Genomic DNA, 216,257 nt, shown 5'->3' with positions numbered 1-216,257 from the left:
GATTTCGATGTTTGTCCACAACAGACTCAAGATCACGCGGTGGCCGCCCTGTTCCCGCCGGCCTCAGCCATGATCACGAACGGCGGCTGCCGTACTAGTGGCGGGCCTGATGTGGCACGTGATCAGGGTCACGGAACGGCGGCGATGACAGCCGATGACGGGCTGCGCCGGGGGGTGTCAGCGTCTCCAGATCACGCATGGATCACGCACTCGTCCACAAGGGACAGAAAAATGGCCCTGACCGAACGTAAAATGCCTGGTCAGGGCCATGATCACCTGTGCGCCGCGTAGGACTTGAACCTACAACCCGCGGATTAAGAGTCCGCTGCTATTCGTGTCGGCCAATGTTTGAATTGCTTACTGGTGTCGAGCTATGCCACCTCACCTGCGCGTACGTAATTTTCGAATGTCCGTTAATGCTGTCGAGTGACGCCCTGAGCCAGGGCTGTCGATCACGCATGGATCACGCATCGATCGCGCGATTGGTGGCATCGCGGCCGTAGACCCCACCCCCGGGACATGGGTTCCGGCAACACCATGGTGGGTGAACCACTGCCGAGATCGTCGCTGTGCCGGCCGGCGGCTCGGCGCCGTCGTACATGGCTGAGGTGCTGGGCGAGGCGGTTTGGATTGCAGAGCTACCGGTGGCCTTGGGTTGGCTGGCTGCTACCAGTAGTCGGCGCCGCATCGGGCGTCACTCGCCGAGGCCGAGACCGGCTCGCTGCCCTCCTCCCGGGCCTGCGGCAAGACCCCCGGATTGCCGCATGCATCGCGCGACCTTCGGCACGGCGGTCACTGTCAGTGCCCGCCGCGATGATGCTCGCGTGCACGGATTTGCTTGATGGGCGGATGCTCGGTCGAGGTCTCGAGTCGGTGTCGGCGTTCAAGGTGCGAGTTGCTGGAGCCAGTCGCGAAGCACGGCGGTTTCGGCTGGGCGTAGGGGGAATCGAATCCTCGGCATTGGTGAGGGGGCGTCGAGGGCGACTCCGATGTAGGGCTTACCTCTGCCGGGCAGTCCCGCTCCCTGCGTGCGAATCCGCCGAGTTCAGCCCACACGGCTCCGGTGCCCACAGTGTGCGACAGACGTCCCGTCTGTTGTACACGCGACGGACCGAGGCCCGTAGACACCCGAGTAACTCTGTGCACCATTGCCTTAAGATCGACTCGTCTCTAGATCGACACGCATCGACGGGGAAGTCACATGAAACGTAAGAACCTGCTCCGCGCCGCTGTTCCGGCGGCCGTCGCGCTGCTTGCCCCGGCTATTACCGCCGTTCCTGCGTTCGCGGCAGCGCCGGCCGCACCGACTGTCACCCAGATCAGCGGCTCGGCCACGGTCGGGCAGATGGTGACGTTCAAGTTTACCGAGCCCGACGGCAGCCAACCGGTCAGCTACAGCTGGGACATCGACGGCGACGAGCTGACCGGCACCGCCACCGCGTCACACGGGCAGGCCACCGTCAAGATCCCAGCGCTGCGATTCAGCAACACGCTCGAGGTCTATTCCGATGGCGCGGACGGCACCTTCAGCGACTCCGCCCACTTCAGCTTCTTCGCCGCCGGCGCCGCACCGTACGCGGACCAGGACCTCACCGGCGACGGCAAGCCCGACCTGGCCGTGGTCGTCGGCGACAAGCTGCTGGAGGCCGACGGCAAGGGAACGGCCGGCAAGGTGCGCGTACCGGCCACCACCCTCAGCTCCGACGGCAACGCCATCAGCGAGGATTTCACCGGATATCAGGTCATCACGGGCAAGTTCTCCGGCGGCTCCTTCGAGGACTACGTCGCCTACAATCCGTCCAACGGCGTTGCCATCGCCTACTCTGGGCTCGGCGCGCTGGACAAGACGCACCCGAGGCTGCTGCTGACCGCAGGAGTCTCGTTCGGCGACTTCCTCAGTGACATCGACGGCAACAACCCGATCCAGCTGGCCACCGCGTACGACAGCAGCGCGCAGGGCAACCCGATCGTCGACCTGGTCGGCATCGCCGGTAGCGCCACCGACGGGTACCACTTCGAGTACTACCCGGCCGGGTTCGTGACGGGCGCGTATCCCGGGCCGGTCGACACCGGTGTAGCCACCCCTGACGGCGGCCGCGACTGGCAGAACTGGCAGCTGTCGTCGAAGCTGCTGCCCAGCGGTACGGCGATCAGCTTGTGGAACCCGGCCACCGGAGCGCTCTACCTGTGGGAAGGCGTCAAGTTCGACGTCAACAGCGGGCAGCTGACCTACACACAATTCCGGGTTTCGGCGCACTTCCTCGCCGCCGCTACCGGCACCACGCTGCGCCTCACCGACTTCAACGCCGACGGTGTGCCGGACGTGTGGGCCGTGACCCGGGCCGGTGTGGTCACGGCCTACCAAATCAGCGGTCTATCCACCACCGGGACCGCCAAGATCAAGGCAAAGGGCTCGCCGATCAACCTGCAGTAATCGGCAAGGAGGGCGGCTCTGCCGCCCTCCTGTCGTAGGGCGTCCGGGCGCGGTGCGAGCCGTCACGGCTCCAGTGCGCGGTCAGCACGCAACGTGGCCCCAGATCGGCATGAGACGGCAGGATCAGGCCTGGTCGACACCCGGCGGGTCGACGGCTGGCATGGACAGGACCTCGGGCGACGCGGTCGGCGTCGGTTGCGGAAAATCGGCGGCAGCAAAAGGGTCCGTCAGCGACGGCGAAGTACAAGCCTGCTGCGGCGCGCCGGACGGCACCCCATCACGGGCGGCGTCCTGCTGCCCGCCCGGGACCGGCCCGGCGGCGTAAGCCGCGCGCTGGGCCGCGTAGTGCTGAGCAGCCGCCTGCTGGGCGGCCACAGCCTGCGCCACGAAGGCGTCGTGTGCTCGCCGGAACTCGACCGTCTGCCCGTCGTCGATCACTCGGCCGCCGGCGACGACCGACCAGCCCGACTGGGCCAGCATGATCGCGCCTGCGATGAGGATCAGGATTCCCCAGAGCAGGCCAGGGCTGATCGCCTCCTCCGAAATCGAGGCCGACACGACACCGAGGGCGCCCCCACCGACGATCAACCCGGCGCCGGAATACAGCATCGTCGCGTGCCGGCCCAGGCATCGTCGACAGAACGGCCAGGCCGTCGCCACGGCCCGTTTCCGATTTGCCCCGATGAGGACCGCCAAGATGACCAGCCCGACGACACCCAGCAGGACCAGCAAATAGCTCCATGGCGAAACGCCCGACCCGAACTTCACACGTTTGCGCGCCACGGCCGGCTCGCCGTGCCGGGCGCACACTGTGGGAGTGCCCCACCCCGACGATATAAAAGCAGCTGGAATCCGAACTCCGACCGCCACAGACCTTCCACCTTTCGACGAGACCGCCACATTCCTCATGGTGACTTTTACCGATCGCGTACGGGGGGCGCGAAGTGCTCGGAGAAGGGATGCAACCTCGAGCTCCCGTTATTTCACTTGCCGCGAGTTGCTCGCCACGGAGCGTGACGGTCGTTTGGCGGCACGGCTCGCGAAAACAGCCAATGACGGTGCGTCCTCGTCGCCCGTCGGGTAGTAAACGGGGGTTGATGTCGGCCGCCGCGGCGCGCGGTCATCTTGGCCGTCGGCGCTACGCGTGAACAGCCGAGCCAGATGGCCTTCCCTCGTTCTTTGGGTTGGTGGAGGCGGGCCGCGGGGGCGGCCCGCCTAGTCGGGGTTTGTGGTTATTTGTTGTTGGTGCCGCTGGCCCTGCGGGTGCCGACAATGTCATCCGTGCTGGTCAAGCAGCATTTTCATATTCATGGAGGACGCCGCCGAGTCGGTCGTGTCGGCGGATGCGTGGCTGTGCGAGGGCCGCGGGTTCGGTGATCGGGTCGGGCAGCGGCTGTCGCGGTCGGGCGTTGGCGATGCCCGGGTGGGGTCGATGATCGTTGTGGTGGTGTTCGTACTCGCGTAGGGCGTGCAGCAGGTGGGCCTGGTTGAAGATCAGGGTCCGGTCGAGCATCTCGTGGCGGCAGGCTTGGATCCAGCGTTCCATGATCGAGTTCATGCGGGGTACCCGGACGCCGCTGAGCACGGTCTCGATCCCGGCGTCGGCCAGGATCGTGTCGAACAGGGCCGGGTACTTGCCGTCGCGGTCGCGGATCAGGTATTTCACCTGACTGCTGGTGTCCTCGATGTCCATGACCAGGTTCCGGGCGGCTTGTGCCACCCAGCTGGCGGTCGGCTGCGCGGTGACACCGAGAACCCTGATCCGCCGGGAGGCGTGCTCGATCACCGCGAGGACGTACAGCCGGGCGCCGGTCAGCGTCACCGTCTCGAAGAAGTCCGCAGCGATCAGCGCCTGGGCCTGGGAACGCAGGAACGCCGACCAGGTGCTGCTGCCGCGTTCGGGCGCCGGATCGACGCCCGCGTCTTTCAGGATCTCCCAGACGGTCGAGGCGGCGACCTTCACACCCAGAACGAGCAGTTCACCATGGATACGGCGGTATCCCCAACTGCTGTTCTCTCGGGCCAGACGCAGGACCAGCCTGCGGATCGATCGGATCGTGGGTGGCCGCCCCGGCCGTCTGGGCCGGGAACGTCGGGCGTGCCGGCGGGCGATCAGGTCCCGGTGCCAGCGCAACACGGTCTCGGGGCGCACCGGTAACCGCAGGTGACGGAGCACGGGTCGCGGCAGGGAGTGCAGCAGGGCGGCAAGCCAGGCCCGGTCGGCTGGGGTGAACCGGATCCGGTCGCCGTGCAACTGCCGCTCGAGAACCATGATCTGATGCCGTAACGCGAGGATCTCGGCGTCCTTGTCGCGGTCGCTCATCGGCAACAGCCGTAGCAGAGCCAGCGCGTTGGTCACGCCGAGGTAGGCCAGTCGAAGCAGCACGACAGAACATCCTCGCGGAGTGCTCCGCAGAGAGCACCGTCGCGGGTCCGACCCCGGGCATCCACCGGGGCGCCTGACTGCACACGGCAGCGACCGAGAAAGCTGCTACCAGGGCGGATGAGGTTTTCGGCACCCGCACGGCTGATGCTGGCGGCATCAGAACCCGGCCGGGCGTGATCGCCGTCACTCACAGGTCTTGCTGGGGGTCGATTTCGGCTGGTGCCAGCCAGTGTCAGCGTCTCCAGATCACGCATGGATCACGCATTCGTCCACAAGGGACGAAAAAATGGCCCCGACCAGATGTAAAACACCTGGTCAGAGCCATGATCATCTGTGCGCCGCGTAGGACTTGAACCTACAACCCGCGGATTAAGAGTCTGCGATCTTGAATGTTGCGGGCTCTCGCGGCGTGCCGCCAGGTGTCAGTTTTGGCAGCTCAGGAGGCTGGTGGCATGCCGCGGCATGCCACCGGCTGACGCCCCGTTACGGGACTGGGTCGTCCCCCAAGGTTCCCCCAAGCCCTCCACTGTGGTCGGTCTGACCGCTGCGCGGTGAGGCGGTGTTGGCCGCGAGCGAGCTGGGGGAGCTTGGGGCGTTGCGTGCGCGGCGGGAGACCGGTTCGTCTGCCGACGATGGCTGGGTATTTGCAGCGGTTCGATGCTTGGTGAAGGCGGGTGCTCGTCACGGCTGATCGGTGAAGCCGTCGAGCGTGAACCACGATCGGGTGATCGTTGCTGGTGTGCGGAATCGCAGGTCGATGTCCCGCTGTTCCGGCTGTCGCGCAAGAAGCGCAGATAGGTATGGAACACCCGCCATGAACGATTACTCTCCCGTCTACCGTCGGTGCGGCTGCACCGACCCCACCACCGGCCGCCGCCGTTACGGCGACACCTGCCCGCGGCTGGCCGACGATCCCGATCACGGCTCCTGGTACTTCTCGATCCGCATCGGCGGTCAACGCGTGCGCCGCGGTGGATTCCGCACCGCACAGGCCACCGAGCAGGCCCGCCAAGAACTCGTCGGCCAAACGCCCGAACCCGCTCCCGATGCAGGGCTCACTGTCGGCGCCTGGCTCGACACCTGGGTCGCTTCGTTGCCCAAACGGGTTCGGCCCTCGACCGCCACCGCCTACACCGCGCACGTGGTCAACGTGCTGCGGCCCGCACTGGGCCATCACCGGCTCGGTGCGTTGATCCGGGCACACGTGCAGGCGGTGTTTGACGAGCTCGCCAGCCATAGGAACCGGTATCACGTGAAGATCACCGCGGCGACCGTGCAGCGGGTCCGGGCCACCCTGCGCCGGGCCCTGAACGCGGCAGCCGCCCACGGCTACCTGACCGATAATCCGGCCCGGATGCTCGAACTGCCCTCGCCGCGGCGGACCCGGCCGGTGACCTGGTCACAGCCGCGGGTCGCGGCCTGGCTACGTGACGGCACCCGGCCGAAGATCGCCGTCTGGACACCCCAACAACTGGCCGAGTTCCTGACCAAGGTCGCCGACGACCTGTACGCCCTGTGGTGGCTGGCCGGCCTACGCGGGCTACGCCGCGGCGAACTCGTCGGACTGCGCTGGATCGACGTCGACCTGGCCGACGCCACCCTCACGGTGACCCAGACCCTGGTCGAGTTGCCCGGCGTCGTCGCCGAGTCCGAACCCAAGACCGCCGCCGGCAACCGGACCATCACCCTCGACCCCGCCACCGTCGAGATCCTCGCCGATCACCGGCGGCGGCAACAGCGCGTGTACGACGAGCACGCAACGATCGCAGGAGAGGCCGGCTTCGTGTTCGCCTGGCCGAATGGGCGGCCGATCCGGCCCGGCTGGCTCACCCACCGGTTCACCTTCTTGGTGACCGACCACGGTTTGCCACCGGTCCGGCTGCACGATTTGCGGCATGGGACCGCGATGAACGCGCTGCACGGCTCGGCCAGCCTGCACACCGTGCAACATCTGCTCGGGCACTCCAGCCACGCCTTCACTGCCGACGTCTACGGCACCGTCCCGGACGCGCTGGCACGGGCTGAGGCGAGGAGTACTGCCGCGACCATCCTCGCGGCCATGCGACAGACCAGACCTGTGGACGTGCTGCAGCATCGGGCCGAGGTACGCCGAGCGCGGCTTCGTCAAGCCCCGCTCGCCGGCGTCACCGTGAAGCCCCGAGCTGAACTGCGGAAACGGTCGGCGTAACCGAGCCACGTCACCATCGCCGCCCATGACACCGGATCCGCTGCGCAGGGCCGTTTCACGAGGCAGAGACCGCCGATCCATGGATAAGCCGTCCTCTCCTGCCGCTGCGCGGGCGCCCCTATGGTCGAGGCTGCGGGCGCTCACCGGCCCGCCGTAACGAAGGAGCGAGACCCGCATGAAGATGACCGGCAACACGATCCTGATCACCGGCGGAACCTCGGGCATCGGCCTCGGTCTGGCCGTGCGTCTGCACGAGGCCGGCAACAAGGTGATCGTCGCCGGGCGGCGCAAGGAACTCCTCGACGAGATCACGGCCGAGCACCCGGGCATCGACGCGCTCGTCCTCGATGTGGCGGACGCCGACTCGATCGCCCAGGCCCAGGAGACCGTGGCGGCGAGCCACCCGGGGCTGAACGTGCTGGTCAACAACGCCGGCATCATGCTGCCGGAAAATCTTCTCGATCCGGCGGGGCTCCCGGTCGCCGAGGATCACGTCGCGACCAATCTGCTCGGCCCGATCCGGATGACGTACGCCTTCCTGCCGCTGCTGGTGGGCAAGGACGACGCGGTCGTCATGAATGTCACCTCCGCGCTGGCGTTCGTCCCGTACCCGAGTACCCCGACCTACAGCGCGACCAAGGCCGCGCTGCACTCCTTCTCCGAGAGCCTGCGCATCCAGCTCGCCGGTGCTGACACCGGCGTCCAGGTGATCGAGGTGGTCCCGTCGGGCGTGCGCACGACCCTGATGGGCCAGGAGAACAGCGAGCAGTCGATGCCGTTGGACGACTTCCTCACCGAGACCCTCGACCTGCTGCGCGAGAAGCCCGACGCGAAGGAACTGGTCGTCGAGCCCGCCCGGTTTATCCGCGACGCGTTGGCCAACGGCTCCTACGACAACGTCCTCGCCATGATCAGCGGCAGCTGACCGACCTGAAATGCAGGCAAGGCATTGGGCGGCATCGGCCCAGGACCATCGCCGCTGGCCGTCGGCCTGGAAGGCGGTCTGCGGCGCACCGCCGACAGCTGGCGATTTCCCAGCGAGTCATGCAGGACAGGTGACCATCGGGTCGTCTCGCTGCGAGCGCCCTTGGCGCCGGGCCGCGCGGGCGGCTTCGCCGGGGGTGGGGAGGAAGGCTCAGGCATGGATCGGCGGTCTCTGGATAGCCGGGCTCGGTGCGGCGAGGCTGGCGGCACGGTCAGCAAGGAACTGGTGGAATTCCTGCGGCACCGACATGTGATTCTGCGCCCCGCGACGTCGGGCTGGCCGAGGGGCCGCGCGCGTACGCAGGGACTGCGCCGCGAGGAGGTCGCGCAGCTCGCTGGCATGTCCACCGACTACTACGCCCGGCGGGAACCGCAGCGTGTTCACCAGCCCGCCGCAACGAAAGAGCCACCCGCTCACCTCGGTCGTCAAATCGACAGCCGCTGCTTAGAGAACTGCCACGAGCGTCGCTGGTAGTCGGCCGAGAAGGCGGTTGCCGGTCTCCGCTGCCCCCTCTTTTGTCGGGGCCCTGTCACCAAGGATTGGGAAGCCATGATGAAGACATCGCCGACCGCCGGACGGCCGGCTGGCCTTGTCGAGACGGCGTTCACCGTCAACGGCGAGCAGGTGCGCTTCGAGTTGGATCCTCGCGAGTCTCTGCTCGATGTGCTGCGCGAGCGTCTCGTGCTGACCGGAACCAAGAAGGGGTGCGATCAGGGGCACTGCGGCGCCTGCACGGTGCACATCGACGGCCGGCGTGTCGTGTCCTGTCTGACTCCGGCGGTCCAGGTCGCGGGACGGGACGTGACAACCATCGAAGGCGTCGCGGCGCCGGACGGCACGCTGCACCCGTTGCAGCAGGCGTTCGTCGACTGTGATGCCCTGCAGTGCGGCTACTGCACACCTGGGCAGGTGATGTCCGGCCTGGCCTGCCTGGCCGAGGGCCACACCGAGACGGACGGCGACATCCGTGAGTACATGAGCGGCAACCTGTGCCGATGCGGCGCGTATATCGGCATCACCGCGGCCATCCGCCGGGTGGCCGACCAGACCAAGCAGACCGAGGTGTAGACGGTGCGCTCATTCGCCTATGTCGTGCCCGACAGCGTTGCCGGGGCCGTCGATGCCCTGGCCGCCGCGGAGCCGGGGACCAAGATCCTGGCCGGTGGCACGACCCTGTACGACCTGATGAAGCTCGGCGTCGAGGCTCCGCCGGCCGTCATCGACATTCACCGTCTCGCTGAGCTGACCGAGATCAGCACGGGCGAGGGCGAACTGTCGTTCGGGGCGGGAGCGAAAATGGCCGAGGTCGCCGACCATCCGGTCGTACGCCGCGACTATCCGGCGCTGTCGGAATCCTTGTGGCGGGCGGCGTCCCAGCAACTGCGCAACATGGCGACGGTCGGCGGGAACCTGCTGCAACGCACGCGATGCGGCTACTTCCGCGGCGGAGCGGAATTCGGTTGCAACAAGAGGGATCCGGGCAGCGGCTGTGCGGCGCTCGAGGGACTGGACCGCACCCACGCGCTGCTGGGCGCCAGCGATGCCTGCATCGCCACCTACCCGGGCGACTGGGCCGTAGCCCTGATCGCGTTCGACGCCGAACTCGACGTGGTAGGCCCACGGGGCGAGCGGACGCTACCACTCGGCGACTTGCACGTCGAGCCGGGAGACAACCCCGTGCTCGAACACACCCTGGCTGCCGATGAGTTGATCCTGCGGATCCGCGTTCCCGCGACACCCGCCGGTCGCGGCTCCACCTACCACAAGATCCGTGACCGGGAGTCCTACGCCTTCGCCCTCACCTCGGCCGCCGCCGCCGTGACGCTGGACGCCCAGGGAACGGTCACGGACTGCCGGATCGGTTTGGGTGGGGTCGCCACGCGCCCCTGGCGGGCGACGGCAGCGGAACGCTCGCTGCTCGGCGAACAACTCACCATGGGGACCGCCCGTCACGCGGGGGAAGTCGCCTTCGCCGATGCCCGTCCTGTTCGCACCGGCGCGTTCCGCGTCGAACTGGGCATCCGCACCGTTACTGACGCACTGCTCACCGCGGGGAAGCAGGCCGCCCGATGAAGACCCCGGACCTGGGTCGCGTCGACGCCCACGAGAAGGTCACCGGCACCGCCAGCTACGGCGCCGACCGGGTCCCGGACGACCTGGCGTATGCCATGTTCGCCGTGGCCACGATCGGCAAGGGCCGCACGGTGTCCATCGACACCGCAGCGGCCGAGGCGGTACCCGGTGTCCGTCTGGTCCTGACCCGGTTCGACGAGGACGAACTGCGCGGCCCCGGGTTCCTGATGGGTGGAGGTTTCGCCTTTCAGAGCCTGCAGCCGCTGCTCAGCGATGTCGTCGCCTATCGAGGCCAGCCGATCGCGTTGATCGTCGCCGACACCCTGGTCGCCGCCACCGAGGCGGCGGACCTTGTCCGGGCCCGCTACGAGATCGAGCCGTTCGCCGTCGGAATCGACGACGAAGGCGCCACCTCCGTCCTGCAGGAAGAAGCCCTGCCCTGGTTTCCCGACGTCAAGGTGGGCGACGCCGAGACCGCGTACGCGGCGAGTCCGGTGCAGATCGACGAGACCTACCTGCACCCGGCCCAGCACCAGGTCCCGATGGAACTGATCAGTTCAGTCGTGCAATGGAAGGGCGACCGGCTCGTCGTGCACGAGAGCACCCAGAACGCCGGCGCGCTGCGGCACGGAGTCGCCGCGCAACTGAACCTGGATCCGGCCGACGTCGACGTGATCTCGCCGTACATCGGCGGCGGATTCGGATCCCGGAACGCGCTGCAGCCGCACATCGGGCCGCTGGCGCTCGCCGCACGCCGGCTGAGGCGTCCGGTCAAGCTGGTCATTCCGCGCCGGCAGACGTTCCACACCGGCAGCTTCCGGCCGGTCAGTCGGCATCGCATCCGGCTCGGCGCCGACCCATCGGGGCGGCTCCTGGCCGCCCTGCATGACGCGGATCACCAGACGTCGCGCCATGACCTGTACCCCGCCATGTACACGGAGATAACGTCGCGGCTGTACGCGGTACCCAACTTCGGGGGACGTCAGCGCCTGGTGCAGACCGACGTCCAGACGCCGGGATTCATGAGGGCCCCGAACGAGGGCCCGGCCAGCTTCGCGTTCGAGTCGGCCGTCGACGTACTGGCCTACGCGACCGGCCAGGACCCCGTCGAGCTGCGGTTGGCCAACGACACCGCCACGGACCCGGTCACCGGTCTGCCTTTCTCCTCCCGCCACCTGGCGCAGTGTCTGACGCGGGGTGCGGAGCGGTTCGGATGGCAGAAGCGGGATCCGCGGCCGGGGTCGATGCGTGCCGCTGACGGATCGTTGGTGGGCCTGGGCGTCGCTGTCGGCGCTCACCCGGTCCTGGTCGCTCCGGCCGTGGCCCGGATGTCCGCGGGAGCCGACGGCCGGGTGACCGTCGGCGTCGACGGCCACGAGATGGGGCAGGGCATCCGCTCTGCCATCGCTCTGCTGGTCGCGCAGGACCTCGGTGTTCCCGTCCAGGACGTCGTCGTCCGGGTCGGTGACACGCGCGTCGCGCCGCAGCATCTCACCGCCGGCGCGTGGGGCACCGCGACCGCGTTGCCCGCGGTGCACAAGGCACTGCGCGAGCTGCGCAAGCGGCTCGGCGCGGGTGACACCGGGACAGTGGAGGTGGCAGCCGCGGTTCGAGCCACCGGGCACGGGTCGCCGGAGGTGGAGGTGACCTCTGTGGGACCGGGCCAGCCCCCCGAAATGCTCGACCGTTCCCGGGCCGGCCTGTTCTCCGCTGCGGGTCCGGTCTTCCCGGACTTCACCGCCTTCAGCTGGGCCGCTCACTTCGTCGAGGTCCGCATCGAGGCCACGACACGACGCATCCGAGTGCCCAGGGCGCTCTGCGTGGCCGACTGCGGCCGGGTCGCCAGCCCGGTCACCGCGGCCAGTCAGGTCCGCGGTGGCGTGATCTGGGGCATCAGCGAGGCGCTGCGGGAGTCGAGCGAGGTCGACCCGCGCTTCGGCGGATTCCTCAACACCACGCTGGAGGAATACCCCGTCGCGGTCAACGCCGACATAGCGGAGATCGACTTCGACTTCATCGACGAGCCCGACCTGCTCCTGAGCGAGGTCGGGGTCAAGGGCCTCGGCGAGCTCACGATGATCGGCGTGGCAGCCGCTGTCGCCAACGCGGTCTTCCACGCCACCGGACAGCGACAGAACCGGCTGCCCATCCGGATCGAAGACGTGATGTAGGCCGTCAACTCGTCGGGACCATTCCGGGCAGGAACGCCCGCCCCACCCCTGCCCACGGCGATTCCGGAGGACGACCATGCTGAATATCGCGGACACACTGCACCGCTGGTGCCGCGAGAAACGCCCCTTCGCCCTGGCCACCGTCGTCAACGTCACCGGAAGCGCACCCCTGCCCGTCGGTACGTCGCTCGCCGTAGACGAGGACGGCAACGCCGTCGGCAGCATCTCCGGCGGCTGTGTCGAGGGCACGGTCTACGAACTGTGCCAAGAGGTGCTCCTCGACCAGAGTCCTCCCCGGCGCGCCTGGTTCGGCTACTCCGACGACGACGCCTTCGCCGTGGGCCTGACCTGCGGCGGCGAACTCGACGTCCTCGTCCAGCGCATCAACCCCGCGACCCGGCCGCATCTCGGCGCGGCCCTGGCCGAGATCGCCGGAGGCCGACCCGCCGCCGTGGCACAAGTCGTCGACGGGCCCGACCGACTGATCGGCGCCACCCTGAGCGTTCTCGGTGACAGCTGGATCGCCGACGCGACGATGGCCGCAGGGCCAACAGGCCAGGCGGTGGCGGACCGGGCCGCCGCCCAGCTGCGGGCGGGACGCACCGTGCTCGTCTCGCTCGGCGGGGACGCGGGCACCTGCCCCGATCGGCTGTCCGTCCTTGTCCACGTGGCCGCAACCCGCCCCTGCATGCTGATCTTCGGCGCGGTCGACTTCGCCGCCGCGCTCAGCCAGGCCGGCCGCTTCCTCGGCTATCGGGTCACCGTGTGCGACGCCCGCCCCGTCTTCGCCACCGCGGCCCGCTTCCCGCACGCGGACGAGGTCGTGGTCGACTGGCCGCACCGCTACCTGGAGCGCACCGAGGTGGACGGCCGTACCGCCGTCTGCGTCCTCACCCACGACTCCAAGTTCGACATTCCCCTGCTGCAGCTGGCACTCGATCTGCCCGTCGGTTACGTGGGCGCGATGGGATCCCGGCGGACGCACGATGAACGCCTACGTCTCCTGCGCGAGGCGGGCGTCGCGCCGGACCGATTGGCTCGGCTGCGCTCCCCGATCGGTCTCGACCTCGGTGCGCGCACGCCTGAGGAGACGGCGATCTCCATCACCGCGGAGATCATCGCCCACGCCAACCAGGGCACGGGCCGGTCCTTGACCCTGGGCACCGGCCCGATCCACCGGCTGGGTGACCAGGCAGTCGACGAGCGTCGTGCCCCGCAAGGCCCGCTACTGACGCCGTGACAGAGCACCCCCTTCCCGCACAAGGACTGATCATGACCACCTTCGCCCGCGCCCTCGCCGGCGCGTCTCCCGGGAGAGAGTCTTTCGTGAACGTCACGACCACGGCGAACGCGCCGCAGGACCGGCGGGCGGCCACGCTCGTCATGGCCTGCGTCGGCGTGTTCGTCGCCTATCTGCCGGTGACCGCCGTCTCGGCGAGCTTGCCCGCCATTCAGCGGGCGCTGGACACATCGACCTCGCAGTTGTCCTGGGTGAGCGTCGCGTTCGTGCTGCCCATGGCCGCGCTCATCCTCACCGCGGGCGTCTTCGGTGATGTGCACGGCCGTAAGAAGGTCTTCCAGGCAGGCCTGGCCTTCAGCGGTCTGGGTGCCCTGATCGCACTGTGCGCCCAGTCGATCGAGGTCGTCTGGGCCGGGCAGGCCCTCGCCGGCCTGGGCGCGGCCGCATTGCTGCCCACGACCCTGGCTCTGATCAGCCACGCAGTTCCCGACCCGCGCGAGCGCGGGAGGTTCATCGGCGTGTGGGCGACCTCCCTGATGGCCGCCCTCGCATTCGGCCCCGTCATCGCGGGCGTGATCCTCGAGCACTTCGCGTGGCGCTGGCTCTTCCTGCTGCCCATCCCCGTCTCATGGCTCGCGCTGGTCGTCTCGACGAAGCTGCTCACCGACTCCCGTGCCCCAGGCACGCGCCGACTGGACTGGCCCGGCCAGCTCACCGCCGCGCTGGCCATCACCGCTCTGGTCTACGGGATCATCGAGGCCGGCGCCGACTCCTTCACCGGTACGAAGGTGATGCTTGCCCTGTCCACCGCCGTTGTCGCATCGGTCGCTTTCGTCCTGGTGGAGCGGCGCAGCCCGAGCCCGATGCTGGACCTGACACTGTTCCGCAGCCCCTCCTTCACCGCCACCGCACTGATCGCCCTGATCAGTTTCCTCGGGCTCATCGGGTCTTTCTTCGCCCTCAGCCTCTACTTCGGCATGGTCCAGCACCTCAGAACCCTCGAATCGGGCTGGCGGCTGCTGGTGGCGTGCCTGGTGCCGCTGGTCCTCGGTGTCCCCATGGGGCGCCTGGTGCACCGGGTGTCTGCTCGGGTGCTGATTCCCGGCGGCCTGCTGGTCACGGCGGTCGGGATGCTATCGCTGACCACGATCGGAGCCGGCACCTCGTTCGGTTCACTAGCCTGGCGACTGGCCCTGCTCGGCCTGGGCGTGTCTTTCGTCATGACCCCGATGACCGCCACCGCCGTCAGTTCGGTGCCGTTCCACCAGGCCGGTATGGCCGCCGCCGCCAACAACGCCTTCCGTCAGCTCGGCGCCGCCCTCGGCCCGGCTGTCCTGGGCGCGCTGCTGTCCTCTCGGGCCGTGGACGCTCTGCCCGGACACCTCACCGACGCGGGGCTGGGCGGGGCGACGGTCCGGCGCGTCACCGAGGCCGCGGACTCCGGCGGACTGCGTGCGGTCGGCGGGCTTCGCCTGGGCGCGGACGCCCCGCGTGTCCTCGGCGCCCTGTCGCAGGCGTTCATCGACGGTCTTCACCTCTGTCTGGTCGTCGCGGCCGTCCTGACCCTGCTGGTCGCCGTAGTGGGATTCGTCCTGCTGCGCCGGCCCCAGCTGCCGGCCCCGCCGGCCGCAGGCCCGGCTTCCTCCGTCCAAGGCCAACGCAACCCCGACCTGCCCACCGCCGACACTCGGACGGTACCGCCCGCAGGCAGCCGCCCCTCCTGAGCGCCGGCCCCGCGCCGAGGCAACACCCGACGTACCGGCACGACTCAGCAGCCGGATAGCCAGCGCCGGCACACGCGCCGACCGTAGGGACGGGCACAGCGCCACGCAGCGGCCTGGACCGGACCCTTCCGGTCCCAGGACACCCAGCGCTGTCGTAGGACATGACGTGAACATCACCCGCTCGAAACGCGAGCCATCGATGCAGCCTTCTTCGACCGACGCGCTTGATCGAAGCTGCTGCACGCGCTCCAGGTGGACGGGCGGGCGCCGTTCAGCTGTATCGTCGAGATCCTCGAAGTGTCCGACCAGACCGTCGCCCGCAGCTTCGCAAACTGCGCACCACCGCCGGATTCAGGATCGTCGGCATGACCGACGAGAGGCTGCGGGGCCGCCAGAGCTGGATCGTCCGGCTGCGCTGCACTCCCGACGTGGCAGAACAACTCGCCACCACGCTGGCCCGACACCTCGCACGTCGACCTCATCTCCGCCGGCACCGACGTGCTGTGTGACTGTTGGGTCGCCTTCCAGGCGGCGACCTGGGCTCGGTTCGTCACGCCGAGCTTGGTCAGGATGTGCTCGACGTGGCTCTCGGCTGTGCGCTGGGAGATGACCAGTCTGGTGGCGATGTCCTTGTTGCTCAGTCCCTGGGCGATAAGGTCGGCGACCTCGCACTCCCGGCGGGTCAGCGGATTCGCAGCCTCCGACGGGGCGGTACCGGCGGCCCGCTCCGCTCGTTGAGGGCGTACGTGATGGCGTCGTGGTAAGACAGCGACCGGCCGCGAGCGACGACGTCAGCGAATGCCGCCTCCCCGAAGCCGGCGCGGGTCTGCCCCTCGCATGCCCGGTGGTGGCCAACCATGTCGGCGCGCACGGCGCGGGTGTGCCGATCTCCGTCCACAGGGCGTCGGCGGCGCCGAGCAAGGTGGCGGCTCGGTAATGGTGCTGCCCGCTGGCCGCGATCCAGGCCAGCGCCTCCAGGTTGACCGCGGCATGGGAGTACTTCGACCATCAGATGCGCCACCTGGCCGAGATGATCGGCGTCGGACTGACCCAACCCGACCTGACCGCATCGAAGCGCGACAGGCCGGGCCCGGGGGCGAGTCAGTTCTCGACCGGCTCCAGGAGGAAGACCGGAATCTCCCGCTCGGTCTTCTTCTGATGGTCCGCATAATCCGGGTACGCAGCCAAGCAACGCTGCCACCACAGGGCCTTCTCCTCGCCGTGGATCTCCCGAGCTTTCATGTCCCAGGTCTGCGTGGCGTCGCGGAGTTCGACCAGTGGGTTGGCGACCATGTTGAAATACCAGAGCGGGTGTTTCGGGGCGCCGGCGAGCGAGGCCACGGCGGCGTACGTGCCCTCGTGCTCGACCCGCATCACGGGAGTCTTGCGGAGCTTTCCGGTCTTTGCGCCGCGGGTGGTCAGCAGGATCGTCGGCCTGCCGCGAGGGTGGGTGCCTTCGGTGCCGCCGGAGCTCTCGTAGAGATCTACCTGGTCGCGTACCCACTGGCTGGGGCTGGGTTCATAGTCGCCTTCGAGTGGCATGGCCTCAGGTAATCACCGGATTCGCGCGGGTGGGAGAGGACCGCTGATCCATGGATCGGCGGTCTCTGGATAGCCGGGCGGGATGCGGCGAGGATGGCGGCATGGACAGCAAGGAACTGGCGGAATTCCTGCGGCATCGGCGTGAGATTCTGTGCCCCCGCGACGTCGGGCTGGTCGAGGGGCCGCGGCGGCGTACGCAGGGACTGCGCCGCGAGGAGGTCGCGCAGCTCGCCGGCATGTCCACCGACTACTACGCCCGGCTGGAACAGCAGCGCGCTCCGCAGCCCTCGGTCCAGATCACCACGGCTCTCGCCCGGGCGCTGCGGCTGACCCTGGACGAACGCGACCATCTGTTCGTCCTCGTCGGCCACAACGCCCCGGCCCGCTTTCAGCGCTGCGACCATGTCAGCCCGACGCTGCTGCGGGTCCTGGACCGCCTGAACGACACCCCGGCCCTGGTAACGACCGACCTGGTCGACACCCTCGCCATGAACCCCTTGGCCGTCGCGCTACTCGGCGACCAGACCCGCCACACCGGTCTGGCCCGCAGCGGCTACTACCGCTGGTTCATGGACCCCGCCGAACGCCTGGTGTATCCCGAGGACACCCACGAACAACACGGCCGCGCCCAGGCGGCACGCCTGCGGGCCGCGCTGACAGCCGGCAGCGACACCCCCCGAGCCGCCCGAATCCTCGCCGAACTCCAGGAACACAGCCCCGAGTTCGTCCGCATGTGGGAACTTCAGGAGGTCGCCCGCTACGGCGATTGCAAGACCATCCTCCATCCCCAACTCGGCCGCATCGACGTCGACGCCCAGCTGCTGTACACCGAGAACCGCGCCCAAACTCTGGTAGTGCTGACCACCCGCCCCGGCACAGACAGCCACAGCAAACTCGAACTGCTCTCCGTCATCGGGCACCAGCAGCTCACCCCCTGACGTCCCGGCAGGGCAGGGGGCCCGGTGCAGTGGCGCCCACACGCCGCCTCGATACGCCGATCCTGACCGGCTCCCTGGGACGGTGGACTCACCGGCTCGCAGTCAGGCGTCCCGCTCGGGTGGCGTAGCCCGAGGAGTTCGAGCGACCGCGGCGCTCATGTCGACTTTTGCGAACCTTGCCGTTGACGGTGATGGGGAACTCGTCAACGAGGCGGACGTACCGGGCGATCTGGCCGCGGCGGCGAGCGTCCGGTCGCCCAGCGGGGGCGTCCTGCCGCAACGCACCGTACACAACCGACCGGACGCCGGCACGGACACGACCGGCGTTGCTTCCACGGCTGACACCGCATCGGCGGGCGGTCACACCTACCATGCGGAACCGTGGGATAGCGCGCGACAGCCGCAGGCGGCAGAATTTCAGCTCAGCCGCCCGCGTGGTGCCATCCCTGAGTCGCATCGACAGCCGAACCGCCACACTCGGCCGTAACCGGCGGCAGGACCTCGTGGGGGTGCCGTCGTGGCGTCTGTCAGAAGGTCCGGTCGGCTACCGATACCCGCCGGGCTGCTTGCAGAGCCCGTCGCAGTTCCGCGGCGGGCACGAGCCGGCCGGGCGCCTGGAGCATCTCTTCAGCGGGCGTGGCCGGATCGGCGAGGTAGAGGCGTGTGTAGGCTGCGGCTTCCGGTTCGAAGCGCCAGCTCTGCGCCAGCGGGCCGGCGTCCACGGTGTCGAAGCCGAGCCGGTCGATCAGCGTCGCCGCGTCGGCGTTCGCTCCAGCATCGTCACCGGCGACCGGCAGTGCGGTGCGGTCGGCCGCGCCGGAGGGGCGGGCCAGCTGGGGGATGTGGTGGGCCAGGATGTTGTTGAACGCTTTGACCAGCCGCGCTGCGTCGAGGTGCCGGTGCACCAGCTCGCTGGTGGTGAGCTTGCCTTCGTCCAGCTCGGCGATCCGGCCGTCACGGAACGGGTAGTAGTTGCTGGTGTCCAGCACGATCTTGCCCGCCAGCGGTGCTGCCGGGACGGCGGTGTGCGCGGTGAGCGGTACCGACAGCACGACGAGGTCACCGGCCTGGGCCGCCTGCTCGACGGTGCCGGCCGAGGCCAGCGGGCCCAGCTCGGCGATGAGGCCGGCGAGGCTCTGCGGGCCGCGGGAGTTCGACACCACGACGGGAATACCGGCCGCTACCGCGAGACGCGCGACGGCTGCGCCGATGTTTCCGCTTCCGATGATCCCGAGGGTGGGCATGTCTGTTTCCTAACTCATGGATTGATGGAGCAGGACCGCGCCGAGGTGTACGGCGGGTACCGCCCCCCGATGGGTGGGCGCGTGATCGTGACCCGGCGGTCAGGAAGTGAGCTGCTCGTGCCCGATTACGGACAGTAGTTGGAGTTTGGTGTGGCTCTCCGTGCCAGGGCGTGCGGTCAGCACGATGAGAGTCTGAGCGCGGTTCTCGGCGTACAGGAACTCGCAGTCGAGGTCGATGCGGCCGAGTTCGGGATGCACGAAGCTCTTGTGGTCGTCGTAGCGCTGGGCGACCTCCTGCCGTTGCCAGAGGCTGACGAACTCGGGGCTGTGTTGCTGGAGTTCGGCGACGATCCGGGCGGCTCGGTGGGTGTCACTGCCGGTGGTCAGCGCCGCGCGCAGCAGGGCCACATGGGTGCGGCCGAGGTCCAGGTGGTCTTCTTCGGGATAGAACAGGCGTTCGGTCGGGTCGGTGAACCAGCGGTAGTAGGCGCTGCGGGCCAGGCCGGTATGGCGGGTCTGATCCCTGGTCAGGGCGACAGAGACCGGGTTCTGCGCCAGGACGTCGGCCAGGTCGGAGAGCACCAGGGCGGGGGTGTCGTCGAGCCGGTCGAGGACCCGCAGCAGGGTGGGGCTGACGTGCTCGCAATTGTGGAAACGGGCGGGGGCGTTGTGGCCGATGAGGCCGAAGAGGTGGTCGCGTTCGTCCAGGGTCAGGCGCAATGCGCGGGCGAGGGCGGTGGCGATCTGGACGGAGGGCTGCGGGCCGCGCTGCTGTTCGAGCCGGGCGTAGTAGTCGGTGGACATGCCGGCGAGCTGCGCGACCTCCTCGCGGCGTAGCCCTCCGGTACGCCGACGCGGGCCGGACAACAGGCCGACGTCGCCGGGTTGCAGCGTTTCGCGCCGCCGGCGCAGGAACTCCGCCAGCTCCTTCTTCTGCATGATCTCCATGGTGACCGCCGCTGGACGTTCCAGCCAGGGATCGGCAATCCCTGGCTGAGCCGTTCCGCTGATCAAACCGGGCGAGCCCCCGTGGGCTGATCAAACCAGGCGAGCCGTAGGGAGGATCGCCGGTCCATGGACAAGCCGTCCTCTCCCGCCCCGGCCGAGACGCCCGCATAGTCGGAGCTGCCGGGGCGCGCCTCGGTCCTTGCCGTAGCGAAGGAGAGCACACCTCATGAAGAGCAACGGAAACAACACGATCCTGATCACCGGCGGCACCTCGGGCATCGGGCTCGGACTGGCCCTGCGCCTGCACGAGGCCGGCAACACGGTGATCGTGGCCGGCCGGCGTAAGGACCTGCTCGACCAGATCGCCACCGAGCACCCCGGCATCGACACGCTCGTCCTGGATGTGGCGGACCCCGCGTCGATCACCCACGCCGCGGAAACCCTGACGGCGAGCCACCCGCACCTCAACGTGCTGATCAACAACGCCGGCATCCAGCGGCCCGAGAACCTGCTCGACCCGGCCGACCTGCCGACCGCCGAGGACCACATCACCACCAACCTGCTCGGCCCGATCCGGATGACGTATGCCTTCCTGCCGCACCTGGTGACCCAGGACGACGCCGCCGTCCTGAACGTCACCTCGGCACTGGCGTTCGTGCCGTTGCCGGTCACCCCGACCTACAACGCGACCAAGGCCGCCCTGCACTCGTTCACCGAGAGCCTGCGCGTGCAACTGGCCGACACCGGAGTCCAGGTGATCGAGGTAGCCCCGCCACCGGTCCGGACCGCCCTGATGGGCCAGCAGGACAACGAGCAGTCCATGCCGCTGGACGATTTCCTGACCGAGGCCCTGACCCTGCTGGACGCCCAACCCGACGCCAAGGAAATCGTCGTGGAAGGCGCCAAGTTCCTCCGCTACGCCGAGGCCAACGGCACCTACGACCAGGTCCTGACCATGCTCAGCAGCTTCAAAGCCTGACCCGGAACACACGAGGAACCGGTCGGCCGGACGCAAAGCAATCCGCCGCCGGTCGCACCTACGGCGGAGGCCGCGCCCGATCGGGTGAGCCACCCGTGCCGACTTCGCCGCCGCTGCCTCCGTCCTTACCAGCGACGGTCATGACGGCACGCGTACGAACTGGGCGGCACACCCTTCACCATGGCCGAATTCGCCGCCGAGGTCGCCGCCCAGAGCGGCAGGCCGGTGACCTGCCAGAGCCTGCCCGCCGACGCGTACACCCAGATGCTGCTCGACGCCGGACTGCCCGCGCCGTTTGCCGCCCTCCAGGTCGACTCCGACCTCGGCGTGAGCTGCGGCGACCTCTTCACCGCCAGCACCGACCTGCAACGACTCATCGGACGCCCGAATACGCCGCTCACCGACGTCGTCGCCGCCGCGGTCAAGGCAGCCTGAACCGGCCGCAGCACCAACCGGGCAACCGTCTCAAAGCGTCCCGGCCTTCTGTCCCACTCTCCTTAAGGAGCGCCCCCGTGACCCCTACCACGCGTGCTCGCAGCGCACTTGTCGCAGTCCTCGCCTCAACCGCCCTGCTGAGTGCCGCCGGCCTGCCCGCCGCCGCGGCACCGCCGACCGCCTCCGCCGACCACGCCGGTTACGACTCCTTCGCCCGCCTCGGCTACCAGAAGGCCGTCGCCGTCCGCGTCCTCAAGGGCGTGTTCGAGCAGGGCGACACCGGTGTCGTCGACCGTTACGTCCGCCGCGACTACATCCAGCACGACCCGTTCGCACCGGACGGCGCCGAGGCGCTGAAGAAGCTGGGCGTCGGCTTTCACCAGCAGTTCCCGCACGCCGAGTACGACGTCAAGCGGGTGATCGCCGAGGGCGACCTGGTGGTGGTCCACTCGAACGTGGTGACGACGCCGGGTACGCGGGGCGCGGCGGTGTTCGACATCTTCCGCTTCCAGGACGGGAAGATCGCCGAGCACTGGGACGTGAGCCAGAACGTGCCGGAGACCTCCGCGAACGGCAACGACATGTTCTCGACGGAGAGTTTGCCGCGCACGCAGCAGCCGGGGCCTGCGTGGCTCACGGCGTCCAGCAAGAAGGTGGTCACCGAGGCCTTCGACGAGATCGTCGTGCGGAAGAACCTGTCGGCGATCGACCGCTACTTCGGGCCCGAATACCACCAGCACAACCCGTTCGCCACCGACGGGCTGGAGGGCGCGAAGGCGGGCCTCGCTGCGTACCTCGCGGCGTTCCCGGAGGTGCAATTCTCCCGGAAGCGGGTGATCGCCGAGGGCGACCTCGTCGTGGTCCACAGCCACGCTGTGACCGCCCCCGGTGAGCCGGGCCAGGCGTTCATGGATCTCTTCCGGGTGCGCAACGGGAAGGTCGTGGAGCACTGGGATGTGATCCAGGCCGTGCCGGAGACCTCCGCGAACGACAACACCATGTTCTAGATTTTGGTTCAGGCCAAGGTTGTAGGGCGGCCGTCGCGTGATCGTCTGGGTGTTGTGGACAACACTCGAATCTCGCGGTGGCCGCTGGTGACCAGGCAGACGTCGCCGGAGGGGCGGCAGATCGGGGCCTCGCTGGCCGCGAAGGCGGCCGGGTGGTGAGACCGGTGAGGTCGCGTCTTTGTGCTGGCGGGCCCCGTCTACGGCCTCAAGCGCCTACGGGCCGGCACCGACGTGGGGGTGCTGCCGGCCGCCAACTGTGCCGCCTGCACAGGATCAGGCGGGTCGTCCGCCTTGGCCAACTCACCAACCATCCGGTGTTGTCCTTGTGGCGATGTGGATGTCGTGGCGGGTGGCGGGATGACCGTGCCGCAGGTTTCCCGATCGTGAGCATGCCACCCGCATGATGGCGGCGGCGCACGGCGTCTGCCCGTACTCGAACGCCAGTCGCGGCAACGTCGACGTCAAGATCACCTTCAACGGTCACGCCTTGGCTTGATCCCCAAGGCGTGACGGGATAAGTGATCCTCTCCCGCCCCGGCCGCTACACCTCCATAGTCGAGAGTGCCGGGCGTGCCCGGCCCCTGCGACGAAGGTGAGAATCGCCGAGGCCAACGGCGCCTACGACCAGGTGCTGGCCATGCTGAGCGGCGCCAAGGCCTGGTCCAGCAACACACAGAATGGAGACCCGAACGTGAAACCCACGAATGAAGACATCGTCGAAATCAGCAGGGCCCTGGCGCTGTGGGCGCACATCATGGACGACCAGGAACTGGACCGTCTCGGCGAATGCCTCACCGAAGACGCGATCTGGGACGGGAGCGTCTTCGGCTTCGACCCGGTCGTCGGGCTGGACGCGATCGCGACCGTCCTGAACGTCCCCGGACACGCGAAAGCCCACCACACGACGAACATCGTCGTGTCGGAAGGCCCGGGCGACGAGGTGCGGGCCCGATCCAAAGGTCTGAGCCTGCTGGAGGGCGGCGGTGTCGCCAGCGTCGTCTACACCGACGACCTGCGACGCACCGACGACGGCTGGCGCATTACCCGGCGGGTCATCCATCTCACGTGGCCACAACGCCCCTAGCGCCACCCGACTTTCGCCGGTCGCCGGGCGCGGATGATCGCGCCGTGCATGTTCTCGGCTTACCGTCGGCGCCGGTGAACTCGAGAGCTGGGCAAGTTGGATCTATTCCCGGCCTTGGCCGGGGTCTGATGCGCCAGCCCGCCACGCTGCTTACTCCAGACGATCGAGGGCATTCGCAACAAAGGGCGCGGTACAGGGCGCCTCTGTTAGCTACGGCGAACGGCGGCACCCAGGGCCGCGAAAGGATGGCGCATCGCCGATGTCGTCGCCCACATCGGCGCGACCGCCCGCAACATGTACACCCCCGGCGCGCTGCGCACCGCGCTCGCCCCGAGCCTCGAACGGGCCAACGACGACCCGGTCGGCCGCCGGCGCGACTGGAGCCGTGCCCGGGGCATGACCGATTACGAACGCGCCAGCAGCGAGCGACCACCCTGCTCGACGTCGTGCGACGCACGCTCGCCACCCGCTGCGGATACCACCGGCCGAAATCGGTCCCTACCCCCAGGGCCTTCAGCCCACGTCCTCGGGTGACTCATCGTGAGTGGTAGACCTGGGGCGTCGGCTGGCCGACTTCGGGCGTCCGGGAGCTTTCGCGTCCCACATGCCTTTGCGTATCTCCGCACTGGTCCGTTCGCCGATACCGCGTCACGCGAGGATCGCGGCGCCCAGCCTGCGTCGGCGGCGCGCCAGCTCGGCGGCAGCGTTGACCGCCGCGACCGCCGTCTCTCGGAACACCTGCCAATATGTGTCCGCCGTGGTCACCACGCTGGAATGGCCCAGCACCTTGCGGATCACCTGCAGATCCACTCCAGCGGCGCCCATCAGACTGGCCGCCTGATGCCGTAGATCGTGGAACCGGATCGGTGGCAGATCATGAAGTCCGACCAGCCGGACGAGTCGGCGGGTCAGATAGTCCGGGGTCACCGGACTGCCGTCCGGTTTGAGGAACATCGCCCCATCCGCGTTCGACGTCTCCCGCCGCGGATCGCCAGCCACCTCCAGCCAATACCGGCGGCACAACTCGTTGGTCACGTCATCCAGCGGCACGGCCCGCATCCCGGCAGCCGACTTGGGTGGTCCCAGCCACCGCCGTGACCCGTTGACGTGCAACTGCTTGGTGACCCGTACGTACCCGTTGTCGAAGTCGAAATCGTCGCCACGTAGGCCGGCGATCTCACCGCGCCGTAGCCCGCACAACGTCGCCAGCTGCCACAACGGCAGTAGCGGATCGTCCGCGACCGCAGCCAGGAACCTCGCCGCGCCGTCGGGATCCCACACCGCCACGGGTGGCCGTTGTCCGGTCTGACGCCACACCGCGATCCGCTCGGGCGTCCACACCACCCCGGTCACCCGCGTGCCGCGGGGCTTGAGCACACCAACCGCGGCATTGAACCGGACGTAGCCACGCGCGTGAGCCAAGCCCAACGCGCTGCGCAACACCGCTAGCACACCCGCGACCGTCGACGCGGCCAGGACGCCGCCGCGCTGGGCCGGCTTTCGGGCGATCGTGTCCATCGCCTGCTGCACCTGCGCGGTTTCCAGCTCGGACAACCGGCGGGACCCCAACGCCGGAATCAGATGGCAGTGGACGATCGTCGTGTAGCCGCGCAGCTCGACGGGCGCACCTGCACCTGGTCCAGCCAGTCGAGCAGCCACTTGCGCACCGTCCACACCTGTGCGAGTACCCGCGGGCTGGGCTCCGCGACCGCTTCGTCCCGTGCCGCTATCGCGGCCTGTTCGGACGCGAAGCTCCCGCGACAGACCCTTCTGCGAAGACCCGAGGCGTCAGTCACCTTGATCCAGTAGTACCAGCGGCCATGGGACGGATCTTCCAAGATGCGGCACCGCGCACCCCACTGCCGACCCGTCAAAGGGTCCCGGCAGCCACAACGTCGGTAAGGCATTCCCGCAATCGATGGCACTCCAGGATCCGGCCGCGGACCGCACACGTCAAGCCGAGGCCTGCGCCGCGCAGCACCGCGCCGTCTCCGGGCGGTGCGCACAGCGCCGCCCCGGCGAGGGATCTTCACCCGAGCCACTGCGGCAAGATAGACGCTCGTCGCACGGTGGTCAAACGAGGCCACAAGGAATTAATTGTGAGCCCGATACTGGACTCACAACTGACTCACGTCCCAGAGCAGCCGATCGACCGATCGACATACGCCCTGGCCGCGTGTGGTGCGCCGCGTAGGACTCGAACCTACAACCCGCGGATTAAGAGTCCGCTGCTCTGCCAGTTGAGCTAGCGGCGCTCGCTGGCAACGACGGAAACGTTAGCACGCACCACCGAGATCCTTGAAATCGGCCCGGCATCCCCGCCCGCATGGCTTGAATCAGCCTCAAGGATGACCCGGGCCCTTGCCTGCATGGGGCAGTATGTGCCCGCGGACTGCAAAATTTTGACCTACGGGGATGGTCGGCATGCGGCGCTCGCTGATGACGGTCGTGGTCGCCGCGGTGATCGCGCCGATGGCGCTGGCCGGCTGTGGTGACAAGCAGAAAGCGGCCGCCGCCGCGACGCCCGCGGCCAGTGCCGGCGCCAGTTCCGCGCCCAGCGCCGAGTCCGCGACTGTGCCGATCACGCTCTCGGTGACGCCGGCGAGTGGCAAGACCGACGTCCCGACCAGCGCCGAGGTCGGCTTCCAAGTCTCCGGCGCCAAGGTCACCTCGGTCACGCTGACCGACAGCAAGGGCAAGGCCGTCTCGGGCGCGCTGCGCGACGACGGTTCCAGTTGGGTGCCGGGCAAGACCCTCAAGACCAAGGAGACGTACGCGGCGAGCGTCGTCGCCACCTCGGACCGCGGCCTGACCAAGACCGTGCGTACCTCCTTCACCACGATGGGCGCGCCGGCCCACCGGACGGGCACCGGGCTCTACCTCTTCGACGACCACACGTACGGCGTCGCCATGCCGGTCGTGGCCGAGTTCAACCCGGGTATCAAGAAGGCCGACCGGGCCGCCGTGCAGAAGCGGATGTTCGTGCGGACCGACCCGCCTCAGCCGGGCGTCTGGTCCTGGACCTCCAGCGGCACCCAGGCGTACTACCGGGCGCCCGAGTACTGGCAGCCGGGAACCAGGCTGACCGTGCGGATCGCGGTGGGCGGCCTGGCCACGGGCGGCGGGCGCTACGGCGATCGGGACCGGTCGGCCGTTGCGAAGATCGGCCGCAAGCTCGAGATGAATGTCGACAATGCGACCAAGAAGATGACCGTCCTGCAGGACGGTCAGGTGGTCAAGACGATGCCGGTCAGCCTGGGCCGGCCGAGCAAGCCCTCGGTCAGCGGCACCATGGTGATCATGGACAAGCAGACCCAGACGGTCTTCGACACCACCGACACCGCGGGCTCGGCCGGCTACCGCGTCAACATCCAGTACGCGCAGCGCCTGACCTGGAGCGGCCAGTTCGTCCACTCGGCGCCCTGGTCGGTCGGCGCCCAGGGCCACCGGAACGTCTCGCACGGCTGCGTCAACGTCTCCCCGTCCAACGCGGTCTGGCTGTTCAACAGGTCGCTGATCGGCGACCCCGTGGTGGTCAAGGGCACCGGCACCAAGCTGGCGTACGGCGACGGCTGGACCCCGTGGAACGTGAGCTGGGACGAGTTCGTCAAGGGGAGCGCCCTACCGGTCCCCCACCTCGCTGAAGTGATAACTCCCTAAACAAGCGACTTGTCCCTATGACATAGGTGACTGTTGTACTCGCGGCACGATTCCGGGATGGGTGACCCGGCGCCGCGCGGGCAAAATGGGACCATGAAAATCAGTCGAGTTGGCCGGCCGTGGCGATCCGTCGGGGTCGCGGTGATCGCGGGCGCCGTCCTGCTCGGCTCGGGCTGCGGTCGCGGCGACAAGTCCCCCTCGTGGCAGGGCGGCGGCGACAAGCAGACAGCAGCCGCCGGTGGCAGCGCCGCGCCCTCGCCGTCGCCGACCCTCAGCACCGTCGCGGTCGTCTCGCCGGCCGCGAACGCGACGGACGTGGCCGCCGCCACCGAGGTGAAATTCACCAGCGACGACCCGGAGAACACCTCGGTCACGGTGACCGACGCCGGCGGCGCCGAGATCAAGGGCACGCTGGACAAGGACGAGAAGACCTGGCGCCCCGACAAGGCGCTCGCCTACGGCACCAAGTACACGGTGACCGTCAACGGCACCGCCGCCGCGGGCAAGGGCGGCACGACCAGCAGTACGTTCACCACGATGGCCAAGCCGTCGAAGATCGTGCGGGTGACCAGCTTCCTGGCCGACAACCAGACCGTGGGCGTGGGCATGCCGCTGATCGTCAAGTTCAGCCGCGCGATCCCGGCGAGCTACCGGGACGACGTCGAGCGCCGCATGACGGTCACCGCGACCCCGGCGCAGGAGGGCTCCTGGGGCTGGATCAGCCCGACCGAGGTGCACTTCCGGCCGAAACAGTTCTGGCAGGCCAACTCGAAGGTCTTCTACAAGGTGCAGTTGGGCGGGGTCCCGCTGGGCAACGGCTACTACGGCAAGAGCGACCTCACCGTCGACCTGAAGATCGGCCGGTCGTTCGTGATGACGGTCAACAACAAGAACAAGCAGATGATCGTCAAGCAGGACGGCAAGGTCATCAAGACCATCCCGGTGAGCCTGGGCAAGGCGAGCACCCCGTCGTCGAGCGGCACGATGATCGTGATGGAGAAGGCGAGACACACCGTCTTCGACACCACCGACACCGACCCGGTGAACGGCTACAAGACCCCGATCGACTTCGCCCAGCGGATCACCTGGAGCGGCCAGTTCATCCACGCCGCGCCCTGGTCCGAGGGCAAGCAGGGGCACATCAACGTGTCGCACGGCTGCGTCAATGTGTCGGAGAAGATGGGTGCGTGGCTGTTCGGCCGCACGATGATGGGTGACCCGATCACGGTCAGCGGCACCGAGCAGAAGCTGAAGCAGGGCAACGGCTGGACGGACTTCAACGTCAGCTATGCCGAGTGGAAGAAGCTCAGCTACCTCAAATAGGACCTAATCTGGGTAAGTGCGGCTTTTGATCGTGCTCGCCTGCCTCTTGCTCGCCGGCTGCGGCGGAGGCGGAGCCGACGGCGGGAGGGGCAACGACCGACCGGCCACATCGCCGAGCGACGCACTACCGAGCGTGATTGGCTCCGGCGCCGACGATCCGCCGGGATCGGTCGCCTGTGGCCGGCTCGCCGCGGCGGTCGCGGCCGGCTCGTTCATGAGCCCCGGAGTGGTTGACGGAATCGTCGCGGCGAGCGCGTCTGCCGACGCCCCGCTCGCCGACGCCGCGAGGCGGCTTGGCGACGCCTATCGGGCGGCGGTCGCTTCCAAGAACAAACCTGACGAACCAGACAGAATCGCGGCGGTTGGTACGGCTGCTTCCGATATGTCTGGAGTTTGCGTGGCGAGCGGTCTGCAAATTGTCGGATGATTTCAGCGATGCCGATCGATGCCGAGATGACCTGCGGGTACGTGAGCTTCGCGCCTTGTTTCAACATCTGTATCCGAAACGTGAAAGGACCTCGTCACACTCCTTCACAAGTTCGCGATCAAGCAGGCAATATGCAGCGCGGAGCCGGGGTGTGAGAGGGGAACCGCGATGGCGCAGATCCATCACTTCGATCATGGGTGGATCACGCCCACGATCAGTTACCTACTGTCCGTGTTGGGCTCACTGCTCGGCCTCACCCTCGCGGCGAGGTTCCGGTCGGCCCGCTCGAATGGTGAGCGCGTGTTGTGGACCATCCTCGCGTCGGTCGCCATCGGCGGCACGGCGATCTGGAGCATGCACTTCGTCGCGATGATGGGCTTCAGCGTCTCCGGCACGCCGATCCGGTACGACGTCGGCCTGACCGCGGCCAGCGCCGTCCTGGCCATCGTCGCCGTCGCCATCGGCCTGGTGATCGCGCTCTTCGGCACCAGGGGGCAGAACGTCCGGATCGTGGCCGGCGGCATCATCTCCGGCCTCGGCGTCGCCGCGATGCACTACACCGGCATGGCCGCGATGCACCTCAACGGCGAGGTCACCTACTCGGCGACCCTGGTCGGCATGTCGATCGGCATCGCCGTGGTGGCCGCCTCGGTCGCGCTCTGGCTGGCGGTCACGGTGCACAAGCCGCTCGCCATCTTCGTCTCGGCGCTGGTCATGGGCATCGCCGTCAACGCGATGCACTTCACCGGCATGTTCGCGATGTCGGTCACCACGCACGCGCCCGCCGACCTCAGCGGTGCCACCGCGACCGGCATGATCGTGCCGATCGGCGCCACCGTGATCTTCTGCATCCTCGGCCTCGCGTACGCCCTGATGGCCGCGCCCACCGAGGAGGACCGCGAGGCGGCCGCCTACTTGGCCGCCCGCCGCGAGGCGGCCGGCCGGATCGATCCCGGCTCCACCGCCGCCGGCACCCTCCCTCGGCCGGTCTCGGCCCCGGCCGCCCAGGGCGAACAGCCGAGGCGGGGTGCGTCCGCCCTCGGTGCGGGCAACTGGACGTACCGCGACCGATCCCGCTGACGAGCGGCGCCGCGTCAGTGCGGCTGGGTCAGCCAGTCCCATGCCTTCCGGAGGCCGGTCCGGAGCTCGTCGGCCTGCTGAGCCGCCGGGTCGGCGCTGGGCTCCGGTAGCTCCGCCGCCGGCGCGGCGACGATGACCCCGTGCTGGTACAGGCCGTCGACCAGGCTCGCCCGCGCGAAGCGGTGCCCGTCGGCGGTCTTGACCAGCAGCCCGTGGAAGACATCCGCGCCCTCGTCGGCGAGCACGTGCTCGACCGTGCCGACCCGGTCGCCGGACCGGTCGAACACCGGCGTGCCGTCCGCGAGCACGAGGTAGGACACCGGCGCGCCGAGGTCCTCGGGTGGTTCCTTCTCGGTCATGCCGAGGACGTACCCCGCGGCCGCCGCCGGTACACGGGACGTCAGTCGCCGGCGTCCGGCAGGCTCGCGACCTCGCGGTAGAACCGGTCGATCTGCCGTACCGTCGCCTCGAAGTCATCCAGGCCGAACGGCTTCGTCACGTACGCGTTGGCCCGCTGCTGGTAGCTCGCCGCGATGTCCGGCGCCGCGCCCGAGGTGGTCAGGATGACCACCGGGATCGCCTTGAGGTCCTCGTCCGTCTTGATGGCGGCGAGCGTCTCGCGCCCGTCCATCCGCGGCATGTTGAGGTCGAGCAGGATCAGGTCGGGGCGGCTCGCCTCGGCGAAGCGCCCCTCGCGCCGCAGATAGTCGAGCGCCTCCCGGCCGTCGGTGACCCGCTCGACCCGGGCGTGCGTCTCGGCGGCGGCCAGCGCCTCCTCGATCATGAGGGCGTCCGCGTCGTCGTCATCGACGACGAGGATCTGCAGGCTACGCACGAACGCCCCCTAGGTATTTGCGGTGCCGCAAGCATAGGGGCCCGGGTCGATCCCAACTACCGCCGGGCCGTATGAATCCGCGTGTCCTCGGCGACGTCCGATTCCAGCTCGGCGAACCAGCGCAGCACCTGCCCGGGCGTCAGGTCGTAGCCGGTCGCCCGGGCCCCCGCCCAGTTCACCCCCACCAGCAGGCTGTCGTGCTCGAGCCGGGTCATCCAGGTGGACAGCCACTCCTCGACCGGGATCGGCACGACCTCGAACCCGCCGTACGCGGTGACGTGTTTGACGATCAGCTGGGCGCGGGTCGGCTTGGACCAGAACGGCACCGCGCGCCGCCCGTCCTCGCCGGCCGGCGCGGGGAACCCCGCCGGGTCGCGGATCGCGAACACCTGGCCCTCCTGGGCCGCCTCCCGGCGGAACGCCGCCTTGTGAGCACCGCTGAGCGACATGCCGACTCCCTTCTGGCGTACGCCTTCATCGTGGCGCGGGATGTCTGCTGACATCGTCTTTTCGGCCGAACGCCATCTAACCACTTTGTACGGAAATGGTAAGGAAAGTCCGAAACGCGCGCCAAAAGCCGACCCGCGCGGCACATTGCCCATAGTGTCCGTTTTGCCCGGCGCGACATCCGCGTGGCAGGGCGTTCGACACTCACCGGAGGAATGGATGAACAACAGTCGGCGTATCGGCGCGATCATGGCCCTCGCCACCGCGACCGTCGGCCTGGCCACGGTGACCGCGACCGCTCCCGCGAGCGCGGCCGAGATCCGCGGGCCGCAGCCGGTCTCCACGTGGCTGCGCGCGGTGCGGGCGCACACCGACAACTGGGTCAACATCAGCTGGCGTACCGACCGGCGCGTCTGCGACGTCCAGGTCCGCGTCGCCGCCCGCAATGTCCAGGTCGACTACTCCGGCCGGGGTCGCTTCGCCACGTTCTCGAACGGCGACACGCTCCGCCCGGGCCGCACCGACATCACCCCGGTCGAGTTGACCGCGCACTACGACCAGGCCGGCGTCGCCCGCCTGCGCACGACGATCTCGTACAACGACTGCTCCAAGCGGGCCCGCATGGAGACTCGGCTCTTCACGCTGTCCCTCCCGGTCCTGCGCAACATGACCCCGCCGGGACACGGCATGCCGGGTCACCCGGGTCACCCGGGTCTGCCGGGCAACCCGGGCCACCCGGGCCTGCCGGGCCACCCTGGCCTGCCGGGCAACCCGGGCCACCCCGGTCAGCCGGGCCACCCCGGTCAGCCCGCCCACCCGGTGGGTCTGCCGGCCCACCCCGCTGTCGCGGTCGCCGCTCAGGGCGCGACCGGCGTGAAGAGCGTCGTGGCCGAGTCCTACAAGCCGGGCAAGCACAAGGGCCACAAGGCGCACAAGACCCACAAGGTCCACAAGACGCACAAGACCCACAAGACCCACAAGACCCACACGACCAACGTGCACAAGCCGGCCAAGCCCGCCAAGCCGGCCGGCCCCACCAAGCCGGCCGGCCCCGTCAAGCACTGAGATCCGATCCGGAAGGCCCCCGGCGAGGTCGCCCCAACTCCGCCCGAATTCGGCGGAAACGGCGCACCTCGCCGCCGGGGCTTCTAGTCTCTGAGAAGTTCCGCGCGCCTACCCGGCGATCCCGTCGCCGCACATATAAAAGGGATGCGCCCGGCCGGCTGGGGGGCAGTACCGGCCGGGCGCAGGTCCTCTTCCGCCGGCGACGCGCGGGCGCCGGCGGAGCCGAGATCCAAAGCTGGTAGGACGAGGTCCAAGCTAGTAACTCGTCGTCACGGCGTGCTACGGCGGACCGGTCGAGCCGGTGACCGCCGTCCGGAGGGGACGAACGATCGGCCGGTGCTTCACCCCGTACGATCGGATGATCTTTGTTGTTTGGGGTGAAGTTGATCGAAGCAGTCACAGCCAGCCCGAGCGCTTGAACCGCCAGTACAGGCCCGCGCAGAGCACGCCCATCAGCGCGACCGAGCCGTAGAAGCCGTACCGCCATTCCAGCTCGGGCATGTGGGTGAAGTTCATGCCGTAGATGCCGGCGATGACCGTGGGCACGGCCGCGATCGCCGCCCACGCCGCGATCATCCGCATGTCGTTGTTCTGGCTCATCGAGATCTGGGCGAGGCGCGCCTGCAGGATCGAGTTGAGCAGGTCGTCGAAGCCGGCCACCCGGTCGACCGCGCGGGCGAGACGTCCGCGTACGTCCGCGAAGTAGGGCAGCAGCCCGGCCGGCATGTCCGGATGGTCGATCAGCCGGCCCAGCGGCTCGGACAGCGGCAGCACCGCCCGCTTGAACTCCACCATCTCCCGTTTGAGCTGGTAGAAGTGGGCGATCTCGGCGGACGGGTGGGTGGCGAAGGTCTCCTCCTCGAGCCGCTCCAGGTCGCGCTCCACCGCGTCGGCGACGGCCAGGTACTCGTCGACCATCCGGTTGGCGATCGCGTACGCCACCGCCCACGGCCCCTCCCGCAGCACCGCCGGGCGTTTCTCCAGGTCCCGGCGCACCGGCCAGAGCGCGCCGGCCGCGCCGTGCCGCACGCTGATCACGAACCAGGGGCCGATCAGCACGGTCACGTCGCCGGTGTCGACCACCTCCGAGGTGGCGGTCAGCTCCTCGTGCTCGACGTAGCGGGCGGTGCGTACCACCAGCCGGGTCACCTCGCCGGTCGGGTCCAGCGCCGGCCGGTGCCCCGCCTCCACGGTCTGCTCGACGACGAGTTCGTGCAGGCCGAACGCCTGGGCGATGGAGCGCATCGTGGCCCGGTCCGGTTCGTGCAGACCCAGCCAGACGTACGTGCCCCGCCGCCGCCGAGCCGCGCGCGCCGCCTCCGCGTAGTGCACCGCGCCGGGCCGCCGGACGCCGGCCGCGTAGAGCGCGCAGTCGACCACGGCATCCGGGTTGTGCCGGCGCTGCTGCGGGGCGGCCCGCTCGGCGCGTGGGGCAATGCCCTCGATGAGCCGCCCGATCGCCCGCGGCAGACGCTCCGTGACCGGAACCGTCCCGCGCCTGCGCAACCCGAACATCCACGACCCCTGTCCCGCATCCGACCGCTGCCCGGACCGACCGTAGCGGTCAGGCGGAGCGTCGCATCGCACGCACGCCGATCAGCAGGCCCAGGGTTCCCACGATGACGGCGGCGAGCAAGCCCTTGATCGTGCTCGAGGCCCACACGTCGCCGGTGAACAGCGCGCGCTCGGCCGCCACCACGTACCGCAGCGGATTCCACGCGCTGAGCGCCCGCAGCCAGCCCGGGCCGCCGTCGAGCGGCAGCAGCACCCCGGCCAGCAGCAGGATCGGGAACAGCACGGTCTGCTGCACCGTCCAGAACAGCCACTCCTGGTGCTTGGAGGCGAGCGCGAGAGTGTACGAGAGCGCGCCGATCCCGACGCAGAACCCGGCCAGGACGACCAGCCCCAGCAGCGCGCCGCCGACGTCGAGCCGGTACCCGAACGGCAGACAGACGACCACGATCAGGGCGGCCTGCGCGACCATCGGCACGATCTCCTTGAGCGCCCGCCCGATCAGCAGCGCGGGCCGGCGCAGCGGGGTGACCAGCATCCGCTCATGGGAACCGGTCTGCATCTCGAACAGCAGGTTCGAGCCGGTCATCGAGGCCGCGAACAGGCAGGACATGACCACGATGCCGGGCACGAACCAGCGCAGCGAATCGGTGCCGGGCAGCAGCGGCGCGAACAGCGCCAGGAACACCAGCGGCTGCACCATCGAGATCACGATGGTGAACGGCTGGCGCAGGGTGGGCCGCAGCTCGCGGCTGAACACGGTAGCGGTGTCGGTGATCATCCCGGTCATCTCAGGCTCCAACTTCTCGCAGGCTTCGGCCGGTGAGCTGCAGAAACACGTCGTCGAGCGTCGGGCGGGTGACCTCGACCGATGCCGCCGGCACGCCGGCGGAGCGCAGATCTTCGAGCATCCCGGGCGCCTGCCGCGGCCCACCCTCCGTGCGGATCCTCAATTCCTTGCCGTACGCGACCCCGCGCCCCGAAAGCACGATGGCGGCCTTTTCGGCCTCGTCCTCGGTGTCGAAACCGAACCGGATCGTGTCCCCCACGTGCTCGGCCTTGAGCCGGGCCGGGGTGTCGTCCGCGATGATCCGCCCGTGATCCACCACGATCACCCGCTCGGCCATCGAGTCGGCCTCGTCCAGGTAGTGCGTGGTCAGCACGATGGTGGTGCCGTGCTCGGCCCGCAGCCGCAGGATGTGCTCCTGCAGGTTGGCCCGGTTCTGCGGATCGAGCCCGGTGGACGGCTCGTCCAGGAAGAGGAGCGCCGGCGAGTGGATCAGCCCCATCGCGATGTCCAGCCGCCGCCGCTGCCCGCCGGAGAGCGTCGCCACCGTCCGGTCGGCCACCTCGGCCAGGTCGAGCGAGTCGATCAGCTCCGCGGCCCGCCGCCGGGCGTCGCGCACGTTCATCCCGTACGCCCGGCCCTGGCTGATCAGTTCGTCGCGCCCGCGCTGGCTGTGCCCGGCGCCGTTGCCCTGCCCGATGTACCCGATCCGCAGCCGCACGTCCCGCTGCCTGCGGACCACGTCGAAGCCGGCCACGCTGGCGGTGCCGGCGGTGGGCGGGATCAGCGTGGTGAGCATCCGCAGCGTGGTCGACTTGCCCGCGCCGTTCGGCCCGAGCAGCGCCACGAGCTCGCCCCGCGCCACCGTGAGATCGATGCCGTCGACGGCCCGCACGTTCTTGAAGTGTTTGGTCAGTCCTCGCGTCTCGATCATCTCCATGCCTTCCACGCTAGAGTTCGTTGCGGACAGTTTCTGACCTCAATGCGGCGGAGTCTGAGTTTCATGGCGAACACAAGTGCCCGGATGCTGCGGCTGCTGTCCCTCCTGCAGACCCACCGCTACTGGCCCGGCGGCGAACTGGCGGACCGCCTGGAGGTCAGCCCCCGAACCCTCCGCCGCGACGTGGACCGCCTGCGCGACCTCGGCTACCCGGTCGACGCCACGCGCGGCGTGGCCGGCGGCTACCAGCTCCAGGCCGGCGCCGCGGTGCCCCCGCTCCTGCTCGACGACGACGAGGCGGTGGCGATCGCGGTGGGCCTGCGCACCGCCGCGGCCGGCGCGGTGGCCGGCTTCGAGGAGACGTCGGTACGCGCCCTCGCCAAGGTCATCCAGCTGCTCCCGCCCCGGCTCCGCAAGCGCATCGACGCCCTCCGAGCCGTGACCACGCCGGGCGTCTTCGGCGGCGGCCCCACCCTCGACGCCGGCGCCCTGACGACGCTTGCCCTGGCCACCCGGGGCGAGGAACGCCTCCGCTTCACCTACGCCCCGCGCGACGGCGACTCCTCGACCCGGCACGTCGAGCCGCATCGGCTCGTGCCGCTCGGCCGTCGCTGGTACCTCATCGCCTGGGACCTCGACCGAGGCGACTGGCGGAGCTTCCGGGTCGACCGCTTGGCCGACCCGGCCCCGACCGGCGCCCGCTTCCGCCCGCGCGACATCCCCGGCGGTGACCCGGTCGCCTGGCTGCGCTCCCGGATAGCCGCCATCCCCAACCGCCACGACGTCTCGGTCACGCTGCAGACCCCGCCGGCCCGGGTGCGGTCGGTGGTCGGCCACTGGGCCACGGTCGAGCCCCTGCCGGACGACCCGGCCGCCTGCCGCCTCCGCATGAGCGTCGACGACCTCACCTGGCCCGTCATGATCCTCGGCGTGATGGGCGTCCCCTTCACGATCGAGTCCCCACCCGAACTACGCGACCAGGCCCGAGCCGCCGCCGAGGCACTCCTGCGCGGCGCCGCCTGACCGCACCACCAAGGCAGCGTCGCGAAGGACCGCCCCACGGCCCTTTGGACGGGTCGGCGCCCCCGTGGCGCCGACCCGCACGAAGAAGCTATCGGTGGCCTACGACATTTTCGGCCGCTCTCTAAGCTGCTGCTTATATAAGAATCAGCGAATTTCTCCGGCCCCCGAAACCGAGCTGCGTACCCCGCGCCCCACCCGCAGAATGGACGCCGTGAACCCGCCCCCGAGCTCGACAAACGACCTCCTGGCCGCCCCCGGCCGCCACAAGTTCCTGCTGTTCTGGGGCCACCGGCCGCAGCGGGACGGCAGCATCGGCGCCGGCTGCCTCAGTCAGTGGTGGCCCGCCGAGTTCACCGTGGACGGTGTCCGGTTCCGCTCCGCCGAGCACTACATGATGTGGCGCAAGGCCGAGCTCTTCGGCGACCGGGCCTCCGCCGAGTGCATCGTCGCCGCCGGCCACCCGCGCGATGCCAAGATCCTGGGCCGCGGCGTGACGAACTTCGACGAGCAGGCCTGGGTGGACAACCGCTTCGAGATCGTCACCGACGCGAGCCGGCACAAGTTCGGGCAAAATCCCGCGCTCCGCGACTGGCTCGTCGGCACCGGCGACCGCGTGCTGGTCGAGGCGAGCCCGACCGACGGGGTCTGGGGCATCGGCCTGGCCGCCACCGACGAGCGCGCCACCGACCCGGCCCGATGGCGCGGCCTCAACCTGCTCGGCTTCGCCCTCATGCGCGCCCGCCACGAATGGCAGAGTGAGCTTCCATGACCACCATCGGCGCCATCTCGCTGCCCCAGAATCCGCCGGAGAGCCTGCGCACCATCGCCCGCGCCGCCGACCGGGCCGGCCTCGAGGAGCTCTGGCTCTGGGAGGACTGCTTCCTCGCCGGCGGCGTCTCGGCCGCCGCCGCGGCCCTGGCCTGGACCGACCGCCTGAAGGTCGGCATCGGCATCATGCCGGTCCCGTTCCGGAACGTCGCGCTCACCGCCATGGAAATCGCCACCCTGGCCCGCATCTCCGGGGGCCGCGCGCTGCCGGGCATCGGACACGGCGTACCGGAATGGATGGGTCAGGTCGGAAGTCGCGCGGCGTCGCCGCTCACGCTCCTCCGGGAGTACGCGACCGCCCTGCGTGCCCTGCTTCGCGGCGAGGAGGTCACCGCCAAGGGCCGCTACGTGAACCTCGACGCGGTCAAGCTGGACTGGCCGCCCGCCGAGGCCCCGCCCCTGTACGTCGGCTCGACCGGCCCGAAGACGCTGGCCCTGGGTGGCGAGGTCGGCGACGGCACGATCCTCACCGGCGGCACCTCGCCCGAAGGGGTCGCCGCGGCGAAGACCCACATCGCCGCCCAGGCCCCGCACGAACTGGTCGTCTTCGTCCCGGCCGCCTTCGGTCCGGGCGCCACCGAGCGGCTGAGAGAACAGCAGCAGCGGTACGGCATCGACGTGCCCGGCGTCTCCGGCACGCCCGCGGAGATGGCCGCCGGCCTGCGCGAGTTCGTCGAGGCCGGTGCGACCAAGCTGATTCTGCAGCCCACCCCCGACGATCCCGACCCGGCCGGGTTCGTCCGCCAGGTCGCCGAGGAGATCAGCCCATTGTTCGCCTGATCGCGCGGCCGGGCGATCTGAGTCACGACCATGCCTTCCCGAACGCAACCGTTCGGTAACCTCGCCCGGGAGCACCGGGTAGGAGGAACGAAGTGATGCGGTACGTGGCGATCGGGGACAGCTTCACCGAGGGCCTCGGCGACCCGATGCCGGACGGCACGCAGCGGGGCTGGGCCGATCTCGTCGCCGCCGGCTTGGCGTCGAGCGAGAAGCAGACCATCCAGTACGCCAATCTCGCCATCCGCGGCCGCCTGCTCGAGCCGATCGTCACCGAGCAGCTCGACGCGGCGCTCTCGCTCGACCCGAAGCCCACGCTGCTCTCCCTGAACGGCGGCGGCAACGACATGATGCGCCCGGGCAGCGACATGTCCCACCTGGTCACGCTCACCGAGCGGGCGCTGCGGCGGTGCGCCGACGCGGGCGTGCGGGTGCTGCTGCTCAGCGGCGCCGACCCGTCCGAGCGCCTGCCGTTCGGCAGCATGATGCGCCGCCGCGGCGAGATGCTCACCGAGGCGATCCGGCCGTTCGCCGACCGCTTCGACCTGACCTTCGTCGACGTCTTCCACGACCGGGAGATCCGCCGGGGCGCGTACTGGTCGCCGGACCGCCTGCACCTCAACGCGGCCGGCCACCGCCGGGTCGCCGGCCTGGTGCTGACCGCGCTCGGCCACCCGACCGAGGCGCACGTGATCGACCCGGGCCCGGAGGAGCCGCGCAAGGTGCTGGCCGAGGCCCGCTACTACCGCGAGCACGTCCTGCCCTGGGTCAACCGGCGCCTGCGCGGCAACTCGTCCGGCGACGCCCGCACCGGCAAGTACCTGGACTGGGTCTCGATCGAGGCGGCCTAGATCGTTTCCTGGTGGGCAGGCCGAGCCGAACGTACGACCCGCGAGGTCGTGATCTACATGGAAAGACAGTTTAGAGTTTCTCGCGTGCAGCCACTCACCAGGCAACTCGGCGATGTGATCCCCCTTCCGGTCTCGGTGCGGCCGGATCCCGCCGCGAATTTCCCCATCTCCACCCATCTGTCCGTGAGCGCTCCCACGGAGGCGGCGGACATCGCCGAGCAGCTGGCCGAGCTGCTGCGGCACGCCACCGGCCGCCCGGTCTCCCGAACGAGCGGCGAGGACGAGGAAGCGGCCTCGTTCCGGATCCTCCTCGACGGGTACGACAAAAACCCGGACGACCGGAACGGCACGGCCGCCGAGGCGTACGGGCTGGAAATCAACTCGGAGACCGTGACCCTGCGCGCCGGCAGCAACCAGGGTCTCTTCGCGGCGTTGCAAACGCTGCGGCAGCTCCTGCCGGAGGAGCCGGCGGACGAGATCGTCCTGCCCGGCGGCCGGATCGAGGACGAGCCCCGATTCGCCTACCGCGGCACGATGCTCGACCTGGCCCGGCACTACTTCGAGCCGGCCGACATCCGCTCGTTCATCGACGCGATCGCCCAGCTGAAGATCAACCACCTGCACCTGCACCTGACCGACGACCAGGGCTGGCGGCTGGAGATCCCCGGCTGGCCGCGGCTCACCGAGATCGGCGGCGGGCCGGGTACCGGTGTGGACGGCGCCGGGCCGGGCTTCCTGACCATTCCGGAGTACGCCGACCTGGTCGCCTACGCGGCCGCGCGCTACATCACGATCGTCCCCGAGATCGACCTGCCCGGCCACGTGAACGTCGTGCAGGTCGCCTACCCCGAGCTCACCGCCGACGGGCAGCCGGTGCCGCCGCGCACCGACGCCGAGGTCGGCTACAGCTCGCTGGTGGCCGGCAAGGAGGAGACGTACACGTTCGTCGAGGACGTCATCCGCGTGGTCAGCGACCTCACCCCCGGCCCCTACCTGCACATCGGCGGCGACGAGGCGTTCTCCACCCCGCCCGAGGACTACCGCACGTTCCTCAACCGGGTCCTCCCGCTGGCCGGCAAGTACGGCAAGCGGGCGATCGGCTGGCACGAGATCGCCGCGGTCGACCTGCCGCCGACCGCGATCCCGCAGTACTGGCGGATCGAGCCGGCCGACGGCGGCGTGGCCAAGGCGGCGGCGGCCGGCCACCAGGTGATCATGTCGCCGGCCGACCGCGCCTATCTGGACATGAAGTACGACCAGGACAGTCCGCTCGGCCTCGACTGGGCCGGCGTGGTCGGCGTCGAGCGCTCGTACGACTGGGATCCGGCCGACCGGCTGCCCGGCGTCGGCGAGGAGTCACTGCTCGGCGTCGAGGCCCCGCTCTGGTCGGAAACCCTGCGCTCGCTGGCCGACGTGCAGTTCATGGCCTTCCCCCGGCTGGCCGCGATCGCCGAGATCGGCTGGACCCCGCGCGCCGACCGCGAGTGGCGCTCGTTCCGGGCGCGGCTGGCCGCCTTCGGGCCGCGCTGGACCGCCCAGGGCATCAACTATTATCGATCACCGGAGATCGACTGGGCGTGACTCAGGGCACCACGATGCGCGGGCCACTGCCGACCCGGGCGGGGATTCGGGCGAGGTCGATCGTCAGGTCCTGCGGCGGCAGGTAGTACTCGAGCCGGGCCAGCCGCTGCGCCAGCGTGCCGAGCACCGCGACGGTGATCTGCTCGCCCGGGCAGCGGTGCCCGGTCCGCGGGTCGCCGCCGCCCTGCGGGATCAGCTCGTACTCGCCGATCGGCCGGCCCAGGAAGCGCTCCGGGCGGAACTCGTACGGCTCCGGCCAGACCCGCGGATCGTGGTGCTGGCCGTAGACGTCGAGCAGCACCGTCGTGCCCCGCGGGATGTCGGTGCGCTGGAAGAACAGGTCGCGCGCCGCGCGCCCGCCGAGGAACGGCGCGAACGGGTAGAACCGGCGCACCTCGTGCACGAACGCCGCGGTGTACTCGTCCGACTCGGCGATCTTGGCGCGCGTCTCCGGCCACCTCTCCATGGCGTGCGCCGCGAACGAGACCAGCCAGGTCACCGCGGTCGCCGGCCGGATGATGTTGATGAGCTCGACCGCCGCGGTGTGCGCGTCGAGCGGGTGACCGTCGGCCGTGTGGTGCGCGATCGCGGACAAGGCGCTCGGCGCCGGGTCCTCCCGGCGTACCTCCTCGATCAGCCGTGTCAGGCGACGCTCGCGCCGCCCGCGAGCCAGCCGCGCCCACACCTGCCGCGTGCCGAGCGCCCCGAACCCGTCGATCATGGCGAGGAGATCCATGGCCAGGGCGGTCCGGTCACTCTGCTCTTGCGGTACGCCGCACCACTCGGCCGCCGAATCCGCCAGGACCAAGGCCGTCTCGTCGAACAGCGAGATCTCGCCGGCGCCCCGCCAGCGGTCGGCCGCCTCGTCGAACGCCACCCCGGCCAGCTTGGCCAGGCCCTCCACGCCGTCACCCATCAGCAGTGCCACGAAGAGTGCCTTGCGCAGCTCGTGCGCCCGGCCGTCGAGGGTGTGCACCCCGCCCCGGCCGAACAGCGTGTCGAGCACCGGCCCGGGGATCGCGTCGTGCCGCTCGACGGTCCCGGCCTCGTAGAAGAAACGGGCCGCGGTCGGGCCGCCGATCGCTACCGCCGGCCGGCCCAGCAACCGCATCGGTACCGGCTGCCCATGACTGCGCCGGCGCAGATCCGGCAGCCAGGCGTACCCCTTGATCGCGAGGGCGAGGGATTGTTCGCGCCGAGTCATGGCCATCCGTATTCCCTCTCGTGACTGCGCGACACCGGCGCAACAAGACTTCCTTAATTCTTCCCGCCACCGGACTCGGCGTCTGGGTTTTCTGTCGGTGGCCCGCTCTACGCTTGCCCCCTGTCCTGTTCCCTTCGGGCCGGAGGTTTCCCGGTGCGCGACGGCAAGCGCGCGGCGTTCTCCGCCGCCACGTTCGCCGGCTTCCTGCTGGTCGCCTGGCTGCAGGTGGTCGTGGCGTTGCTGGTCGTGGCCGCGGTGCTGACCGCGCTGCCCGGCCCGGCGGCCATCCGGGTCGCGTTCCCGCTGGTGATCGCCACCGCGGGCCTGCTGTGGTGGGCCACCGTGCGAGCCCTGCGGCTGCGCCGCCCGGCCCCGGCCGGCGTGCCGGTGACCAGGGCGGATGCGTCGGCCCTCTGGCAGCTGGTCGATGCCGCCGCGGCGGCGGCCGGCGTGCGCCCGCCCGATGGGCTGACCGTGGTGGCCGGGGCGACCGTCGCGCTGACCGAGCGGGTCCGGCTGACCGGGCTGCTCGGCGGCCGTCGCGAGCTGTTCCTCGGCCTGCCGCTGCTGCTGGCGTGGGACGAGCCGCGGCTGCGGGCCGCGGTGGCGCACGAGTTGGCGCACGGCACGCCACGGCTGGGCCGGTTCGCCCCGATGGCGTACCGGGGGCGGGCCGCCCTGACCCGCATCGTGCCGCGCATCCCGCGGCGCAGCCCGGCCGGCCCGGTCCTCCGGGCGTATGCGGCCTGGTATCGCCGTCGCGATGCCCCCTTCGCCGCCGAGCAGGAGCGGGCCGCCGACCGCGTCGCCGCCGAGTTCGCCGGTGGCCGGGCCGCCGCCGAGGTGCTGCGCGACGCCCCCGCGCTCGACGGCATGCAGCAGCTGTTCCACGCCGAATACCTGAGCCCCGGCTGGCAGGCCGGCCACGTGCCGGATGACGTGTTCGGCGGCTTCCTGCGGGTGCTGGCCGCCCGGGCGGAGGAGATGGCGCTGCTGCGCGCCCGCGAGCCCGAGCCGCCGGGGGAGTGGGATCCGCATCCCCCGCTCGCCGAGCGGCTCGCCGCCCTGATCGCGGTGACCGACGAGGGGCCCGAGCCGGCCGAGCGGCCGTCCGCCGGCGACCTGGTGCCCGACCTGCCCGGCCTAGGGCGCGCGCTGCAGGCGGTCGCGTTCCCGCCGGCCGGGCGCACGGTGCTGTCCTGGGAACAGTTCTTCGACGCGGCCCGGCTGGCCGAAATGGAACGGGAGGCCGACGCCTCGTTGCGAGCGATCTCCCGGGTGGCCGGCGTCCCGGTAGCGGGTCCCGCCGAGGTGCTCGACCTGGCCGCCGACGGCCGGCTCCGCAAGATCGCCGAGACGGTCTTCGACGCCCGCCCGTCCCGGGAGACGCCGGCCGCGCCGACCCAGGCTGCGGCAGCGTCGGCCGGGGCGACGCAAGTTGCGGCGGTGGCGGCAGCGACGCATGCCGGGGCGACGCGGGCTGCTGCGACGCGGGCGGGAGCGACGCCGGCAGGGGCGGCGCCGGACGAGGTGGCGCTGGCTGTGGGGACGCCGGACGAGGAGACGACCGCCCGGATCGTCGACCTGATCGCCCTGCTGCTGGCGCTGGCCGCGCTGCACGGTGGGGTGGCCCGCTGGCGGCACAGCTGGACCGGCACGGCCGAGCTGGTCGCCATTGACGGCAGCCACCTCGACGTGGTCGGGCCGGCCGAGCTCGCCGCCGACCCGGCCACGGTCGGCGAGGCCCGCGAGCGGCTCGCGGCGCTCGGTATCGACCTGGCCGCCGCCGGCCCGTCCGCCGCCGCCCGGCCCGCGACCCGGGTGCCGGTGATCGGCGGGGTGGTCAACGTGCTGGTCGACGGCGTACGCACCGATCTGCTGGTGGTGGAGACCGGCCTGGTGCTGATGCCCGGGCTGCCCCGCTCCCGGGCCGGCGAGGCGAAACGCCGGCTGAACCGGCTGGCCACCGACGGCATCCTCGCCGACGGCCGGGCGGCTCGGCCGGAGTCCGATGGGGCGCCCACGGCAGCGGCCGGGCCGGGGGAGCGCCGGTTCGTTCCGTTCACCGACGTGGCCGGGGCCTCCGCGAGCCGCAACGGGCGCCGCTCCTGGGAGATGAACCTCCGCGACGGCGGCACGCTGAGCGTCCGCACCGCCCTCGACTCCGACGAGTTGCCCGGCGGCTGGACGGCGCTCGACGACGCCGTGTCCTTCCTCACCAGCACCCGCTGACGCAGCAGCACCCGCTGAGGCACCGGCACGCGTTGAGGCACCGGCACCCGCCTCACGAGCGCCCGGTGAAGCGGTGGAACGCGCCTCACGAGCGCCCGGTGAAGCGGTGGAACGCGCCTCATGAGCGCCCGCTGAAGCAGCGGAATGCGCCTCACGAGTGCGCGCTGAAGTAAGCGGCACGCGCCTGAACGAGCGCCCGCTGAAGCACCGGCACGCCCGGAACTGGGCCCTGGCTGAGTCGTTGCTGCGGATTCGGCCACGATTCGGGAACGAACGCATACTGCGCGTAAACCGGCATTCGTCGTAGTGAACCCTCTGACCTGCGGATCCGTCAGCAAGAGTAGGTGCGTCTCATCCGCGACGAATGAGCTACGGACTGATCACCTTGAGTCACAATAGCCTCAGTGGTTGTTCGCTTGCCGTTTCCGGAAATGGGTAGTAGACGCCGGGGGCGCAGCCGGATGATCAGGCTTGACACGGGGGAGGTCACCATGGATCGGGGACCCGCGGCGCTCTTCGGGGCGATCGTCGCGGTCGGACTGGGTCCGGCGATGTGGTTGGGGGTTCGCCTCGGCGCGGTCGACACCACGCCGGCGCGGCCGCCGGTCGTGGGCGAGCACACGGCCGGTCCGGAACAACTGGTCGGCGGCTCGGGCGCCGGCGACAGCCCGCTCGGCGGGGACCAGACCGTCAAGGCCACACCGCGCGCCACGGTGCTGCGGCTGACCGAGTCGCCGTCGCCGAGGGCACACACCAGGAAGGCGTCGCCGACGCCCACCCAGATCACGTCGACGCCGACGGTCTCGGCCTCGCCGTCCGGCACCGGCGGCCCGTCGACCCCGCCGACCGAGTCCACCGGCGGCCCGTCGACGCCGCCGACCGAATCAACCACCCAGCCGACCCCGCCACCACCCTCGCCGCCGACCACGACGGCCCCGGGCACCGGGTCGTCCACCGGCACGACCAGCGGCGACTCGGGCTACACCGGCGGCATCGCAGCAGGCGGCCCCGCCTAGCACCCGCAGCGACCCGACCCGACGTGTCAGGTGTGCGTCGGCGCAGCGCGCCCCGTCATCGAGGGCGGCCCGCACCGCCGACCACGCGCGTCGGGCCGGTCTCGAACGCGCGCCGGGACAAGTCTGCTCGCGGCCGCCGGTCTGGCGCGTGGCCGGGCGGTCTCGCGGGAGCGGCCCGGTGTGGCGTGCGGCGGGGCGGTCTCGCGGGCGCGGCCCGGTGTGGCGTGCGGCGGGGCGGTCTCGCGGGCGCGGGAATCACGGTGTCTCGGCGAGGGCGGACAGATATGTCGCGGCCAGCCCGCGGGCCGTGGCGGCGAAGCGATCGCGCAGCTCGGCCGGCGCCAGCACCTCGGCCTCGTCGCCGAGCTTGAGCAGTTCGATGTGTCCTTGTTTGATGGACTCGATGGGGACGGTGGTGATCAGCCAGCCGTCCTCATCGGGTCGTCCGGCCAGCTCGCGGGCGGTGCGGGACATCTCCGGCGGGAAGACGAACGCCATCATCCGCAGCGCCGACTCGGTCATCCGTACCGTCGCGGTCGAGGTGTAGACGCTGCGCTCGTACCGCTCGGCCCAGTCCTGCCAGAAGGCCGCCAGGTCGAAGCCGGCGGGTCGCTCGGCCGCCCCCGCCAGCACCTCGGCCTCGAGAATGTTCGACACCCGGTAGGCCGTGACCCGCTCCCGGGACGTGGCCACCAGATACCACCGGCCGGCCTTGAGCACCACGCCGAGCGGGTGCAGCGTGCGGGTGACCTCGCGCGGCGCCTTCCACCGCCGGTACCGGACCTCCAGCAGGCGGCCGCTCCACACCGCCTCGGCCACCGTGGACAGGTAGGGGGTCGGCTCGTCGCCGCGGAACCAGCCGGGAGCGTCGAGGTGGAACCTTTCCCGTACGCGATCGGCCCGGTCGGCCAGCTCGCCCGGCAGCGACGCGCGCAGCTTGAGCTCGGCGGCGGCCAGCACCGAGCCGAGGCCCAGCTCGGCGGCCGGCCCCGGCATGCCGGCCAGGAACAGCGTGCCCGCCTCGTCGCCGGTCATCCCGGTGAGCCGGGTGCGGTAGCCGTCGAGCAGCTGATAGCCGCCGGCCGGCCCGCGGTCGGCGTAGATCGGCACCCCTGCCGAGCCGAGCGACTCGACATCCCGATACACCGTACGGATCGAGACCTCGAGCTCGTCGGCCAGCTCGCGCGCGGTCATCCGCCCCCGGGTCTGCAGCAGCAGGAGGAGCGAGACGAGACGTCCGGCGCGCATGTCCGCACGGTAGCCGCCGGGTACGACGAAAGGGGAGCCGCCACGGCTCCCCTTTCGTGGTTCGTGCTGGTCAGAGCGCGGACAGGCGGTTGAGCAGATCGCGGTAGCTACGCAGCTGGACCCGGAGCTGCTCGGTGTCCTCCGAGTCGCCGCCGAGCGCGTCCTTCTGCGCCCGTAGCGCCTCGGTCACCTTGTCCACGGCCTCGCCGACCAGGGCGGCGGCGTCGGCGGTCGCCTCCTTGGGGCTGTCCACGAAGCGCAGCTGGATATCCCGGAACCGGTCGGCGAACGAGTCGCCGTCGGTGAAGAGCCGATCGAGCGGCGGCGCGTCCACACTCCCCGGCGCCGAGGGGGCGGCGGCCGCGACCGGCGCCTCGGCCACGCCCCGGCGCGCCGCCGGGTCCGACCCGTCGGACCCGTCGGACGTGCCGGAGTCGTCCGTCCCGGTGGCGAGGGGCTCGCCGGTGGCCGGCTCGACCGCCTGCGGGCTGTCGAAGGTGCCCTCGTCCTTGACCGCCTGCTCCTCGACCGGCTCGTCGGTCACGTCCCGCCGCGCCGCCGGTTCCGACTCATCGGATTTGTCGGATTCGTCAGAGTCGTCGGTTCCGGTGGCGAGGGGCTCGCCGGTGGCCGGCTCGACTGCCTGCGGGCTGTCGAAGGTGCCCTCGTCCCGAACCGGGCTGTCCGCCCGGTCCTCGGTCTCGACCGTTCCGTCCGGGTGGTACGTCGTGACGGTCGCCGGCTCGTCGGGCAAGTCGTGCTCGTCGCGCCGACTGGCCGGCTCCTCGTCCGTCCCGTCCCGGCGCGCCTCGTCGGCGAGTTGGTCATCCGGGCTGCCGGCCTCGGTGTCGGTGCCGGTGGACGCAGTGTCGGGGGCCGACGTGTCCGTGCCGGACGCCGGGTCGGCATGCCGCGGCCCGTCGGTCTCGGTGCTGGCCGGCTCGGTGGTAGTCGGCTCGGTGCTCCACGGCGAGCCGGCCCGCTGCTGCGGCACCGTCACCGGATCGGAGGTCACCACATCGCTGTGGTCCCGGCCGTACGGCTCGTCGGAGTTCTCTTTGGCGTCGTTGGAGAAGAACTTCATGGTCGATGACTCCCTCAGCGGCTGGTATCGGTGGCGGCGTCGGTGTCGGTCGCCCTACGGGGAGCGGGCGCCGGCTCATCGTCAGGCTCGGATGTAGTAGTACCAGGAGTCGTCGATACGGGGTCAGTCCCCAGCAGATCGGCGAACAGCGCCCGATAGTGCACGAGCGCCTGCCGCAGGTCCTCGGTGCTGGCCTGACCGGCCGCGTTGCGCTCGCTGATCGCGTGCGCCTCACGGTAGTGCTGCAGCGTGTTGGCGTGCTCGACGGAGAGGTCGGCGAGCCGCTCGTCGTACTCGGCGGTGGGGTAACCGCGCTCGGTGATCAGCCGGGTGACCAGCTCGTCGGCGGTGCCGACCGCCTCGGCCGGGGTGTCCACGAACTGGATCTGCACCTCCTCCCAGGCGGCGCGGTACCGCTGCTGGGACTCTGGGCTGAGCTCCTTCAGCTCCAGCTCGGCGTGCCTCTTCTCGCGCTCGCGCAGTTCCTTCTCGGCCTCGGTACGGTTGCCGGTGTCGGCCACCACGCGGTCGTACTCGGGCCCGAAGGTGCTCTGCAGCTTCTTACGGCGTCCGGCCTGCACGCCGTACACGATCGCGGCGATGATCACCAGGACGACGATGATCAGGACGATGGTGAGTGTGGGGGACATCGGTCTCCTCCTTCTTCATTCCCGGTATTCCCACGCACCGTGGTCCGTCAATCCCCTTTGGTATGACCCGTCGAAAATGGGGAGATCAACCGGGGCTGTCGCATGGCCGACTTCACGGGTTCCCTGGACAATTAGGGCAGACCGCCCATATATCGGCCGCTCGGGTGGTAGCTGCGGCTGAAGGTTTTACGTATTCTCCGGAAGGCGCACGCGGACGGTGACGGTTGGTACCCGGGCCGGTCATCGGGGGGCGGCGTGCCGCTGGACGCTGTCAACCCGGGCGGAGCCTGATGAGAACGCGGAACTGGTCGATCCGTTCGAAGATCATCACGATGATCACGGTGCCGCTGGCGGCGCTGCTCGCGGTGTGGCTGTTCGCGACCGCGCTGACCGCCGGCCCGGCGCTCACCCTGATGTCGGCGCGCACGCTCGGCGCCGACGTGGCCAACCCGTCCGAGGTCGTGATCACCGAGCTCCAGCGCGAGCGCCGCCTCTCGGTGCAGTTCCTGTCCGACCCCAGCGCCACGACCGCGATGATCTCCGCGCAGCGGGCCGCGACCGATCGTGCCATTCAGGACTTCCGCGCGGTCGCCCGCGGCGGCGACGCGTGGCGGTCGGCCGGCGCCACCCTGCGCGAGCGGATCAACCAGTTCTACACCGAGCTCGACGTGCTGCCGGGGCAGCGCGCGCACATCGACAACCGCCAGCTCGACCCGATCGGCGCGCAGAACATCTTCAACGGCATGGTGTCGGCCGCGTTCGACATGTTCACCGCCACCGCGATCTTCCCGGACGACGAGATCGACCGGCAGATCCGCGCGCTGGCCACCCTCAGCCGCGGCCAGGAATACCTGAGCCGGGTCGACTCGGTGCTGGCCGGCGCCACGGTCAGCGGCAAGTTCACCGACCCGATGCGTTCGGCGATGATGCAGGACATCGGCACCGCCCGGTTCCTGCTCGGCCAGGGCGTCAACGACCTGCCCGAGGCGAGCCGCGCCGACTACGAGAAGCTGTCGATCGGTCCGGCGTTCACGCAGCTCAACAACATGATGGACCGGCTGATCACGCAGAGCCGGACGGGTCAGCTCTCGCCGGTCGGCGCGGACAGCTGGCACGGGCCGTACGCACAGACCGTGGAGCAGCTGCGCGACTTCGAGGACCAGGCGATCAGCCAGTTGGCCGACCGTGGCTCCTCGCTGGCCGCCACGATCCTGCTCCGGCTCGCGCTGGCCGCGATCCTCGGCCTGTTCGCGTTCGCCGTCTCGGTCGCGATCTCGCTGCGGGTCGGCCGGTCGATGGTCGGCCGGCTGCGCCGCCTGCGCGGCGAGGCGCTCGAGATGGCCACCGAGCGGCTGCCCAACGTGGTCCGTCGCCTGCAACGCGGGGAGAACGTCGACGTCGAGGTCGAGACGCCGCCGCTGGAGTACGGCCGGGACGAGATCGGCCAGCTCGGCCACGCCTTCAACGACGTGCAGCGGACGGCCGTGCAGTCGGCGGTCGAGGAGGCCAACGTCCGGCGCGGCCTCAACGAGGTGTTCCTCAACATCGCCCGGCGCAGCCAGACGCTGCTGCACCGCCAGCTCGCCCTGCTCGACCGGATGGAGCGCCGGGAGACCGAGCCGCAGGAGCTGGAGGACCTCTACCGGGTCGACCACCTGGCCACCCGGATGCGGCGGCACGCCGAGGACCTGGTGATCCTGGCCGGTGCCGCGCCCGGCCGGGGCTGGCGCAACCCGGTGCCGATGATCGACGTGATTCGCGGCGCGATCAGCGAGGTCGAGGACTACAAGCGGATCGACATCCGCTCGATCGAGTCGTCGGCGATCCTGGGCCGCGCGGTCGGCGACATCATCCACCTGCTCGCCGAGCTGTTCGAGAACGCCACCTCGTTCTCCCCGCCGCAGACCCGGGTGCAGGTCTCCGGGCAGGTGCTGCCGAACGGGTACGCGATCGAGATCGAGGACCGCGGCCTCGGCATGACCCACGAGGCGATCGACGAGGCCAACCGCCGCCTGGTCGAGCCGCCCGAATTCGACCCGACCGACAGCGCCCGCCTCGGCCTGTTCGTGGTGGCCCAGCTGGCGAGCCGGCACGGCATCCGGGTGTCGCTGCGCCAGTCCGCGTACGCCGGCGTCGCCGCGGTCGTGCTGGTCCCCGGCGAGCTCGTGGTCGGCGCGCCCGAGCAGGCCGCGCTGCCCGGCGGCGGCACCCTGGACCGGCCGCTGGTCGGCTCCGGCACCGCCGACCGCAGCTCGCTGGCCGCGTTGCAGTGGCAGGGCGCCGAGAAGCTGGAAGAGATCTTGATCACCGGCCGCCGGGCGACTCTGGAGGCGCCGCCCACCCCGGCCGAGACGATGGGGGGCCCGGCGCCGTCCTCGGTGGCCGGCGGGCTCAACTCCGACGGTCTGGTGCAGCGGCGTCGCGTACGCAAGCAGGAAGTTGAAGTTGATCTTCCAAGAGAAAGCCAGGAGACCGAGGACGGTCTGCCGAAGCGGGTGCGGCAGGCCAGCCTCGCGCCGCAACTGCGCCGCCCGGCCGGAAACCTGCCGGACGAGCCGACCCTGCCGCTACGCTCCCCCGAGCAGATGCGCAGCATCATGAGCGCCCTGCAACAGGGCACCACCCGCGGGCGGATCGACGCGGCCCAGCTCGAGATCCCGAAACAGCGGATCTCGGAAGATCACCCGAAGCCGGCGGAAAACGGCAACGGGGCAGCACCCGGCGGCACGTCCTTCGCGGATGCGGCTACCGTCAGTTTCCCGGCGATCGTGAGTCTGGCGCTCGCCGAAAGCGCAACGGAGGAGGGGGCCGCCACCCCCGAACAGAACGATGTGACCAGGCCGGAAAAGGACACAGAGTGACCCAGACGACCAAGCAGGGCGCGAATCTCACCTGGCTGCTCGACGACCTTGTCGAACGGGTGCCAGCGGCGCAGCAGGCGGTGGTGCTGTCGGCCGACGGGCTGCTGATGGGCGCCTCGGCCGGGCTCAAGCGGGAGGACGCCGAGCATCTCTCGGCCATGGCGGCCGGATTCCAGAGCCTGGCCAAGGGGGCGAGCCGGCATTTCCGGGCCGGCCCGGTACGCCAGACGGTGGTCGAGATGGAGTCCGCCTTCCTCTTCGTGACCGCCGCCGGGCAGGGCGCGTGCCTGGCGGTGCTCGCCGCCAGCGACGCCGACCTCGGCCTGATCGCGTACGAGATGGCCATGCTCGTCACCCGCGTCGGCCAGACCATGAACGCACCGGAACGTGGCGCGGCGGCGCCCGATGCCGGCTGACTCCATGAGCAACAGCTGGCTCGATCGGGACGCCGGGCCGGTGGTCCGGCCCTATGCGGTGACCCAGGGCCGGGTCGCGCCCACCGGCGGTGAGATCGACATGATGGCGTTCGTCGTGGCGACCCCCGCCGAGACCGAGCCGGCCGGCCGCCTGCAGCCGGAACACCACGCGATCCTGGCCGCCGCGTGGGAGCCGATCCCCGTGGTCGAGCTGGCCTCCACCCTCGATCTGTCGGTCGGCGTCGTCCGGGTTTTGCTCGGTGATCTACGCTCGGCAGGGCTCATTTCGATGTACGAACCCCCGGCGGCATCACGGCCGCACGATGTCGACGTACTCAAGGCGGTTGTCAATGGACTCCGTGCGCTCTGACCGCAACGGCGCGTCGTCGCGCATTCCGGTAGCGCTCAAGATCTTGATCGCGGGCGGCTTCGGCGCCGGCAAGACCACCATGGTCGGGTCGGTGAGCGAGATCCGCCCGCTGCAGACCGAGGAGATCCTCACCGGGGTGGAGGGCGCCGACGACATCGGCGGCGTGGAGAGCAAGACCACCACGACCGTGACGATGGACTTCGGCCGGATCACCATCACCGAGGACCTGCAGCTCTACCTCTTCGGTACGCCGGGGCAGGACCGCTTCTGGTTCCTCTGGGACGAGCTCTCCCAGGGTGCGCTCGGCGCGGTGGTGCTCGCCGACACCCGCCGCCTGGCCGACTGCTTCCCCTCGATCGACTACTTCGAGCAGCGGGGCACGCCGTTCGTGGTCGCGGTCAACTGCTTCGAGGCCGAGCAGCGCTTCGCCGCCGACGCGGTGGGCCGGGCGCTCGACCTCGACCCGGGGGTCCCGGTCGTGCTCTTCGACGCCCGCGAGCCGCTCGGCGCCCGCAACGTCCTGATCGAACTGGTCGAGTACGTGGCCCGCCGTCAGTTGCTGTCGGCGGGCTCGCGCTGACCGGCCGGCCGCCGCCTCACCGCGGCGGCCAGGCCATCGGGTGCGGCCCGGGCGGGATGCAGACCAGCCGGGCCGCGAGCTTCTTGACCGTACGTTCGTCGGCGAGTCCCAGCGTCACCAGCTCTTCCGGCCGCGTGAACGGCCCGTTGGCGACCCGGTGGGCCGCGATCTCGAGGGCCTGGGCCGTCGGTAGCCCGGTGGCGTTGGCGAGGTCGTACCCGTCGACATGGTTGAGATCGACGAGTCCTCCGTCGTCGACCGCCCGCAGCGGCAGGTCGGGCCGCCCGATCCCCATCTCGCGGGCGCGGTCAGGCGCGAGCAGGACGAATTGCCGGGCTTGCTCGCGCATGGTCCTTTTGTGGTAGAAGTCGCCGGCGTACAGCGCCACTATCAAGCCGTGCGCGGCCGCGAAAAACGGCAGCAGGAAGAGGATCGTCATTCCCGTGTCCGAAACGGGGGAAGTATCGGCGTCCACCGGTCCTGAAAAGCCCAGAAAGAAGAGCAGCACGGCGACCAGCCAGACGACGATGTAGCCGGCGGTGATGAAGAAGTACCGCGCCTGGCGCCGGCGCGCGCCGGTGTAGGCGAAGTAGAACCAGCAGCCGACCAGGCACGTCGCGAACGGCGCCACCAGGGCGAAGATCACTTCGGTCGCGGAGACCCGCCGGCCGCGCCGGGGCGGCTGGAATATCGGTGCGGCCGGTAACGGAAAGGCTGACGGCGGCAGAGGCAGCGGCCGAGGCGGCGGCGACACCGGAACGGGGTTGGGTGCCGGCACCTGGTCAGTTCGCAGGATCCGGCGGTGCGCCTCCTGCATCCGCTCGCCCGGCTCGGCGCCGAACTCGTCCAGGAAGTACTCCCGCGCGTCCCGGAACACGGCCAGCGCCTCGGCCTGCCGGCCGGCCTGGTGCAGCGCCAGCATCAGCTGTGTGCGCAGCCCCTCGCGCAGCGGGAACTCCTCGGTCAGCCGGGTCAGCTCGGGGATGAGCGCGGTGGCCCGGCCCTGCTCCACCCCGATCTCGGCCCACGTCTCCCAGGCCGAGGCCCGGGCGTCGGCGAGCCGGGTGCGGGCCGCCTCGAAGACCGAGCCGGTCAGGCCGGACAGCGCTTCCGCGCGCCACAGCGCCAGCCCGGACCGCAGGGTGCCCGCCGCCTCCATCGGGCGGCCCGCCGCGCGCTCGGCCGCGGCCCGGTTGACCGCCGCCTGGAACTCGTCGGTGTCGAGGGTGGCCTCGGCGGTGCGCAACACGTACCCGCTGCCGGTGAGCGCGAGCAACTCGCCCGGCGTGCGCGGCGCCCGGTCGGGGTCGAGGGCCCGGCGCAGGCCGGCGACGTACTTCTGCACGACGTTCGCCCCGTTCTCCGGCGGCTCGTCGCCCCACACCGCGTCGACGATCTGGTGGGTCGGCACCGGCCGGCCCGCCTGGAGCAGCAGCACGGCGAGAACCGCCCGCTGCTTCGCCGGGCCGAGGTCGATCGGCGCGCCGGCGCGGATCGCCCGCACCTCACCGAGGATCTCGAACCGCAGCGGCTCGGTCGCCACCAGACACCCCCATGACCAGCACATTTCTTCGGCCGCAGCGAAACGGCAGCGGGCAGCAGCATAACCGCAGCGGTACGGCGGCGGTGTTGCGCAGTCTTCGATCCGTCGGTGGCCGCGAGCCACCCATCCACCCGGAGAAAGACGAAAGATCATGAGCGCACGTAAGGCGCAGCTTGCTGGACTCGCTGCCATCCTGGCCCTCACCACCGCCGGCTGCGGCCTGGCGTCGGACGTGAACGGTGACACCCCGGCCGCCGCGCCGACCCCGACCACGCCCCTCGACCCGAAGCTCAAGCTGATCGACGCGGTGCCCGACGAGCGGGACGCCGCCTACCGGTTCGACGTGGCCGGCGCCGAGACGCCGACGTCGGGCGTGCTGGACGCCCCGCACAAGGCGGCCCTGATCAAGATCGTGCAGCACGAGACCGGGGTCGGCTTCAGCCTGACCATGACCACGCTGATGGTCGACAAGCAGACCTGGCTGAAGATGGCGTTCACCCCGGCCGGCCTGCCCGGCCTGCCCAAGGTCCCGAAGAACTGGCAACTGCTCGACGCCGCGAAGGTCAAGGACAAGAGCATGATCGGGTACGACGGGTCCACCGACCCCGGCTACGCCCAGTTGCTCGTGCAGAAGGCGACCGGGGTCAAGGAGACCAGCCCCGGCCACTTCACCGGCACCACCGACCTCACCCAGGCGACCGAAGCCGAGATCGTCGACGCGCCGACCCTCGCGAAGCTGGGCGCCAAGGCCAAGGCCGTGCCGTTCACCGCGACGATCGACGCCAAGGGCAACCTGACCAGCCTGATCGCCAAGATCCCGGCGGCCGGCGGGGTCAAGGCCAAGACCTACTCCGTCGAGTACGACGGCTTCGGCACCACCGCGGCCCTGGCCGCGCCGGCCGCGGGCGAGCAGCAGAAGGCCACCAGCGTCGTCTACCAGTTGATGGCGGGCTGATCAGCCGGGCGGTCGCGCGGGTCTACGGGGGTCCGCGCGGCCGTCCACCGCACCGTCGGCACACCCGGAACGGACCCACGTTGAGCCACGACACGACGAGCCGGTGCACCCTCTGCGACCGGTTGGTGCTGGGCCTGGCCGGACACGACTGGACGGTGCTCCCCTGGATGGTGGCGCCGGCGACCGGGGTGCTCCCCGGCCCCTGCCACGTCCGCTGCCTCGACGACCTCGGCTGCGCGGCGAGCTGGGCGGCGGCCGTCGAGGCGTACCACTGCAAGCGCTGGCCCCTCTGGCTGGCCGGCGTCGACGCCGGTATCCGCTGGCGGCTGCACAGCAGCCGCTCCGCGCGTCGATTCCACCTGTGGCGCTCCGACGGGCGATTGAGTTCCTTCCCGTACGCAATCCTCACCGCGACGAACGCACTGCGGCTCGCCACCGACCTGGCCGAGATCGGCACCACCCACGCGGCGACGTTGCTCGCCGCGATGGGCACGGACGCGGAGGGCGTGGCCGTACCCCTCACCTCGGTCGTCACCGCCCTGGACCTGGCCGACCGCTACCCGCACCTGTCCGGCACGGTCACCCGCGGCCCGGCCGGCCTGGTGACGGCCCGGCACACGCTGCCGCTCCCGCCGTCCTGCCGCCGGGCCGCCCATCATCTGATGCGCACTCCCTGGTAGCCCTCGGATGTGGTGGGATCGGGGTATGGGTGCGAAAGCTGAATTCGTCTACGTCGGCGGCTACACGGGGGACAAGGGTGGTGCGGCCGAGGGCATCGCCCTGCTGCGCCGGGACCCCGCCTCCGGCGTCCTGTCCCGGCTGGGCGTGGCCGCTCGTACGCCCTCGCCGTCCTTCCTGGCCCAGCACCCCACCCTGCCGATCCTGTACGCGGTGAACGAGCTCGACGCCGACGGCACGATCAGCGCCTTCACCGTCGCCGCCGACGGTGAGCTGGCCCCGCTCTCGGTCCAGCCCACCGGCGGCTCCGACCCGGCGCACCTCTCGGTCACCCCGGACGGCCGGTTCCTGCTGGTCGCCAACTACTCCAGCGGCTCGGTGTCGGTGCACCCGCTCGACCCGGAGGGCGCGCCGGGGGAGCGGTCCGACCTGCTCGACCTGGCCGGCAGCGGGCCCGATGCGGAGCGTCAGGAGGGCCCGCACGCGCACATGGTGCTGCCCGACCGGGACTGCGTGCTGATCGCCGACCTGGGTGCCGACCGGGTGTGGCGGGCCCGGCTCGACCCGGTGAGCGGCCGGCTCACCATGCTGGCCCCGGCGGTCAGCGCCAAGCCCGGCACCGGCCCCCGGCACCTGCGGCTGGCCCCGCACGGCGCGATGCTGCTGGTCGGCGAGCTGGCCGGGAACCTCTCCTGGTACCGCCCGGCGGCCGACGGCTCGCTCGATCTGGCCGGCGAGATCGCGGCGAGCACCCAGGCGGGCCCGAATTATCCCGCCGAGCTCACGATGGGTCCGGACGGGCGATTCGTCTACGTGGCCAACCGCGGGCCGAACACCGTGTCCACCTTCGCCTGGGACGGTGAGCGAGCCACCCCGATCGCCGAGATTCCTACCGGCGGTGACTGGCCGCGCCACATGATCCTGCTGGGGGATCACCTCTACGTAGCCAATCAGTTGTCACACACAGTCACAACGTTCAGGATCGATGCCGACTCCGGCATCCCCGCGCCGCAGGGCGAGCCAACCGCCGAGGCCAGCCCCACATGCTTGCTGCGCTGGGCATCGATGGCGGTCAGGTAATCCGCGAGATAGGGCAAATCCGAATTGTCCGGAGAGTCGGTAAAGACGCCACCCGGCTGTGCACGATGCGGAAGGGCGTCAGTACAGTCCGTAGCAATGTCGGCCAGATGACCAGATCCGAGTAACTTTCCGCCGAACGTATATGGCATTCGGGTTCTGTGATGCGCACTATAGAGCGCGTGTCAGGCCGCCATCGTCGAAATTTCAACTTCCGAGGAGCGGGCGTCGTTGGGGCAGCGATGGCAGTCGTCGTTGTCCTTGCCGGTGCCTACCTGGGCTATCAGCAACTGTCCGACTCCGGATGCACCGGTTCGATCCGGCTGACCGTCGCCGCCGCGACGGAGATCGCCCCTGCCGTCGAACAGACGGCGCAGGGCTGGATCCAGCACGGAGCGAACGTCAACGGAACGTGTGTAGCGGTGACTGTCAACCCGGTGAGTTCGGCGACCATGGCCGCCGCGGTCGCCGGGGAGCACAAGGTCTTCCTGAACGGTCTCGGTACCGCGCCCGAGTCGGTGAAGGTCCCCGACGTGTGGATCCCCGATTCGTCCACCTGGCTGCTGCGGCTCAAGCAGGAGGCGCCCGGTTTCGTGCCGACCGACGGCAAGCCGGTCGCGCAGAGCCCGGTCGTGGTCGCCATGCCGCAGCCGGTCGCCGAGCAACTCGGCTGGCCGAACAAGAAGCTCAGCTGGAAGGACCTGCTCGGCCAGCTGACCACCAGCACGCAGCTGCGGCCCGGCGTCGCCGACCCGACCCGCGACGCCACCGGCCTGTCCGGCCTGCTCGCGCTCGGTCAGGCGGCCGGCACCGGCCCGCAGGCGCAGTCGGTCAAGGTCGGCGTGCTCAAGGCGCTCGCGCAGAGCTCGTCCGCGCTCCGCGACGACCTGCTGCAGAAGTTCCCGCACTCGGCCGACGCCAACGACATCGCGACCAGCCTGAGCGCGGCGCCGGTGTCCGAGGGCGACGTGATCAACTACAACGCGCAGAAGCCGCCGGTCCCGCTCGCGGCCCTCTACCTCGACCCGAGCCCGCTGCCGCTGGATTACCCGTACGCGATCCTGCCCGAGGTCGAACTGCAGAAGTCGGCTGCGGCGACCGCGCTGCACCAGCAGCTGAACTCGGCGACCTTCAAGAACGCGCTGGCCGCCGCCGGCCTCCGGGCGCCGGACGGTTCGGTCGGCTCCGGCTTCAGCCTGCCGACCAGCGCCCCCGAGGCGTCGCCGTCGATCAGTGCCGGTGCCGACGACAAGTCGGCCGGCGGCGCGGCCGCGTCCGGGCTGGACGCCAGCACGCTCAGCCAGGCGCTGGGCTCCTGGGCCGCGATCACGCTGCCCGGCCGGGCGCTGGCCGTCTTCGACGTCTCCGGCTCGATGCTGAAGCCGGTGCCGACCGCGGGCGGCGCTACCCGGGCCGCGGTGACCCAGGCGGCGGCGCGTGGCGGTCTGGACCTGTTCGACGACAGGTGGGCCGTCGGCGTGTGGCTGTTCTCCACCGACATGGACGGCAAGAAGCCGTACAAGCAGATAGCGCCGATCAGCCCGCTCTCCTCGGCTCGCTCGGCGCTGGAAGCCTCGATCGCCCAGATCGTCCCGAAGAAGAACGGCAACACCGGTCTCTACGACACCCTGCTCGCCGCGTACCAGACGGTGCAGAACTCCTGGGTGCCGGGCAAGGTCAACTCGGTCATCCTCTTCACCGACGGCGTGAACGAGAACGACGAAGGCATCTCCCAGGCCACCCTGGTCGCCAGGCTCAAGCAGCTCAACGACCCGAAGCGCCCGGTACGCGTGGTCATCATCGGTATCGGTCCCGAGGTCAACCAGAAGGAACTCGAGACCATCGTGAAGCCCACGGCGGCCGGCGGCGTGTTCATCGCGCCCGACCCGGCGAAGATCGGCGACATCTTCCTGGAAGCGATCGCCACCCGCACCGGCGCCAATTAATTCCCGATTGCGTACGGGCGGGGGCCGTCACCAACCGCGGTGACGGCCCCCGCCGTCTCTCCCGGGCCGGCCCTCCTGACGCCGGTCGAGGCGGCGCTGAGCCGCCCTCCGCGCCCCGGTCGAGGCGGCGCCGGGCTGGCCTCTGGGCGCCGGTCGAGGCGGCGCCGGCCCGGCTGGGACACCGGCGCGCCGGAACGTCACCCTGCCGGGTTCGCCGACCGGCCGCGCGCCGCAGGGTAGTCTCTGCTGCACCATGGCGCTTCTCGAAGGGGCCGACCCGATGCACGCCGCGGCGATCGACGACGCCGCGCAAGCCCTGCTGTTCGCCTGGGATCAGGCGCGCGAGCAGGTGACCCCGCGGCTGTCCTGGCCCCAGCTGAACGCTCTGCTCGCCGTCGAGCGGGCCGAGGGCATCAACCTGGGCGGCCTCGCCGCCGAGCTCGGCATGCTGCTCTCCTCGGCGAGCCGGCTCTGCGATCGCCTGGTCGCCAACGGCATGGTCGAGCGGGTCCCCGGCCGGGCCGACCGCCGCGAGATCGCGCTGTACCTGACCGCCTCGTCCCGCGCGCTGCTGGCCGAGCTCCGCCGGATCCGCCGGCTGGCCCTGTCGGAAACGCTGGAGCGCATGTCCCTGGCCGGCCGAGCGGCCCTGCTGCGAGGCCTGACGGAGTTCGCGGCGGCCGCCACCGACGAGACCACCGGCGCGGCGGCCCGCTCCGCCTGATCCGGGGCGGCAGTCATGTTGACTGCAATATGTACATGTTGACTGAATCAACATTGAATATTGACGCCATCAACATGCACGTCAACACGTCAACCCGTACAGATTGTCATCCAGCCGCCCGCGCCGTCCCGTCGGAGAGTGCCGCCCAAGCAGCACGATTCATAGCCGCCCAGCGCACGCCTCAGCGGCAGTGCCCAGCGCGCGGCTCAGCGGCAGTGCCCAGCGCGCGGCTCAGCGGCAGCCGCCCCAGAGCACGCCTCAGCCGGAGCGCCCAGCGTGCAGCTCAGGGGCAGCCGCCCAGCGCCCCGCGTCCAGCGTGCAGCTCAGGGGCAGCCGCCCTGCGCCCCGCGTCCAGTGTGCAGCTCAGCGGTAGCCGCCCCGCGTCCAGTGTGCAGCTCAGGGGCGGCCGTCCAGCGCCTGGCGTGCAGCTCAGGGGCGGCCGTCCAGCGCCTGGCGTGCAGCTCAGCCGCCGCCGCCCAGGGCACGCCTCAGCGGCAGCCGCCCAGCGCGCAGCTCAGCGGTAGCGCCCGGCGCACACCTCAGCGGCTCAGCCAGGCCGCCGGGTCATCGCGTACCGACTGGATGACGGCGTCGGCGGCGCCGCGCATTGCGGCGTCCGCGCCCAGCGCGGCGGCGCGCAGCTTGATCGGCGCCAGCCCCGAGGTCAGCACCCGGCGGCCGAGCTCGGCCTCGATCCCGCCGCGCAGCCGGGCGAACTGCGGCGCGTAGGCGCCACCCAGCACGATCACCCCGATGTCGAGCAGGTTGACCACCGCCGCCAGCGCTATCCCGAGCGCCGACGCGGCCAGCTCGGCGTCCGCCTCGACGTGCTCCTGGCCCGCGTACTGCTCCAGGCACCCGTTGGCGCCGCACCGGCAGGGCCGCCCGTCGGGGAAGACCGTGACGTGCCCGATCTCGCCGCTCCAACCCCGGACGCCGCGGTAGAGCTCGCCGTCGAGCACGATGCCGGCGCCGATGCCGATCTCGCCGGACACGTAGAGATAGGTGGGTTCCCCCTCGGACGAGGCGAGCGCGGCCAGGTTCGCCTCGTTGTCGACGATCAGCGGCAGGTCGGCCAGCCCGGGCAGCAGCGCCGGCACGGCCACGTCCTGCCAGCCGAGGTTGGGCGCGACCCGCACCAACCCGTCCGCCGCGACCAGACCCGGCACCGCGAGCGCCGCCCCGGCGAGAGTCAGCCCTTCGGCCGCCGCGGCTGCCCGGGCCCGCGCCGCAAGAGCGTCAAGGGCCCGCAGCGAGTCGGCCGCCGACCCCGGCCGCCCAGCTGCGGAGACCGGCTCGCCAGCACCGGCCACAGAGCCCGGCTCGCCAGCACCGGCCGCGGAGACCGGCTCGCCAGCACCGGCCGCGGAGACCGGCCCGTCAGCACCGGCCACAGAGCCCGGCTCGCCAGCACCGGCCGCGGAGACCGGCTCGCCAGCACCGGCCACAGAGCCCGGCCCGCCAGCCGCCGACAGCGGCCTCTGATCGCCGTGCGACACGATCCGGAAGCGCACCACCCCCGCGAGGTCGACCACGCACGCCGCCAGGTAATCGACGTTGATCTCCAGCCCCAACCCGGCCGGCCCGTTCGCGTTCAGCGCCAGCCCCGCCGCCGGCCGCCCCGCCCCCGTGCGCGGCGCCGGGTCGTGCTCGGTCAGCAGCCCACCCGCGATCAGATCGTCGACCAGCGCCGACACGGTCGCCCGGGTGAGCCCCGTCCCCGCCGCGATCGCCGCCCGGGATGGCCGATCTGCGCTGTTCGCCACGGTTTGCAGGACCAACGCGAGATTATGGGCCCGCACGCTCGATTGCCGCACGGGGGCGCGGGAGGCAGTCATGATCCGGGCCGTCACGCCCTTGACATTGCCATACCGGCTCCAAATAATTCAACCAATAAACAAATCCCAACTGTGACGCGGAGGTTACCGTGCCGGTCCAACCCACACGCGAAGACAAGTTCTCCTTCGGCCTCTGGACCGTCGGCTGGCAGGCCCGCGACCCGTTCGGCGACGCGACCCGCGCCCCGCTCGACCCGATCGAGGCCGTGCACAAGCTGGCCGAGGTCGGCGCCTACGGCCTCACGTTCCACGACGACGACCTGGTGCCCTTCGGCTCCGACGCGCACACCCGGGACGGCATCGTCGCCAACTTCAAGAAGGCGCTCGACGAGACCGGCCTGATCGTCCCGATGGTCACCACCAACCTGTTCACCCACCCGGTGTTCAAGGACGGCGGCTTCACCAGCAACGACCGCTCCGTCCGGCGCTACGCGCTGCGCAAGGTCATGCGCCAGATGGAGCTCGGCGCCGAACTGGGCGCGCAGACCCTGGTCCTCTGGGGCGGCCGCGAGGGCGCCGAGTACGACGTGGCCAAGGACATCCGCGCCGCCCTCGACCGCTACGCCGAGGCCCTCAACCTGCTCGCGCAGTACTCCGAGGACCGCGGCTACGGCCTCCGCTTCGCGATCGAGCCCAAGCCCAACGAGCCCCGCGGCGACATCCTGCTGCCAACCGCCGGCCACGCCATCGCGTTCGTGAACGACCTGGAGCGCCCCGAGCTGTTCGGCATCAACCCCGAGGTCGGCCACGAGCAGATGTCGAACCTCAACTTCGCCCAGGGCATCGCCCAGGCGCTCTGGCACAAGAAGCTGTTCCACATCGACCTGAACGGCCAGCACGGCCCGAAGTTCGACCAGGACCTGGTGTTCGGCCACGGCGACCTGCTCAACGCCTTCGCCCTGGTCGACCTGCTGGAGTTCGGCGGCCCGCAGGGCGCCCCGGCGTACGACGGCCCGCGCCACTTCGACTACAAACCGTCCCGCACCGAGGACTACGACGGCGTCTGGGAAAGTGCGCGCGCCAACATCCGGATGTACCTGCTGCTCAAGGAGCGCGCCGCGGCGTTCCGGGCCGACCCGGCCGTGCAGGAGGCCCTCGCGGCCAGCGGCGTCGCCGAGCTGAACACGCCGACGCTGAACGAGGGCGAGACCTACCAGGACCTCCTTGCCGACCGCAGCGCCTTCGAGGAGTTCAACCCGGAGGTGGCCGGCAACCGCGGCTACGGCTTCGTCAAGCTGCACCAGCTCGCGATCGATCACGTTCTTAAAGCCAACTGAGTTTGAAGGCCAACTGACATGACGCTTGTCGCCGGGATCGACAGCTCCACCCAGTCCTGCAAGGTGGTCATCCGCGACGCGGAGACCGGCAAGCTCGTACGGCAGGGCCGCGCCACTCATCCGGACGGCACCGAGGTGCACCCGGACGCCTGGTGGGCCGCGCTGCAAGCGGCGATCGCCGAGGCCGGCGGCCTGGACGACGTGGCCGCCGCCTCGGTCGCCGGCCAGCAGCACGGCATGGTGGTGCTGGACGAGAACGGCGAGGTGGTCCGCCCGGCGCTGCTGTGGAACGACACCCGCAGCGCCGGCGCGGCCGCCGACCTCATCGCCGAACTAGGCGGAGGGGACAAATGGGCCGACGCGGTCGGCATCGTCCCGGTGGCCAGCTTCACGCTGACCAAGCTGCGCTGGCTGGTCCGCAACGAGCCGGCCAACGCCGCCCGGGTGGCCGCCGTCTGCCTCCCGCACGACTGGCTGACCTGGAAGCTGTCGGGTTCGACCGACATCGCCACGATCAAGACCGACCGCAGCGACGCCAGCGGCACCCTGTACTGGTCGGCCAAGACCAACCAGTACCGCCCTGACCTGCTGGAGCTGGGTTTCGGGCGGGTCATCGGAACCCCGGAGGTGCTCGGTCCCACCGGCGTCGCCGGCCATCTGCCCAACGGCGCCCCGCTCGGCCCGGGCGCCGGCGACAACGCGGCGGCCGCCTTCGGTACCGGCGCCGGCCCCGGCGACGTGATCGTCTCGATCGGCACCTCGGGCACGGTCTTCGTCAGCTCGGACGTCTCGCCGGACGACCCGAGCGGCACCGTGGCGGCCTTCGCCGACGTCACCGGCCGGTTCCTGCCGATCGTGGTCACCCTCAACGCGGCCCGGGTGCTCGACGCCGCCGGCAAGCTGCTGAGCGTCGACCACGAGCAGCTGTCCCGGCTCGCCCTGCAGGCCCCGGCCGGCGCCGACGGCCTGGTCCTGGTGCCCTACCTAGAGGGGGAGCGCACCCCGAACCGGCCGGACGCCACCGGCGCCATCCACGGCCTCACGCTGAAGACCTCCGACCCGGCGCATCTGGCCCGGGCCGCGGTCGAGGGCATGCTGTGCGCCCTCGCCGACGGGCTCGACGCGCTCGTCCGGCAGGGCGCCACGGCCAACCGCATCGTGCTGGTCGGCGGCGGCGCCCGCAGCGAGGCGGTCCGCCGCATCGCCCCCGAGCTGTTCGGCCTGCCGGTGCTCGTCCCGCCGCCGGGGGAGTATGTCGCCGACGGCGCCGCACGGCAGGCCGCATGGATAGCGCGGGGTGAGAATGAGCCGCCGGTCTGGTCGGCGGAGACTCCCCAGACGTACGAGGCAAAGCCGGTTCCGCTGATTCGCGAGCAGTACCAGGCCGCTCAGGACGCCGTGATCGATCGGCCCCGTTAACCTTGCCGGGTGAGGAAGGGCGGCACCGCGCACCGCGTCTACAGCGTCGTGGTCTTCGTGATCCTGGCGTCGCTGGACAACGTCGCGATCGGCCTCGTGCCGCCCCTCTACGGCAGCATCGGCGACACCTTCGGGGTCGGCGAGGGCCACATCGCGCTGGCCACCACGATCATGTTCCTGATCAGCGCGGTGGCGGCGATCGGTTTCGCGTATGCCGGCGACCGCACCGACCGCAAGCCGGTGCTGATCCTCGGCACCGGGATCTGGGTCGCCGGCACCGCCTGGTCCGGCCTCTCCACCGGCTACGGCGAGTTCCTGCTCGCCCAGGTGCTCGCCGCGTTCGGCCTGGGCGCCGTCGCCTCGGTCAGCTTCGCCGTGGTCAGCGACCTGATCTCGCCCAAGCGCCGCGGCCTGGTGATGAGCTTCTGGGGCCTGTCCCAGGGCGTCGGCACGCTGGCCGGCACCCTGGTCGGCGGCCTGCTCGGGCACAACGACTGGCGTGAGCCGTTCCTGGTCGCCGCGGTGGCCGGCGTGATCGCCACGGTCGCGTACGTGTTCACCTACAACGTGCCGCGCGGCGAGAGCCAGCCCGAGCTGGCCGGCGTCGAGTACGACGAGCGGATCCACCCGGACGACCTGCCGGTGATCCTCGCCCGGCGCACCAACACCTGGCTGATCTTCCAGGGCTTCACCGCGCAGATCGCGCTCGGCTCGCTGGTCTGGCTGCCGATCCTGTTCCGGGCGCGGGCCGAGGCCCAGGGCTACACGGCCGGCACCGCGGTGCTGGTCGGCAGCGTCTTCGCGACGCTGTTCCAGATGGGCGGCGCGCTGAGCATCCTGGGCGGGCTCGCCGGGGACAGGCTGCAGCGGCGCACCCCGCGCGGGCGGGCCCTCGTCGCGTCTGTCGGCGTGCTGGCCGCCGTACCCTTCTATGTGGTTTTGTTCTTCGTGCCCATGACCATCGACGTGCCCGACGGCGCGAGCGCGGGCCGGGTCGTGCGGGCCGTGCTGACCGACGTCTTCACCCAGCCCACGGTCGGCTTCTGCCTGATCACCGCGGTCTTCGCGCTGATGCTGACCTCGGCCAACTCGCCGAACTGGTTCGCCCTGATCGCCGACGTGAACCCGCCCGAGCACCGCGGCACCGTCTACAGCATGGGCAACCTGGTGAACGGCTTCGGCCGGGCCGGCGGCAACGCGATGGTCGGCGTCGCCTTCGGCGGGCTGGCCGGGGCGTTCCCGCCGCCGCTCAACTACGCGGTCGGGCTGGCCGGCTTCCAGTTCTTCTGGATCCCGACCGGGGTGATGTTCTGGCTGGCCAGCAGGACGGTGGCGAAGGACATGGCCGACACGCACGCGAGCCTGCTGGCCGCCGCCTCCGACCTAGCCGAGAGCCCACACGGTGACGTCGGTGGGGACCCGCCCGTCGGCGTCGAGGGGCTCGCTCGCGAGTAGCACCGTCGCACCGGCCGGCAGGTCGACCGGCGCGGCGCCGAAGTTGGTCAGCACCAGCACGTCCCCGTTGCGGAAGGCCAGCGCGTGGTCCGGCGCCTGCTGCCAGGCGATCGTGCCGCTGCCCAGCCCGTGCGAGCGACGAGAGGCCAGCGCGGCCCGGTACAGCTCCCAGGTCGAGCCGGGCACGCCCTGCTGGCGGTCGAGCGCGTATTCCGCCCAGACCGCCGGCTGCGGTAGCCAACTGCGGTCCGACGGCCCGAAGCCGTACGACGGCGCGTCCGCCTCCCACGGGATCGGCACCCGGCACCCGTCCCGCCCCACCACGGTGTGCCCCGAGCGCGGCCGGGCCGGGTCCCGCCGGTACTCGTGCGGCATCGTGGTGTGCTCCGGCAGCCCCAGCTCCTCGCCCTGGTAGAGGTACGCCGAGCCGGGCAGTGCCAGCATCTGCAGGGTGGCCGCCCGGGCGCGGCGCAGGCCCAGCCCCACGTCCGGCTGCGGGTCGTCCGGCCCGATGCCGTGCAGCCGGGTCCGCTCGACCGGATAGCCCAGCCGGGTCGCGTGCCGGATCACGTCGTGGTTGGACAGCACCCAGGTGGTCGGCGCGCCCACCTCGTCGTTCGCCGCGAGCGACTCGTTGATCACCGCGCGCAGGTCGGCCGGCCGCCAGGGCGCGCTCAGGTACATGAAGTTGAACGCCTGGTGCATCTCGTCCGGCCGCACGTACCGGGCGAGCCGCTCGGCCGGCTGCACCCACGCCTCGGCCACCAGGATCCGCCCGCCCTCGTACTCGTCGAGGACCCGCCGCCACTCCCGGTAGATCTCGTGCACGCCCTCCTGGTCCCACATCGGCGGCGGCGGCCCGACCGGCGCCAGCCCGCCCAGACTGAGCCCGCCCAATATGGCCAACGGCACGTCCCACTCGGGCAGGTCCTCCTCCTTGACCAGCCCGTGCGCCACGTCCACCCGGAAGCCGTCCACGCCCCGGTCGAGCCAGAACCGCAGAATGTCGAGGAACTCGTCCCGCACCGAACGGTTGCCCCAGTCGAGGTCCGGCTGGCTGACGTCGAAGAGATGCAGATACCACTGCCCGTCCGGCACTCGCTGCCAGGCGCTCCCGCCGAACATGCTGGTCCACGAGTTCGGCGGCAACGCCCCGTCCGGCCCGCGCCCCTCCCGGAAGATGTACCGGTCCCGCTCCGGACTTCCCGGCCCGGCCGCCAGCGCTGCCCGGAACCACTCGTGCTCGCTGGAGGTGTGGTTCGGCACCAGGTCGACGATGACCTTCAGCCCGAGGTCGTGCGCCTCACCGATCAGCTTGTCGGCGTCCCCGAGATCCCCGAACCGCTCGTCCACCCCGCGATAGTCGGCGACGTCATACCCGCCGTCCTTCTGCGGCGACGGATAGAAGGGCGACAACCACACCGCGTCGACTCCGAGCTCCTTGAGCCGAGGCAACCGCCCGGTGATCCCCGGCAGATCACCCATCCCGTCCCCGTCACTGTCCGCGAACGACCGCGGATAGACCTGGTAAATAACGGCATCACGCCACCACCGCTCGACCATGCGCCCAAGATATCCGTCGCGCTTGCGGGCCCAAGACCTGAGAGATGCAGACCTAGGCCGTACGGGTAGGACAAGTCCCCGGTGCAGCGGGCAGCTGCCTGCAACACCGGCCCCGACCCCGGCCTGCCGGGTGGGCCCGGCCCAAGACCAGAAGAGCGCCGTCAGTCGTCGAGGATGGCGGCGAAGCGCTCCTCGGCCAGGTCGAGTTGGTCGAGGATGTGGTCCTTGGCCTCGACGGAGAGCGGGGTGTCGGGGCGGCCGACCAGTTCGCGCAGCTTGGGTACCAAGGGGCGGTACTTCGTGGCCGAGGAGATGGCCTTGTCGGCGGTTGTGTGGATCACGCCGACGCCGTTGTCGGTGAAGTCGGACACCTTGATCACTCGGGCCCACGGGTCGCGCTCGAGGTTGGCCGCCACGTGCTCGCGGTACTGCTCGTGCCGGTCGCGGTCCGGGTCGTACTCCGGGTTGGTGACCGACCGGACCAGCTCGGCGACCCGCGGGTTGAACCGCCGGGCCAGCTCGGCGATCGCCGCCTCGGTCAGCTCCGTGTGCGTGTGCCCGGCCGGGTCGAGCCCGCCCAGCTCGGCCGGGTGGTCCTCGACCGCGTCGTGCAGCAGGGCGGCGGTGAGCACGTCGACGTCGCGCACCCCGTAGTACTTGACGATCCGGATGGCCACCCGCAGCAGGTGGTTGAGGTACGGCTCGCGGCCCCGCCGGTCGCCGGCGTGCAGCGTGCCGGCCAGCTCGAGGGCCGCGCGCAGCCGCCCGGCCTCCTCCGGCGGGAAGCCCTCCACCTCGTACCGGAACCTCTCGCGCAGCCCCTGCTCGCCGTAGACCTCGGTGATCGCGTGCAGTGGCATGGACAGCAGCAGCCGGGTCGCCATGCCGACACCCTAACGGTCACGTGTTGCTGGTCGACCGCACCGGGACGGGACGGGGGGACGGCGACGGGCGGCGGGCGGACGCGGGCGCCAGATTCGCCTGCTTGAGCGACCACGGGCTGGCGGTGGGCTCGGCGTGCACGCCCCGCCTCGGGGTGGGCGCCCCGTCCGAGAACTCCTCCTCGGTCATCGCCTGCAGCGCGCTCAGCGCCACCCCGACGATCGTGGCGGCGGTGATGATCGTGATCGGCACGATCAGCGTCAGCGGCCGGATGCCGCGCACCTGGTCGACCCGGTCCATGTCGAGGTGCACCGACATGGCCGCCATGCCGGTGTAGTGCATACCGCAGACCGCCACCGCCATGATCGCCGCGGCGCCGCTGACCCTGGCCCAGCCGCGTACCGAGATCGCGAACCAGTGGGCGACCGTGGAGGCCACCACCGCGATGATCGCCGAGGCGACGACCAGCGACAGGTTGTAGTGCATGGTCCCGGCCACGTGCATGCCCTCCATGCCGGAGTAGTGCATGGCCAGCACCCCGCCGCCGGTCAGCGTGCCGGCCGCCAGCACCTTGGGGAAGCTGCGCCGGCCGTGCCCGACGATCAGCAGGCCGAGCCCGACGGCCGCCACCGCCGCGACCATGCTGAGCACGGTCATCAGGACGTCGTAGCGCACCGGGCTGGCCGGCACGTCGAAGCCGAGCATCGCGGCGAAGTGCATCAGCCAGATCGCGCCGCCGCCGATGGAGAACGCGGCGATGCCCAGCCAGCGGGTGCGCCGGCTGCGGGTGCGGGCGTCCCGGGCCCGGGCCGTGCAGAGCAGCCCGAAGAACGAGCCGAGGAACGCCAGCAGGTAGGCGGCGAGCGGGTTGAAGACCCCGTACGTGAAGTTGTGGACCTCGGTCACTTCGGAAACCTCGCGATAGATCGACGCATGTTCGCGAGGTATTTACGGCCGGATCTGGCCGCCCCCATCGCACTCTGTGTGCGGGGCCATCACAACGAGAGACCGGGGCCGCCGACGTGGCGGCCCCGGTCCTGGTCGTTCGACGGGGGGAGTGGGATCACGTGAAGATGCTGACACCACCGGGACCCACGAGAAGGCCCACGATGATCAGCACGATGCCCCAGAGGAGCTGCCGCCGGAACAGCGCGAGGATGCCGGCGACCACCAGGATGACTGCGAGGATCCAGAGGAGAAGACTCATGCAGTCCGGGTACCCGAACCCCCGGAAAGGGAAACCCGCCTATGTGGCGACCAATTCGAGGTCGGCTTCCTCGGAAAGCAGCTGGTAGACGTTGTACGCCTGCTTGATGACGGGATGCGCCACGTTGCGCACCGGCACCCCGCCCGGCGTCCGGCCGCGCTCCGAGCCGTGGTGCGCGTGCCCGTGCAGGGCCAGCGTGGTCGGCGCCGCGTCGATCGCCCGGCCGAGCTGGTAGCACCCCAGGAAGGCGTAGATCTCGAGCGGCTCGCCGAGCAGCGTGTCCGGCACCGGGGCGTAGTGGGTGAGCGCCACCAGCGCGTCCACCTGCACCGACAGCAGCGCGTCCTGCAGCCGCTCGGCGAGCACCTCGGTGGTGCTGACGAAGTCCTTCATCTCGCGCTCGCCGAAGTTGCTCGCGCAGGCGCCCGCGAAGCCGCCGCCGAAGCCCTTCACCCCGGCGATGCCGAGCCGGGTGCCATGCAGCTCGAGCACGGTCGCCTCGCCCTCGAGCACGGTGATGTCCGAGGCGGTGAGCACGTCGACGACGCGGGACTGCTGGTCGCTCTGGTGGTCGTGGTTGCCCAGCACCGTGACCACCGGCACGCCCAGCCCGCCGAACTCGGTGGCGAAGCAGCGCGCCTCCTCGACCGTGCCGTGCCGGGTCAGGTCGCCGGCCACCAGCAGCACGTCGGCCTGGTCGGGCAGTTCCTCGAGGGCCGGCCGGAACCGGCCCAGGACGTCGGAGTCCACGTGGACGTCGCCCACGGCGGCGATCCGGATCATGAAATTTCCTCCACCTCGGTGGGCGCCTGGGCCCGGATGATGCCGATGTCGCAGACGATCTCCACGTCCGGGAACCGGGACGAGATCTGCCGGCAGATCTCGTCCCGCCGGTTCTCGCACTCCACGTCGCCGCCCAGCACCAGCTGGTGCTCCCGGCGGTGCACGGTGATCCCGAGTTCGGCGACCCGGCCGTCGGTGAGCAGGCTCTGGATCTCGGCTTCCAGGTATTCGTCGATCTGGGTACTCATCTCGTCCCCCTACCTCAACGATTCGTCCCCGTCGAAGGAACGACGTCCAACCGGTCGAGCAGCATCAGGAACGCTTCCGCGTATGGCGAATGGGCGGTCTCCCGGCGTACGCGTGCCCAGTCGATCTGCTCGCGCAGCGAGCGCGCCACCGGGAAGCCGGTGGCGAAGTCGCAGTAGTGCTGGCTGTAACTGAGCAGCTTGTGGATCATCAGCTGGCTCGCCGAGATCACCGGCATGTTGATCGCCTCGACCGAGATCATCTCGGTGTCCCGGAGAGTCTCGTCGGTGACCGGCGTCTCGATCGGCCGGTAGATGAGGTCCACCATCCGGTCCTCGTCGTCGTAGACCTTGACCAGCCAGTCCTCGGGCGGCTGCTCGGTGCGGAAGCCGGCCTCGGCCAGCGCCTTGAGGGCCGCGTCCTTGTCCTGCTCGCGCAGCAGGAAGTCCACGTCGTGGTCGCTGGAGTGGCCGCCGTGCGCGTAGACCGCGAAGCTGCCGCCGAGCGCGAACGGGATGTCGGCCGCCTTCAGGGCGGCGGCCACCCGCTTGAGCGCGGTGGCCAGTCCGGCGTCCACGTGGTACGGCATGGGCTCCCCCTGTTCGGCTGTGGTGCGTGCCCTGAACCCGTACCCATTTTGGTACGGCTTGAGCCCCGTCGCTCCGAAACTCCCTGGGCGGCCCGGGTTACCGTTGGTGGGCATGGAGAACCCACCTCGCACCATCGCGCTGGTCGGCATCGATGGCAGCGGCAAGACGACGCAGGCCCACCGCCTGGCCGACGCCCTGGCCGCCGAGGGGTTGAGCGCCGCGTACCGGCGCAACGCCGGCGGCCGCCGCTGGTTCGGCCGGCTGTCCGCCCGGCTCGGCCGCGGCGACGACGCGGAGGACCTGCTCGGTCGCCGGGCGATGTTGTTCGTCGAGTCGCTGCTGCGCTGGCTGGCCATCCTGCGTACGCTGCTGCGCCGGGCCCTGACCGGCGAGATCACCGTGATGGACCGGCACGCCGTCTGCCAGTACGCGAGCCTGCGGGCCCGGGCCGCCCACCCGGCCGCCGAACGCCGCGCCCGCCGGGCCTACCGCCCGTTCCCGCGTCCCGACGTGACCTTCCTGCTGGCCGTCGACCCGGGGATCGCCCACGACCGCATCGAGGCCCGCGGCTACGACCACGAGACCGTCGACTACCTCTCCGCCGCGGCGGCCGCCTACCGCTCGCTCCCCGAGTACGGCGACTTCATCGTGATCGACGCGAACGCCGCCCCCGACCGGGTCGCCGCCGAGATCCGCGCCCGGCTGCCGATCCCCGCCCCGGTCACCCCGGCCCGCACCCGGGTGCGCACGCTGCTCCTGGCCGGCGGCCCGCTGCTGGCCGGCGCCACGGCCCTGGGCTACCAGCTGGCCGAGGCCCTGTGACCCGAGCCCTGGGTGGTGCGCAGAGCAGGGGTGGTGCGCAGAGCAGGGGTGGTGCGCAGAGCAGGGGTGGTGCGCAGAGCAAGGGTGGTGCACTCATTAGGGGAGCGGTCAGGCCTGGCCGTAGATCGGGATGGTCGCGCCGGTCGTCGGCGCCGACGCGTCCGAGGCCAGGAACAGGATGGTCGGCGCGATCTCGGCCGGCTTGACCCAGCGGGAGAAGTCGGCGTCCGGCATGTCCCGTCGGTTGGTGGGGGTGTCGATGACGCTCGGCACGATCGTGTTGCACCGCACGTTCTGCTTCCGGTACTCGACCGCCACCGCGCCGGCGAAGGCCAGCACCGCCGCCTTCGCCGTCAGGTAGCCGGCCGCGCCCGGGAACGGCGTCAGCGCCGCCCGGGACGAGACGCAGACGATGCCGCCGCCGCCCGCCGCGACCAGGTGCGGCAGCGCGGCCCGGGTCACCAGATAGGTCGGTCGCAGATTGCGGGCGAGCATCTGCTCGAAGTCGGCGACCGGCGTCTCGGCGATCAGCCGGCCGCCGGCGTACGCCCCGGCCAGGTTGATTACGGCGCGTAGCGGTGCCGTGGCGTCGCCGGCCGCCACGGACATCGCGGCAGTGACATCCGTCTCATCGGAGAGATCGGCTTCGACGCCCACCGTGCCCTCCGGGGCCGGCCGTCCGGGGCGTACCGGGGCCACCACCCGCCAGCCGTCGGCCACGAAGGCCGCCACCGTGGCGGCGCCGAGCCCGCCCGCGCCGCCCGTCACGAAGACCGTCCGCCCGCTGTCCATGGAGATCATGCTGCCCGCTCATCCGCCCGGGACGGTGTGCTTTTCGTCACGTCGGCCGGACGATGGCCGGGTGGTGGCGAATGGGTACCGACAGAGCGTCACCTGCCCGGGCGTCACCCGGGCGGGCGAGTGAACTACGGCGCTACGTGCCGCATTGTGGCAGGTGGTCCGGTTCGGGCCGGTGCCTCGGGAGCTTTTCGACGAGGCTTTTGTTTCAGACCGGTCGCGAAGCTGTCGATGCTGCACGTGAACCCGGGAAGCCGAACGGCCGTACTGGGTAGTGACGAGCATCCCAAGCTCAGTGGTGATGCCCGTCGCTGCGACGGATGAGGGGCCGATGGTGTCATGGAGACCAACGCGGGTATGCGGTCTGCTGCGCGACCGACGGCGGCTGCGGCGCGTGAATGCCGGCTCGGGGACGCTCCTCAGGAACATCGCATGCGGCTCTCAGCAATCACCCAGGCGTTCGTGACACTTTCGATCCACCAGCCGGAATCAAGACACACGGCCATTTGTTGTGTAGATGCCAGTTAACCGCAATGTGCGAACTGCGGACGTTACGGGAGGAACTGATGGACACAGGGTTTGCCCGTAGCGGGGTAAGTAGTGATGGCAATGAGGGGACTGTGGGCAACGTGGAGAAGAACACCGTGATGCGGACCGACCAGGTCGCCGAGGAGCGCGACCTCGTCGGCGTGTACCTGCACGAGATCTCCCGGACGCCACTGCTGGACGCAGCCCAGGAGGTCGAGCTCTCCAAGCAGATCGAGGCGGGCCTCTACGCGGAGTTCCTGCTCGACGAGGGCGAGGCACCGCGCGGTGTGAGCCGCGAGGAGCTCGAGCGGATCGTGCACGAGGGTCAGCGGGCGAAGGATCTGTTCATCCGGGCCAACCTGCGGCTGGTCGTGTCGATCGCCCGGCGCTACGTGCGCTCCGGCATGCCGATGCTCGACCTGATCCAGGAGGGCAACACCGGCCTGGTCCGCGCCGTGGAGAAGTTCGACTACGAGCGCGGCTACAAGTTCTCGACGTACGCGACGTGGTGGGTGCGGCAGGCGATCAGCCGGGCCATCGCCCAGCAGGAGCGGACCGTGCGCCTTCCGGTGCACCTGGTCGAGGACGTCAACCGGATGCGCAACGTCACCCGCCAGCTCGTCCGCGAGCTCGGTGCCGACCCCGAGCCCGAGCAGATCGCGAAGGCGCTCGGCGTGACCGTGGAGCGCGTCAACGAGCTGACCCGCTGGGCCCAGGACACGGTTTCTCTGGATACCCCGGTGGGCGACGACGGCGACACCAACCTCGGCGACCTGGTGGCCGACAGCGACGCCCCGTCGCCGGAGGAGATCGTGCTGACCGCGCTGGAGCGGCAGCGGATCGAGGGCCTGCTCAACCACCTGGACGACCGGTCGGCCGGCATCATGCGGGCGCGGTACGGCCTCGAGGACGGCCGGGAGCACTCGCTGACCGAGGTGGCCTCGCGCTTCTCGCTCAGCCGCGAGCGCATCCGCCAGCTCGAGATCCAGGCGCTCGGCCGGCTGCGTGAGCTGGCCCGGGCCGAGGGCCTCGCGGCCGCCTGACCCAGGAAGTTCTCCCCGGAACCCACAACGCGAAAGGCCGGTACCCGGTCGGGTACCGGCCTTCTTGGTGTCTCGCCGGGTTACTTCACGCGCCCGTAGCCGTACGGGGAGCTGTAGTCGATCGACCTCTTCGAGACCGGCTCGCCCGGTTGGGACGCGTCGATGATCTGGCCGCCGCCGACGTACAGGCCGACGTGGCCGAGGTTGTGGTAGAAAACCAGGTCGCCCGCCTCGAGTTCGGACCGGGTGACCCGGGCCGTGGCGCTGTACTGCGCGGCGGCGTTGTGCGGGAGCGACTTACCCGCCGCCGCCCAAGCGGCCATGGTCAGGCCCGAGCAGTCGTACGTTTTGGGCCCGGCGGTGGCGTAGACGTACATCGCCTTCCTCTTCGCCGCCGCGTACGCGTAGTCCACAGCGATGCCGGCCTTGCCGGCGATGGCCGGCGGGTCGCCGACGTCGGCCGTCGAACTGGTGTCGTTCGCGCTGCCGTACGCCTGCACGCGCATGGCCATCAGCTTCTTGAGGTTCGCCTCGATCGTCGCCTTGCGGGCGTTGAGCGCGCTGAGCTGCGCCGCCTGCTTGGCCTCCGCCGTCTTCAGCGCGGCCTGTCGGTCGGCGAAGGTCGCCGTGGTGGTGGTGTAGTCGTCGATGTCCCGCTGGTTCGCGCGGTTGATCGCGGCGAGGTAGCTCAGCCGCTCCACCAGGCCGCCGGGCTCGCTGCCGAGCATCGCGCTCATCGGCCCGATCCGGCCCTGCATGTAGGCCGTGCTGGCGATGGTGTTGACCTGCCGCTGGGCGACCAGCAGCTTCGCCCTGGCCGGGCCGATCGAGGCCTCGAGGGCCTTCTCGTCGGCGGTCGTCTTCTGCAGGTCGATGTTCAGCTTGTTGTACGACTCGGTGATGCCCTCGAGCTGGTTCGACGCGGCGTCGATCTGCTTCTTGAGGTCGCTCGTCGAGGGCGCCGCCTGTGCCGCGGTCGCCAAGGTGCCGGTGATCGCGACCGCCATCGCCGCGACCAGGAGCGCCCGAAGCCTCGTACGGGGGTGTGGCACCGGTGGCTGGCCCTTCTTCCGCTTCGGCCGCAAACCGGGAAGAAGGCCCTACCGCGATTCGGCGGCGTTGGCCGGCGCCACCGGAGGGTTGTGGCTGCGGACCGGACCAACCGCATTAACTTATCGGCGCGCCGAACAAAATCAAGTTCTCTTAACGGGAATTAAGAAAAGGCCAGATATGCGTCATTGATCCCGATAACGCATTGTCATTCGACGAAGACCGCGGGTTATTTCGACCCTTAAACGGGACTCTTCGCCAACTGGGCCGGGGCCCACACGTTGGTGACCTTACGCTCGGTCCAGAAGGAGAGGAAGGGGATGGTTCCGGCCGCCATGACCAGGATCATCCGGAGGAACGGCCAGTGCGCCCGACGGGCCAGGTCGAAGGTCAGCACCAGATAGATCATGAAGAGGAAGCCGTGGATCGGGCCGATGATCGCGACCACGGTGTCGTCGTGGCCGAGGTACTTCAGCGGCATGCCGACCAGCACCAGGGCGAGCAGGCCCACGCCGACGGTCCACGCCATGATCCGGTAACGGGTGAGTGCTCCCTGCACGATGCACGTCCTATTTCTGGTAGTCCGCGGATTTCTGGTAATCCGCCGGGCGGGCGCCGGGGTGGGCGGCCAGCCAGGCGAGGTAGTCGTTGTAGGCGGCCAGCTCGGGATCGTCCTCGGCGGCGGGCGCCTGGACGGCGACCCGGACCGGCCGGCCGACGGTAACAGGCGCGCCTGGGAGCCGTTCCGGCTCGTCGGCGGGCTCCTCGGCCGGGGGCCGCGGCGGGCGCCGGGCGAGCTGCACCTCGCGCCACCACAGGAAGGCGAAGAAGCCCGCGAAGACCGGCCACTCGAACGTGTAGCCCCAGCTCAGCGTGTTTCCCCCGCTGGCCCGGCTGAACTGCCACCAGCCCAGCGCGAGGCACCCCGCGACGGCGGCGAGCGCGAGGACGTGGCGGGCGATCCACGCCGGCGTCCACAGCCCCTTCATGCCTTCGAGAGTACCGGCGCAGGTTTGGTGGCCGGCGGTCCGGGCAAGCGGGTTCCACCAGGTGTTGACCGACGACGGAGGGGACCACGATGACCAACGCCGGCGCCGAACTCGGGGTGGATCCGGCCACCCTCGACGACGAGGACATCTTCCGCGAGCTGGCCAGCCTTTACCGCGCCCGCCTCGCCACCCTGCGGCACGGCCCGAACGCGGCCCTGGACAACCACTTCCGCCGCACGGCCGACCTGGAGACCGAGTACATGACCCGCTACCCGGGCCGCGAGGTCGACCCCAGCCGGCTCACCCAGGACTTCTGATGAGCGCACCGACCGCTCGGCTGGCCGAGCGGTACTCCCCGCACGAGCACCGCCCGCTGGACGGATACCTGGTGGCGATGGGCGCGTTCGGCGCGCTCGCGGCCGGCCTGGCCGCCGCCGCGAAGATCACCGGCCGGCGCCCGCCCGCCCGGCCGGCCGCGACCGACGTGCTGCTGATCTCGATCGCCACGCACAAGCTGAGCCGCCTGCTTGCCAAGGACGCGGTGGCCAGCCCGCTGCGCGCGCCGCTGGCCCGGTACGACGGGCCGGCCGGGGCCGCCGAGCTCAACGAGAACGTCCGCGACCAGGGCAGCTCGGTCCGGCACGGCCTCGGCGAGCTGATCACCTGCCCGTTCTGCCTGGCGGTGTGGGTGGCCACCGGGCTGACCGGGGGACTGGTGCTCGCGCCCCGGCTGACCCGGCTCGCGGCCACCGCGCTGACCGCCACGGCCGCCTCGGACTTCCTGCAACTCGCCTACGACCGGGCCAAGAAGGGCGCCGGCGACGCCGGATGATGTGGCGTGGGTCACAGTCACTAACGGAATCATGGCTGGGGACCGACGGTTGAGTACGGATGTCGGTGTGTCCAGTGTCCCCGGGCCTCACCACTAATGCCTTCACGGAATACCGTTCGGCTGGAGCCGTGTCGTGCCACTCGCCGAGAGGCGACATGCACACCGACATCTCGTACGGCGCCCCCGGGTCATCCCGGGGGCGCCGACGCGTTTGATCGCCCTTCCGGCCCGGGTATTCGATCTTCCGTGACCGATGATCGGGACGTTTCGTCCGCCGAAACCACGCGATAGGGCATCGATCTTCCGTGCCTGTCGACGGTCATGGCAGTATGCCCCGCGTGCCTGTCCCGAATCGCCGGGTTTCTCCCCCGCAGCGCGGGCCCGCTCGCCTGGTGAGCCGGTCGGTGTGGAACCGTGGCCCGCGCGCGACGGCCCCGAGCGGCCCGCACGCGGTCGAACTCGCCGGCCTGCTGCACGAGTTGTCGGTGCGGCTCCTCAACGCCGAGAGCTTCGCCTCGGCGCTCGAACGGCTGGCGGAGTTCCTCGCCGGCGCGGTGCCGGGCACGGTTCGCAGCTCGGTCGCGCTGATCGGCGAGGGCGGCCCGCTCACCTGCACCGCCGCCGGGCCGTCCGGGGAGGCCGTCGACGAGGCCCAGTACGCGTCGGGCGCCGGTCCCGGGCTCGACGCCGCGCGCACCCGCAGCGTGGTCACGGTGGCCGACCTGGCCGGCGACGAACGCTGGCCGCACCTGGCCGAGCCGGCCCGGGCGACCGGGGTGCGGTCGGTGGTGGCCGTGCCGCTGGACGTGCCGCGGGCCGAGGTGGGCGCGGTCAGCCTCTACCTGCCGGCGCCGGGCGGCCTCGGGCCGGATCCGTTGCTGACCGCGATGGCGCTGGTCAACCAGGCCGAGGTGCTGCTCGGTGAGCTGCGCCGGCGGGACGGGATGAGCACCGACGCGGCGACCGTGGACCGGGCGGTCGGCGTGATCATCGCGCAGCGCGGCTGTGGCGTCCGCGAGGCCTACGACGTGCTCGGCGAGACGGCCCAGCGGCTGGGCCTCGACCGGCGGGCGGTCGCCGACCGTCTGATCAAGGCGGCGGTCCGAAACGCCTGAACGAAACAAGAAGCCCGGGCCACTGGAACGGCCCGGGCTTCTTGGTGACGGTGCTCCCGGCGTACGGGAAACCGAATTTGATCTTTAGGGTTTGTCGTCCTTGCCGACCGCGACCGGCTTGTCGTCGGGGAGCTCGGCGAGCGGGCCCGCGCCGACCTCGCCCGGGACGCCGTCGCTGTTCTCCGCGGCCAGGATGTCGGCCTCGCGCTGGGCCTGGGCCGAGCGCTGGGCGAGCGGGATCTCCGGCAGGAAGAAGACGACGATCAGGCCGATCACCATCACCGCGAGCGCCAGCAGGAAGACCACCTGGGTGCCCTCCGAGAAGCCGACCTTGAACGGGTGGGCGAGCACATCGGTGAGCTTGTTGAGCCATGAGGTGTCGCTCAGGTCGCCGCCGCCACCGCTGGTCGCCTGCTTGAGGAGTTTGGCCTGGTCGGGGTGGCTCTGCAAGGCGGCCTGGAACTGCTGGGTCGAGGCGGCCGACGTGAACGCGGCCCTGATCTTGCCGGGGAGCACGTTGAACAGCACGGACAGGAAGATCGCCGTGCCGAGCGTGCCGCCCATCGAGCGGAAGAACGTCACCGAGCTGGTGGCCACGCCGATCTCCCGCGGGTTCACCGCGTTCTGCACCGCGGTGATCATCGGCTGCATGTTGCCGCCCAGGCCGAGGCCCATCAGCACCATGATCAGCATGGTCTTCCAGAGCGGGGTGTCGGCGCCGATCGTGGCGAACAGCCCGAGCGCCGCCACCATGAGGACGCTGCCGACGATCGGGAAGATCCGGTACCGGCCGGTGCGGGCGATCAGTTGACCGGCGGTGATCGAGCCGGCCATGATGCCGACCACGAACGGGATCAGCTGCAGGCCGGCCTGGGTCGCCGTGGAGCCCTTGACGATCTGCAGGTACAGCGGGACGGTCAGCAGGCCGCCGAACATCGCCATACCGATGATCGAGCTGGAGATCGCGCCGATGCTCACCGTGCGGTTGGAGAACAGGCGCAGCGGCAGCAGCGCCTCGTCCTTGTAGGCGCGCTCGGCGAGGATGAACCCGACGATGCCGACGGCGCCGATGACGTAGCAGAAGATGGCCCGGCCGGAGCCCCAGCCCCAGTCGCGGCCCTGCTCGGCGACGGTCAGCAGCGGCACCAGGCCGACGATCAGGGCGACCGCGCCGGGCCAGTCGATCCGGTGGTTCACCCGGTGGTGCGGCAGGTGCAGCACCCTGGCGACCACGGCCATGGCGGCGATGCCGATCGGCACGTTCAGGTAGAAGACCCAGCGCCAGCCGTCCACCCACAGGATCGTGTCGGCGCCGGCGAAGAAGCCGCCCAGGATCGGGCCGATCACGCTCGCCGTACCGAAGACGGCGAGGAAGAAGCCCTGGTAACGGGCCCGCTCGCGGGGCGGCACGATGTCACCGATGATGGCCAGCGCCAGCGACATCAGGCCGCCGGCGCCGACGCCCTGGATGGCCCGGAACGCGGCCAGCTCGTACATGTTCTGGGACAGGCCGCAGAGCATCGAGCCGACGATGAAGATGCCGATCGCGAACAGGAAGAACGGGCGCCGGCCGTAGATGTCGGACAGCTTGCCGTACAGCGGCGTGCTGATCGTCGACGTGATGAGGAACGCCGTGGTGGCCCAGGCCTGCAGGTTGAAGCCGTGCAGGTCGTCGGCGATGGTCCGGGTCGCGGTCGCCATGATCGTCTGATCCAGCGCGGCCAGGAACATGCCCATCATCAGGCCGCCCAGCACCGTGAGAATCTGGCGATGGGTGAAGTCCGCGGAGCCGGCCTTCGCAGGCGGCGCGGCGGTGGAGGGGTTGCTCACGCGTTCTCCCGTTGAGGTGGCGCGGACGGGATGCGCAGGCGCGCCTCGACCGCGGTGTTGAATTCGATGAAGAGCTCGACGAACGCCTCGACGCGGTCGGCCGGCCAGCTGCTCAGCACCTCGGCGAGGAACGCCTCGCGGGCGTCGTGCAGCTTCCGGCAGGCGGCCAGGCCGTCCTCGGTGATCGCCAGGCGGGAGGCGCGCCCGTCCTCCGGGTCGGCCTCGCGCCGCGCCAGCCCGGCCTTCACCAGCTGGGCGGCCTGGCGGCTGACCGTGGACGTGTCGGCCCGTTTCGCCTCGGCGAGGTCGGTGACCCGCATCGGGCCGCAGAACCGCAGCGGGAACAACAGCATCAAGGCGGAGAACTCCGCACCAAGGTCTCCGCTGTTGAGCATGCCCTTCGCTCGCGCTCCCAGCCGGAAGAACCGCATGAGCTCGTCGGCGAGACGGGCGGTTTCGTTCACATTCGTGCCCTCACGTCTGGGCCGTAGATTGATGCGTGCAGCCTACAACTTGTTGCCTGGTGAAACCATTCGGGCGTGCGGCGTGCGGAAAGTGACGCTTATCGCATCCGCCACACCGTGGTCGCGAGCGACTCGGCTTCCTCCAGCGCGACGGAGACCGGCACGGTGTACTCCGCCACGGGCTCGAAGAGCCGTTCCGGGAAATACCCTCGACCGGGGTCCCCAACCAGGACCAGCCGCTGTTTCCGCCGGTGCTGGCGCAGCCGACGGCTCATCTGCTCGGCGACGGTGGGACTGTAGAAGACGTCACCGGCCAGGATCACGCCGGGGTCGGCCCCGCTGTGGCGCAGAGCGACGTGGTTGGCGGCCGCGTTGCGGTGCGCGGCGGCGACCGCTTCCGGGTCGACGTCGGTCGCGCTGACCGCGGCGGCGCCGGCCAGGGCGGCGGCGATCGCGGCGACGCCGGAGCCGGTGGCGAGATCCTCGACGGTCTTACCGCGGACCGTTTCCGGGTGGTCCAGCACGTACCGGGCCAGGGCCTGGCCGCCGGCCCAGGCGAACGCCCAGAACGGCGGCGGCCGGTCGCTGCGGTAATCCTCCCCGATCAGCTCGAACAGGCCGACCGGGCGATCCACCAGGTGCAGCGAGATCTCGGGCGCGAGCGGTACCGGGAGCAGCTTGGTCGGGAACGGCACGTCCCTATTTGACCGCGACCTCGGTGGCCGGGTGCTGCGCCATCACCAGCTTCGCGCGGTACTCGTTGCGCAACTCGGCGGCCCACGGCTCGTCCTCGTCCTCGAGCAGCGGGCGGGTGGCGAGGAAGGCGGCGGCGGTGAGCGGCTTCACCGCGCGCTCGGCCGGGCGGCCCGCGGCGGCGGCGATCAGCTCGTCGAACCGGGCCACGTCGACCCGGACCCGCTCGGGATCGAGCCGCAGGCGGCCGCGGTGCGCGAGGATGACTGATTCGCGCGGATTGACGCTCGGCTCCAGATGCGTCCGAAGAACCGACAAGTCGGCCTCGACGGACTTCTTGCCCGTACCCAGCAGCTCGGCCAGCTCCGAGATGGACACCTCGCCCCGCAGCGCGAGCAGCGCCAGCAGGTGGCGGGGCCGGTCTCCGCCGAAGTCGGCGCCCGAGAAGCGGACGCCCCGGGTACGGACCTCGACGCGGCCGAAGAGCTGGATGTCGAACATGAATGGAAACTCTGCGTCTGGCAAAGTTGACCGGCAAGGCCCAATGCTAGGGGGCAACTCAACCGAAAGACTGGTGATCGCGGCCGCTTGGCCTCATCCTGCTGTCGGGCGTACCGGCGGAACGGATCCGGGCCGTCGCCGCGGCAGCCTGTTGGTACGGCAAATATCCGTGCTGGTACTCCTTAGACTTCCCGAGGTCCGTTCGGTTTGAAAGGTGGCGCATGAACAACGGCGTAGCGATCAGCGTCCTCGTCGTCGACGGCCACCAGACGTTCGCCGAGCTGCTCGGACACGCTCTGGCGGGCCAGCCGGACCTCGAGTACGTGGGGCACGCGCGGACCGGCGCGGAGGCGCTGCAGCTCTCGGCACAGCTGCGCCCGGACGTGATTCTGCTCGACCCCGATCTGTCCGATGCGGACGGAATAGCCATCGCCGAGCTGATTCGCGTTCGCCAGCCCGACACCCGTGTGGTGATACTCACTGCCAGCGATGAGGGCGCGCTCGTCGGGCGGGCCACCGCGGCCGGCGCGGCCGGTTTCCTCTCCAAGAACGGCGCGCTCGGTGACGTGCTGAACGCGCTGCGCACCGCGCACGGCGGCGGCATGACCGTCTCCACCGACATCCTCGCCCGGCTGCTGCGCAGCACCTCGCCGGCGGTCGCGCCGCGTAGCAGTGGACTCACCGTCCGGGAGGACGAGGTGCTGCATCTGATGGCGGCCGGGTTGGACGCTCGCGCCATCGCCCGGCGGCTCGGCATCAGCCTGCACACGTGCCGCGGCTATGTGAAGGCTGTGCTGGCGAAACTCGGTGCGCACAGCCAGTTGGAGGCGGTCGCGATCGCCACCCGCCGGGGCCTGATCCGGCCCGGCCGGCAATAACGCTAAGTAGTTCTCGGTCGCACTCATCCGGAAGAACTTCAAATACGTACCTCTGCGCGGGGGTAGCCGGGTAGCCGGTGGCAATTTGCGACAGGGGAGAACCGTGGATCGAGCTGCTGACGCCGCGGCGTCCGATGTGGCCGTGGCCGACTCGCGTGGGGACACACTTTATCGACGGCCGGCCGCCAATCCGCCGGCCGAGGCTACTACCGGTGGCTCGTGGTTCACGGAGGGTACCGAGCTTCCGCCGGTGTTCTCCGAGGCCGCGCCGCCGCCCCCGGCCCCGGAGTACGGGCCGGCGACTCCAAGTGGGACAAGCCGGGCATCGTACGGCTTCACGGCGGGTCCGATCTCCCCGGTTCGGCACGGACCGACCTCCGCGCCGCCCGCGCCGGCGCCGCCCCGCCTCGATCCCGAGCCGGCTTCCGGCGCGCTGCGCCGGCCGTCGGGTGAGCATCGGGTCGCCGACCGCTCGCCGTTGCGGGCTCCGTCGGGTGAGCATCGGGTCGCGGATCGCTCGCCGTTGCGGGCTCCGTCGGGTGAGCATCGCGTCGCCGAGCGTTCCGCGTTGAAGGCCCCGTCCGGTGAGCACCGGACCGCCCAGCGGCCGCCGGCCGAGACGCACCCGCCGCGACAGTCACCTACGGTCACCGTCGGGATCGTCCTGCTCGGCCTGTTCGTGCTGGTGCTGGGCTCGATCGCCGGGGTCCTCTACTTCTCCGGCGACGACAACAGCATCAACAGCATGCTGCAACTGGGGGCCGGGGGCGCCAAGGCCCGTACGGTCTCCGCCCCGCTGGACAACCGCGACACGGCGAGCTTCGAGATGCTGGCCGGCGCGACCTCGGTGCACGTCACCATCGGCGAGCTCGGCGACGACCTCTACCGGATCTCCACACCGGACGACGCCGGCATCCTGCCCAGCCCGACGATCCGCGACGACGCCGTGTCGCTGCAGGTCAGCAAGGATGGCAACGGCACCGGCGGGGAGATCGAGGTGGTCCTGGCCGCCAAGGTGCGCTGGCAGCTGCGCTTCGCCGGGTACGCCGAGAAGCAGGTCATCGACGTCAGCGGCGGTCAGGTCAGCGGCATCGAGATGGTCGCCGGCGCCAAGCAGGTGGAGCTCACGCTCGCCCGCCCGACCGGCACCGTGCCCCTGAAGATCAACGGCGCGGTGGACAACCTGGTGCTCAAGTCCCCGGCCGACAACCCGATGCGGATCAAGCTGGGCGGCGGCGCGCGGACCGTGGTGGCCGGCAGCCGCACGCTCAACGACATGGCGGCCGGCTCGACGCTGACCCCGAAGGGCTGGAACACCACCGACCGGTACGACGTGACGGCCGGCGCCCGGATCACCGCGCTCACCGTGGAGAACGCGTGACCCGGGCGGTTTCCCGGTCTTAGGAGAGGACCCGCAGGCGGACCGTCTGCTCCATGCTGCGCAACTGCTCGAGCACGTCGTCGGCGTACGGGCCACCGATGTCGGTGATCAGGTAGCCGTACTCGCCGCGGGTGCTCAGCAGCTGGCCCTCGACGTTGACGTGGTGCTGGGCCAGGATGCTGTTGACCTGGGCCAGCACCCCGGGGGTGTTGATGTGGACGTGCACGATCCGGCTCATGCCGCTCTGCTCGGGCAGCGCGACCCCCGGCAGGTTGACGCTCAGCGTGGTGTTGCCGTCCTGGACGAAGTGGGCCAGCTTGTTGGCCACGAAGTCGCCGATGTCGGACTGCGCCTCCTCGGTCGAGCCGCCGATGTGCGGGGTGAGGATCACGTTCGGCAGGCCGCGCAGCTCGGAGACGAACTCGTCGCCGCGGCCCTTCGGCTCCTTCGGGAAGACGTCCACCGCCGCGCCGGCGATGTGCCCGCTGGTCAGCGCGTCACGCAGGGCGACGTGGTCGACCACGATGCCGCGCGACAGGTTGAGGAACAGCGCGCCCGGCTTCATCCGCTTGAACTGCTCGGCACCGAAGAACCCGGCGTTGCCCGGCCGGCCGTCGACGTGCAGGGTCACCACGTCCGACGTCTCCAGCAGCTCCTCGATCGAGGCGCAGCGGTGCGCGTTGCTCAGCGCGAGCTTGTCGGCCGTGTCGTAGAACGAGACGTGCATGCCGAGGTTCTCGGCGAGCACCGAGAGCTGGGTGCCGATGTTGCCGTAGCCGACGATGCCCAGCCGGCGGCCGCGGATCTCGTGCGCGCCGTCGGCCGACTTGTCCCAGACGCCCTCGTGCATGAGCGCGTTCTTCTCGGTGAGCCGGCGGGTCATCGAGATGATCTCGGCGATGGCGAGCTCGACCACCGAGCGGGTGTTGGAGAACGGCGCGTTGAACACCGCGATGCCGGCCGCCGACGCCGCGTGCAGGTCGATCTGGTCGGTGCCGATGCAGAACGCGCCCACCGCGACCAGGCTGTCGGCCGCCTCGAGGACCTTGGCGGTCACCTTGGTCTTGGACCGGATTCCCAGCAGGTGTACGCCCGGGATGCGCTCGAGCAGCTCGGACTCGTCGAGGGCGTTGCGGACGGACTCGACGCTGTACCCCTCGGCCTCGAGCCGGGACACCGCGTCGCGGTGGATGCTCTCCAACAGCAGGACTCGCACCTTGGCCTGGTCGATCATCATCTTCCGTTCCGTGAGGTTTCGTGGCCGGTCCCGGGCCGCTACGCCGGAGCCCAGACCCACCAGCCTAGTGTGCGGCGGCCCTGGGCCCGGGCGGGTGTGCCCGACCTCCCATCTGGGGAGATGGCCGTGACCGGATCAGAGACGCCCGCGCAGCCACGGGCGGATGGCCTCGGCCGTCGCCCGCTGGAACGCGCGCACCGTGGGGATGCCCGGGGGCGGGGGAAGCCGGTGGATGCGCTCGAACATCCCGGCGATCCCGGCGATCACGTCGGTGACCACGCCCGGGTCGATGCCCTCGAACGCCCGGGCCGGGTCGCCGCCCTTGACGAGCACGTCCAGCCCGAGCAGGAGCCGGTCGAGCCAGGCCGGCCCGACGCAGCCCCACGGCCAGTCGACGATCACGACCCGCCCGTCCGGCCGGATCAGCAGGTTGTCCGCCCGGATGTCGAAATGCACCAGCGTGTCGCCGGTGGCGACGGCGGCGAGCCCGCGGTCAGCGGCGGCCCGCAGGTCGTCGAGGCGCTCGGCGAGCCACGGGTCGAGGTCGGCCGGCGGATCGGCGGCGATGTCGTGCCACCCGGCGAAGTCGCCGGCGACGACCTCGATCGCGGCGGGCGCGCCGGGCACCGGGGACGGGGTGAGCGCGGCGGCGAGCTCGGCGAGGGCGGTCACGGCCGCGTCGAGCTCGCTCTCCACCCAGGGCGTACGCGGGTTGGTGCCCTCGACGTCCTCGAGGATCAGCACGACCCACTCGCCGTCGTCGAAGCCGCCCAGCATCCGGGGGACCGGCGCGTGCTCGGGCATCGCCGAGGTGATGTGCATCTCCTGCCGGGCGAGCTCGGCGGAGCGCGTGTTGACCGCCGGGCTCACCGCCTTGACGAAGGCGCGCCGGCCGGAGTCGGTGACCACCCGGTCGGCGGTGCCCGGGGAGAAGCCCCCGGCCTGCGACGCGGCCGACACCACCCGGCCCCCGATGATCTCCTCGGCCCGGGAGCGGACGGCCTCGGGCAGGTCGCGCCAGCCGATGCGCACTCTCGTCTCCGTCATGAGGCCGATGGTGGCAGACCAGGCAGAGATCGGCGTACCGGTTTTGTCGTACCTTCGGGGTACTACATCTGACATACGGATCTTTTACGTCTGGAGGAGGACGCCTGAATTCTGGGAATCCGCGAGGCTGGGCGGTGGGTCGCTGAGGCAAGCTCGAAGAGGGGTGTCCATGGGGTCGCTTGCTTGGGCTGTCGCGCTGTCTGTGCTGTCCGCGGCGAGCTATGCGGGCGCGGCCGTCGCCCAGGAGAGGCTGGCGGAGAACGGGCACCGCGGCGTGGGCCGCTGGGCGGTCGCCCTGCTGCTCACCGCGAGCGGCGTCGGGCTGCACGTGCTCGCGCTCAACTTCGGCACGCTCGCCGTGGTGCAGGCGCTGGGCACGCTGACCCTGCTGTTCGCGCTGCCGATCTCGGCCCTGCGCTATCGCGTACGGATCAGCGTGCCGGCCTGGATCGACGCCGGGCTGACGGTGGCCGGCCTGGCCCTGATCATGTCGCTCTCGGTGGAGTCGGCCGACCCGGCCCTGCTGACCGAGGACACCGGGCGCTATGTCGCGTTCCTGACCCTGGCCGGCGTGGGCGCGCTGACCACCGCGGCGGCGATCACGCATTCCGCCCGCTGGCGGGCCATGCTGCTGGCCACCGCGGCCGGCATCGCCTTCGGCATCTCGTCGGTGCTGTCCAAGGCCCTGCTCACCGCGTTCCTCCAGGACGGCGCCCGGACGGTCTCGATGTTCCTGGCCGGCATGGTGGTGGTGCTCTCGACCGGCGGCTACCTGCTGGGCCAGCTCTCCTACAAGGGCGCCGGCCTGGCCACGCCGCTGGCCACGGTGAGCGTGGCCAACCCGATCGTGGCGGCCGTCGCCGGCATCGTGCTGTTCGACGAGAGCTTCCGCTTCGGCTTCGCCGGCCGGGTGGTGGTCGCGGTCGCCGCGGTCGTGATGACCCTCGGCGTGATCGGCCTCTCCCGCCGGACGACCTCGCCGGTCTCCGCGTCGGCGTCGGAGTCGGAGTCGGAGTCGGAGTCGCTGGATTTTCCGCACGGTGACCGGCTCCAGGGGGTCGGCGATTTTTAGGGCTAATCTTCGGGTTGTGGAGCAGCGGAAGCGATACACGAGCCTCGGGGCCGCGCTGCTGGCCGCCGGGGTGATGCTGTTCGCGCCGTCGGATGCGGTGAAGAAGGCGGCGCCGCCGGTGGACGCGCGGGTCGCCTGGCCGCGGGCGCAGCGGGCCGCGCTGGCGGCCACGCTCGACGACGGGACGGCGTACACGCCCGTGGTCTTCCTCGACGCTCAGCGCTCGATCGGCACCGCGCCCACCCGGGACGGGCACACGCTGCGCCTCGTGTCGCGGGCGGCCGACGGCAAGGTGCGGGTGATCCGGACGCTGCCGATGAAGCTGAACCCGTCCTTCGAGAGCGCGACGACCGACGGCCAGTCGCTGGTCTGGGCCGAGAGCAGCAAGGCCGGCCAGCAGCTGTGGGCGATGGACCTGCGCGCCGGGACGCCGCCGCACGAGCTGACCGCCGAGATGGGCGACGCGCGGTTCTACCAGTCTCAGTACGACCTGGTGCTCGCCGAGGGCCGGGTGCACTGGGTGGCGGCCGGGGCGCAGGACTCCACCGAGGTGCGCTCGGTCGACCTGCGCGGCGGCCCGGTCGACATCCGCTCCGAGGCCGGGACCTGGGCGCTGTCGGCGTGGCCGTGGCTGACCGACGGGGTGACCGCGGCCGGTGGCGCCACCCGGCTGCGCAATCTGACCACCGGGCAGGACAAGGCGGTGGTCACCAACGGCCGGGGCGTCACCGCGTGCAGCCCGGTGTGGTGCCAGACGGTCGCCTTCAACCGGGACGGTTACCCGCAGATCTCCCTGATGAAGCCGGACGGCTCGGACCGCCGCCTGATCGCCGCCGGCACCGCCGGGACGGTGATCGCCGACACCGCGGTGCTGGACCGGTTCGAGGTGTTCTCCCAGACCACCGCGAACTCCGAGCTGACCGGCCACGTCGACCTGCTGGCGTACGAGATCGACACCCGCTCGACCGTGGAGATCAGCCCGGACGCCACGGACGTCATGTACCGCGCCGGGGTGCTCTGGTGGTCGACCGGCAACCAGGACGAGTTCGTCCGGCACGCGCTGGACCTGCGTACGGTATGACCGTCAGACGGCTCGGGGAAGGGTGACCCGCACGATCAGGCCGCCCTCGTCGCGGGCCTCCGCCTGGACGTCGCCGCCGTGCGCCTTGGCGATCGCCCGGACGATGGAGAGGCCCAGGCCGGCGCCGGGGGAGTGGAGGCGTTCGGCGTTGTATCGGCGGAACGGCTCGAACAGGCCGGGAACCTCGTAGCGGGGGATCACCGGGCCGGAGTTGCTGACCTCGACCACCGCCCAGCCGTCGGGGCGGGTGTAGCTGCGGACCCGCACCCAGCCGTTCGACGGGAGATTGTGCCGTACGCCGTTCTCCACCAGATTCTGCACCAGCCGTTCGAGCAGCACCGGGTTGCCGGCCACGGTCGCCTCGGCCGGCTCGGCGATCACCTTGACCGTGTCGGAGACCGCGACGTGGTCGACGATGTCGGCCAGGTCCACGTACGAGCGCTCGCGGACCGGGCGATCCGACTGGGCGAGCAGCAGCAGGCCGTCGATCAGGCGGCCGTGCCGGTCGTTGATCGCCAGCAGCGTGGTGCCCAGCTGGCGTACCTCCTCGGACGGCGCCTCCCCGGCCAGCGCGACCTCCAGCAGCGTGCGGTTGAGCGTGAGCGGGGTGCGCAGCTCGTGCGAGGCGCTGGCGATGAAGCGGCGCTGCCCGTCGAAGGAGTGGTCGAGCCGGTCGAGCATGACGTCGAAGGTGTCGGCCAGCTCCTTGATCTCGTCCTGCGGGCCGGTCAGCGCTATCCGCTCGTGCAGGCCGCGGTCGGCGTCGGGCGGGGCCTCGGCTATCCGGCGGGCGGTCGCGGTGATCTGGTGCAGCGGCTGGAGCATGCGGCCGGCGATCAGCCAGCCCAGCGCGATCGCCGCCGCGCTCACCACGGCCAGCGCGATCAGGCCCTGGGTGAGCAGGGTGTGCAGCGCGGTGTTCTGGGTGCCGGTGACGACCCGCTGCACGAAGGTTCCGCCGCCCACGTCCGGCGCCGACTCCGGCCCGGCGGTGCCCGCCTCGCCGGCCACCGCGATCGGCAGGCGCTGCTGCACCAGGATGTACGTCGCGCCGACCAGCACCATGCCGGCCAGCACGAACAGGCCGCCGTAGACGAGGGTGAGCCGGGTGCGGACGGTGAGTCTCATGGAATGCGATACCCCACTCCCGGCTCGGTGAGCACCACGGGCGGGTCGCCCAGCTTGCGGCGCAGCTTGAGGATCGTCATGCGGACGGCGTGCGTGAACGGGTCGGCGTTCTCGTCCCAGGCCTTCTCCAGCAGGGCCTCGGCGGAGACCGCGGTGCCGTCGGCGCGCAGCAGCTCGGCCAGCACGGCGAACTCCTTGCGGGACAGCGGCACGTACCGGCCGTCCCGGTGCACCTCGCGGCGGTGCGGGTCGAGGCTGATGCCGGCCCGGCGCAGCACCGGCGGCACCGCCGGGCGGGCGCGGCGGCCGAGCGCGGTGACCCGGGCGGAGAGCTCGCGGAAGGCGAAGGGCTTGGGCAGGTAGTCGTCGGCGCCGAGGGCCAGGCCGTCGACCCGGTCGTCCACGCCGGCCGCGGCCGTGAGCATCAGGATGCGCGTCTCCGACCCCTGTTTCGCCAGGTGGCGGCACACGTCGTCGCCGTGCACGGCGGGCAGGTCGCGGTCGAGCACCACCACGTCGTAGTCGTTGACGTCGACGCGTTCCAGGGCGGCCGCGCCGTCGTACGCGATATCCACCGCGTGTGCCTCGTGGCGCAGGCCCTGCGCCACCGCGTCGGCGAGCAGCGGCTCGTCCTCGACCACCAGGATCCGCATGCACCCATCCTCCTCCGGGCGCGTGTCACCTCGGCGTCACGTTTTTCGCTGACGGCCAGGAAACAGGGCGATCGGTCTACTTCTCCCCGAGACAGCTGAGGAAGGAGAAACCGATGCGAACCCGTACGGTCGCGGTGGTCCTGCTGGCATTGGCCCTCGGGCCGGCCGCGTGCGCGCGCTCCGGGACGAACGACCCGCAGGTGGCCAGCGCGCAGACCGCCAAGCCCAAGGCCACCACCAGCGCGAGCGCCAGTGCGGCGGCGCCCGACCCGGACGCCCCGCTGAAGTTCTCGAAGTGCATGCGGGACCACGGCATCTCGTGGTTCCCGGACCCGAGCGACGGCAAGATGTCGGTGATGATCCCGAAGGGTCAGGACGCGAAGAAGCTGGAGGCGGCCCAGGAGGCGTGCAAGCAGTACATGCCGGATGGCGGCGAGATGCACAAGCCGAGCGCCGAGGAGCTTCAGGAGGCCCGGGACATGGCCAAGTGCATGCGGGAGAACGGCGTACCGAACTTCCCCGACCCCAACCCGGACGGCGGGATCTCGATCGACCCGAAGAAGCTGGGCACTGGGCCGGACGACCCGCTCTGGAAGAAGGCGGAGAAGGCCTGCGAGCAGTACGCGCCCAAGGGACACGTGCAACAGGGCGCCGTCGGCGGCACCACGAACCTGGGACGTGCCGGATGAGCGCGCGACGCACGGCCGGCGTGATCGCCGGAGTGGTGACGGCCGGGGCGGTGGCGGCCGCGGTCACCGTCTTCAACCTGCCGGACGCGGAGAGCGGCAGCAACAGCGGCACGACCGGCACGGGGGTGACGAACACAGCCGACATCGCCAAGGAGACGCTGATCGACCGGGAGTCGCACGACGGGACCCTCGGCCACGGCGCCACCGTCACGCTCGGCTCGAAGGGCGGCGGCACGGTCACCTGGCTGCCGGCCGTCGGCGCGACCGTGAGCCGGGGCAAGGCGCTCTACAAGCTCGACAACAAGCCGGTGGTGCTGCTCTACGGCAGCCTGCCCGCCTACCGGATGCTGCGGAGCGGGATGAAGGGCGCGGACGTCAGGCAGTTCGAGAAGAACCTGTGGGCGCTCGGCTACCGCGGCTTCACGGTCGACGACAAGTACACCGCGTCGACCGCCGCCGCGGTCAAGGACTGGCAGGACGACCTCGGCCTGAGCGAGACCGGCACGGTGGACACCAGCCAGATCTGGTACGCCCCGACGGCGGTCCGGGTCGACTCGGTGAGCTCGGAGAACGGCGCGAGCGTCCAGCCCGGCGTGGAGATCCTCAAGTACACCGGCACCGCGCTGGTCGCCACGGTCGACCTGACCATGGACGCGCAGCGGCTGGCCGTCCAGGGCGCCGCCGTACGGATCGAGATGCCGGACGGCCGGACGGTCCCCGGCAAGATCGTCAAGGTCGGCACCACGGTGCAGAAGGGCCAGGGCGACGAGCCGGACACCACGCTGATCGAGGTGACGATCGCGTTCGCCGGCGCGCCCAAGGGCCTGGACGACGCGGCGGTCACGGTCGACTTCACCGCCGGCGAGCGCAGGGACGTGCTCACCGTGCCGGTCGCGGCGCTGCTCGCGCTCGCCGAGGGCGGCTACGGCGTGCAGGTCGTCGACGGCGCCACTACGAAGATCGTCGCGGTGCGGACCGGGCTCTTCGCCGGCGGCAAGGTCGAGATATCGGGGGACGGCCTGGCCGCGGGGATGAAGGTCGGGATGCCGCTATGACCGAGGTGATCGAGCTCTCCGGCGTCACCAAGATGTATCCGGGCGGGGTCACCGCGGTGCGCTCGGTCGACCTGGCCGTCGAGTACGGCGAGCTGGTCGCGATCGTCGGCCCGTCCGGGTCGGGCAAGTCCACGATGCTGCACCTGATCGGCACGCTGGACCGCCCGTCCCGGGGGACCGTGCGGATCGACGGGCACGACGTGGCGACGCTCTCCGACCGGCAGCTGTCGGCGTTGCGGGCGCGCCGGATCGGCTTCGTCTTCCAGCAGTTCCACCTGGCACCGGGGCGGAGCGCGGTCGCCAACGTGGCCGACGGGCTGCTGTACGCCGGCGTACCGCGCAAGGAGCGGGAGTGGCGCGCGGAGGCCGCCCTGGTCCGGGTCGGGCTGGGTGACCGGCTCACGCACCGCCCGCACCAGCTCTCCGGCGGCGAGCGCCAGCGGGTCGCCATCGCCCGCGCGGTGGCCGGCGACCCGGCCGTGCTGCTCGCCGACGAGCCGACCGGCAACCTCGACTCGGTCTCCGGGGCCGGGGTGGTCGAGTTGCTGCGCGAACTGAACGACGCCGGGACAACGGTCCTGGTCATCACCCACGATCACGAGATCGCCGACAGCCTGCCGCGACAGGTCCCGATGCGGGACGGGGAGGTGATACGAGATGTCGGATATGTCGCTTAAATCGGCACGACTCCGCGGGCCGGACCTGCTGCGGCTCGGCGGCACAGGGCTGCGCGCGAGACCGCTGCGCGCGGTGCTCTCCGCCCTGGGCATCGCGATCGGGATCGCGGCGATGACCGCGGTGGTCGGCATTTCCGCGTCCAGCCAGGCCGACCTGGATCGCGCGCTGGCCGCGCTCGGCACCAACATGCTGACCGCCTCGCCGGGGCAGACCATGTTCGGCAAGACCGCGACGCTGCCGGACGACTCGGTCGCGATGGTCCGGCGGATCGGGCCGGTGCTGTCCGCCACGGCGACCGGTTCGCTCGACCGGGTGCACGTGTACCGCACCGACAAGATCCCGTCCGGGCAGACCGGCGGGATCGGCGTCCTGGCCGCGCAGCTCGACCTGCTCAAGACGGTCGGTGCGAAGCTGAGCAGCGGGACCTGGCTGAACGCGGCGACCGCCCGCTACCCCGCCGTGGTGCTCGGCTATGACACCGCGCGGCGGCTCGGGAACGTGCCGGCGGTCTGGCTGGCGGGCCGCTGGTGGACGGTGATCGGCGTGTTGAACAAAGTGCCGCTCGCGCCCGAACTGGACTCGGCCGTTCTGGTGGGCTGGTCGGCCGCGGGCACCTACCTGGGGTTCGACGGTCATCCGACCACGCTCTACACCCGGTCGGTCGAGTCCCAGGTAGAGGCGGTCCGGGCCGTGCTGGCCGCCACCGCGAATCCGGAGAATCCGAACGAGGTCAAGGTGTCCAAGCCGTCCGACGCGCTGGCCGCGAAGCGGACCACCAACGCGACCTTCACCGCCCTGCTGCTGGGGCTGGGCGCGGTGGCGCTGCTGGTCGGCGGCATCGGGGTGGCCAACACGATGGTCATCTCGGTGCTCGAGCGGCGCGGCGAGATCGGCCTGCGGCGCTCGCTGGGGGCCACGAAGGGACAGATCCGGGTGCAGTTCCTCACCGAGGCGCTGCTGTTGTCGCTGCTGGGCGGTGCCGGCGGCGTCCTGCTCGGCTATCTGGTGACCGGTGCCTATTCGACCACGCAGGGCTGGCCCACGGTCGTGCCGCTGTGGGCGCTGGCCGGCGGCGTCGGGGCGACCGTCGTGATTGGAGCGGTGGCCGGCCTTTACCCGGCCATCCGGGCGGCCCGGCTGGCTCCCACCGAAGCGTTGGCCGCGGCGTGACTCCTAGGGTCTGTGTCGAAGTGGGAGACGGGCTGCGGCGTGGCCCAGACGACACCTGGACCTCGCCTCGCTCCGGCCCCCACTTCGACACAGACCCTAGGCCGTTCGGCCGCCCGGTGCGGCCGAACGGTCGAATCATTCGTGTCGATGGGCCCTCTATTTTCATCGTTATCACCAACGGAGGTGGCCCGTGGGGCGGGTGCTCGTGGTGGAAGACGATGACCGGATCGCCGGGCTGGTGACGCGGGCGCTGCGGGCCGAGGGGCACGCCGTCGACCGGGCCGCGACCGGCGGCGACGCGCTCGAGGCGGCCCTCGCGACCGACTTCGACCTGATCTTGCTGGATCTCATGCTGCCCGACGTCGACGGCACGGCGGTCCTGGACGAGGTCGTCCGCGCCCGGCCCGAGCAGCGGGTGTTCGTCCTGTCCGCGGTGCCCGAGATCGGCGCCCGGGTGGCCTGCCTGGAGGCCGGCGCAACGGATTTCCTCGGCAAGCCGTTCGCCGTCGCCGAGCTGGTGGCCCGGGTGCGCACCCGGATGCGGGCGCCCGCCCCCGGCGCGCATCGGCGCTGGCTGGCGATCGGCCTGGTCCGGCTGGATCTGCGGCTGCACCGGGTGCTGGTCGGCGGCCGCGAGATCGACCTGTCCCAGCGCGAGTACCTGCTGCTGCGGCACCTGATGGAGCGGGTCGGCCAGGCGTGCACGCGGTCCGAGCTGCTGGCCGACGTGTGGGGCATGATGTTCGACCCGGGCAGCAACGTCGTCGACGTCTACGTGCGCCGGCTGCGCAGCAAGCTCGACGACCCCGATCGCGTGGAGACGGTGCGCAATGTCGGCTACCGCTTCGTCCCGAGTTAACCCGCTGCTGATCCCCCTCCTGGTGCTCGCCGGGCTGCTCAACCTGGTGCTGATGTACCTGCTGCCGGGCGCCGAGACCATCCCGTTCCACCTGGTCTGGATCGGGCTCTCGGTGGCGTACGGCCTGGTCACCTGGCCGCTGCGGCCGATGCTCGCGGTGCTCGGGCTGGTCGCGGTGACCACCGGGTTCGTGCTGGTCCACCACGCCGAGACGGGGGCGATCGGCTGGGAGGAGACCACCGAGGTCCCGCTGATGACCGCGGTGTTCGTGGTCATGGTCTGGCACGTCCGCCGCCGTCAGCAGATGACCGCGGAGATGGCCCGGCTGGCCGAGGCCGAGCGCCGGCGCGCGGAGGCGCGGGACCATTTCGTCCGGCTCGCCTCGCACGAGCTGCGCACCCCGATCACGGTCGCCCGCGGCTACGCCGAGCTGCTGCGCTCGGTCGCGGTGGACCCCACGGTGATCGCCGACAGCTCGATCGTGCTGGAGGAGCTCGACCGGCTGGCCGGCATCACCCACCGGCTGGTGACGCTGGTCCAGCTGGAGGGTGCCGACGTACGGCAGGTCGACGACGTCGACGCCGCGCTGGTCGCCATCGTCGAGCGCTGGAAACCGGCCGCCGACCGGAAGTGGCGGGTGTCCTCGTCGATCGGCCGGGCCTCGTTCAACCCCGAGCGGCTCAAGGCCGCGGTCGACAGCCTGGTGGACAACGCGATCAAGTTCACCGACCTCGGCGACGAGATCTCGGTGGAGGGCACCGGCACGCCGGACACCTGGACGATCACCGTCGCCGATTCGGGGCCGGGCATCTCGCCGGACAGCCTCACCCGGATCGCCGCGCTGGGCGCCGCCAGCCTGGGCGTCACCGCCTCGGGCACCGGCCTGGGCCTGGCCACGGTCAGCGCCGTGGTCCGCTCGTGGAACGGCCGGCTGGACATCACCGTGCCACCCGCCGGCGGCACGGTGGTCCGGATGGAGTTCCCGCGGCAGGCGGACATCCATGACGGTCACATGACAGTCCTGTCATGACCGCGTCACGCAACGTATCGACGGACCCATCATCGGCCTGATGCCCGGCGGTCCCGCCGGCGCTTCACGCGTGGGAGGTGGGGTCCGATGCGGGATCGACGGTGGCGCGGGATCGCCGGGATGTCGGTCATTGCGGTCGTCGTCGCCCTGCTGCCTCCGGTGGCGCTCGCCCGGCCCGCGGCGGCCGCGACCGCCTGCCCCGCCGGCGGCTGCGCCGTCACGGTCGACGTGCGGGACTATCCGACCGCCCAGCCGCTGGACAACTTCAACTACCTGATCAACGTGGACAACACCAGGCTGCCCGGTGATCCGCTCGCGCTCAGCACCGAGAGCAACAGTCCGGTCGTGGCCGAGGGCAACCAGGACCGCACCACGGTGCACCTGCCGGCCGGCCGCTACCTGATCTCGGCGCGGGCGCTGGACCACAAGATGTGGGGCGCCTACCTGACGCTGCCGAACCCGGCCACCGCCGACGGCTCGGCCACCGCGCGCATCGACCTCACCGTGGCCAGCGACGAGCACCCGCTGCCGCTCGGCAAGATCCGGGTCTTCGTCTTCGACGACAACGCGTGGACCAACGGGGCGCCGGACACCGAGGAGGCCGGCATCGACGGCTTCACCGTGGACCTCAAGGAGCAGACCCAGAGCGACGTCACGGTGGACTACCACAACAAGCCGTTGTGCGGCGGGCACTGCAGCACCGACGGCGACGGGTTCGCGCAGATCAACGACCTCGGCCCAGCCACGTACTACATCGAGGTGCACCCGCCGGACAAGCCGTGCAACGCCGACCCGGACAGCCGCTGGCATCAGACCACCACCATCGACGGCGGCCTGCAACTGCTGGCGCCGGTCGAGGAGGGCAGCGACGGCACCGGCGCGCCCGGCGAGCAGCTGTGGGAGCCGCCCAACGTACGTACGGCATATTGGTTTGGATTTGCCTGTTCGCCGCAGCCGTTCGCGGGGAGCGGGACCGGCGAGATCACCGGGCAGGCCCGGAACTGGGTGGAGTGGGCGCCCTACACCACCGGCACCTACAACGACCCGGTGGAGAACCCGTTCGTGGCGCTCTCCGACTCGACCACCGACCGGACCGTCTACGTCGGCCAGGGCGACGGCGCGGGCAACTTCGACATCCAGAACGTCCCGGCCGGCACCTACAACCTGGCCATCTGGGACGAGCAGCTGAGCTACATCATGCGGTTCAAACCGGTGACCGTGGCCGCCGGGCAGACCGTCGACGTGAACGACACCGGCGACGACGGGCAGACCGGGATCGGGGTGTCCCGCTGGTTCGGCTGGCTGGACGGGCACGTCTACAAGGACACCAACGGCAACGGCAAGCTGGACCCCGGCGAGCCGCTGATCGCCAACACGGACATGGACCAGCGCTGGCGGGACGGCTCGATCAAGGAGGCCACCTTCACCGACGCACACGGGTATTACCAGTACCCGACCGCCGAGGGCGGGCCGCTCGGCCGGTGGTTCATCAACGAGCAGGGGTTCGCGCGGTTCTCCGCGTACCCGGGGCCGTCGGTGCACGACGAGCACACCGGCGCGGTGACGCCGTCCTGCTCGGCCACCCCGCCCGCGAACCCGTGCATCCCCACCGACCAGGGCGGCGGCCTGCTCACCAACCAGAAGCTGCTGGAGGGCCACCGGGCCACGGTCGACTGGGGCAAGCGGGACTATCCGGCCGGCACGCCCGGCCAGATCGTCGGCATCACCTACTTCGCCACCACCCGCAACGAGTTCGACGCCCGCTTCCAGAACCACGAGGACTACGAGCCGGCCATCCCCGGCGTCACGGTCTACCTGGAGGGGCCCGGCCCGGACGGCGTGCCGAACACCGCCGACGACGTGGTGCTCAACAAGTACGTGACCGACAAGTGGCAGCAGCCGGACGCGAGCCAGGACCCGCAGCAGCCGGCCGGCAACACGTTCACCCAGAACTGCAACCCGATCCGGGACTTCTCCGGCGCCGACATCACCGGCCAGTTCAACGCGCGGATCGGGCCGAACTGCCTCGAGGTGCCGCTGGCCGGCCAGCCCACCAAGGACGGCGCCTTCGACGGCGGGTACGCGTTCAGCGACTACTGCCCGGGCGGCTACGACCTGGCCGCCGACAACGGTACCTGCGTCGGCGGCGGGGACCCGCAGCCGCTGGTGGCCGGCACGTACCTGACCCATGCCGTGATGCCCACCGACGGAACCGACAATCGCGCCTGCGGTACGGCGGTCAGCTCGGCCAAGGGCAGCATCCCCGGCGGCGGCGCCGGCTGCCTCTACCGGCCGGTCCGCGAGGAGGACGTCAACGTCGACCTCGGCAACAGCTTCACCCCCGCGATCCCGCCGCCGCCGTGCGCCGGCGACGACCACGTCATCGACCAGTCGACCCTGACCCCGCGCAGCATCTACTACGGCGTGGCCGGCGCGCACGCGCCGCTGTGCGACAAGCGCCTGGTGGTGCTCACCAACGGACAGAACGCCAACGCCGACTTCCACCTGATGACCAACTACCGGACCGACCCCAACGGCGCCGACCCCGCCGACCACCGGGTCGGGGACGTGGCGGTGCCCGGTCGCTTCGTCGGGCAGGTCTTCGACGACATCTACTTCGAGCGCAACCCGAAATCGCCGTGGTACGGCGAGCCGCGCCCGATCGCCGGCATCCCGGTCGGCATCTACGCCCGGGTGGACAACGACGAGAACAACTGGCGGCTGCTCACCACCGTGACGACCAGCCCGGACGGGTCGTTCGAGGCGCTGCTGCCGTCCACCGAGACGTTCAACTGCCCGATCCCGCAAGGGCCGTGCCCCGGCATGTACCTGGTGAAGGTGGACGACCCGGGCAGCAAGGCGCACCCGAACGCGAAGTACAACCCGAACCTGCTGACCGCCACCACGCCGGCCGAGGCGTGGCCGGGCCTGACCACCCAGCTCGACCTGCCGCTCGACCCGATCTCCGGGACCGCCTGCGAGGACCCGGCCGTGCCGGCCCGGCCCGAGCTGCTGCAGGTCTCCAGCCCGGTGGTGCCCGCGACCGGCAGCCGGCGGATCACCGTGCAGGCGGACTTCATCGGGGCGGCCGGCGCCGGCGTACGCGCGACCCTGACCGACGACCGCGCCGGGCAGGTGCAGACCCTCACCCCGGCCAACGGCGGCATCGTGAGCTGGACGCCGGGCAGCGGCGCCACCCCGGACACCATCGTGCTCAACGTCCCGGCGCTCAGCGCCACCTTCCGGCCTGGGCCGAAGCAGCTGACCATCACCACGGCCAACGCCAGCGGCGGGGTGTCCAGCGTCAACGGCCTCACCCTGCACGTACTGGGCACCAACGGCACGGTCGCCTACAACCCGCCGGTGGTGAACGTCCCGGCGCCGGCGACCAACGCGCACGCCCTGCAGAACGCGATCGACGCGGCGGCGGCCGGCAGCCTGCTGGTGCTCTCGCCCGGCGTCTACAACGAGAACCTGCTGCTCTGGAAGCCGCTCAAGCTGCAGGGCCGCGGCCCGGGCGGGATCGTCGCCTCGCACGAGCTGCAGTCGCGCGACCCGGAGGACCCGCGGTTCAACATCCCCGGCACGGTCATCGACGGCCGGTACTTCCTGCAGAACGCCGACGCCTACGACGCCTCGGTCGCCGCGCACGCCCCGTACGCAGGGGTGAGCACCGCCCATCCGGTGCTGCGCGGCGCCGACATCACCGTGCTGGCCAAGACCACCACGGCGTACGACCTCGGCGGCGGCGCGAACGCCTCCTTCAACCAGGCCCGGATCGACGGCGTCGGCCTGACCACCGGGCAGGGCGAGGGCGCCGGCGGCATCCAGCTCCAGGCGTCGATCAACAACATCCAGCTGACCAACAACGTGCTGGAGAACAACGGCGGCGTGGTCGCCGGCGGCATCGGGGTCGGCCAGCCGTACGACGACGGGGTCAACCACAACTACAACGTGCGGATCGCGAACGACCGGCTGATCGGCAACGGCGGCCTCACCCAGGCCGGCGGCGTCGGGATCTTCAACGGCGCCAACGCGTACGAGGTGGCCGGCAGCATCGTCTGCTCGAACTTCAGCGTCAACTACGGCGCCGGCGTCTCGCACATCGGGCTCAGCCCCGGCGGCCGGATCCACGACAACCAGATCTACTACAACGACTCGGTCGACTCGGGCGCCGGCCTGGCCATCGAGAGCGAGCTGCCGGTCGGCGGCGGGTCGCTCGGCGCCGGCACCGGCCCGGTCGACGTGGACCGCAACCTGATCCAGAGCAACTACTCGGGCGACGACGGCGGCGGCATCTTCGTGCTGGACGCGCTCACCGCCGCGATCAACGTACGGAGCAACCTGATCGACAACAACGGCGCGGCGGACCTCGGCGGCGCGGTCGCCCTCGACGACGCCTCCAACGTGCGCCTGGTCAACAACACGGTGGCCAACAACGTGTCGACCGGGTCGTCCGAGGACTCGGACGGCAAGCCGCACTCCGCCGGGCTTGTCTCCGAGGCCAACGACCCGCTGTTCCAGGCCACGCTGCCGGCCGGCGCGCCGGACTTCTCCCGGCCGGCGGCGCTGTTCAACAACATCTTCTGGAACAACGACGCGTTCACGCTGAGCTCGACCGGCCCGGGCGCGACCCTGGTCGACCGCGGGTTCATCGACTTCGAGGTGCACGGGACGCTGCGCAACGCCGACACCTTCACCCCGCGGTACTCCGACCTGACCAACGGGCAGAACCTCGGGCCGGACGGCGTGCTGCGGGCGGTGCCCGGCGGCCAGGGCAACCTGATCGGCGCCAACCCGGGCTTCGTGGCGCCGTTCGTGGACGAGCTGACCGTCTCCGGCTCCCGGCTCGACCCGCAGACCGCGGCGGTCACCATCACCGGGCAGGACCCGCCGGTCGGGCTCACCGGCGACTACCACCTCGCGGCCGGCTCGGCCGTGGTGGACCGCGGCGTGCGCTGCTCGAACACCCCGGTACCGGCCAACCTGATGCCCTGCGGGGCCGTCGCGGTGGCGGCTCCCACCCTCGACATCGACGACCTGCCCCAGCCCAACCTCAGTTCGTTCCGGTTCACCACGCCGTGGGAGCTCGGCGCGGACGAGCGGCCCGGCCTGCCGGTGCCGCTGCCCAACCTGGCTGTCAGTCCGAGGAGGCCGTAGTGACCACTCGCCGGGACTTCCTTTACGGCGTGGCCGGCACGCTCGCCGTCGGCGTACTCGTCGGCGACACCGGGTCGGCCGCGGCGGCCACCACCGGGGTGTCGCTGGTCGCCACCGACGGCTACATCTCGGTGCCCGGCCGGGAGGGCAACCCGCTCTACGTCTTCGGGTTCGTGCGGGTCGACCCGGCGCTGACGGTCGCTCAGCTGGAGAGCACCTACAAGGGCCACGCGCAGCACACCGCGCCGACCCTCGACCTCCGGCAGGACGACGACATCAAGATCACGCTGACCAACCTCGGCTTCGTGCAGCGGCCCGACCTCGTCGACTCGCACACCGTGCACTGGCACGGGTTCGACCTGCCGACCCCGCTCAACGACGGCGTGCCCGAGGTCTCGGTCGCGGTGCCGGTCAACAAGCAGTTCACCTACTTCTACCGGCCGCACCGCGAGGGCACGTACATGTACCACTGCCACTTCGAGGACGTCGAGCACGTGCAGATGGGGATGACCGGCGTCGTCTTCGTCCGGCCGCGGCAGGACGGGACCGCGTTCGGCGGCTTCACCCGGTTCGCCTACAACGACGGCGACGGCTCGACCGGCTACCACCGGCACTTCGCGATCCTGCTGAACGAGCTGTGGCGGGATTTCCACGACGGGGACCGGGACATCCAGGAGACCATCCCGACCGACTACGACCCGCACTGGTTCACGCTGAACGGGCGTACCTATCCGCAGACCACGCTGCCCAACGACGACCCGGCGCTGCCCGCGGCGCTGCGGATCGGCACGCCGAACCCGAACTACGACGACGCGGTCGACCACAGCCAGCCGAACTCGGCGCTGATCCAGGTCAACCCGGGGGAGCGGGTGCTGCTGCGGCTGGCCAACCTCGGCTACCAGCAGCACAGCATGCAGCTGCCGGGCATCCCGCTGCACGTGATCGGGCAGGACGCGGCGCCGCTGCGGGCCGCCTCGTACTGGACCAACACCCTCTACCTCGGGCCCGGCGAGGCGCGCGACGTGCTCTTCGACGCGCCCGCCTACGACCCCGCACGACCGTCCGGCTCGGACACCTGGGGTGCGTACAACGTCTATTTCTTCAAGAACCGGGACTGGCGCAGGCTGCAGAACTTCGCCTCCCCGGCGCCGGGACCGGGCGGCATGATGACCGAGGTCCGGGTGTACGCCCCGGCCCGCCCCCTGCCCGCACAGACCGTCGTGAGCCAGACCTATGTCTGAGGGGGCCAGAATGAGGTTCGCGGCCGTATCGCTGCTCGTCGCAGCCGGCTGTCTGTTCGTGCCGGGCCGGGCCGCCGCCATCCCGCCCGACGCGCCCCCGACCGGCATGGTCTGCACGCCGGGCACAGTTGCCGGCTCGACGCACACGTTCAACCTGACGGCGCAGACCGGCTACATCGACACCCCGGACGGCAACAGCGTCTTCATGTGGAGCTACGCCGAGGCGGGCGGGCACTTCCAGAGCCCGGGCCCGGTGCTGTGCGTGACCCAGGGCCAGACCGTGGTGGTCAACCTGACCGACAACCTGCCCGAGCCGGCCTCGATCGTCTTCCCCGGACAGGACGCGGCGGTGACCGCCTCCGGCGGCGCCGCGGGCCTGCTCACCACCGAGGCCGCGGCCGGCGGCGGCACGGTCCAGTACTCGTTCGTGGCCGGCAGCCCCGGTACCTACCTGTACGAGAGCGGCACCGACATCGCCAAGCAACTCGAGATGGGCCTGTACGGCGCGCTGATCATACGGCCCGCCGCCGGGCCCGGCTACGCGTACGGGACGAGCACCGCCTTCGACCCGTCCCGGGAGTACCTGCTGCTGCTCAGCGAGATCGACTCCGACCTGCACCACGCCGTGGAGACCGGCGCCGCGTACGACGTGAACGCCCGCCGGGACCGGTACTTCGCGGTCAACGGCCGGGAGTTCCCGGACACCATCCAGGACAACGGCTCCTCGCTGCTGCCCAACCAGCCGTACGGCGCGCTGGTCCGGATCCAGCCGACGACTTCGACCACCGCCCCGGCCCTGATCCGCATGATCAATGTGGGCGCGCTGAACCACCCGTTCCACCCCCATGGCAACCACACCACCCAGATCGCCCAGGACGGCCGCCTGCTGCCGGCCCCGGTCGAGCATTTCGGCGAGACCATCGCGGCCGGCCAGACCCTGGACTTCCTGCTCCGCTGGGACGACCAGGACAACTGGGACCCGTCGACCAACCCGCTGCCGGTGCCGCCGCCCAACTACCGGGACGTCTTCTTCAAGGACAGCAACACCTGGTACGCCGGCAGCCCGTACCTGGGCCGCAAGGGCATCCTGCCGACCGGCGTGGTCAGCCAGAACATCTGCGGCGAGTGGTACTTCCCCTGGCACAGCCACGCGCTCAACGAGTTCACCAACTACGACCAGGGCTTCGGCGGCATGGCCACGCTGCTGCGGGTCGACCCGCCCGGCGGCTGCTTCGCGGCGCCCACCTCGGCCACCCCGCTCGGCAGCGTGCTGAAGTCCGGCACGGTCACCGGGCTCGCCGCCGACGACACCAGCTACTACGCGGTCAACCCGCGCACCACCACCCGGCCGTCCGCCACCACGGCAGCGCAGACCTCGATCACGGTCGCCTCGGCCACCGGGTTCCCGGCCACGAACGGCTACTACGTACGGATCGACAACGAGGTCCTGCGGGTCACCGCCGGCGCCGGCACCGCGACCTGGACCGTGCAGCGCGGCCAACTCGGCACCACCGCGGCCACGCACGCGAGCGGCGCCGTGGTCAGCGCGCTGGCCACCGACCTCACCGCCGGGTTCACCGGCGTCCCGGCCGGATCGCAGCACCTCAGGGTGACCTACAAGGGCGCCAACTGCGCCACCACGACCGCCACCACGTGCACGGCGCTCACCACCAACCTGCCGCAGCAGACCGTGAAGATCTGCGACTGGACGGTGGGCGGCGCGGCCGGCTGCTCGACGCCGGCCTCGCCGGGCTGGGTGACCCTGCCGGCCCCGCCGGCGCAGCCGCAAGGCGTCGGCTCCACCGAGGTCGGCGCGACCTGGACACTGCCGAGCGCGGCGGCCTACCTGAACGCCGGGCAGGTCCGGGTGCTGGTGCACACCGAGCGGTACACGTCCCCCGCCCCGGCAGCGTTCTCCACCTGGGGAAACCTGCTGGCGCTGAGCTACGACGCCCCTTAGGAGACGGTGATGCACGTACGCAAGGGCGCCCTGGTGCTGGCGCTCGTGGCAGTCGGGGTCTGCGCCCCGAGCCCGGCGTCGGCCGCGCCCGTGACGATCACCCTGTGCGCGCTGCCGGGCACGGCCACCATGGCCGGCGGCGCGAACGTCCCGATCTGGGGCTTCGCCACCGGCTGCGCCAACCCCGGCCTGCCCGGTCCGGTGCTGTCGGTCACCGTGGGCGACACGGTCGCGATCACGGTCACCAACGCGCTGCCGGCCGGCCACCCGCTCACGTTCGAGGCGCCCGGCATCACCTTCGACCCGGGGCCGGACTCGGCGCCGCCCGGCGGGACGGTGACCCGCACGTTCACCGCGAGCGCGCCCGGCACGTACCTCTACCAGAGCGGCGGGGACGCGGGCCGGCAGGCGGCGATGGGCCTCTCCGGCGCGCTGATCGTCCGGCCGGCGACCGCGCCGACCGACTACGACGTGGAGGCGCCGCTCGTGCTGAGCGCCGTCGACCCCGCCTTCAACGCCGCCCCGGAGACGTTCGACATGCACGCCTATCGGGCCACCTACTGGCTGATCAACGGCAAGTCCTATCCGGACACCGCGCCCGGCATCACGGCCGCCGGTGGGCAGCGGGTGCTGCTGCGTTACCTGAACGCCGGCTACGACAACACCACGATGACGATGCTTGGCATGCACGGGCGGGTGGTGGCGCGGGACGCCCGGCCGGTGGCGGGCGCGCTGGACGTGACCGCCGAGACCATCCCGGCCGGCGCCACCGAGGACGCCATCGTGACCGTTCCGGCCGGCGCCGGGCCGAGCCCGCACGGCTTCCCGCTCTACAACCGCCAGCAGCACCTCACCAACGGCCCGCAGACCGCGACCGGCCCGGCCCCGGCCACCGGTGGCGGCCCACTGAAGACCACCACTGAAGACCACCACTGAAGACCACCACTGAAGACCACCACTGAAGACCACCACTGAAGACCACCACTGAAGACCACCACCGAAGAGAACAGCTAGGAGACATCGTGAAGCGCCTGGTGAGCCTCCTGGCCGGAGTGGTGGTAGCCGGGGCCGGCCTGTGGGTCTGGCACCTGGCCCGGACCCCGGCCGGCCCGGATGCCCCCGTACCGGTGCCGGCCGGCTGGGCCCGCCCGGCGGTGGCCGCCGACGACCTCGGCCAGGCCAGCGGCGTGACCATCACCCGGGTCGCGGTGACCGGCGGCGGCGGGCTGGTCGACCTGCGGTTCCGCGTGGTCGACCCGGATCGGGCGCACGCCCTGCACGACGCGGCCACCCCGCCGGCGGTGGTCGACGAGAGCTCCGGCCTGGTGGTGCACGACCTGCTGATGAACCACGAGCACAGCGGGGACTTCCGGGCCGGCGTCACCTACTACCTCGTGTTCAACAACCCGGGCAACTGGGTGCGGCGCGGCGCCCGGGTCACGGTGCTGCTGGGGAACGCGCAGGTAGAGCATGTTCGCGTGGTCTGAGGGCTGGCTGTATCCGGGCCTGCTCGCCGGGCTCGCCGGCGGGCTGCTCCTCGGGTTCGTCGCGCTGTCCGGGCCCGCCCGCCGGTTGGTGCTCACCTACGCGGCCGGCTCGGGCGCGCTCGCCGCGGTGGCGGGCGCCGCGCTCGGCCGGCCGTGGCCGGTGGTCGCCGGACTGGCCGTGCTGGCCGGCGTGGCTCGCGACCGGTCGTGGTGCTGGTTGCCGGTCGCCGCGGCCGGGCTCGCGGCGGTGCTCGCGGTGCTGGAACCGGCCACGGTCTTCGTCCCGCTGGGTGGCCTGGCGGCGTACGCGATGGTCCGCCACGAGGGCGCGGCGGTGCGGGATCGCGCCGCGCCCCTCGTTGCGGTGGCCCTGATCCTGGTCGCGGCGGCCGGCTTCCGCGCACCGCCCCCGGCCCCGGCCGCGCCGGTGGTCCGGACCGGCGCGGTCGCCGACCTGACCGTCTCGCTGAACCAGACCGGTCGCGCCCTCACCGTCCTGGCGGCCAGCGCCCGGCGGCCGGCGCCCGCCCCGATCGACGCGGTCAGTCTCGACCTCGGCGGCCGCCATGTCCCGTTGCGGCCGGCCACGACCGGGCGCTACGCCGGCGCCGCGGACCCGCCGTCGGCCGGCTCGACGGTGCTGGCGATCGTCACCGTGCGGCGCGCGGGGGACCGGCTCACCGTTCCGCTCACCTGGGTCGCGCCGGCCGCGCCCGCTTCCCCGTCCCGTCTGCCGGGCGCCGGTCTGCTGGTGCTCGCGGTGCTGGGGCTCGCCGCTCTGCAACGGAAGGACCTGCCCCGTCTGCCGGGCGCCGGTCTGCTGGTGCTCGCGGTGCTGGGGCTCGCCGCTCTGCAACGGAAGGACCTGCCATGAGGCGTACGGCCGGAATTGCTTTGGTTTTCCTGCTCTTGGTTCCGGCCGTTCCCGCGTCGGCCCGGCCCGTCCTCGAGTCGGTGATCGTTCGGCTGCGGACCCAGGTCGACCCGGCCCGCGTCCACGGGCAGACGGCCCTGGTGCGGGCCCTGCGCGCGCGGGCGAGTGCCGACCAGCCCGGCCTGCTCGGGCTGCTGCGCAAGCGGCGGGCCGAGGGCCTGGTCACCGCCGTGACGCCGCTGTGGGTGGTCAACGCCGTCGCGGTCACCGCGGCGCCCTCGGTCGTCCGCGAGATGGCCGCCCGCCCCGAGGTCGCCCGGATCGACCCCGACGTCGTCGCGGCCACCGTGCCGGTCCAGCCGAACATCGCCGCCGTCGGCGCTCCCGCCCTGTGGGACCTCGGTCTCACCGGCCAGGGCGCGGTGGTGGCCATCATGGACACCGGCGTCGACGCCACCCACCCCGACCTGGCCGGGAGCTGGCGCGGCGGCGGCGACAGCTGGTACGACCCGAACGGCCAGCACCCCACCGTGCCCACCGACGTCAGCGGGCACGGCACCGCCACGGCCGGCGTGATCGTCGGCGCCACCACCGGCGTCGCACCCGGCGCCCGCTGGATCGCCGTGAAGATCTTCAACGACCGGGGCGCCGCCTCGACCTCGGTCATCCACAAGGGATTCCAGTGGCTGCTCGACCCGGACAACAATCCCGCCACCGCGGACGCGCCGGACGTCGTGAACGCCTCGTGGACCGGCTCGGCGGCCGGTTGCAGCCTGGAGTTCCAGCCCGACCTGCGCAACCTGCGGGCGGCCGGCATCCTCCCGGTGTTCTCGGCCGGCAACTACGGCAGCACGGCCGGAACCGTGCTGAGCCCCGCCAACCTGCCGGAGGCGCTCGCCGTCGGGTCGGTCGACAACACCGGGCTGGTCGACCCGTCGAGCAGCCGCGGGCCGTCCGCCTGCGACCAGCGGGTCGAGCCGCGGCTCGTCGCGCCCGGGGTCGGCGTGCACACCACGGATCTCTACGGCGGCTACCTCGACGCCACCGGCACGTCGGTCGCGGCGCCGCACGTGACCGGCGTGGCCGCGCTGCTGCTCGGCGCCTACCCCGACCTGAGCGCCGACCGGTTGCAGTCGGCGCTCGAGAGCGCCGCCGACGACCTGGGCGCACCCGGCCCGGACAATGCCTACGGATACGGCCGGGTGGACGCGCCGGCCGCCCTGCAGTGGCTGGCCACCGCGCCCGATTTCACCGTCGCCGTTTCACCGTCGGCCCCGTCGGTCGCGCCGGGCGGTTCGGCGACGCTCGCGGTCACGGTGACGCCGGTCAACGGCTTCACCGCCGGCGTCACGCTCGCCCTCACCGGCCTGCCGGCCCAGGCCTCCGCGACCATCACCGGCACCCAGGTCGCGATCACGACCACCGCGGCGCTCGCGCCCGGCACGTACCCGCTGATCCTGACCGCGACCGGCGGCGGCCTGACGCGCACCGCCTATGCCCGGCTGACCGTCACTCAGCCGCCCGGCTTCGCGATGACCGCGTCCCCGGCCTCGGCGACCGTCACCCGCGGCCAGACCGCCACCTACACCGTCGCGACCAGCTCGATCGGCAACTTCACCGGCCCGGTATCGCTGTCGGTGACCGGCGCGACCGCCACGATCACCCCGAACCCGGCCACCACTCCCGGCTCGGCCACCCTGCGCGTGACGCCAACGGTTCGCGGCACCTTCACCCTCACCGTGACCGGCACCTCCGGCACGATCCAGCATCAGGCGACGGTAACGCTGACGGTCCGCTGATCCTGACGTGAACTGTCAGTCATTGCCTCTACTGTCACGGGCATGCGAGCCACCGGAACCTTCGAGGTTGCCAACTTCACCCCTGCGCCCGTCCCGTCCGGCGATGTCAAGACCGCCGTGCCGGTCGGCGTCGCCACCATGACCAAGACCTTCACCGGCGAGGTCTCCGGCCGGTCGAACACCCTCTTCACCGCCGCCTACGACCAGGCGACCGGCGTCGGCACGTACGTGGCGATGGAGTCCTTCGAGGGCTCGATCGGCGGCCTGGCGGGCGCGATCAATTTCGCCCATTCCGCGACGACCCTGGGCGACAACCGTGAGGCCGAGTTCCTGGTGATCGTGCCCGGCAGCGGAACCGGCGCGCTGGCCGGCCTCACCGGCACCGGTGGATTGACCAACGATCACGGGATCTGGCTGGACTACGAAAAAACATCATAAAGTACGGGATTGAGGCGAGTCCCCGCCGTTGCGGATCGGGTGGTGGGTGGTCACCCGGCTGCCGGGCTGTCCCGCGTGTCGCCCTGGTCGGTTTCCCAGCCTTCCGCCGCCGGGACATACCGCTGGCCTGAAGCGGTCACTCCCGCATGCACCGCGCGGTTCACCATGGCCCATGAACGCTACCTGGTCAGTTCACGAAGTCCTGCGTGAACCAGACCTTGCCGCTGCTGTGGCCCGTAGCACTATCGGGCCTGTCGACCGCGGCCGCTCGATCTTTCAGGAGTGCTTGAACGTCGGCTCAGTCACGCCTGAAGAAGCTGGCGCACGCGGCGGGGCGATGCGTACGCTCGTACACATGCGTGTGAAAGCAGCCACCGCCGCCACCTACGCCGCCTTCGCCGGGTCGGGGTTCGCGTTCGCCAGTTGGGCGTCGCGGATTCCGCAGGTGCGGGACAGCCTCGGGCTCGACTCGGGGGCGCTCGGCCTGGTGCTGCTGGCGATCGCGGCCGGCTCGCTGCTGGCGCTGCCGCTCTCCGGGCCGGTGGTCACCCGGATCGGCTCATCGCGCACGGTCATGGCGATGGCGGTGCTGCTCGGCCTCGGCCTGGCGATCGCCGCGCTCGGCTCGGCGGCCGGGGTCGTGCCGGTGGTGGCCGGCCTGTTCCTGCTCGGGTTCGCCAACGGCGCCTGGGACGTGGCGATGAACGTGCAGGGGACCGTGGTGGAGCGGCATCTCGGCCGGTCGATCATGTCGCGGTTCCACGCCGGGTTCAGCCTGGGGACCGTGGCGGGAGCGCTGGTCGGCGCGGCGATGGTGGCGCTGCACGTGCCGGTAGCGGCGCACCTGACCGGAGTCGCGGCCGTGGTGACGCTGGGCGTGGTCTGGCAGGCGCGGCGGTTCGTCCCGGACCACGACGAGTCGGAGCCGGCCGCCGGCCAGGAGGCGGCGGGGAGCGGCAGCGCGCTGGCCGCCTGGCGGGAGCCGCGGACCCTGCTGATCGGGGTGTTCGTGCTGGCCTTCGCGTTCGCCGAGGGGGTCGGCAACGACTGGATCAGTGTCGCGGCGATCGACGGGCATCACGTGTCGCCCGCGTACGGGACCCTCGCGTTCGCGGTGTTCCTGACCGCGATGACCATCGGGCGGTGGTTCGGGCCGGGGCTGCTCGACCGGTACGGACGGACGCCGGTCGTACGGACATTGGCTTTGATCGGCATCGTCGGGGTGGCGTTGTTCGTCTTCGGGCCGTCACCGGCCTACGCCTACGCGGGGACGCTGCTCTGGGGGCTGGGCGCGTCGCTCGGCTTCCCGGTCGGGATGAGCGCCGGCGGGGACGACCCGCGGAAGGCCGCCGGACGGGTCAGCGTGATCGCCTCGATCGGCTATTGCGCGTTCCTGGCCGGGCCGCCGACCATTGGCTTCCTCGGCGACCACCTGACCGTGCTGCGCGCGCTGATCGTCGTCGCGGCGCTGCTCACCATGGCCGTGCTGATCGCCGGCACGGTCCGCCCGCTCGGCGCGCGGTCCGGCGAACGGCGGGAGATGCAGGAGGTGTGAGGTGGCCGGGGCGAAGCTGACCATCGAGGACGTCGCGCGCGCCGCGGGCGTGTCCCGTTCGACCGTGTCCCGGGTGATGAACGACGTGCCGGGCGCCACCGAGGCGGTCCGCCGGCACGTCCGCGAGATCATCGCCGAGCTGGGGTACGTGCCCGACCAGACCGCCCGGGCGCTGGCGTCGCGGCAGCAGCCCGCGGTCGACGTCATCGCGGCGATCGAGCCCGGCCTGCCGATCGGCTGGATCAGCTCGCACCCGTACTACAGCCGGGTGCTGGCCGGGGTGATGACCGCCCTGGACGGCAGCGACGTGCAGCTGCGCATCCAGACCGTGGCCCGGACCGCCCCGGCCGAGGCGATCGACGCCGTCGCCGCGCGGGTGACGGTCGGCGCGGTGCTCGCCGACGCCCCGCCCGAGTTCGCCGCCCGCTTCCAGCAGCGTTGCCGGCGAGTGGTGTCGCTGGTGGCGACCACGAAGTCGGTGGCCGCGATCGAGGCGGACAACATCGGAGGTGCGTACGCCGCGGTCCAGTACCTCCACCGGCTCGGCCGGCGCCGGATAGCCGCCATCCACGGCCCGGACGACAACTCGTGCGCCGCGAACCGCCGGGCGGGGTATCGGAGCGCGATCCGCGAGCTCGGGCTGCCCGACCTCGGCGAGAGCGACTGCTTCCACCGGGTAGGGGGCCTGGAGGCGACCCGCCGGCTGCTAGATCGGCACCCGGATGTCGACGCGATCTTCGTGGCCTGCGACCTGATGGCCGCCGGCACGATCCAGGCGATCACCGCCGCCGGCCGCCGGGTCCCCGAGGACGTCAGCGTGGTCGGCTTCGACGACAGCATCGCGGCGGTCTGCGCCAACCCGCCGCTGAGCACGATGCGGGTGCCGGTCGAGGAGATGGCCGCGACCGCGACCCGGTTCCTGCTGGACCGCGCGGTCCGGGCCGGCCATCGGGAACGGTTCCCGGTCGAGCTCGTCGCCAGGGAGAGCAGCTCCATCTGGTCCTGAGAGCGCTCTCGCCCCTACCGTGCGGCACATGGCTCTTCCCATGGCGCTGTCCAGGCCACCAGCCGCCAGGTCGGCGCTGTTCCGGGGCGCGACCGTCGCCATGTTCCTGTCCGGCCTGGGCTTCTCGGCGGCCGCCCCGCAGATCGCGTCCTTCCTGGTCAACGATCTCGGCGGCTCGCTGACCGCGGCCGGGCTGTTCTACCTGACCAATCTCACCGCGCCGGTGGCCGGCTACCTGGTCGGCGCCCGGTCGGACCGTACCGGCGGGCGCCTCGGGCTGTTCCGCGCCTGCGCCGTCGCCGGGTTCGTGGGCTGGGCGGCGATCGCCTTCTCGACGCACCTGTGGATGCCGTACGTCATCAGCGCCCTCGTCCTGGCCTTCGCCGTCGGCGCCGCCGTGGTCGGGCTCCCGCTGGTGTTCTTGATTCCGGCGACGTTGGCTTTTCTCGCGGCCGTCGGCCTGGCCGTGATGGCCCGCTCGGCCCTCGTTCCTTCCGCTCCCACCACCAGGAGAGATTCATGACGTACGAGTCCGGCAAGGTCGACGAGTTGCTCGCCGGCATGTCGCCGGCCGAGAAGGCCGGTCAGCTCACCCAGTACTTCTACTTCCGGCTGCCGCCCGGGGCGGAGACCGAGCCCGCGCTCGGCCTGGACGTGGCGGAGCAGCCGCGCGCCGTCGAGGCGGCGCTGGGCCGGGGCGAGGCCGGGTCGTTGCTGTTCGTGACCGATCCGAGCGAGATCAACCGGCTGCAGCGGCTGGCGGTGGCGGGCAACCCGCACGGCGTACCGCTGCTGTTCGGTTTTGATGTCATTCACGGGCTGCGGACGATCTTCCCGGTGCCGATCGCGATGGCCGCCTCCTGGGATCCCGAGATCATCGAGCGGGGCCAGGCGGTCGCCGGCCGGGAGGCGCGGGCGGTCGGTATCCACTGGACCTTCGCGCCGATGGTCGACATCGCCCGGGACCCGCGCTGGGGCCGGATCATCGAGGGCGCGGGCGAGGACCCGTTCCTCGGCGCAGCGGTCGCCGCGGCCCAGGTGCGCGGTTTCCAGAGCGGCGGCGTGATCGCCGGGCCCAAACACTTCGGCGGGTACGGGGCGGCGCTCGGCGGGCGCGACTACGACGAGGTCAACCTCTCCGACCACGAGCTCTGGAACACGTACTTCCCGCCGTTCCGGGCGGCGGTCGAGGCGGGCGCCGGCAACGTGATGACGGCGTACATGGACCTCAACGGGATCCCGGCGACGGCGAGCCACTGGCTGTTCACGGAGGTGCTGCGGGAGCTGTGGGGCTTCGACGGGTTCGTGGTGAGCGACGCCAACGCCGTACGCAATCTGGTCACCCATGGCTATGCCCGGGACCTGGCCGAGGCCGGGGCGCGGGCGGTCACCGCCGGGGTCGACATGGAGATGGCGATCGGCGATCCGGCGTACGCGCACCTGCCCGGCGCGGTGAGCGAGGAGGTGCTCGACACCCGGGCGCGCAAGGTCCTCGAGGCGAAGGCGCGGCTCGGGCTGTTCGACGACCCGTACGTGGACGAGGACCGGGCCCGGGAGACCCTCGCCGACCCCGCGCACCGGGTGGCCGCGCGCGAGGCGGCGCGCCGGTCCGCGGTCCTGCTGCGCAACGAGGGCGGCCTGCTGCCGCTCGCGAAGAGCGGCTCGGTCGCCGTGCTGGGGCCGCTCGCCGACTCGCGGCGGGACACGCTCGGGCCCTGGGTGTTCGACTTCGACCTGGACGAGACGGTCACGGTGCTGGACGGCATCCGCGACGCGGCCGGGAACACCGCGACCATCACGTACGCCCCCGGTATCCCGGTCGGGCAGCGCACCTTCCCGTCCATGTTCGACATGTTCGGCCGGAACGCGCCGGCCGACCCGGAGGGCTTCGACGCCGAGGCCGAGTTCGCCCGGGCCGTGGAGGTGGCCGCCGCGGCCGACGTCGCCGTCGTCGTGCTCGGCGAGTGGCAGAACATGATCGGCGAGGCGGCGTCGCGGTCCTCCCTGGAACTGCCCGGCCGCCAGCTCGAGCTCCTTCAGGCCGTGGTGGCGACCGGCACGCCGACCGTCCTGCTGGTGATGAACGGCCGCCCGCTCGACCTGCGCTGGGCCGCCGAACACGTCCCGGCGATCCTCGACATCTGGTACCCCGGCACCCAGGGCGGCGCGGCGGTGGCCGACCTGCTCTTCGGCGACGTCTCGCCGAGCGGGAAGCTCCCGTTCACCTGGCCGCGCACGGTCGGGCAGATCCCGATGATCTACTCGCACACCGTCTCGCACGAGCCGGACAACCAGGCCCGCCGGTACTGGGACGAGGAGAGCACGCCGCTGTTCCCGTTCGGCCACGGGCTGAGCTACGGCCGGTTCGCCTACCGCGACCTGACGATCGAACAGGCGGACGGCGTGGCCACGGTCGCGGTGGAGGTCGCCAACGAGGCCGAGCGCGAGGCGGCCGAGGTCGTCCAGCTCTACCTCCACCAGCGCCACGGCACAGCATCCCGGCCGGTGCGCGAGCTCAAGGGCTTCCAGCGCTTGGTCCTGCCGGCCGGCTCGTCCCACCGAGTCGAGTTCACGATCGGCGAGGAGCACCGCCGGTACTGGAACGCGGCCGTACGCGACTGGGTCCTCGACGCGGCGACCTTCGACGTCTGGGTGGGCGGCAGCTCGACGGCCGAGCTGGGCGGCACCTTCAGCATCGACAAGTAAAAGACCTTGTAGGACAACCCGGCGGCCGGGCGCGGAGGGTAACCACCCACGGCCCGGCCCGCCGCACCGGCGACCCGGGCCCGCGCCCACAAGGGAAGAGCTCGAACCTGCCACTCGCGGGCCGAGCTATTCCGACGTCCCGAGACATCACAAAAGGTGCGCCCGGCAGGATTCGAACCTGCGACCGACGGATTAGAAGTCCGTTGCTCTATCCGCTGAGCTACGAGCGCTGGCCAGCCACATACTAGGCGGTCGCCTCAGACTTGTCGTCCGTCCTGTCTTCCGGGGGTGGCGGGACGTCGATCTCGGGCGTTCCCGGCGCCGGCAGGAAGGCGTCCACCCAGCGGGCCAGCTCTCGGAACACCACCGTCCGGACCTCTTTGCCGGACAGGGTCAGGTCGTGGATGCCGCCGTCGAAGCGGGCGATCGTCACCCGCGGGCCGAGGCCCGGCGCCCAGCGTACGATGTGCTCGACGTCCAGCACCACGTCCGTGATCCGGATGTCCTCCGACCATGCCCGGCCCCGGAAGGTCCGCGTCGAGCAGGCCACCATCACCGGTGCGTCGATCGACAGGCCCGCGCGCAGGCGCCGCTGGCCGCGGCGGATCGCGTTGAGCCAGCCGGCGGTCACCGGGAAGCCGGCGATCGGCTTCCACGCCAGGTCGTATGTCCATTCGCCACGGTGGTCGGTGTGCAGGCTCTCGCCGTAGAGGCCGAGCGACGCCGTCGGAATCTTCCGGTACGGGGTGCGGCCGCTCACGCCCACCACCGCCGCCATCAGCGGGCGTTTCACCACCCATGGGACGTTGAAGTCGAAGAACGGACTGTTCAGGAACAACCCGTCGATCACGCCCCGGCCCTGCCGGGCGTGCGCCCACAACGCCGTGATCAGGCCGCCGGTGGAGTGGCCGCTGACCAGCATCTGGTCATGGCCGTCCGCCTCGCGGATGATCCGGGCGGCCTCGTCCAGTTCGGGGAAGTAGTCGCTGAGGCTGCGGGCGAAGTTCGGGGTCTGGTGCGGCAGCAGGCTGCGCCCGTATTTCCGCAGGTCAAGGGCGTAGAAGTCCCAGCCGCGCTCGACGAAGAAATCCGCCAGGTGCGTCTGGAAGAAGTAATCCACGAAGCCGTGCACGTAGAGGACGGCTCGGCGCGAGGGCCGGTCGGCTCGCCGGCGAACGAGGGTGGCCACGACCGGGCCCTCGTCGTCGGTGCCCAGGTCGATCGTGTGCCGCTCGTAGGGCGGTCCCAGGACGTCGATCTCCACACCGCAAGGTTACCCAGCGGTATGCGTCCGCCATATCAGATCCACGGGCCTAACCAGCGAAATCCACATGTCGGCCTCCGTCCCCAACCCAAAGATCAAAACCAGCATTGCGTACGGGATGAAGCGCATGCTCTCGCCCTCACCCGTACCGCCTCAGGAGGGCACAGTGTTCGAAACGCATCTGACCATCGTGGGAAACGTCCTCACCGCCCCGGAGTGGCGCCGCATCCCGAGCACGGGCGCGCTCGTGGCCAACTTCCGGGTCGCCTCGACGGCCCGCCGCTACGACCGCGAGCACGACCGCTGGATCGACGGCAGCAGCCTCCGGCTGCGCGTGGTCGCCTGGCGGCGGCTGGCCGAGAACGTCGCGTCGTCGGTGGCCGTCGGCGATCCGGTCATCGTTTCCGGGCGTGTTCACACCCGGGACTGGAAGGACGAGAACGGCAACCCCCGGATCTCGTACGAGATGGAGGCCTATGCCGTCGGTCTTGACCTGGCACGCGGCCGGTGCCGGTTCTACCGGAGCAAGTCCGCCCAGGGTATGGCGCTGCGCGAGGACTTCGCGGCCGAAACGGTGGTGGCCGGCCTGCCGTCACTCCCGGTGAGCGACGAGGAGGTGCCGATCGCGTTCGGTGAGGGCCTGCCGGACGAGGGCGAGCCGAATTTCGTCGAGCCCGAGCCGATCGTGGCCAGCACGGAACCCGAGCCGATCGTGGCCAGCACGGAGCCCGAGCCCGAGCCGAAGCGGGACGAGGACGAGGAGCTCGCGCTCGAGGTGGAACGCCTGGTCGCGGAGCAGCCGCCGGCGGCCCGGCGCACCCGCCGTACCAAGCGGGAGCCGGTCGCGGCCTGACCGGGGGTGGCCCCTGTTCGGATTAGTTCGTCCGAACAGGGGCGGCCCGCCCGGTTGGCCCGCGCGGGGGTTCGACGGGCAGACTGGGGCCCGTGTTGTTGAAGGAGATCCGCGCGATCGCGGGCGAGACCCTGGTGATCTCACCCCACGACCGGGACGCCGAGCGGGCCAACACGAGCTGGTTCGGCGCTCCACCGCACGAGCGTATGGGCATGACGGCCGACGAGGTCGTGTCCGCCTTCCAGGAAACCGCCGAGCTGCTGCGTGACCAGGTGGCCACGTTGCCGTACGCGGGGCCGGCCACGTTCTACGTCTGGCACGACGGGGAGGCTGGGCAGCTGCGCTGTTCGACCGTCTCGTGCGGGCACGACGCCCTGCCGTTCGACGCGCCCTACCGCGCGACGAGCGACCTGCACGGCATCGTCGCCGAGTTCCTGGAGGACCGCGCGCCCGGCGCGTTGGTCTGGGGCGAGCAGATGCCGGTTCCGTTCGCCGGGGATGATGGGGAGCGGGCGGTCTGGGTGTGCAGCCTTTGCCCATAAGCGGCATATCGGATAAACGGGGGGAAGTGACAAGGATGGCGGGCGCGGACGCGGCCGGCCTGGTGGCCGGTTATCTGCTCGATGCCGTGCTCGGCGATCCCCGGCGGTTCCACCCGGTGGCCGGCTTCGGCTCGGCCGCCGGCGCTCTCGAACGCCGCCTCTACCGGCCCGATCGCCGGTCGGGCGCGGTGTTCGCCGCGGTGGCGGTGGGCGGGCCCGCGCTGGCCGGCCTCGCCGCCGCCCGGGCCACCCGGCGCCACCCGGTCGCCCGCGCGACGCTGGTGGCCGCCGCCACGTGGAGCGTGCTGGGCGGCCGTACGCTGCGGCGCGAGTCCCAGATCATGGCGGGCCACCTCGACCACGGCGACCTGCCGGCGGCCCGCGAGCGGCTCAACCACCTGTGCGGCCGCGATCCGTCGAGCCTGGACGGTCCCGAGCTGGCCCGGGCCACGGTCGAGTCGGTCGCCGAGAACACGTCCGACGCGGTCGTCGCCCCGCTGGTCTGGGGCGGCCTGCTCGGCCTGCCCGGCCTGCTGGCGTACCGCGCGGCCAACACGCTGGACGCGATGGTCGGTCACCGTTCGGCGCGTTACGAACGCTTCGGCACCGCGTCCGCCCGCCTCGACGACGCGCTCAACCTGCTGCCGTCCCGGCTGACCGGCCTGCTCACCATCGCCGTGTCCCCGCTCGTCGGCGGCACGCCCCGGGAGACCCTGCGGGTCTGGCGGCGGGACCGCGACGACCACCCCTCGCCGAATGCCGGGCAATGCGAGTCGGCGATGGCCGGCGCGCTCGGCGTCCGGCTGGGCGGCCGCAACGTCTACTTCGGACGCAGCGAGGTGCGGCCGTTCCTCGGCGACGGCCCCCGCCCCTCGGCCGTGCACCTGCGCCGCGCGGCCCGGGTCTCCGGCGCGGTCGGCCTGGCCGCCACCGCGATCGCCGCCGGCCTGGCCCTGACCCGCCGGAGCCGGCGATGACCGGCGCCCGGCCGCGTGACGCCGGCCCCGCCATGGCGCGCCGGAGCCGGCGATGACGGGCGGCCCGCTGCGTGACGCCGGTCCCGCCATGACGTGCCGGAGCCGGCGATGACCGGCGGCCTGCTCGTGGCCGGTACCACCTCCGACGCCGGCAAGAGCGTCGTCACCGCCGGCATCTGCCGCTGGCTGCATCGACGCGGCGTCAAGGTCGCGCCGTTCAAGGCGCAGAACATGTCGAACAACTCCGCGGTCGTGGTCGGCCCGGACGGCCGCGGCGGCGAGCTCGGCCGGGCCCAGGCCATGCAGGCCGCCGCGTGCGGCCTGCCGCCCGACCTCCGGTTCAACCCGGTGCTGCTCAAGCCGGGCAGCGACCGGTCCAGCCAGGTCGTGCTGCTCGGCGAGGCGATCGGCACGGTCACCGGCGGCAGCTACCGCTCGATGCGCGAGCGACTGGCCGCCACCGCCTGGGCCACCCTCGACGAGCTGCGCGCCGAGTACGACGCGGTGATCTGCGAGGGCGCCGGCAGCCCCACCGAGATCAACCTGCGGGAGGGCGACTTCGTGAACATGGGCCTGGCCCGGCACGCCGGCCTGCCCACGATCGTGGTCGGCGACATCGACCGGGGCGGGGTCTTCGCCGCCTTCCACGGCACCCTCGCGCTGCTCGGCCCGGAGGATCAGGCGCTGCTCACCGGCTTCGTGATCAACAAGTTCCGCGGCGACGCCGGCCTGCTGCGCCCCGGCCTCGACATGATCACCGAGGCGACCAGCCGGCCGGTGCACGGCGTGCTCCCGTTCCATCCGGAGGTCTGGCTGGACGCCGAGGACTCGCTCGCCTACGGCCGCACCCTCGGCCGCCCCGGGCCGCCGCGCGGCGACCAGTGGCTGCGCGTCGCGGTCGTACGGCTGCCGCGCATCTCCAACGCCACCGACGCCGAGGCGCTGGCCGCCGAGCCCGGGGTCCGGGTGCAGCTCACCGTCGAGCCGGGCGACCTCGCCGACGCCGACCTGGTCGTCCTGCCCGGCTCGAAGTCCACGGTCGGCGACCTCGAGTGGCTGCGCGCGTCCGGCCTGGCCGACGCGGTCCACCGGCACGCCGCGGCCGGCAAGCCGGTGCTGGGCATCTGCGGCGGCTTCCAGATGCTCGCCGAGACCATCGACGACGAGGTGGAGAGCGGCCGCGGCCGGGTCGCCGGGCTGGGCCTGCTGCCGGTCGGCATCACGTTCGGCGCGCGCAAGACGCTCGCCCGGCCGGCGGGGGAGGGGCTGGGCGCCCCGGTCACCGGCTACGAGATCCACCACGGCTTCGTGTCCCGGGGCGAACCCGCGCCGCTACTCAGGTACGCCGACGGCCGAGCCGAGGGCGCCGTCGCCGGCAGCGTCGCCGGCACGCACTGGCACGGCGCGTTCGAGAACGACGAGTTCCGCCGCCGCTTCCTGACCGAGGCGGCGCGGCAGGCCGGCCGGCACGGCTTCACGGTCGCGCCGGAGACCCGGTTCGCCGCCATCCGGGAACGCGCCCTCGACGTGCTCGGCGACCTGGTCGAGGAGCACCTCGACACGGATGCCTTGTGGCGCCTGATCGAGCAGGGCCCGCCGAAGGGACTGCCGTTCGTGCCGCCCGGGGCCCCGACATGAGATACACCAATTTAGCCGAAAAAATCAGCCTAAATCCTCCCAAGCTGGGCGGTACCCGGCTCGTCGCCGTCGACGGGCCGAGCGGCGCCGGCAAGACGACCTTCGCGCTGCGGCTGGCCAAGCTGCTCGACGCCCCGGTCGTGCACACCGACGACCTGCTCGACGGCTGGGACGACCAGTTCACCTTCTGGGACCGTCTGGAACGACAGGTGCTGGCCCCACTCCGGCGCGGCGAGCGAGCCACCTACCAGCGCTACCAGTGGCACCTCGGAAAGTTCGCCGGACCGCCGCTCATCGTCGATCCGGCCCCCGCCGTACTCCTGGAGGGGGTGAGTGCCGCCCGGCGTGAGATTCGTCCCGAGCTGTCCCTCGCGGTGTTCGTCGTTGCCCCGTCCGAACTGCGCCTGCGGCGGGCCCTCGCGCGCGACGGCGACGACAGCGTTGCTTTCCGGGCGTACCTTGAGCGGTGGCGTGCTGCCGAGGACCGGCACTTCGCCGAGGACGGAACCGCCGCTGCCGCCGACCTGATCGTCGACGGCGCGGCGACAACCGGCGACGACCGCTTTGTACCGCTGACCGAGCGGAAGGACGGGGTGGATTCATGACCGACGAGGAGAGCCGCCCGGTACGCCGGCGGGTCACACTGACCGGGATCAGCTCCCGGGCCTGGGAACACCCCGCCGACCGCGGCGCGTTGACCGCCCTGCGGGAGCTGCGCGGGTTCGACGATCTGATCAAGACGTTCTTCGGGATGTGGAACGAGCGCGGCTTCCGCCTGCAGTTCCTGGCCAGCGCCATCCGCGTCGACCACCGGCAGTATCCGAGGGTCTACCAGCGCTTCACCGAGGCCGCCGCCACCCTCGACGTGGCCGAGCTGCCCGAGCTGTACGTGGCGCAGGACCCGGTCATCAACGGCTCGGCGATCGGCCTGGACAAGCCGTTCATCGTGATCACCACCGGGGCGGTGGAGCGGCTCGACGACGACGAGCTGCGCGCGGTGCTGGGCCACGAGCTGGGCCACGTCCGCAGCGGCCACTCGGTCTACCGCACGATCATGATGATCCTGACCCGCTGGACGGTCTCGCTGGCCTGGCTGCCGATCGGCGCGATCGCGCTGCGGGCCATCCTCGCGGCGATGTTCGAGTGGTGGCGCAAGGCCGAGCTCTCCGCCGACCGGGCCGGCCTGCTCGCCGGGCAGGACCCGGCCGCCTCGACCCGGCTGCTGATGAAGCTGGCCGGCGGCGGCGACCTGTCGCAGATCGACACGGCGGCGTTCCTCGAGCAGGCCGCCGAGTACGAGGGCGGCGGCGACCTCCGGGACAGCCTCCACAAGATCGGCATGACCATGTGGAGCACCCATCCGGTGCCCGTCGCGCGCGCCCTCGAGCTGCGCAAATGGATCGACTCGGGGGAGTACGCGCGGATCCTCGCCGGCGACTACCCGCGCCGCGACTCGGACGGCGACGCCTCGGTCACCGACGATGTGAAGGCGGCCGCCAACTCGTACCGGGAAACCTTCACGACCTCGCAGGAGGGCTGCGGCGTGGCCCAGCCGCCGCCTGGGCGCACGCCGCGAACACCCGAATACAACCCCGGTATTCGGGCGCCCGCGGCGCACACCCAGACGACGCCTGGACCTCGCCTCGCTCCGGCCCCCACTTCGACACAGACCCTAGGATCGGTTCATGACCATGAGCGAAACCGATCTGCGTGCCGCGATCGCGCGGGAGATGCCCGGAGTCCGTGCCGACCTGGAGCGTCTGGTCCGGATTCCCGGCATCGCCTTCGAGGGCTTCGACCACTCCCAGGTCGAGCGGTCCGCGGAGGCCGTGGCCGAGCTGCTGCGCGGCTGCGGCCTCGAGGTGCGGATCGTGCGGCACGGCGGCCAGCCCGCCGTGATCGGGCGCAAGGCGGCGCCGGGCGGCGCCCCGACGGTGCTGCTCTACGCGCACCACGACGTGCAGCCGGTGGGCGACCCGGCGCTCTGGAGCAGCGACCCGTTCGAGCCGGTCGAGCGGGACGGCCGGCTCTACGGCCGCGGCGCCGCCGACGACAAGGCCGGCGTGATGGCGCACGTTGCCGCCCTGCGCGCCTGGGGCGACGACCTGCCGGTCGGCGTGGTCGTGTTCGTCGAGGGCGAGGAGGAGTACGGCTCCGACTCGCTCAACGACATCATCGCGGCGCACACCGACGAGCTGCGCTCCGACGTCATCGTCATCGCCGACTCCGGCAACTGGGACATCGGCCTGCCCGCGCTGACCACCTCGCTGCGCGGCCTGGTCAACCTGTTCGCCGAGGTCAAGGTGCTCAAGAGCGCCGTGCACAGCGGCATGTTCGGCGGCCCGATCCCGGACGCGCTGATGGTCCTCTCCCGGCTGCTGACCAGCCTGCACGACGACGCCGGCGAGGTCGCGGTCGACGGCCTGGTCGGGCGCGAGGGCGCCAGCGTGGACTACCCCGAGGACCGCTACCGGCACGAGGGCGGCGTGCTCGACGGCGTCGAGCTGATCGGCCACGGCACGATCACCGACCGGATCTGGACCAAGCCGTCGATCTCCATCCTCGGCGTCGACGCGCCGCGCACGCTCGAGGCGGCGAACGCGTTGCAGCCCACGGCGAAGGCCAAGATCAGCGTACGGCTGGCGCCCGGCGACGACCCCAAGTCCGCGTACGCGGCGGTCCGCGCCCACCTGGAGAAGAACGTGCCGTGGGGCGCCCAGGTCGAGGTCACGCTGGAGAGCGACGGCTCGCCCTGCGTGATCGACGCGACCGGCCCGGCCTACGAGGCCGCCCGCGCCGCCTTCACCAGCGCCTGGGACGGCGCGAAGCCGGTCGACATGGGCGTTGGCGGGTCGATCCCGTTCATCGCCACCTTCCAGGAACTTTTCCCCAAGGCGTCCATTTTGGTCACTGGCGTTGAAGACCCCTATTCCGGGGCACACGGGCCGGACGAGAGCCTGCACCTGGGCGAGTTCGAGCGGGCCTGCCTGGCCGAGGCGCTGCTGCTCAAGAACGTGGCGGAGGCGCTCACGACCTGAGGAGGCTGGTCACCGATGGCCGAGCTGACGTGCGACGTGCTGGTGGTGGGCGCCGGGCCGACCGGGCTGATGCTGGCGAACTGGCTGGTCAAGCTCGGGGTCAACGTGATCATTGTGGACGGCAAGGACGGGCCGACCAGGGAGTCCCGGGCGCTCGTCGTGCAGGCCCGCAGCCTCGAGATCTACGATCAACTCGGCCTCGGTGACCTCGTGCTGGCCGCGGCGCAGCGAGCCGACGCGCTCGCGCCCGGCTATCTCGACCGTGCCTTCGGCCGGGTGCCGCTGGGCCCGCTCGGCCAGGGCGTCACGCCGTACCCGTACCTGGAGGTCCTCGAGCAGAGCCGGAACGAAGAGATCCTCCACGAGAACCTGCAGAAGCTCGGCCTCGACGTGCGCTGGGAGACGGCGGTCACCGCGATCAAGCAGACCGACTCCGGTGTCGTGGCCAAGGTCGGCAACGACACCGTCCGGGCGCGCTTCTGCGTCGGCTGCGACGGGGCGAACTCGGCGATCCGCAAGCGCCGCCGGATCGCCTTCGAGGGGCTGACCAACCCGCACCGCTTCTACGTGCTCGACGCGGTCGCGGCCGGCGGCCTGGTCGAGGGCGCGATCAACGTCCGCGCCGGCACCGACGACTTCCTGCTCGGCTTCCCGATGCGCGGGCGCGGCTCGTGGCGGCTGATCGGCCTGGTGCGCGACGAGGACGGCGACGGCGAACTGTCCGAGGAGGACGTGCGCCCCCGCATACGCAAGTTCGCGGTCACCTACGACCGGTCGCGCTGGTTCGCCACCTACCGCGTGCACCATCGCATCGCCGCGGCTTTCCGCGACGGCCCGTTCTTCCTGGCCGGCGACGCCGCGCACGTGCATTCCCCGGTCGGCGGCCAGGGCATGAACACCGGCCTGCAGGACGCGCACAACCTCGCCTTCAAGCTGGCCGACGTCATCCAGGGCCGGCGCCGCGACAACTGGCTCGACCGCTACGAGGCCGAGCGCCGCCCGGTCGCGAAGCGCCTGGTCGGCACCACGGACCGCATCTTCTCCGGCGTCACCTCACAGAAACCCCTCTCCCGCGCGATGCGGCGACTGATCGTCCCCCTCATCGCCCCGATCGGCGTCCGCGTGCTACCCAGCACGCGAGGCGGCTCGCGACTCTTCCAATACGTCTCCCAAACTCGCATCCACTACTGGATGACCCCCGGCGCCGAGCACGCGTCGGGCGGCCACCGGGACTCCGTGGTCGGCCGCCGCCTGCCCTGGACCGGCGACAACTACGTTCCGCTCCGCTCCCTCCGCTGGCAGGTCCACGCCTACGGCGGCTTCCGGGCCACCGACATCCCCGACCTCGGCGTCCCGGTCCACATCTTCCCCGAGGCCCCCGACACTTTTCTCCGCCCCGACCACCTCTACCTGATCCGCCCCGACGGCTTCGTGGCCGCCGCCGCCCTCCCCGCCGACGCCCTCCGCCAGTTCCCGCCGCTGATGACCGGATAGAAAACCCGTTGGCCGTACGCGTGCCAAAAGTCCCCGGTGCAGCGGACCGGCGACCTGCATGGTCACCCTCCGCGCTCGGCCGCCGGGCGGGCCCGTCCGGTTGCGCATCCGGGGCCCACCCCACGCGTACGGGAAACGGATTTTGAAGTTGGTCCTCAGAGGACGAGCCCGGTAAGCTATCGAACATGCGTTCGAATGATGCCTCGGTAACTCTGCTGGTGCGGCCGATGCCCGTCGGGCCGCGTAACGCCATCGATCGGCTCCGTTCTCACGACCGGATGGAGTCCATCGCGCGGCTGCGGGCGGCCGTCCTGGCGCTCGACCATGTCCATGTCGAGGGGTGGGACGATTCCGCCCTGACCGAACACCTCGAGGAGATCTCGGCCTCGCTCTGCGCGCTCGACGCGCAGGTCAGCCGGGTCGCCGATGCGGTCCGGGCGCGCGGTTTCCGCATCGCCGAGCCGCTCGCCGCCTGATCCGCGATGACCCCAGCTCAGCGGTCCGGGGGTCGGGCCACGCGAGCGGGCGAAAAATGTCGGTGGTGGCTGCCAGGATGGGGCCGTGCGGTTCCTTGACCTGGCGGCCACCTCGGCCGCCGTGACGGCGACCTCCGGGCGCAAGGCGAAGATCGAGCTGCTGGCCGACGCGCTGCGCCGGCTCGATCCCGGCGAGATCGCAGCCGGCTCGGCGTTTCTCGCCGGCGAGCTGCGGCAGCGGCAGACGGGTGTGGGCCATGCGAGCCTGCGCGACCGTCCGCCGCCCGCCGCCGAGGCCACGCTCACCGTGGGCGGGGTCGACGCGGCGATCGCCGAGATCTCGGTGGTGGCCGGCGCCGGCTCGCAGCAGCGCCGGCGAGACCTGATCGGCGCGCTGTTCGGCGCCGCCACGGCCGACGAGCAACGGCTGCTGATCGGGCTGTTCGGCGGCGAGCTGCGCCAGGGCGCCCAGGCCGGCCTGCTGGCCGATGCGATCGCGCGCGCGGCCGAGGTGCCGCTCACCGCGGTCCGCCGGGCGCTGCTGCTCTCCGGCGATCTCAAACAGGTGGCGGTCGCCGCCCTGACCGGGGGCGCCGCCGCGCTGGCCGAGATCCACCTGCGGGTCGGCACCCCGCTGACGCCGATGCTCGCGCAGAGCGCCCCCGACGTGAGCGCCGCGCTGCTCGCCACCGGCGCCCCGGCCACGGTCGACGTGAAGCTGGATGGCATCCGCATCCAGGTGCACCGCTCCGCCGACGAGGTGGCCGTCTTCACCCGCAGCCTCGACGACATCACCGCCCGGATGCCCGAGGTGGTGGCCATGGTCCGCAAGCTGCCGGTGCGCGAGGCGGTGCTCGACGGCGAGGCGATGACCCTCGACGCGTCCGGCCGCCCCCGCCCGTTCCAGGAGACGTCGAGTCGCGCCGCCACCCGGGGCGCCGGCAAGGCCCCGCTGGCCCTGGTGCCGTATTTCTTCGATCTGCTCCACCTCGACGGCGCCGACCTGCTCGACGAGCCGGGCCGGGTGCGCTGGGCCGCCCTGGCCGGCGCGCTGCCGCCCGAGCTGATCGTCGGCCGGTCGACGGCGACCACCGAGGAGCAGGCCGCGGCCGCCTTCGCCGCCGCCCTGGCCCACGGGCAGGAGGGCGTGGTCGTCAAGGCCATGGAGGCGCCCTATGACGTGGGCCGCCGCGGCTCCGCCTGGGTCAAGGTCAAGCCCCGGCACACGCTCGACCTGGTCGTGCTCGCCGTCGAGTGGGGGCACGGCCGGCGCCGAGGCTGGCTGTCCAACCTGCACCTCGGCGCCCTCGACCCGGCGACCGGCGGCTTCGTGATGCTGGGCAAGACCTTCAAGGGCCTGACCGACGAGCTTTTGCGCTGGCAGACGGCCCGCTTCCAGGAGCTCGCGGTCAGCGACGACGGCTGGGTGGTGCGGGTGCGCCCCGAGCAGGTGGTCGAGATCGCCTTCGACGGCGTGCAGACGTCCCCGCGCTATCCCGGCGGGGTGGCGCTGCGCTTCGCCCGGGTGCTGCGCTATCGCGACGACAAGCCGGCCGCCGAGGCCGACACGATCGACACGGTCCGCCTGCTCGGCGCCCGCCCGGCCGGCGAGGCCGGGTAGCGATTGTCCAAAGCATTGATCCGGGGAACGCCGCGCACCGTACTGCCCGGGTAGATAACCGGGTGGTTGCGGAAGGATGGTCACGTTCTTGGCACCGGCGTTCTCGGGTCATCCTTCGGCGCCTGCCCGGCATCGACGGGCGCGAGGGGTCCCACCGGCTGGACCTGCGCTACCCCGTCAACGCGTTGCGTACATCCGGCCGGATGCCGACGAGGCTCAGTGGGAGGCCGGGGCGCCACGCCACGCCGTGGATGGTTACCCCGCGTCGCGGCCCAGCCTGTACGACACGGACTGGTCGCCACGCCGGCGCCGGAAACGACGGCCGAGCCGCACGGCGTCGCTCCTGCTCGCGATGAGTGCTCTCGCGGCCGTGATCGGGGGAGTGGTCGCCGTCAGCGGCGCCGGCCACCCGACCGCGGCGTCCGTCACGACCGACGCCGCTGCTGAGCCGATCTCCGGCGTACACGTCCTGGCCGCGCCGGTCGCACCGCTGAAAACACCCGCGGCGGCCGCCCCGTCGTCGAAGGCCACCCGGCCGCCGAGCTCGTCGCCGACACCCTCCCGGCCGCCGCGACCGGTGACGGGCCTCAGCCAGGCGCAGATGAACAACGCCGCGGTGATCGTGCGGGTCGCCCAGGATCGTGGTCTTCCCCGCCGGGCGATGCTGGTGGCCATGATGACCGGGCTGCAGGAGTCCAGCCTGCGCAACCTGGCCAACCCGACCGTCCCGGCCTCGCTCGACCGGCCGAACGAGGGAAGCAGCGCGAATTTCGACTCGCTCGGCATCTTCCAGCAGCGTCCGAGCCAGGGCTGGGGAACCGTGGCGCAGCTGATGGATCCGCACTATGCCGCGGACGCCTTCTACCAGCGGCTGCTCAAGGTCACGGACTGGGAGACCAAGAGTCTCGGCGACGCGGCGCAGGCCGTGCAGCGGTCGGGGGTGCCGGACGCCTACGACAAGCACGAGGAGCGAGCGACCCAGATCGTCGCCGCGCTGGTGTGACTTGCTAGAGGGCGGCCAGCGTACGGACGTAATTGACCTGCTGGTTGATCGCCGTCACCGCACCCTGATCGGTGACCGGGATGCGGGCCACGTACTGCAGTGAGCCGTTGGTCACCGTCACCTGCACCGTTCCCTGCATCACCGTCTCCTTGACCAGCAGGAACAGCAGGCTGAAGACGGTCAGCACGCAGAACCCGGCGATCGCCACGATGATCGCCCACCGCGGGATGCGCTGCTGGCTGAACCAGTAGTCGTTGACCTGCCAGTGCGACCCGGCCAGCGGCAGGCTGCCGGTCGGCGTGAGCACCGTCGTCGAGGTGACCGAGATCTCCGCGATCTGCACGATGACTGGCCCGGGATCCGGCGCCATCGCCGGGGCGGGCAGGTAGCCGCCGGGTGGGGTCGCGGGCGGAACGTCCCAGGGGTCGCTCGGCGCGGAGGTCATGCCGAGACCCTAGTCGTGCCGGGTGACTGTCGCGAGCCTGCCTACTCGGAGGATTCGGTGGCGCCGGCGGCCTGGCGGGCGGCCTCGCGCTTGCGGTCGGCCTCCTCCACCCGGTCGACCGGCGCGCGCATCGCGGCCAGCCGGGCGGCCTCGCGCCGGCGGTCCGCCTCCGCCACCCGGTCCTTCAGCTTCACCCTGGGCTTCGGCGCCGGCTGGTCCTCACCGGCCGGGCGGGTGTCGCCCTGCGCCTCCTTGCGCGCCTGCCAGACGAAGGTGAACAGCGCCATGCAGGCGAACAACCACCACTGGACGGCATACCCACCGTTCTGCCAGGAGTCCTCGTGGTCGATCGGGATCTTGGTGAAGGCTTGATCGTTTGCCGGGGTCTGGGACGTGAGCAGCAGATATGCGCCGTACACCGGATACGGCATTTCGTGCGCCAAGCGAGGCACCGAGATCCGCCGGGTGTCCAGCCGGCCGTCCCGATGCTCGATCGGGGTGGGTCGGCTTTCCGACAGGTGGATCTGCCCCACGACGGTGACATCGCCGCTCGGAGCAGCGGGAACGACCGGCGGGGCGGCGGCGCCCGCGGCCGGCGTCGGCACCCAGCCCCGATCGACCAGCAGCGCCGTCCCGTCGGCGAGCACGAGCGGGGTGATGATCTCGTAGCCGACGTCGCCGTTTACCGTGCGAGCGCGGGCCTGGATCTCCTTGGACGGGTCGTAGCGCCCGCTGGCGGTGACCTTTGTCCAGGCCACGCCCTTGCCGGGGTCGGCGCCGGCCGTACCGGCGCCACTCGGGGTGGCGACCACCGAGGCCAGCGGGACGGCTGGGGTCGAGTCAGCGGCGTCGATGCGGTGGTTGATCGCGCTGCGTTCCTGGTACCGGTGCAGCTGCCAATTGCCGAGCATGACCATGACCACGGCGGCGGCGACGGTCAGCGCGGCGGCGCCGAGCCAGCGCGGCGTCAGCAGGAACCGGTACACGCCCCGAGGCTACCCGTCCACCGGGCGGAGGACAGCGAGGCCAGGTACTGTCCCTGACCGGCAGTACTACTTCGGCACGGCTGCCTGGGGAAACGCCGAAGGGTTCTGGGGGGAACACAGATGAGCGCCCTGCCTCGCCTGGTCGTGAGCGCGCCGTCATCGGGGCACGGCAAGACCGCGATCGCCGTCGGTCTGCTCGCCGCCTGCGTGGCGCGCGGCGTCCCGGCGGCGGGCTTCAAGGTCGGACCGGACCACACCGACGCCGCGTACCTGGGTCTCGCGGCCGGCCGGGCGGGCCGCAACCTCGACCCGCGGCTGGTGGGCGCGCAGCGCATCGCCCCACTCTTCGCCCACGGCGCGTCGGGCGCCCAGCTCTCGGTGATCGAGGGCGCGATGGGCCTGTTCGACTCGCTGACCGGCCAGCCCGAGATCGACGGTACGGCCGCGGTCGCCGCCAGCCTGCGCGCGCCGGTCGTGCTGGTGGTCGACGTGGCGGCGATGGGTCACTCGCTGGCCGCGCTGGTGCACGGCTTCCGGATGTTCGACGAGATGGTCCACCTGGGCGGCGTGATCCTGAACCGGGTCGCCTCGCCCCGCCACGAGCAGATGCTGCGGACCGCGCTCGACGACATCGGCATGCCGGTGCTGGGCGCGCTGCGCCGCGGCGACCTGCCGAACGTGTTGCCGGCCCGCTCGCACGGCCCGGTGCCGGTCGCGCACCGTACGGTCGAGGCGAGCCGGGCGGTCCGCAGATTGGGCGAGGCGGTGCTGGGCGGGCTCGACCTCGACCGGCTGATGGCGCTGGCCACCGCCGCGCCGTCGCTGCCGGGCCCGATCTGGACACCGGGCGACGCGGTCGGTGGCGAGGTGTTCGACCAGCGTCCGATCGTCGCGCTGGCGGGCGGGCCGGGCGCGCCCTACACGTACGTGGAGACGGCGGAGCTGCTCACCGCGGCCGGCGCCGACGTCGCGGTGGTCGATCCGCTGCGCGACGAGTCGCTCCCGGCCGGAACGCGCGCGCTGGTCGTGGGTGCGGGCCTTCCCGAGGGGTACGCCGAGGAACTCTCCGCCAACCGGCGGCTGTGCAACGCGGTCGCCACCTTCGCGCACGACGGCTGGCCGGTCGTGGCCGAGGGTGTCGCCCTGCCCTGGCTGGGCCGCGACTTCGACGGCCGGCCGATGTGCGCGGTGCTGGACGCGTCGGCGGTGACCGGCGACCAGACGGTGGCCGGCTACCGCGAGGCGACCGCGCCGACGGCGTCCTACCTGGCCCCGGCCGGCGCCCGGATCACCGGCTACAAGCAGCACCGGGCGGTCGTCACGCCCCGGGCCGGCGCGGTGCCGGCCTGGACCTGGTCGGGCGGCAACCCGGAGGGCTTCGTCTGGCGGCAGGTGCACGCCTCCCAGCTCGGGCTGCACTGGGCGGCCGCGCCGGAGATCGCCAAGCGGGTGGTGACGGCGGCGATCGCCGGGCCGGTCCCGATGGCGCAGCCGTCCCCGATCCCGCTGCCCGTCCCGTTGCCGGTGGCCGGCCCGGGCGTGCGGCACGACGAGCCGCCGACCGTTTCGATGCCGGCTTCGGCGCTGATGGCGCAGTCGGCGTCGCCCGCCCAGCTGTCCTCGCCGGCCAGCGCGCACGACCAAGCCGTGCCGTTCGGGCACCCGGCCTCCGCGGTGCCGCACGAGCTCGCGGGCGGGTTCCTGCCGCCCGCGTCGGCGGTGCCGCACGAGCTCGCGGGCCCGTTCGTGCCGCCGGCCTCGGCGGTGCCGCACGATCATCCGGGTCCCTTCCCACCGGTCGTCGCGGGGGCGTCGCCGGAGCGGCCGGGGCAGTACGCGCACCCCCGCCCGCCCGTGCCCGACTTGTCCGACACGGCGGATATCACCGCCCCCTGATCGGCCGTAACGACCGGCGCGTGATGGCCGCGACGACCGGCGCGTGGCGGCCGCAACGAACGGCGCGCGTGGTGGTCTGAACGGCCGGTGGGTGGTGGCCCGATGGACCGGTGCGGGCCGGCCCGGGGAGGTCGGCGCCGTGCGTCCCGATCACTGGAAAATCTTGGACGGAAACCCGCTCAGCCGCGAAAACGCCCTTCCTTGAACACGAAAGTGTCGTACCCCACCCGTAACGTGGGGTTAACACCGACGACCGAAGGAGGAGGACCGTGGCCGATCGTGTGCCGCTGGATTTCGACCCGCCGGTTCGTAAGTTGCGAGCGCTGCTGCTCGGTGTCGACAACGCCGAGCTGACCCTTCCCACCCCCTGTCCGGAGTGGACCGTCGCCGTCCTCCTCGATCATGTAATGGTCCAGTCGCAGGCGTTCGCCCAGGCCGCCCGCAAGCGCACCGACGCCCCCGGCACCGCCGAGCCGCCACCCGCGCCCTCCGCGCAGCACCTCTCCCGCCACTGGCGCAGCCGCCTGCCCGTCCTGCTGGAGGAGCTGGCCACCGCCTGGAAAGATCCCGCCGCCTGGACGGGCACGTCCACGATCGCCGGCGTCACCATGCCGGCCACCGCCCACGGCATCCTCGCGATGAACGAGCTGATCATGCACAGCTGGGACCTCGCCAAGGCCACCGGCCAGGAGTATTTCGCCGACCCGCGCACCCTGGAGGTATTGATCGAGTTCCTCGCCCAGGGCCCGTCCAAGGGCACACCCGGCATGTTCGCCCCGGCCGTCCCCACCGACGACGAGGCCACCCTGCTAGACCAGGCCCTCGCCCTGGCCGGCCGCGACCCGGCCTGGCGCCCACCCCGCCGCCGCCGCCCAGCCCCAGCCGCGTAGCCCACCGCCGCCGCCCGGCAGGTGACGCCGCCCGTCAGGTGACGCCGCCCGTCAGGTGACGCCGCCCGCAGGCCGCGCGGCGGGTAGCGCCGCTCGGCAGGTGGTGTCGCTCGCAGGCGGGCCGCGGCGGGTGGCGCCGCTCGGCAGGTGGTGTCGCTCGCAGGCGGGCCGCGCGGCGGGTGGCGCCGCTCCGCAGGTGGTGCCGTTCATAGGCGGGGCGGCCCCCGGACAGCGGCGGCGCCCCCGGACAGCGGCGGCGCCCCCGGACAGCGGCGGCGCCCCCGGACAGCGGCGGCGCCCTCAGCGGCGGCGCCCTCAAGCGACGGCACCCAGAAAGCGCGCCCCGAAAGCGGCGGCGCCCCAAACCGGTGCCCCAGTGGGTGGCGACTGCCCGGAAATTGGCGGCGCCCCGGACCGGGTTGCCCGTGGACTGGGCGGCCCGTGGACTGGGCGGCCCGTGGACTGGGCGGCCCGTGGACTGGGCGGCCCGTGGACTGGGCGGCCCGTGGACTGGGCGGCCCGTGGACCGGGTTGCCCGTGGACCGGGTTGCCCGTGGACCGGGTTGCCCGTGGACCGGGTTGCCCGTGGACCGGGTTGCCCGCGGACCGGGCGGCCCGCGGACCGGGGCGCCGCCTCAGTTGCCGTCGTCCGGGTCGGTGCCGTTGCGGTCGCCGTGCCAGGCGATTTGTTTGGAGGGGGGCGTGAACTTCAGCTTGGGCTGGCCCTTGAGCGCGTCGTTCAACGTCTGGGCGAACGTGTACTTCGACATCGTCGAGCGGCCGCCGCCGACGAAGTCGTTCGGGTCGTCCGGGTCGGCGACGAACGCCGCCCCGGCCAGCTGGGGCGTGAAGCCGCAGAACCACGCCGTCCGGTTGTTGTCCGTCGTGCCGCTCTTGCCCGCGACCGGCCGGTGCAGGGTCGCGTAGACCATCGGCGACGTCGACCAACCCCCGCAGCTGCCCCTCGCCGACCCGTACCCGGTCGGGCACCGCGCCGCGTCCGTCGCCGCCCGGGCCACGTCGACGCTGAACACCCGGTGGCAGCGCGGGCCGGCGACCAGCTGGCCGCGGTACTTGGCCTTGGAGCCGTCGGGGTTGAGGATCGCCCGCACCGGCAACGGCTCGCAGTAGTTTCCCTCGGCCGCCAGCGTCGCGAAGACGTTCGCCAGCTCCAGCGGCGTCGCGTCGCTGACCCCGAGCGTGAACGCCCCCCACCCGCCAGCGTGCTCGGGCGACGCCAGCGTCCGGTCGACGTCGGTGCGCCAGGTCAGGCCGAGCCGCTTGGCCATCGCCACCGCCTTGTCCGCGCCGACCCTCTCCTCCAGCTGCACGAAGTACGTGTTCACCGACTTGCCGAACCCGCTCCACATGGTCTGCCGCCCGGTGTCCGACTTGCTGGAGTTCTTCGGGCACCAGTGGTGGCCGCAGGAAGCCGGCCCGCGCGCGACGATGTACTTCGACACGTACTGCTCGGGGGCGTAGATCGACGTGTCCAGCGGGAGGCCCGAGTCGAGCGCGGCCAGCATCGTGAAGATCTTGAAAGTGGAGCCAGCCTGGTAGCCGGCCATCGTGCCGCCGCCGAGCAGCGCGTTCACGGTGTTCGGGTAGTTGCGGTCCTTCGGGTTGGGTTCGAGGGAGTACGTCCGGTTGACCGCCATGCTGAGGACCCGGCCGGTGTTGGGCTCGATGATGACCTGCCCGTGCGCGTACCGGCTGCGCTTCTTCTCCTTGTCCAGGACGTGGCTCATCGCGGATGCCTGGATCCTCGGATCGAGGGAGGTCACGATCCGGTAGCCGCCGCGCCGCAGGTTCTCCAGCCGTTCGTCCGGCGTCCGCCCGAACGCCGGCTCCTGCTGCCACCAGGACTTCAGGTAGTCGCAGAAGTAGCCCCAGTCGTTGTGTTTCTGCGGGATCGAGATGCAGTCGTTCGGCGGGGTGGTCAGCCGGAGCTGGATCTTGGCGGTCTTGGACGAGGCGGCCTGGGCCGGCGTGATCGTGTGCATCTTGGCCATCTGGTCGATGACATAGTTGCGCCGATCGGTCGCCGCCTTCTGGTCGCCGACCGCGGGATCGTACGCCGAGGGCGCCTTCACCAGGCCCGCCAGCAGGGCCGCCTCGTTCAGGTTGAGCTGCTTCGGCGTCTTGGAGAAGAAGATCTGCGAGGCCGCGTAGATCCCGTACGCCTGATGCCCGAAGTACGCCGAGTTCAGGTACCGCTCGAGGATCTCCTGCTTCGACAGCTTCTTCTCGAGCTCGATCGCGAGCCGCATCTCCCGCAGTTTCCGCTGCGTGGTCTGTTCGGTCGCCTCCAGCGCGTCCTGCGGCGTCTTCGCGCTGTCCCGCAGCGCCATCCGCACGTACTGCATGGTCAGCGTGGACGCCCCCTGGGAGACCCCGCCGGCCTGCCGGTTCGCCACGAAGGCCCGGGCCACGCCCTTCGCGTCGACGCCGTGGTGCTCGTAGAAGCGGGCGTCCTCGGACGCGACGATCGCCTCGGTGATGTACGGCGACATGTCCTCGATCGAGACCTGCTTGCGGTACTCCTCGTAGAACGTCGTGAGCAGCGTCTTGCCGTCGCGGGCGTACACGTAGCTGGTCTGGGCCGTCGGGACCTCGGTGAGTTCCTCGGGCATGGCCGCGAGGGCCTTGGAGCCGGCCTTGACGCCGATGCCGGCGAGGGCGGCGAGCGGGTAGGCGAGGCCGGCGATCACGAGTCCCGCGATCAGGCCGGCCCGGACGAGCGGAGCGATCTTTCCGGCTGCCACACCTCGACGCTAGGAACAAAAAGGCTCATGTACTCCCGAAACGGCCGAAGTGAGACGGGGAAAAACGTCCGGCATGCTGGTGGTCATGACGATCGACCTTGGGCATCACGGCGACACGGAGGTGGGCGCCGGGCTGATCGACCTGGCGGTGAACGTGCGGCACGAGCCGATGCCCGGGTGGCTGGCCGATCCGATCAAGGAGTCGTTGACCCAGCTCAGGGCGTACCCAAACGATCGCGAAGCTACCGCCGCGGTGGCCCGCCGGCACCGCCGGGAGATCGACGAGGTGCTGCTCACCGCCGGTGCTGCCCAGGCCTTCGTGCTGCTCGCCCAGGCGCTGCGGGGTGCGCGGCGCCCGGTCGTGGTGCACCCGCAGTTCACCGAGCCGGAGGCGGCGCTGCGCAACGCCGGCCACGAGGTCGGCCGGGTGCTGCTGCACGCGGAGGACGGCTTCCGGCTCGACGCGCGGCTGGTCCCGGAGGAGGCCGATCTGGTCTTCGTGGGCAACCCGACCAACCCCACCTCGGTGCTGCACCCGGCCGCCGCGATCGCCGAGCTGGCCCGGCCGGGTCGCGTGCTGGTGGTCGACGAGGCCTTCGCGGACACCACGTTCCGTGACGGCGTCGACGGCGAGCCCGAGTCGCTCGCCGAACGGAGCGATCTCGAGGGGCTGGTCGTGCTGCGCAGCCTCACCAAGACCTGGGGGCTGGCCGGCCTGCGCATCGGCTACCTGCTGGCCGCCCCGGAGCTGCGCGAGCGGCTGGCCGCGGCCCAGCCGCTCTGGGCCGTCTCGACGCCGGCGCTCGCCGCCGCGACCGCCTGCGCGTCACCCACCGCGATCGCCGCCGAGCGCGAGATCGCGGCGCGCGTCGCGGCCGAGCGGGACCACCTGCTCCGGCGACTCGCGCACGTGCCGAACCTCACGGTCGCCGGCACACCGGCGAGCGCCTTCGTGACCGTACGCCTGCCCTCGGCCGACAAAATTAGGCTCGAGCTGCGGGAACGCGGCTACGCGGTGCGCCGCGGCGACACCTTTCCGGGGCTGGGCCCCGATTGGCTGCGGATCGCGGTGCGCGACACTGCGATCACCGACGCTTTCGTGGCGACCCTGACCGATGTGATCGAGGAGCGACTGTGACCCTGGAGACGACCGTGGCGGCGATCCGGCCCGCCGATGAGCAGGCCATGGCCGCCGCCCGCGAGCTGCAGGCCCGGCTGACCAAGCCGGCCGGCTCGCTCGGCGACCTGGAACCGCTGTCGGTTCGCCTGGCCGGGCTGGCCGGCGCCTGCCCGCCGCCGCTGCCCGAGCCGGCCGCGGTCGCGGTGTTCGCCGGCGACCACGGCGTGCACGCCCAGGGCGTCAGCCCGTGGCCGCAGGAGGTCACCGCCCAGATGGTGGCGAACTTCCTGGCCGGGGGAGCGGTGGTGAACGCCTTCGCCCGCCAGGTCGGCGCCACGGTGAAGGTGGTCGACGTCGGCGTGGCCGTCCCGTCCAGCAAAAACGACAATCTTCTCGAAGAGAACGTACGCCGCGGCACCCGGGACATGACCGTCGAGCCGGCCCTGACCCGCGAGGAGGCCCGCGCGGCCGTCGAGGTCGGCATCCGGGTGGCCGAGCGGCTCGTCGCCGACGGCGCGAAGTGCCTGCTCACCGGCGACATGGGCATCGCCAACACGACCCCGGCCGCCGCGCTGATCGCCGTCTTCACCGGCAGTGGTTCGGCGGCGGTCACCGGCCGCGGCACCGGCATCGACGACGAGATGCACGCCCACAAGGTCGACGTCATCGCCGCCGCGCTGGCCAAGCACTCGCCCGACCCGGCCGACCCGCTCGGCGTCCTCGCCGCGGTCGGCGGTCTCGAGCACGCCGCGCTGGCCGGTTTCATCCTCGGCGCCGCCGCGCAGCGGGTGCCGGTGATCGTCGACGGCGTGATCGCCGCGTCCGGCGCGCTGGCCGCCGCCGCGTTCGCCCCCGACGCGGTCGCCGCGATGGTCGCCGGGCACCGCTCGGCCGAGCCGGGCGCCACCGTCGCGCTCGCCCACCTCGGCCTCACCCCCCTGCTCGACCTGGGCATGCGGCTCGGCGAGGGCAGCGGCGCGGTGCTCGCGCTGCCGGTCGTCGCCGCCGCGGTCCGGGTGCTGCACGATGTCGCCACGTTCGACTCGGCGGGAGTGTCGGAGAAATGAGCCTTTATCCGTTGGCGCTGCGGCTGACCGGCCGGCGGGTGCTGGTGGTCGGCGGCGGCACGGTGGCGACCCGGCGGGTGCCGGCGCTGATCGCGGCGGGCGCGCGGATCGAGATCGTGGCGCCCGAGCTCACCCCGGCGCTGCGGGGGCACGTCGACGCCGGCCGCGCCACCTGGCAGGCCCGCCGGTTCGAGCCCGCCGACGTCGCGGGCGCCTGGCTGGTGCAGGTGGCGATCGACGACCCGGTCGCCGCCGCCCAGGTCAGCGCCGCGGCAGAAGAGCAAAAGATTTTCTGCGTACGGGCGGACGACCGCGAAGCGGCTACCGCCTGGACACCCGCCGTCACCCGGCACGGGCAGGTCACCGTGGCGGTCACCGACGGCGGCGACCGGCGGCGAGCCATGGCCGTACGGGATCTGGTTGCCAATGCTCTGGAGAGTGACCCGATCGCCTCGCCGGAGTACAAGGGGGTTGCCCTCGTGGGTGCCGGGCCGGGAGATCCCGAGTTGATCACGGTGAAGGGTCGTCGGCTGCTGGCCGCGGCCGACGTGGTGGTGGCCGACCGGCTGGTCCCCGGGCTGCTGCTGGGTGACCTGCGGCCGGATGTCGAGTTCGTGGACGCCGCCAAGATCCCCTACGGCCCCGCCAAGGCCCAGGAGGAGATCAACCGGATCCTGGTCGAGCGGGCGCTCGAGGGCAGGTTCGTGGTCCGGCTCAAGGGTGGCGACCCGTACGTCTTCGGCCGCGGCGGCGAGGAGGCCCTGGCCTGCGCCGCGGCCGGCGTCCCGGTGCTGGTCGTGCCCGGCGTGACCAGCTCGATCGCCGCCCCCGCGCTGGCCGGCATCCCGGTCACCCACCGCGGCGTCGCGCACGAGTTCACCGTGGTCTCCGGCCACGTCCCGCCGGACAGCGAGCAGTCGCTGGTCGACTGGCCGGCGCTGGGCCGGCTGCGCGGCACGATCGTGGTGATGATGGGCCTGAAGAACCTGCCGGCCATCGCGGCCCGGCTGATCGCCGAGGGCCGCCCGGCGCAGACCCCGGTCGCCGTCGTGCAGGAGGGCTCGACCGCCCACCAGCGCTCGCTGCGCAGCACGCTGGGCGCGGTGGCGGCGGAGGTCGCCGAGGCCGGCCTGCGCCCGCCCGCCACCGTCGTGATCGGGGACGTCGTCGGAGTGCTATGACTCCTTCGACGCGCCGGAGGCGGCGGCCAGCTCGTCGAGGAAGGACCGCGCCCACTCGGCCACGTCGTGGGTGCGCAGGTGCCGCTGCATCACCCGCATCCGGCGGCGGAGCTCGGCCGGCTCGGCCGCCACGGCCCGCAGCAGCGCGTCCTTCACGCCGTCCGGGTCGTGCGGGTTGCACAGGAAGGCCTGCCGCAGCTCCGTGGCCGCGCCGGCGAACTCGCTGAGCACCAGCGCGCCGCCGGTGTCCGCGCGGCAGGAGACGTACTCCTTGGCCACCAGGTTCATGCCGTCGCGCAGCGGGGTCACCATCATGACGTCGGCCGCCACGTACATCGCCGCCAGCTCCTGCTTGCTGTACGACTGGTGCAGGTAGTGCACGGCGGGCACGCCGACCCGGCCGAACTCGCCGTTGATCCGCCCGACCTCGCGCTCGACCTTGACCCGGAGCGCCTGGTAGTGCTCGACCCGCTCGCGGCTCGGGGTGGCCACCTGCACCATTACCGCGTCGCCGACCTTGAGCTTGCCGTCGGCGAGCAGCTCGCGGAACGCCTTCAGCCGCAGCTCGATGCCCTTGGTGTAATCGAGCCGGTCGACGCCGAGGATGACCGTATGCGGGTCGCCCAGCTCGGCGCGGATCTGCTTGGCCCGGGCCTGCACCTGCGGGTCGGCGGCCATCCGCTCCATCTCGCGGGTGTCGATGCTGATCGGGAACGCGCCCGCCTTCACCTTGCGCCCGTCGACCTGGATCGACTGGCCCTCGTAGCGCAGCCCGAGCAGGTGCCGGGCCAGCCGGACGAAATTCTGCGCGGCCAGCCGCTGCTGGAACCCGACCAGGTCGGCGCCGAGCAGGCCGCGCAGCACCTCGGCCCGGAACGGCATCTGCATGAACAGCTCGATCGGCGGGAACGGGATGTGCAGGAAGAACCCGATCTTCAGATCCGGCCGGAGGTCGCGCAGCATGGCGGGGACCAGCTGAAGCTGGTAATCCTGCACCCAGACGGTGGCACCCTCGTCGGCCACCTCGGCCGCGGCCTGGGCGAAGCGCTGGTTGACCACCCGGTACGCCTCGCGCCAGCGCCGCTTGTAGACCGGCGTCTCGACGGCGTCGTGGTAGAGCGGCCAGATCGTCGCGTTGGACTGGCCCTCGTAGTAGCGCTCCAACTCCTCGGCGCTCAGCGGCACCGGGTGGATGTTGATGCCCTCCAGCTCGAACGGCTCCGGCGCCTCGCCGGTCCCGCCGGCCCAGCCTATCCAGGTGCCGCCGTGCTGGGTGAGCACCGGATGCAGCGCGGTGACCAGGCCACCCGGGCTCGTGCGCCACTGTCGCTCCCCGTCCGGGGTGGTGACCTCATCGACGGGCAGACGGTTGGCGACAACGACGAAGGAACTTCGTTCGGCCACGCTGAGTGCACCTCCGGGTCGTTTCTGTTCCCACCCCGAGCCTACTGTGCGTGGACCAAGGTGGCTGGCGGGTGCCATCCTGGGCGCGTGACACCGTCCGACGATCTTTCCCCGCCTCGGCGTCCGCTCTTCTTCCCTGTGGTCATTGCCACCGTTTTTCTCACGATCATCGCGGGGACCGTGGGGTTCATGCTCGGCGAGCGGCACCGGAACGACAACTCCGAGCCTCAGCGGACGACCACGTCGCCGGTGTCCGGGCAGTCGTCGGAGCCGTCGGCGGCGCCCTCCGGGCCGGCCTGCCCGGACGAGGCGATCGAGTTCGCGGCCGACAACCAGCTGCCGACCGACCTGACCCAGGTCTTCAAGGTCATCACGACGGCCGGCACCACGGTGTGGATCTGCCAGGACCCCGACGGCGCGCTCTACTACCAGTCGAAGCGGGGCGGGGTCGACGCGCCGCTGGAGCAGGGCAAGAACGCGCTGTTCCTGGCCGGGGTGTCCCGGGTCGGCACCGATGACTACCAGGTCACCGCCACCGTGGACGGGAACAGGTTCGAGGTGACCCGTAAGCGCCTCGTCGTGGTGTTCGCCAGCGGCAAGCCCAACCTGGTGGAGGCGGTCAAAACGGTCGAGTGAGGGAATCCGTACGCCTCCGAAGGGGTTGTGTTCGGTGGCCGGCAGCCGACCTGGAAAGATGCTTTCGGCAAGTCATCCGGCACGAAAATCACGATCACGGAGGTAGGGCGCACCGTGGCCCAGTTCATCTACGTCCTGGAGAAGGCGCGCAAGGCGCACGGCGACAAGGTCGTGCTCGACAACGTGACGCTGAACTTCCTGCCGGGCGCCAAGATCGGCGTCGTCGGCCCGAACGGCGCCGGTAAGTCCACCCTGCTCAAGGTGATGGCCGGCCTCGAGACGCTGAGCAACGGCGAGGCCCGGCTGATGCCCGGCTACACCGTCGGCATGCTCGCGCAGGAGCCGCCGCTCAACGAGGAGAAGACCGTTCTCGGCAACATCGAGGAGGCGGTGGCCGAGACCAAGGCCAAGCTCGAGCAGTTCAACAAGATCGCCGAGCAGATGGCGACGGACTACTCCGACGAGCTGATGGAGGAGATGGGCAAGCTCCAGGAGCAGCTCGACAACGTCAACGCCTGGGATCTCGACTCGCAGCTCGAGCTGGCGATGGACGCGCTGCGGTGCCCGCCGCCGGACGCCGACGTCACCCAGCTCTCCGGTGGGGAACGACGCCGGGTCGCGCTCTGCAAGCTGCTGCTCGAGGCGCCCGACCTGCTGCTGCTCGACGAGCCCACCAACCACCTCGACGCGGAGAGCGTGAGCTGGCTGGAGCAGCACCTGGCCAAGTACGCGGGCACCGTCATCGCCATCACCCACGACCGGTACTTCCTGGACAACGTGGCCAACTGGATCCTCGAGCTGGACCGCGGCCGGACGTACCCGTACGAGGGCAACTACTCGACGTACCTGGACAAGAAGGCGCAGCGCCTCGCGGTCGAGGGCCGCAAGGACGCCAAGCTCAAGCGGCGCCTCACCGAGGAACTCGAGTGGGTGCGGTCCAACGCCAAGGCCCGCCAGACCAAGAGCAAGGCCCGCCTCGACCGGTACGAGGAGATGGCCAGCGAGGCCGAGAAGACCCGCAAGCTCGACTTCGAGGAGATCCAGATCCCGCCGGGCCCGCGCCTGGGCAACACGGTGATCGAGGCGAAGGACCTGACCAAGGGCTTCGACGGGCGCACGCTCATCGAGCACCTGTCGTTCTCGCTGCCGCGCAACGGCATCGTCGGCATCATCGGCCCGAACGGCGTGGGCAAGACCACACTGTTCAAGACCATCGTCGGGCTGGAGACGCCGGACGAGGGCTCGGTACGGGTCGGTGAGACGGTCAAGCTGTCGTACGTGGACCAGAACCGCTCCGGTCTCAACGGCGACCAGACGGTGTGGGAGGTCGTCTCGGACGGGCTCGACCACCTGATGGTCGGCAAGGTCGAGATGCCGTCCCGGGCGTACGTGGCGGCCTTCGGCTTCAAGGGCCCCGACCAGCAGAAACCGGTCAAGGTCCTCTCCGGCGGCGAGCGCAACCGGCTCAACCTCGCGCTGACGCTGAAGATCGGCGGCAACGTGATCCTGCTCGACGAGCCGACCAACGACCTGGACGTGGAGACGCTCTCCAGCCTGGAGAACGCGCTGCTCGAGTTCCCCGGCTGCGCCGTGGTCATCTCCCACGACCGGATGTTCCTCGACCGGGTCGCCACCCACATGCTCGCGTGGGAGGGCACCGACGAGGATCCGGACAAGTGGTTCTGGTTCGAGGGCAACTTCGAGGCGTACGAGAAGAACAAGATCGACCGCCTCGGCGCGGAGGCCGCCCGGCCGCACCGGGTCACCTACCGCAAGCTCACCCGTGACTGACCGCTTTGTCGTCGATGTGCCCGTGCGCTGGTCCGACATGGACGCGTACGGGCACGTCAACAACGCGCGCTTCCTCACGATCTACGAGGAGGCGCGCGTCGCGCTGTTCTTCCAGGGCGCTCGCGAGCACGGCCTCGGCTCGTTCGAGGAGGGGATCGTGATCGCCCGGCACGAGATCGACTACCTGCGCCCGGTCGATTACGGCGATCCCGTGCGCGTCGAGATGTGGATCTCCGAGCAGCGGGCCGCGTCCTTCACCGTCGCCTATGAGCTCTTCGACGACGGCGAGCTGGCCAGCCGGGCCAGATCGGTCTGCGTGCCGTACAACCTCACGAACGGCCATCCGCGCCGGCTCACCCCGGAAGAGCGCGAGTTCCTGCGTCCCTACCTGGCCACATGAGTTCGCATGGCCTCACCGGCGTGCCCGACGCCGGCGCCTTCCTCGCCCGGCTGACCCGGCTCGACCCCGGTGCGCCGGTCCGCCTGCGGGCCTCCGGCGGGCGCACCGCGCTGTGGGCGCACCTGCCGTGGGACGTGCTGGTCACCCGGGAGGTGGCCGGTCGCGGCCCGGACGACGCCACGGTCTCGGCCGCCGAGTTGCTCGCGGTGCTGGCCGAGGGCGGCGACCGGCTGCCCTCGCTGCGGGACGCGCAGTGGCGCTGGCCGCTGCCGCCGCCCGCGAGCGAGACGGTGGAGACGGTCTCGGCGGCCGAGTTGACCCGGCTGGCCGCCGCGGCGGCCGGCACGCTGCGGGAGGTGTCGACGGGCGGGCTCGCCGGGCGCGCGGTCGGCCAGCGGGCGGTACGCGATGCGCTCCTCGATCACGTGGCGCTGGTCGTCACGCCGGCCGGCGGCGGCCCCGTCGAGGTGTCCCAAAGACTCGTTCAGGCGGTCTCCCGAATGGGTTTTCTCGGCCCGCGGGGCGCCGAAGTGCCGGACACCCGGGTTAGAGTGGCCGGTCGGTGGGTGGGTCTTTCGGCACCATATGGAGTCGCGTGGCTACAGGCCGTCAGCAAATTGACCGTAATGCCTATAGGTGGTCACCCGAAAGGGTGATGCCGCATCGTATGTCCGGTCGCGCCCTCCCGTTGGGGGGATGACCTCCGCGACCTGTACGGGTACCGTCGGCCCTCGGGTCCACTCGCTACGTCCGGCGGTGGGTCTGCTGGGGAGTGAGGTGCGCAACGATGCCGTGGTGGTCATGGCGTCCGGGTTCGGCCGCGGGTAACCCGCCGGATGCCGACGGCGATTCTTCGGTGCGAAGCACCGTGCGGGTCGGGGTTCCGGCACAGCGAGAGCCGAGCCGGGTGGTGGGAGCGCCGCCGGCCGAGGCGACCAAGACCGAGGAGAGCGAGCAGATCTCGCAGGTGACGCTCGCGCGCATCGGCAAGGCGCTCGACCTGCTCGACATCCGGTTCCTGGCGGATGGTGGCGGCAGCCTGCTGGCGATGTGGGAGCGGCACGCCGTGCTGTTCACCCTCGAGGGGCCCGACGACGAGATCCTGGTGATGCGGGCCCGGCCGCATTCGACGGTGCCGCCGGACTGGGCCGACCGGGCCTACCGGGTGGTCAACGAGTGGAACCACACGCGCCGCTTCTGCAAGGCGTATGTGGGGGACCCGACCGAGCGCGGCCAGCTGCCGATCTACGCGGAACTGCAGGTCCCCCTCGCCGCCGGAGCGCACGACGCCCTCATCGTGGAGATGCTCGACTGCGGCGCAGCGGTGGCCACGTCTTTCGTCGATTGGCTCCACGACGAGGGCGCTCTGCTGTAATACCGGCGTCGCCTCCGGCGCCCCGGGCGATCGCCCCTTTGGGGCTCTCCTCATCAGCGGGGCGATCGCGGGCCGTTCCCTGATACCGCGCCCGCAGCAATCGCGGGGGCGGGTCAGCTCACAACCGGGGGGCGAGTCAGCTCACAACGGGAACATGCCGATCCGGCCGTGATATTCGTGGCCCAGTTCGTCGGTGTCCGAGCCGACGAAGAGGCCGTGCGGGGTCACCACGAAGGCGCGTACGCCGACGCCGCGGGCTCGGGTGGGGTTCCAGGAGAGGGCGCGGCCGGTGGTGGGGCTGACCGCGCCGATGCCCGGCCGGGAGACCGCGCCCGGGCCGGGGCCCTTGGCGTCCGTGCCGTACGGGTTGTCGAAGTAGCGCTGGTGGCCGCCCAGGTAGACGGCCGCGCCGGTGACCGCCACGGCGTACAGCGAATCGCCGCCGGTGCGCTGCACCCAGGTCGGGTTGTGCCGGCCCGACCCGGCGGTCTCGAAGCGCGCCGCCGAGTCGCAGAGCCGGTCCGGCGCGGAGGCTCGCCCGGTCGCCGCCACCACGAAGTACGACCCGTCCGGCGAGAACTTGACCTGCCGCAGGTAGGTGTCGAAGCCCTTCATGCACTCCGGCTTGTACGCGTCGGTGTACCAGCCGGTCAGCGCCGCGGTCGGGCCGGAGATGTCGAACATCGCGATCTGCGCCCGGTCGTAGCCGCCGGACTTGAGCAGCGCCCCGATCGCGACCAGCTTGCTGCCGTCGGGGGAGATGTCGAAGTGCTCGACCCGGGTGCGGCTCAGCCCGGGAGCGGTCAGCCGGGCGTCGAAGCCGCCGTCGACCGCGCCCGTGGCGGCGTTCATCCGGGCGAGGGCGGCCCGGTTCACCCCGTTGATCGCCGAGAAGGTGCCCCCGGCGTACAGGAAATTGCCCTCGGCCTGCAGCGCCCGGACGTCGCCCCAATTGATCTTCGCGCTGAAGGAGGAGACCCGCTGGCCGGTCAGGGACAGCCGGGCGAGGCCGCGCTGGGACGAGCCATCCACGGTCTTGAAGGCGCCCCCGGCGTACACCGTGTCGCCGGCGCCGGCGGCCAGCGCGTAGACCGCGCCGTCCACATCCGGGGCGAACGGCCGGATCGCGCCGGTGTTCAGGTCGAACGCGAAGATGTTCTTCCGGGCGTACGTGGTCTTCCGGCTGCTGTCGGCGACCTTGGTGAACGCGCCGCCGACCACCATCGTGTCGCCGACGGCGGCCATGGTCCAGACCGTGCCGTCCAGCACGTGCGGGGTCCAGTCGACCGGGTGGACCGAGACGATCGTGGCCTGCGCCAGATCGGCATCGGCCGGCTGGGCGCAGGCGACGGCGGCTGCGACGAGTAAGGCGGCGGCGAGCAGGCGACGGCGCATGCGGGCGACTCCAGGCGGAATGATCGACAAACTGTCACCCGCACCAACGAGCCACGCACGGTGTCGGAAACGATTACTCCATGCTGTTGACCATGAAGTAGGCCGCTTTCTCCAGGTAATCCCACAATGTCGTGCGGTACGGCTCGGGCAGGTCCAGCGAATCGACCGCGTCGCGCATGTGACTGAGCCACGCGTCCCGGGCGACCGGGTCGACCTTGAACGGCGCGTGCCGCATGCGCAGCCGCGGGTGCCCCCTGGTCGCCGAATACGTGTTCGGGCCGCCCCAGTACTGCATCAGGAACAGGGTCAGCCGCTCGGCGGCCGGGCCCAGGTCCTCCTCGGGATACATCGGGCGCAGCAGCGGGTCGGCGGCGACGCCGGAGTAGAACCGGTCGACGAGCTTCCGGAAGGTGGGCTCGCCGCCGATCGCGTCGTAGAAGCTGACCTCGTCCGTCACCCTTCCATCCTGCCAGGCGGTCAGGGCGCCTCGGGTGTGACGCTCGTCGTGGCGGCGTGATGCGGCTGGTACGTCGAGAGCTTGGTCGCGGCCGTTGTCTCGCCCGGCGTGGTCGCCGCGTGGTGCGGCACGTACGAGCCGATCGGGGACTGCGCCTCGACCGGCGGCGCCGGCGCGGGCACCGCCGGCGGCATGGTGGCCGTGGCGTACGCGATCGCCTCGTCGAACTCCTCCTTGGCCGGCCACCGGCTCACCAGCACCGCCAGCACGCCGGTCGCCACGATGCTGCACAGCCCGACCACCAGCGGCAGCCGGTAGCTGTTGGCGAACAGCCCGCCGATCATGACGCCGGCGAACTGGCTCAGCTGCAGCCCGGTCTGCACCACGCCGTACGCCCGGGCGCGGTAGCCGTGCGGGATCATCAGCACGAACTTGCCGTTCAGCGTCGGCGACAGCCCGCCCACCGCCGCTCCGGAGAGGGCGGTGAGCACGGCCACCACGGCCGGCGGCGGGTTGAGGATCGTGGGCACCAGGGCCACCCCGGCCAGCACCGCGAACGGGCGGATCAGCCGGTCGCGGCCGGCCGGGCCGACCAGCCGGGTGGTGAGCAGCCCACCGAGCACGAAGCCGATCGGCGCGGCCGCCATGATCAGGCCTTGGTCGAGCCCGCGCGTGGTCGCGTCGGTGGTGCCGAGCGCGGCCCAGGCCGCGGCCAGGCCCTCGGGCAGCACCACGACCATCGAGGCCAGGCAGACCAGGACCATGATCGAGCGCAGCACCCGGCTGCCGAAGACCAGCCGGAAGCCCTCCGCGGACTCCTTCAGCAGGTGCTTGCGCTGCGCCTCGCTGCGGGCCGCCGGGCGGGGCCGGATGCCGAGCGCGACGAACGCGGCGGAGAGGAGGAAGCTGAGCACGTCCACGCCGAGCGCCACCCGCGGGCTGATCGCGGTGGCGATGGTGGCACCGACCAGATAGCCGAAGACCTGGGAGGCCTGGGTGGTGGTCTGGTTGATGGCGATCGCGGTGGGCAGCTTCTCCCGGCCGACCAGGTGGGGGAGCAGCGCCGAGCGGGCCGACTGGGTGGGCGGGGCGCCGAGGCTGGCCAGGAAGACCAGCACCACCATCACCCAGATCGGCAGGTGCGGCACGAGCAGCAGGGCGATCGGCACGGTCCGGAACAGGTCACAGGCGATCAACACCCGGCGGTACGGGTACCGCTCGGCCAGCGCGGACAGCAGCGTCCCGCCGATGATCCAGGGGAGGAAGCTGACCCCGAACGCGGCCGCGGACAGCAGCACCGAATCGCTCTGCTGGTAGACCAGCAGCGTCACGGCCGCCTTGGCCAGGTAGTCGCCGACCCAGTTGACCAACAGCGACGCGTAGATGGCGCGATATTCGGGGATGGCGAGGACGTCCCGGAAGGTAACGATGCCGTTGCTTTCCGTAACTGCCTTGGCCGCAGGGGCCGTCCGGGCGGGTTCCTCGGACACCAGTCCTCCATCGATCTCGGCGCTCGCCGGGTCGCGACGATCGGCCGGGCACGCCCGCATGTGAGTCGGCGGGAACGTGATGCCGCATGTGCAGATGCTCTAGCGGATTCTGCCCGATCGTCCGAGTCGATGCTAGGGCGTACGAGCGGATTGTCGGCCTTTCGGTGGAGGCCGGACATCCCCCGTTAGAACTAATCCCAGCTCAGTTGGCACTACCCGGCTCCGGATCCGGTTCGGAAGGTTGGATAAAAACCGGAGGCACCGCCGAGCGCGGCGCCAATCGAGAGGCGGCGATGCGTTCGGAGAGTCCCGCCAGGTCCAGCGCCTCGGTCAGCGCGCGACGCAACTCCCGCTGAAGGACCGGCTGGCCCTCCGCGGTGGTCTTCGCGATGGTCCGGATGACCGCGCCGTCCACCGTCAGCTGCTCGACGCCGACGACGTCGGGCGGCTCGATGAACTCGTTCTGGTGGTCCGGCGACCCGGCGACCGTCTCGGCGGCGGCCCGGAGCACGCCCATCGCCTCCTCCGAGTTGATGAAGCCGATCGGGATGTCGATCACGACGAGCGCCCAGCCCTGGCTCTTGTTCCCGACCCGGACGATCTCGCCGTTGCGGATGTACCAGAGCACGCCGCGCATGTCCCGGATCGTGGTGATCCGCAGGCCGACCGTCTCGACGACGCCGATCGCCTCGCCCAGGTCGACCGTGTCGCCGACCCCGTACTGGTCCTCCAGCAGCATGAACAGGCCGGCGATCAGGTCCTTCACCAGGCTCTGCGCGCCGAAGCCGAGGGCCACGCCGACAATGCCGGCGCTGGCCAGCAGCGGCCCGAGGTTGAAGCCGAGCTCGCCGAAGATCAGCAGCGCCGCCATCGTGAAGACCACGGCCGTCACGAAGCTGCGCAGCACCGAGCCGATCGCCTCGGCCCGCTGGCGCCGGCGCTCCGGGATGTACTGACCCTCCTCGGCCGTCTTCGCCGTCCGCTCCTTCAGGGGCTTGAGCAGGGCCGGCATCGAGGCCCGGGTGGTGCTGTTGGTCAGCCGCTTGATCGAGCGGTGCAGCAGCCAGCGGATCAGCAGCGCGGCCAGGACGATCGCGATGATCCGCAGCGGCTTCGTGATGATCCAGTAGCTGGAGTTGGCCAGCCATCGGTTGCCCGTCCACTCGAAGACCCGGCTGCACACCACGTCGGTCTTGCAGACGGCCGTGGTGTCGATAGTGGTGAACACGCTGGGCGTCGACGAGGGCGTCGGCGACGGGTCGAGAAGTAACACGGGGAGCCACCGTACCGGGCGAACCTGGAGTCGTCTTTCAGGTGTCACACAGCTCGCAGACCTCAGACGTTTACCGTCGGGCTACGGATTGCGCTCGCAATTTGGTCATTCATCAGGGACTATTGGCGCACGGACCACGGACACCGACGCACCGGGAGCGGTTGGCAGCACCTACCGGAGGGTGATCACGATGCCTGACATACGACCCACAGTGGGCTCATCCGCGTTAGTTCTGAACGCCACGTACGAGCCGCTGTGCGTCGTATCTGTGCGTCGAGCGACCATCCTCGTGCTGACCGCCAAGGCCGAGTGCGTCACCGACGGCGATGGCATCCTGCACAGCGCCCACCAGTTGCTCCCGGTCCCGTCGGTGGTGCGCCTGACCCGGTACGTGAAGGTGCCGTACCGCACCCATGTCGGCCTCTCCCGCCGCGCGATCTTCGCCCGGGACGGCGGCCGCTGCGCCTACTGCCGCGGGTCGGCCGAGACCATCGACCACGTGTTCCCGCGCAGCCGGGGCGGGCTGCACGCCTGGGAGAACGTGGTGGCCGCCTGCGCCAAGTGCAACCACAGCAAAGGCGACAAGACGCCGGCCGAGCTCGGGTGGCGGCTGCACGCGATACCGCAAGCGCCACGAGGAGTGGCCTGGCGGGTGCTCGGGCACCGCACGCCAGACCCCCGTTGGGCCGACTGGCTCGACCTCCCGGCCGCCGCGGCAGCACCTGCCGAGGCGGCCTGATTTTTGGGCTGGGGGGCCTGGGGGTCACGGGGGCGGTTATTTGGTGCTGACCAGGGAGGCGAAGACGACGATGTTGTCTTGGTAGCCGGTGGTGCCGCCTATCCAGTTGCCGCCGCAGGTCATCAGGCGTAGGGACGGGCGGCTGTAGTCGCCGTAGACGCGGGCGATCGGGAGCTTGCCCTTGTTGAAGTGCTCGACCGAGTTCACCTCGAAGACCGCCACCGAGTTGTCCGCCCGCTGCACCTCCACCTTCTGGCCGGGCTTCAGCTGGTTGAGGTGGTAAAAGACCGACGGGCCGGTCTTCGTGTCGGCGTGGCCGACGATCAGCGCCGGCCCGTACTGGCCCGGCGTCGGGCCGCCCTCGAACCAGCCGGCCTCGTCGTGCCGGCGCAGCGGCGGCACCCCGACCGAGCCGTCCGAGGCCAGCCCCACGTCGAGGATCGGCGCCTCCACCTTGATCGACGGGATGGTAAGCCGCTCCGGCCGGCTCGGGTCGAGCACCGGGAACGACTTGGGCGGCGGCTCGTCCGCCGACTTGTGCTCGAACATGCCGGTCAGGTCGATGTTGGTCGCCGCGCCGATCCCCATCGCCAGCACGAACAGTCCCAGGAAGAGCAGGGCGAGCACGATCAGCCCGAGCGGCCACGGCCGCCGGCCGCGGGTGGGGCGCGGCGGCTCCTTGGGCCGCGGCCGGGGGTGCGGGGCCCGAAAGGGGTGACGACCCGGCACGGCGGGCGGGGGCGGCAACGGCCCGGTGATGGTGCCGGGCGGCGGGGCGACGATCTCGGCGGGCCGCTTGCGCACCACGGACTCGGGCATGCGGGGACCGGTCAACGGCGTCGGTCGGCGAGCCACGGCGGCCTCAGCCGATGCGCCGGCGTCGCAGGGAGACGATGCCGAGGGCCAGACCCGCCCCGAAGATCGCAAGGCCGGTGCCGATCAGCATCGGCGCGTACCGCCCGGGTGCCATGCCGCCCCCGCCGGTGGCCGGGCCCTGGGCGGGCTGCACCTTGGCGACCACGTGCAGGGTGGCCGAGGCGCTCTTGTTGTCCGGGCAGTGCAGGTCGACCTTGTAGTCGCCGGGCTTGGTGCCGGTCGGGATGGTCACGGTGGCGGTCAGCAGGCCGTACTCCGGATTCACCGCGACCACGCCGAACAGCCCCGAGGAGACCGACGCCGCTTTGAGGTTGTCGTCACACGAGGCGCGCAGCCCGACCTGGTCACCGGCCGGGACCGTGCTCGGGTTGATCTCCAGGTAGATCGCCGCGGCGCGGGCCGGCGCGGGGCCGAGGAACAGGACGAACAGGCCCACGAGGAGCGCCGCCAGGGCGGCGGGGACAGACAGGCGCATGAGATCCCCCTCCTGCCGTCCGTGGGCACGAGGGCACGAACGGCGCGTGAGGGTGATTTTCGCATCTCCAAGCGACTTCCGCGTAGATCCCGACCGCGGGATACCCATCCAACCGCCCCGCCCGCCACCCCTGACCGGACTGAAGGCCGTCTTGGAGACCCGACCGTCCCCCGAGTCCAGCTCTCCGCTACCGTGACTGTTGTTCGGATCAACTGGAAACACTGCGCCTGGGGGCGTTGAGGTTGTCGATTTCAAACACCGTATTGGTCTACGTGGGCATCCCGGCCGCCATCATCATCCTGGTGGCGTCGCTCGTGTTCGCGGGCAGCGACCGCACCCGGCGGACCAAGCGCTATCGTCCGGGCCGGCCGTACGATTTCCAGCCGATCTGGTTCCTGGCCTCGCCCGAGCAGGTCACCGGCGTGCCCGCGGCCGCCGCCGGCCATCACCAGCGAGAGATCGCGGCGCCGGTCCTCGAGGACAGCACCGGCCACCGGGTTCTCCCCGGCCCTGTAGGAGGCGCAAGTGACAGCTGGTGAACTGGGGCACGCTGCCGAGACCGCGCACGAGCAGCCGCTGACCGCCATCGACCACCCGGGCGCCGACACCCCCGCGGCTGAGCCCGACGCCGTCGCCGACGGTCCCTTCTCGACCCGTCAGCTGCTCCGGTTGGACGAGGCGCTGCGCTCCGCCGACCGGCAGACCGGCCTGACCTTCAGCGTCTACATCGGCGAGCTGGACGCGCCGACCCGCGAGTCCGCCGAGAAGCTGCACAAGCAGATCGACGACGCCGACCACGCGGTGCTGATCGCCGTCTCGCCGAACCAGCGCAAGCTGGAGATCGTCACCGGGAACGAGGCCCGCAAGCGCATCTCCGACCGGGACGCGAAGCTGGCCGGCCTGTCGATGGCGGCCGCGTTCGCGGGTGGCGACCTGGCGGGGGGCGTCCTCTCCGGGATTGACCAGTTGGCGTCCCACGCTGGTAGGCACTAGGGGTTGGAAAGAGGGGGCACCTGGATTGGCCGTCCCGTGCGGCTGAGCTGGCTGGCGTCGCCTCCGGCGCCGCGGGCGATCGCCCCTTTTGGGCTGATGACGAGAGGCCGGTTTTCACCACCGCAAACCCCGCGGCGGCGAAAACCGGCCTCTCGTCATCAGCGGGGCGATCGCGGGCTGTTCTCGGATACGGGGCACCCCGGGAGGCCTGGGGGTTGATTGCGGGCTGTTCTCGGATACGGGGCACCCCGGAGGCCTGGGGGTTGATTGCGGGCTGTTCTCGGATACGGGGCACCCCGGGAGGCCTGGGGGTTGATTGCGGGCTGTTCTCGGATACGGGGCACCCCGGGAGGCCTGGGGGTCGCGGGCCGTTCTTGGGGATGTGGTCACCGGAAATGAGGGGGTCGAATACGTACTCACGTTTTGGCATGTGTGAAATCTCCGGGAAACCGGGCGGTAACGACGCGGCGTGAGTAGGCTGGCAACTCGCGGTGATGGAGGTGGTTCGCTTGGTGATGACTAGTCAGGTGGCCAGCAGCCCGCCCCGGTGGAGCGCACCCGAGGGCCGGTGGACCGAGCCCGATCTTCACCTGTTCCCGCCCGACGGCCATCGGTACGAGATCGTCGACGGCTGCCTGCATGCGGCGCCCCCGCCGCCGGAGTCGCACGAGGCCGTGGTCCGCGCCGTCGTGACCACGCTGCGCTCGGCGGCGCCGCCCGGCTGGTGGGTCTGCGACCGGCTGGGGATCGCCATAAACCAGGGGACCAGCGGCGAGAGCAATCTGGTGCCCGACGTCACCGTGCTGCGACCGCGTTCCTCCGGCGCGATCTGGAGTGACCCCGCCGACGTGGCGCTGGTCGTCGAGGTGGAGACCGCGGCGACCCGCCGCTACGACCGCATCCTCAAGCCCTCGCTGTACGCGGAGGCCGGCATCCACGCCTTCTGGCGGGTCGAGGCCGGCCGGTACACGCCGCTGCTGCGTACCTACATCCTGAGCGGCTCGCGCTATCGGTCCGAGCACAGCATCGAGGGCGCCGAGCCGGTCAAGCTCGACGCCCCCTATCCGCTGCGGATCGCCCCGGCAGCCTGGCTGTAACGGTCAGACCGCGGCGGCGTCCCGCGCGCGCGCCTTCAGCGCCCGCACCACGCCGTCGCGCCCCTCGGCCACCAGCCGGCGCAGCGAGGCCGGCTGGCCGTCGCGGGCCAGCCACGCGTCGGTCAGCGCGATCGTGTTCTCGTTGATCTGGTAGGTCGGGTAGCCGAGCATCACGAACTCCTGGGCCGGCTCGCTGTCCGACCGGGCCCAGACGTCGCCGACCACCTCGAAGAACTTCGCCGCGTACGGCGCGGTCAGCTCGACCTGCTTGACGCTCTGGAAGCCGCTCAGCAGCGACCGGTTGAGCCAGTTCGGCACCCCGGCGTCGCCGGTCAGCTCGGCCCAGACCGACGCCTTGTTCTCCGCCGTCGGGATCAGCGCCCGGGCGATCGCCGCCTCCCGCTCGCCGCTCGCCGTACGGTCGCCCGCCAGCTCTTCCTCGATCTCCGCCAGGGTCGCGGCGCCCATCGAGGCCAGCGCCTGCAGCAGTTGCCAGCGCAGCTCGGTGTCCACCACCAGCCCGGCCGGCACGCTCGAGCCGGACAGCCAGCCGCGCAGTTCGGCCTGCTCCTCGGGGGTACGGGCGGCGGTGATGAAGGCCCGCGCCCAGGACAGCTGCCAGCCGCTGCCCGGCTCGGCCGCGGCCAGCGCGCCCCGGGACAGCTCGGCCAGTTTCGCCCAGCCCGTCGGCTGCCAGGCGGGGTCGGCGAACTGGGCGACCGCACTGCCCGCCTGCCGTACGGTCCAGGTGGTGAGGTTGATGTCCGTTTCGCCCTGGATGCCGGCGCAGACCAGCGTCACGTAGTCGCGGGCGGCCAGCTCGGCGTCGCGCAGCATGTCCCACGCCGCGTTCCAGACCAGCGCCCGGGACAGCGACGACTCGAAGCCCGCGATGTGGTTGACCACCGTGGCCATCGAGCGCTCGTCGAGGCGCAGCTTCGTGTACGACAGGTCGTCGTCGTTGAGCAGCAGCACGTCCGCGGCCGGCACCCCGACCAGGGCCGGGATCTCGGTGCGCTCGCCGGCGACGTCCAGCTCGAGCAGGTCACGGCGGACCAGCCGGTCGCCGCGCAGGTCGTAGAGGCCGACCCCGATGCGGTGCGTACGCAGGGTCGGATAGTCCGCCGGCGCCTCCTGCTGCACGACCACGCTCGCGTAGGTGCCGTCCGCGCCCAGCGTGACGATCGGGCGCAGCGTGTTGACCTGCGCCGTCTCCAGCCACTGAGCGGCGAACTTGCGCAACTCCCGGCCCGACGCCGACTCCAGCTCGGTGAGCAGGTCGTCGAAGGTCGCGTTGCCCCAGGCGTGCTTCCGGAAGTACGCCCGCAGACCGGTGAGGAACGAATCCTGCCCCACGTAGGCGACCAGTTGCTTGATCACGCCGGCGCCCTTGGCGTACGTGATGCCGTCGAAGTTGACCTCGACGGCCTCGAGGTCGGGCATCTCGCAGTACACCGGGTGCGTGGAGGACAGCTGGTCCTGGCGGTAGCCCCAGCTCTTGCGCACGGAGAGGAAGGTCGTCCAGGCGTCGGTGAACCGGGTGGCCCGCGAGTTGCACCAGTGGCTGGCCCACTCGGCGAACGACTCGTTCAGCCACAGGTCGTTCCACCAGCGCATGGTGACCAGGTCGCCGAACCACATGTGGGCGAGCTCGTGCAGGATCGTGTTCGCCCGCTGCTCGTACTCGAAGTCGGTGACCTGCGACCGGAAGATGTAGTGCGCCTCGGCGTGAGTCACACAGCCGAAGTTCTCCATCGCGCCGGCGTTGAAGTCGGGCACCCAGAGCTGGTCGTATTTCGGCAGCGGGTAGCGCACGCCGAACTGCTCGTGGAAGAAGTCGAAGCCCTGGGTGGTGACCAGGTGCAGGTCGTCCGCGTCCAGGTAGCGGGCCATCGAGGCGCGGCAGAAGTAGCCCATGTCGATGCCGTCGTGCTCGAAGCGCACCTCGTGGTACGGCCCCGCGCAGACCGCCGCGATGTACGTGCTCATCTTCGGCGACGTGCGGAAATGTACGGTCTTGGCGCCCGGGCCGGCCGGCTCGTCCCGCTCGGCCGGCATGTTCGAGACGACCTTCCAGTGCGTGGGCACGGTGACGTGCCAGGTGAACACGCTCTTCAGGTCGGGCTGGTCGAAGCAGGCGAAGACCCGCTGCGCGTCCGCCGTCTCGAACTGGCTGTAGAGGTAGATCTCCTTGTCCACCGGGTCGAGGCTGCGCTGCAGGCCCTGGCCGCTCGCCGAGTACGCGAAGTCGGCCGTCACGACCAGTTCGTTCTCGGCGGCCAGGCCGGTCAGCGTGAGCCCCTTCTCGGCGGAGAACCCGGCGAGCTCCAGGGGCGTCCCGTTCAGGGTGGCCGAGCGCACCGAGGACGCGGCGGTCTCGATGAACGTGTCGGCACCCGGCTCGGCGCAGCGGAACGTGACGACCGTGGTGGAGCGGAAGGTGCCGTCGCCCGGATTGCCATGCCCGTCGGTCAGGTCCAGCGAGACGTCGTATCCGGTCACCTCGAGCAGGCGGGCGCGATCGGCGGCCTCCACCTGGGTCAAGTTTCGAACTCCGGCCACAGCCACTCTCCTTAGGAGCGCACGAGCTATTCCCTGCCAGGGTATGCGGCGGGTGCGTGGCACACCTCACCCGAGGTACGGAAAGCGGTAATCGCACCACCGCGGCGGTCGGCGAGTCGTTGGATGGGGTAACGGATACCGACATGAACGAGCGGAGACGGACAGATGTCCGACAGGGAGACGATCGCCTCGTCGACGATCGCGGTGCAACGCGCCGATTGGGTGGGCCTCGCGCCCGAAATGGCCGCCATGGTGGCCCCGCCCGTGATCGTCTCGGCGACCCCGGTCGGCCGTCCGATCGATCCGTGGCGGAAAGCACAGTTAGCCAGGTCACGCGGGAACATGCCGGTGGCCCGGCACCGGCGTCCGGCCAGGTAGGTTGCGCCCCATGACGGTCGTGCATCCGATCAGCCGGGCCTGGCTCACCAAGGGCGCCACCGGCGCGCAGAACTACGACGAGTTCGCCGACGACGCCGAGATAACCGCCATCATCTCCGCCAACCCGCACAGCGCTCTCGCCGTCGAGATGCCGCACCTGGCGCCGGAGAGCGTGGGCAAGTCCTTCACCGACTCCCTGCCCGATGCGGTGGCCCGGCTCGGGCTGGAGCGCGCCGAGGGCAACTACGTCCCGGCCGAGCAGGTCGTGGTGCTCTACCGGATCACCGCGCCCGGCGAGCCCACCGCGTACGGCCTGTGGAGCATGGTCGACACCGACCAGATCTCCGCGAGCGCCGACGAGGCCGGGCTGGTCATCCGCAACGAGGAAGTCTTCATCGAGAAGGTGCGCGAGCGGGTCGCCCTGGCCGGTGCGCTGGGCACGCTGCTGTCGCCCGTACTCCTGCTGCAGACCGCCAAGGGTGACGAGCTGCACGCGGCCCTCGCCGCCGCCACCGAGTCGGCGGGCGAGCCCGCGGCGACCGATCTCGACCAGTCCGGCCGCACCCACGCGATCTGGCCGGTCGGCCCCGGCCCGCTGCAGGACGAGCTGACCGCGCTGGCCGGCGGCGGCGAGCTGGTGGTCGCCGACGGCAACCACCGCAGCCTGGCGGCGCAGACTGGCCGGCTGCCGCGCTTCCTGGCCGTGGTCACCACCCCCGGCTCGGTCGCGATCCAGCCGTACAACCGCCTGGTCGGCGAGCTGCCGCTGCCGGTCGAGGAGCTGCTGCGCCGGCTCGACGCCCGCGGCGCCACGGTCCAGGAGCTGCCCCGCCCGGCCGGCATCCCGGCCCAGGGCGGCACGGTGGAGATCTACCTGGGCGGCCGCACCTTCGCGCTCGGCCTGCCCACCGACCCGAACCTGCCGACCGTGGAAAACCTCGACCACGCGCTGGTCGAGCGGGTGCTGCTGGGCGACGTGCTGGGCCTCGACCCGGGCGACAAGCGGATCTCCTACATCGGCGGCGACTACCCGGCGGCCTGGCTGCGCGGCGAGGTCGACGCCGGGCACGCCGAGCTGGCGGTGCTGATCGCGCCGGTGACCGTCGACGACTTCGTGAAGGTCAACCTCGAGCGGCAGAAGCTGCCCCGCAAGAGCACCTGGTTCACCCCGAAGGCCCGCGGCGGCCTCGTCCTGTCCGAGCTCGACTGATGCTGGATCCCCATCCAACCACCCCACCCACCACCCTAAAATGGCATTAAATCCTCAAATCAAGGCGGCGGACCAGATCCGCCGCCGCCCGCCCGCCGAGGTGCTCGCCGCCGACCCGTACGAGCAGCTGAAGTTCGCCCGCCGCGCGATGGAGGAGGCGATCGACCAGGAGTGCGGCCCCGCGCTGCCGCTCCCGGTGGTGGTCGACGTCGACGCGAACGGCGTGCCCGGCCGGCTCTATGCGACCCGGCCCGACGCGCCGCTCTTCATCTACCTGCACGGCGGCGGCTGGTGTTACGGCAGCGTCGAGACGGTCGACCGGGTCTGCCGGCGGATCGCCGACCGCTCGGGTTGCGCCGTTCTTTCGGTGGACTATCGGCTCGCGCCGGAGCACGTCTTCCCGGCCGCCCTCGAGGACGTCGAGACGGTCATCTCTTATGCCCGTAAATCGGATATCGGCGTCGATGCGTCGCGCCTGGCCATCGGCGGCGACAGTGCCGGCGCCCAACTGGCCACAATTGCCGCCCGCCGACAGCGCGACGCCGGCACCCCACTGGACCACCAAATCCTGATTTATCCGGCGCTGGACCCCATGACGGCGTCCGCGTCTTACGACGAACTGGGCGAATACGGCCTGGACCGGAAGGCCATGAAGCTGGCCTGGGAGACGTACATCCCCGACCCGCGCCAGCGCCTCACCCCCGATGCCGCCATCTTCGCGACCCCCGACCTGTCCGGAATGCCGCCCACGCTGATCATCACCGCCGAGTACGACGCCCTCCGCGACGAGGGCGCCGACTACGCGGACGCGCTGCTGACCGCCGGCGTCCCGGTCGTGCACACCCGCTACATGGGGGTGAACCACGGCTTCGCCCGCAAGCTCGCGGTGATCGACGCCGCGCGCGCCGCGACCGATCAAGTAGCGTCCTCGCTGCGCGCCGCTCTGACCTTCTGAGAGACTGCGACCATGCGTGTCTACCTGGGTTCGGACCACGCCGGTTACGAACTGAAGATGCACCTCGTCAACCACCTGACCAAGCAGGGCCACGACGTCGTGGACGTGGGACCGCACGTCTACGACCCGGAGGACGACTACCCGGCCTTCTGCCTGCACACCGGCGCCAAGGTGGTCGCCGACGAGGGCTCCCTCGGCGTGGTCATCGGCGGCTCCGGCAACGGCGAGCAGATCGCCGCCAACAAGATCGAGGGCGTCCGGGCCGCCCTGGTCTGGCGCACCGAGATCGCCCAGCTGGCCCGCCAGCACAACGACGCCAACGTGATCAGCCTCGGCGCCCGCGAACACACCCTCGACGAGGCGACCTCTTTCGTCGACGCGTTCCTGGCGACCCCGTTCTCCGGAAACCCTCGCCACGCCCGCCGCATCGCCCAGGTATCCGACTACGAGCAGACGAGGAAGCTCCCCGACCTGCCGTCTTCCTGACGCTTGGTTGCGCTTCGATCTCTTTCTCAAGCGCCTTGACCGTACGGTTCGGACAAGTCCCCGGTGCAGCGGATCGGCCGGGTGGTGGGTCGCCCCCCTCACCCGGCTGCCGGGCTGTCCTGCATGGCAAAATCCCGCCGACCGTCAGCGGTTGCGGGGGAGGTCCTCGCGCGGGACCCAGTTGCGCCGGACGATCGTCAGGTTGCGGTCGGCGTCGGCCAGCTGCTCGTCCGTCGGGCGGGCCGCGTCTCGGGCGCGCAGGGCCGCGCCCACGCTGACCTGCGACGAGCCCGAGCCGACCAGCCCGCGCAGGCCGCGTTCCGTCTCGCGCTCCTCGGTCGCCGCGCCCGGCCCGCCGCCGTTGCCGCCGCCGCCGTTGCGCCGGGGCTGAGCCGGCCGGGGAGCCCGCTCCGCCGGCGTCTCGTCCAGGTCCGCGATCGGCTCGGTAACCGCGCTGTCCCGCGTGCTGGTGTCCGCGCTGTCCCGCGTGCCGGCGTCCGCGCCCTCCCGTGTGCGGGTGTCCGCGCTGTCCCGTGTGCGAGCGTCTGCGCTGTCCCGCTTGCGGGCGTCTGCGCCGTCCGCGCCGTCCCGTGCGCGAGCGTGGTGTCCGCGCTGTCCCGTGTGCGAGCGTCTGCGCTGTCCCGCTTGCGGGCGTCTGCGCCGTCCGCGCCGTCCCGTGCGCGAGCGTCCGCGCCGTCCCGCGTGCGGGTGTCCGCGCTGTCTCGGGGGGCTGGGCTGGCTTCGCCGGGTGGCGGGCTCGGGGGCGGGGGCGTCGGGTCATCGGGGGGCGGCACGGCGGGCGTGGACGCGGATGACGACGAGGGACGCAGGCGGCGGCGTCGGCGTTCGGGCTCGGCCATGTCGCCGACGGTACCGCCGCCTCGGGCACTCAGAACACCTCGATCGGATTTGGCAGGTGGTGCCAGCCGAACGCCGCGTACGGAATGTTGGCCGTCCTCGCCACCGCGCGGCCGGCCGCCAGCAGCCCGCCCAGCGGGGTGCCGCCCAGGTAGAGGGCGCCCAGGTCGGTGATGCTCAGGGACAGGTCGGCCGGCTCGTCGGTGCGGACGCAACCCGCCTTGTCCGGCCCGCCCGTGACCCACCAGCGGCCCGAATTCGCCGGCAGCAGCGGGTCGGTCACCTCGAGCACCACGTCCAGCGGGGTGAGGTACCGCCGGGCCTCCAGCGCACCGGGCAGGTCGACCACCCGGACCCAGAGGGCCTCCTCGTACCGGCGGCCCAGGCGCCGGGGCTCGTCGACGATCAGGGCCAGCGGCTCGTCGACCGCGCCGAAGTCGTACTGCAGGCTGCGGGCCAGGTCGATGCCGAAGAGGAAGCGCCACAGCGCCGCATACACCGCCGGGTCGTCGGCGGCGACGTGGGTGACCCGTACCTCCGCATCGGGCCCGTACTCGTCCCACTTGCCCTTGACCCGCCACAGCGCGTAGCCGGCCGGGCGGCCGTCGGGGCCGTCGCAGATCACGCCGTGCCGCCTGGTCGCGCCGTCGCGGTGGTCCTTGAGGTCGGCGAGGTGGTAATCCCACCACTTGCCGGGGCGGCTCGACCAGCCCACCCGGGACGCGCCGACCCGCTGGTAGATGGCGGCCAGGTCGTCGCGGACCGCTTTCGGGTCGACCAGCCGCAGCCGGAGCTCCGCGCCCGGCGCATCCGGGCGCACCCGCACCTCCCGGCTCATCGCCTGGATGCCCACCACCGAGGCGGACGGGCCGTAGCCGAACCGCGGGTAGATCGTCGTCTCGCTGGCCCAGAGCACCGCGATCGGCTCGCGCCCGGCCTCGGCCACCTCGCCGAGCTGGCGGTGCATCATCGCCCGCAGCAGGCCGCGCCGCCGGTGGGTGGGCGCCACGCCGACGCCGGTCACGTGGGCCGCCGGCACCACGCCGCCGGGCACGGTCAGGTCGCGGCTCAGCGCGTTGGTATGGCCTACGATCGACCCGGCCTCCTCGGCGACCAGCGACCGCTCGGGCTCCCAGGTCAGCAGGTCGAGCTGCCGGCTTTCCTCGTCGGCGTCGTGATGGAAGACATACGAGAGCAGGTCGGCGATCGCATCGTGGTCGTCGGCGGTGGCCTGGCGTAGACGCACGGATTCGTCCATGGAGTTCTGTGTAGCGGAGTCGGCGCGTCAGAGCGAACGATTTGTCGGCTCGCTACAGTCGTTGTGGGGGCGGCACGAGCTACCGAGGGGGAACGATGCCTGAGCAACCGCACCGGTATGAGCGGACGCTCGACATGCCACCGCAGGACCCGTGGGGAGACCACCCGACGACGCCGGGCCCGATGCACCCGCCGGCCGGCGCCGACGACCGCACGGCTGCGGCCGGTGGCGACGACCGTACGGCTGTGGCAGGTGGCTACGACGGTACGGCTGTGGCAGGTGGCTACGACGGTACGGCTGTGGCAGGTGGCTACGACGGTACGGCTGTGGCCGGTGGCTACGACGGTACGGCCGTGGCCGGTGGCGCGGCGCCTTCGCCGTTCACGCAGGGCCGCGCCCGGGTCAACCCGCAGGCCCCGCAGCGGCAGTATGCCGACCACGAGCCGACCGGTGTCGGCTGGCCCGGCGCCGCCGCGCCGCCGCCCCGCGGCATGAGCTGGAGCTGGCACGAGCTGCGTCGCGGCAGCGAGTGGACCACGGCGGCCGTGCTGTTCGCGTTCGTCTGCTGGGGCATCTGGGCGCTCTCCGGCGGCGGCTCGATGACCACCTCGATCATTCTGCTGGCGGTCACGCTGATCGTCGCGGTCGGCGTCTTCTGCCTGGCCCGGGTGGTCGGCTACTACGTGCTCGAGCGGGCCTTCCGCCGCCGGCGCCGCTCGGCCCGCGGGTCGCACCTGGTGACCGCCCTGTTCCTGGCCGGCGTCGGCGTCACCGACCTGCAGCAGACCGAGTGGGTCATGACCGCCTACCACTGGGTGTCCGGTCACATCAGCTGACCGGCCACCCAGGGTTGAGTGGGCGCCCCGGTCGTGTGGGCGCCCCGGTCGTGTGCGCGCCGTCGGTTGAGTGCGCAGCCCGGTTGAGTGGGCGCCCGGGTTGAGTGGGCGCCCCGGTCGTGTGCGCGCCCTCGGTTGAGTGCGCGCCCCGGGTCGAGTGGGACCCGGTGCGCGCTCCGGGTGGGTCGGCGCTGGACCGAGTTGGCGCCTGACGGGGTCGGCGTCCCACCGCCCAGACGGGTCGCCGTCCCGCGTGCGTCGGCGCCCCGCTGAGTGGGCGCGTCAGCTGACCGGCTTGCCGCCGGTGATGCCGAGTACTTCGCCGGTGGTGTAGGTGGCGTCGTCGCTCGCGAAATAGACGTAGGCGGGTGCCACCTCGGCCGGCTGGCCGGCGCGCCCGAGCGGGGTGTCGCCGCCGAACTTCTCGACCTTCTGGTCCGGCATGGTGGTCGGGATGAGCGGCGTCCAGATCGGCCCGGGCGCGACCGCGTTGACCCGGATGCCCTGCTCGGCGAGGTCCTCGGCGAGCGCCTTGGTGAACGCGACGATGCCGCCCTTGCTGGTGGCGTAGTCGAGCAGCTGGCTCGACGACAGGTAGGCCTGGATCGACGCGGTGTTGATGATCGAGGCGCCGGGCCGCATCCGGGGCACGGCGGCCCGGCAGAGCCAGAACATCGCGTACAGGTTCGTCTTCATCACCCGGTCGAACTGCTCGGTGGTGATCTCGGCGATCCCGCCGGGCTTCGCCATCTGGTACGCCGCGTTGTTGACCAGGATGTCCACCCCGCCCAGCTCCGCGACGGCCCGGTCGACGATCGCGGCGCAGTGTGCCTCGTCGCGGATGTCCCCGGGCACGGTCACCGCCTTGCGGCCCGCCTTCTCGACGTACGCGACGGTCTCCTGCGCATCCTTCTCCTCCTCGGGCAGGTACGACAGCAGCACGTCGGCACCCTCCCGGGCGTACGCGATGGCCACCGCCCGCCCGATGCCGGAGTCGCCGCCCGTGATGATCGCCTTCCGCCCGCTCAGCCGCCCCGTGCCGCGATAGCTCTCCTCGCCGTGGTCCGGCCGGTCGGGCATCGCGTCGGTCGAGCCGGGGTGTTCCTGGTCGCCGCCCTCGAGCTTGGGCTGGGGATATCTACTGCGTGGATCAATCATGTCTGGAGGATGCCCGGCACGCCCCGGTTCATGCGGCCGGCTCGGAGACATGCGCGTGCACGATGCGCCACCCCTCGGGCAGCCGCACCCACGTCTGCGACTGGCGGCCGAGAACGTCGGAGCCGGGATAACCGAAGAGGGTGGTCACGATCGCCGTGCTCACCCCGTACGCACGAATTGTGGTGTCCTTGAGACGACGGCCCGGCGGCAGGCCGCCCTGCGCGCCCCGCCACCTGGCCTGCTCCTCGATGCCGTCCTGCTGGTCGGCGATGCCGAAGCGGATCGCCCGGCCGGCGAAGAAGGCCAGGATGGCCTCGACATCGTTGGCCACCAGGGCCCGCTCGTAGGCCTCGAAGGCGGCCGTGACCTCGGCGATCACGTCGGGCCGATCGATCTCCACGTGCGCTCCTCCCGCAGCGGCCCGGCGCCGGGGCGCCGGGCCGTCGAAACGATCAGGACGAGGCCGGTACGGGCACGCCGCCCGCCGGCGCCTCGGTGAAGGTATTGCCGGAGACCTCCTCGGCGAGCAGCTTGAGCTCGTCCTCGTCCGGCGCTCGCGGGGCCGGCTTGGTGAGCGCGAAGAGCACGCAGATCGCGGCGAGGAAGAGGTAACCGAGGGTGACCTGGCCGTTCGCGTTGAACTCCACCTTCGGCGCGTGGATCAAGCCGACGAAGGTCAGCGCGCCGCCGGCGCCCGAGAAGATCGCCGCCTGCCAGAACCGCTTGTCGATGATGAAGGCGACGATCGCACCGAGCACCAGGCCGGCCAGGATAGCGCCCTCGCCGAGCGTCTTGAGCCCGTCGTAGACGACGCCCGCTCCGGCCAGCGCGGGAATGCCGACCTTCGCCGCGCTCGTCCCGGCGGCCGACAGCGCGTTGTCCATCATGCCGGTGACCCACTGGGCGATGTTCGGCACCAGGGCCGCCACCACCGCCGCGGCGTGCGCCCGGGGCGAGGCCTGGAACGCCTGCGCGCCGATCAGCAGGCCGATGTAGAGCAGGATCGGCACGATCGCCGGGGTCGGGAAGATCGTGCCGAGCAGGCCGAACATCCCGAAGAAGCAGAGCAGCGCGATGACCACGCCGGTCGCCATCGAGTAGCCGGTGCGGCCGCCGGCCGCCTTCCAGCCGGGGTGCCCGACGTAGACGGCGGGCGGGAACGGCGAGCCGAGGCAGGAGCCGATCACCGCGCCGGCCCCGTCGGCGAGCAGCACGCTGCGCAGGTTGTACTTGTCGCCGGCGGTCGCGGCGCTCTCCACGTTGGTCATCGCCTCGGTGAAGTTGTATACGCCGAGCGGGATGGCCGTGGCGAGCAGCGGCGCCATGTCCTTGAGTCCGTCGACCAGCAGATTAATCTTCAAGTGCGGAAAGGCGAACGCGATGTCCTTGGCGGCCGCGGTCACGTCCGGCACGCTCATGTACCCGCCGATCCAGCCGATCGCGGTACCCACCAGCAGCGCGGCCAGGCCGATCGGGATGTTGAACGGCAGCTTGATGTCGGTGAGCAGGCCGATCAGCAGCAGGCCGAAGACCGGCAGGGCGATCCACGCCGCCCGCCACATGTTGCCGGCCGGGTTCATCGAGATGAAGGTGATCGAGATGCCGGCCAGCGTGCCGAGCAGCGCGGCGCGCGGGGCATATTTCCGGATGTACGGGCCGACGAACGCGCCGATCAGCACGATCACGCCGATGATGAACGCCCAGGCGATGCCGGCCGTCCACGCCGCCACCGGGTTCTTGGTGGAGAGGTAGATCGGCAGCATGATCACGAAGATGACGATGAACATGTGCGGGACGCTCGGGCCGTACGGCATGGCGGTGACGTCGGCGCGGTTCTCCTTCGCCGCGAGCCGGCGGGCCAGGTACGTGTAGTAGATGTTGCCGGCGACCAGGGCGATGCCCAGCGCCGGGAGGATGACGCCGAAGACGTCCCCGGCCGGCATTTTGATCACGCCGAGGCAGAGGCCGGTGAGGGTGAGGACGTTGACCAGGACGTTGACGCCGAAGCCGAAGAAGGCGTTGGTGTCGCCGCGTACCCAATAAGGCAGTTTTGTCATTTCTGCTCCTGGAGGGCCGTTAATACCTCAGGGGACTGGGCGACCCAGCCGAAGATGCCGCCCTGCGCGGCGATCATCTGCAGGCCGACCCGCTGGAACTCGGGGAAGTAGGAGCCGACACAATCGGCCAGGACCAGGCACTCGTAGCCGCGGTCGTTCGCCTCGCGGACCGTGGTGTGGACGCAGACCTCGGTGGTCACGCCCGTTACGATGAGACTCTTGACACCCGATTTATCCAGTATTTCGGACAAGTCGGTCGCGTAGAAGGCGCCTTTGCCGGGTTTGTCGATGACTTCCTCGCCGGGCAGGGGCTGGAGCTCGTCGATGATGTCGTGGCCGTATTCGCCGCGGATCAGAATGCGGCCGAAGGCGCCGGGATCGCCGATGCGCATGCTGGGCGCGCCGCGGTTCAGCTTGGCGGGCGGGCAGTCTGACAAATCGGGCAGATGCCCTTCACGGGTGTGGATGATCGGCAGGCCGGCCGTCCGCCACGCCGCCATCAGGGCCGCCAGCGGCGCGATCGTCCGCCGCAGTTGGGACACGTCGTTGCCGAGGCTCTCGCCGAAGCCGCCCGGCAGCAGGAAGTCGCGCTGCATGTCGATCACGAGCAGCGCCGTGGAGTCCAGGTCGAAAGTGAACGGGCCCGGTTTCGCGTAGATGGTCGGCATCACGCCTCCGTCGCCGCGATGACGTCGTCCGAGGTGGCGACGCAGCCGAAGACCCCGCCCTGCATGGTCACCATGTGCAGCGCCGCCGCGTGGTTGCCCGGGTCGGTCGCGCCGGTGCAGTCGCTGAGGATCAGGCACTCGTACCCGCGGTCGTTGGCCTCGCGCATGGTCGTGTGCACGCAGACATCCGTGGTGATGCCCGTCAGGATCAAGTGCGAGATTCCGTGTGTACGGAGTACCAGGTCCAGATTCGTGGCATAGAAGGCACCCTTGCCCGGCTTGTCGATCACCACCTCACCGGCGACCGGTGCGACCTCGGGCACGATCTCCCAGCCCGGCTCGCCGCGGACCAGGATCCGCCCGCACGGCCCGTCCCCGCCGATCTCGGCGCCGATCCGGGCCGAGCGCCATCGCTTGTTGGCCGGCAGGTCGGACAGGTCCGGGTCATGTCCCTCGCGGGTGTGGATAACGAGCATGCCCAGGTCCCGGGCGTGCGCCAGCAGCTTCGCGGTGGCCGGCAGCCCGGCCCGGGTCAGCTCGATGTCGTAGCCCATCGAGTCGACGTAACCGCCCTTGCCGCAGAAGTCGGTCTGCCAGTCGATGCAGATCAGCGCCGTCCTCGCCACCGGCGCGGCGCCGTCGAACGGCCATGGGTAGGGGTCGGCCTGCACCGGCCCGATCGTCGCGGTCATCGATTCGCTCCTCACGTCCGTGAGCCCATGTCGTCGATTGTCGACAGTTTGGTTTCGGCGGAGGCTTCACTTTGTAACGCGACAGTTTCGCTACGTCAGATTCGTTCGACGCGACGGTTCGCCAGGTCGGATTCGCTTCTTGACGCGACGGATCGTCAGGTCAGATACGCGCGGGCGCCGTGCTCGCCGAGCGCGGCCCGGACGGCGTCGGCGTCGCCGCTCTCCACCGCCGCGAACAGCCGCTCGTGGCGGTGCACGCCGTCCTCGGCGCGGGCGATCTCGGCCTCGCGGCGCATGTTCACCGCCATGTAGAGCTGGATGCGCACCAGGATCGACTCGTACAGGTCGGTGAGCTGGCGGTTGCCGCTCAGGCGGACGACCTCGGTGTGGAAGCGGCGGTGCGCGTTCGCGAGCTCGAGCCGGTCGTCGGTCTCGGTGGCCTTCCGCATGACGTCGAGGGCGGACCGCAGCCCGGTCAGGTCGGGCCCGGGCGGCATGGTGGCGATCGCGTGCCGCTCGAGGACGTCGCGCACCTCGTACAGCTCGCGGACGTCGTCGTCGGACAGCGTGGCCACCCGCGCGCCGCGGCGGGGGATGTGCTCGACCAGCCCCTGCTGGGCGAGCAGCCGCATGGCCTCGCGCAGCGGCGCCCGGCTGATCCCCAGCCGGCGGGTCAGCTGCTCCTCGACGAGTCGTTCGCCGGGATCGGTCCGCCCGCTGAGGATGTCGCGCCGGAGCCGGTCGACGGCAAGCTCGACGAGACTGTAGGCCGCCAACTCTTCGTGGCTCACCCTTGTCAGTCTGCCAGCCCGTCTCGGAGACCCCTGGGGTCCCTACCCGTTCCGGCCCTCCCCGAGGCAGGGCCGGAACGGGTCGGGCCGGAACGGGTGCGGTGTCACTCGGCGAAGTTCTTGCCGGTCTCGAGGAACGTCTTGAGGTCGCTGAGGATCCAGGCCCAGCCGCCGCCGGCCCCGCTGTCCTCGGTGCCCGCCACCATCGCCGCCGTGGCCGGCGCGCCGGCCAGCTCGTGCGTGACGGTCAGCTTGCAGACGCCGGGCTGCATCTTGGCGTCCTCGATCTCGAAGGTGAGCGTGCTGAACGGCTCGCCCGCGGTGGCCGGGTCCATCAGCATCCGCCAGGTCTGCACCAGGCGCCGCGGCGGCTCGGACTCGAGCACCTCGCCGTCGAGAATCGTGTCCGGGATCTCGAAGCCGCCCGCCTTCGCGAAGGCCTTCATGTCCTCGGTGGCGGCCGCGTGGAACGAGCCGCCCTTCGTCAACTCGTAGTAACTGGGCGCCTGGTACGCGTACCGGCGGTTCCACTCCGGGTCGGTGATCGCGGCCCAGATCCGCTCGGGGGTCGCCTTGATCCAGACCCGGTAGACCTGGGTGGTCAGAGCGGCCGTTGTGTCCGTCATGTCTCTTCCTCCAGAGTGTGCTTGAGATCGACGAGGGTCGTGACGTGGTGCTCGGTGTACTTGTCGATCCACCGGTCGTGGATCAGCCGGATCGGCACGGGATTGAGAAAGTGCAGCTTCTCCCGGCCCGACCGGCGCGTGACGACGAGACCCGCCTCCTCGAGCACCCGCAGGTGCTTGGCGACCCCGAAGCGTGTCATCGCCAACTCGGACTCCAGCTCGCCGAGGGTGCGGCCGTCACGCTCGAAGAGCAGGTCAAGCAGGAAACGGCGGCTCGGGTCGGCCAGCGCCTTGAACACCCGGTCGTCGTCATCCATGACGCAAAGTTATGTGACCAAAAGGTCACATGTCAAGCCCGCTCCTCATCGCCCTCCGTGACCACACGCTGATCCCCCGGTCAGATTTAAGAGACCGCTAATAGACGCGCATCGAAGACGGGCGTTACGTTCAAGCCCGGAATCACAGACGGCACAGCGCCGGGTGGCGGCCCGGCGCTGTGCCCCTAATTCCGTTCGTCATCGGCCGCGCACGTGGTGCCGCCCGGCGACTCCTATGTGGTCTTGGGCCGGGCCCGCCCGGAAGCCGGAGTCGGGGATGTTGGTGCAGTCGCCGGCCCTGGCACGCCGGGGACCTGTCTGGCGCTCGTACGATATGGGCTTGGTTTTGATACGCCGCGTCCGAACTGCCCGCTCTCGTTGCCGCGTACCGTGCGGTGAGTGAGCGAGCAACCGCGCAGAGGCAACCTTCCGGTGCACGCGGCCGGCTTCGTCGGCCGCCGGCGCGAGGTGGCCGAAGTCCGGCGGCTGCTCGGCGCCAACCGGCTCGTGACGATCACCGGCGTGGGCGGGGTCGGCAAGACCCGGCTGGCGATCGAGGCGGCGGCGCGGACCCGCGGCCTGCCCGACGGAATTTGGCTGGCCGATCTGACCGTCGTCGCCGGGCCGGACCTGGTCGCCGCGACGCTGAAGGACACGTTCGGGTTGGCGGACCGATCCGCCCGGTCGGCGCTGTCCCCCCTGGTGGACTTCCTGGAGGACAAGGAGCTGCTGCTCGTCCTGGACAACTGCGAACAGCTCATCGACAGCTGCGCCGCGATCGTCGCGAAACTGCAGGCGGCCGCGCGCGGCATCGTTGTTCTGGCGACCAGCCGGCAACCCCTGCGGGTGACCGGCGAGCAGGTGTTCACCCTCGAGCCCCTCGCCACGCCCGATCCCGAGTCGTCGCCGTCGGGTGACCTGACCGAGTACGAGTCGGTGCGACTGTTCGTCGACCGGGCGCGCGCCGTGGTCCCCGGATTCGCGGTCACCGATGGCAACCGGGCAGCGGTGGCCGCGGTGTGCCGGCGGCTGGACGGCATCCCCCTGGCGATCGAGTTGGCCGCGGCGCGGCTGCCGGCCCTGTCGGTACAGCAGATCCTGGCCCGGCTGGACGACCGGTTCCGGCTGCTGACCGGCGGGCCGCGCACCGCACCGGACCGGCAGCGCACCCTGGCCTACACCCTGACCTGGAGCTATGACCTGTGCACACCGAACGAGCGGGCGCTGTGGGCCCGCGCGTCGGTCTTCGCCGACTTCGACCTGCCCGCCGCTGAGGCCGTCTGCATCGGCGACGGCATCAACCAGCACGAGGTCTTCGAGCTCGTGGCCGGGCTGCTGGACAAGTCGGTCCTGTCCCGGGCGGACGGGGCCGGCGTCACCGCGCGGTACCGGATGCTGGAGACCGTGCGGCAATACGGGCGGCAGCGACTGGCCGAATCCGCCCGCACGGACCGGGTGCAGCGGCGGCATCGGGCGTACTTCCGGGACCTGGCCGTCCGCGCCGAGGCCGAACGCGTGTCCCCGCACGAGGTGTACTGGTTGCAGCAGCTACTCCGGGAGCTGCCCAACCTGCGCCTGGCCATCCAGTCCGGGCTCACCGACCCGGGCGGCGCCCATGACGCCCTGCGGATCGCGGTCGCGGTGCAGGACCTGTGGATCGGCGCCGGCCGCTACCGGGAGGGACAACGCTGGCTGACCCGCGCGCTCGCCGCCGATCGACAACCCACTCCCGTGCGAGCGCAGGCCCTCGCCCTGGCCGGATTCCTGACCACTCTGCTCGGCGACCCGGCGGCCGGCCAGCGTCTGCTGGACGAAGCACAGACGCTTTCCGACCGTACGGGTGACCCGGCCACCCGCGCGATCGTGACCATGCACCGCTCCGGCCAGGTCCTGCTCACCCGCCCCGACGGACTGGCCGACGGCCACGCCCTGACCGAGCGGGCGCTCACCGACGCCCTGATCGCCGGTGACCTGCGCACCCAGAGCCTCTGCCACCTCAACAGCGCCACCACCCTGGCGTTCCTCGGCGACCCGCGGGCCCTCGACCACGCCGAACAGGTCCGCGAGCTCGGCGCGGACCACGGCGCTCAGTGGACCGAAGCGTGGGGCCGCCTCCAACTCGCCCTGGTCCGCTGGCACCGCGGCGAACCGCAACCGGCGGCAACCCTGGCCGGCGAGGCGCTGCCGCTGCTGCGCGCCGTGCACGACTCGTGGGGCGCCGGCGCGGCCCTCTCCGTCCTCGCCTGGGGCGCTGCCCGCGACGGCCGGCACCGCTACGCCGCGCGGCTACTCGGCGCCTGCCAGGCCATCCGCGGCGGCGAAGGCACCCCGCTCGCCGAACTCGGCGCCTTCGCCGCCCACCACGACCAGTGCACCCGCGAGACCCGCGCAGCGCTCGGCGCGGCCGGCTACACCACCGCCGTCGACCAAGGCACCCACTTCACCCTCGACGAAGCCATCGACTACGCCCTCGGCGCGACGACCACACCGCGGACCACCGCCGATCCGACCGGGCTGACCCGGCGCGAGCAGGAGATCGCCGCCCTCATCGCCGAGGGCCTGACGAACCGGGAGATCGCCGCCCGACTGGTCATCTCGCAGCGCACCGTGGAGTCCCACATCGAGCACATCCTCGCCAAACTCGGCTTCACCACCCGAACCCACATCGCCGCCTGGATCGCCGGACGCCGCTGACCACAGCGGCCCGCTGTACTGCCGGCGCCGAGTGCCTCGGCCGGACCGCATCGGCTCGTCGACACCGGCGGGCCGGAGCCCGGCTGTCATGCGGTCAGAGCCGCCTGAGCGGCCAGCCAGGCGGTGAAGTCCTCCGGCGGCAGCGGCCGGGACAGGTAGAAGCCCTGGACCGCGTCGCAGGCCGCGGCCCGCAGGTAGTCGAGCTCCTCCGGTGTCTCCACGCCCTCGGCCACGACCTGCAGGCCGAGGGCCCGGCCGAGGTGCAGAGCCGCTTCGGTGACCGCCCGCCGGCCAGGCTGCGCGAGGAGATCCCGGACGAAACTCTTGTCGATCTTGATCTCGTCGATCGCCAGGTCGGCGAGCCGCCCCAGCGATGAGTGCCCGGTGCCGAAGTCGTCGATGGAGAGCTTCACGCCGATGTCCCGGAGTGTCGCCAAGGTGGCGGCGCTGCGAACCGGATCCGCCATGATGCCGGTCTCGGTGATCTCCAGGATCAACGCGGCCGCCGGCAGCCCGCGCCGGAGCAGCGCGTCCCGGACGTCGCCGGCGAGCGCCGGGTCGGCCAGCATTTGCGGGGACACGTTCACGGCGACGGTCAGGTCGTGACCGTCCCGTCGCCACCCGGCGCAGGCCGCCAGGGCGGTGTCCAGCACGTGCCGGGTGAGCGGGCGGATCAGGCCGGACCGCTCGGCCAGCGGGATGAACTCGTCCGGCGGCACCGTCCCGTCGGGGCGGAACCAGCGGCTGAGTGCCTCGGCGCCGAGCACCCGGCCGGACGCCGGGTCGAGCTTGGGCTGGTAGGCCACCTCGATCGTGCGGTGCTCGACAGCGGTTCGCAGGTCGGCCAGCATGGCCAGGCGGCGCGGCGTGTTCCGGTCGTCCTCGGCCTGGTAGACACGGACGCCGGAACGGGCGTGCTTGGCCGCGTACATCGCCACATCGGCGCGCTGCAGCAACCGGTCGGGGTCGGTGCCGTGTGCCGGGGCGACGCAGACGCCCACGCTGGCGGGGGTGGTCACCGTGAGGTCGGCGACCTCGATCAGCTCGGCCACGGCGCGGTGCAGCTCGTGGGCGATCTCGAGCACGTCCTCACGGTTCCTGACGGCCGGGATGACCAGGCCGAACTCGTCGCCGCCCAGCCGGGCGACGGTGGCCCGGCCGCCGAACCGATCGTTGATCCGCCGGCCGATCTCGCACAGCACGCGGTCGCCGACCGCGTGGCCGAGCGCGTCGTTGATCTCCTGGAACCGGTCCAGGTCGAGGAGCAGCACGCCGACGACGTGGCCTTCGTGCGCCTCGCCGAGGGCCGCGGCGAGCGCGTCCAGCAGGCTGAGACGGTTCGGCAGGCCGGTGAGGACGTCGTGCAGGCCGATGTGGCGCAGCCGGTCGAGCAGTCGTGCGTTGGTGAGGGCCACGCCGGCGTGTGCGGCGAGCGCCTCCAGCAACCGCAGGTGCTCGCCCGTGTGGGTCGTGCCAGGCAGCGTGCCGGTAACCACGAGCGCGCCGGCGGCGTCGTCCAGCGCGACCGGCACCGCCATCCCGGTGGCCGGCAGCAGCACGGCGTTCCCCTCCAGGGCCGGCCGCCACCAGCCGGCCTCGCCAACGTCAAGATCATTCATTTCGTACGCGTCGGCGCCGCTCAGCCGGATCCGGACCGGGTCGGCGCCATCGGCCAGCACCAGTTCGGCGGTCTCGGCCCGGACCAGGTCGCGTACCTGGCTGAGCACCAGGCGGCACACCTGCTCGGCGTCCGGCGAGCCGCCCAGCGTACGGGTGAAGCGGTAGACCGCCTCGACTTGAGCGTGCCCCTGGGTCTGTTGGGCGTAGCTGCGGAACACCCGGTAGACGGTGAACGCCACCACCGCGAGCAGGACGAACGCCGGCCACGCCTCCCGCACCACGATCGCGGTGACCAGCCCCAGCGCGGTGGTGACCAGCACGAACGGCAGCTGCAGCAGCTCCCGGGCATCGTCGACGGCCAGCCGCCGCCATCGCAGGCTGTCGTCGTGGATCGCGATCACCGCGGAGATGGCCACGATCGAGATCAGGTCGGCCGTGAACGTCCCCGCGAAGGTGCCGGCCCACCCCCGTGGGCCGAGCGGGTCCGACGATCCGGCCAGCAGCCGCAGCCCGAGCGCCGCCACGGTCACCTGGGTGAGGTAGAGCGCCAGGTTGAAGGCCAGCTTGCCGCCGCGCTGCCGCCGGAAGACGGTGAGGCCGATCAGTCCGCCGCCGAGCCGGGCGAGCGCCACGATTCCCGGCGGGAGCAGCATCAACCCGACGACGGTGGGGATCTCGCTGAGGCTCAGGGTGTGCGAGCCACGGCGTACCGGCAGCAGCACGACGAATCGCTCGCCCAGCGCGAAGAGCACCGTGAGGACGACCGCGAGGGCCACGTGCCGGCCGGCGACTGCCGCGGACCCGCCGAGCCAGGCGCCCTGCAACACCACCGAGCCGGCCGCCAGCAGGGCGGTCAGCCCGGTGACACGAGCCTTAGCTGTCATGACTGCACCCCCTCCCGGTGACCGGCTCCCGTCCAGTCGGCCGCCGGGAGGCGCAGCTGAGGTGTTCAGGTCCAGGCGCGGCCGGTCCACGCCCGGCCCAGCCACGTGCCGCTGGTCCAGGCCCGGCCGGCCCAGCCCGCCGCGGTCCAGGCCCGGCCGGTCCAGTTCGATCCGGTCCAGGGCCGCCCGGCCCAGTTCGTCCCGGTCCAGGGGGCGATGTTCCAGGTGAGCGTCGTCCACGAGGTGCCGGTGTACGCGGTGCCCGCCCAGACGTTGCCGTTCCAGGTGCCGCCCGTCCACTGGGTGCTCTGGGCGGCGCCCTTGGTCCAGGTGGCCGGGTTCCAGGGGGCCCCGAAGATGTCCTTCTCCCCGGTCAGCGTCGTGCCGCTGGTGGCGTCGACAACGTGCGACGTCCCCCGGGAGGCTTCCAGGCTGCCGAGACCGGTGGCCGCCGGGAAGGACTGGGTGGCCTTCTTCGGCGTGCTCAAGGTGACTGCCGACGAGAGGTCGACCTCGCCGGCGCCGGCGGCGATCGGGTCGGAGCCGAGCGGGTCGGCCGACTCCATCAGAAGGTTCTTGACCTGGTCCGGGGTGAGCGTCGGCGCGTACTGCAGCAACAGCGCCACCTCGCCGGACACCACCGCGGTGGCCTGCGACGTGCCGCTGCCGCGGAAGAACTGGTTGCCCACCCGCGCGGCCGGATAGTTCGTGTCGATGTACGAGCCCGGGTCGCGCAGCGAGACCACCGACCGGCCGGCGGCCAGCACGTCGGCGTGCCGGGCGGCGCTGCCCCGGGTGGAGAAGGTGGCGACGCTGTCGTCGGCGCGCGTCTCGGTGCCGTTGGTGTCGGCGGCGCCCACCGCGATCACGTACGGATTGGCGGCCGGCATGGACACCCGGGACGCCGTCGGCCCGTCGTTGCCGACCGCCACCACCACGACGATGCCCTTCTTCCAGGCGGTCTCCACCGCGAACGACAGCGGGTCGAGCAGCTCGCTCTGCGTCGTGTCGGTGCCGAACGAGAGGTTGAGCACCCGGATGTGGAGACCCTTGTCGTTGCGGTGCTGCACCACCCAGTCGATCGCCGCGAGCACCTGGGAGACGTCGGCGGCGCCGTCGGCCGCCGCCACCTTGAGGCTGATCAGATTGGCGCCCGGGGCGATGCCCTCGAAGCCGGACGCCGGGTCGTTTCCGGCGATGATCCCGGCCATGTGCGTGCCGTGCCCGTAGGTGTCGGTGTCCGCCAGGCCCGGGGTCTGCGACTCGAACGACAGGTCCGGCCCGTTGACCACCTTGCCCGGCTGGTTGAGCCCGGCGACCGGGGCCACACCCGAGTCGATCAGCGCGACGCCGACGCCGGCGCCGGTCAGGGCGATGGTGTTGGCCTTCTTGCCGCCGGCGCCCTTCTTGACGGTGACCACCGTCGAGTTGGCGCCGCCGGTGTCGAGCCACGTGTCCGCTTTCATCCGGACCGTCCCGTCCGAGGTGACCTCGGCGACGCCGGGCGACTGCCGCAGCGACGTGAGCGAACCGGCCGGCACCTGCCCGGCGAAGCCCGAGATCAGCGAGAGCTCCCGCTCGACCGTCCCGCCGGCCCGCCGGACGAACGCCTCGGCCCGCGACTGGGCGGCCGCGGAGCCGGTCCGTACGATGACCGCGGTCATCGGCCCGCCGCCCACCGACGCCGGTGCCGCGATCGCCGGGGTCGCCGCCGCACTGGTCAGCCCCACGGCCGCGATCAGACCACTCAGTCCCGCCCACATCTTGCCCGCCACATTCACTCCTCGACCCACGGTCGCTCTGATCACGACGTGCGCCGCCCATCGACCGGCGATCCCCGGACCTGAGCGAAATCCGTACGACTTTCCGGCGGGCCGTTGAACCCCGAGGCGCCGCCCGGGCGTGGCGGTCGCTCCGGCGCTGCCCGGAGGCGGTGACGGGCGAAACCCCGTCACCACCTCCGGGTGCCATCCCCTCTCAGACCGCGGATCCGAAGGTCAACTGGTCGTTCATCAGCAGGTTGACGTCGTCGGCGTCGATGGCCCCCTGGAAGGCGTAGACGTCGTCGATGTCGCCGGTGACCGACTGGGTGGCGGTGCCGTTCCACCAGGCTTGGCCGACCGTGAACTTGCCGGTGGCGTTCCACTGGGGTGAAGGCACCGGCGTCGGGTTGGCCGCCGCCGCCCCGTTCACATAGAGCGTCGCCTGACCGGTCACGGCGTCGTAGACGCCGGCCAGGTGGGTCCAGGTGCCGACGGCCGCCGGTCTGGTGTCGGCGGCCGCCACGGTCGCCGGGTTGTTCGTGTCCGTTGCCGGCAGGACGAACTGCCAGCAGGCGCAGGCGGCGGCGAACTTCAGCTGGAATCCGCTGGAGTGGGCGCCGGCCTGGCTGATCACGGTGGCGTCCGCGGTGGATCCGGTGAGCTTGATCCAGCCGGCCACGGTGAAGGACTGATCGGTCTCCAGCCGCGCCGTGGTGGTCACCGAGCCGGTGCCGTCCAGATGGATCGAGCCCATGTCGTCGAAGCCGGCGCTGTCCCCGGTCGTGCCGGGGTGACCGGCGAAGTTCCAGGTGACGCCGCCGGTGAAGGTTCCGTCGGCGCCGTAGTTGCCGGAATCGGGGACCGTGGTGGAACGGCTCTGGTCCTCGAACTGCCAGTTGACCATCGGGTCGTGGTCCTGTGCCTGGGCCTCGATCTCGGGTGCGCTGAGGGTGCGGAACCAGACGTTCACGTCGGCGAGGCTGCCGGCGAACCATTCGGTGCCACGTCCGATCCAGGTCGAGCCCTGGGCGTCGTTGAACGGGGTGACGTCGGTCTGCATGCCGTCGGAGTCGCCGTTGACGTAGAGGTCGATGCGTTGGGCGTCGCTGTCGTAGGTGGCCGCCAGGTGGGTCCACTCTCCGGTTCGGGGCTTGCTCTGGGCTTCGGCCTGGAACACGGTGACCGCGTTGCCGGCGGCGGCCGAGGGCATCGAGGCCAGCCAGGAGTCGTCGGCCTTGTTGTACTGCAGGGTGAAGGACGGATTCCCGGTCGTGCTGGTCTTGGCGAAGAAGGTGTGGTCGGCGTTCTTGTCCGCGAGTTTCACCCACATCGACACCGTGAAGCTCTTGCCGGTGTTCAGCGGCAGCCCGGTGTCGGCGTAGCCGCTGGTGCCGTTGAACGTGGCCGATCCGTGCTGGACGTCGCGCCCGGCGCCCCAGGTGACCCCGGTCAGGGTGGCGTCGTGCGGGACCGGTTTGGCCGCGGTGCCGGTACCGGTCGGGCTGGTGTCGACCGCGGTCGTGCCGCTCTGGTCGTTGAAGGCCCACTGCGCGACCGGGTAGGTCGTGTCGGACGGTGCGGCGTTGCCGGCGGTGCCGTCGTCGCTGCTGTCCGAATCTTGCAGGTAGCGGCCGGCGAGGGCCTGGTAGTACAGGTCGTTCGGGGCGCCGTTGGTGAGGTCGTCCGGATCGACGGTGGCGGTCGTGGGGGTGCCGTCGGCGGACACCGCGGAGGCGAAGTCGATGACCCCGTCGGCGTATCCGGCCATCGGCGCGCCGCCGGTGCCGCCGAGCAGGTAGGCGTTCACCGCCTCGCGAGCGGTTTCCTGGTCGGCGGTGTGCGCGCCGGTGAACGGTGGCAACGTCGCCACGTACACCTTTGTCGTCCGGGTCGGGGTGGGTAGGTCGACGGCGTAGTTGAGCGCGTCGTCGGGCTGGTATTGCTGCAGTTGCGAGGCCATGGCGACCAGCCGCGCCTCGACGCCGGTCGCGCAGCTGTCCGGTGTTCCGGTGCAGGCCAGCAGGTCGTTCCCGCCGATCGAGAGCAGCGCGATGCGTACGTCGGTCTGCGCGAGGATCTCCCGGTCGACCACGCCGCGGGCGTTGACCGGCAGCGGCGAGTAGGTGATCTGTGGCAGCAGGGCGTTGGCCGCCGAACTGCCGAGGTCCAGCAGGCCGGCGGTCATCGGGTAGGACGTCCCGGTGTCGTCGGTCGACAACGCCGTCGCCAGCGCGTCGGTGAACCCGCCCTGGTCGGATGCGGTGTCCGAGTTGATGGTCTGGTCGCCGTAGAGCGCGATCGCGCCGGCCGGAGCGGCGGCCGGGGTGCTGACGTCGACCGCGGACAGCAGCGGAATGCCGGTCATCGCCGAGAGGGTGAACGGCTGCCCGTCGCTGTTCGAGGCGTAGTCGGTGGCGTCGTCGGCCGGACTGGTGTAGACCACCTGCCGCCCCAGGTTGTGCCCGGGCACGTCGGCGTAAAGGTCGGCCAACTGGATGCTGACCAGGATGGTGCCGTGGTCCGGCACGGCCAGGCTGACCGGGTCGCTGACCATGTCGCCGCCGGCCGGCAGAAGTGCCGAGCTGGAGCTGCCGCCCCAGGTGAGCGGGATGGGTGTCCCGGTGGTCGCCGCACCCGAGGACTGCACGGCAACCGTGGCGTCGTCGACGGCGACCCACTGCTCTTCGCCGGCGAGCTGCCGCATGTTCGCCAGGTGCACCCGCAGCTTGCCGCCGTGCTCCGTGCCCATGCTCAGGCGGGCCGGGATACGCAAGGTCTGGCGGCGCACCGGCGCGCTCTGCGTGCTCCCGCCGACCGTCTGCTGCACGCCGTTGACGTCCGGGGCGGCCGCCCAGCTGCCGACGAACCGGTCGCCGTTCACGCTCGAGGTCGGCCGCACGCCGAGGCCGAGCACGTGGTAACCGAGGGCGTTGCCGTCCACCGCGTCGGAGACCACCGGCAGCGTGATCAGCGAGACCGCACTGCCCGGGCAGACCAGCGGCACACTGATCGCGGTCACCCGCATGCTGCGTGATTCGGTGGTGCCGTCGGCGCGGTTGCGGTGGTCGAACGTCAGCACCGCGTCCTGCTGCGGGGTGAACGCCCAGTCCGGTGCCGAGTCGATGGTGTAGCTCTGGCTGGTCACGCTGCAGCCGCTGCCGGGGGCGTAGGTGATCCGCCCGGTGGCGCCCTTGGTGTCGCCGTTGACCGACCAGCCCACCAGCACCAGCGCGTTGCCCTTGTTCGGCATCCAGTTCGGAACGGTGATGTACTGGCCGTCGGAGAGCATGTTGTCGTTGTTGCCGGAGCCCATCGTGCTCGGCAGGACGATGGTCGTGCCGTCGACCCGGATCGCCCGGCCGGGGTTCCACCCCGCGGTCACGAAGTTGTCCTTGTCGAGGCTGTAGCCCCCGCCGTCGGCGTCGGCCGCGGTGAAGACCGGCGAGCCGCTGGGCGTACGGCTGCTGATGCCCTTGTTGTTGAGGCAGGCCGAGGTGTCGGCGAGGCTGCAGCTGAGCATCGGCGCGAGCCGGAGCACGTCGATGCCGGCCTGGTAACCGCCCGACTTGGCGTTGGTGCCGATCTGCTTGAGCGTCACCGTGTGCACGCCTTGGGCGAGGATCAGCGGGCTTTTCGCGCCGTCCTCGATGATGCCGAAGTCCACGTAATGGGTGGTGTTCGGCGAGCTGTACGCGTCGAAGCCGGTCAGCAGCGCGGTCTGGCTGGGCTGCCCCTGGTCCAACGTCAACGAGTAGGTCCCGTAGTCGCTGGCCGTGGTCAGGTTGGCGCCGATGTCCCAGACCCCGGCGTGCGGCAGGTCGAACGAGAGCGTCATCGTGTCGCCGTTGACGACCTTGGAGGTGCTGCTCAGGTTGCCCAGCATCACCTGGTAGCCGTCGGCGAAATAGTAGCCCGAGTAGTTCGGCTGGGTGCCGATCCCACCGGTCCTGGTGGTCGTCGTCGCGGCGGGCACGACGGTGGTGGTGCCGTCGTCGTTGGTCGCGGTCCACCCGGTGTACATCTTGTCGCCGTAGGCGTAGGTCGGGGTCGTCCGGCCGGCGTTGAACACGTACGTCGTCTGTGGCGAGGTCGAGCCGGCCTGGTCGACGGACTTGGCGAAGATCCGGTGGGCGCCGGGCGATCCGGGGGCGAAGCTGACGCCCGCGGAGCCGTTGACGGCCACCGTGCCGGTGCCGTTGCCGTTGTCGGCCTTGGCGTAGTAGACGGTGCCGGCCTTGATCGCGGTGCCGGCGGCCCAGGCGGTGCCCTTGGTGCCGGCGTAGGTGACGTTGCTCAGGTCACCGTCCATCGAGAACAGATAGCCGACCACGTTGTCCGACCGGTCGTTGCTCAGCGCGAACGTGCCGGGGTCGCTGTACTTCGCGCCGACCTGGTTCTCCGGGAACTGGGTCGATTTGATGAAGGGCTGCTTCGGCGCTTTGGTGTCGATGGTGAACTTGTGGACGGGCCCCCACCCCGTCGACCACAGGCCGTCCTGGTTCTTGGCGGCAACGATCCAGGTGTAGTCGCCGTCCGGCAGCTTCGGGGTCACGGTCCAGGACGAGCCGTGCACGCTGTACTTGTCCGCGGCGGGCCCGTACCCGTAGGCGACCAGCTTGCCGGTCTTGTCGAGCACGTGATAGTCGACCATCACGTTGCGTACGACACCGTTCGGGAATTTGTTCGACGCGGTCCACGACAATGTCGGCGTCCCGGTGGTGGTTAGCGTCCGGCCCTGGTCGAGGACCGAGGGGAAGACGTGCTGCTTGCCGTCGTCGGGGTCGATGGTCGGCCGGTAGCTGTAGTTGACCGACAGCCGGGCACCGCCCTTGTAGCCCAGCTGCTTCCAGCTGTACTTGTCGTTCTCGTTCGTCGCCATCGCCAGGAAGTTGGTGGTGGCCGCCTTGGCGTTCGCCGCGGCGGTGACCTGGTTCGTCACGGTGAACTTGAAGGTGGGCGGGGTGACGTGTGCCTTCGAGGATCCGCAGCTGAGCTCCTCGCTGTTCTGGGTGCCCTGCAACGTCCCCCGGGAGGGCTGGTGGGACCAGGACAGGTGGGAGGAGTCCCAGCCGGAGATCGAACCGGCCGCGTAGACCGACATCGCGGTGTTGCCGCAGGAGGCGGCCCACCGGTTGGTGATGTAGAGGTAGGCGTTCTGGATGATCGCGCCTTTGATGCCGGAGGTGTTCATCTGGTAGTAGGTGCGAGCCGTCTCGCCGGCGCCGCCGTCGGCCGGCCAGTCGTCCAGACCGACCCGGGCGCTGTTGGCGCCGGTGGTCGCGGTCGAGTTGTAGACGTTCCACCCGTTGCTGGAGATCCGGGCCCACTTCATCTGGCTCGGGTTACCGGTCCAGGCCGACCAGTCCGGATCGACGTACACCGGGAACCGCGTGGTCTTGGCGGTCAGCAGACCCTGGTCCAGGGTGAGCGTCTGCCGCCCGGATCCCACGCCGATCTTCACCTCGGCGCGATGGCCGCCCGGCGACTCCGCGTCCCCGGCCGGTGCCTTGGTGGCCGGCGCGATCGCCGCGTTGTCCGCCGCCGGACTGCTGTCCCACATCAGGGCCGTGCCGGCCTGGAACACCTTTCCCCCGCTGAGAGCGTCCGTGGCTTCGGCACCTCCGCCCGGCAACTGCGCGATCTTCACTCGCGTCCCGGTCAGACCCAGATTCAGCTTCTGTACGTCAGTGTTAGCGGCCGCCTGAGCCGTCTTCACCACGAACACCGACGAATAGCCGGTGGCGCTGGCCGTGACCCGCAGGTCGACCCCCGGCAACACCTCGGCATACGTCGCGGAGGAACCCGCGACGGCCGGCTTCGGCAACGCCTTGTCCCAGGTGAAATGCAGCGCGTCGGCACCGTTGTGCATCGTGACTAGGCTGTGGTCGCCGCCGCCGCCGAACGACACCGAGGTGAGCGCGGCCTTCGGCCCGTACGTGCCGTCGGCGTGCCGGACCAGGCTGGTGTCGACCGGAACCCATTTGTCGTTCCGCCGAACCCGATCCGGGCTGCTCGAGTAGATCGTGGTCAACGACCCGTTCGGGTTCGCCGTGGTGGTCGAGTACTCATCGGTGAGAGCACCGACCGGTGTGCGCCGGCCGGTCTTCGCCGCCCGGGCGAGCGCCGACGTGATCGAGGCGGCCTGGGTCGTGGTGCTCCCGGCCTTGCCGGCCTTCGAAGCCCTGCCCTGGCTGGGCGATTTCTCGGTAGGCGGTGCTCCGGGCGGGGAAGATGGCAACGCGGGATGGTCCGGGTTGGCGGTCGCCGACGGGGCGGGGACCGGCGTCGCGAGGGCGGGCGCCGCGAGCCCGAGGGATCCCGTGGTCGTCAGCGCCACGACGGCGGTCGCCCGAAGCAACCCCCGTGTTCGTCGGCGGGCGGGCAGGTGTGGGGTCATCAGGCCGAGCCACCTCTCATCGGTACGTGAGATCCGGTTACGTGGCGCCATTGTGCGTCAACGGAGGGTTGTCCTCGACCCCGATCGGCCGGGGGAGCGGCATCCATGCCCGGCGATGTCAAACCGTGATCTTCAAGCCTGTCTATCCAGAGTGGGCAGGGCGGACAGAGCGTGACCGGCTACTTATTCTCCGACGTGGAAGGTTCATGATCTTCCATGCCGCGCGGTCGGCTTCCCTCGCCGACCGGTGGCGAAATCGGGGGAGGGTGCACTGATGCTGTCCAGAGGTGGATTCCGGATACCGTTCGCGCCGCGCCGCCGGCGGCGGATCGCCGCGGTCCTCGCGGTCGCACTCCTACCAGCCCTGATCAGTCTCAGCGTGGCGCAGAGCGCCTCGGCGGTGGCTCGGCACGTCCCGCTGCCCGACCCCAAGCCTTTGCAGCGGGTCGTCCTCAGCCGCGGCGGACCGGTCAAGCGAGCCAAGCCGCGGCCGACATACGCCCGCTTCGATCCGTCCGGACATGCCGCCCTGCCGGCGGCCCAGGAAACATTGGTCACCGTGCCGGCCTCCCCGGGCAGGGCGGTCCGCGCCGGGTCGTCGCCCGTGTCGGTCGGGCGCGGTACCACCGGTTCCACGCCGAGCCGAGTTCGGGTCACCACAGTGGACCCGGCGATCGCGAGGTCGGCCGGGGTCACGGGCGTCCTGTTCGCGCTCAGCAGCGTGCAGGGCGCCGGCGCGGTCACCGTGACGGTGGACGACTCGACGTTCCGCAACGCCTACGGCGGCGGTTACGCGTCTCGCCTCCGTCTCGTGCGACTGCCGGCGTGCGCGCTCACCACACCCGCGGTCGCCTCCTGCCAGGCCCAGACACCGGTCCTCGACAGGTCCGGCGGCTCGCTGTCGACGCGGGTGACCTTGGCGTCGTCGGGTGCGACGGTGCTGGCCGCCACGGCCGGCGCGAGCGGTTCGGCGGGGGACTACGGGGCAACCAGCCTTTCTCCGGCCGGTACGTGGGCAACCAGCGGGAACACCGGTGCCTTCACCTACAGCTATCCGATCACGGTGCCCAAGACGGTCAGCGCGGTCGCCCCGGATGTCGATCTGGGCTACCACTCGGCGCAGCAGGACGCACGCACGTTGGACACCAACAACCAGTCGTCCTGGGTGGGAGACGGATGGTCGGATTCCGACAACTACGTCGAGCGCACCTATGAGTCCTGCTCCGACGTCAAGAGTTCCGGAGCACCCGACAACAGCGGCGACCTGTGCTGGGCCGGCCAGGTCCTGACGTTGTCGTTGAACGGCACATCGACGCAGATCGTCTACGACGCGGCGAAGAACACGTTGCGCCCGGCGAACGACAGTGCGACGACGAAGATCGAGATGCTGTCCGGTCCGACCAGCGGCACCACCAACGGCACCGACAACAGGGAGTATTTCCGGGTCACCGAGGGTGGTGTGCAGTACTACTTCGGGCTCAACCGGCTGCCCGGGTGGAGTTCCGGCGCAACGGAGACCAGGTCGGTGTGGACCGTGCCGGTCTACCGGGCCCACGACGGCGTGAGTACGTGTTCGGGTAGTGCCACGTTCGCCGACACGGCCTGCACACTCGGCTACCGGTTCAACCTCGACTACGTGGTCGACCCGAGCGGTAACGCGATGGCCTACTACTACGCGCCGGAGACCGGCTATTACGGCGCGGACGGGAAGAACACCGCGGTCGCCTACACCCGGGGTGGCACGCTGGCCCGGATCGACTACGGCCTGACGTCCTCGACGGTCTATTCCGGCACCGCCCTGGATCAGATCGTCTTCACCACCGGGGAGCGGTGCATTCCGGGGCAGCCGGCCGGCAACACCTGCTCGGACGGCCAGTTCTCCGAGGCGAACGCGGCGTTCTGGCCGGATGTGCCGATCGATCTCAGCTGCGATGCCGGCACCTCGTGTACCCACCACGCCCCGACGTTCTGGTCCCGCAAGCGGCTCAGCTCGATCGTGACTCAGGTGCAGACCGGCGGCGCCACCCGGCAGATCGACCGGTACGACCTCACGCCCGGCTTCCCGGACAACGGCGACCACGCGCCCACCTTGTGGCTGGGTTCGATCACCCACACCGGTCTGGACACGCTCGGCGGAGCGTCCGGCAGCACGGTCTCCGGTACCACCACGTTCAATCCGCTGCAGCTGGCCAACCGGGTCGGCACGATCGCGGGCCTGCCCCGGATGTACTACCAGCGGATCGGCACGGTGATCTCGGAGACCGGCGCCGAGACCGATGTCGTCTACGACACTCCCGACTGCTCGTCGGTGCCCTCCAGCGACACCACCGACGCCGGCGACAGCAAGGCCCAGGCGTTCGCCTCGACCAACACCACCGGCTGTTTCCCGGTCTACTGGACGCCGGAGGCACAGCCGCAGCCGCTGATCGACTGGTTCTACACCCACCCGGTCACGTCGGTGACCACGTATGACAACAACAACCACTATCAGGACGGCTCCTCGCCGAGGCTGCTCACCCAGTACACGTACGTCGGAACGCCGGGCTGGCACTACGACGACAACGAAGTGGTCAAAGCGAAGAACCGGACGTGGGGCCAGTTCCGCGGCTATCCCGAGGTCGACGTCACCACCGGTGACACCAGCGCCTTTCACTACAGCAACCAGAACCCTGTCCACGACCAGAGGACGCTGACCAGGAACTACTACTTCCGCGGCATGAACGGCGACACCCTGCCCGGCGGCAAGACCCGTAGCGTCCCCAACCTGACCAGCACCGACGGCTCCGTCACGGTGCCCGACCGCAACGAATTCGCCGGCCAGATCTTCGAGACCGTCAACTACTCCGGAGACGGCGGCAGCGTGCAACACGCCACCGTGAACGTCCCGACCACGATCGGGCCGACCGCCTCCCGGACCCGCGACGGCCTTCCCGCGCTGCAGGCCGTCATGGTGCGCACCACCCGCACCCTCGGCCGGGAGAAGGTCTCCTACGGCTGGCGGAACACCGAAACCGACACCTTTTACAACACCACGCTCGGGCAGAACACAACCGGCATGCCCGTCCAGACCGACGACCGGGGCGAGCCCGGGGCGACCGGCAACGCCACCCGGTGCACCTTCACCCGGTACCTCGACGGCGGCGCCGACACCGTGGTGGCCGCCGCCGAAACCGTCGTGACCGACCAGGACTGCGCGAGCGCCGGCGCCAGCCCCTCCGGGACGCTGATCTCGGACACCCGCATCTCCTACGACGGCCACGCCTTCGCGTACGACGGCGACGGCCAGGCAAATCCGGCTCTGCCCACCAAGGCGCAGCCGACCCTGGTGCAGGACGCCTCGGCGGCCACCGGCGCGACCGCCACCGCGTTCGTCGACACGACCGCCACGACCTACGACAGCTACGGGCGTGCCACCGCGGTCACCCGCACGCCGAAGTCGACCGCGGCGGACGGCAAGACGAGTATCGCCCGCACCACGTACACCCGGTATTCGCCCGCGGCCGGCGCGCTGCCCACCAGCGTCACCACGGTCACCCAGGTGACCCCGGGCTTCGACTGCTCGGCCGTGACGACCTCGAGCAAGGACTGCCAGCTCGGCACGAACACGCGCGACCCGGCCCGCGAACTCTCACTGACCTCGGTCGATGTCTCCGGCGCGCTGACCTCGCTCGGGTACGACGCTCTCGGCCGGCTCACCGCGGTGTGGCAGCCGAACCAGTCCCGGACCGCCGGGGCGCCGGCGAACCTGATCTACACGTACGCGTTGTCCGCGACCGGCCCGAGCGTCGTCACGACGAGGACGCTGGAAGACCCGGGCGACCCGAATGCGACGACCCCGGCCTACCGCGTCGGCAAGGTGCTCTACGACGCGATGATGCGTCCGCTGGAGAGCCAGGCGACCGGCGAGAACGGCAGCACCGTCGTCTCGGACACCCAGTACGACTCACACGGCTGGACCGTGCTGACCAACAACTCGTACGCGGTTGCCGGAGACCCCGCCGACAGCCTGATCTCCGACCACCTGTCGCAGGTTTCGGTGCCGGCGACCACCGTCACCGACTACGACGCGATGGGGCGGCCGGGTCAGGTCACCTCCGAGCACAACGGCGTGGCGACGTGGTACACCCGCACCGCCTACACCGGCGATTCGACGACGGTCCTTCCGCCGACCGGCGGGGCGGCCAGCACCAGGACCACGAACGCCCGTGGCCAGATCACCGAGCTGCAGCTCTACAGCACCCGGCCGACGGTCGGTGGAAACGCCGCCGGCGGGTTCACCACGTCCGGCGGCACCAGCGCGAACACCAACTACACCTACACGGCGGGTGGCTCGCAGAGCACCGTCACCGGCCCGGACGGCTCGGTCTGGAAGTTCTTCTACGACCAACTCGGCCGGCAGACCTCGATGACCGACCCGGACACCGGCACCGGCTTCAGCAAATACGACGACGCCGGGGACACGATCGCCACCAAGGACGCTCGCGGCATCGAGCTCGACTTCACCTACGACCTGCTCGGCCGGAAGCTGACCGCCACCGACAAGACCAAGAACTTCGAGTACGCGTCCTGGGCCTACGACTCGTTGCGGATCGGCCGACCGACCTCGTCCACCCGCTACGTCAGCGGCGTCACCGGCGGCTACACCGTCGCGATCACCGGCTACACGGCACTCGGCAACCCGCTGGGGCAGACCGTGACCCTGCCGTCCGTCGAGCGTCCGCTACCGGCCAGCTACTCGACGAGCTACGCCTACACGCCGAACAACGAGCAGCTCGCCCAGCAGGTCGATCCGGCGGTCGGCGGCCTGCCCGGTGAGACCATCACCTACGGCCACGACCCGATCGGCGCGCCGACGAAGACCTCCGGCATCGACCTGTACGCCTCGGGCGCGATCTACACCGACTTCGGCCAGCTGTCGAAGCTCACCATGGGCGACTCGACCAACGAGGCGGAAGCTCTTTACTCGTACGACGAATACACGTTGCGGCTGACGGGCCGCTCCGTCTACCGCGACCAAGCGCCCGGGCCGCTCGTCGACGACATCGGCTACACCTACGACGACGCCGGGAATCAGCTGTCGGTCACGGACAAGCAGTCCGAGACCGGCAGCACGGTGACCGACCTCCAGTGTTTCCGATACGACGGGCGTGCCCGGCTCACCGACGCCTGGACCGGTAGTGGTGCCTGCGCGGACCAGCCCGCGGCCGCGGCCGTGTCCAACAGCGCCGGTTCCTACTGGCAGAGCTACTCCTACGACTCGATCGGCGACCGCACGCAGCTGGTCGACCACTCGACCACCGGCGGTACGGACGTCACCACCGGCTACACCAATGGCTGTTCGAGCGGCTGCAACCGGTCCGGCGCCCAGCCGCACAGCCTGACCGCCACCACCGGTGGCACCGACCCGACCCAGCTCGTCTACGACGTGGACGGCAACCTGCTCACGAGGACCGCAACCAGCGGTGCCGGGCAGACCCTCAGCTGGGACGACGAGGGTCACCTGGCCTCGGTCACCTCGACCGGCGGCTCGTCGGCGGTGACGAAGTACCTGTACGACGCCGACGGCAACCAGCTGATCCGGCGCGACCCCGGGCGCACCACCCTGTTCGCCGGCGACACCCAGGTCGTGATCAACACGTCGGTCAGCCCGGCGGTCTCCCTGGGGGCGGTCCGCACCTACTCCCTCGGCGGAGTGGCCTACGCCATCGCCGTGCGATCCACGCTCCCCGGCGGCGGCGCCGACTATCTGTTCAACGACCCGCACGGCACCGCCACCCTGGCCATGGACACCACCACCCAGAAGCTGTCCCGCCTGCAATACAAGCCGTACGGCGAGACCCGGGGGAGCCCCAACAGCACCACCTGGCCCGATGCCACGCACGGCTACCTCGGCGCCGCGACCGATGTGGGTACCGGATACACGGATCTCGGCGCCCGCAAGTACGACCCCTCGCTCGGCCGGTTCATCAGTGCGGACCCCGCACTGGAGACCACCGATCCCAACGAGCTCGGCGGATACACCTACGCCGGCGACAACCCGGTTACCGAGGCCGACCCGACCGGGCTCTGCAATCCCGACATCTGCGCCCCCCAGCTGGACCACACCGGAAGCAGTGGCTCCAGCGGTGGCGGTGGCGGTGGCGACGACGAGCCGACCGACGGCGAGTCGTCGGGCGGGGACGAATGGTACAAAGTTTGGAAGCCGCGGCACGACACCGCCGTCCGGATGACGGTCGCCTGGCTGCAACAGAACCGCCCGGGCGTGGACATCGACGCCGAGGTCGCGATCGCCAAGGGATCGCTGAACAACAACACCGGCTGGGCCGACATCGTGGCGTGGGGCCCCAATGAGGTCGAGGTGTGGGAGGTCAAGCACGGCGGCGGCGCCGCCGAGTTGGCCGGCCCGGCCCAGTTGCAGAAGTACATCACCGCCCTGCGGACACGGCTCAGCAGTTCCGGCGATCCGCGCAGGGTGGTGACGGGCGGCCAGATCCCGGAACTCGGACCCGAACCGAACCCGGCCAATCCGCAAGAATTGATCACCGCGAAGTCCGGCGCAGCGCCCGGGATCGTCACCTATCAGTACACCAAGGACGAGCCCCGGATCCGTGTTCCGGTTCCGGTTCCGCAGCCGCGGGCGGTGACCGAGGAAGAGCGTGGCAAGCGTCCGGACTGGGTCAGGACCAGACCGCTGTGGCAGCCGCAGGTCGCCGATCCGGCTCCGATGGCCCACGCGCCGATGAGCGGCGGAGATTCGAGCGGAGGTGGGTTGAGCTGGCCCGACGTCCACGTCAGCGTGCCACAGGTCGACCAGAGCAGCGCCCGCGCGGCTACCGCCGGAGGAACAGCGGTCATCGTCGTCATCGCTATCCTTCTTATTCCGGTCGGTGCTTGACGTCCGGCCAGCCAACCTGTGAAGCGAGGTCGGAATGCACGATTTTCGGGTCTGCTGTTCGCTGGACCTGGAGTTTCCCGGCGCGGCGGGTTATTCGGAGCTGGCCAGGGATTGGCTGATTCGCGGCTCGCGGGAGCTCGCCGGGGAGTATCTGGAGGCGATTGAGTCAGGAGAGCCGCTGGATCCGGGCAGCGTCCGCCGCGGCGGGCCGGCCGGGCCGCCTGGTTCGGTGTGGGGTTTCGTCGCTGTGGCCCGGGGCGCCTGGGGCAGCCGGCGGACCGGGCGGGTGTATTCGGCGAAGAACGTGGCTTGGCTGGAAAAGCAGCTGCTCGACCCGGCGGCGGAGGCCACGCTCGGGGTGTCCGTGCTTGACGACACTGGAGTGCCGGGCGAGTCGCCGTTGCGGGCAACCGTCCAGCGGCTGCCCGAGGCCGAGGATTGGTTGACGCTGTCGTTCTCCATGCAGGAGAGCCGGTTGGCGCGGCCGGAAGTCCAGCGGTCCCTGCTGTCCTTCGTACGGTCGGTTGCTGACCGCGTGAACCCGTCGTTCGGCCAATGCGACTACGACGATGTGGGCACGGCGGTGGAACGTACGGTCGGGCCGCCGTGGCCCATGCCGAGCGAGACCGTTCCGAGGAGCAGGAATACGCTGCGGGGCTATTCGTGGTTGACGGTGTGCGCGCAGGAGCTGGCCGACCGGCTCGGGGGTGCGGACGCGCTGCGCGCCACCGGTGCGTTCCACGAGGTCGAGCAACTGGCGGCCGGTGGTGTGTGGTTGCTGGCCACGGCCGACTACCGCGACTATGACCAAGCAGCGGTGGAGCGGGTCTTCGAGGCGGTCGCGCCGGTCCTGCCCCCAGGTATGCCGCGTCGCTTCGACAGCGCCGATCGGCCGCCGAACCGGGTGGCCGTGCGGGATGCGGCCTCCGTGCGAGCCGGGGGAGCCTGACGTGGGCTATTGGGGACATCTGATCGCCACCGGCAGCTCCCAGGAACTGGTGGGCACGGCGATGCTCAGTGCGTTCGGCGACCAGCAGACGGTCGCCGAGGGGCCGCCGGGCTGGCACGTCTACCACGTCGCCGGTGCCGAGCCGGATCTCACCGCCGCGGTCCGGGCGCTTGCCGCCGGCACCGGTGCTCCGGCCATCGCGGCATATGTGCTGGACAGCGACTGCGCGATCGTGCGAGCCGCGACCCCGGACGGCGCCCGCTGGTCGGCGGTGCTGAACCCCGAACGGGCCGAAGAATACGGCGCACCCGGCTCCTCGCCGGACGCCGTGCTCGCCCAGGCGGTGACCTGGGCCCGGGCCGCGCAACTCGACCACGACGACGATCTGATCCGGCGAGCGGTCACCACCGAGGCGACGTTCGCCGAGGATCAGTTCCTGGCTCTGCTGGAGGCATTCCGGCCGTCCCTGACCGGGCCGACCTGAAAGAATTCTCCGGGTTGCGCCGACCACCGGGCTCGAAGCGGCAGATCCACTCAGCTCGCCTTCGGTGGCACGCTGGTGATGCTGCCGCGCTTCGACGCGCGGCGGTCCTCCGCCTTATGCGCGCCGATGACGTCACCTTCTTCGCCGGCGTTCCGACGATGTACCGGGGCCTGTTGGGCGCCCTGGACGAGACGGTCGGTGTCGCCGCCCTGGCGGCCAACCTGCGGATGGCTGTCGCCGGCGGCCCGGCGCTGCCGGGCGAACTCGACAAGCAGTTCCTGGAGCGCTTCGGCGTCACGATCCTGGAGGGCTACGGGCTGTCGGAGACGTCCCCGTTCGCGTCGTTCTCGCGTTACGGTGAGCAGCCGCGCGTGGGCTCGGTCGGCGTCCCGATTCCTGGCGTGCAGATGAGGCTGGTCGAGGAGGACTGATGGTGCGGCGCCGGATCTGTCCGAGCGGCCCTCGTGCCGTGTATGCCGTCCACCAGGCCAGGCGGGTGCACGACTACGGCGCCACCGAGGTGTGGGCCAAGCCGCTCGGCGACGGCTCCGTCGCCGTCGCCGTCGCCCTGCTGAATCGCTCCGGCAGCACCGCCACGATCTCCACCACCGCCGGCGAGGCCGGCGCGCCCTCGGCGAGCGGTTACAACCTCTATGACCTCTGGACCAAGTCCGTACGCAATACCAGCGGCGCGATCAGCGCGACCGTCCCGCCGCACGGTGTGGTCATGTACCGGCTGCGGACGGGCTCGGCGACCGCGACCGACAGCTTCAGCCTGCGCGGCGTCGGATCCGGCCGCTGCCTGGACGTCCTCGGCGGCGCCCCGAACGACGGCACGCAGGCGGTCATCTGGGACTGCAACGGCGGCTTCACCCAGGTCATCACCGCGGGCTCCGGCCAGTTGCACATCGGCGGCAAGTGCCTGGACGCCGACAACAACGGCACCGTCGACGGCACCAAGGTCATCGTCTGGACCTGCGGCAGCGGCGCCAACCAGCAATGGACGCTCCAGTCGGACGGCACGATCCGCGGCGTCCAGTCCGGCAAGTGTGTCGACGTCAATCAGGCCGCCACCGCCAACAACAGCCCGCTCATCCTGTGGACCTGCTCCGGCGCCACGAACCAGCAGTGGACCCGGATCTGACGTGACCGGCCCGGTCTCCCGCCAGGGGAGGCCGGGCTGTTGCCACCGTGCGAGCCATCGGACGTGGCGGCTGGGGATACCGACTACCTGATCGACGGCGGGCAGCTCAAGGCCGTCTGAACTGTCGCATAGAGATAGATCATAACATTACGTACGTCAGACTATGGGTTAGGATGGTGGTGCTGGGCGATGGCCCGATGGAGTGGATGGAGGAGCCGGTGGCGCGTTACGACAAGGAGCACAAGGCGGCGACGCGGCAGCGGATCCTGCAGACGGCCGGCCATCGCTTCAAGCAGGATGGCATCGACGGTTCCGGCGTCGCGACGCTGATGGCCGACGCCGGGCTGACCAACGGCGCGTTCTACGCCCACTTCGCCTCCAAGGAAGATCTGGTCGCGAACGTGGTGGCCGATCAGCTGCGCGCCCAGGCCGAGGAGTTCCGCGCGCTGCCGCCGGGCCGGGTAGGGCTGGAGGGCTTCCTGCGCGAGTACCTGTCGCCGCAGCACCGGGACAACCCCAGTGACGGGTGCCCCTCCGCCGCCCTGCTCGACGAGATCGGCCGTACCGCGCCGGCGGCCAAGGACGCCTACACCGAGGGCGCGCGGGCCATTCTGGACGAGATCGCCTGCCGGTTGGCGCCCAGCGATCCGCGGTCGGCGTACGGCCAGGCGTTGGGGTTGTTCACGATGGCGGTCGGAACGCTGCAGTTGTCCCGCGCCCTGTCCGACCCGAAGCTCGCCGACGAGGTCCTCGAGCAGGGCATCCGGAACGCCCGCGCATTTCTCGACTGAGCACCACGTACGGCAACACGCGAAGCGGCACCCTCGTTCACCCGCAAGGTCGGGAGCGAGGGGGCCGCGACGCGTCTCCGCTCTACCCCTGGAGGAGTCGAGGGATACGGCGCTGACGGTGGCGGCGCTGATTCCAGCCGGGCTGTTCTGGGCGATGGTGCTCGCCGGCTCCTTCCACGGCCTGATCGCCTTCGGCCGGGAGGTGCTGGGCTGGCATGCCGGCTGGGAGTACCTCGTCCCGGGAACGCTGGATGGGGTCAGCGTGACGTTCGCGTTCCTCGCTTTCCGCGCGGTGCGCATGAAGAAGGCCCCGGACCGCTGCTACCGGCTGGTGTGGGGCGCCGCGATCGCCTCGGCGACGGTGAATTTCGCGTACGAGTACAGGCGAGGGACAGGCCGGGGCGGGCAGCCTTGACACAGCGGAGATGCCGCCGAGCGTTCCGGCCGAGCCGGTGGTCGAGGCGCCTGGTCATCAGGCAGCTGCGCCCACCACAAAGACGTCGCCTGCGGCGCCCGTCCTGCCTGCGTCGCCGAAGGTGGGCAAGGATGAGGTCGACGATGTGGATGTACGGGTGGCGACCGGGATGAGGCTGCCGGCGACGGCGGCGACGGCCATGGAGTGGGCGAGTCTGTGGGTCAGGATGTGTTCTGAAGGGGGGTCCGTATTGGGTCCGCTCAATGATCAGGATGCACGCGCGCAGTACGGGCTGACCGCGAAGCAGTTGCGGAACGTTCGCAACGCCGCAATGTCTGGGGCTCTGCGGCAGAAGGCGATCATGCTTGGTGTGGAGCTGCCGCTTGAGTACGTCGACAACCCAGCCGATCGCCGTGACATGGCTGACACAGCGGCATAGCGACGCACTGTTCCCCGGGCGGGAAGCGTGCTTCCTGCCCCTGGGGTGACGGCAGCGCCACGGGTAATACCCGCCCGGTAACACCCCGCCGGGCGCCACCAGGCCGCTGCCAGCAGGCGGGGCGCCGGGCACGCTTCGCTGCCAGCTCGGCCGGGCCCTGGCGGAACGAAGCGGAAGCCCGGCCGTTCCGGCGCTGTTCCGCCAAGCCAACGGAACAGCGTCGCGCCCGTTCCGGAACGGGCGTCGGGAGTGCGGATTGTTCCGCAGGACGCGCGGAACAGCAGTCCCGGAACAATCAGCTCAGTGCACCGGGCGGTTGGATACGACTGCGCGTAGCGCGGCTTCAGGCTCGGCGCAGGACGGCCTCGATCTCCAAGTTGATCTGTACGGTGTCGCTGACCACGACCCCACCGCCGTCGAGTGGCAGGTTGATGTCGATGCCGAAGTCGTTGCGGTTGATGGTCGTCGAGGCCGAGAAGCCGGCGCGGGTGCCGCCGTCGGTGTCCGGCCCGATGCCGTTCACGGTGAGCGCCAGCGGGACGGTGTGGGTGACACCGTTGATGGTCAGTTCTCCGTCCACCACGAAGCCGCCTGCGCCGACTCGGACGCCGGTCGAGCGGAACGTCCACACCGGGTTCTTGTCGACATTGAAGAAGCGAGGTGAGCGCAGGTCGGCGTCCCGCTGCCGGTTGCCCGTGTCGACGGAGGCGGCATCGATCGACGCTGTGACGGATGAGTCGGTCACAGCGTCGCCGGTGACAATTTCCCCCGAGAATGTCGCGAACCGACCGCGTACCTTGCTCACCATCATGTGGCGGACGGTGAAGGACACCTCCGAGTGGACGGGATCGATGTCCCAGGTGCCGGCGAGGTAGTTCGGAATCACGTTCTTCACTGCCATGGTCATCGGAATCTCCAGGAAGAGTGGCTTGGGCGTACGTCGTCGGGGTTTGTTGTTACCGGTTGATGTGCTCCGTCATTTCGGTGGATATCGACCAGGTTCACGCTTGGTGGCGGTTCACCTGGTAAGACCGAACGGCTGACCGGTCTGTGACACCACCTGGCCTACGAATTCCACGGATGGGCTTCGGGTGCCCGGCGAGTCGGCGGTCACGCGACGATTTCGAACAGTTCTGCCCAGCCGAGCAGGCATAGGATGCGTCGGATACGCATGCTGGCGCCGCGTAACCGCAGACATCGGCCCGCCCTGCGCAGCCGGATCGCCGCGCGGGCCAGTTCCCGGAGGCCGCAGACGTCGATAAAGGTGAGCTCGCTCAGGTCGATGGTGGCGTCGGCGACCCGGTCGACAAGTATCTCGAGGGCGAGTTCCAGCGCTGGGAGGGTAGCGATGTCCACCTCCCCGCGCAGGCGGATGCCGGCAGGCGCGGCCATGGCGGTGATCTCGAATGGCGACTGCGGCGCGGCCATCTGCAGCGTCATCGTGGTTCTGCTCCGGAGGGGTCGGCGGTACGGTTCGGCGTGATCGTGGTGCCGGTGTGGCCGGCAAGGATGTCGGCCGCGTCGGTGAGCCGGCCGATGGCCGCGGGATGTCCGGACGCGCGGGTGAACCGCATGCAGGCGTCGGCCTTCGGCCCCATCGAACCGGCCGGCAACGGCATCGTCGCCAGGTCGTCGACGCTGATGGTCCGGATCGGCTCGGCTTGCGGTGTGCCGTACCGGCGGATGATCGCCGGTGCGTCGGTCAGCACGAGTAACCGGTCCGCTGCGAGTGCCAGGGCGAGCAGGGCGGCGGTCAGGTCCTTGTCCACCACGGCCGCCGCCCCAGTGAGCCGGCCAGTGCGGTCCTCGGTTACTGGTGCTCCGCCTCCGCCGCCGCACACGACGATCACGTCGCGGTCGACCAGAGTGCGGATCGTGTCCTGTTCGATGATGCGGCGCGGCTCGGGTGACGGTACGACCCTTCGCCAGCGGTCGCCGTCCGCGGCTACGGTCGAACCATTCCGGGCGGCGGCTGCTTCGGCCTGTTCGCGCGGGTAGCCGGCACCGATGAGCTTGGTGGGCGTGGCGAAGGCCGGATCGCAGGCGTCGACCACTGTCTGGTTCACCAGCGCGACGACAGGTCTTGTCACGCCTGCGTTGGCGAGTTCCTGGACCAGCCAGTATCCGATCATGCCTTGGGTCTGGGCGCCGAGTACGTCCAGCGGGTACGGCCGGCTGAGCTCCGGGTCGGAGCTGCTTTCTCGGGCCAGGAGGCCGACCTGTGGTCCGTTGCCGTGGCAGACGATCAGCTGGTGGTGGGCGGTCAGTGGCGCGAGGGATTGCGCGGCCCGCCGGATGTGCCGTTGCTGGATTGCGGCGTCGGGCTTGTCGCCGCGTTCCAGCAGGGCGTTGCCGCCGAGGGCGATGACGATGCGCACGGCTCAGCCCGCCAGCGCCCGGACGAGCAGGGCCTTGATGGTGTGCATCCGGTTCTCGGCCTGGTCGAAGACGATCGACCGTTTCGACTCGAACACCTCCTCGGTCACCTCGGCGCTGTCCAGGCCGAACTGCCGGTGCAGACGGGCGCCGATGGCGGTGTCGCGGTTGTGGATCGCCGGCAGGCAGTGCATGAACCGCACACCGGACCGGTTGCTGGCGTCCAGCACCTCGTCGGTGACGCGGTACGGCGACAGCGACGGGATCCGGGCCGCCCACGCGTCGTCGGGCTCGCCCATGCTGACCCACACGTCGGTGTAGACGAAGTCGGCGCCGCGCACCGCCGTACGGAGATCGTCGGTGATCAGCAGGCGGGCGCCGCTCGAACGCGCGGCGTTCTCGGCCGCGGCGACGACGTCGGGTGGTGGCTGCCGGCTCGTGGGCGCCGCGATGCGGACGTCCATGCCGAGCCGGGCGCCGGTGACCAGCAACGATCGGGCGACATTGCTGTGGCCATCACCGGTGAAGCAGAAGGCGATGTCCTCGACGTCGCCGCCGTGGTACTCGGTCATGGTGAGGAGGTCGGCGAGGCTCTGGGTCGGATGCCAGGCGTCGGTGAGCGCGTTCCAAACCGGTATGCCGGCGTGCGCGGCGAACTGTCGCACCGTGTCCTGGGCGTAGCCGCGGAACGCGATCCCGTCGTACATGCGCCCCAGCACCCGGGCGGTGTCGGCGACGGACTCCTCGCGCCCGAGATGGGAGCCCTCTGGTCCGAGGTAGGTGGCGTGGGCGCCCTGGTCGTGGGCGGCGACCTCGAACGCGCATCGGGTGCGGGTCGAGTTCTTCTCGAACACCAGCACGATGTTCTTGCCGACCAGCCGGGGGATCTCGGCGCCGCCTCGCTTGTCGCGTTTGAGCTGGGCCGCGAGGGCGAGCAGGTCGAGGATCTGCGGCTTGTCCAGATCCAGGTCGCGCAGCAAGGAGCCGGTCACGAGATGCCTCCGGTCGGCCACAGCGGATGGCGGTGTACCGGACAGCTCATGCAGCGGGCGCCGCCACGTCCGCGGCCGAGTTCGCTGCCGGCCAGGGTGATGACGTCGATGCCGTTGCTGCGCAGCATCGTGTTGGTGACGATGTTGCGGTCGTAACCCATGACCACGCCCGGGGCGATGGCCAGATAGTTCTCCGCGTCGTCCCACTGCTCCCGCAGCGCGCTGCTGCGGTCGGCATCGGCGATCAGCACCTTCACCGGGTCGTCCAGTGCCTGCGCCAACGCGGCCGGCACGCCGCGGCTCTCCTGGACATCGAGGCCGGCCGGGGCGCCGCCGGGCGTGATACGCCAACACCGCAGATTGTTCCAGTCCAGGTACGGGTACGCGACGAAGGTGGCGAAGTCCACCATGGTGAGCAGGGTGTCCAGGTGCATCGAAGAGCGAGCCCGGGGCAGCTCGACGGCCAGCACGAGATGAGCCTGCCCGGCGCCGAACAGGCGGCTGGCCAGCGCCTCGACGCCGGTCGGGCTGGTGCGTTCCCCGACCCCGATCAGTACGACGCCGGGGGCGATGACGTGGATGTCACCACCCTCCACGGTCGCCGGTGTGCGGTCGAGGTCGTCGTCGCCGGCCACGATGGGAAAGCCGGCGTCGCGGAACAGCGGGTGGTAGCGGTACACCGTGCGGGTGTTGACCGACTCGCGGCGCCGGGCCGGCTTGGCCATCGCTCCGATCGTCAGGCCGGTACCGATCCAGGCGGCGTTGTCCCGCTGAAAGAGCGTGTTGGGCAGCGGGGCGAGCACGAAGTCGTCGACGTCGAGAACCTGCCAGGCCAGGCTGGGCCGGGTCAGCGGTGACAGGTCGGCCTTGGTGACCCCGCCGATCAGGTATTCAGCCAGGGTTGCCGGGTCGGCGTCGTCGAACAGGGCCCGAACTTCGCGGGCGAGACCGGCGCCGAGGCGCTCCGCGGTGATCGTCCGGTCCAGGGCGAATGTCCGGCCGTCCGGCGTGGCCAGCGCACCGGCGAGCAGGTCGCCGAACAAATGAACCGTCACGTCGTTGTCCCGCAGGGCCTCGACGAACGCGTCGTGCTCGCTGCGCGCCTGACTGGCCCACAGGATGTCGTCGAAGAGCAGATCGGCGATGTTGCCCGGGGTGAGCCGGTCGAGTTCGAGTCCCGGGCGGTGCACGATCACCTCGCACAGTGCGCCGATCTCGGAGTCCACCCCGACCGTGAGACGCCGTCCGGTGGTGAGGGTCATTGCCGTACTCCTTCAGTTAGCAGGTCGGCGGCCACCGGGCCGTACTCGCGGCGTCCTACCTTGAGCCAGATGTAGACCGGCACGCCGAGCAGCAGGCAGAACAGCCCGTAATAGGCGGCCTGGTATCCGGCACCGGCCAAGGCCCAGAAGGCGAACAGCAGGGCGGTACCCGCGACGACCAGGTCGCGCAGGAAGTGGCCGGAGTGGACCCGGCGGCCGTCGGCCAGCAACCAATACACCTGCGCGGCAGCCGAGAAGAGGTACGGGATGACGGCGGTCAGCACCGACAGCAGGACCACGGTGGTGAACACCTTGGCGAAGCTGGTGTAGCTGATCACCGTCAACGTCGACGCGAGCAGCGTTCCCGCGACGATGCCATAGGCCGGTACGCCGCGCCGGCTGTCCTGCGCGAATGGGGCGGGGAACAGCCGCTGCCGAGCCGCGGCCTGCGGCATCTCGCCGACGATCAGGGTCCAGCCGACCAGGGCACCGAATCCCGAGACGATCGCGGCGATCGCGACCGTGTCCCCGGCCCATCGGCCACCGAAGATCGCGTTGGCCGAGTCGGTGAACGGTGCCGTCGAGGCGGCCAAGGCGTCCCGGCTGACCGTGCCGAACACGGCCACCGTGCCGAGGAGGTACACCACGGCGCAGGCCAGCGTGCCCAGAATCGTCGCCCGGCCGACGTTGCGGCGTGGATGGACCACGCGGCCGGCGGCCACCGAGGCGGTCTCGATCCCGATGTACGCGAACAGTGTGATCGCGGCGGCGGCACTGATCGCGCCGAGGGCGGAACCACCGGTCGCGTTGAACGCGCCGAAGTTGGCCGACTTGACGAACAGCAGCCCGACCGTCGCCATGAACAGCAGCGGGACGAACTTCAGCACCGTCGTGACCACCTGCACCACCGCGAGGCTGCGGATCCCGGCCAGGTTGATCGCGGCCGGCAGCCACAACCCGGCCAACGCGATCAAGATCGACCAGGGCTTGGCGTGCGAGCTGTTCCAGAACACCTCGACGTAGCCGACCCAGGCCACCACGATGGCGGCGTTGCCCGCCCATGCGGTGATCCAATAACTCCAGGCGTTGACGAAGCCGGCGAAGTCGCCGAACGCTTCTCGGGCGTACCGGTAGGGACCGCCGGACCCCGGGGTGCGCCGATTCAGCGCCTCGAATGTCCATGCCAGGGCGATGGCCCCGACCGTCACCAGGCCGAACGCCGCCAGGGAAATCGGGCCGAAGCCGGCCAGCGCCGACGGCAGCGCGAACACGCCGGTACCGACCACCGAACCGACCACCAGGGCGGTCGCGGTTGGCAGGCCGAAGCGCTGCTCGTCGTGCTGACCTGGTTCCCGGCCATCTTCTGTCTGCGGCGGCGCACCGCCGACCACCGTCGCGCTCATCCGGTTTGGCCTTGTCTTGTGAGCATGCCGAGCCTCCTCATCAGGTTTGCGGAAGCTAGGACCACGCCCGACAGCGGCTCGTGACACCAAGCACGGCCCGGAAAGCCGGCGTGCCGGAAGGGGTCGTCCTCGGCCGGCCCCGAGCGAGCGCGGATCGGCCTCCCATGCGGCGGCCGCTTTGGTGAAACTGCGCCGGTTGGTGACATCGGCGCCCTTCTCAGTGACCCCTTACTGTCACTCGTTCAGCACTGCTTCCGCACTCAGCCTCCCTAGCGTTCGTGGGCACTGGACGCCGACGCTGAGGAGGCAATCGTGTCCGAGTCTCTGCTCGAGCGGGCTTCGCGGGAATTCGCCGATCCGTCGCTTTCCTGGACATCCGATGCGGTGGCGTTCGAGAGCGCGCGTCGTCGACTCTTCGGGATCGCTTACCAGATGCTGGGCCGGGCCTCCGACGCCGAGGACGTCGTTCAGGAGGTGTGGATTCGGTGGCAACGGACCGACCGGGCACAGGTCCGCGACCGGGTCGCGTTTCTGGCTACGGTCGCGAAGCGTGCTGCCCTCAACACGGCAACCTCGGCCCACTCGCGTCGGGAGGTCAGCTCGGGCGTCGGGCTACCGGGGCACGACCGCGCGGCCGCCGACCCAGCGGCCGCGGCCGAACGCCGCGAGGAGCTCGAGCTCGCCATGCATCTCCTGTTGGAACGGCTTTCCCCCGTCGAGCGCGCCGTCTACGTGCTGCGCGAGGCGTTCGACTATTCGTTTGGCGACATCGCTGACATGCTCGAACTCAGCCAGGCCAACGCGCGGCAATTGGCTTGCCGAGCTCGCACGCACCTCGCGGGGCAACGGCAGAACCCGGTCGAACCGGCGCACCGAGAGGACCTGTTGGAGGCCTTCCTCGAGGCTGCCGGAGGCGAGGGCACGACGGCCCTCATCGGCCTGCTCACCAACGAGGTGGTCCGCCGGGGGCGCGGCAAGCCGACCGGTAACCCCAATTGTGCACCGGACCGAACGGCCGCGTGAGTGCAGAGCCCTCGCGGGACGAGAACCCCCCGAGCCAATTTGACGTTCTTGATATCACGTATCCGCTGTTGAAGGACGGATTTGGAGGGGGGATCATGATTTCGCTGACGAGGTGCCGGGGGAGGGCGGGACATGGCGGCCGTTCGGTTCTCGATCCTCGGCCCGGTCCGGGCTTGGTCCGGGGCGGCGGAGTTGGACCTTGGTGGTCGTCAGCAGCGTCTGGTGCTTGCTCTGTTGCTGGCCCGGGCTGGATCGGTCGTGAGTGTGAGCGAGTTGGTCGACGCGATCTGGCCGCAGGATCCTCCGGCGAGCGCGGTGAATGTGGTGCACCGCTGTGTCGGGGTGTTACGGCGGCTGATCGAGCCGGACCTGCCGATCCGAGCTACCGGGCAATACCTGGTGCGGCAGGCGGCCGGCTATCAGCTGCGGATGACCGAAGAGTCGTGTGATCTGCTGCGGTTCCGGGCGTTGGTGGCGCAGGCCGCCCAGGCTGGTGATCCCGAGCGGGCGGTTTCGCTTTATGTCGAAGCGCTGGCGTTGTGGGCGGGCCGGTGCGCGGCGGGGTTGGAGCCGATTTCGCGGATCCATCCGGATTTCATCGCGGTCGAGGCGGAACGGTCGCATGCCGTACGGGATGCGGCTGATCTCGCTTTGCGGCTGGAGCAGGTCAGGGTGATCCTGCCCGCGTTGCGGCAGGCCGGCGCCGAGAATCCGTTCGACGAGGCGGTGCAGGCCCGGTTGTTGCTGGTGTTGGCGGCCGATGGCCGGCAGGCCGAAGCCCTTGACCTGTTCCAGCAGTTGCGGCGCCGCCTGCGGGAGGAACTGGGCATCGACCCGGGTCAGGAACTCCTCGACGTCCAGGCCCAACTCCTACACCCCGAACCTCCTCCGCCGCGGGCTGCGGCCGCTGCCTCCGGCACACTGCCCGCTCTCGCGCCGATGATCGGCCGGGAAACGGAGATGCGCAGAATGCGTCGCCTGCTAGCCGACGCGGCCGACGGCCGCGGATCCGCATTGCTGATTCGCGGCACCCCCGGTGTGGGCAAATCGGCGCTCCTGCGCGCGGTCGCCGACGACGCGGCCCAACGCGGCTTCACGGTCCTGTCCACCGCCGGGGTGGAGACCGAACAATGGTTCCCGTTCGCCGCCCTGCACCTGTTGCTGCAGCCGGTCTTCCGCAGGATCGACCACCTGCCCGATCCGCACCGGGTGGCCCTGCGCAGCGCATTCGGCGCGGCCGACCAGCAGCCCGACGCGCACCGGGTCGCGTTCGCCGTGCTGGAATTGCTCGCCGACATCGCCGACCGGCAACCGGTCCTGCTGCTGTACGACGACGCGCAATGGTTGGACATACCCAGCCGGGACGTGCTCAGCTTCGTCGCCCGGCGCAGCCGCGACCATGCCATGCTGGCCGTCGCCGCCGCACGGCCCGAGACCGACCGCCGGCCCGCCGTGGCAGATCTGCCGGAAACGAACCTCCAAACCCTCGACCCTTCGGCGGCCGCCCAATTACTCGACAAAGTCGCGCCCGGCCTGGCCGCACCGACCCGCGCGCACATCCTGGAACAATCCGCCGGCAACCCGCTCGCGCTGGTCGAGCTGCCCAAGGCGATACGGGACAACGACGAGACCGGGTTGGACCTGCAGCTCACCCAGCGCCTGGAGGTCGCGTTCGCGGCCCGGACAGATGTTCTGTCCCCCGCGTGTCGATCGTTCGTTCTCGTCCTGGCCGCCGAACCGACCGCGCCGCTGTCCCACCTGCTCGAGGTGTCCAGCCGGGTCGCCGGATCGAGGACGACTGCGGAGGTGGTGCGCGAGGCGGCGGAGGGCGGGCTGGTCACGCTGGTCGAGCACCGGCCCGTGTTCCGTCATCCGCTGATGCGCTCCGCCGTCTATAAACGCGCGACCGTCACCGAGCGGACCGCCGTCCACCGGGCGCTGGCCGTCGCCTTTGAAGGCGTCCCGGAACGCGGGCTCGCCCACTTGGCTGCCGCCACCTTCGGCCCCGACGACGACCTGGCCACCCGGCTCGAGCAACTCGCCGACGACGCGCAGGCCCGCGGCAAGGTGGCGGCCGCCGTACCGGCGCTTTCCCAGGCAGCGGGCCTGGTCAGCGACGGCCACCGCCGCACCCGCATCCTGGTTCGCGCGGCGCAGCTGTCCAGCGACCTCAACGACAAGCACCACGCCCGCATGCTCCTGGACCGTGCGGACCTGCGGGTCGCCGGACCGGTCGAACGTGCTCGCCTGTTGCTGGTGTCCGAGAGCGCCGTCTTCGAGCCGGACGAGCCGGATCGCCGCATCCGCGAGCTGGTGCGCACGGCCGGCGCGGCGTTCGACGAAGGCGCCCGGGACGTCGCCGAGAATCTGATGTGGCGAGCCGCGGCGCGATGCTTCTTCCAGGACGCCGGCGCTGCGACGCGAGCCGCGACGGCCGCCGAACTGAACCGGTGGGGTGCCGATCCGGACAGCCCCGGCGCGTTGGTGGTGCGGGCCTACGCCGAACCGTTCCGCTACGGCGCCGACATCCTCGAACGGCTCGACCGGGTGACCGCCAACCGGCAGGACGGCCGCCTCATGCATTACCTGTTCTCGGCCGCGATCGCCCTCGGCGACTTCTCCCGCACGACCCGGTACTCGCGCGAGGCGGGCAAGCTCTGGCGGGCGCAAGGCAGGCTCGGCCTGCTGGCCCGTTCGACATCGGGTTCGTGGATGCGGCTCTATCTGGGTCAGCTCGACGAGGCCCAAACCGAATCGGAGGAGGGACGCCGGCTGGCCCGGGAGACCGGGGATACCATGGTCGAGCTGGGTCTGATCGCGACGGCCGCCTTGGTGGCCGCCATGCAGGGAAAACCGTCGTACGCGGCTGCCCTGATCGCCGAACTGCGCGCCGCCGACATGTTCCCCGGCATGCCGGCCATCTCCGTGATGGCCCAACAAGCTGACGGTCTCCTCGCCCTCTTCAACGGCACCGCTTCCCACGCGTACGCCACTCTTGCGGCCATCTTCGATCCCACCGACCCGCACTATCACTCGTCCATCCGCTGGCTTGTCGCACCCGACTTGGCCGATGCGGCGGTGGCCGCCGGCGCGAGCGCCGAAGCCCGCGAACTGCTGACCGAGTTGCCCGAGCTGGCGCGCCAGTTGCCGTCGGACATGATGACCATGGCCCACGCCTACACCAACGCGGTCCTCGCCCCCGACGACGAGGTCGACCAGCTCTTCGCGGACGGCCTGACGGCGCTTCCCGCCGGGTCCCGGCTGATCCAGGCCCGCCTGACTCTGCAGCACGGCCGGCGGTTGCTCCGGCAGGGGCGCGACGGGCGCGCCTTGCTGCGTACCGCCCGTGACGAGTTCGACCTGGTCGGCGCCCGCCCATGGGCCGGGATGGCCCGCGCCGAACTCCACGCGACCGGCGAAGCAAGTCCCCAGCCACGCCCCTCCACGAGTTCGCACCTGTCAGCGCAAGAAATGCAGATTGCCGATTTCGCCGCGCAGGGCCTGACCAGCGAGGAGATCGCCGAACGTCTGTTCATCTCGCGCCACGCCGTCAACGCCCACCTGAGCCGTATCCGCGCCACCACCGACGGGACCGTCACTGCTGGCTGAGCCACGTGTCGAAGGTGATGTGGCCGAGCCGGGCGTTCGGGCCGGGTAGCAGGGTCCGCTCGCCGACCGGTATCCCGTAGTAGGGCGCCTGCTCGTCGGTGACGACCTCGCGGGGGTCGCCCTTGGCGGCCAGGCCCGTGCGGATCAGTTCGTCGAGCCGGAACTGCTCCGGGCCGCCGATCTCCTGGATTCCGTTGACCGCCTCGCCGGCCGCGACCCGTCCGACGCCGGCCGCGACGTCGTCGGCGGCCATCGGCTGGATCAGGACCGGCGGCGCATGCACCTTGGCACCCACGGTGCTGAAGTCCGCGATGGCCTTGACGAACTCGAAGAACTGGGTGGCGTGCACGATCGAGTACGGCCGGCCCGACTCGCGGATCAGATCTTCCTGGGCCTGCTTCGCCCGGAAGTAGCCCGACGCGAGCAGCCGGTCCGTGCCGACCACCGACAGCGCTACGTAATGCCCGACCCCCGCCTTCGCAGAATAGGCGAGCAGGTTGCCGGTGGCGGTCCGGAAGAACTCCATCGCCGCGTCGTCGGCGAACGACGGCGAGTTCGACACGTCCACCACGACCGCGGCGCCGTCGAGCACCTCGGCCAAGCCCTGACCGGTGAGCGTGTTCACGCCGGTGTTCGGCGCGGCCGGCACCGCCTCGTGCCCCCGCTCGTTCAGCTTGGCGACCAGTCTCGACCCGATCAACCCGGTCCCACCGATGACCACGATTTTCACGACGTGCTCCTTCATTCGACGGATGCGAGCCAAGGCGACTCTCGGCTGCGGCTCACCAAGCAAGACCGGGCGACCCATCGCTCTGTGACACCGCCAGAGCCACGAATTTCCACAGCGTTGGTGCGGCCTGCCGTCACGTTCCGGACTGCCGCGCGGTCTCTTGGGACGAACGGTTGTCCGGCCGAGCCGCGAGATGAGAGCGGGAACACCGGGTTTCAGACGGCTCCCAAGAGCATGCGTCAAGCAGAACGTGGCTGGTCCCGCCCGCCGCCGGACAACCTCACCAGCGCCGACGGGCCTAGCGGCCCACGGCCCGCTCCCCAGGGATACGGCCTGGGCGAGCCGACACCACCCGGAACTCCACCAACATCCGTACGAGCAGGAGGCAAACGATCATGTCCGAGCAGAAACCCACTGTCGTGCTCGTGCACGGCGCCTTCGCCGACTCCGGAAGCTGGAGCGGCGTCATCGAGAAGTTGCAGGCGATGTCCTTCGACTGTGTAGCGGTCGCCAATCCGCTGCGCAGCCTCACCGGCGACGCCGCGTACGTGCGCGACGTGATCGCCGGGCTCGGCCGGCCCGTCGTGCTGGTCGGGCACTCCTACGCCGGCCTGGTGATCACCGAAGCGGCGGCTGGCAACCCCGCGGTAACCGCGCTGGTCTATGTCTGTGCCTTCGCCCCGGACCACGGTGAAAGCGCGTTCGGGCTCTCGACGCGGTTCCCCGGCAGTACCCTCGGCGAGACCCTGGTCGCCTACCCGGTGTCGACCGGCGGCAACGAGTTCGCGATCCGGCCCGACCTCTATCACCGGCAGTTCGCCGCCGACGTGCCAGCCGCCCGGGCCGCGGTGATGGCTGCCACCCAACGCCCGGCGACCGAAGCCGCCCTTTCCGAAGGGCTTCCCGCCGGCACGCCGGCCTGGAAGAACCTCCCGTCCTGGTTCGTGATCGGCGACGCCGATCTCAACATTCCGCCCGCGCTCCAGCGCTTCGAGGCCGAACGGGCCGGGGCGCGAAGCACCCGAGAGATCAGCGGCGGCTCACACGCGGTTGCCGTGTCGAACCCCGACACGGTCGCGCAGACGATCCTTGATGCGCTTCAGGCCGTCACGCCCACCATGGCCGCCGTCGAATAGGTCGCGGGCCTTGGCGCGGTGTGGCGGGAGGGTCTCCCGCCACACCGCCGCGTCGGCGGAAGCATGCTGGACCGGCCGTAGGCCCGGCAACGCCCAGAGTTATCCCATTTCGACGGTTTTCATTTCGGGTTCCGCGGTTGATGGACGGTTTTGGAGGGGGGATCATGACTTTGCTGACGAGGTGCCGGGGGAGGGCGGAACGTGGCGGCCGTTCGGTTCTCGATCCTCGGCCCGCTCCGGGCCTGGTCCGAGGTTGGGGAGCTGGACCTGGGCGGTCGTCAGCAGCGTCTGGTGTTCGCTTTGCTGGTGGCCCGGGCCGGGTCGGTCGTGAGCGTGAGCGAGTTGGTGGACGCGATCTGGCCGCAGGATCCCCCCGCGAGTGCGGTGAACGTCGTGCACCGCTGTATCGGCATATTGCGGCGTTTGATCGAGCCGGATCTGCCAGTTCGGGCGATTGGGCAGTATTTGGTGCGGCAGGCGGCCGGTTATCAGCTGAAGGCGACCGAAGAATCGTGTGATCTTCTGCGGTTTCGGGCGTTGGTGAGCCAGGCGTCCCAGGCTGGCGATCCGGAGCGGGCGGTCCGGCTTTACGCCGAGGCGTTTGCGTTGTGGACTGGGCGGTGTGCGGCGGGGTTGGAGCCGGCGACGCAGAGACTTCCGGATTTCATAGCGATCGAGGCTGAACGGTCGCACGCCGTGCGGGATGCGGCTGGCATCGCGTTGCGGCTGGGGCAGGCCCGGGTGGTTCTGCCTGCACTGCGGCAAGCCGGCGCGGAAAGTCCGTTCGATGAGGCGTTGCAGGCCCGGTTGCTGTTGGCTTTGGCCGCCGACGGCCGGCAGGCCGAAGCCTTCGACCTGTTCCAGCAGCTGCGCCGCCGCCTGCGGGAGGAACTGGGCATCGACCCGGGCCAGGAGCTACTCGACGTCCACGCACAGCTACTACACCCCGAACCCTCGGTGCCGACACCCGCCGCTCCGCCTGCCCCGGCAGCGGCTCCGGCCGGCATCATCGGCCGGGAGGCCGAGCTACGCCGGGTGCACGTCCTGCTCACCGACGCGGCCGAGGGCCGCGGGTCCGCTCTGTTGGTCAGTGGTTCCCCCGGCGTGGGCAAGTCGGCGCTGCTACGCTCCGCCGCCGCGGACGCCGTCGAGCGAGGTTTCCTGGTCCTGTCTACCGCTGGGGTGGAGACCGAGCAATGGTTCCCGTTCGCCGCCCTTCACTTGTTGCTGCAACCGGTGTTGCACCGGATCGACGACCTGCCCGACGCGCACCGGCTGGCCCTACGCAGCGCGTTCGGCGCGGCCGACCAGGAGCCGGACACCCACAGGATCGCGTTCGCCGTGCTGGAGCTGCTCGCCGATGTCGCCGACCGGCAACCGGTTCTGCTGCTGTTCGACGACGCGCAATGGTTCGACGTGCCCAGCCGGGACGTGCTCAGCTTCGTTTCCCGGCGTAGCCGCGACCACGCCATGGTGGCCATCGCCGCGGCCCGGCCGGGGTTCGAGCGGCGGCCCGCCGCGGTCGGTGTGCCGGAACTGAGCCTGGAGGCGCTTGACCCGTCGGCGGCCGCCGAACTGCTCGACCTCGTTGCCTCCGGCCTGGCGCCGCCGGTTCGCGCGCTGATCCTGGAACGCTCCGCGGGCAACCCGCTCGCGTTGCTCGAGTTGCCGAAGGCGGTGCGGGCGGGCCACGTGGACGGGCCGGAGCTGCAACTGACCCAGCGGCTGGAGGTCGCGTTCGCGGCCCGTACCGATTCCCTGTCACCCGGTGCGCGGACGTTCCTGCTCGTTCTGGCCGCGGAACCCACCGCGCCTCTGCATCAGCTACTGGACGTGGCGACCCGGGTCGTCGGCTCGGCGGTGACCGCGGACGTCCTGCACGAGGCTGCGGAGGCCGGATTGGTCACGCTGGTCGAGCACCGGCCCGAGTTCCGTCATCCGCTGATGCGTTCCGCCATCTACGAACGTGCGACGGTCGGCGAACGGATAGCCGTCCACCGGGCGCTCTCCGTCGCCCTTGCGGCCGTGCCGGAGCGCGGGCTCGGCCATCTGGCCGCCGCCACCTTCGGCCCGGACGACGAACTGGCCACCCGGCTCGAGCAGTTGGCCGACGAGACACAGGCGCGCGGCGCGATCGCGGTCGCCGTCCCGGCCCTGTCGCAGGCGGCCGGCCTGGTCAGCGACAGCCGTCGGCGCACCCGCATCCTGGTCCGCGCGGCGCAGTTGTCCAGCGACTTGAACGACCAGTACCACGCTCGGTTGCTGCTTGATCGTGCCGATCTGCGGGTCGCCGGACCGGTCGAACGTGCCCGCCTGTTGCTGGTGTCCGAGAACGCCGTCTTCGAGCCGGACGAACCCGACCGGCGCATCCGCGAGCTGGTGCGAACCGCCGGCTCGGCATTCCACGAAGGTGCCCGGGACGTCGCCGAGAACTTGCTGTGGCTGGCTGGTGCCCGATGCTTTTTCCAGGACGCCGACTTGCCGGCCCGCGTGGAAACGGCCGCCGAACTGGAGCATTGGGGCGCTGACCCGGACAGCCCCGGCGCGTTGGTGGTGCGGGCGTATGCCGAACCGTTCCGGCACGGCGCCGACGTGCTGCAACGGCTCGACCGAGTGACCGCCGACCGGCAGGACGGCCGCCTCCTGCACTACCTCGGCACCGCAGCGATCGCCCTCGGCGACTTCACCCGCACGACCCGCTACCTCAGCCAGGCGGGCGCGGTCTGGCGTGCCCAGGGCCGGCTCGGGCTGCTGGCCCGGTCGCTGGCCGGTTCGTGGATGCGGGTCTACCTCGGTCAGCTCGACGAGGCCCGCACCGAATCGGAGGAGGGCCGCCGGCTGGCCCGGGAAACCGGCGACAAGATCGTCGAACTCGGGCTGACCGCCACCGCCGCCCTGGTAGCTGTGCAGCGCGGCGACACGGCGTCGGCGGCCGCCTTGATCGGCGAAGTGCGGGCCGCCGACATGTTCCCCGGCATGCGTTTCGTCACCGCGATGGCCCAGCAGGTCGACGGTCTCCTCGCCCTCTTCGACAAGCGCGCGTCCCAGGCGTACGCCCTTCTCGCGGCCGCGTTCGATCCCCTCGACCCGCATTACCACTCATCCATCCGCTGGCTCTTCGCGCCGGACTTGGCAGATGCGGCGGTTGCCGCCGGCGCGACCGCCGAAGCCCGTGAGCTGCTGATCGAGTTGCCTCAGCTGGCACGTCAGTTGCCGTCGGACATGATGACCATGGCGTACGCCTATACGAAAGCGGTCCTTGCTCCCGGCGACCAGACCTTTGCCGACAGCCTGGCCGCACTTCCCACCGGGTCGCGGCTGATTCGAGCCCGGTTGACCTTGCAGCACGGCCGGTGGCTGCTCCGGCAAGGACGCGACGCGCGGGCCCTGCTGCGTACCGCCCGCGACGAGTTCGACCTGATCGGCGCCCGCCCGTGGGCCGAGATGGCCCGCGCCGAACTCGAGGCGGCCGGCGAGGCAAGCCACCGGCCGCGCCCTTCGATGGCTTCGCGGCTGTCGGCACAGGAAGCGCAGATCGCCGGCCTGGCGGCGCGGGGCCTGAGCAACGAGGAGATCGCCGAACGCCTGTTCATCTCGCGTCACGCTGTCAACGCACACCTGAGCCGCATCCGTGCCACCACTGGCGACGCGGTCAGGTCGGCGTGTTGATCGGCACCGGGATCGACCCGGCCGAGTTCGGATCGGGCGCCGCGGTCGGTGACTTCCGGCTGCTGGCAGCAGCGCGGTGAACACTCGCCGGCTGGAGACGCTGAGCGACGGCGTTCTGGCCATCATCATCACGATCATGGTGCTGGAGCTGAAGGTGCCGGCGGGCCACGACCTCGCCGACCTCGCCCGTACGACCGGCTTCGGCCTGCTCACCTACCTGGTCAGCTTCGTCTACGTGGGCATCTACTGGAACAACCACCACCACATGTTTCATCTGGTCCGCCGGGTCAGCGGCGGTGTGCTGTGGGCGAACCTCGCCCTGTTGTTCTGCCTCTCGCTGTTGCCGTTCACGACGGCGTGGCTGGACGAGTCGCGGTTCGCCCGGACGCCGGTCGTCATCTACGGTCTGAACCTCCTCGTCGCCGCCGTCGCGTACGTCGTCCTGCAGCACGTGATCATCCGCGGGCAGGGAAGCGAGTCGCCGCTGCGGCAGGCGGTCGGTACCGATGGCAAGTCCAAGGTCTCCGGCGGGCTGCTTCTCGGCGGCCTCCTGTGCGCCCTCGCGATCGATCCGCGCGGTCTACCGGTCCTTCGCGGACCGCTTCTGGCCGGGTGTCGAGGTGGCGTGGACCAGCCTCAACGGGCAGGCCGCCGCGCGACTGTCGCGCGACGGCACGGTGTTCGCGGTGTGCACCATCAGTGCCTGTGCCGCGGGCATCGACCAGGTGCTGTGGGTCTTCCATCCCGACAAGCTCACGGCCGTGTCGTGACTCACCCTGACGCGAAGGCTCCGGCCGATCGGTCGTCCTCAGCACTTGCTTCCGCGAGCTCCTGGGTGAGCCGGTCCGCGTCGATGATCGCTCCGCCGGGGGTGACCGCGTCCACCAGGTCCGGAAGCACCGCGGCGAGCTGCCACGCCACGGCGTCCGCGCTGCCGTCCACAAGCTCAGCGAGATCATCGAGCGCACGGTCGCCGATCGTCATCCGCACCTGGTCGACCGTCATCGCCTGATTCGGCGCGTCATCGGACAGCCAGCTGCCGTACTGCTCCGGGGTGGTCGTCTCGGCGAGACGTAGCACCACGGTGCGCAACTGCGGCGCGCCCGCCCCGGCGGCCGGCGCGACCGACCGGACATGCGCCAGAGCGAAGATCAGTTCCGTATCTCCAGATCGTCGAGCAACGTGGCCAGCTTGCCGAGCTCGTCCGTGGTCGTCACAGCTCCGCTCCCAACTCGTCGAACAAGCCGTCCGGCGTCAACCCGAGCTCGGACAGCAGCCGGGTGTGCGCGGCGTCCTCCAGGTCGATCCGGTCCGGCAGACGCCCGGCCAGGGACGCGGCACGGTCGGGCCCGTACGCGCGGCGGATGACCCGCAGCGCGCTCGCCTTCGTGATAGCAGTCATGGTTGCCTCATCTCCCCGAGGGGTGTAGGTCGCCCGGACTGTCGTGTCGCCCGGCACCAAGTCAGACCAGACGACCGCCCCCGGTGTGACAGCCAGTCAGAAAATTCGGGATGCGCAGCGACGTCAGCCGCCCGGGCACGTGGCCGGCGACATCAGCTCATCGTGGCCAGCAAGTCCTCGCAGGCCAGGAGGCAGGCGCGGCAGGACTCGGCGCAGATGCGGCAGTGCTCGTGCATGCTGGCGTGCCGGGAACATTCGTCGCCGCAGGCCCGGCACGCCGCGATGCAGGCCTGCAGCACATTGTCGGTGATCGTCGGGTCGAATCCGACCCGGCGGGACAGCACCCGGGCGGCCGCCGCGCAGATGTCGGCGCAGTCCAGGTTCGTGGCGACGCAGGTGATCAGTTCAGCGACCATGTCCTCGCCGAGACAGGCGTCGGCGCAGGAGGTGCAGGTCTGCGCGCACTCGGCGAGCGCGTCAATGGTCGCGGCGAGCTTCCGGTGATCCAGGCCGATCGGCCTCGGGTAGGTCTCGAGCATCGCAGTCGTGGTGGTCATAGCGTTCGTCCTAACGTCGATCCAAGGCGGCCTGAAGGCAATACGTCACCGCGCCGTCCACCAGGTGTGTCGAGCCAGCCGGCCGCCGGCGGCTGGCGCCCATCACTCACCCGCGAGCGCGGACATCGACGAATCCGTCGATGCCGTCGCGGCCAGACCCCCTCGACGCCAATGGCGTACGCCGACCCGGCGCGACACCCACATAGACCAGACCGGCCCGCTGCCCGTGACAATCTGTGCAGGCAGGTATCCGAGCTATCTGATCCCCGGACAGCCGGCCCGGCGTCTCGGCTGACACCGCCGGCTCTGTTCCTCTGGTCGGGGTGACCAGACGCTGACCAGCGTCCAGCCTCCGTTCACCCGGCGGCCTGTCACGGACTGGCAGGCTGGCTTGTCTTTCTGGCGACAAGTCCCTGATCGGAGGAATCCATGGACGCTCAGCAAACACACCTGCCTCCCGGCATCGACCTGATCGAAACCCTGCCCGGGGCGGCGGCCCGGATCCCGGCCGGTGCCGAGGCCAGGACCGTCCGGGTCACCCTGTCGCCCGGTGACCCCGGCGCACCGCCGCACCGGCACCCCGGACCCCTGTTCGGCTACGTGACCGAAGGCGAGATCCTGTTCGAGCTCGAGGGCGAACCGCCTCGAGTGCTCAAGGCCGGCGACGCGGTGTTCGAGCCTGGCGGCGACGTGATCCACTACCAGGGCGCGAACAACCTCCCGGACGCACCATCGCAACTGGTAGTGACCATGTTCGCGCCGCCCGGCTCGCCGGTGCTCACCCTGGTGAGCCCGGAGGAACTGGCCGAACGACGACACCGGCGATTCGCCCAGCCCTGACGACAGGGAGCGATCTTGCCACCCTTGCCGATGAGAGGGCTACTTCCCGGCGGCCCAGGATCTGCCGGCCGTCGACCTCGACAAGGCCGAGCTACCTCGTGAATCGTCGGATCGATCGCAGGACCCGGCGAGTTGACCTCGGGAAAGATTTCGTCATCCCGTTAAGACGGACGTCGGACGAACCGGACTGACCCCTGATCACGCCTCTGAGCTGCGATCTTCCGACAGGAGTGGAGTCCGCATCCTCAGTTTTCCTTGACTGAGGATGCGGATTGGCCAGCGAGATGGCCGCTCTGGCGGCGTTCGTGCCGGCGAGGGAGGGCCATGGTGAGCTGGTGCTGAGCGTGATGCGTCGCCGCTGCGAGCGTGCCGCCGGTGTCGCTCAGGGCCGGGTTCGACTCCTGCGTCGATGCTCGTTCCCCATCAAGTTCCGCAACGAACTGCGGCTCCGAGCTTGATCGAACTTATGTTGATCAAGCCGCCTAGCAGGTCAAACGTGGAGCGGGCGACGAGAATCGAACTCGCGTAATCAGTTTGGAAGACTGAGGCTCTACCATTGAGCTACGCCCGCGCGACTCCGGCTGCCCGGAGCACGATGGCCAGCTTACTGAATCACCTCCCCGCTTTGCACACCGGATTCCCCTCGGGTGACTCCACCGCGCGTACGGGAAAGCGGACCGCATACACTGGCCTGCGCCACGGGGTGTGGCGCAGCTTGGTAGCGCACTCGCTTTGGGAGCGAGGGGCCGTGGGTTCAAATCCCGCCACCCCGACTGATACCAACTATCCGCAGCAACAAGGAGTACGCCTGTGAAGAGCACCGTCGAGACTCTGAGCCCGACCCGGGTGAAGCTCGCCATCGAGGTGCCGTTCGACGAGCTCAAGCCGAGCCTGCAGAAGGCGTACCGGGAGATCGGCGCGCAGGTGCAGGTGCCGGGCTTCCGTCGTGGCAAGATCCCGGCCGCCGTGATCGACCAGCGGGTCGGCCGCGGCGCGGTCCTCAACGAGGCCGTGCAGGAGGCGATCCCGCAGCAGATCCTCGCCGCGGTCCGCGAGCACGACGTCAAGACCCTCGGCCGCCCCGAGGTGGAGATCACCGAGTTCGCCGACAACGCGCCGCTGAAGTTCACGGCCGAGGTCGACGTCCGCCCCGAGATCACCGTCCCCGACCTCAAGACCATCTCGGTCACCGTCCCGGCGGTCCAGATCGACGACAACGAGATCGACGAGCAGATCAACGGCCTCCGTGAGCGCTTCGCCACCCTGAAGACCGTCGAGCGCCCCGCCGCCGAGAACGACTACGTCCAGCTCGACCTCAACGCCACGGTCGACGGCGAGGAGGTGCCGGGCGGCTCGGCCACCAACATCTCCCACGAGGTCGGCAGCAAGCAGCTGCTCCCGGGCCTCGACGAGGTGCTGGTCGGCCTCAGCGCCGGCGAGGAGGCGAACTTCACCACCCAGCTCGTCGGCGGCGACTTCGCCGGCCGCGACGCCGAGGTCAAGGTGAGCGTCCGCAGCGTCAAGGACAAGCAGCTGCCCGAGATCGACGACGAGTTCGCCCAGCTGGCGAGCGAGTTCGACACGCTCGACGAGCTGCGCAACGACCTGCGCGAGCGGCTGACCAAGGTGAAGAAAGTCGAGCAGATCTACGCCGCCCGTGACGAGGCGCTCAAGCAGCTCGTCGAGGCGGCCGAGATCCCCGCTCCCGAGGGCGTCGTCAAGGACGAGGTCGAGGGCCGCAAGCAGGCGATGACCGACCAGCTCGAGCGGATCGGCGCCACCCTGCAGGACTACCTCACCTCGGAGGACAAGACCGAGGAGCAGATCGACGAGGAGCTGACCGAGGCGGCCCAGGAGGGCGTCCGGATCCAGCTGCTGCTCGACACGATCGCCGACGCCGAGGACGTCCAGGTCTCCGACGACGAGTTCGGCCACGAGATCGTGCACCGCGCGCAGCGCGCTCAGATGCAGCCGCAGCAGTACTACGACCAGCTCGTCCAGTCGGGCGCGGCGGCCGCGGTCTTCGGCGACGTGCGCCGCGGCAAGGCCCTCGCCTCGGTGATGCCTTTGGGGCTGATGAGGAGAGGCCGGTTTTCGGCACCGCGGGGTTTGCGGTACCGAAAACCGGCCTCTCCTCATCAGCGGGGCGATCGCGAGCCGTTCTCGGATACGGGGCACCCGGGAGGCCTGGGGGTCGGGGGCAGTTCTCGCGTCGGGGGTGCTCGGGAGGCCTGGGGGTTGCGGGCAGTTCTCGCGTCGGGGGTGCTCGGGAGGCTTGGGGGTTGCGGGCAGTTCTCGCGTCGGGGGTGTCTGGGAGGTCTGGGGTTGGTTTTTGTGGGCCCTGCGCTGTCAGCGAACAGTGGCCCGAGCGGGAAGCTGATGGTCTTTCGACCGGTTAGGTTGGTCGTACGACGGACAACCTGCCGGCCGGAAGCTCGGCCGACACAGTCAGCTGTGAAGGGCTGCCATGACTGATCTCCACATCCCCGCGAGCCCTGTGCTACGCGGCGGCGACACCCTCAGTGGCAACCTCGACGACTCGGTCTTCAACCGCCTGCTGCGCGAGCGCATCATCTTCCTCGGCAGCGAGGTGACCGACGCGGTGGCCAACCGGATCTGCGCGCAGCTGCTGCTGCTTTCCGCCGAGGACCCTGAGCGCGACATCCACCTCTGGATCAACTCACCGGGTGGCTCGGTCTACTCGGGCATGGCGATCTACGACACCATGCAGTTCATCGACAACGACGTGCAGACCGTCGCGATGGGCATGGCCGCCTCGATGGGGCAGTTCCTGCTGTGCGCCGGCGCGGCCGGCAAGCGCTTCGCCCTGCCGCACGCCCGGATCATGATGCACCAGCCGTCCGGCGGCATGGGCGGCACCGCGGCTGACATCGCCATCCAGGCCGAGCAGATGCTCTACACCAAGCGCATGTTCCAGGAGCGGATCGCCTTCCACACCGGGCAGAGCCAGGAGCAGATCGCTGCCGACTTCGACCGTGACCGCTGGTTCACGGCGCAGGAGGCGAAGGATTACGGCTTCATCGACAAAGTGATCACCGGGGCCACCGAGGTCTCCGAGGGCGCCGGAACGCTGAACTGAGGAGCGGAACAATGACTGACCTGACCATGCCTCCCGGGTTCGCTCCGGTGCACAACCGCTACGTTCTCCCATCCTTCGTCGAGCGCTCCTCGAACGGGATGATGAAGGAGACGAACCCGTACAACAAGATGTTCGAGGACCGGATCATCTTCCTCGGCGTCCAGGTGGACGACGCGTCGGCCAACGACGTGATGGCCCAGTTGCTGACGCTGGAGAGCTCCGACCCCGACCGGGACATCCTGATGTACATCAACTCCCCGGGTGGCTCGTTCACCGCCATGACGGCGATCTACGACACCATGCAGTACGTCCGGCCGGACATCTCCACCGTCTGCCTGGGCCAGGCCGCCTCGGCCGCCGCGGTCCTGCTGGCCGGCGGCTCGGCGGGCAAGCGCATGGCGCTGCCGCACTCCCGGGTGCTGATCCACCAGCCGGCCACCGAGGGCGGCTACGGCCAGGGCTCGGACATCGAGATCCAGGCCCGCGAGATCCTCCGGATGCGTACGCAGCTCGAGGAGATGATCTCCCGCCACTCCGGCCAGCCGGTCGAGAAGGTCCGCAAGGACATCGACCGCGACAAGATCATGACGGCGGATGAGGCCAAGGAGTACGGCCTCGTCGACGTCGTGCTGGCCACCCGCAAGAAGAGCCTGCAGTCGGTCGGCGCGGGCAGCTGAACGACGACCGCCCGCGGCCCGCTCATCCGGGCCGGCAAGGGCGGTCGGGCGGGGTGTCAGGGGCCGGCCGGTACGCGTTAAACTGGCCGACCCCTGACACGCCCGTTTTGGGGGGTCGGAGAACCGCCCCTTTGCGGGTAACGTCGAGCATGCAGCCTCAGTTACGCGGCGCGGCAGACGATGGGATGGCAACGGGGCGATTCAGCCCTCGACCAGGGGTCGGCGCGAGCCGGCCGATGAGCTCAAGGAGAACGTAGGTGGCACGGATCGGCGACGGCGGCGACCTACTGAAGTGCTCCTTCTGTGGGAAGTCCCAGAAGCAGGTCAAAAAGCTCATCGCGGGCCCCGGGGTGTACATCTGCGACGAGTGCATCGACCTCTGCAACGAGATCATCGAAGAGGAGCTGGCCGAGACCGGCGAGGTGAAGTGGGAAGAGCTTCCCAAGCCGATGGAGATCTGCGCCTTCCTCGACAACTACGTGGTCGGGCAGGAACAGGCCAAGAAGGCCCTGTCGGTAGCGGTCTACAACCACTACAAGCGGATTCAGGCCGAGTCGAGCGGTGCCCCCGGCGGCGGCAGCGATGTCGAGGTGGCCAAGTCCAACATCATGCTCATCGGCCCCACCGGCTGCGGTAAGACTCACCTGGCGCAGACCCTGGCCCGGATGCTCAACGTGCCGTTCGCGATCGCGGATGCCACGGCGCTCACCGAGGCCGGCTACGTAGGCGAGGATGTGGAGAACATCCTTCTCAAGCTCATCCAGGCCGCCGACTACGACGTCAAGCGGGCCGAGCAGGGCATCATCTACATCGACGAGGTCGACAAGATCGCCCGGAAGAGCGAAAACCCGTCGATCACCCGCGACGTCTCCGGTGAGGGCGTCCAGCAGGCTCTGCTGAAGATCCTGGAGGGCACGGTCGCCAACGTGCCGCCGCAGGGCGGCCGGAAACACCCCCACCAGGAGTTCATCCAGATCGACACGACGAACGTGCTGTTCATCGTGGGCGGCGCGTTCGCCGGCCTCGACCGGATCATCGAATCCCGGGTGGGCCACGGCGGCGTCGGCTTCGGCGCGCACCTGCGCTCGATTTCCGAGCGGAATACCGACGACATCTTCAGCAAGGTCATGCCGGAGGACATGCTGAAGTTCGGCCTGATCCCCGAGTTCATCGGCCGCCTCCCGGTGATCACCACGGTGCGCAACCTCGACCGCGAGGCGCTCATCAAGATCCTGACCGAGCCGCGGAACGCGTACGTGAAGCAGTACCAGCGGCTGTTCGAGCTCGACGGCGTGGAGCTGGAGTTCGACTACGGCGCCCTCGAGGCCATCGCCGACCAGGCGATGCTGCGGGGCACCGGCGCTCGTGGCCTGCGAGCGATCATGGAAGAGGTCCTCCTCTCCGTGATGTACGAGGTGCCCAGCAACCCCGATGCCGCTCGCGTGGTGATCACTCGCGAGGTCGTGCTGGAAAACGTGAACCCCACGATCGTCCCGCGCGAGTTCGTCGGCCGCCGCCGCCGGGCCGAGCGCGAGGAAAAGTCCGCCTGATCTTTTTGCTCGGCTTGCGCCGCGTGGGCTCGCGCCCGACGCGGCGCTTTGTCGTTTCGCCTTTCGATCGGCCGGCTCGCGGTGGTCCCGCCGCCGACCAACTGACCAGGGCGCGACCGGGCGGGCGGCCGTAGGCTTGGGGCATGCGCGTAGCGGTGTGCCAGGTGAACTCGCGAGAGAGTCGGGACGAGAACCTCACGGTGGCCCGAGGGCTGCTCGAGAGGGCCGCTGCGGCCGGTGCGGAGGTCGCCGTACTGCCGGAGTACGTCGACTACCTCGGACCCGGCAAGGGCGCGCCCAAGCCCGAGGGCGTCGACGGGGAGTTCGCCGAGTTCTTCGCCGGTGCGGCCCGCGAGCTCGGCCTCTGGGTGCATGCCGGTTCGTTCCACGAGGCCGGCCCGGACGAGGCGCACACGTACAACACCTCGCTGGTCTTCTCGCCCGAGGGCGAGCTCACGGCCGCCTACCGGAAGATCCATCTGTACGACGTGGAGATCGCCGGCCGAGTCTCGTACCAGGAGTCGCGGACGGTCGCCCCGGGGGAGAGGACCGTCGTGGCCGACATCGCCGGCGTGCCCACCGGGCTGTCGATCTGCTACGACCTGAGGTTCCCGGAACTGTACCGGCGGCTGGCGGTGGACGGCGCGCGGGTCCTGGTGGTGCCGGCCGCGTTCATGATGCACACCGGGCGCGACCACTGGGAGGTGCTGCTCCGCGCCCGCGCGATCGAGAACCAGTGCTATGTGGTGGCCGCCGGCCAGATCGGCGACCACGAGCCGAGCCGTACGTGTTTCGGCCGCAGCATGGTCATCGACCCGTGGGGCACGGTGCTGGCCCAGGCCCCCGACACGGTCGGCATCGCGGTGGCCGACGTGGACCTCGACCGTCTCGAGCACATCCGGACCGAACTCCCGAGCCTCGCGAACCGCCGGCTCTGACCGGATCCGGCGGATGTAACCGGGGTCACAGGAGTTGCACTAGGTAACCGATTACTGCCAGGCCGATGACGGCGCCGCCGCTCAGGAGCAGGGCGCCGCCCATGCGTGAAGGCCCGCGGCGGATCATGCGCAGGGTCGAGACCACGAGCGTGACCAGCACAAGCACGCCGATCACGAGCTGGCCGGCGGGGAGCAGGAGATCGGTGATCGCGTCTGCGGCCAGCACCCGGGAGGAACCCATGCGCCCACTCTGTCACGGCCGGAAGGCTCAGTGGACCTTCTCGTGGTCATGGGGGTCGATTTGCATCCGCCGCAGGTGATCACGTAACTTTCTTTCTGCCCGAGGGAAACCCGGACGGAACGGCGCGAAAGTGACGGGCCGTAGGGGGTTCGGAGGGCCGCTGAGGCGCGCGCTAAGCTTGCCGATGCACCGGGCGATGCTGGCACGAAGATCCGCAAAAACGGGGTTTGCGCCAACGAGGTTGACCGGGTAGAGTTACAAAGCCCGCAGGGAGCCGGGCGGACTGATCACCTCAACGTGATCGTCGGCCGGTCCTACTGGGCCACCTCAACGACAGACCCGCTTCAGGGCGGGCCGTGTGCTGTGGGGAAACACTTGGGCGATGTCGGCAAGATCTCGGATCTTGTCATGACGAAGTCGGCCGGGTAAGTTTGAGCGGTTGCCCCGAGGGCGGTTCTGCTTCGGGTGCGGTTGTTCTTTGAGAACTCAACAGGGTGCTTGTAAAGCCAGTGCCAATTTGTTTTTTCCCTGGCCGGTTTGGTCCGGCTTGGATTCCTTTGG

186 protein-coding genes, 5 tRNA genes and 4 pseudogenes are annotated in these 216,257 nt (G+C 70.8%); 117 read left to right on the top strand and 78 right to left on the bottom strand.

Annotation, left to right across the window (positions count from 1 at the left end; translation table 11 throughout):
* Positions 1–291: hypothetical protein (locus IH26_RS62310; protein ID WP_211268781.1), on the top strand; the 291-nt coding region annotated here is incomplete at its 5' end.
* On the opposite strand, the gene IH26_RS60145 is transcribed toward IH26_RS62310, so the two are convergent.
* A tRNA-Lys gene (locus tag IH26_RS60145) sits at positions 283–373 on the bottom strand. The genes IH26_RS62310 and IH26_RS60145 overlap by 9 nt on opposite strands.
* Positions 374–1,201: 828 nt before the next feature.
* On the opposite strand from IH26_RS60145, the gene IH26_RS0131070 reads away from it, so the two are divergent.
* Positions 1,202–2,434, top strand: a complete 1,233-nt coding sequence (locus IH26_RS0131070) for a hypothetical protein (RefSeq protein ID WP_030439813.1) — start codon at positions 1,202–1,204, stop codon at positions 2,432–2,434.
* A gap of 123 nt (positions 2,435–2,557) precedes the next feature.
* On the opposite strand, the gene IH26_RS0131065 is transcribed toward IH26_RS0131070, so the two are convergent.
* Complete coding sequence (locus tag IH26_RS0131065; RefSeq protein ID WP_157437466.1) at positions 2,558–3,244, bottom strand: hypothetical protein; 687 nt, start codon at positions 3,242–3,244, stop codon at positions 2,558–2,560.
* A 478-nt stretch (positions 3,245–3,722) separates the two neighbouring features.
* The gene (locus IH26_RS0131060) at positions 3,723–4,820 is read right to left on the bottom strand and encodes an integrase core domain-containing protein (protein WP_030439811.1); all 1,098 of its coding nucleotides are present in this window, start codon (positions 4,818–4,820) and stop codon (positions 3,723–3,725) included.
* Positions 4,821–5,634: 814 nt separating this feature from the next.
* On the opposite strand from IH26_RS0131060, the gene IH26_RS0131055 reads away from it, so the two are divergent.
* The 8 genes from IH26_RS0131055 (at position 5,635) to IH26_RS64670 (ending at position 15,570) form a co-directional block, all read left to right on the top strand.
* Entirely contained in the window at positions 5,635–7,008 is a 1,374-nt protein-coding gene (locus IH26_RS0131055) for a tyrosine-type recombinase/integrase (protein ID WP_030439810.1), read from the top strand.
* A gap of 175 nt (positions 7,009–7,183) precedes the next feature.
* A complete protein-coding gene (locus tag IH26_RS0131050) occupies positions 7,184–7,933 on the top strand; it encodes an SDR family oxidoreductase (protein ID WP_030439809.1) in 750 nt (249 codons plus the stop codon).
* A 612-nt stretch (positions 7,934–8,545) separates the two neighbouring features.
* The gene (locus IH26_RS0131045) at positions 8,546–9,061 is read left to right on the top strand and encodes a (2Fe-2S)-binding protein (RefSeq protein ID WP_051808794.1); all 516 of its coding nucleotides are present in this window, start codon (positions 8,546–8,548) and stop codon (positions 9,059–9,061) included.
* Positions 9,062–9,064: 3 nt separating this feature from the next.
* Positions 9,065–10,066 (top strand): FAD binding domain-containing protein, encoded by a 1,002-nt coding sequence (locus IH26_RS0131040; protein ID WP_030439807.1) that lies wholly within the window; start codon positions 9,065–9,067, stop codon positions 10,064–10,066.
* Positions 10,063–12,237 (top strand): xanthine dehydrogenase family protein molybdopterin-binding subunit, encoded by a 2,175-nt coding sequence (locus IH26_RS0131035; protein ID WP_030439806.1) that lies wholly within the window; start codon positions 10,063–10,065, stop codon positions 12,235–12,237. The genes IH26_RS0131040 and IH26_RS0131035 overlap by 4 nt, the downstream gene beginning before the upstream one ends.
* A 76-nt stretch (positions 12,238–12,313) precedes the next feature.
* On the top strand, positions 12,314–13,477 hold the full coding sequence (locus IH26_RS0131030) for an XdhC family protein (RefSeq protein WP_051808777.1): 1,164 nt from the start codon (positions 12,314–12,316) through the stop codon (positions 13,475–13,477).
* Positions 13,478–13,509: 32 nt separating this feature from the next.
* Entirely contained in the window at positions 13,510–15,201 is a 1,692-nt protein-coding gene (locus IH26_RS0131025; RefSeq protein WP_084599193.1) for an MFS transporter, read from the top strand.
* A gap of 234 nt (positions 15,202–15,435) precedes the next feature.
* A complete protein-coding gene (locus IH26_RS64670; RefSeq protein ID WP_425394414.1) occupies positions 15,436–15,570 on the top strand; it encodes an AsnC family protein in 135 nt (44 codons plus the stop codon).
* 170 nt (positions 15,571–15,740) lie between these two features.
* Here IH26_RS64670 and IH26_RS64665 read toward each other — a convergent pair.
* Positions 15,741–15,887, bottom strand: a pseudogene (locus IH26_RS64665) (response regulator transcription factor); the annotation flags it as partial.
* A gap of 415 nt (positions 15,888–16,302) precedes the next feature.
* Entirely contained in the window at positions 16,303–16,743 is a 441-nt protein-coding gene (locus IH26_RS0131015) for a nitroreductase family deazaflavin-dependent oxidoreductase (protein WP_030439802.1), read from the bottom strand.
* A 101-nt stretch (positions 16,744–16,844) separates the two neighbouring features.
* Here IH26_RS0131015 and IH26_RS0131010 point away from each other — a divergent pair, with 101 nt between their 5' ends.
* Complete coding sequence (locus tag IH26_RS0131010) at positions 16,845–17,681, top strand: helix-turn-helix transcriptional regulator (RefSeq protein WP_030439801.1); 837 nt, start codon at positions 16,845–16,847, stop codon at positions 17,679–17,681.
* A 527-nt stretch (positions 17,682–18,208) separates the two neighbouring features.
* On the opposite strand, the gene IH26_RS0131005 is transcribed toward IH26_RS0131010, so the two are convergent.
* Together IH26_RS0131005 and IH26_RS0131000 are read right to left on the bottom strand one after the other, a co-directional pair.
* Entirely contained in the window at positions 18,209–18,925 is a 717-nt protein-coding gene (locus tag IH26_RS0131005; protein WP_030439800.1) for an NADPH-dependent F420 reductase, read from the bottom strand.
* Positions 18,926–19,024: 99 nt separating this feature from the next.
* Complete coding sequence (locus IH26_RS0131000) at positions 19,025–19,864, bottom strand: helix-turn-helix transcriptional regulator (RefSeq protein ID WP_030439799.1); 840 nt, start codon at positions 19,862–19,864, stop codon at positions 19,025–19,027.
* 235 nt (positions 19,865–20,099) lie between these two features.
* Here IH26_RS0131000 and IH26_RS0130995 point away from each other — a divergent pair, with 235 nt between their 5' ends.
* From IH26_RS0130995 to IH26_RS0130970, 4 genes are all read left to right on the top strand, one after another.
* Positions 20,100–20,852, top strand: coding sequence for an SDR family oxidoreductase (locus tag IH26_RS0130995; RefSeq protein ID WP_030439798.1), 753 nt, complete (start codon positions 20,100–20,102; stop codon positions 20,850–20,852).
* 180 nt (positions 20,853–21,032) lie between these two features.
* On the top strand, positions 21,033–21,287 hold the full coding sequence (locus IH26_RS54205) for a Rossmann-fold NAD(P)-binding domain-containing protein (RefSeq protein WP_051808775.1): 255 nt from the start codon (positions 21,033–21,035) through the stop codon (positions 21,285–21,287).
* 77 nt (positions 21,288–21,364) lie between these two features.
* On the top strand, positions 21,365–22,294 hold the full coding sequence (locus IH26_RS0130985; RefSeq protein WP_030439797.1) for a nuclear transport factor 2 family protein: 930 nt from the start codon (positions 21,365–21,367) through the stop codon (positions 22,292–22,294).
* 592 nt (positions 22,295–22,886) lie between these two features.
* Positions 22,887–23,378 (top strand): nuclear transport factor 2 family protein, encoded by a 492-nt coding sequence (locus IH26_RS0130970; protein ID WP_211268780.1) that lies wholly within the window; start codon positions 22,887–22,889, stop codon positions 23,376–23,378.
* A 648-nt stretch (positions 23,379–24,026) separates the two neighbouring features.
* Here IH26_RS0130970 and IH26_RS54200 read toward each other — a convergent pair.
* The gene (locus tag IH26_RS54200) at positions 24,027–25,037 is read right to left on the bottom strand and encodes a tyrosine-type recombinase/integrase (protein ID WP_157437465.1); all 1,011 of its coding nucleotides are present in this window, start codon (positions 25,035–25,037) and stop codon (positions 24,027–24,029) included.
* Between the two features lie 520 nt (positions 25,038–25,557).
* Positions 25,558–25,633, bottom strand: a tRNA-Lys gene (locus tag IH26_RS0130960).
* Positions 25,634–25,793: 160 nt separating this feature from the next.
* Between IH26_RS0130960 and IH26_RS0130955 the strand changes: the two genes are divergently transcribed.
* The 4 genes from IH26_RS0130955 to IH26_RS0130945 all read left to right on the top strand — a co-directional run bounded on the left by IH26_RS0130955 (position 25,794) and on the right by IH26_RS0130945 (position 29,868).
* Positions 25,794–27,038, top strand: coding sequence for a L,D-transpeptidase (locus IH26_RS0130955; RefSeq protein WP_030439795.1), 1,245 nt, complete (start codon positions 25,794–25,796; stop codon positions 27,036–27,038).
* Positions 27,039–27,131: 93 nt separating this feature from the next.
* Positions 27,132–28,361 carry a L,D-transpeptidase gene (locus IH26_RS0130950; RefSeq protein ID WP_030439794.1) on the top strand — a complete coding sequence of 410 codons (1,230 nt, stop codon included), beginning with the start codon at positions 27,132–27,134 and terminating at the stop codon, positions 28,359–28,361.
* Positions 28,362–28,377: 16 nt separating this feature from the next.
* Positions 28,378–28,788 carry a hypothetical protein gene (locus IH26_RS58495; RefSeq protein WP_084599191.1) on the top strand — a complete coding sequence of 137 codons (411 nt, stop codon included), beginning with the start codon at positions 28,378–28,380 and terminating at the stop codon, positions 28,786–28,788.
* Positions 28,789–29,088: 300 nt separating this feature from the next.
* The gene (locus IH26_RS0130945) at positions 29,089–29,868 is read left to right on the top strand and encodes an MHYT domain-containing protein (RefSeq protein ID WP_245665658.1); all 780 of its coding nucleotides are present in this window, start codon (positions 29,089–29,091) and stop codon (positions 29,866–29,868) included.
* Positions 29,869–29,882: 14 nt separating this feature from the next.
* On the opposite strand, the gene IH26_RS0130940 is transcribed toward IH26_RS0130945, so the two are convergent.
* From IH26_RS0130940 to IH26_RS0130930, 3 genes are read right to left on the bottom strand one after another with little or no spacing between them, the layout of a single operon-like run.
* Complete coding sequence (locus IH26_RS0130940; protein WP_030439792.1) at positions 29,883–30,227, bottom strand: PRC-barrel domain-containing protein; 345 nt, start codon at positions 30,225–30,227, stop codon at positions 29,883–29,885.
* A gap of 41 nt (positions 30,228–30,268) precedes the next feature.
* Positions 30,269–30,703, bottom strand: a complete 435-nt coding sequence (locus IH26_RS0130935) for a response regulator (protein WP_030439791.1) — start codon at positions 30,701–30,703, stop codon at positions 30,269–30,271.
* Positions 30,704–30,759: 56 nt separating this feature from the next.
* Positions 30,760–31,152, bottom strand: coding sequence for a DUF2750 domain-containing protein (locus IH26_RS0130930; RefSeq protein WP_030439790.1), 393 nt, complete (start codon positions 31,150–31,152; stop codon positions 30,760–30,762).
* Between the two features lie 217 nt (positions 31,153–31,369).
* Between IH26_RS0130930 and IH26_RS62300 the strand changes: the two genes are divergently transcribed.
* Complete coding sequence (locus tag IH26_RS62300; protein WP_030439789.1) at positions 31,370–32,215, top strand: collagen-like triple helix repeat-containing protein; 846 nt, start codon at positions 31,370–31,372, stop codon at positions 32,213–32,215.
* Positions 32,216–32,611: 396 nt separating this feature from the next.
* Here the strand turns inward: IH26_RS62300 and IH26_RS0130920 are convergent, their stop codons facing one another.
* Genes IH26_RS0130920 through IH26_RS0130910 form a run of 3 tightly spaced genes read right to left on the bottom strand, consistent with a single transcriptional unit; the run spans position 32,612 to position 35,448 of the window.
* Complete coding sequence (locus tag IH26_RS0130920; RefSeq protein WP_030439788.1) at positions 32,612–33,730, bottom strand: magnesium and cobalt transport protein CorA; 1,119 nt, start codon at positions 33,728–33,730, stop codon at positions 32,612–32,614.
* A gap of 49 nt (positions 33,731–33,779) precedes the next feature.
* Positions 33,780–34,517 carry an ABC transporter permease gene (locus IH26_RS0130915; protein ID WP_030439787.1) on the bottom strand — a complete coding sequence of 246 codons (738 nt, stop codon included), beginning with the start codon at positions 34,515–34,517 and terminating at the stop codon, positions 33,780–33,782.
* A 1-nt stretch (position 34,518) separates the two neighbouring features.
* On the bottom strand, positions 34,519–35,448 hold the full coding sequence (locus tag IH26_RS0130910) for an ABC transporter ATP-binding protein (protein WP_030439786.1): 930 nt from the start codon (positions 35,446–35,448) through the stop codon (positions 34,519–34,521).
* 69 nt (positions 35,449–35,517) lie between these two features.
* Here IH26_RS0130910 and IH26_RS0130905 point away from each other — a divergent pair, with 69 nt between their 5' ends.
* From IH26_RS0130905 to IH26_RS0130885, 5 genes are all read left to right on the top strand, one after another.
* Complete coding sequence (locus IH26_RS0130905) at positions 35,518–36,477, top strand: helix-turn-helix transcriptional regulator (protein WP_030439785.1); 960 nt, start codon at positions 35,518–35,520, stop codon at positions 36,475–36,477.
* A gap of 202 nt (positions 36,478–36,679) precedes the next feature.
* Positions 36,680–37,246: a riboflavin biosynthesis intermediates N-glycosidase gene (locus IH26_RS0130900; protein WP_034216318.1), complete on the top strand. Its 567-nt coding sequence runs from the start codon at positions 36,680–36,682 to the stop codon at positions 37,244–37,246.
* The gene (locus IH26_RS0130895; protein ID WP_030439783.1) at positions 37,243–38,085 is read left to right on the top strand and encodes an LLM class flavin-dependent oxidoreductase; all 843 of its coding nucleotides are present in this window, start codon (positions 37,243–37,245) and stop codon (positions 38,083–38,085) included. Before IH26_RS0130900 ends, IH26_RS0130895 begins: the two co-directional genes overlap by 4 nt.
* A 95-nt stretch (positions 38,086–38,180) precedes the next feature.
* Positions 38,181–38,933 carry an SGNH/GDSL hydrolase family protein gene (locus IH26_RS0130890; protein WP_030439782.1) on the top strand — a complete coding sequence of 251 codons (753 nt, stop codon included), beginning with the start codon at positions 38,181–38,183 and terminating at the stop codon, positions 38,931–38,933.
* A gap of 57 nt (positions 38,934–38,990) precedes the next feature.
* Positions 38,991–40,514 (top strand): family 20 glycosylhydrolase, encoded by a 1,524-nt coding sequence (locus IH26_RS0130885; protein ID WP_051808791.1) that lies wholly within the window; start codon positions 38,991–38,993, stop codon positions 40,512–40,514.
* A gap of 1 nt (position 40,515) precedes the next feature.
* Here IH26_RS0130885 and IH26_RS0130880 read toward each other — a convergent pair whose 3' ends face one another.
* Entirely contained in the window at positions 40,516–41,724 is a 1,209-nt protein-coding gene (locus tag IH26_RS0130880) for a cytochrome P450 (RefSeq protein ID WP_245665654.1), read from the bottom strand.
* A 147-nt stretch (positions 41,725–41,871) separates the two neighbouring features.
* On the opposite strand from IH26_RS0130880, the gene IH26_RS54195 reads away from it, so the two are divergent.
* The gene (locus tag IH26_RS54195) at positions 41,872–43,950 is read left to right on the top strand and encodes a M48 family metalloprotease (RefSeq protein ID WP_051808769.1); all 2,079 of its coding nucleotides are present in this window, start codon (positions 41,872–41,874) and stop codon (positions 43,948–43,950) included.
* A 491-nt stretch (positions 43,951–44,441) separates the two neighbouring features.
* Positions 44,442–44,966 carry a hypothetical protein gene (locus tag IH26_RS0130870; protein ID WP_030439778.1) on the top strand — a complete coding sequence of 175 codons (525 nt, stop codon included), beginning with the start codon at positions 44,442–44,444 and terminating at the stop codon, positions 44,964–44,966.
* A 255-nt stretch (positions 44,967–45,221) separates the two neighbouring features.
* Here IH26_RS0130870 and IH26_RS0130865 read toward each other — a convergent pair whose 3' ends face one another.
* From IH26_RS0130865 to IH26_RS0130855, 3 genes are all read right to left on the bottom strand, one after another.
* Positions 45,222–46,214: a helix-turn-helix transcriptional regulator gene (locus IH26_RS0130865; RefSeq protein WP_030439777.1), complete on the bottom strand. Its 993-nt coding sequence runs from the start codon at positions 46,212–46,214 to the stop codon at positions 45,222–45,224.
* A 70-nt stretch (positions 46,215–46,284) separates the two neighbouring features.
* Positions 46,285–47,298 (bottom strand): hypothetical protein, encoded by a 1,014-nt coding sequence (locus IH26_RS0130860; RefSeq protein WP_030439776.1) that lies wholly within the window; start codon positions 47,296–47,298, stop codon positions 46,285–46,287.
* Between the two features lie 14 nt (positions 47,299–47,312).
* Positions 47,313–47,948 carry a hypothetical protein gene (locus IH26_RS0130855; protein ID WP_030439775.1) on the bottom strand — a complete coding sequence of 212 codons (636 nt, stop codon included), beginning with the start codon at positions 47,946–47,948 and terminating at the stop codon, positions 47,313–47,315.
* A 290-nt stretch (positions 47,949–48,238) separates the two neighbouring features.
* On the opposite strand from IH26_RS0130855, the gene IH26_RS0130850 reads away from it, so the two are divergent.
* From IH26_RS0130850 to IH26_RS0130835, 4 genes are read left to right on the top strand one after another with little or no spacing between them, the layout of a single operon-like run.
* Positions 48,239–50,809, top strand: a complete 2,571-nt coding sequence (locus tag IH26_RS0130850) for a sensor histidine kinase (protein WP_245665652.1) — start codon at positions 48,239–48,241, stop codon at positions 50,807–50,809.
* Positions 50,806–51,225, top strand: coding sequence for a roadblock/LC7 domain-containing protein (locus IH26_RS0130845; RefSeq protein WP_030439773.1), 420 nt, complete (start codon positions 50,806–50,808; stop codon positions 51,223–51,225). The genes IH26_RS0130850 and IH26_RS0130845 overlap by 4 nt, the downstream gene beginning before the upstream one ends.
* Positions 51,215–51,595 carry a DUF742 domain-containing protein gene (locus tag IH26_RS0130840; RefSeq protein WP_030439772.1) on the top strand — a complete coding sequence of 127 codons (381 nt, stop codon included), beginning with the start codon at positions 51,215–51,217 and terminating at the stop codon, positions 51,593–51,595. Before IH26_RS0130845 ends, IH26_RS0130840 begins: the two co-directional genes overlap by 11 nt.
* Positions 51,576–52,175 (top strand): GTP-binding protein, encoded by a 600-nt coding sequence (locus IH26_RS0130835; protein ID WP_030439771.1) that lies wholly within the window; start codon positions 51,576–51,578, stop codon positions 52,173–52,175. Before IH26_RS0130840 ends, IH26_RS0130835 begins: the two co-directional genes overlap by 20 nt.
* Before the next feature lie 16 nt (positions 52,176–52,191).
* Here the strand turns inward: IH26_RS0130835 and IH26_RS0130830 are convergent, their stop codons facing one another.
* The gene (locus IH26_RS0130830; protein ID WP_051808768.1) at positions 52,192–53,718 is read right to left on the bottom strand and encodes a BTAD domain-containing putative transcriptional regulator; all 1,527 of its coding nucleotides are present in this window, start codon (positions 53,716–53,718) and stop codon (positions 52,192–52,194) included.
* Positions 53,719–53,869: 151 nt separating this feature from the next.
* On the opposite strand from IH26_RS0130830, the gene IH26_RS0130825 reads away from it, so the two are divergent.
* The 5 genes from IH26_RS0130825 to IH26_RS0130805 all read left to right on the top strand — a co-directional run bounded on the left by IH26_RS0130825 (position 53,870) and on the right by IH26_RS0130805 (position 59,098).
* Positions 53,870–54,673, top strand: coding sequence for a hypothetical protein (locus IH26_RS0130825; RefSeq protein WP_030439769.1), 804 nt, complete (start codon positions 53,870–53,872; stop codon positions 54,671–54,673).
* 80 nt (positions 54,674–54,753) lie between these two features.
* Positions 54,754–55,353 (top strand): hypothetical protein, encoded by a 600-nt coding sequence (locus tag IH26_RS0130820; protein WP_030439768.1) that lies wholly within the window; start codon positions 54,754–54,756, stop codon positions 55,351–55,353.
* Positions 55,354–55,378: 25 nt separating this feature from the next.
* Positions 55,379–56,431, top strand: coding sequence for a lactonase family protein (locus IH26_RS0130815; protein ID WP_030439767.1), 1,053 nt, complete (start codon positions 55,379–55,381; stop codon positions 56,429–56,431).
* 239 nt (positions 56,432–56,670) lie between these two features.
* Positions 56,671–58,374 (top strand): substrate-binding and VWA domain-containing protein, encoded by a 1,704-nt coding sequence (locus IH26_RS0130810; protein ID WP_030439766.1) that lies wholly within the window; start codon positions 56,671–56,673, stop codon positions 58,372–58,374.
* A gap of 253 nt (positions 58,375–58,627) precedes the next feature.
* Positions 58,628–59,098: a MarR family winged helix-turn-helix transcriptional regulator gene (locus IH26_RS0130805; RefSeq protein WP_063763769.1), complete on the top strand. Its 471-nt coding sequence runs from the start codon at positions 58,628–58,630 to the stop codon at positions 59,096–59,098.
* A 539-nt stretch (positions 59,099–59,637) separates the two neighbouring features.
* On the opposite strand, the gene IH26_RS0130800 is transcribed toward IH26_RS0130805, so the two are convergent.
* Positions 59,638–60,936 (bottom strand): ROK family protein, encoded by a 1,299-nt coding sequence (locus tag IH26_RS0130800; RefSeq protein WP_030439764.1) that lies wholly within the window; start codon positions 60,934–60,936, stop codon positions 59,638–59,640.
* A gap of 89 nt (positions 60,937–61,025) precedes the next feature.
* On the opposite strand from IH26_RS0130800, the gene xylA reads away from it, so the two are divergent.
* From xylA to IH26_RS0130785, 3 genes are read left to right on the top strand one after another with little or no spacing between them, the layout of a single operon-like run.
* Positions 61,026–62,213, top strand: a complete 1,188-nt coding sequence (gene xylA, locus IH26_RS0130795) for a xylose isomerase (protein WP_030439763.1) — start codon at positions 61,026–61,028, stop codon at positions 62,211–62,213.
* Positions 62,214–62,231: 18 nt separating this feature from the next.
* Positions 62,232–63,632 (top strand): xylulokinase, encoded by a 1,401-nt coding sequence (gene xylB / locus IH26_RS0130790; protein WP_030439762.1) that lies wholly within the window; start codon positions 62,232–62,234, stop codon positions 63,630–63,632.
* Positions 63,633–63,641: 9 nt separating this feature from the next.
* Complete coding sequence (locus tag IH26_RS0130785) at positions 63,642–65,087, top strand: MFS transporter (protein WP_030439761.1); 1,446 nt, start codon at positions 63,642–63,644, stop codon at positions 65,085–65,087.
* Here the strand turns inward: IH26_RS0130785 and IH26_RS0130780 are convergent.
* From IH26_RS0130780 to IH26_RS0130750, 7 genes are all read right to left on the bottom strand, one after another.
* The gene (locus IH26_RS0130780; RefSeq protein ID WP_030439760.1) at positions 65,016–66,650 is read right to left on the bottom strand and encodes a glycoside hydrolase family 13 protein; all 1,635 of its coding nucleotides are present in this window, start codon (positions 66,648–66,650) and stop codon (positions 65,016–65,018) included. The genes IH26_RS0130785 and IH26_RS0130780 overlap by 72 nt on opposite strands.
* Before the next feature lie 161 nt (positions 66,651–66,811).
* A complete protein-coding gene (locus IH26_RS0130775; protein ID WP_030439759.1) occupies positions 66,812–67,534 on the bottom strand; it encodes an HD domain-containing protein in 723 nt (240 codons plus the stop codon).
* Between the two features lie 16 nt (positions 67,535–67,550).
* A complete protein-coding gene (locus IH26_RS0130770; RefSeq protein ID WP_030439758.1) occupies positions 67,551–68,438 on the bottom strand; it encodes an MHYT domain-containing protein in 888 nt (295 codons plus the stop codon).
* A gap of 157 nt (positions 68,439–68,595) precedes the next feature.
* Positions 68,596–68,739 carry a GPGG-motif small membrane protein gene (locus IH26_RS61500; protein ID WP_169789845.1) on the bottom strand — a complete coding sequence of 48 codons (144 nt, stop codon included), beginning with the start codon at positions 68,737–68,739 and terminating at the stop codon, positions 68,596–68,598.
* A 39-nt stretch (positions 68,740–68,778) separates the two neighbouring features.
* Positions 68,779–69,522, bottom strand: a complete 744-nt coding sequence (locus IH26_RS0130760; RefSeq protein ID WP_030439757.1) for a metallophosphoesterase family protein — start codon at positions 69,520–69,522, stop codon at positions 68,779–68,781.
* Complete coding sequence (locus IH26_RS0130755; protein WP_030439756.1) at positions 69,519–69,770, bottom strand: hypothetical protein; 252 nt, start codon at positions 69,768–69,770, stop codon at positions 69,519–69,521. The genes IH26_RS0130760 and IH26_RS0130755 overlap by 4 nt, the downstream gene beginning before the upstream one ends.
* A gap of 14 nt (positions 69,771–69,784) precedes the next feature.
* Positions 69,785–70,357, bottom strand: a complete 573-nt coding sequence (locus tag IH26_RS0130750; RefSeq protein WP_051808766.1) for a nucleotidyltransferase — start codon at positions 70,355–70,357, stop codon at positions 69,785–69,787.
* Positions 70,358–70,469: 112 nt separating this feature from the next.
* Between IH26_RS0130750 and IH26_RS0130745 the strand changes: the two genes are divergently transcribed.
* Positions 70,470–71,180: a dTMP kinase gene (locus IH26_RS0130745; RefSeq protein WP_030439754.1), complete on the top strand. Its 711-nt coding sequence runs from the start codon at positions 70,470–70,472 to the stop codon at positions 71,178–71,180.
* Between the two features lie 108 nt (positions 71,181–71,288).
* Here the strand turns inward: IH26_RS0130745 and IH26_RS0130740 are convergent, their stop codons facing one another.
* Positions 71,289–71,981: an SDR family NAD(P)-dependent oxidoreductase gene (locus IH26_RS0130740; RefSeq protein WP_084599188.1), complete on the bottom strand. Its 693-nt coding sequence runs from the start codon at positions 71,979–71,981 to the stop codon at positions 71,289–71,291.
* 563 nt (positions 71,982–72,544) lie between these two features.
* Here IH26_RS0130740 and IH26_RS0130735 point away from each other — a divergent pair.
* The gene (locus tag IH26_RS0130735; protein ID WP_034216316.1) at positions 72,545–73,549 is read left to right on the top strand and encodes a sigma-70 family RNA polymerase sigma factor; all 1,005 of its coding nucleotides are present in this window, start codon (positions 72,545–72,547) and stop codon (positions 73,547–73,549) included.
* 80 nt (positions 73,550–73,629) lie between these two features.
* On the opposite strand, the gene IH26_RS0130730 is transcribed toward IH26_RS0130735, so the two are convergent.
* The 3 genes from IH26_RS0130730 to IH26_RS0130720 all read right to left on the bottom strand — a co-directional run bounded on the left by IH26_RS0130730 (position 73,630) and on the right by IH26_RS0130720 (position 75,588).
* On the bottom strand, positions 73,630–74,556 hold the full coding sequence (locus IH26_RS0130730) for a C40 family peptidase (protein ID WP_051808765.1): 927 nt from the start codon (positions 74,554–74,556) through the stop codon (positions 73,630–73,632).
* Between the two features lie 284 nt (positions 74,557–74,840).
* Positions 74,841–75,158: a DUF3817 domain-containing protein gene (locus tag IH26_RS0130725; RefSeq protein ID WP_030439750.1), complete on the bottom strand. Its 318-nt coding sequence runs from the start codon at positions 75,156–75,158 to the stop codon at positions 74,841–74,843.
* Positions 75,159–75,168: 10 nt separating this feature from the next.
* On the bottom strand, positions 75,169–75,588 hold the full coding sequence (locus IH26_RS0130720) for a hypothetical protein (RefSeq protein ID WP_030439749.1): 420 nt from the start codon (positions 75,586–75,588) through the stop codon (positions 75,169–75,171).
* Between the two features lie 89 nt (positions 75,589–75,677).
* Here IH26_RS0130720 and IH26_RS0130715 point away from each other — a divergent pair, with 89 nt between their 5' ends.
* The 3 genes from IH26_RS0130715 (at position 75,678) to IH26_RS0130705 (ending at position 77,535) form a co-directional block, all read left to right on the top strand.
* Entirely contained in the window at positions 75,678–75,905 is a 228-nt protein-coding gene (locus tag IH26_RS0130715; protein WP_030439748.1) for a DUF6158 family protein, read from the top strand.
* On the top strand, positions 75,905–76,420 hold the full coding sequence (locus tag IH26_RS0130710; RefSeq protein WP_030439747.1) for a DUF1360 domain-containing protein: 516 nt from the start codon (positions 75,905–75,907) through the stop codon (positions 76,418–76,420). The genes IH26_RS0130715 and IH26_RS0130710 overlap by 1 nt, the downstream gene beginning before the upstream one ends.
* A gap of 392 nt (positions 76,421–76,812) precedes the next feature.
* On the top strand, positions 76,813–77,535 hold the full coding sequence (locus IH26_RS0130705) for a GAF and ANTAR domain-containing protein (protein WP_245665650.1): 723 nt from the start codon (positions 76,813–76,815) through the stop codon (positions 77,533–77,535).
* 84 nt (positions 77,536–77,619) lie between these two features.
* Here the strand turns inward: IH26_RS0130705 and IH26_RS0130700 are convergent, their stop codons facing one another.
* From IH26_RS0130700 to IH26_RS0130685, 4 genes are all read right to left on the bottom strand, one after another.
* The gene (locus IH26_RS0130700; protein ID WP_034216314.1) at positions 77,620–79,365 is read right to left on the bottom strand and encodes an MDR family MFS transporter; all 1,746 of its coding nucleotides are present in this window, start codon (positions 79,363–79,365) and stop codon (positions 77,620–77,622) included.
* On the bottom strand, positions 79,362–79,829 hold the full coding sequence (locus tag IH26_RS0130695; protein ID WP_034216313.1) for a MarR family winged helix-turn-helix transcriptional regulator: 468 nt from the start codon (positions 79,827–79,829) through the stop codon (positions 79,362–79,364). The genes IH26_RS0130700 and IH26_RS0130695 overlap by 4 nt, the downstream gene beginning before the upstream one ends.
* Before the next feature lie 98 nt (positions 79,830–79,927).
* A complete protein-coding gene (locus IH26_RS0130690) occupies positions 79,928–80,524 on the bottom strand; it encodes a class I SAM-dependent methyltransferase (protein WP_030439743.1) in 597 nt (198 codons plus the stop codon).
* Positions 80,525–80,528: 4 nt separating this feature from the next.
* The gene (locus IH26_RS0130685; RefSeq protein ID WP_030439742.1) at positions 80,529–81,023 is read right to left on the bottom strand and encodes an AfsR/SARP family transcriptional regulator; all 495 of its coding nucleotides are present in this window, start codon (positions 81,021–81,023) and stop codon (positions 80,529–80,531) included.
* Positions 81,024–81,244: 221 nt separating this feature from the next.
* Between IH26_RS0130685 and IH26_RS0130680 the strand changes: the two genes are divergently transcribed.
* A complete protein-coding gene (locus IH26_RS0130680) occupies positions 81,245–81,901 on the top strand; it encodes a response regulator (RefSeq protein ID WP_030439741.1) in 657 nt (218 codons plus the stop codon).
* Between the two features lie 568 nt (positions 81,902–82,469).
* Positions 82,470–83,282 (top strand): hypothetical protein, encoded by an 813-nt coding sequence (locus IH26_RS0130675; protein ID WP_030439740.1) that lies wholly within the window; start codon positions 82,470–82,472, stop codon positions 83,280–83,282.
* Between the two features lie 19 nt (positions 83,283–83,301).
* Here IH26_RS0130675 and serA read toward each other — a convergent pair whose 3' ends face one another.
* Together serA and IH26_RS0130665 are read right to left on the bottom strand one after the other, a co-directional pair.
* Positions 83,302–84,519: a phosphoglycerate dehydrogenase gene (gene serA / locus IH26_RS0130670; RefSeq protein ID WP_030439739.1), complete on the bottom strand. Its 1,218-nt coding sequence runs from the start codon at positions 84,517–84,519 to the stop codon at positions 83,302–83,304.
* Positions 84,520–84,654: 135 nt separating this feature from the next.
* Entirely contained in the window at positions 84,655–85,566 is a 912-nt protein-coding gene (locus IH26_RS0130665; protein ID WP_030439738.1) for a phosphotransferase, read from the bottom strand.
* Between the two features lie 169 nt (positions 85,567–85,735).
* On the opposite strand from IH26_RS0130665, the gene IH26_RS0130660 reads away from it, so the two are divergent.
* Positions 85,736–86,638, top strand: coding sequence for a DMT family transporter (locus IH26_RS0130660; RefSeq protein ID WP_169789844.1), 903 nt, complete (start codon positions 85,736–85,738; stop codon positions 86,636–86,638).
* Between the two features lie 16 nt (positions 86,639–86,654).
* On the top strand, positions 86,655–87,719 hold the full coding sequence (locus tag IH26_RS0130655; RefSeq protein WP_030439736.1) for a TolB-like translocation protein: 1,065 nt from the start codon (positions 86,655–86,657) through the stop codon (positions 87,717–87,719).
* Between the two features lie 3 nt (positions 87,720–87,722).
* Here IH26_RS0130655 and IH26_RS0130650 read toward each other — a convergent pair whose 3' ends face one another.
* Positions 87,723–88,847 (bottom strand): sensor histidine kinase, encoded by a 1,125-nt coding sequence (locus IH26_RS0130650; RefSeq protein ID WP_030439735.1) that lies wholly within the window; start codon positions 88,845–88,847, stop codon positions 87,723–87,725.
* Positions 88,844–89,500 carry a response regulator transcription factor gene (locus IH26_RS0130645; protein WP_030439734.1) on the bottom strand — a complete coding sequence of 219 codons (657 nt, stop codon included), beginning with the start codon at positions 89,498–89,500 and terminating at the stop codon, positions 88,844–88,846. The genes IH26_RS0130650 and IH26_RS0130645 overlap by 4 nt, the downstream gene beginning before the upstream one ends.
* A 113-nt stretch (positions 89,501–89,613) precedes the next feature.
* Between IH26_RS0130645 and IH26_RS54190 the strand changes: the two genes are divergently transcribed.
* The 18 genes from IH26_RS54190 (at position 89,614) to IH26_RS0130555 (ending at position 113,207) form a co-directional block, all read left to right on the top strand.
* On the top strand, positions 89,614–90,189 hold the full coding sequence (locus IH26_RS54190; protein ID WP_051808763.1) for a hypothetical protein: 576 nt from the start codon (positions 89,614–89,616) through the stop codon (positions 90,187–90,189).
* Positions 90,186–91,244: an efflux RND transporter periplasmic adaptor subunit gene (locus tag IH26_RS0130635; RefSeq protein WP_030439732.1), complete on the top strand. Its 1,059-nt coding sequence runs from the start codon at positions 90,186–90,188 to the stop codon at positions 91,242–91,244. The genes IH26_RS54190 and IH26_RS0130635 overlap by 4 nt, the downstream gene beginning before the upstream one ends.
* A 5-nt stretch (positions 91,245–91,249) precedes the next feature.
* A complete protein-coding gene (locus IH26_RS0130630) occupies positions 91,250–91,921 on the top strand; it encodes an ABC transporter ATP-binding protein (RefSeq protein ID WP_425394413.1) in 672 nt (223 codons plus the stop codon).
* On the top strand, positions 91,902–93,092 hold the full coding sequence (locus tag IH26_RS0130625) for an ABC transporter permease (protein WP_030439730.1): 1,191 nt from the start codon (positions 91,902–91,904) through the stop codon (positions 93,090–93,092). Before IH26_RS0130630 ends, IH26_RS0130625 begins: the two co-directional genes overlap by 20 nt.
* 208 nt (positions 93,093–93,300) lie before the next feature.
* Positions 93,301–93,951, top strand: coding sequence for a response regulator transcription factor (locus tag IH26_RS0130620; protein ID WP_245665647.1), 651 nt, complete (start codon positions 93,301–93,303; stop codon positions 93,949–93,951).
* Entirely contained in the window at positions 93,923–94,981 is a 1,059-nt protein-coding gene (locus IH26_RS0130615) for a sensor histidine kinase (RefSeq protein WP_084599187.1), read from the top strand. The genes IH26_RS0130620 and IH26_RS0130615 overlap by 29 nt, the downstream gene beginning before the upstream one ends.
* Positions 94,982–95,068: 87 nt before the next feature.
* Positions 95,069–100,141, top strand: a complete 5,073-nt coding sequence (locus tag IH26_RS0130610) for a hypothetical protein (RefSeq protein WP_084599186.1) — start codon at positions 95,069–95,071, stop codon at positions 100,139–100,141.
* The gene (locus IH26_RS61495) at positions 100,141–101,382 is read left to right on the top strand and encodes a multicopper oxidase domain-containing protein (RefSeq protein WP_051808761.1); all 1,242 of its coding nucleotides are present in this window, start codon (positions 100,141–100,143) and stop codon (positions 101,380–101,382) included. Before IH26_RS0130610 ends, IH26_RS61495 begins: the two co-directional genes overlap by 1 nt.
* 10 nt (positions 101,383–101,392) lie before the next feature.
* A complete protein-coding gene (locus IH26_RS56280) occupies positions 101,393–103,342 on the top strand; it encodes a multicopper oxidase domain-containing protein (protein ID WP_051808759.1) in 1,950 nt (649 codons plus the stop codon).
* A gap of 9 nt (positions 103,343–103,351) precedes the next feature.
* The gene (locus IH26_RS0130595) at positions 103,352–104,278 is read left to right on the top strand and encodes a multicopper oxidase domain-containing protein (RefSeq protein ID WP_030439724.1); all 927 of its coding nucleotides are present in this window, start codon (positions 103,352–103,354) and stop codon (positions 104,276–104,278) included.
* An 86-nt stretch (positions 104,279–104,364) separates the two neighbouring features.
* Positions 104,365–104,829, top strand: a complete 465-nt coding sequence (locus IH26_RS64025; protein WP_030439723.1) for a hypothetical protein — start codon at positions 104,365–104,367, stop codon at positions 104,827–104,829.
* Positions 104,813–105,703 carry a hypothetical protein gene (locus IH26_RS0130585; RefSeq protein WP_030439722.1) on the top strand — a complete coding sequence of 297 codons (891 nt, stop codon included), beginning with the start codon at positions 104,813–104,815 and terminating at the stop codon, positions 105,701–105,703. Before IH26_RS64025 ends, IH26_RS0130585 begins: the two co-directional genes overlap by 17 nt.
* Complete coding sequence (locus IH26_RS0130580; RefSeq protein WP_084599183.1) at positions 105,700–107,502, top strand: S8 family serine peptidase; 1,803 nt, start codon at positions 105,700–105,702, stop codon at positions 107,500–107,502. The genes IH26_RS0130585 and IH26_RS0130580 overlap by 4 nt, the downstream gene beginning before the upstream one ends.
* Positions 107,503–107,544: 42 nt before the next feature.
* Positions 107,545–107,940, top strand: a complete 396-nt coding sequence (locus IH26_RS0130575; protein ID WP_030439720.1) for a DUF3224 domain-containing protein — start codon at positions 107,545–107,547, stop codon at positions 107,938–107,940.
* 355 nt (positions 107,941–108,295) lie between these two features.
* Positions 108,296–109,495, top strand: a complete 1,200-nt coding sequence (locus IH26_RS0130570) for an MFS transporter (protein WP_245665645.1) — start codon at positions 108,296–108,298, stop codon at positions 109,493–109,495.
* A gap of 1 nt (position 109,496) precedes the next feature.
* Entirely contained in the window at positions 109,497–110,501 is a 1,005-nt protein-coding gene (locus IH26_RS0130565) for a LacI family DNA-binding transcriptional regulator (protein WP_030439718.1), read from the top strand.
* Between the two features lie 28 nt (positions 110,502–110,529).
* Complete coding sequence (locus IH26_RS0130560; RefSeq protein ID WP_157437462.1) at positions 110,530–111,024, top strand: MFS transporter; 495 nt, start codon at positions 110,530–110,532, stop codon at positions 111,022–111,024.
* The gene (locus IH26_RS0130555; protein ID WP_034216307.1) at positions 111,021–113,207 is read left to right on the top strand and encodes a glycoside hydrolase family 3 N-terminal domain-containing protein; all 2,187 of its coding nucleotides are present in this window, start codon (positions 111,021–111,023) and stop codon (positions 113,205–113,207) included. Before IH26_RS0130560 ends, IH26_RS0130555 begins: the two co-directional genes overlap by 4 nt.
* A gap of 157 nt (positions 113,208–113,364) precedes the next feature.
* On the opposite strand, the gene IH26_RS0130550 is transcribed toward IH26_RS0130555, so the two are convergent.
* Positions 113,365–113,437, bottom strand: a tRNA-Arg gene (locus tag IH26_RS0130550).
* A gap of 14 nt (positions 113,438–113,451) precedes the next feature.
* Complete coding sequence (locus IH26_RS0130545; protein WP_030439715.1) at positions 113,452–114,471, bottom strand: alpha/beta hydrolase; 1,020 nt, start codon at positions 114,469–114,471, stop codon at positions 113,452–113,454.
* A gap of 166 nt (positions 114,472–114,637) precedes the next feature.
* Between IH26_RS0130545 and ssb the strand changes: the two genes are divergently transcribed.
* The 11 genes and pseudogenes from ssb (at position 114,638) to IH26_RS0130475 (ending at position 126,113) form a co-directional block, all read left to right on the top strand.
* The gene (ssb, locus tag IH26_RS0130535) at positions 114,638–115,324 is read left to right on the top strand and encodes a single-stranded DNA-binding protein (protein ID WP_030439714.1); all 687 of its coding nucleotides are present in this window, start codon (positions 114,638–114,640) and stop codon (positions 115,322–115,324) included.
* A 92-nt stretch (positions 115,325–115,416) separates the two neighbouring features.
* The gene (locus IH26_RS0130530; RefSeq protein WP_030439713.1) at positions 115,417–115,866 is read left to right on the top strand and encodes a hypothetical protein; all 450 of its coding nucleotides are present in this window, start codon (positions 115,417–115,419) and stop codon (positions 115,864–115,866) included.
* Between the two features lie 35 nt (positions 115,867–115,901).
* Positions 115,902–116,843, top strand: coding sequence for a cobalamin biosynthesis protein (locus tag IH26_RS0130525; protein WP_030439712.1), 942 nt, complete (start codon positions 115,902–115,904; stop codon positions 116,841–116,843).
* A gap of 108 nt (positions 116,844–116,951) precedes the next feature.
* Positions 116,952–118,481, top strand: coding sequence for a cobyric acid synthase (locus tag IH26_RS0130520; RefSeq protein WP_030439711.1), 1,530 nt, complete (start codon positions 116,952–116,954; stop codon positions 118,479–118,481).
* A complete protein-coding gene (locus IH26_RS0130515; RefSeq protein ID WP_030439710.1) occupies positions 118,478–119,086 on the top strand; it encodes a uridine kinase family protein in 609 nt (202 codons plus the stop codon). Before IH26_RS0130520 ends, IH26_RS0130515 begins: the two co-directional genes overlap by 4 nt.
* Positions 119,083–120,015, top strand: a pseudogene (locus IH26_RS58485) (M48 family metallopeptidase); the annotation flags it as partial. The gene IH26_RS0130515 and the pseudogene IH26_RS58485, both read left to right, overlap by 4 nt.
* Positions 120,016–120,172: 157 nt before the next feature.
* Positions 120,173–121,519, top strand: a complete 1,347-nt coding sequence (locus tag IH26_RS0130500) for a dipeptidase (RefSeq protein ID WP_030439708.1) — start codon at positions 120,173–120,175, stop codon at positions 121,517–121,519.
* Between the two features lie 15 nt (positions 121,520–121,534).
* Complete coding sequence (locus IH26_RS0130495) at positions 121,535–123,013, top strand: FAD-dependent monooxygenase (RefSeq protein ID WP_030439707.1); 1,479 nt, start codon at positions 121,535–121,537, stop codon at positions 123,011–123,013.
* A gap of 185 nt (positions 123,014–123,198) precedes the next feature.
* On the top strand, positions 123,199–123,489 hold the full coding sequence (locus IH26_RS0130490; RefSeq protein WP_425394412.1) for a hypothetical protein: 291 nt from the start codon (positions 123,199–123,201) through the stop codon (positions 123,487–123,489).
* Between the two features lie 85 nt (positions 123,490–123,574).
* Positions 123,575–125,110: an ATP-dependent DNA ligase gene (locus IH26_RS0130485; protein ID WP_030439705.1), complete on the top strand. Its 1,536-nt coding sequence runs from the start codon at positions 123,575–123,577 to the stop codon at positions 125,108–125,110.
* A 352-nt stretch (positions 125,111–125,462) separates the two neighbouring features.
* Complete coding sequence (locus tag IH26_RS0130475) at positions 125,463–126,113, top strand: hypothetical protein (RefSeq protein WP_063763770.1); 651 nt, start codon at positions 125,463–125,465, stop codon at positions 126,111–126,113.
* A 4-nt stretch (positions 126,114–126,117) separates the two neighbouring features.
* On the opposite strand, the gene IH26_RS0130470 is transcribed toward IH26_RS0130475, so the two are convergent.
* Both IH26_RS0130470 and IH26_RS54185 read right to left on the bottom strand, forming a co-directional pair.
* Positions 126,118–126,558 (bottom strand): hypothetical protein, encoded by a 441-nt coding sequence (locus IH26_RS0130470; RefSeq protein WP_030439703.1) that lies wholly within the window; start codon positions 126,556–126,558, stop codon positions 126,118–126,120.
* A gap of 41 nt (positions 126,559–126,599) precedes the next feature.
* Positions 126,600–127,544, bottom strand: coding sequence for an SURF1 family cytochrome oxidase biogenesis protein (locus IH26_RS54185; RefSeq protein WP_034216300.1), 945 nt, complete (start codon positions 127,542–127,544; stop codon positions 126,600–126,602).
* Between the two features lie 120 nt (positions 127,545–127,664).
* Between IH26_RS54185 and IH26_RS0130460 the strand changes: the two genes are divergently transcribed.
* On the top strand, positions 127,665–129,440 hold the full coding sequence (locus tag IH26_RS0130460) for a cobyrinic acid a,c-diamide synthase CobB (RefSeq protein ID WP_030439701.1): 1,776 nt from the start codon (positions 127,665–127,667) through the stop codon (positions 129,438–129,440).
* 269 nt (positions 129,441–129,709) lie between these two features.
* A complete protein-coding gene (locus IH26_RS0130455) occupies positions 129,710–130,330 on the top strand; it encodes a TIGR03086 family metal-binding protein (RefSeq protein WP_030439700.1) in 621 nt (206 codons plus the stop codon).
* A gap of 635 nt (positions 130,331–130,965) precedes the next feature.
* On the opposite strand, the gene IH26_RS0130450 is transcribed toward IH26_RS0130455, so the two are convergent.
* Entirely contained in the window at positions 130,966–133,095 is a 2,130-nt protein-coding gene (locus IH26_RS0130450; protein ID WP_051808757.1) for a transglycosylase domain-containing protein, read from the bottom strand.
* A gap of 85 nt (positions 133,096–133,180) precedes the next feature.
* Between IH26_RS0130450 and cobC the strand changes: the two genes are divergently transcribed.
* The 3 genes from cobC to cobA are packed head-to-tail and all read left to right on the top strand — an operon-like array spanning position 133,181 to position 136,463.
* Complete coding sequence (gene cobC / locus IH26_RS0130445; protein WP_157437461.1) at positions 133,181–134,233, top strand: Rv2231c family histidinol phosphate aminotransferase CobC; 1,053 nt, start codon at positions 133,181–133,183, stop codon at positions 134,231–134,233.
* Positions 134,230–135,282 carry a nicotinate-nucleotide--dimethylbenzimidazole phosphoribosyltransferase gene (gene cobT, locus IH26_RS0130440; protein ID WP_030439697.1) on the top strand — a complete coding sequence of 351 codons (1,053 nt, stop codon included), beginning with the start codon at positions 134,230–134,232 and terminating at the stop codon, positions 135,280–135,282. The genes cobC and cobT overlap by 4 nt, the downstream gene beginning before the upstream one ends.
* Complete coding sequence (cobA, locus tag IH26_RS0130435) at positions 135,279–136,463, top strand: uroporphyrinogen-III C-methyltransferase (RefSeq protein ID WP_030439696.1); 1,185 nt, start codon at positions 135,279–135,281, stop codon at positions 136,461–136,463. Before cobT ends, cobA begins: the two co-directional genes overlap by 4 nt.
* On the opposite strand, the gene IH26_RS0130430 is transcribed toward cobA, so the two are convergent.
* Positions 136,458–137,867 carry an alpha,alpha-trehalose-phosphate synthase (UDP-forming) gene (locus IH26_RS0130430; RefSeq protein WP_030439695.1) on the bottom strand — a complete coding sequence of 470 codons (1,410 nt, stop codon included), beginning with the start codon at positions 137,865–137,867 and terminating at the stop codon, positions 136,458–136,460. The genes cobA and IH26_RS0130430 overlap by 6 nt on opposite strands.
* An 87-nt stretch (positions 137,868–137,954) precedes the next feature.
* On the opposite strand from IH26_RS0130430, the gene IH26_RS54180 reads away from it, so the two are divergent.
* From IH26_RS54180 to IH26_RS0130405, 5 genes are all read left to right on the top strand, one after another.
* Positions 137,955–138,503: a hypothetical protein gene (locus IH26_RS54180; protein ID WP_157437460.1), complete on the top strand. Its 549-nt coding sequence runs from the start codon at positions 137,955–137,957 to the stop codon at positions 138,501–138,503.
* 114 nt (positions 138,504–138,617) lie between these two features.
* The gene (gene ettA / locus IH26_RS0130420; RefSeq protein ID WP_030439694.1) at positions 138,618–140,294 is read left to right on the top strand and encodes an energy-dependent translational throttle protein EttA; all 1,677 of its coding nucleotides are present in this window, start codon (positions 138,618–138,620) and stop codon (positions 140,292–140,294) included.
* Positions 140,287–140,694, top strand: coding sequence for an acyl-CoA thioesterase (locus IH26_RS0130415; RefSeq protein WP_030439693.1), 408 nt, complete (start codon positions 140,287–140,289; stop codon positions 140,692–140,694). Before ettA ends, IH26_RS0130415 begins: the two co-directional genes overlap by 8 nt.
* Positions 140,691–141,350, top strand: coding sequence for a DUF8185 domain-containing protein (locus tag IH26_RS0130410; RefSeq protein WP_030439692.1), 660 nt, complete (start codon positions 140,691–140,693; stop codon positions 141,348–141,350). Before IH26_RS0130415 ends, IH26_RS0130410 begins: the two co-directional genes overlap by 4 nt.
* A 131-nt stretch (positions 141,351–141,481) precedes the next feature.
* Positions 141,482–142,069 carry a type III secretion system chaperone family protein gene (locus IH26_RS0130405; protein WP_030439691.1) on the top strand — a complete coding sequence of 196 codons (588 nt, stop codon included), beginning with the start codon at positions 141,482–141,484 and terminating at the stop codon, positions 142,067–142,069.
* Positions 142,070–142,210: 141 nt separating this feature from the next.
* On the opposite strand, the gene IH26_RS0130400 is transcribed toward IH26_RS0130405, so the two are convergent.
* From IH26_RS0130400 to IH26_RS0130385, 4 genes are all read right to left on the bottom strand, one after another.
* Positions 142,211–143,464, bottom strand: coding sequence for a hypothetical protein (locus tag IH26_RS0130400; RefSeq protein ID WP_030439690.1), 1,254 nt, complete (start codon positions 143,462–143,464; stop codon positions 142,211–142,213).
* A 73-nt stretch (positions 143,465–143,537) separates the two neighbouring features.
* Positions 143,538–143,921 carry a globin gene (locus tag IH26_RS0130395; RefSeq protein WP_030439689.1) on the bottom strand — a complete coding sequence of 128 codons (384 nt, stop codon included), beginning with the start codon at positions 143,919–143,921 and terminating at the stop codon, positions 143,538–143,540.
* Between the two features lie 20 nt (positions 143,922–143,941).
* Positions 143,942–145,411 carry an MFS transporter gene (locus IH26_RS0130390; RefSeq protein WP_030439688.1) on the bottom strand — a complete coding sequence of 490 codons (1,470 nt, stop codon included), beginning with the start codon at positions 145,409–145,411 and terminating at the stop codon, positions 143,942–143,944.
* A gap of 202 nt (positions 145,412–145,613) precedes the next feature.
* Positions 145,614–146,684 carry a mechanosensitive ion channel family protein gene (locus IH26_RS0130385; protein WP_051808752.1) on the bottom strand — a complete coding sequence of 357 codons (1,071 nt, stop codon included), beginning with the start codon at positions 146,682–146,684 and terminating at the stop codon, positions 145,614–145,616.
* Between the two features lie 190 nt (positions 146,685–146,874).
* Here IH26_RS0130385 and IH26_RS0130380 point away from each other — a divergent pair, with 190 nt between their 5' ends.
* The gene (locus IH26_RS0130380; protein WP_030439686.1) at positions 146,875–147,423 is read left to right on the top strand and encodes an HNH endonuclease; all 549 of its coding nucleotides are present in this window, start codon (positions 146,875–146,877) and stop codon (positions 147,421–147,423) included.
* A gap of 36 nt (positions 147,424–147,459) precedes the next feature.
* Here the strand turns inward: IH26_RS0130380 and IH26_RS0130375 are convergent, their stop codons facing one another.
* Entirely contained in the window at positions 147,460–148,242 is a 783-nt protein-coding gene (locus IH26_RS0130375; RefSeq protein WP_051808751.1) for a class F sortase, read from the bottom strand.
* A 43-nt stretch (positions 148,243–148,285) separates the two neighbouring features.
* The gene (locus IH26_RS0130370; protein ID WP_051808749.1) at positions 148,286–148,774 is read right to left on the bottom strand and encodes a hypothetical protein; all 489 of its coding nucleotides are present in this window, start codon (positions 148,772–148,774) and stop codon (positions 148,286–148,288) included.
* 272 nt (positions 148,775–149,046) lie between these two features.
* On the opposite strand from IH26_RS0130370, the gene ctaJ reads away from it, so the two are divergent.
* The 3 genes from ctaJ to IH26_RS0130355 all read left to right on the top strand — a co-directional run bounded on the left by ctaJ (position 149,047) and on the right by IH26_RS0130355 (position 150,864).
* Positions 149,047–149,313 carry an aa3-type cytochrome oxidase subunit CtaJ gene (ctaJ, locus tag IH26_RS0130365; RefSeq protein WP_245665642.1) on the top strand — a complete coding sequence of 89 codons (267 nt, stop codon included), beginning with the start codon at positions 149,047–149,049 and terminating at the stop codon, positions 149,311–149,313.
* A 37-nt stretch (positions 149,314–149,350) separates the two neighbouring features.
* Positions 149,351–149,767 (top strand): DUF5130 family protein, encoded by a 417-nt coding sequence (locus IH26_RS0130360; protein ID WP_030439682.1) that lies wholly within the window; start codon positions 149,351–149,353, stop codon positions 149,765–149,767.
* A 515-nt stretch (positions 149,768–150,282) separates the two neighbouring features.
* Positions 150,283–150,864 (top strand): Uma2 family endonuclease, encoded by a 582-nt coding sequence (locus IH26_RS0130355; protein WP_245665673.1) that lies wholly within the window; start codon positions 150,283–150,285, stop codon positions 150,862–150,864.
* 3 nt (positions 150,865–150,867) lie between these two features.
* Here IH26_RS0130355 and pepN read toward each other — a convergent pair whose 3' ends face one another.
* Positions 150,868–153,426, bottom strand: a complete 2,559-nt coding sequence (gene pepN, locus IH26_RS0130350; protein ID WP_030439680.1) for an aminopeptidase N — start codon at positions 153,424–153,426, stop codon at positions 150,868–150,870.
* Between the two features lie 388 nt (positions 153,427–153,814).
* Here pepN and IH26_RS0130340 point away from each other — a divergent pair, with 388 nt between their 5' ends.
* From IH26_RS0130340 to IH26_RS0130330, 3 genes are read left to right on the top strand one after another with little or no spacing between them, the layout of a single operon-like run.
* Entirely contained in the window at positions 153,815–155,014 is a 1,200-nt protein-coding gene (locus IH26_RS0130340; RefSeq protein WP_030439678.1) for a DUF1015 family protein, read from the top strand.
* Positions 155,015–155,054: 40 nt separating this feature from the next.
* The gene (locus tag IH26_RS0130335; protein WP_030439677.1) at positions 155,055–155,969 is read left to right on the top strand and encodes an alpha/beta hydrolase; all 915 of its coding nucleotides are present in this window, start codon (positions 155,055–155,057) and stop codon (positions 155,967–155,969) included.
* Between the two features lie 12 nt (positions 155,970–155,981).
* A complete protein-coding gene (locus IH26_RS0130330; protein WP_030439676.1) occupies positions 155,982–156,455 on the top strand; it encodes a ribose-5-phosphate isomerase in 474 nt (157 codons plus the stop codon).
* A gap of 144 nt (positions 156,456–156,599) precedes the next feature.
* Here IH26_RS0130330 and IH26_RS63250 read toward each other — a convergent pair whose 3' ends face one another.
* Both IH26_RS63250 and IH26_RS0130320 read right to left on the bottom strand, forming a co-directional pair.
* Positions 156,600–156,893, bottom strand: a complete 294-nt coding sequence (locus tag IH26_RS63250; RefSeq protein WP_245665671.1) for a hypothetical protein — start codon at positions 156,891–156,893, stop codon at positions 156,600–156,602.
* A gap of 451 nt (positions 156,894–157,344) precedes the next feature.
* A complete protein-coding gene (locus tag IH26_RS0130320) occupies positions 157,345–158,571 on the bottom strand; it encodes a GNAT family N-acetyltransferase (RefSeq protein ID WP_051808744.1) in 1,227 nt (408 codons plus the stop codon).
* Positions 158,572–158,666: 95 nt separating this feature from the next.
* On the opposite strand from IH26_RS0130320, the gene IH26_RS56270 reads away from it, so the two are divergent.
* Entirely contained in the window at positions 158,667–159,407 is a 741-nt protein-coding gene (locus tag IH26_RS56270) for a hypothetical protein (protein WP_051808741.1), read from the top strand.
* A 282-nt stretch (positions 159,408–159,689) separates the two neighbouring features.
* Here IH26_RS56270 and IH26_RS0130310 read toward each other — a convergent pair whose 3' ends face one another.
* The 8 genes from IH26_RS0130310 to IH26_RS0130275 all read right to left on the bottom strand — a co-directional run bounded on the left by IH26_RS0130310 (position 159,690) and on the right by IH26_RS0130275 (position 165,716).
* Positions 159,690–160,565: a glucose 1-dehydrogenase gene (locus IH26_RS0130310; RefSeq protein WP_030439672.1), complete on the bottom strand. Its 876-nt coding sequence runs from the start codon at positions 160,563–160,565 to the stop codon at positions 159,690–159,692.
* 28 nt (positions 160,566–160,593) lie between these two features.
* Complete coding sequence (locus IH26_RS0130305) at positions 160,594–160,965, bottom strand: AtzH-like domain-containing protein (RefSeq protein ID WP_030439671.1); 372 nt, start codon at positions 160,963–160,965, stop codon at positions 160,594–160,596.
* Positions 160,966–161,017: 52 nt separating this feature from the next.
* The gene (locus IH26_RS0130300) at positions 161,018–162,622 is read right to left on the bottom strand and encodes a SulP family inorganic anion transporter (protein WP_034216296.1); all 1,605 of its coding nucleotides are present in this window, start codon (positions 162,620–162,622) and stop codon (positions 161,018–161,020) included.
* Positions 162,619–163,227, bottom strand: coding sequence for a cysteine hydrolase family protein (locus IH26_RS0130295; protein ID WP_281179802.1), 609 nt, complete (start codon positions 163,225–163,227; stop codon positions 162,619–162,621). The genes IH26_RS0130300 and IH26_RS0130295 overlap by 4 nt, the downstream gene beginning before the upstream one ends.
* Before the next feature lie 62 nt (positions 163,228–163,289).
* Positions 163,290–163,982, bottom strand: coding sequence for a biuret amidohydrolase (gene biuH / locus IH26_RS0130290; RefSeq protein ID WP_030439668.1), 693 nt, complete (start codon positions 163,980–163,982; stop codon positions 163,290–163,292).
* Positions 163,983–164,137: 155 nt separating this feature from the next.
* Positions 164,138–164,773, bottom strand: coding sequence for a GntR family transcriptional regulator (locus IH26_RS0130285; protein ID WP_030439667.1), 636 nt, complete (start codon positions 164,771–164,773; stop codon positions 164,138–164,140).
* Positions 164,774–164,877: 104 nt separating this feature from the next.
* Positions 164,878–165,399 (bottom strand): SRPBCC domain-containing protein, encoded by a 522-nt coding sequence (locus IH26_RS0130280; protein WP_030439666.1) that lies wholly within the window; start codon positions 165,397–165,399, stop codon positions 164,878–164,880.
* Positions 165,396–165,716: an ArsR/SmtB family transcription factor gene (locus IH26_RS0130275; RefSeq protein WP_030439665.1), complete on the bottom strand. Its 321-nt coding sequence runs from the start codon at positions 165,714–165,716 to the stop codon at positions 165,396–165,398. The genes IH26_RS0130280 and IH26_RS0130275 overlap by 4 nt, the downstream gene beginning before the upstream one ends.
* Positions 165,717–166,115: 399 nt before the next feature.
* Between IH26_RS0130275 and IH26_RS0130270 the strand changes: the two genes are divergently transcribed.
* Positions 166,116–168,410: an ATP-binding protein gene (locus tag IH26_RS0130270; RefSeq protein ID WP_030439664.1), complete on the top strand. Its 2,295-nt coding sequence runs from the start codon at positions 166,116–166,118 to the stop codon at positions 168,408–168,410.
* Between the two features lie 86 nt (positions 168,411–168,496).
* Here IH26_RS0130270 and IH26_RS0130265 read toward each other — a convergent pair whose 3' ends face one another.
* From IH26_RS0130265 to IH26_RS0130255, 3 genes are all read right to left on the bottom strand, one after another.
* Positions 168,497–170,914 (bottom strand): putative bifunctional diguanylate cyclase/phosphodiesterase, encoded by a 2,418-nt coding sequence (locus tag IH26_RS0130265; protein ID WP_030439663.1) that lies wholly within the window; start codon positions 170,912–170,914, stop codon positions 168,497–168,499.
* A 65-nt stretch (positions 170,915–170,979) separates the two neighbouring features.
* Entirely contained in the window at positions 170,980–172,689 is a 1,710-nt protein-coding gene (locus tag IH26_RS64020; protein WP_281179801.1) for a S8 family serine peptidase, read from the bottom strand.
* A gap of 202 nt (positions 172,690–172,891) precedes the next feature.
* Entirely contained in the window at positions 172,892–179,074 is a 6,183-nt protein-coding gene (locus tag IH26_RS0130255; protein ID WP_157437459.1) for a LamG-like jellyroll fold domain-containing protein, read from the bottom strand.
* A gap of 274 nt (positions 179,075–179,348) precedes the next feature.
* On the opposite strand from IH26_RS0130255, the gene IH26_RS0130250 reads away from it, so the two are divergent.
* From IH26_RS0130250 to IH26_RS0130215, 8 genes are all read left to right on the top strand, one after another.
* Positions 179,349–185,969 (top strand): RHS repeat domain-containing protein, encoded by a 6,621-nt coding sequence (locus IH26_RS0130250; protein ID WP_051808740.1) that lies wholly within the window; start codon positions 179,349–179,351, stop codon positions 185,967–185,969.
* Between the two features lie 34 nt (positions 185,970–186,003).
* Positions 186,004–186,918, top strand: a complete 915-nt coding sequence (locus IH26_RS0130245) for a hypothetical protein (protein ID WP_030439659.1) — start codon at positions 186,004–186,006, stop codon at positions 186,916–186,918.
* A gap of 1 nt (position 186,919) precedes the next feature.
* Positions 186,920–187,402 (top strand): hypothetical protein, encoded by a 483-nt coding sequence (locus IH26_RS0130240; RefSeq protein ID WP_030439658.1) that lies wholly within the window; start codon positions 186,920–186,922, stop codon positions 187,400–187,402.
* Positions 187,403–187,518: 116 nt separating this feature from the next.
* Positions 187,519–187,833, top strand: coding sequence for an AMP-binding protein (locus IH26_RS0130235; RefSeq protein ID WP_030439657.1), 315 nt, complete (start codon positions 187,519–187,521; stop codon positions 187,831–187,833).
* On the top strand, positions 187,833–188,546 hold the full coding sequence (locus IH26_RS0130230) for a ricin-type beta-trefoil lectin domain protein (RefSeq protein ID WP_084599180.1): 714 nt from the start codon (positions 187,833–187,835) through the stop codon (positions 188,544–188,546). The genes IH26_RS0130235 and IH26_RS0130230 overlap by 1 nt, the downstream gene beginning before the upstream one ends.
* Positions 188,547–188,719: 173 nt before the next feature.
* The gene (locus tag IH26_RS0130225; protein ID WP_211268779.1) at positions 188,720–189,337 is read left to right on the top strand and encodes a TetR/AcrR family transcriptional regulator; all 618 of its coding nucleotides are present in this window, start codon (positions 188,720–188,722) and stop codon (positions 189,335–189,337) included.
* A gap of 118 nt (positions 189,338–189,455) precedes the next feature.
* Complete coding sequence (locus IH26_RS0130220; RefSeq protein ID WP_030439654.1) at positions 189,456–189,752, top strand: DUF2637 domain-containing protein; 297 nt, start codon at positions 189,456–189,458, stop codon at positions 189,750–189,752.
* Between the two features lie 10 nt (positions 189,753–189,762).
* A complete protein-coding gene (locus tag IH26_RS0130215; RefSeq protein ID WP_157437458.1) occupies positions 189,763–190,191 on the top strand; it encodes a hypothetical protein in 429 nt (142 codons plus the stop codon).
* A 343-nt stretch (positions 190,192–190,534) separates the two neighbouring features.
* On the opposite strand, the gene IH26_RS0130210 is transcribed toward IH26_RS0130215, so the two are convergent.
* The 6 genes from IH26_RS0130210 to IH26_RS0130185 form a co-directional block, all read right to left on the bottom strand.
* A complete protein-coding gene (locus IH26_RS0130210; RefSeq protein ID WP_030439652.1) occupies positions 190,535–191,098 on the bottom strand; it encodes a YceI family protein in 564 nt (187 codons plus the stop codon).
* Positions 191,099–191,301: 203 nt separating this feature from the next.
* Positions 191,302–191,631: an STAS domain-containing protein gene (locus tag IH26_RS0130205; RefSeq protein ID WP_030439651.1), complete on the bottom strand. Its 330-nt coding sequence runs from the start codon at positions 191,629–191,631 to the stop codon at positions 191,302–191,304.
* Positions 191,628–192,569, bottom strand: a complete 942-nt coding sequence (locus tag IH26_RS0130200; RefSeq protein ID WP_030439650.1) for a carbamate kinase — start codon at positions 192,567–192,569, stop codon at positions 191,628–191,630. The genes IH26_RS0130205 and IH26_RS0130200 overlap by 4 nt, the downstream gene beginning before the upstream one ends.
* A 3-nt stretch (positions 192,570–192,572) precedes the next feature.
* Entirely contained in the window at positions 192,573–193,559 is a 987-nt protein-coding gene (gene argF / locus IH26_RS0130195; protein WP_030439649.1) for an ornithine carbamoyltransferase, read from the bottom strand.
* Complete coding sequence (locus IH26_RS0130190) at positions 193,556–194,821, bottom strand: arginine deiminase (RefSeq protein WP_030439648.1); 1,266 nt, start codon at positions 194,819–194,821, stop codon at positions 193,556–193,558. The genes argF and IH26_RS0130190 overlap by 4 nt, the downstream gene beginning before the upstream one ends.
* On the bottom strand, positions 194,818–196,224 hold the full coding sequence (locus tag IH26_RS0130185; RefSeq protein WP_084599179.1) for an amino acid permease: 1,407 nt from the start codon (positions 196,222–196,224) through the stop codon (positions 194,818–194,820). Before IH26_RS0130185 ends, IH26_RS0130190 begins: the two co-directional genes overlap by 4 nt.
* A gap of 312 nt (positions 196,225–196,536) precedes the next feature.
* Between IH26_RS0130185 and IH26_RS0130180 the strand changes: the two genes are divergently transcribed.
* Positions 196,537–197,247 carry a sigma-70 family RNA polymerase sigma factor gene (locus IH26_RS0130180; RefSeq protein WP_051808732.1) on the top strand — a complete coding sequence of 237 codons (711 nt, stop codon included), beginning with the start codon at positions 196,537–196,539 and terminating at the stop codon, positions 197,245–197,247.
* A gap of 132 nt (positions 197,248–197,379) precedes the next feature.
* A complete protein-coding gene (locus IH26_RS0130175; RefSeq protein ID WP_084599178.1) occupies positions 197,380–200,856 on the top strand; it encodes an ATP-binding protein in 3,477 nt (1,158 codons plus the stop codon).
* Here the strand turns inward: IH26_RS0130175 and IH26_RS0130170 are convergent.
* Complete coding sequence (locus IH26_RS0130170) at positions 200,843–201,586, bottom strand: SDR family oxidoreductase (protein ID WP_030439644.1); 744 nt, start codon at positions 201,584–201,586, stop codon at positions 200,843–200,845. The two genes, IH26_RS0130175 and IH26_RS0130170, sit on opposite strands and share 14 nt — an antisense overlap.
* A gap of 395 nt (positions 201,587–201,981) precedes the next feature.
* On the opposite strand from IH26_RS0130170, the gene IH26_RS0130165 reads away from it, so the two are divergent.
* The 4 genes and pseudogenes from IH26_RS0130165 (at position 201,982) to IH26_RS63235 (ending at position 207,161) form a co-directional block, all read left to right on the top strand.
* Complete coding sequence (locus IH26_RS0130165) at positions 201,982–202,722, top strand: alpha/beta fold hydrolase (protein ID WP_030439643.1); 741 nt, start codon at positions 201,982–201,984, stop codon at positions 202,720–202,722.
* Positions 202,723–202,923: 201 nt separating this feature from the next.
* Positions 202,924–206,391, top strand: a complete 3,468-nt coding sequence (locus tag IH26_RS0130160) for a BTAD domain-containing putative transcriptional regulator (protein WP_084599177.1) — start codon at positions 202,924–202,926, stop codon at positions 206,389–206,391.
* A gap of 136 nt (positions 206,392–206,527) precedes the next feature.
* Positions 206,528–206,677, top strand: a pseudogene (locus IH26_RS63240) (TMEM175 family protein); the annotation flags it as partial.
* 334 nt (positions 206,678–207,011) lie between these two features.
* Positions 207,012–207,161 carry a hypothetical protein gene (locus IH26_RS63235; RefSeq protein WP_245665679.1) on the top strand — a complete coding sequence of 50 codons (150 nt, stop codon included), beginning with the start codon at positions 207,012–207,014 and terminating at the stop codon, positions 207,159–207,161.
* Position 207,162: 1 nt separating this feature from the next.
* Here the strand turns inward: IH26_RS63235 and IH26_RS63230 are convergent, their stop codons facing one another.
* The 3 genes from IH26_RS63230 to IH26_RS0130135 form a co-directional block, all read right to left on the bottom strand.
* Positions 207,163–207,483, bottom strand: a complete 321-nt coding sequence (locus tag IH26_RS63230; protein WP_030439641.1) for a YidB family protein — start codon at positions 207,481–207,483, stop codon at positions 207,163–207,165.
* 121 nt (positions 207,484–207,604) lie between these two features.
* Entirely contained in the window at positions 207,605–207,793 is a 189-nt protein-coding gene (locus tag IH26_RS0130140; RefSeq protein WP_030439640.1) for a hypothetical protein, read from the bottom strand.
* Positions 207,794–207,945: 152 nt separating this feature from the next.
* Entirely contained in the window at positions 207,946–208,350 is a 405-nt protein-coding gene (locus IH26_RS0130135) for a four-helix bundle copper-binding protein (protein WP_030439639.1), read from the bottom strand.
* A gap of 429 nt (positions 208,351–208,779) precedes the next feature.
* Between IH26_RS0130135 and IH26_RS64015 the strand changes: the two genes are divergently transcribed.
* A complete protein-coding gene (locus IH26_RS64015) occupies positions 208,780–209,190 on the top strand; it encodes a cupin domain-containing protein (RefSeq protein ID WP_030439638.1) in 411 nt (136 codons plus the stop codon).
* 497 nt (positions 209,191–209,687) lie between these two features.
* Here the strand turns inward: IH26_RS64015 and IH26_RS0130125 are convergent.
* Positions 209,688–209,761, bottom strand: a tRNA-Gly gene (locus IH26_RS0130125).
* Positions 209,762–209,889: 128 nt separating this feature from the next.
* Here IH26_RS0130125 and IH26_RS0130120 point away from each other — a divergent pair.
* The 6 genes and pseudogenes from IH26_RS0130120 to IH26_RS0130095 all read left to right on the top strand — a co-directional run bounded on the left by IH26_RS0130120 (position 209,890) and on the right by IH26_RS0130095 (position 215,455).
* Positions 209,890–209,963: transfer RNA gene (locus IH26_RS0130120), tRNA-Pro, on the top strand.
* A gap of 37 nt (positions 209,964–210,000) precedes the next feature.
* Positions 210,001–211,254, top strand: a pseudogene (gene tig, locus IH26_RS0130115) (trigger factor); the annotation flags it as partial.
* Positions 211,255–211,657: 403 nt separating this feature from the next.
* The gene (locus IH26_RS0130110; protein WP_030439636.1) at positions 211,658–212,290 is read left to right on the top strand and encodes an ATP-dependent Clp protease proteolytic subunit; all 633 of its coding nucleotides are present in this window, start codon (positions 211,658–211,660) and stop codon (positions 212,288–212,290) included.
* Positions 212,291–212,301: 11 nt separating this feature from the next.
* A complete protein-coding gene (locus IH26_RS0130105) occupies positions 212,302–212,967 on the top strand; it encodes an ATP-dependent Clp protease proteolytic subunit (RefSeq protein WP_030439635.1) in 666 nt (221 codons plus the stop codon).
* Between the two features lie 257 nt (positions 212,968–213,224).
* Positions 213,225–214,517 carry an ATP-dependent Clp protease ATP-binding subunit ClpX gene (gene clpX, locus IH26_RS0130100; protein WP_030439634.1) on the top strand — a complete coding sequence of 431 codons (1,293 nt, stop codon included), beginning with the start codon at positions 213,225–213,227 and terminating at the stop codon, positions 214,515–214,517.
* A 143-nt stretch (positions 214,518–214,660) separates the two neighbouring features.
* The gene (locus IH26_RS0130095; protein WP_030439633.1) at positions 214,661–215,455 is read left to right on the top strand and encodes a carbon-nitrogen hydrolase family protein; all 795 of its coding nucleotides are present in this window, start codon (positions 214,661–214,663) and stop codon (positions 215,453–215,455) included.
* Positions 215,456–215,480: 25 nt separating this feature from the next.
* Here IH26_RS0130095 and IH26_RS0130090 read toward each other — a convergent pair whose 3' ends face one another.
* Complete coding sequence (locus tag IH26_RS0130090; RefSeq protein ID WP_030439632.1) at positions 215,481–215,696, bottom strand: hypothetical protein; 216 nt, start codon at positions 215,694–215,696, stop codon at positions 215,481–215,483.
* Between the last annotated feature and the right edge of the window lie 561 nt (positions 215,697–216,257).

Source organism: Actinoplanes subtropicus, assembly GCF_000721705.1.
GTDB classification, from domain to species: Bacteria; Actinomycetota; Actinomycetes; order Mycobacteriales; family Micromonosporaceae; genus Actinoplanes; species Actinoplanes subtropicus.
Note: the sequence above shows the minus strand (reverse complement) of the source record. Positions and strands in the feature narration are given on the sequence as shown.

Coding starts and splice junctions, on each gene's coding strand:
- IH26_RS0131070 (WP_030439813.1), top strand. CDS start 1,202: ATGAAACGTAAGAACCTGCTCCGCGCCGCTGTTCCGGCGGCCGTCGCG.
- IH26_RS0131055 (WP_030439810.1), top strand. CDS start 5,635: ATGAACGATTACTCTCCCGTCTACCGTCGGTGCGGCTGCACCGACCCC.
- IH26_RS0131050 (WP_030439809.1), top strand. CDS start 7,184: ATGAAGATGACCGGCAACACGATCCTGATCACCGGCGGAACCTCGGGC.
- IH26_RS0131045 (WP_051808794.1), top strand. CDS start 8,546: ATGAAGACATCGCCGACCGCCGGACGGCCGGCTGGCCTTGTCGAGACG.
- IH26_RS0131035 (WP_030439806.1), top strand. CDS start 10,063: ATGAAGACCCCGGACCTGGGTCGCGTCGACGCCCACGAGAAGGTCACC.
- IH26_RS0131030 (WP_051808777.1), top strand. CDS start 12,314: ATGCTGAATATCGCGGACACACTGCACCGCTGGTGCCGCGAGAAACGC.
- IH26_RS0131025 (WP_084599193.1), top strand. CDS start 13,510: ATGACCACCTTCGCCCGCGCCCTCGCCGGCGCGTCTCCCGGGAGAGAG.
- IH26_RS0131015 (WP_030439802.1), bottom strand. CDS start 16,743: ATGCCACTCGAAGGCGACTATGAACCCAGCCCCAGCCAGTGGGTACGC.
- IH26_RS0131010 (WP_030439801.1), top strand. CDS start 16,845: ATGGACAGCAAGGAACTGGCGGAATTCCTGCGGCATCGGCGTGAGATT.
- IH26_RS0131005 (WP_030439800.1), bottom strand. CDS start 18,925: ATGCCCACCCTCGGGATCATCGGAAGCGGAAACATCGGCGCAGCCGTC.
- IH26_RS0131000 (WP_030439799.1), bottom strand. CDS start 19,864: ATGCAGAAGAAGGAGCTGGCGGAGTTCCTGCGCCGGCGGCGCGAAACG.
- IH26_RS0130995 (WP_030439798.1), top strand. CDS start 20,100: ATGAAGAGCAACGGAAACAACACGATCCTGATCACCGGCGGCACCTCG.
- IH26_RS54205 (WP_051808775.1), top strand. CDS start 21,033: ATGGCCGAATTCGCCGCCGAGGTCGCCGCCCAGAGCGGCAGGCCGGTG.
- IH26_RS0130955 (WP_030439795.1), top strand. CDS start 25,794: ATGGTCGGCATGCGGCGCTCGCTGATGACGGTCGTGGTCGCCGCGGTG.
- IH26_RS0130950 (WP_030439794.1), top strand. CDS start 27,132: ATGAAAATCAGTCGAGTTGGCCGGCCGTGGCGATCCGTCGGGGTCGCG.
- IH26_RS0130940 (WP_030439792.1), bottom strand. CDS start 30,227: ATGACCGAGAAGGAACCACCCGAGGACCTCGGCGCGCCGGTGTCCTAC.
- IH26_RS0130930 (WP_030439790.1), bottom strand. CDS start 31,152: ATGTCGCTCAGCGGTGCTCACAAGGCGGCGTTCCGCCGGGAGGCGGCC.
- IH26_RS62300 (WP_030439789.1), top strand. CDS start 31,370: ATGAACAACAGTCGGCGTATCGGCGCGATCATGGCCCTCGCCACCGCG.
- IH26_RS0130920 (WP_030439788.1), bottom strand. CDS start 33,730: ATGTTCGGGTTGCGCAGGCGCGGGACGGTTCCGGTCACGGAGCGTCTG.
- IH26_RS0130915 (WP_030439787.1), bottom strand. CDS start 34,517: ATGACCGGGATGATCACCGACACCGCTACCGTGTTCAGCCGCGAGCTG.
- IH26_RS0130910 (WP_030439786.1), bottom strand. CDS start 35,448: ATGATCGAGACGCGAGGACTGACCAAACACTTCAAGAACGTGCGGGCC.
- IH26_RS0130905 (WP_030439785.1), top strand. CDS start 35,518: ATGGCGAACACAAGTGCCCGGATGCTGCGGCTGCTGTCCCTCCTGCAG.
- IH26_RS0130900 (WP_034216318.1), top strand. CDS start 36,680: ATGGACGCCGTGAACCCGCCCCCGAGCTCGACAAACGACCTCCTGGCC.
- IH26_RS0130895 (WP_030439783.1), top strand. CDS start 37,243: ATGACCACCATCGGCGCCATCTCGCTGCCCCAGAATCCGCCGGAGAGC.
- IH26_RS0130890 (WP_030439782.1), top strand. CDS start 38,181: ATGCGGTACGTGGCGATCGGGGACAGCTTCACCGAGGGCCTCGGCGAC.
- IH26_RS0130885 (WP_051808791.1), top strand. CDS start 38,991: ATGGAAAGACAGTTTAGAGTTTCTCGCGTGCAGCCACTCACCAGGCAA.
- IH26_RS0130880 (WP_245665654.1), bottom strand. CDS start 41,724: ATGGCCATGACTCGGCGCGAACAATCCCTCGCCCTCGCGATCAAGGGG.
- IH26_RS0130870 (WP_030439778.1), top strand. CDS start 44,442: ATGGATCGGGGACCCGCGGCGCTCTTCGGGGCGATCGTCGCGGTCGGA.
- IH26_RS0130865 (WP_030439777.1), bottom strand. CDS start 46,214: ATGCGCGCCGGACGTCTCGTCTCGCTCCTCCTGCTGCTGCAGACCCGG.
- IH26_RS0130860 (WP_030439776.1), bottom strand. CDS start 47,298: ATGAAGTTCTTCTCCAACGACGCCAAAGAGAACTCCGACGAGCCGTAC.
- IH26_RS0130855 (WP_030439775.1), bottom strand. CDS start 47,948: ATGTCCCCCACACTCACCATCGTCCTGATCATCGTCGTCCTGGTGATC.
- IH26_RS0130850 (WP_245665652.1), top strand. CDS start 48,239: ATGAGAACGCGGAACTGGTCGATCCGTTCGAAGATCATCACGATGATC.
- IH26_RS0130840 (WP_030439772.1), top strand. CDS start 51,215: ATGCCGGCTGACTCCATGAGCAACAGCTGGCTCGATCGGGACGCCGGG.
- IH26_RS0130835 (WP_030439771.1), top strand. CDS start 51,576: ATGGACTCCGTGCGCTCTGACCGCAACGGCGCGTCGTCGCGCATTCCG.
- IH26_RS0130825 (WP_030439769.1), top strand. CDS start 53,870: ATGAGCGCACGTAAGGCGCAGCTTGCTGGACTCGCTGCCATCCTGGCC.
- IH26_RS0130815 (WP_030439767.1), top strand. CDS start 55,379: ATGGGTGCGAAAGCTGAATTCGTCTACGTCGGCGGCTACACGGGGGAC.
- IH26_RS0130810 (WP_030439766.1), top strand. CDS start 56,671: ATGGCAGTCGTCGTTGTCCTTGCCGGTGCCTACCTGGGCTATCAGCAA.
- IH26_RS0130805 (WP_063763769.1), top strand. CDS start 58,628: ATGGCGCTTCTCGAAGGGGCCGACCCGATGCACGCCGCGGCGATCGAC.
- IH26_RS0130800 (WP_030439764.1), bottom strand. CDS start 60,936: ATGACTGCCTCCCGCGCCCCCGTGCGGCAATCGAGCGTGCGGGCCCAT.
- xylB (WP_030439762.1), top strand. CDS start 62,232: ATGACGCTTGTCGCCGGGATCGACAGCTCCACCCAGTCCTGCAAGGTG.
- IH26_RS0130780 (WP_030439760.1), bottom strand. CDS start 66,650: ATGGTCGAGCGGTGGTGGCGTGATGCCGTTATTTACCAGGTCTATCCG.
- IH26_RS0130775 (WP_030439759.1), bottom strand. CDS start 67,534: ATGGCGACCCGGCTGCTGCTGTCCATGCCACTGCACGCGATCACCGAG.
- IH26_RS61500 (WP_169789845.1), bottom strand. CDS start 68,739: ATGAGTCTTCTCCTCTGGATCCTCGCAGTCATCCTGGTGGTCGCCGGC.
- IH26_RS0130760 (WP_030439757.1), bottom strand. CDS start 69,522: ATGATCCGGATCGCCGCCGTGGGCGACGTCCACGTGGACTCCGACGTC.
- IH26_RS0130755 (WP_030439756.1), bottom strand. CDS start 69,770: ATGAGTACCCAGATCGACGAATACCTGGAAGCCGAGATCCAGAGCCTG.
- IH26_RS0130750 (WP_051808766.1), bottom strand. CDS start 70,357: ATGCCGTACCACGTGGACGCCGGACTGGCCACCGCGCTCAAGCGGGTG.
- IH26_RS0130745 (WP_030439754.1), top strand. CDS start 70,470: ATGGAGAACCCACCTCGCACCATCGCGCTGGTCGGCATCGATGGCAGC.
- IH26_RS0130740 (WP_084599188.1), bottom strand. CDS start 71,981: ATGATCTCCATGGACAGCGGGCGGACGGTCTTCGTGACGGGCGGCGCG.
- IH26_RS0130735 (WP_034216316.1), top strand. CDS start 72,545: ATGGACACAGGGTTTGCCCGTAGCGGGGTAAGTAGTGATGGCAATGAG.
- IH26_RS0130730 (WP_051808765.1), bottom strand. CDS start 74,556: ATGGCGGTCGCGATCACCGGCACCTTGGCGACCGCGGCACAGGCGGCG.
- IH26_RS0130720 (WP_030439749.1), bottom strand. CDS start 75,588: ATGAAGGGGCTGTGGACGCCGGCGTGGATCGCCCGCCACGTCCTCGCG.
- IH26_RS0130715 (WP_030439748.1), top strand. CDS start 75,678: ATGACCAACGCCGGCGCCGAACTCGGGGTGGATCCGGCCACCCTCGAC.
- IH26_RS0130710 (WP_030439747.1), top strand. CDS start 75,905: ATGAGCGCACCGACCGCTCGGCTGGCCGAGCGGTACTCCCCGCACGAG.
- IH26_RS0130685 (WP_030439742.1), bottom strand. CDS start 81,023: ATGTTCGACATCCAGCTCTTCGGCCGCGTCGAGGTCCGTACCCGGGGC.
- IH26_RS0130680 (WP_030439741.1), top strand. CDS start 81,245: ATGAACAACGGCGTAGCGATCAGCGTCCTCGTCGTCGACGGCCACCAG.
- serA (WP_030439739.1), bottom strand. CDS start 84,519: ATGATGATCGACCAGGCCAAGGTGCGAGTCCTGCTGTTGGAGAGCATC.
- IH26_RS0130665 (WP_030439738.1), bottom strand. CDS start 85,566: ATGACGGAGACGAGAGTGCGCATCGGCTGGCGCGACCTGCCCGAGGCC.
- IH26_RS0130660 (WP_169789844.1), top strand. CDS start 85,736: ATGGGGTCGCTTGCTTGGGCTGTCGCGCTGTCTGTGCTGTCCGCGGCG.
- IH26_RS0130650 (WP_030439735.1), bottom strand. CDS start 88,847: ATGAGACTCACCGTCCGCACCCGGCTCACCCTCGTCTACGGCGGCCTG.
- IH26_RS0130645 (WP_030439734.1), bottom strand. CDS start 89,500: ATGCGGATCCTGGTGGTCGAGGACGAGCCGCTGCTCGCCGACGCGGTG.
- IH26_RS54190 (WP_051808763.1), top strand. CDS start 89,614: ATGCGAACCCGTACGGTCGCGGTGGTCCTGCTGGCATTGGCCCTCGGG.
- IH26_RS0130635 (WP_030439732.1), top strand. CDS start 90,186: ATGAGCGCGCGACGCACGGCCGGCGTGATCGCCGGAGTGGTGACGGCC.
- IH26_RS0130625 (WP_030439730.1), top strand. CDS start 91,902: ATGTCGGATATGTCGCTTAAATCGGCACGACTCCGCGGGCCGGACCTG.
- IH26_RS0130615 (WP_084599187.1), top strand. CDS start 93,923: ATGTCGGCTACCGCTTCGTCCCGAGTTAACCCGCTGCTGATCCCCCTC.
- IH26_RS0130610 (WP_084599186.1), top strand. CDS start 95,069: ATGCGGGATCGACGGTGGCGCGGGATCGCCGGGATGTCGGTCATTGCG.
- IH26_RS56280 (WP_051808759.1), top strand. CDS start 101,393: ATGAGGTTCGCGGCCGTATCGCTGCTCGTCGCAGCCGGCTGTCTGTTC.
- IH26_RS0130595 (WP_030439724.1), top strand. CDS start 103,352: ATGCACGTACGCAAGGGCGCCCTGGTGCTGGCGCTCGTGGCAGTCGGG.
- IH26_RS0130585 (WP_030439722.1), top strand. CDS start 104,813: ATGTTCGCGTGGTCTGAGGGCTGGCTGTATCCGGGCCTGCTCGCCGGG.
- IH26_RS0130580 (WP_084599183.1), top strand. CDS start 105,700: ATGAGGCGTACGGCCGGAATTGCTTTGGTTTTCCTGCTCTTGGTTCCG.
- IH26_RS0130575 (WP_030439720.1), top strand. CDS start 107,545: ATGCGAGCCACCGGAACCTTCGAGGTTGCCAACTTCACCCCTGCGCCC.
- IH26_RS0130570 (WP_245665645.1), top strand. CDS start 108,296: ATGCGTGTGAAAGCAGCCACCGCCGCCACCTACGCCGCCTTCGCCGGG.
- IH26_RS0130560 (WP_157437462.1), top strand. CDS start 110,530: ATGGCTCTTCCCATGGCGCTGTCCAGGCCACCAGCCGCCAGGTCGGCG.
- IH26_RS0130555 (WP_034216307.1), top strand. CDS start 111,021: ATGACGTACGAGTCCGGCAAGGTCGACGAGTTGCTCGCCGGCATGTCG.
- IH26_RS0130525 (WP_030439712.1), top strand. CDS start 115,902: ATGGCGGGCGCGGACGCGGCCGGCCTGGTGGCCGGTTATCTGCTCGAT.
- IH26_RS0130520 (WP_030439711.1), top strand. CDS start 116,952: ATGACCGGCGGCCTGCTCGTGGCCGGTACCACCTCCGACGCCGGCAAG.
- IH26_RS0130515 (WP_030439710.1), top strand. CDS start 118,478: ATGAGATACACCAATTTAGCCGAAAAAATCAGCCTAAATCCTCCCAAG.
- IH26_RS0130500 (WP_030439708.1), top strand. CDS start 120,173: ATGAGCGAAACCGATCTGCGTGCCGCGATCGCGCGGGAGATGCCCGGA.
- IH26_RS0130495 (WP_030439707.1), top strand. CDS start 121,535: ATGGCCGAGCTGACGTGCGACGTGCTGGTGGTGGGCGCCGGGCCGACC.
- IH26_RS0130490 (WP_425394412.1), top strand. CDS start 123,199: ATGCGTTCGAATGATGCCTCGGTAACTCTGCTGGTGCGGCCGATGCCC.
- IH26_RS0130475 (WP_063763770.1), top strand. CDS start 125,463: ATGAGTGCTCTCGCGGCCGTGATCGGGGGAGTGGTCGCCGTCAGCGGC.
- IH26_RS0130470 (WP_030439703.1), bottom strand. CDS start 126,558: ATGACCTCCGCGCCGAGCGACCCCTGGGACGTTCCGCCCGCGACCCCA.
- IH26_RS0130460 (WP_030439701.1), top strand. CDS start 127,665: ATGAGCGCCCTGCCTCGCCTGGTCGTGAGCGCGCCGTCATCGGGGCAC.
- cobC (WP_157437461.1), top strand. CDS start 133,181: ATGACGATCGACCTTGGGCATCACGGCGACACGGAGGTGGGCGCCGGG.
- cobA (WP_030439696.1), top strand. CDS start 135,279: ATGAGCCTTTATCCGTTGGCGCTGCGGCTGACCGGCCGGCGGGTGCTG.
- IH26_RS0130410 (WP_030439692.1), top strand. CDS start 140,691: ATGAGTTCGCATGGCCTCACCGGCGTGCCCGACGCCGGCGCCTTCCTC.
- IH26_RS0130405 (WP_030439691.1), top strand. CDS start 141,482: ATGCCGTGGTGGTCATGGCGTCCGGGTTCGGCCGCGGGTAACCCGCCG.
- IH26_RS0130400 (WP_030439690.1), bottom strand. CDS start 143,464: ATGCGCCGTCGCCTGCTCGCCGCCGCCTTACTCGTCGCAGCCGCCGTC.
- IH26_RS0130380 (WP_030439686.1), top strand. CDS start 146,875: ATGCCTGACATACGACCCACAGTGGGCTCATCCGCGTTAGTTCTGAAC.
- IH26_RS0130375 (WP_051808751.1), bottom strand. CDS start 148,242: ATGCCCGAGTCCGTGGTGCGCAAGCGGCCCGCCGAGATCGTCGCCCCG.
- IH26_RS0130370 (WP_051808749.1), bottom strand. CDS start 148,774: ATGCGCCTGTCTGTCCCCGCCGCCCTGGCGGCGCTCCTCGTGGGCCTG.
- IH26_RS0130355 (WP_245665673.1), top strand. CDS start 150,283: ATGACTAGTCAGGTGGCCAGCAGCCCGCCCCGGTGGAGCGCACCCGAG.
- IH26_RS0130340 (WP_030439678.1), top strand. CDS start 153,815: ATGACGGTCGTGCATCCGATCAGCCGGGCCTGGCTCACCAAGGGCGCC.
- IH26_RS0130335 (WP_030439677.1), top strand. CDS start 155,055: ATGGCATTAAATCCTCAAATCAAGGCGGCGGACCAGATCCGCCGCCGC.
- IH26_RS0130330 (WP_030439676.1), top strand. CDS start 155,982: ATGCGTGTCTACCTGGGTTCGGACCACGCCGGTTACGAACTGAAGATG.
- IH26_RS0130320 (WP_051808744.1), bottom strand. CDS start 158,571: ATGGACGAATCCGTGCGTCTACGCCAGGCCACCGCCGACGACCACGAT.
- IH26_RS56270 (WP_051808741.1), top strand. CDS start 158,667: ATGCCTGAGCAACCGCACCGGTATGAGCGGACGCTCGACATGCCACCG.
- IH26_RS0130310 (WP_030439672.1), bottom strand. CDS start 160,565: ATGATTGATCCACGCAGTAGATATCCCCAGCCCAAGCTCGAGGGCGGC.
- IH26_RS0130300 (WP_034216296.1), bottom strand. CDS start 162,622: ATGACAAAACTGCCTTATTGGGTACGCGGCGACACCAACGCCTTCTTC.
- biuH (WP_030439668.1), bottom strand. CDS start 163,982: ATGACCGCGACGATCGGGCCGGTGCAGGCCGACCCCTACCCATGGCCG.
- IH26_RS0130280 (WP_030439666.1), bottom strand. CDS start 165,399: ATGACGGACACAACGGCCGCTCTGACCACCCAGGTCTACCGGGTCTGG.
- IH26_RS0130275 (WP_030439665.1), bottom strand. CDS start 165,716: ATGGATGACGACGACCGGGTGTTCAAGGCGCTGGCCGACCCGAGCCGC.
- IH26_RS0130265 (WP_030439663.1), bottom strand. CDS start 170,914: ATGACAGCTAAGGCTCGTGTCACCGGGCTGACCGCCCTGCTGGCGGCC.
- IH26_RS0130255 (WP_157437459.1), bottom strand. CDS start 179,074: ATGACCCCACACCTGCCCGCCCGCCGACGAACACGGGGGTTGCTTCGG.
- IH26_RS0130250 (WP_051808740.1), top strand. CDS start 179,349: ATGCTGTCCAGAGGTGGATTCCGGATACCGTTCGCGCCGCGCCGCCGG.
- IH26_RS0130245 (WP_030439659.1), top strand. CDS start 186,004: ATGCACGATTTTCGGGTCTGCTGTTCGCTGGACCTGGAGTTTCCCGGC.
- IH26_RS0130235 (WP_030439657.1), top strand. CDS start 187,519: ATGCGCGCCGATGACGTCACCTTCTTCGCCGGCGTTCCGACGATGTAC.
- IH26_RS0130230 (WP_084599180.1), top strand. CDS start 187,833: ATGGTGCGGCGCCGGATCTGTCCGAGCGGCCCTCGTGCCGTGTATGCC.
- IH26_RS0130225 (WP_211268779.1), top strand. CDS start 188,720: ATGGTGGTGCTGGGCGATGGCCCGATGGAGTGGATGGAGGAGCCGGTG.
- IH26_RS0130215 (WP_157437458.1), top strand. CDS start 189,763: ATGCCGCCGAGCGTTCCGGCCGAGCCGGTGGTCGAGGCGCCTGGTCAT.
- IH26_RS0130210 (WP_030439652.1), bottom strand. CDS start 191,098: ATGACCATGGCAGTGAAGAACGTGATTCCGAACTACCTCGCCGGCACC.
- IH26_RS0130205 (WP_030439651.1), bottom strand. CDS start 191,631: ATGACGCTGCAGATGGCCGCGCCGCAGTCGCCATTCGAGATCACCGCC.
- IH26_RS0130190 (WP_030439648.1), bottom strand. CDS start 194,821: ATGACCCTCACCACCGGACGGCGTCTCACGGTCGGGGTGGACTCCGAG.
- IH26_RS0130185 (WP_084599179.1), bottom strand. CDS start 196,224: ATGAGCGCGACGGTGGTCGGCGGTGCGCCGCCGCAGACAGAAGATGGC.
- IH26_RS0130175 (WP_084599178.1), top strand. CDS start 197,380: ATGGCGGCCGTTCGGTTCTCGATCCTCGGCCCGGTCCGGGCTTGGTCC.
- IH26_RS0130165 (WP_030439643.1), top strand. CDS start 201,982: ATGTCCGAGCAGAAACCCACTGTCGTGCTCGTGCACGGCGCCTTCGCC.
- IH26_RS0130140 (WP_030439640.1), bottom strand. CDS start 207,793: ATGACTGCTATCACGAAGGCGAGCGCGCTGCGGGTCATCCGCCGCGCG.
- IH26_RS0130135 (WP_030439639.1), bottom strand. CDS start 208,350: ATGACCACCACGACTGCGATGCTCGAGACCTACCCGAGGCCGATCGGC.
- IH26_RS64015 (WP_030439638.1), top strand. CDS start 208,780: ATGGACGCTCAGCAAACACACCTGCCTCCCGGCATCGACCTGATCGAA.
- IH26_RS0130110 (WP_030439636.1), top strand. CDS start 211,658: ATGACTGATCTCCACATCCCCGCGAGCCCTGTGCTACGCGGCGGCGAC.
- IH26_RS0130105 (WP_030439635.1), top strand. CDS start 212,302: ATGACTGACCTGACCATGCCTCCCGGGTTCGCTCCGGTGCACAACCGC.
- IH26_RS0130095 (WP_030439633.1), top strand. CDS start 214,661: ATGCGCGTAGCGGTGTGCCAGGTGAACTCGCGAGAGAGTCGGGACGAG.
- IH26_RS0130090 (WP_030439632.1), bottom strand. CDS start 215,696: ATGGGTTCCTCCCGGGTGCTGGCCGCAGACGCGATCACCGATCTCCTG.